The sequence below is a fragment of the Burkholderia sp. AU17457 genome, from assembly GCF_002223255.1.
Taxonomy (GTDB): domain Bacteria; phylum Pseudomonadota; class Gammaproteobacteria; order Burkholderiales; family Burkholderiaceae; genus Burkholderia; species Burkholderia sola.
The window spans coordinates 1,719,062-1,946,745 of sequence record NZ_NKFB01000005.1 but is presented as its reverse complement, the minus strand read 5'-3'; the positions used below and the strand labels follow the sequence as shown (position 1 = coordinate 1,946,745).

At 67.5% G+C, this 227,684-nt stretch carries 206 protein-coding genes, 1 tRNA gene and 4 pseudogenes (2 of these 211 running past the window's edge); 128 read left to right on the top strand and 83 right to left on the bottom strand.

The annotated features are described in order from the left end of the window. From CFB49_RS26035 to CFB49_RS26015, 5 genes are all read left to right on the top strand, one after another. Window positions 1–607, top strand: partial view of a DUF2957 domain-containing protein gene (locus CFB49_RS26035; RefSeq protein ID WP_089437144.1) — the 3' end only. The gene continues 998 nt to the left of window position 1, outside the view; only the last 607 of its 1,605 coding nucleotides appear in the window; its start codon lies off the left edge, out of view; its stop codon occupies window positions 605–607. 71 nt (window positions 608–678) lie between these two features. Next, window positions 679–1,932: a DUF2957 domain-containing protein gene (locus CFB49_RS26030; protein WP_089436950.1), complete on the top strand. Its 1,254-nt coding sequence runs from the start codon at window positions 679–681 to the stop codon at window positions 1,930–1,932. A 73-nt stretch (window positions 1,933–2,005) separates the two neighbouring features. Beyond that, window positions 2,006–2,830 (top strand): OmpW/AlkL family protein, encoded by an 825-nt coding sequence (locus CFB49_RS26025; protein WP_069617459.1) that lies wholly within the window; start codon window positions 2,006–2,008, stop codon window positions 2,828–2,830. Window positions 2,831–2,951: 121 nt separating this feature from the next. Beyond that, window positions 2,952–3,455, top strand: coding sequence for an activator protein (locus CFB49_RS26020; protein WP_069617458.1), 504 nt, complete (start codon window positions 2,952–2,954; stop codon window positions 3,453–3,455). Window positions 3,456–3,687: 232 nt separating this feature from the next. Continuing rightward, window positions 3,688–4,791: a hypothetical protein gene (locus CFB49_RS26015; RefSeq protein WP_089492678.1), complete on the top strand. Its 1,104-nt coding sequence runs from the start codon at window positions 3,688–3,690 to the stop codon at window positions 4,789–4,791. 71 nt (window positions 4,792–4,862) lie between these two features. Here the strand turns inward: CFB49_RS26015 and betA are convergent, their stop codons facing one another. From betA to CFB49_RS36470, 4 genes are all read right to left on the bottom strand, one after another. Then, window positions 4,863–6,563: a choline dehydrogenase gene (gene betA, locus CFB49_RS26010; RefSeq protein WP_069617456.1), complete on the bottom strand. Its 1,701-nt coding sequence runs from the start codon at window positions 6,561–6,563 to the stop codon at window positions 4,863–4,865. Between the two features lie 16 nt (window positions 6,564–6,579). Continuing rightward, entirely contained in the window at window positions 6,580–8,049 is a 1,470-nt protein-coding gene (gene betB, locus CFB49_RS26005) for a betaine-aldehyde dehydrogenase (protein WP_089436947.1), read from the bottom strand. Between the two features lie 32 nt (window positions 8,050–8,081). Continuing rightward, on the bottom strand, window positions 8,082–8,666 hold the full coding sequence (gene betI / locus CFB49_RS26000) for a transcriptional regulator BetI (protein WP_069617454.1): 585 nt from the start codon (window positions 8,664–8,666) through the stop codon (window positions 8,082–8,084). A gap of 372 nt (window positions 8,667–9,038) precedes the next feature. Further along, a complete protein-coding gene (locus CFB49_RS36470) occupies window positions 9,039–9,329 on the bottom strand; it encodes a hypothetical protein (RefSeq protein ID WP_179234946.1) in 291 nt (96 codons plus the stop codon). A 55-nt stretch (window positions 9,330–9,384) separates the two neighbouring features. Between CFB49_RS36470 and CFB49_RS25990 the strand changes: the two genes are divergently transcribed. From CFB49_RS25990 to fdhA, 8 genes are all read left to right on the top strand, one after another. Next, window positions 9,385–10,287, top strand: coding sequence for an alpha/beta fold hydrolase (locus CFB49_RS25990; protein ID WP_069617453.1), 903 nt, complete (start codon window positions 9,385–9,387; stop codon window positions 10,285–10,287). Between the two features lie 67 nt (window positions 10,288–10,354). Beyond that, window positions 10,355–10,924 carry a methyltransferase family protein gene (locus CFB49_RS25985; protein ID WP_069617452.1) on the top strand — a complete coding sequence of 190 codons (570 nt, stop codon included), beginning with the start codon at window positions 10,355–10,357 and terminating at the stop codon, window positions 10,922–10,924. A gap of 17 nt (window positions 10,925–10,941) precedes the next feature. Continuing rightward, window positions 10,942–12,225: a glycosyltransferase gene (locus tag CFB49_RS25980; protein WP_089436945.1), complete on the top strand. Its 1,284-nt coding sequence runs from the start codon at window positions 10,942–10,944 to the stop codon at window positions 12,223–12,225. Next, window positions 12,222–13,817 (top strand): DHA2 family efflux MFS transporter permease subunit, encoded by a 1,596-nt coding sequence (locus CFB49_RS25975; RefSeq protein WP_089492676.1) that lies wholly within the window; start codon window positions 12,222–12,224, stop codon window positions 13,815–13,817. The genes CFB49_RS25980 and CFB49_RS25975 overlap by 4 nt, the downstream gene beginning before the upstream one ends. Window positions 13,818–13,827: 10 nt before the next feature. After that, window positions 13,828–14,766, top strand: a complete 939-nt coding sequence (locus CFB49_RS25970; protein WP_089492675.1) for a glycosyltransferase family 2 protein — start codon at window positions 13,828–13,830, stop codon at window positions 14,764–14,766. Between the two features lie 11 nt (window positions 14,767–14,777). Continuing rightward, window positions 14,778–16,619, top strand: coding sequence for an efflux transporter outer membrane subunit (locus tag CFB49_RS25965; protein ID WP_089492852.1), 1,842 nt, complete (start codon window positions 14,778–14,780; stop codon window positions 16,617–16,619). Then, the gene (locus CFB49_RS25960) at window positions 16,619–17,809 is read left to right on the top strand and encodes an HlyD family secretion protein (RefSeq protein WP_089492674.1); all 1,191 of its coding nucleotides are present in this window, start codon (window positions 16,619–16,621) and stop codon (window positions 17,807–17,809) included. The genes CFB49_RS25965 and CFB49_RS25960 overlap by 1 nt, the downstream gene beginning before the upstream one ends. A 242-nt stretch (window positions 17,810–18,051) precedes the next feature. Then, window positions 18,052–19,248 carry a formaldehyde dehydrogenase, glutathione-independent gene (fdhA, locus tag CFB49_RS25950; RefSeq protein WP_027781331.1) on the top strand — a complete coding sequence of 399 codons (1,197 nt, stop codon included), beginning with the start codon at window positions 18,052–18,054 and terminating at the stop codon, window positions 19,246–19,248. A 124-nt stretch (window positions 19,249–19,372) separates the two neighbouring features. On the opposite strand, the gene CFB49_RS25945 is transcribed toward fdhA, so the two are convergent. Next, entirely contained in the window at window positions 19,373–20,134 is a 762-nt protein-coding gene (locus CFB49_RS25945) for a hypothetical protein (protein WP_089436942.1), read from the bottom strand. Between the two features lie 188 nt (window positions 20,135–20,322). Next, window positions 20,323–21,759, bottom strand: coding sequence for an aminotransferase-like domain-containing protein (locus tag CFB49_RS25940; RefSeq protein WP_089492673.1), 1,437 nt, complete (start codon window positions 21,757–21,759; stop codon window positions 20,323–20,325). Between the two features lie 269 nt (window positions 21,760–22,028). Here CFB49_RS25940 and CFB49_RS25935 point away from each other — a divergent pair, with 269 nt between their 5' ends. Beyond that, window positions 22,029–23,438 carry a galactose-binding domain-containing protein gene (locus tag CFB49_RS25935; RefSeq protein WP_089492672.1) on the top strand — a complete coding sequence of 470 codons (1,410 nt, stop codon included), beginning with the start codon at window positions 22,029–22,031 and terminating at the stop codon, window positions 23,436–23,438. A 57-nt stretch (window positions 23,439–23,495) separates the two neighbouring features. Here CFB49_RS25935 and CFB49_RS25930 read toward each other — a convergent pair whose 3' ends face one another. After that, window positions 23,496–24,611, bottom strand: coding sequence for a GlxA family transcriptional regulator (locus CFB49_RS25930; RefSeq protein WP_089436939.1), 1,116 nt, complete (start codon window positions 24,609–24,611; stop codon window positions 23,496–23,498). Between the two features lie 355 nt (window positions 24,612–24,966). Between CFB49_RS25930 and CFB49_RS25920 the strand changes: the two genes are divergently transcribed. The 11 genes from CFB49_RS25920 (at window position 24,967) to CFB49_RS25870 (ending at window position 39,293) form a co-directional block, all read left to right on the top strand. Further along, the gene (locus CFB49_RS25920; RefSeq protein ID WP_069617440.1) at window positions 24,967–26,241 is read left to right on the top strand and encodes a serine hydroxymethyltransferase; all 1,275 of its coding nucleotides are present in this window, start codon (window positions 24,967–24,969) and stop codon (window positions 26,239–26,241) included. 38 nt (window positions 26,242–26,279) lie between these two features. Continuing rightward, window positions 26,280–27,251 carry a dipeptidase gene (locus CFB49_RS25915; RefSeq protein ID WP_034186088.1) on the top strand — a complete coding sequence of 324 codons (972 nt, stop codon included), beginning with the start codon at window positions 26,280–26,282 and terminating at the stop codon, window positions 27,249–27,251. Between the two features lie 138 nt (window positions 27,252–27,389). Further along, window positions 27,390–27,923, top strand: coding sequence for a DUF5943 domain-containing protein (locus CFB49_RS25910; protein WP_050012296.1), 534 nt, complete (start codon window positions 27,390–27,392; stop codon window positions 27,921–27,923). A 68-nt stretch (window positions 27,924–27,991) separates the two neighbouring features. Then, window positions 27,992–30,055 carry an NADH:flavin oxidoreductase gene (locus tag CFB49_RS25905; RefSeq protein ID WP_006488987.1) on the top strand — a complete coding sequence of 688 codons (2,064 nt, stop codon included), beginning with the start codon at window positions 27,992–27,994 and terminating at the stop codon, window positions 30,053–30,055. Window positions 30,056–30,058: 3 nt separating this feature from the next. Further along, window positions 30,059–31,984 (top strand): (Fe-S)-binding protein, encoded by a 1,926-nt coding sequence (locus CFB49_RS25900; protein ID WP_089436936.1) that lies wholly within the window; start codon window positions 30,059–30,061, stop codon window positions 31,982–31,984. Between the two features lie 4 nt (window positions 31,985–31,988). Further along, window positions 31,989–33,158, top strand: a complete 1,170-nt coding sequence (locus CFB49_RS25895) for an electron transfer flavoprotein subunit alpha/FixB family protein (RefSeq protein ID WP_089436935.1) — start codon at window positions 31,989–31,991, stop codon at window positions 33,156–33,158. Further along, window positions 33,155–33,940 carry an electron transfer flavoprotein subunit beta/FixA family protein gene (locus CFB49_RS25890; protein ID WP_069617436.1) on the top strand — a complete coding sequence of 262 codons (786 nt, stop codon included), beginning with the start codon at window positions 33,155–33,157 and terminating at the stop codon, window positions 33,938–33,940. Before CFB49_RS25895 ends, CFB49_RS25890 begins: the two co-directional genes overlap by 4 nt. 53 nt (window positions 33,941–33,993) lie before the next feature. Beyond that, window positions 33,994–35,235 (top strand): aromatic ring-hydroxylating oxygenase subunit alpha, encoded by a 1,242-nt coding sequence (locus tag CFB49_RS25885; protein ID WP_069617435.1) that lies wholly within the window; start codon window positions 33,994–33,996, stop codon window positions 35,233–35,235. A 30-nt stretch (window positions 35,236–35,265) separates the two neighbouring features. Continuing rightward, window positions 35,266–36,414: a hybrid-cluster NAD(P)-dependent oxidoreductase gene (locus CFB49_RS25880; RefSeq protein WP_069617434.1), complete on the top strand. Its 1,149-nt coding sequence runs from the start codon at window positions 35,266–35,268 to the stop codon at window positions 36,412–36,414. Window positions 36,415–36,548: 134 nt separating this feature from the next. Continuing rightward, the gene (locus tag CFB49_RS25875) at window positions 36,549–37,412 is read left to right on the top strand and encodes a glycine betaine ABC transporter substrate-binding protein (protein WP_069617433.1); all 864 of its coding nucleotides are present in this window, start codon (window positions 36,549–36,551) and stop codon (window positions 37,410–37,412) included. 225 nt (window positions 37,413–37,637) lie between these two features. Beyond that, complete coding sequence (locus tag CFB49_RS25870) at window positions 37,638–39,293, top strand: APC family permease (protein WP_089436934.1); 1,656 nt, start codon at window positions 37,638–37,640, stop codon at window positions 39,291–39,293. A 166-nt stretch (window positions 39,294–39,459) separates the two neighbouring features. Here the strand turns inward: CFB49_RS25870 and purU are convergent, their stop codons facing one another. Both purU and CFB49_RS25860 read right to left on the bottom strand, forming a co-directional pair. Beyond that, entirely contained in the window at window positions 39,460–40,344 is an 885-nt protein-coding gene (gene purU, locus CFB49_RS25865; RefSeq protein WP_069617431.1) for a formyltetrahydrofolate deformylase, read from the bottom strand. Window positions 40,345–40,535: 191 nt separating this feature from the next. Continuing rightward, window positions 40,536–41,441, bottom strand: coding sequence for a choline sulfate utilization transcriptional regulator (locus CFB49_RS25860; RefSeq protein ID WP_069617430.1), 906 nt, complete (start codon window positions 41,439–41,441; stop codon window positions 40,536–40,538). A gap of 240 nt (window positions 41,442–41,681) precedes the next feature. Here CFB49_RS25860 and betC point away from each other — a divergent pair, with 240 nt between their 5' ends. The 4 genes from betC to CFB49_RS25835 all read left to right on the top strand — a co-directional run bounded on the left by betC (window position 41,682) and on the right by CFB49_RS25835 (window position 47,129). After that, window positions 41,682–43,217, top strand: a complete 1,536-nt coding sequence (gene betC, locus CFB49_RS25850; RefSeq protein WP_089492671.1) for a choline-sulfatase — start codon at window positions 41,682–41,684, stop codon at window positions 43,215–43,217. A gap of 45 nt (window positions 43,218–43,262) precedes the next feature. Then, window positions 43,263–44,231, top strand: coding sequence for a choline ABC transporter substrate-binding protein (gene choX / locus CFB49_RS25845; RefSeq protein ID WP_089492670.1), 969 nt, complete (start codon window positions 43,263–43,265; stop codon window positions 44,229–44,231). Between the two features lie 260 nt (window positions 44,232–44,491). Continuing rightward, window positions 44,492–45,631: a porin gene (locus CFB49_RS25840; protein ID WP_089436931.1), complete on the top strand. Its 1,140-nt coding sequence runs from the start codon at window positions 44,492–44,494 to the stop codon at window positions 45,629–45,631. Window positions 45,632–45,878: 247 nt separating this feature from the next. Further along, window positions 45,879–47,129, top strand: a complete 1,251-nt coding sequence (locus tag CFB49_RS25835; protein WP_089492669.1) for an MFS transporter — start codon at window positions 45,879–45,881, stop codon at window positions 47,127–47,129. A gap of 13 nt (window positions 47,130–47,142) precedes the next feature. Here CFB49_RS25835 and CFB49_RS25830 read toward each other — a convergent pair whose 3' ends face one another. The 5 genes from CFB49_RS25830 to CFB49_RS25810 form a co-directional block, all read right to left on the bottom strand. After that, the gene (locus CFB49_RS25830; protein ID WP_089492668.1) at window positions 47,143–47,505 is read right to left on the bottom strand and encodes a YbjQ family protein; all 363 of its coding nucleotides are present in this window, start codon (window positions 47,503–47,505) and stop codon (window positions 47,143–47,145) included. A gap of 132 nt (window positions 47,506–47,637) precedes the next feature. Further along, window positions 47,638–48,891, bottom strand: coding sequence for a M20/M25/M40 family metallo-hydrolase (locus tag CFB49_RS25825; RefSeq protein ID WP_089492667.1), 1,254 nt, complete (start codon window positions 48,889–48,891; stop codon window positions 47,638–47,640). Window positions 48,892–48,970: 79 nt separating this feature from the next. After that, window positions 48,971–50,683 carry a M36 family metallopeptidase gene (locus tag CFB49_RS25820; RefSeq protein ID WP_089492666.1) on the bottom strand — a complete coding sequence of 571 codons (1,713 nt, stop codon included), beginning with the start codon at window positions 50,681–50,683 and terminating at the stop codon, window positions 48,971–48,973. A gap of 478 nt (window positions 50,684–51,161) precedes the next feature. Further along, window positions 51,162–52,106: a GlxA family transcriptional regulator gene (locus CFB49_RS25815; RefSeq protein ID WP_089436927.1), complete on the bottom strand. Its 945-nt coding sequence runs from the start codon at window positions 52,104–52,106 to the stop codon at window positions 51,162–51,164. A 76-nt stretch (window positions 52,107–52,182) separates the two neighbouring features. Next, a complete protein-coding gene (locus CFB49_RS25810; protein ID WP_089436926.1) occupies window positions 52,183–53,145 on the bottom strand; it encodes a helix-turn-helix domain-containing protein in 963 nt (320 codons plus the stop codon). A gap of 240 nt (window positions 53,146–53,385) precedes the next feature. Here CFB49_RS25810 and CFB49_RS25805 point away from each other — a divergent pair, with 240 nt between their 5' ends. The 7 genes from CFB49_RS25805 to CFB49_RS25775 are packed head-to-tail and all read left to right on the top strand — an operon-like array spanning window position 53,386 to window position 58,891. Beyond that, a complete protein-coding gene (locus CFB49_RS25805) occupies window positions 53,386–54,543 on the top strand; it encodes an amine dehydrogenase large subunit (protein WP_089492665.1) in 1,158 nt (385 codons plus the stop codon). A 7-nt stretch (window positions 54,544–54,550) separates the two neighbouring features. Continuing rightward, entirely contained in the window at window positions 54,551–55,105 is a 555-nt protein-coding gene (locus CFB49_RS25800) for a MauE/DoxX family redox-associated membrane protein (RefSeq protein WP_089436924.1), read from the top strand. Further along, on the top strand, window positions 55,102–55,737 hold the full coding sequence (gene mauD, locus CFB49_RS25795) for a methylamine dehydrogenase accessory protein MauD (RefSeq protein ID WP_089492664.1): 636 nt from the start codon (window positions 55,102–55,104) through the stop codon (window positions 55,735–55,737). The genes CFB49_RS25800 and mauD overlap by 4 nt, the downstream gene beginning before the upstream one ends. A gap of 39 nt (window positions 55,738–55,776) precedes the next feature. Further along, entirely contained in the window at window positions 55,777–56,322 is a 546-nt protein-coding gene (locus CFB49_RS25790) for a methylamine dehydrogenase light chain (protein WP_089492851.1), read from the top strand. Next, entirely contained in the window at window positions 56,319–56,819 is a 501-nt protein-coding gene (locus CFB49_RS25785) for a c-type cytochrome (RefSeq protein WP_089492663.1), read from the top strand. The genes CFB49_RS25790 and CFB49_RS25785 overlap by 4 nt, the downstream gene beginning before the upstream one ends. Further along, window positions 56,816–57,352, top strand: coding sequence for a c-type cytochrome (locus tag CFB49_RS25780; protein ID WP_089492662.1), 537 nt, complete (start codon window positions 56,816–56,818; stop codon window positions 57,350–57,352). The genes CFB49_RS25785 and CFB49_RS25780 overlap by 4 nt, the downstream gene beginning before the upstream one ends. A gap of 33 nt (window positions 57,353–57,385) precedes the next feature. Continuing rightward, on the top strand, window positions 57,386–58,891 hold the full coding sequence (locus tag CFB49_RS25775; RefSeq protein WP_089492661.1) for an aldehyde dehydrogenase family protein: 1,506 nt from the start codon (window positions 57,386–57,388) through the stop codon (window positions 58,889–58,891). A gap of 57 nt (window positions 58,892–58,948) precedes the next feature. Here the strand turns inward: CFB49_RS25775 and CFB49_RS25770 are convergent, their stop codons facing one another. Further along, complete coding sequence (locus tag CFB49_RS25770) at window positions 58,949–59,392, bottom strand: DMT family transporter (protein ID WP_069617414.1); 444 nt, start codon at window positions 59,390–59,392, stop codon at window positions 58,949–58,951. Between the two features lie 121 nt (window positions 59,393–59,513). Here CFB49_RS25770 and CFB49_RS25765 point away from each other — a divergent pair, with 121 nt between their 5' ends. Further along, window positions 59,514–60,395, top strand: a complete 882-nt coding sequence (locus tag CFB49_RS25765) for a LysR family transcriptional regulator (protein ID WP_089492660.1) — start codon at window positions 59,514–59,516, stop codon at window positions 60,393–60,395. A gap of 62 nt (window positions 60,396–60,457) precedes the next feature. Here CFB49_RS25765 and CFB49_RS36465 read toward each other — a convergent pair whose 3' ends face one another. Next, window positions 60,458–60,625, bottom strand: a complete 168-nt coding sequence (locus CFB49_RS36465) for a hypothetical protein (protein WP_179234913.1) — start codon at window positions 60,623–60,625, stop codon at window positions 60,458–60,460. A 444-nt stretch (window positions 60,626–61,069) separates the two neighbouring features. Between CFB49_RS36465 and CFB49_RS25760 the strand changes: the two genes are divergently transcribed. From CFB49_RS25760 to CFB49_RS25735, 6 genes are all read left to right on the top strand, one after another. Then, window positions 61,070–62,023 carry a choline ABC transporter substrate-binding protein gene (locus CFB49_RS25760; protein WP_069617412.1) on the top strand — a complete coding sequence of 318 codons (954 nt, stop codon included), beginning with the start codon at window positions 61,070–61,072 and terminating at the stop codon, window positions 62,021–62,023. A 60-nt stretch (window positions 62,024–62,083) separates the two neighbouring features. Further along, window positions 62,084–63,013 (top strand): 3-keto-5-aminohexanoate cleavage protein, encoded by a 930-nt coding sequence (locus tag CFB49_RS25755; RefSeq protein ID WP_089492659.1) that lies wholly within the window; start codon window positions 62,084–62,086, stop codon window positions 63,011–63,013. Window positions 63,014–63,103: 90 nt separating this feature from the next. Then, on the top strand, window positions 63,104–64,069 hold the full coding sequence (locus CFB49_RS25750; protein WP_069617411.1) for an L-carnitine dehydrogenase: 966 nt from the start codon (window positions 63,104–63,106) through the stop codon (window positions 64,067–64,069). A gap of 10 nt (window positions 64,070–64,079) precedes the next feature. Continuing rightward, window positions 64,080–64,568, top strand: coding sequence for a thioesterase family protein (locus tag CFB49_RS25745; RefSeq protein ID WP_048243371.1), 489 nt, complete (start codon window positions 64,080–64,082; stop codon window positions 64,566–64,568). Between the two features lie 57 nt (window positions 64,569–64,625). Beyond that, the gene (locus CFB49_RS25740; protein WP_089492850.1) at window positions 64,626–65,582 is read left to right on the top strand and encodes an alpha/beta hydrolase; all 957 of its coding nucleotides are present in this window, start codon (window positions 64,626–64,628) and stop codon (window positions 65,580–65,582) included. 23 nt (window positions 65,583–65,605) lie between these two features. After that, a complete protein-coding gene (locus CFB49_RS25735) occupies window positions 65,606–66,802 on the top strand; it encodes a TauD/TfdA family dioxygenase (RefSeq protein ID WP_089492658.1) in 1,197 nt (398 codons plus the stop codon). A gap of 193 nt (window positions 66,803–66,995) precedes the next feature. Here the strand turns inward: CFB49_RS25735 and CFB49_RS25730 are convergent, their stop codons facing one another. From CFB49_RS25730 to CFB49_RS25720, 3 genes are all read right to left on the bottom strand, one after another. Beyond that, window positions 66,996–67,295: a DUF4148 domain-containing protein gene (locus CFB49_RS25730; RefSeq protein ID WP_050012329.1), complete on the bottom strand. Its 300-nt coding sequence runs from the start codon at window positions 67,293–67,295 to the stop codon at window positions 66,996–66,998. Window positions 67,296–67,509: 214 nt separating this feature from the next. After that, on the bottom strand, window positions 67,510–68,496 hold the full coding sequence (locus tag CFB49_RS25725; RefSeq protein WP_089492849.1) for an oxidoreductase: 987 nt from the start codon (window positions 68,494–68,496) through the stop codon (window positions 67,510–67,512). A gap of 169 nt (window positions 68,497–68,665) precedes the next feature. Further along, window positions 68,666–68,956, bottom strand: coding sequence for a DUF3331 domain-containing protein (locus CFB49_RS25720; RefSeq protein ID WP_006484717.1), 291 nt, complete (start codon window positions 68,954–68,956; stop codon window positions 68,666–68,668). Between the two features lie 667 nt (window positions 68,957–69,623). Here CFB49_RS25720 and CFB49_RS25715 point away from each other — a divergent pair. The 10 genes from CFB49_RS25715 (at window position 69,624) to CFB49_RS25670 (ending at window position 80,191) form a co-directional block, all read left to right on the top strand. After that, window positions 69,624–70,388: an SDR family oxidoreductase gene (locus tag CFB49_RS25715; protein WP_089492657.1), complete on the top strand. Its 765-nt coding sequence runs from the start codon at window positions 69,624–69,626 to the stop codon at window positions 70,386–70,388. A 57-nt stretch (window positions 70,389–70,445) separates the two neighbouring features. Then, a complete protein-coding gene (locus CFB49_RS25710) occupies window positions 70,446–71,288 on the top strand; it encodes an ureidoglycolate lyase (protein ID WP_069617406.1) in 843 nt (280 codons plus the stop codon). Window positions 71,289–71,311: 23 nt separating this feature from the next. After that, window positions 71,312–72,589 (top strand): L-fuconate dehydratase, encoded by a 1,278-nt coding sequence (locus CFB49_RS25705; protein ID WP_089492656.1) that lies wholly within the window; start codon window positions 71,312–71,314, stop codon window positions 72,587–72,589. 78 nt (window positions 72,590–72,667) lie between these two features. Next, window positions 72,668–73,444, top strand: coding sequence for an SDR family oxidoreductase (locus CFB49_RS25700; protein ID WP_069617404.1), 777 nt, complete (start codon window positions 72,668–72,670; stop codon window positions 73,442–73,444). A gap of 12 nt (window positions 73,445–73,456) precedes the next feature. Continuing rightward, window positions 73,457–74,995: a sugar ABC transporter ATP-binding protein gene (locus CFB49_RS25695; RefSeq protein WP_089492655.1), complete on the top strand. Its 1,539-nt coding sequence runs from the start codon at window positions 73,457–73,459 to the stop codon at window positions 74,993–74,995. 27 nt (window positions 74,996–75,022) lie between these two features. Then, the gene (locus tag CFB49_RS25690) at window positions 75,023–76,060 is read left to right on the top strand and encodes an ABC transporter permease (protein ID WP_089492654.1); all 1,038 of its coding nucleotides are present in this window, start codon (window positions 75,023–75,025) and stop codon (window positions 76,058–76,060) included. A 71-nt stretch (window positions 76,061–76,131) separates the two neighbouring features. Then, window positions 76,132–77,073, top strand: coding sequence for an ABC transporter substrate-binding protein (locus CFB49_RS25685; RefSeq protein WP_050012448.1), 942 nt, complete (start codon window positions 76,132–76,134; stop codon window positions 77,071–77,073). A gap of 64 nt (window positions 77,074–77,137) precedes the next feature. After that, on the top strand, window positions 77,138–78,028 hold the full coding sequence (locus CFB49_RS25680; protein ID WP_089492653.1) for an amidohydrolase family protein: 891 nt from the start codon (window positions 77,138–77,140) through the stop codon (window positions 78,026–78,028). A gap of 67 nt (window positions 78,029–78,095) precedes the next feature. Beyond that, window positions 78,096–78,863 carry a FadR/GntR family transcriptional regulator gene (locus CFB49_RS25675; protein WP_069617400.1) on the top strand — a complete coding sequence of 256 codons (768 nt, stop codon included), beginning with the start codon at window positions 78,096–78,098 and terminating at the stop codon, window positions 78,861–78,863. Between the two features lie 182 nt (window positions 78,864–79,045). Continuing rightward, window positions 79,046–80,191: an alpha-hydroxy acid oxidase gene (locus CFB49_RS25670; RefSeq protein ID WP_089492652.1), complete on the top strand. Its 1,146-nt coding sequence runs from the start codon at window positions 79,046–79,048 to the stop codon at window positions 80,189–80,191. 52 nt (window positions 80,192–80,243) lie between these two features. Here the strand turns inward: CFB49_RS25670 and CFB49_RS25665 are convergent, their stop codons facing one another. Further along, the gene (locus tag CFB49_RS25665; RefSeq protein ID WP_089492651.1) at window positions 80,244–81,485 is read right to left on the bottom strand and encodes an NAD(P)/FAD-dependent oxidoreductase; all 1,242 of its coding nucleotides are present in this window, start codon (window positions 81,483–81,485) and stop codon (window positions 80,244–80,246) included. 576 nt (window positions 81,486–82,061) lie between these two features. On the opposite strand from CFB49_RS25665, the gene CFB49_RS25660 reads away from it, so the two are divergent. The 12 genes and pseudogenes from CFB49_RS25660 (at window position 82,062) to CFB49_RS25610 (ending at window position 97,656) form a co-directional block, all read left to right on the top strand. Beyond that, window positions 82,062–82,769, top strand: a complete 708-nt coding sequence (locus CFB49_RS25660; RefSeq protein ID WP_069617397.1) for a YfiR family protein — start codon at window positions 82,062–82,064, stop codon at window positions 82,767–82,769. Beyond that, on the top strand, window positions 82,766–84,034 hold the full coding sequence (locus CFB49_RS25655) for a diguanylate cyclase domain-containing protein (RefSeq protein WP_089492650.1): 1,269 nt from the start codon (window positions 82,766–82,768) through the stop codon (window positions 84,032–84,034). Before CFB49_RS25660 ends, CFB49_RS25655 begins: the two co-directional genes overlap by 4 nt. 86 nt (window positions 84,035–84,120) lie before the next feature. Then, on the top strand, window positions 84,121–84,630 hold the full coding sequence (locus CFB49_RS25650) for an OmpA family protein (RefSeq protein ID WP_069617395.1): 510 nt from the start codon (window positions 84,121–84,123) through the stop codon (window positions 84,628–84,630). A gap of 281 nt (window positions 84,631–84,911) precedes the next feature. Continuing rightward, window positions 84,912–86,792: a type VI secretion system baseplate subunit TssF gene (gene tssF, locus CFB49_RS25645; protein WP_089492649.1), complete on the top strand. Its 1,881-nt coding sequence runs from the start codon at window positions 84,912–84,914 to the stop codon at window positions 86,790–86,792. A 133-nt stretch (window positions 86,793–86,925) separates the two neighbouring features. Next, window positions 86,926–89,064, top strand: coding sequence for a type VI secretion system Vgr family protein (locus tag CFB49_RS25640; RefSeq protein ID WP_089492648.1), 2,139 nt, complete (start codon window positions 86,926–86,928; stop codon window positions 89,062–89,064). 17 nt (window positions 89,065–89,081) lie between these two features. Beyond that, window positions 89,082–89,546, top strand: a complete 465-nt coding sequence (locus CFB49_RS25635; RefSeq protein ID WP_059584433.1) for a DcrB-related protein — start codon at window positions 89,082–89,084, stop codon at window positions 89,544–89,546. Then, window positions 89,543–93,886: an RHS repeat-associated core domain-containing protein gene (locus CFB49_RS25630; RefSeq protein WP_249190472.1), complete on the top strand. Its 4,344-nt coding sequence runs from the start codon at window positions 89,543–89,545 to the stop codon at window positions 93,884–93,886. Before CFB49_RS25635 ends, CFB49_RS25630 begins: the two co-directional genes overlap by 4 nt. Then, window positions 93,883–94,260 carry a hypothetical protein gene (locus CFB49_RS25625; RefSeq protein ID WP_212195550.1) on the top strand — a complete coding sequence of 126 codons (378 nt, stop codon included), beginning with the start codon at window positions 93,883–93,885 and terminating at the stop codon, window positions 94,258–94,260. Before CFB49_RS25630 ends, CFB49_RS25625 begins: the two co-directional genes overlap by 4 nt. Window positions 94,261–95,428: 1,168 nt before the next feature. Then, window positions 95,429–95,938: an SMI1/KNR4 family protein gene (locus tag CFB49_RS35955; protein WP_143329321.1), complete on the top strand. Its 510-nt coding sequence runs from the start codon at window positions 95,429–95,431 to the stop codon at window positions 95,936–95,938. A 141-nt stretch (window positions 95,939–96,079) separates the two neighbouring features. Further along, window positions 96,080–96,456: pseudogene (locus CFB49_RS25615) on the top strand (immunity 22 family protein). A 218-nt stretch (window positions 96,457–96,674) separates the two neighbouring features. Continuing rightward, a complete protein-coding gene (locus CFB49_RS35945; RefSeq protein ID WP_212195556.1) occupies window positions 96,675–96,959 on the top strand; it encodes an antitoxin Xre/MbcA/ParS toxin-binding domain-containing protein in 285 nt (94 codons plus the stop codon). A 475-nt stretch (window positions 96,960–97,434) separates the two neighbouring features. After that, the gene (locus tag CFB49_RS25610) at window positions 97,435–97,656 is read left to right on the top strand and encodes a hypothetical protein (RefSeq protein ID WP_059721886.1); all 222 of its coding nucleotides are present in this window, start codon (window positions 97,435–97,437) and stop codon (window positions 97,654–97,656) included. 96 nt (window positions 97,657–97,752) lie between these two features. On the opposite strand, the gene CFB49_RS25605 is transcribed toward CFB49_RS25610, so the two are convergent. Then, on the bottom strand, window positions 97,753–98,406 hold the full coding sequence (locus CFB49_RS25605; RefSeq protein ID WP_089492645.1) for a hypothetical protein: 654 nt from the start codon (window positions 98,404–98,406) through the stop codon (window positions 97,753–97,755). A 785-nt stretch (window positions 98,407–99,191) separates the two neighbouring features. Here CFB49_RS25605 and CFB49_RS25600 point away from each other — a divergent pair. The 6 genes from CFB49_RS25600 to CFB49_RS25575 all read left to right on the top strand — a co-directional run bounded on the left by CFB49_RS25600 (window position 99,192) and on the right by CFB49_RS25575 (window position 104,697). Next, the gene (locus CFB49_RS25600; protein ID WP_050012348.1) at window positions 99,192–100,310 is read left to right on the top strand and encodes a branched-chain amino acid ABC transporter substrate-binding protein; all 1,119 of its coding nucleotides are present in this window, start codon (window positions 99,192–99,194) and stop codon (window positions 100,308–100,310) included. Window positions 100,311–100,493: 183 nt separating this feature from the next. Further along, the gene (gene livH, locus CFB49_RS25595; protein ID WP_006749488.1) at window positions 100,494–101,420 is read left to right on the top strand and encodes a high-affinity branched-chain amino acid ABC transporter permease LivH; all 927 of its coding nucleotides are present in this window, start codon (window positions 100,494–100,496) and stop codon (window positions 101,418–101,420) included. An 11-nt stretch (window positions 101,421–101,431) separates the two neighbouring features. Beyond that, on the top strand, window positions 101,432–102,703 hold the full coding sequence (locus tag CFB49_RS25590; protein ID WP_089492644.1) for a high-affinity branched-chain amino acid ABC transporter permease LivM: 1,272 nt from the start codon (window positions 101,432–101,434) through the stop codon (window positions 102,701–102,703). Continuing rightward, a complete protein-coding gene (livG, locus tag CFB49_RS25585) occupies window positions 102,700–103,473 on the top strand; it encodes a high-affinity branched-chain amino acid ABC transporter ATP-binding protein LivG (protein ID WP_069617390.1) in 774 nt (257 codons plus the stop codon). The genes CFB49_RS25590 and livG overlap by 4 nt, the downstream gene beginning before the upstream one ends. After that, a complete protein-coding gene (locus CFB49_RS25580; protein WP_006484776.1) occupies window positions 103,473–104,174 on the top strand; it encodes an ABC transporter ATP-binding protein in 702 nt (233 codons plus the stop codon). The genes livG and CFB49_RS25580 overlap by 1 nt, the downstream gene beginning before the upstream one ends. A 172-nt stretch (window positions 104,175–104,346) precedes the next feature. Beyond that, entirely contained in the window at window positions 104,347–104,697 is a 351-nt protein-coding gene (locus CFB49_RS25575) for a VOC family protein (RefSeq protein WP_069617389.1), read from the top strand. A 30-nt stretch (window positions 104,698–104,727) separates the two neighbouring features. Here CFB49_RS25575 and CFB49_RS25570 read toward each other — a convergent pair whose 3' ends face one another. From CFB49_RS25570 to CFB49_RS25560, 3 genes are all read right to left on the bottom strand, one after another. Then, on the bottom strand, window positions 104,728–105,135 hold the full coding sequence (locus CFB49_RS25570) for a DUF2000 domain-containing protein (RefSeq protein ID WP_089436896.1): 408 nt from the start codon (window positions 105,133–105,135) through the stop codon (window positions 104,728–104,730). A gap of 44 nt (window positions 105,136–105,179) precedes the next feature. Beyond that, window positions 105,180–106,037, bottom strand: a complete 858-nt coding sequence (locus CFB49_RS25565; protein WP_089492643.1) for an AraC family transcriptional regulator — start codon at window positions 106,035–106,037, stop codon at window positions 105,180–105,182. A gap of 73 nt (window positions 106,038–106,110) precedes the next feature. Further along, window positions 106,111–107,028 carry an AraC family transcriptional regulator gene (locus tag CFB49_RS25560; protein ID WP_089492642.1) on the bottom strand — a complete coding sequence of 306 codons (918 nt, stop codon included), beginning with the start codon at window positions 107,026–107,028 and terminating at the stop codon, window positions 106,111–106,113. Window positions 107,029–107,129: 101 nt separating this feature from the next. Here CFB49_RS25560 and CFB49_RS25555 point away from each other — a divergent pair, with 101 nt between their 5' ends. Further along, window positions 107,130–107,879, top strand: coding sequence for an SDR family oxidoreductase (locus tag CFB49_RS25555; RefSeq protein ID WP_089492641.1), 750 nt, complete (start codon window positions 107,130–107,132; stop codon window positions 107,877–107,879). Between the two features lie 73 nt (window positions 107,880–107,952). Here CFB49_RS25555 and CFB49_RS25550 read toward each other — a convergent pair whose 3' ends face one another. Continuing rightward, window positions 107,953–109,254 (bottom strand): aspartate aminotransferase family protein, encoded by a 1,302-nt coding sequence (locus CFB49_RS25550; protein WP_069617384.1) that lies wholly within the window; start codon window positions 109,252–109,254, stop codon window positions 107,953–107,955. A gap of 77 nt (window positions 109,255–109,331) precedes the next feature. Between CFB49_RS25550 and CFB49_RS25545 the strand changes: the two genes are divergently transcribed. Beyond that, window positions 109,332–110,216 (top strand): LysR family transcriptional regulator, encoded by an 885-nt coding sequence (locus CFB49_RS25545; RefSeq protein ID WP_179234945.1) that lies wholly within the window; start codon window positions 109,332–109,334, stop codon window positions 110,214–110,216. 13 nt (window positions 110,217–110,229) lie between these two features. On the opposite strand, the pseudogene CFB49_RS25540 reads toward CFB49_RS25545, so the two are convergent. Next, window positions 110,230–110,430: pseudogene (locus tag CFB49_RS25540) on the bottom strand (isochorismate synthase); the annotation flags it as partial. Beyond that, window positions 110,420–111,661: an MFS transporter gene (locus tag CFB49_RS25535; RefSeq protein ID WP_089492639.1), complete on the bottom strand. Its 1,242-nt coding sequence runs from the start codon at window positions 111,659–111,661 to the stop codon at window positions 110,420–110,422. The gene CFB49_RS25535 and the pseudogene CFB49_RS25540, both read right to left, overlap by 11 nt. Window positions 111,662–111,801: 140 nt before the next feature. Between CFB49_RS25535 and CFB49_RS25530 the strand changes: the two genes are divergently transcribed. Continuing rightward, complete coding sequence (locus CFB49_RS25530; RefSeq protein WP_089436889.1) at window positions 111,802–112,674, top strand: LysR family transcriptional regulator; 873 nt, start codon at window positions 111,802–111,804, stop codon at window positions 112,672–112,674. A 75-nt stretch (window positions 112,675–112,749) separates the two neighbouring features. Here CFB49_RS25530 and CFB49_RS25525 read toward each other — a convergent pair. Next, window positions 112,750–112,834: transfer RNA gene (locus CFB49_RS25525), tRNA-Leu, on the bottom strand. 142 nt (window positions 112,835–112,976) lie between these two features. Between CFB49_RS25525 and CFB49_RS25520 the strand changes: the two genes are divergently transcribed. Next, window positions 112,977–114,290: a leucine-rich repeat-containing protein kinase family protein gene (locus CFB49_RS25520; protein ID WP_089492638.1), complete on the top strand. Its 1,314-nt coding sequence runs from the start codon at window positions 112,977–112,979 to the stop codon at window positions 114,288–114,290. Window positions 114,291–114,302: 12 nt separating this feature from the next. On the opposite strand, the gene CFB49_RS25515 is transcribed toward CFB49_RS25520, so the two are convergent. From CFB49_RS25515 to CFB49_RS25480, 8 genes are all read right to left on the bottom strand, one after another. Continuing rightward, window positions 114,303–114,932 (bottom strand): LysE family translocator, encoded by a 630-nt coding sequence (locus tag CFB49_RS25515; protein WP_089492637.1) that lies wholly within the window; start codon window positions 114,930–114,932, stop codon window positions 114,303–114,305. Window positions 114,933–115,033: 101 nt separating this feature from the next. Then, on the bottom strand, window positions 115,034–115,198 hold the full coding sequence (locus tag CFB49_RS36460; protein WP_179234944.1) for a hypothetical protein: 165 nt from the start codon (window positions 115,196–115,198) through the stop codon (window positions 115,034–115,036). Window positions 115,199–115,230: 32 nt separating this feature from the next. Further along, a complete protein-coding gene (locus tag CFB49_RS25510; protein ID WP_089437139.1) occupies window positions 115,231–115,674 on the bottom strand; it encodes a copper chaperone PCu(A)C in 444 nt (147 codons plus the stop codon). A 92-nt stretch (window positions 115,675–115,766) separates the two neighbouring features. Next, entirely contained in the window at window positions 115,767–116,132 is a 366-nt protein-coding gene (locus tag CFB49_RS25505) for a copper resistance CopC family protein (protein ID WP_089436886.1), read from the bottom strand. A 285-nt stretch (window positions 116,133–116,417) separates the two neighbouring features. Then, window positions 116,418–116,795, bottom strand: coding sequence for a DUF2946 domain-containing protein (locus CFB49_RS25495; RefSeq protein WP_069617491.1), 378 nt, complete (start codon window positions 116,793–116,795; stop codon window positions 116,418–116,420). 93 nt (window positions 116,796–116,888) lie between these two features. After that, complete coding sequence (locus CFB49_RS25490) at window positions 116,889–117,383, bottom strand: SRPBCC family protein (RefSeq protein ID WP_069617490.1); 495 nt, start codon at window positions 117,381–117,383, stop codon at window positions 116,889–116,891. A 58-nt stretch (window positions 117,384–117,441) separates the two neighbouring features. After that, window positions 117,442–117,744, bottom strand: coding sequence for a 2Fe-2S iron-sulfur cluster-binding protein (locus CFB49_RS25485; RefSeq protein ID WP_050012376.1), 303 nt, complete (start codon window positions 117,742–117,744; stop codon window positions 117,442–117,444). 68 nt (window positions 117,745–117,812) lie between these two features. After that, window positions 117,813–119,726 (bottom strand): sigma-54-dependent Fis family transcriptional regulator, encoded by a 1,914-nt coding sequence (locus CFB49_RS25480; RefSeq protein WP_069617376.1) that lies wholly within the window; start codon window positions 119,724–119,726, stop codon window positions 117,813–117,815. 186 nt (window positions 119,727–119,912) lie between these two features. Here CFB49_RS25480 and CFB49_RS25475 point away from each other — a divergent pair, with 186 nt between their 5' ends. Together CFB49_RS25475 and CFB49_RS25470 are read left to right on the top strand one after the other, a co-directional pair. Beyond that, window positions 119,913–120,188, top strand: coding sequence for a DUF2964 family protein (locus CFB49_RS25475; RefSeq protein ID WP_249190481.1), 276 nt, complete (start codon window positions 119,913–119,915; stop codon window positions 120,186–120,188). Between the two features lie 240 nt (window positions 120,189–120,428). Next, complete coding sequence (locus tag CFB49_RS25470; RefSeq protein WP_006486743.1) at window positions 120,429–120,716, top strand: DUF1488 domain-containing protein; 288 nt, start codon at window positions 120,429–120,431, stop codon at window positions 120,714–120,716. Window positions 120,717–120,958: 242 nt separating this feature from the next. On the opposite strand, the gene CFB49_RS25460 is transcribed toward CFB49_RS25470, so the two are convergent. Then, on the bottom strand, window positions 120,959–122,260 hold the full coding sequence (locus CFB49_RS25460; RefSeq protein ID WP_069617375.1) for an NCS2 family permease: 1,302 nt from the start codon (window positions 122,258–122,260) through the stop codon (window positions 120,959–120,961). A gap of 830 nt (window positions 122,261–123,090) precedes the next feature. Between CFB49_RS25460 and CFB49_RS25450 the strand changes: the two genes are divergently transcribed. After that, window positions 123,091–123,369, top strand: a complete 279-nt coding sequence (locus CFB49_RS25450) for a hypothetical protein (protein WP_069617374.1) — start codon at window positions 123,091–123,093, stop codon at window positions 123,367–123,369. 171 nt (window positions 123,370–123,540) lie between these two features. On the opposite strand, the gene CFB49_RS25445 is transcribed toward CFB49_RS25450, so the two are convergent. The 6 genes from CFB49_RS25445 to CFB49_RS25420 form a co-directional block, all read right to left on the bottom strand. After that, window positions 123,541–123,915 carry a DUF2917 domain-containing protein gene (locus tag CFB49_RS25445; protein WP_089492848.1) on the bottom strand — a complete coding sequence of 125 codons (375 nt, stop codon included), beginning with the start codon at window positions 123,913–123,915 and terminating at the stop codon, window positions 123,541–123,543. A gap of 333 nt (window positions 123,916–124,248) precedes the next feature. Then, a complete protein-coding gene (locus tag CFB49_RS25440) occupies window positions 124,249–124,626 on the bottom strand; it encodes a DUF2917 domain-containing protein (protein ID WP_089492847.1) in 378 nt (125 codons plus the stop codon). A gap of 251 nt (window positions 124,627–124,877) precedes the next feature. Further along, window positions 124,878–125,165 (bottom strand): hypothetical protein, encoded by a 288-nt coding sequence (locus tag CFB49_RS25435; protein ID WP_069617372.1) that lies wholly within the window; start codon window positions 125,163–125,165, stop codon window positions 124,878–124,880. A gap of 79 nt (window positions 125,166–125,244) precedes the next feature. Continuing rightward, window positions 125,245–126,150, bottom strand: a complete 906-nt coding sequence (locus CFB49_RS25430) for a metal-dependent hydrolase (RefSeq protein WP_089492634.1) — start codon at window positions 126,148–126,150, stop codon at window positions 125,245–125,247. Window positions 126,151–126,184: 34 nt separating this feature from the next. Next, window positions 126,185–127,972, bottom strand: a complete 1,788-nt coding sequence (locus CFB49_RS25425; RefSeq protein WP_089492633.1) for an SDR family oxidoreductase — start codon at window positions 127,970–127,972, stop codon at window positions 126,185–126,187. A 43-nt stretch (window positions 127,973–128,015) separates the two neighbouring features. Continuing rightward, window positions 128,016–128,915: a M24 family metallopeptidase gene (locus CFB49_RS25420; protein ID WP_089492632.1), complete on the bottom strand. Its 900-nt coding sequence runs from the start codon at window positions 128,913–128,915 to the stop codon at window positions 128,016–128,018. Between the two features lie 502 nt (window positions 128,916–129,417). On the opposite strand from CFB49_RS25420, the gene CFB49_RS25415 reads away from it, so the two are divergent. Continuing rightward, complete coding sequence (locus CFB49_RS25415) at window positions 129,418–130,695, top strand: HAD family hydrolase (protein ID WP_089436882.1); 1,278 nt, start codon at window positions 129,418–129,420, stop codon at window positions 130,693–130,695. A gap of 59 nt (window positions 130,696–130,754) precedes the next feature. On the opposite strand, the gene CFB49_RS25410 is transcribed toward CFB49_RS25415, so the two are convergent. From CFB49_RS25410 to CFB49_RS25400, 3 genes are all read right to left on the bottom strand, one after another. Then, window positions 130,755–131,528: a slipin family protein gene (locus tag CFB49_RS25410; RefSeq protein ID WP_069617367.1), complete on the bottom strand. Its 774-nt coding sequence runs from the start codon at window positions 131,526–131,528 to the stop codon at window positions 130,755–130,757. Next, complete coding sequence (locus CFB49_RS25405) at window positions 131,525–133,075, bottom strand: NfeD family protein (protein WP_089492846.1); 1,551 nt, start codon at window positions 133,073–133,075, stop codon at window positions 131,525–131,527. Before CFB49_RS25405 ends, CFB49_RS25410 begins: the two co-directional genes overlap by 4 nt. A gap of 122 nt (window positions 133,076–133,197) precedes the next feature. Further along, a complete protein-coding gene (locus CFB49_RS25400) occupies window positions 133,198–134,232 on the bottom strand; it encodes an AraC family transcriptional regulator (RefSeq protein WP_089492631.1) in 1,035 nt (344 codons plus the stop codon). A 137-nt stretch (window positions 134,233–134,369) separates the two neighbouring features. Between CFB49_RS25400 and CFB49_RS25395 the strand changes: the two genes are divergently transcribed. The 6 genes from CFB49_RS25395 to CFB49_RS25365 all read left to right on the top strand — a co-directional run bounded on the left by CFB49_RS25395 (window position 134,370) and on the right by CFB49_RS25365 (window position 141,885). Then, entirely contained in the window at window positions 134,370–135,503 is a 1,134-nt protein-coding gene (locus tag CFB49_RS25395; RefSeq protein WP_069617364.1) for an acyl-CoA dehydrogenase family protein, read from the top strand. 185 nt (window positions 135,504–135,688) lie between these two features. Further along, window positions 135,689–137,395: an AMP-binding protein gene (locus CFB49_RS25385; protein ID WP_089492629.1), complete on the top strand. Its 1,707-nt coding sequence runs from the start codon at window positions 135,689–135,691 to the stop codon at window positions 137,393–137,395. Between the two features lie 112 nt (window positions 137,396–137,507). Continuing rightward, entirely contained in the window at window positions 137,508–139,037 is a 1,530-nt protein-coding gene (locus CFB49_RS25380; RefSeq protein WP_089436878.1) for a CoA-acylating methylmalonate-semialdehyde dehydrogenase, read from the top strand. A gap of 18 nt (window positions 139,038–139,055) precedes the next feature. Then, window positions 139,056–139,958, top strand: coding sequence for a 3-hydroxyisobutyrate dehydrogenase (gene mmsB / locus CFB49_RS25375; protein ID WP_089492628.1), 903 nt, complete (start codon window positions 139,056–139,058; stop codon window positions 139,956–139,958). Further along, window positions 139,955–140,749 (top strand): enoyl-CoA hydratase, encoded by a 795-nt coding sequence (locus CFB49_RS25370; protein WP_089492627.1) that lies wholly within the window; start codon window positions 139,955–139,957, stop codon window positions 140,747–140,749. The genes mmsB and CFB49_RS25370 overlap by 4 nt, the downstream gene beginning before the upstream one ends. Then, window positions 140,746–141,885: an enoyl-CoA hydratase/isomerase family protein gene (locus CFB49_RS25365; protein WP_069617359.1), complete on the top strand. Its 1,140-nt coding sequence runs from the start codon at window positions 140,746–140,748 to the stop codon at window positions 141,883–141,885. The genes CFB49_RS25370 and CFB49_RS25365 overlap by 4 nt, the downstream gene beginning before the upstream one ends. A gap of 51 nt (window positions 141,886–141,936) precedes the next feature. Here the strand turns inward: CFB49_RS25365 and CFB49_RS25360 are convergent, their stop codons facing one another. Next, complete coding sequence (locus CFB49_RS25360) at window positions 141,937–142,857, bottom strand: LysR family transcriptional regulator (RefSeq protein ID WP_069617358.1); 921 nt, start codon at window positions 142,855–142,857, stop codon at window positions 141,937–141,939. A gap of 178 nt (window positions 142,858–143,035) precedes the next feature. On the opposite strand from CFB49_RS25360, the gene CFB49_RS25355 reads away from it, so the two are divergent. Next, window positions 143,036–144,574, top strand: a complete 1,539-nt coding sequence (locus CFB49_RS25355) for an MFS transporter (RefSeq protein ID WP_069617357.1) — start codon at window positions 143,036–143,038, stop codon at window positions 144,572–144,574. A gap of 49 nt (window positions 144,575–144,623) precedes the next feature. On the opposite strand, the gene CFB49_RS25350 is transcribed toward CFB49_RS25355, so the two are convergent. The 6 genes from CFB49_RS25350 to CFB49_RS25325 form a co-directional block, all read right to left on the bottom strand. After that, entirely contained in the window at window positions 144,624–146,003 is a 1,380-nt protein-coding gene (locus CFB49_RS25350; protein ID WP_089492626.1) for an efflux transporter outer membrane subunit, read from the bottom strand. 6 nt (window positions 146,004–146,009) lie between these two features. Continuing rightward, window positions 146,010–148,058, bottom strand: coding sequence for a MacB family efflux pump subunit (locus tag CFB49_RS25345; protein WP_089492625.1), 2,049 nt, complete (start codon window positions 148,056–148,058; stop codon window positions 146,010–146,012). A 2-nt stretch (window positions 148,059–148,060) separates the two neighbouring features. Next, window positions 148,061–149,242: a macrolide transporter subunit MacA gene (macA, locus tag CFB49_RS25340; protein ID WP_069617488.1), complete on the bottom strand. Its 1,182-nt coding sequence runs from the start codon at window positions 149,240–149,242 to the stop codon at window positions 148,061–148,063. Window positions 149,243–149,644: 402 nt separating this feature from the next. Next, entirely contained in the window at window positions 149,645–150,226 is a 582-nt protein-coding gene (locus CFB49_RS25335; RefSeq protein WP_069617354.1) for an HD domain-containing protein, read from the bottom strand. Window positions 150,227–150,305: 79 nt separating this feature from the next. Continuing rightward, a complete protein-coding gene (locus CFB49_RS25330) occupies window positions 150,306–150,872 on the bottom strand; it encodes a helix-turn-helix domain-containing protein (protein WP_089492624.1) in 567 nt (188 codons plus the stop codon). Window positions 150,873–150,919: 47 nt separating this feature from the next. Next, complete coding sequence (locus CFB49_RS25325) at window positions 150,920–151,558, bottom strand: hypothetical protein (protein WP_089492623.1); 639 nt, start codon at window positions 151,556–151,558, stop codon at window positions 150,920–150,922. Window positions 151,559–151,820: 262 nt separating this feature from the next. On the opposite strand from CFB49_RS25325, the gene CFB49_RS25320 reads away from it, so the two are divergent. From CFB49_RS25320 to CFB49_RS25310, 3 genes are all read left to right on the top strand, one after another. Beyond that, window positions 151,821–153,224, top strand: coding sequence for an HdeD family acid-resistance protein (locus CFB49_RS25320; protein ID WP_089492622.1), 1,404 nt, complete (start codon window positions 151,821–151,823; stop codon window positions 153,222–153,224). Between the two features lie 93 nt (window positions 153,225–153,317). After that, window positions 153,318–153,908 carry a hypothetical protein gene (locus CFB49_RS25315; protein WP_089492621.1) on the top strand — a complete coding sequence of 197 codons (591 nt, stop codon included), beginning with the start codon at window positions 153,318–153,320 and terminating at the stop codon, window positions 153,906–153,908. Between the two features lie 127 nt (window positions 153,909–154,035). Then, window positions 154,036–154,767: a ribonuclease T2 gene (locus CFB49_RS25310; protein ID WP_089436868.1), complete on the top strand. Its 732-nt coding sequence runs from the start codon at window positions 154,036–154,038 to the stop codon at window positions 154,765–154,767. 139 nt (window positions 154,768–154,906) lie between these two features. On the opposite strand, the gene CFB49_RS25305 is transcribed toward CFB49_RS25310, so the two are convergent. Further along, window positions 154,907–156,436: an FAD-dependent monooxygenase gene (locus CFB49_RS25305; protein WP_089492620.1), complete on the bottom strand. Its 1,530-nt coding sequence runs from the start codon at window positions 156,434–156,436 to the stop codon at window positions 154,907–154,909. Between the two features lie 146 nt (window positions 156,437–156,582). Between CFB49_RS25305 and CFB49_RS25300 the strand changes: the two genes are divergently transcribed. After that, window positions 156,583–157,260 carry a TetR/AcrR family transcriptional regulator gene (locus CFB49_RS25300; protein ID WP_084044144.1) on the top strand — a complete coding sequence of 226 codons (678 nt, stop codon included), beginning with the start codon at window positions 156,583–156,585 and terminating at the stop codon, window positions 157,258–157,260. Between the two features lie 48 nt (window positions 157,261–157,308). Here the strand turns inward: CFB49_RS25300 and CFB49_RS25295 are convergent, their stop codons facing one another. Continuing rightward, the gene (locus CFB49_RS25295) at window positions 157,309–157,962 is read right to left on the bottom strand and encodes an isochorismatase family cysteine hydrolase (protein ID WP_089492619.1); all 654 of its coding nucleotides are present in this window, start codon (window positions 157,960–157,962) and stop codon (window positions 157,309–157,311) included. 231 nt (window positions 157,963–158,193) lie between these two features. Here CFB49_RS25295 and CFB49_RS25290 point away from each other — a divergent pair, with 231 nt between their 5' ends. Then, window positions 158,194–158,676: a cupin domain-containing protein gene (locus CFB49_RS25290; RefSeq protein WP_069617345.1), complete on the top strand. Its 483-nt coding sequence runs from the start codon at window positions 158,194–158,196 to the stop codon at window positions 158,674–158,676. 96 nt (window positions 158,677–158,772) lie between these two features. On the opposite strand, the gene CFB49_RS25285 is transcribed toward CFB49_RS25290, so the two are convergent. Beyond that, window positions 158,773–159,147 carry a cytochrome c gene (locus CFB49_RS25285; RefSeq protein WP_089492618.1) on the bottom strand — a complete coding sequence of 125 codons (375 nt, stop codon included), beginning with the start codon at window positions 159,145–159,147 and terminating at the stop codon, window positions 158,773–158,775. A gap of 89 nt (window positions 159,148–159,236) precedes the next feature. Then, on the bottom strand, window positions 159,237–160,151 hold the full coding sequence (locus CFB49_RS25280; protein WP_069617344.1) for a glutaminase: 915 nt from the start codon (window positions 160,149–160,151) through the stop codon (window positions 159,237–159,239). 219 nt (window positions 160,152–160,370) lie between these two features. Between CFB49_RS25280 and CFB49_RS25275 the strand changes: the two genes are divergently transcribed. Together CFB49_RS25275 and CFB49_RS25270 are read left to right on the top strand one after the other, a co-directional pair. Next, window positions 160,371–161,081 (top strand): response regulator, encoded by a 711-nt coding sequence (locus CFB49_RS25275; protein WP_006498855.1) that lies wholly within the window; start codon window positions 160,371–160,373, stop codon window positions 161,079–161,081. 64 nt (window positions 161,082–161,145) lie between these two features. Further along, window positions 161,146–162,276, top strand: a complete 1,131-nt coding sequence (locus CFB49_RS25270; protein ID WP_069617343.1) for an ATP-binding protein — start codon at window positions 161,146–161,148, stop codon at window positions 162,274–162,276. A gap of 55 nt (window positions 162,277–162,331) precedes the next feature. On the opposite strand, the gene CFB49_RS25265 is transcribed toward CFB49_RS25270, so the two are convergent. After that, complete coding sequence (locus tag CFB49_RS25265; RefSeq protein WP_089492845.1) at window positions 162,332–164,743, bottom strand: patatin-like phospholipase family protein; 2,412 nt, start codon at window positions 164,741–164,743, stop codon at window positions 162,332–162,334. A 271-nt stretch (window positions 164,744–165,014) separates the two neighbouring features. Between CFB49_RS25265 and CFB49_RS25260 the strand changes: the two genes are divergently transcribed. Both CFB49_RS25260 and CFB49_RS25255 read left to right on the top strand, forming a co-directional pair. Further along, on the top strand, window positions 165,015–166,049 hold the full coding sequence (locus tag CFB49_RS25260) for a rod shape-determining protein (protein WP_089492617.1): 1,035 nt from the start codon (window positions 165,015–165,017) through the stop codon (window positions 166,047–166,049). A 187-nt stretch (window positions 166,050–166,236) separates the two neighbouring features. Continuing rightward, a complete protein-coding gene (locus CFB49_RS25255; RefSeq protein ID WP_069617341.1) occupies window positions 166,237–166,896 on the top strand; it encodes a YdcF family protein in 660 nt (219 codons plus the stop codon). A 584-nt stretch (window positions 166,897–167,480) separates the two neighbouring features. Here the strand turns inward: CFB49_RS25255 and CFB49_RS36905 are convergent. Further along, the gene (locus tag CFB49_RS36905) at window positions 167,481–167,609 is read right to left on the bottom strand and encodes a hypothetical protein (RefSeq protein WP_256121867.1); all 129 of its coding nucleotides are present in this window, start codon (window positions 167,607–167,609) and stop codon (window positions 167,481–167,483) included. On the opposite strand from CFB49_RS36905, the gene CFB49_RS25250 reads away from it, so the two are divergent. The 3 genes from CFB49_RS25250 (at window position 167,608) to CFB49_RS25240 (ending at window position 177,443) form a co-directional block, all read left to right on the top strand. Next, on the top strand, window positions 167,608–174,705 hold the full coding sequence (locus CFB49_RS25250; protein ID WP_249190474.1) for an autotransporter-associated beta strand repeat-containing protein: 7,098 nt from the start codon (window positions 167,608–167,610) through the stop codon (window positions 174,703–174,705). The two genes, CFB49_RS36905 and CFB49_RS25250, sit on opposite strands and share 2 nt — an antisense overlap. Window positions 174,706–174,860: 155 nt before the next feature. Then, window positions 174,861–177,095, top strand: coding sequence for an amylo-alpha-1,6-glucosidase (locus CFB49_RS25245; RefSeq protein WP_089492616.1), 2,235 nt, complete (start codon window positions 174,861–174,863; stop codon window positions 177,093–177,095). A gap of 96 nt (window positions 177,096–177,191) precedes the next feature. Then, window positions 177,192–177,443: a hypothetical protein gene (locus tag CFB49_RS25240; protein ID WP_006482135.1), complete on the top strand. Its 252-nt coding sequence runs from the start codon at window positions 177,192–177,194 to the stop codon at window positions 177,441–177,443. Between the two features lie 483 nt (window positions 177,444–177,926). Here the strand turns inward: CFB49_RS25240 and penR are convergent, their stop codons facing one another. After that, window positions 177,927–178,817: a beta-lactamase transcriptional regulator PenR gene (penR, locus tag CFB49_RS25235; protein WP_069617338.1), complete on the bottom strand. Its 891-nt coding sequence runs from the start codon at window positions 178,815–178,817 to the stop codon at window positions 177,927–177,929. Window positions 178,818–178,953: 136 nt separating this feature from the next. Here penR and blaPEN-B point away from each other — a divergent pair, with 136 nt between their 5' ends. Beyond that, entirely contained in the window at window positions 178,954–179,892 is a 939-nt protein-coding gene (gene blaPEN-B / locus CFB49_RS25230) for a PEN-B family class A beta-lactamase (protein WP_089492615.1), read from the top strand. Window positions 179,893–180,625: 733 nt separating this feature from the next. Here blaPEN-B and CFB49_RS25220 read toward each other — a convergent pair. The 3 genes and pseudogenes from CFB49_RS25220 to CFB49_RS25210 all read right to left on the bottom strand — a co-directional run. After that, a pseudogene (locus CFB49_RS25220) lies at window positions 180,626–180,712 on the bottom strand (antibiotic biosynthesis monooxygenase); the annotation flags it as partial. A gap of 128 nt (window positions 180,713–180,840) precedes the next feature. Next, window positions 180,841–182,208, bottom strand: coding sequence for an ATP-binding protein (locus CFB49_RS25215; RefSeq protein ID WP_249190482.1), 1,368 nt, complete (start codon window positions 182,206–182,208; stop codon window positions 180,841–180,843). 5 nt (window positions 182,209–182,213) lie between these two features. Continuing rightward, entirely contained in the window at window positions 182,214–182,876 is a 663-nt protein-coding gene (locus CFB49_RS25210) for a response regulator (RefSeq protein WP_069617335.1), read from the bottom strand. A gap of 233 nt (window positions 182,877–183,109) precedes the next feature. On the opposite strand from CFB49_RS25210, the gene CFB49_RS25205 reads away from it, so the two are divergent. The 7 genes from CFB49_RS25205 to CFB49_RS25175 all read left to right on the top strand — a co-directional run bounded on the left by CFB49_RS25205 (window position 183,110) and on the right by CFB49_RS25175 (window position 189,587). Further along, window positions 183,110–183,463 carry a YgiW/YdeI family stress tolerance OB fold protein gene (locus CFB49_RS25205; protein WP_089436855.1) on the top strand — a complete coding sequence of 118 codons (354 nt, stop codon included), beginning with the start codon at window positions 183,110–183,112 and terminating at the stop codon, window positions 183,461–183,463. Between the two features lie 55 nt (window positions 183,464–183,518). After that, window positions 183,519–184,379, top strand: a complete 861-nt coding sequence (locus CFB49_RS25200) for a MurR/RpiR family transcriptional regulator (protein WP_069617333.1) — start codon at window positions 183,519–183,521, stop codon at window positions 184,377–184,379. 57 nt (window positions 184,380–184,436) lie between these two features. Continuing rightward, entirely contained in the window at window positions 184,437–184,862 is a 426-nt protein-coding gene (locus CFB49_RS25195; RefSeq protein ID WP_069617486.1) for a GNAT family N-acetyltransferase, read from the top strand. Window positions 184,863–185,044: 182 nt separating this feature from the next. Further along, window positions 185,045–186,712: an ankyrin repeat domain-containing protein gene (locus CFB49_RS25190; protein ID WP_089492613.1), complete on the top strand. Its 1,668-nt coding sequence runs from the start codon at window positions 185,045–185,047 to the stop codon at window positions 186,710–186,712. A gap of 141 nt (window positions 186,713–186,853) precedes the next feature. Then, window positions 186,854–187,714: an isocitrate lyase/PEP mutase family protein gene (locus CFB49_RS25185; RefSeq protein ID WP_089492843.1), complete on the top strand. Its 861-nt coding sequence runs from the start codon at window positions 186,854–186,856 to the stop codon at window positions 187,712–187,714. Between the two features lie 344 nt (window positions 187,715–188,058). Then, window positions 188,059–188,325 carry a YodC family protein gene (locus tag CFB49_RS25180; protein ID WP_050018134.1) on the top strand — a complete coding sequence of 89 codons (267 nt, stop codon included), beginning with the start codon at window positions 188,059–188,061 and terminating at the stop codon, window positions 188,323–188,325. Window positions 188,326–188,426: 101 nt separating this feature from the next. Then, complete coding sequence (locus tag CFB49_RS25175) at window positions 188,427–189,587, top strand: cytochrome P450 (protein ID WP_089492612.1); 1,161 nt, start codon at window positions 188,427–188,429, stop codon at window positions 189,585–189,587. A gap of 14 nt (window positions 189,588–189,601) precedes the next feature. On the opposite strand, the gene CFB49_RS25170 is transcribed toward CFB49_RS25175, so the two are convergent. Both CFB49_RS25170 and CFB49_RS25165 read right to left on the bottom strand, forming a co-directional pair. After that, a complete protein-coding gene (locus CFB49_RS25170) occupies window positions 189,602–189,928 on the bottom strand; it encodes a superinfection immunity protein (protein WP_006480800.1) in 327 nt (108 codons plus the stop codon). 90 nt (window positions 189,929–190,018) lie between these two features. Then, entirely contained in the window at window positions 190,019–190,438 is a 420-nt protein-coding gene (locus CFB49_RS25165) for a rhodanese-like domain-containing protein (RefSeq protein ID WP_069617330.1), read from the bottom strand. Between the two features lie 114 nt (window positions 190,439–190,552). Between CFB49_RS25165 and ftrA the strand changes: the two genes are divergently transcribed. The 6 genes from ftrA to CFB49_RS25135 all read left to right on the top strand — a co-directional run bounded on the left by ftrA (window position 190,553) and on the right by CFB49_RS25135 (window position 196,889). Further along, window positions 190,553–191,515, top strand: coding sequence for a transcriptional regulator FtrA (gene ftrA, locus CFB49_RS25160; RefSeq protein ID WP_089492611.1), 963 nt, complete (start codon window positions 190,553–190,555; stop codon window positions 191,513–191,515). Between the two features lie 84 nt (window positions 191,516–191,599). Then, window positions 191,600–192,670, top strand: a complete 1,071-nt coding sequence (locus CFB49_RS25155) for an NAD(P)H-dependent flavin oxidoreductase (protein WP_089492610.1) — start codon at window positions 191,600–191,602, stop codon at window positions 192,668–192,670. A 77-nt stretch (window positions 192,671–192,747) separates the two neighbouring features. Then, entirely contained in the window at window positions 192,748–194,202 is a 1,455-nt protein-coding gene (locus CFB49_RS25150) for a M20 family metallopeptidase (protein WP_069617327.1), read from the top strand. Between the two features lie 73 nt (window positions 194,203–194,275). After that, window positions 194,276–195,385 (top strand): malate/lactate/ureidoglycolate dehydrogenase, encoded by a 1,110-nt coding sequence (locus tag CFB49_RS25145; RefSeq protein ID WP_089492609.1) that lies wholly within the window; start codon window positions 194,276–194,278, stop codon window positions 195,383–195,385. Continuing rightward, a complete protein-coding gene (locus CFB49_RS25140) occupies window positions 195,382–196,005 on the top strand; it encodes a TfoX/Sxy family protein (RefSeq protein ID WP_089492842.1) in 624 nt (207 codons plus the stop codon). Before CFB49_RS25145 ends, CFB49_RS25140 begins: the two co-directional genes overlap by 4 nt. 305 nt (window positions 196,006–196,310) lie before the next feature. Then, window positions 196,311–196,889, top strand: a complete 579-nt coding sequence (locus tag CFB49_RS25135) for an NnrU family protein (protein WP_089492608.1) — start codon at window positions 196,311–196,313, stop codon at window positions 196,887–196,889. Between the two features lie 48 nt (window positions 196,890–196,937). Here CFB49_RS25135 and CFB49_RS25130 read toward each other — a convergent pair whose 3' ends face one another. Next, a complete protein-coding gene (locus CFB49_RS25130) occupies window positions 196,938–197,675 on the bottom strand; it encodes a sulfite exporter TauE/SafE family protein (RefSeq protein ID WP_069617323.1) in 738 nt (245 codons plus the stop codon). A 776-nt stretch (window positions 197,676–198,451) separates the two neighbouring features. Between CFB49_RS25130 and CFB49_RS25125 the strand changes: the two genes are divergently transcribed. Further along, on the top strand, window positions 198,452–199,390 hold the full coding sequence (locus CFB49_RS25125) for a LysR family transcriptional regulator (RefSeq protein ID WP_069617321.1): 939 nt from the start codon (window positions 198,452–198,454) through the stop codon (window positions 199,388–199,390). A gap of 309 nt (window positions 199,391–199,699) precedes the next feature. Beyond that, a pseudogene (locus tag CFB49_RS25120) lies at window positions 199,700–199,897 on the top strand (LuxR C-terminal-related transcriptional regulator); the annotation flags it as partial. Window positions 199,898–199,937: 40 nt separating this feature from the next. Here the strand turns inward: CFB49_RS25120 and CFB49_RS25115 are convergent. Continuing rightward, a complete protein-coding gene (locus CFB49_RS25115) occupies window positions 199,938–200,378 on the bottom strand; it encodes an acyl-CoA thioesterase (RefSeq protein ID WP_069617320.1) in 441 nt (146 codons plus the stop codon). A gap of 206 nt (window positions 200,379–200,584) precedes the next feature. Between CFB49_RS25115 and CFB49_RS25110 the strand changes: the two genes are divergently transcribed. The 5 genes from CFB49_RS25110 to CFB49_RS25090 are packed head-to-tail and all read left to right on the top strand — an operon-like array spanning window position 200,585 to window position 204,167. Next, window positions 200,585–201,691 (top strand): 3-deoxy-7-phosphoheptulonate synthase, encoded by a 1,107-nt coding sequence (locus tag CFB49_RS25110; RefSeq protein ID WP_084044140.1) that lies wholly within the window; start codon window positions 200,585–200,587, stop codon window positions 201,689–201,691. Between the two features lie 15 nt (window positions 201,692–201,706). Then, window positions 201,707–202,966, top strand: coding sequence for an aromatic ring-hydroxylating oxygenase subunit alpha (locus tag CFB49_RS25105; protein WP_050018149.1), 1,260 nt, complete (start codon window positions 201,707–201,709; stop codon window positions 202,964–202,966). Then, on the top strand, window positions 202,967–203,494 hold the full coding sequence (locus CFB49_RS25100; RefSeq protein ID WP_089436848.1) for an aromatic-ring-hydroxylating dioxygenase subunit beta: 528 nt from the start codon (window positions 202,967–202,969) through the stop codon (window positions 203,492–203,494). 14 nt (window positions 203,495–203,508) lie between these two features. Next, window positions 203,509–203,859 carry a non-heme iron oxygenase ferredoxin subunit gene (locus tag CFB49_RS25095; protein ID WP_089492607.1) on the top strand — a complete coding sequence of 117 codons (351 nt, stop codon included), beginning with the start codon at window positions 203,509–203,511 and terminating at the stop codon, window positions 203,857–203,859. Next, a complete protein-coding gene (locus CFB49_RS25090) occupies window positions 203,856–204,167 on the top strand; it encodes a DUF1330 domain-containing protein (RefSeq protein WP_047902672.1) in 312 nt (103 codons plus the stop codon). The genes CFB49_RS25095 and CFB49_RS25090 overlap by 4 nt, the downstream gene beginning before the upstream one ends. Before the next feature lie 228 nt (window positions 204,168–204,395). Here CFB49_RS25090 and CFB49_RS25085 read toward each other — a convergent pair whose 3' ends face one another. The 9 genes from CFB49_RS25085 to CFB49_RS25045 all read right to left on the bottom strand — a co-directional run bounded on the left by CFB49_RS25085 (window position 204,396) and on the right by CFB49_RS25045 (window position 213,901). Beyond that, the gene (locus tag CFB49_RS25085) at window positions 204,396–205,934 is read right to left on the bottom strand and encodes a DHA2 family efflux MFS transporter permease subunit (protein ID WP_069617316.1); all 1,539 of its coding nucleotides are present in this window, start codon (window positions 205,932–205,934) and stop codon (window positions 204,396–204,398) included. A 2-nt stretch (window positions 205,935–205,936) separates the two neighbouring features. Continuing rightward, window positions 205,937–207,136, bottom strand: coding sequence for an HlyD family secretion protein (locus CFB49_RS25080; protein ID WP_050014931.1), 1,200 nt, complete (start codon window positions 207,134–207,136; stop codon window positions 205,937–205,939). Next, on the bottom strand, window positions 207,133–208,578 hold the full coding sequence (locus CFB49_RS25075; RefSeq protein ID WP_089492606.1) for an efflux transporter outer membrane subunit: 1,446 nt from the start codon (window positions 208,576–208,578) through the stop codon (window positions 207,133–207,135). The genes CFB49_RS25080 and CFB49_RS25075 overlap by 4 nt, the downstream gene beginning before the upstream one ends. Before the next feature lie 152 nt (window positions 208,579–208,730). Next, entirely contained in the window at window positions 208,731–209,255 is a 525-nt protein-coding gene (locus CFB49_RS25070) for a shikimate kinase (RefSeq protein ID WP_176730165.1), read from the bottom strand. After that, window positions 209,252–209,923 (bottom strand): hypothetical protein, encoded by a 672-nt coding sequence (locus CFB49_RS25065; RefSeq protein WP_089492605.1) that lies wholly within the window; start codon window positions 209,921–209,923, stop codon window positions 209,252–209,254. Before CFB49_RS25065 ends, CFB49_RS25070 begins: the two co-directional genes overlap by 4 nt. Further along, the gene (pheA, locus tag CFB49_RS25060; protein ID WP_084044139.1) at window positions 209,920–211,062 is read right to left on the bottom strand and encodes a prephenate dehydratase; all 1,143 of its coding nucleotides are present in this window, start codon (window positions 211,060–211,062) and stop codon (window positions 209,920–209,922) included. The genes CFB49_RS25065 and pheA overlap by 4 nt, the downstream gene beginning before the upstream one ends. Next, window positions 211,059–212,078, bottom strand: a complete 1,020-nt coding sequence (locus CFB49_RS25055; RefSeq protein ID WP_089492604.1) for an NAD(P)H-dependent flavin oxidoreductase — start codon at window positions 212,076–212,078, stop codon at window positions 211,059–211,061. Before CFB49_RS25055 ends, pheA begins: the two co-directional genes overlap by 4 nt. A gap of 17 nt (window positions 212,079–212,095) precedes the next feature. Beyond that, window positions 212,096–212,500, bottom strand: coding sequence for a thioesterase family protein (locus CFB49_RS25050; RefSeq protein ID WP_089436845.1), 405 nt, complete (start codon window positions 212,498–212,500; stop codon window positions 212,096–212,098). Window positions 212,501–212,536: 36 nt separating this feature from the next. Further along, complete coding sequence (locus CFB49_RS25045; protein WP_256979914.1) at window positions 212,537–213,901, bottom strand: acyl-CoA dehydrogenase family protein; 1,365 nt, start codon at window positions 213,899–213,901, stop codon at window positions 212,537–212,539. A 371-nt stretch (window positions 213,902–214,272) separates the two neighbouring features. Here CFB49_RS25045 and CFB49_RS25040 point away from each other — a divergent pair, with 371 nt between their 5' ends. The 3 genes from CFB49_RS25040 to CFB49_RS25030 all read left to right on the top strand — a co-directional run bounded on the left by CFB49_RS25040 (window position 214,273) and on the right by CFB49_RS25030 (window position 217,629). After that, a complete protein-coding gene (locus CFB49_RS25040) occupies window positions 214,273–215,562 on the top strand; it encodes an NAD(P)/FAD-dependent oxidoreductase (RefSeq protein WP_089492602.1) in 1,290 nt (429 codons plus the stop codon). Between the two features lie 17 nt (window positions 215,563–215,579). Further along, window positions 215,580–216,137, top strand: coding sequence for a helix-turn-helix domain-containing protein (locus CFB49_RS25035; RefSeq protein WP_069617310.1), 558 nt, complete (start codon window positions 215,580–215,582; stop codon window positions 216,135–216,137). Between the two features lie 145 nt (window positions 216,138–216,282). After that, window positions 216,283–217,629 carry a glutamine synthetase family protein gene (locus tag CFB49_RS25030; RefSeq protein WP_069617309.1) on the top strand — a complete coding sequence of 449 codons (1,347 nt, stop codon included), beginning with the start codon at window positions 216,283–216,285 and terminating at the stop codon, window positions 217,627–217,629. Between the two features lie 25 nt (window positions 217,630–217,654). On the opposite strand, the gene CFB49_RS25025 is transcribed toward CFB49_RS25030, so the two are convergent. The 6 genes from CFB49_RS25025 to CFB49_RS25000 all read right to left on the bottom strand — a co-directional run bounded on the left by CFB49_RS25025 (window position 217,655) and on the right by CFB49_RS25000 (window position 223,362). Continuing rightward, complete coding sequence (locus CFB49_RS25025; RefSeq protein ID WP_089492601.1) at window positions 217,655–218,182, bottom strand: GNAT family N-acetyltransferase; 528 nt, start codon at window positions 218,180–218,182, stop codon at window positions 217,655–217,657. Window positions 218,183–218,233: 51 nt separating this feature from the next. Beyond that, window positions 218,234–218,812, bottom strand: a complete 579-nt coding sequence (locus tag CFB49_RS25020; protein ID WP_089492600.1) for a hypothetical protein — start codon at window positions 218,810–218,812, stop codon at window positions 218,234–218,236. A gap of 65 nt (window positions 218,813–218,877) precedes the next feature. Continuing rightward, window positions 218,878–219,267 (bottom strand): lysozyme inhibitor LprI family protein, encoded by a 390-nt coding sequence (locus tag CFB49_RS25015; protein WP_006480817.1) that lies wholly within the window; start codon window positions 219,265–219,267, stop codon window positions 218,878–218,880. Window positions 219,268–219,321: 54 nt separating this feature from the next. After that, on the bottom strand, window positions 219,322–220,104 hold the full coding sequence (locus tag CFB49_RS25010) for an N-acetylmuramoyl-L-alanine amidase family protein (protein ID WP_089492599.1): 783 nt from the start codon (window positions 220,102–220,104) through the stop codon (window positions 219,322–219,324). A 124-nt stretch (window positions 220,105–220,228) separates the two neighbouring features. Then, window positions 220,229–221,848: an NAD(P)/FAD-dependent oxidoreductase gene (locus tag CFB49_RS25005; protein WP_089492598.1), complete on the bottom strand. Its 1,620-nt coding sequence runs from the start codon at window positions 221,846–221,848 to the stop codon at window positions 220,229–220,231. Continuing rightward, window positions 221,848–223,362, bottom strand: coding sequence for a polyamine aminopropyltransferase (locus CFB49_RS25000; protein WP_069617304.1), 1,515 nt, complete (start codon window positions 223,360–223,362; stop codon window positions 221,848–221,850). Before CFB49_RS25000 ends, CFB49_RS25005 begins: the two co-directional genes overlap by 1 nt. A gap of 121 nt (window positions 223,363–223,483) precedes the next feature. Here CFB49_RS25000 and CFB49_RS24995 point away from each other — a divergent pair, with 121 nt between their 5' ends. The 5 genes from CFB49_RS24995 to speD are packed head-to-tail and all read left to right on the top strand — an operon-like array spanning window position 223,484 to window position 227,018. Further along, the gene (locus CFB49_RS24995) at window positions 223,484–223,870 is read left to right on the top strand and encodes a DUF350 domain-containing protein (protein ID WP_006480820.1); all 387 of its coding nucleotides are present in this window, start codon (window positions 223,484–223,486) and stop codon (window positions 223,868–223,870) included. 27 nt (window positions 223,871–223,897) lie between these two features. Beyond that, a complete protein-coding gene (locus CFB49_RS24990) occupies window positions 223,898–224,938 on the top strand; it encodes an SPFH domain-containing protein (protein WP_089492597.1) in 1,041 nt (346 codons plus the stop codon). A 9-nt stretch (window positions 224,939–224,947) separates the two neighbouring features. Continuing rightward, window positions 224,948–226,462: a DUF4178 domain-containing protein gene (locus CFB49_RS24985; protein ID WP_089492596.1), complete on the top strand. Its 1,515-nt coding sequence runs from the start codon at window positions 224,948–224,950 to the stop codon at window positions 226,460–226,462. Then, window positions 226,459–226,605 carry a hypothetical protein gene (locus CFB49_RS36455; RefSeq protein WP_175972952.1) on the top strand — a complete coding sequence of 49 codons (147 nt, stop codon included), beginning with the start codon at window positions 226,459–226,461 and terminating at the stop codon, window positions 226,603–226,605. Before CFB49_RS24985 ends, CFB49_RS36455 begins: the two co-directional genes overlap by 4 nt. Continuing rightward, window positions 226,602–227,018 carry an adenosylmethionine decarboxylase gene (speD, locus tag CFB49_RS24980; RefSeq protein ID WP_069617301.1) on the top strand — a complete coding sequence of 139 codons (417 nt, stop codon included), beginning with the start codon at window positions 226,602–226,604 and terminating at the stop codon, window positions 227,016–227,018. Before CFB49_RS36455 ends, speD begins: the two co-directional genes overlap by 4 nt. On the opposite strand, the gene CFB49_RS24975 is transcribed toward speD, so the two are convergent. Then, window positions 226,981–227,433, bottom strand: a complete 453-nt coding sequence (locus tag CFB49_RS24975) for a type II toxin-antitoxin system RatA family toxin (protein ID WP_069617300.1) — start codon at window positions 227,431–227,433, stop codon at window positions 226,981–226,983. The genes speD and CFB49_RS24975 overlap by 38 nt on opposite strands. 191 nt (window positions 227,434–227,624) lie before the next feature. Between CFB49_RS24975 and CFB49_RS24970 the strand changes: the two genes are divergently transcribed. Then, window positions 227,625–227,684 carry the 5' portion of a bifunctional nicotinamide-nucleotide adenylyltransferase/Nudix hydroxylase gene (locus tag CFB49_RS24970; RefSeq protein ID WP_069617299.1) on the top strand. The gene runs 981 nt beyond the window's last position, so only the first 60 of its 1,041 coding nucleotides appear in the window; the start codon lies at window positions 227,625–227,627; its stop codon lies beyond the right edge, outside the window.

The following is a 227,684-nucleotide window of genomic DNA, read 5'->3' as shown; positions in this document are numbered from 1 at the left end:
GATCCGCGTCGGGTATGCGTATGCGGCGCCGGGCAATCCGCTGGGCTCGGTGGCCGATGCGGAGGTCGGCATCTCGATGCTCGCGCCCGCCAAAGCCGTCGCGCCCAACGTGCTGAAGGGCGGGTTCATCGGTGCGACGAGTGCATCCGCGTGCGGCGTGGTGACCAACAACGGGCCGTCGAGCAGCGCGGCAGGCCAGGGGCCGAGCTTCAATCCGTTCGTTCCGCATCCGGACCTGCCCGGCACGTTCAACACGGCTTTCAATTACTTCACGCCGTCTGCCGGCAACTGCAGCGATGGCACCGCCGTGTCGACCATCGCGGCGAACTACACGTCGACGCTGTTCCAGGGCAATACCGCGGCGTTCATCGATCCGCAAACGTCGTCGCCGACCGCGCAGTTCGGGCTCGACTACACGCAGGTATCGCCCGGCAAGGTCAAGGTCACGGCCAACAGCGACTTCAACGCGAAGGGCGCGGCCGGCAACGTGGCGATCTTCAAGAAGGGCGATACGGGGTGGATCGTGACGGCCGGCAACGTCTACGCGATGGTCGTCAACAACAGCCAGGTCAATCCGTTCTTCACGGTCGGCGCGTTCGTCCAGTAACCCGGCATTGAACACGTAACGCCGGCGGCGCATGCGCTGCCGCCGGTGAACCGAATTTCAAGAGGATTCCTATGAATTTGAAGCATTGGATGGCCGCGGCATCGCTCGCACCCGTGCTGGCCGCATGCGGCGGCGACGGCGATCCGCCGCCCGCGCCGGTGGTCCGGCTGTGCCCGCAGACGATCGACTACAACACGGTATTCATTGGCGGTTCCGGATCGGGCGAGCTCGTGAAGGTGCAGCTCGACACGACGAAGATGACGTACCGGATGACCTACCTCGCGTCGCCGGTGCCGACCACCGCGGGCACCGTGCAGCCGACCCGCGACACCGCGCCCGCGAACGTGGTCGACGGCACGCTGGCCGACGAGACGGGGCTGCCGACGGTGAAGCTGAACCAGTGCACGTTCCGGATGCAGAACGCGAGCCTCGACCCGAGCCGGCCCGCGCGGCTGTTCCTCGGCGAAGGCGTGCTCGGCGGCGCGATCCCCGGTGCGACGATCCAGTTCGACGGCGTGATCGGTGTCGGCAAGATCCCGAAGACGACGTTCCCGTACTACCCGTTCATCAGCTTCTCGTCGCTCGAAACCGACCTGACGAAGATCGCCGGCACGTACAACCAGCTCGGCTATCACCAGGTGCCGTCGCAGAACTTCCAGCCGGTGGCGCTCGACCAGAAGGTGACGATCAATGCGGACGGCAGCTATACGGAAACCGACAACTTCGGCAAGAAGAACGGCGGGCAGCCGCTCGCGTCGAGCGCGACCGTGAACCAGCCGTTCACGCTGCGTCCCGACGCGCCGGCATTTCAGTCGCTCAACTACCAGCCGCAGATTCCACCGACGCTCGCCGCGCTCGATCCAGCGAAGGCCGGCAAGGGAATCCTGATCGTCGGCAAGCTGCGCAACCAGCTCGTGCCGATCTTCATCCGTACCGGCGCCGCCAACGCGGACCTCACGCAAGGGCCGCCGAGCGCGGACGACGAATCGGGCATCTCGTTCCTGAGCCCGCAGATGGCGATCGCGCAGGGCTCGCAGAACGGCGAGTACACGGGCGTCGACAGCGCGTTCAACTACCGCGCAACCGCGCTCGTCGGCGCGCAGGCCACGCTGCTCGATCCGTTCAACGCGTCGCAGGCCGCGCTCACGCGCGCGCTGAACCTCGACTACACGCAAAAGGTGCCGGGTGTCGTGACGACCGTGCATGCGGACGCGGCGTCGGGGCCGGCGACCGGCAAGTTCGTGTTCACCGGCGGCGTGTTCGGGTTCCTCGACATGGCCGATACGAGCAACCCGTACTTCACGGTCGGTGCGTTCGTGCAGTGACCGCGTGTGGATGGAGACACGGCGGCGCCGCGCGCGAATGCGCGGCGCCCCGACAGAATGAGGGGGAGACTTCATGAAGAAGCTGATTGTCGCGGGTGTCGTCGCAGGCGTGTCGACGCTCGCATCGGCCCAGCAGGCGGGCGACAACGTCGCGACGCTGGGCTGGCTGCACATCATGCCGCAGGATTCGACCAACGGGCTGACGACGAATCTCGCAAGCATGCCGATCAACGGGCCGCTGCGCCTGCCCGGTTCGTTCACGTCGCCGGGCACGAGCCTGACGGTCAACAACGCCGATACGGTCGGCCTCACGCTCACGCACTTCTTCACCGATCACATCGCGGTGACGTCGGTGCTCGGCGTGCCGCCGGAATTCACGCTGACCGGGCACGGCGTGATCAAGCCGCCCGGCCCGGCCGGCGCGCTCGGCAACGTCGACATGGACAAGTCGGCGAACCAGCCGGCAGTGAAGAACGCGCGGCAGTGGAGCCCGACGGTCATTCTGCAGTACTACTTCAATTCGCCGACGGCGAAGTTCCGCCCGTTCGTCGGGATCGGCGTGGCCTACAGCTGGTTCAGCAACATCGAACTGAACGGCAACTTCGCGAAGGACATCAACGAGAACCTCGGCAGCGTGCTCGCCGCCGGCGCCGGCAAGCCGGGGGCGACGTCGGTCGAGGGCAAGGCGTCGTCGTCGTTCACGCCGGTCTACAACGTCGGCGCGAGCTACGCGATCGACAAGCACTGGGGGCTTACGGCGACGCTGACGTACATGCCGCTGAAGACCTACTCGTCGCTGGTAATCAAGGCGGCCGACGGCTCGACGCTCGCGACCACGCGCACGCGGCTGAAGGCCGACCCGTTGATCACGTTCGTCGGGATTTCCTACAAGTTCTGAGCCGACCGGCGCGCATGACGCGTGCCGGCGGCTTCCTGCGACCGGCTGGCGGGATCGTTCCGGCCGGAAGGTCGCGTTCCTGGCGGCGTGCCGCCATTTGTGAAGAGAGGGGGCAGTTCAAATGAGCATTCGCAAAATCGTATCGCTTGTTGCTGCAGTGGCTTTCACCGCGGTTTCGGCCGCGCCTGCTTTCGCGGTCACCGTTTCGCGCGCGGACGGTCAGCCGATGAACCCGAACGGCGAGCCGTTCTCCGCATCGGGCCTCACGAACCTGAGCAAGGGGTCGATCACGGCGGGCTGTACCGCGACCTTCAACGGCACCATTACGTCGACCGGCATCGTCAACATCACGTCGACGACGTTCACGGGCGGCGCGACGTGCTCGCTGATCAGCGGCAGCGCGAGCAGCACGTCGCCGTGGACGGGGCAGGCCGACAGCACGACGCAGCTGTCGATCAACAACGTGAAGGTGAACGTCACGCTGCTCGGCGCGTGCGGGCCGAGCAAGGTCGTGACGGCGTGGAGCGATGCGAACTCGTCGCTGACGTTCAACAACGCGACGCTGACGCCGGACTGCACGGTGGGCGGCACGGTTCTGACGTCGCCGAAGTTCCACGTGCAGTAAGCGCTGCGCGATCGGAGCGGAACCCGCCGCGCGACGGCCGTGCGGCAAGCGCGGCGGGTTTTCGCGGCTTCGATGAGTTCGAGCCGTCGCGCGTATCGGCGCGGCGGCCGGTTGGCCCCCCGTGTCGCGATCCGGTACGGGCGGCATGGCAGGGCGGCGCCGTTCATCCTGCGCCGCCCGATTCGACTGAAACATAACCGGATCAATTAGCCCGAACCATCCCGGACGACCCATGCTTACCGATCCAGCAGAGTATGGCGACGCCCGCGGCGCGACGCCCGACCGGCTGCGCACGGCCGCGTGGCTGCAGTACCTGATCGAGCATCTCGACGCGGCGGCTGGCGCCGGCGACCCGGCTGTCGTCGCGTCGCACGCGACACATGTGGGGGCTGGCGCGAGCCTGTCCCGCGAAGTATCGGCCGTGCTTTACCGGCTGGTCCCGTGGATCGCAACGGACGGCGGCGGCTGCGCGTGCGATCCGGCCGACCCGCTCGGCGCATGCTCGCACGTGCCTTCCGCGCAGCAGCTCGCGGAAGCCGAACGTTGCTGCCCGGGCTCGCGCGCCGTATTCGACACCGCGCACGGCGTGATCGATGCGTGCGCATTCGACGATCCCGATGTCGGCTGGGCCGCGCTCGAACGGATTGCCGGTGGCGTCGAACGCAGCGGCGATGATGCGGGCGCATGCACCGCGAACGAACCTGACGGGCCGCGTGAGACGCCGCCCGCGAAGAACCTGAGAGAAAGGCTGACCGCGGTCGCGGCAACGAGCACGGAAACGCCGGCCCGTCCCGGCGCCGTGATCGACGCGATCGTGCTGCGCGCCTGCGGCCCGCGCGACGACGCCGCGCGTATCGACGAGATGACCGCGCTCGCGATGTTCTCCGCTGAATTGGCCGTCGGCCACGGCGTTTCCGTTCAGGCGTACGGCGGTCAGCACAATCTCGTCGCACGCGCGATCCGCACGCATCGCGCCGATCTCGCATCGACGGACGGGTTGCTTGCCGCGCTCGCCGTGTGCCGGCTCGACCGGCTCGTCGGTGCGGGCAGCTTCTGGGCCTACTACCTGTTGGCGGGCATCGCGATCGCCGCGCCGGACACGGTGCGGGGAATCGGCCGCGGGTTTCATGGCGACACATGGCAGACGTGGTTCGGCCACGTGCTCGCGTGGCCGGCGGTCAGCCGTTTCGGGCCGACGGAGGATGCCGCGTTCGAGCGCCTGCGCGACGCGATGAGCCTGACGTCGCGCTGGAACCCGATCGTGCGCGGCAAGCGGAGGTGGGCGGGGGGCGTGTCGGCCGCCCGGCCACGCAGCGCAAACGAGCCGCCCCAATGAAACGCGGCTCGCGGCGAGAAGGCCGCGAGCCGCAGGGGGTATCGCGGCGCCCCGTGCGGGCGCCGGATCGATCAGACCGTCTCGGGTTGCCGCACGGCCTTCGCGACGTTGCGCGCCGGTGCGCCGTTCGCGACGAAGTACGGCACGTCGACACGCGCGAGCGGCGTGCGGCCGCGGATCTTGTCGGCGATCTTCTCGGCGATCATGATCGTCGGCGCGTTCAGGTTGCCGGTCGTGATGATCGGCATGATCGACGCATCGACGACACGCAGCCCGTCGAGCCCGTGCACGCGGCCTTCTTCATCGACCACCGCCATGTCGTCGTAACCCATCTTGCACGAGCACGACGGATGGAATGCGGTTTCCGCGCGGGCGCGCACGAACGCGTCGAGTTCCTTGTCGCTCTTGCAATCGGCGCCCGGATTCAGCTCGCGGCCGCGATAGCGATCGAGCGCCGGCTGCCGCATGATCTCGCGCGTCGCGCGGATCGCATCGCGGAACTCGCGCCAGTCGAGCGCTTCGGCCATGTAGTTGAACAGGATGCTCGGATGGTCGTTCGGGTCGCGCGAGCGCAGCTTCACGCGGCCGCGGCTCGGCGAGCGCATCGAGCCGACGTGCGCCTGGAAGCCGTGCATCTCGATCGCGTTCGAGCCGTTGTAGTTGATCGCCACCGGCAGGAAGTGATACTGGATGTTCGGCCACAGATCGTCGTCGCGCGTGCGGATGAAGCCGCCCGCCTCGAAGTGGTTGCTCGCGCCGAGGCCCGTGCCGTTCAGCATCCATTCGAGGCCGATCTTCGGCTGGTTCCACCACTTGAGTGCCGGGTACAGCGACACCGGCTCCTTGCACTCGTACTGGATGTACATCTCCAGGTGGTCCTGCAGGTTCTGGCCGACGCCGGGCAGGTCGAGCACGACCGGAATGTCGAGCGCCTTCAGCCATGCGCCGGGGCCGACGCCCGAGCGCTGCAGCAGTTGCGGCGACGCGATCGCGCCGCTGCACACGAGCACTTCGCGGCGCGCATGCGCGGTCGCGCGCTCGCTGCCGCGCAGGTACGTGACGCCCGCCGCGCGCTTGCCGTCGAACAGGATGCGATCGGCGAGCGCATGCGTGACGATCTCGAGATTCGGTCGAGCCTTCGCTTGGTCCAGATAGCCGCGCGCGGTGCTCGCACGGCGGCCCTTCGGCGTGACGGTGCGATCCATCGGGCCGAAGCCTTCCTGCTGATAGCCGTTCAGGTCGTCGGTGCGCGGATAGCCGGCCTGCACGCCCGCATCGACCATCGCCTCGAACAGCGGGTTCGCGCCCGGTTTGCTGGTCGTGACCGACACGGGGCCGCTGCCGCCGTGATAGTCGTTCGGGCCGACGTCGCGCGTCTCGGCTTTCTTGAAGTACGGCAGACAGTCGAGATACGTCCAGTTCTCGAGGCCCTTGTGCGTCGACCAGTTGTCGTAGTCGAGCGCGTTGCCGCGGATGTAGCACATCCCGTTGATCAGCGACGAGCCGCCGAGCCCCTTGCCGCGCCCGCACTCCATCCGGCGGTTGTCCATGTGCGGCTCGGGATCGGTCTCGTACGCCCAGTTGTAGCGGCGGCCCTGCAACGGGTACGCGAGGGCGGCCGGCATCTGCGTGCGGAAGTCGAAGCGGTAGTCGGGGCCGCCCGCTTCGAGCAGCAGCACCGTGACGTCCGGATCTTCCGTCAGGCGCGTTGCGAGCACGTTGCCCGCGGAACCCGCGCCGCAGATGATGTAGTCGTATTCGCGTGTCGTCATGACGGATCTCCTAGTCTTAAAACACCGGGTTGTAGCGGCCGAGTTCGACCTGCACCGACTTGATTCGAGTGTAGTGCTCGAGCGTCGTGATGCCGTTCTCGCGTCCGACACCGGATTGCTTGTATCCGCCAACCGGCATTTCGGCTGGCGATTCGCCCCACGTGTTGATCCAGCAGATGCCGGCTTCGAGGCGATGGATCGTGCGGTGCGCGCGCGACAGGTTCTCGGTCACGACGCCGGCCGCGAGCCCGTAGTGCGTGTCGTTCGCACGGGCGATCACTTCGTCCTCCGATTCGAAATCGAGGATGCTCATCACCGGCCCGAAGATTTCCTCGCGCACGATCTTCATGTCGTCGCGGCAATCGCCGAACACGGTCGGTGCGACGTACTGGCCGTTGGCGAAGTGGCCGTCGGTCAGGCGCGTGCCGCCCGCGAGCAGCTTCGCGCCCTCGGCCTTGCCGCTTTCGATGAAACCGAGCACCTTGTCGAGCTGCGCGGCCGACACCAGCGGGCCGAAGTTGGTGTCGGCATCGGTCGGCTTGCCGACGCGGATGCGCTTCACGCGTTCGAGCACCTTCTGCGTGAACGCGTCCTTGATCGAGCGGTGCACGAACACGCGCGTGCCGTTCGTGCAGACCTGGCCCGAGCTGAAGAAGTTGGCGGTGACCGCGATGTCGGCCGCGCGGTCGAGGTCCGCATCGTCGAACACGATCAGCGGCGACTTGCCGCCGAGTTCCATCGTCACTTCCTTCAGCGACGACGCGCCGGCGAGCGACATCACCTTCTTGCCGGTTTCGACGCCGCCGGTGAACGACACCTTCGCGATGTCCGGATGGCCGGTGAGCAGCGCGCCGACCGAGCCGTCGCCCTGCACGACGTTGAACACGCCGGCCGGTACGCCGGCTTCCGTATAGATTTCGGCGAGCTTGAGCGCGGTGAGCGGCGTGACTTCGCTCGGCTTGAACACCATCGCGTTGCCGGCCGCGAGCGCGGGCGCCGTCTTCCAGCACGCGATCTGGATCGGGTAGTTCCATGCGCCGATGCCCGCGCACACGCCGAGCGGCTCGCGGCGCGTATACACGAACGACTCGGCGCGCAGCGGCACCTGCAGCCCTTCGATCGCGGTCGCGAGGCCCGCGTAGTACTCGATCACGTCCGCGCCGGTGACGATGTCGACCGCGAGCGTCTCGCCGATCGGCTTGCCGGTGTCGCGCGTTTCGATCGCCGCGAGTTCGTCGTTGCGCTCGCGCAGCAGGTCGACCGCGCGGCGCAGGATGCGCGAGCGCTGCATCGCGGTCATCGCGGCCCATTCGCGCTGGCCTTCCTGCGCGGACGCGACCGCGCGGTCGACGTCGGCCGCGCTCGCCTGCTGCACCTGCGCGAGCAGTTCGCCGGTGGCGGGATCGAAGGTGTCGAAAGTCTTGCCGCTGGTGGCGTCGACGTAACCGCCGCCGATGTAGAGGCGCTGCAAACCGTATACGGACATGAGAATCTCCTTGAGGGCGACTGCGTCGCGCGTCAGTCGGACGCGAGCAGCAGGTCGATGTAATCGTGGGCGAGCTTCAAAGCGGCCCGGGTGTCGATCGGGCCGCCGGCGAGTGCGCCGCGCAGCCACAGGCCGTCGATCAGCGCGGCGAGGCCGCTGGCGGCTTCGCGCGCCTTCGCGGGCGGCAACGCTTTCGCGAATTCGGCGCACAGGTTCGAATGCAGGCGCCGCGTGTTCACGTGCTGCAGGCGCTTGAGCATCGGGTCGTGCATGCTCTGCGACCAGAACGCGAGCCAGGTCTTCATCACCGGCGCGCTGACTTGCGTGACGTCGAAGTTCGCCGCGACGACCGCGCGCAGCCGCGAACGCGGGTCTTTTCGTGCGGCGACGCGGCGGCGCGTGGTGGCCGACCACAGGTCGCGCAGCACGTGCCGCATCGTCGCTTCGAGCAGGCCGTCCTTGTCGCCGAAGTAATGGCTGACGATGCCCGTCGAGATGTTCGCGCGTTGCGCGACCGATGCGAGCGTCGTGCCGGGCAGGCCCGCTTCGTCGATCGAGCGCAGCGTGGCATCGATCAACTGCGCGCGGCGTATCTCCCGCATTCCGACTTTCGGCATCGCGACTCCCTTCGCCCGGACGGGCCGTGATGGAAGTCGAGAGCTTAGCGGTTTTTTATTGATCGTTCAATCAACAAAAATCGGGGCCGAACGGCGGGGCTGCGTTCCAAACGGGAAGGATCGCCGCCGTCGGAGCCATGTGCAGGTGCGGAAAAACGAGTTGAAAGAAGATTAATAAAGTTTGAATCTGTTTAAAACGGTTCGTGAAAACATGATGCAATGCGGAGGACCATTTCGACGCTTGATTTTATTACAAATGGAAAGAATGTCGAAATGTGAAAAATCATTCATGATGTGAAATCATAAAGTCGGATGGTGAAGGTGGGTGGTTTTGTATAAACCGTTTAAATTCGTCGATTTAAACTACGTAAATCATTGATAATAAATGATAAGTAATGATTTCTTGGCGATGATGCGGATTGCTCGCAAACGATTGCCATCGTCTTTTTCGAGATTCCGCATACCATAGAAATCGATAAATAAATTTGAATCTGCCGGATTTCCGGACCGAGTAGAGGGATTTTTGGAATGGCTTGAGTAAGTAATATCGACCGTATTAGTATGGCGCCGCACCACGAGGAATGAATGGCGCCGCCGGCAATTGCCGCGGTGCGTCGGCAATCGGCGCGTCCATCGACCGCGCACAGGGCCGACGCCAGCCATTGCGCAGCTGCAGCATGCCGCGACGTCGAGACGCCGCATTCACCGGAGAACGACGATGCCGACCGAAAAACACGTGGTTCCGCTGCCGAATGGTCTGAAGGTTTACGTCGAACGGAACGTGTTCGATCCGGCCTTCGACACGGCGATGCTCGTCAACGGCGCGCTCGCGACGACCGCGTCGTTCGGCCAGACCGTCCAGTATCTCGGCGAGCGGATCAACACGATCTGCTTCGACCTGCCGTATGCGGGGCAGTCGCGCCAGCACAATCCCGACTGCTCGATCCTGACCAAGGACGACGAAGCCGCGATCCTCCAGTATCTGGTCGAGCGCTTTGCGCCGGCGTTCCTCGTGTCGGTGTCGTGGGGCGGCGTCGCGTCGCTGTTCGCGCTCGCGCGCGGCTGCCCGAGCGTGCGGCGCGCGGCGATCTGTTCGTTCTCGCCGTTCCTGAACGACGCGATGATCGACTACGTGACACGCGCCCGCGACCACATCGCGGCCGGCGAGAACCTGAAGGCCGCGCAGCTGCTGAACGACACGGTCGGCCGCTATCTGCCGCGCATCATGAAGCTATACAACTACCGCTATCTCACGCGCCTGCCGCGCGACGAGCAGGACCAGGTCGCATTCCACGTCGACCAGATCCTGTCGCTGCAGCCCGAGCGCTACTTCAGCGAGTTCTCGAACATCGGCTGCGAGCTGCTGTTCCTGAACGGCGAGCGCGACGAATACACGACGCCGGCCGACGTGCGGCAGCTCGGCGCGCACGTGGCGCGCGCACGGTTCGCGACCGTGCCGGACGCAGGCCATTTCCTCGACATCGAAGGCCGGGCTCAGCGCGAATCCACCCGTACCGCGTTGCTCGATTTCTTCTGCGGCGAAGCGCCCGCCGCGGCCGGCATCGCACGCGCTACCGCGCACGCGTGCGTGCCCGCGCCGATGCACGCGCTGTCGTCGTGACGTGCTCCGTCGTGCAGCGGGCGCGTCCCGCGCATCCGAATTCCCATCCCAACGAGGCAGGCCAGCCGTGAATATCGTTCAGACCATCGCCATCGTCGTTCCGTGGGCCGCGTGGCTCGCTTACTGGATCGCCACGTCGCAGGGCGTCAAGACGACCGTGCGCAAGGAGGCGTCGCGCTCGCGCACGCTGCAGTCGATTCCGCTGATCGTCGGCGGCGCGCTGATCCTCCTGCCCGATCCGTCGTGGCAAGCGCTCGCGCCCGACTGGCAGCGCTTCGGGCTGCAGGCGCAGTGCGGGCTCGCGGTGCTGGTGGCCGGACTGCTGTTCTCGGTATGGGCGCGGCTGCATCTCGGCACGAACTGGAGCGTATCGGTCACGCTGAAGGAAGACCACGAACTCGTGCGCACGGGGCCGTATGCGTTCGTGCGTCACCCGATCTACACCGGCTGCCTGATCGCGTTGGTCGGCGCCGCGCTGATCGGCGACGAATGGCGGGGCGCGATCGGCGTGCTGCTCGTGTTCGCGTCGCTCGCGTACAAGGTGCGTGTCGAGGAGAGCTGGCTGACCGGATATTTCGGGCCGGCGTATGCGCAATACCGCCGCGAGGTCGCGGCGCTGATTCCCGGCTTCTACTGACACCCGCGAGGCGCGCGATGGCGAAGATGATCGTGACCGCGATCGGTTCGGCGGGCGACGTGCATCCGTTGCTCGGCGTCGCACGCACGCTCGCCGCGCGCGGCCACGACGTGGTGTTCTGCACGCATGCGCCGTTCGAGGCGGCCGTGCGCCGCTGCGGGTTCGCGTTCGTGCCGGTCGGCACCGCGGCGGAATACGACGCGGCGATGGCGAACCCCGCGCTGTGGGATCCGCGCACGTCGTTCCGCACGCTGTGGCGGGTGATCGCGCCGACGCTGCGCCCGCATTACGACGCGCTGCGCGCGCTGACCGATGCCGACACGGTGTTGGTCGGCACGCTGTGGGCGTTCTCCGCACGCTTCATGCAGGAATTGCACGGCACGCCGTACGTGTCGGTTCAGGTATCGCCGTCGACGCTGCTGTCCGCGCATGCGCCGCCGACTCACCCGCGCCTGACGATTCCCGCGCGCTGGCCGTTGCCGGTGAAGTCGGCGCTGATGACGCTGATCGAGCGCCAGGTGCTCGACCGCGTGTGCGGCCCGGCGCTCGACGCGGTACGCCGCGAACTCGGGCTCGCGCCCGCGCGGCGCGTGCTCGGCCGCTGGCTGCATTCGACCGACGGCGTCCTGTGTCTGTTTCCGCGCTGGTTCGCGCCGCCGCAGCCGGACTGGCCGTCGAACCATCTGCAAAGCGGTTTTCCGTTGTTCAACGATATCGCGACACCCGACGATGACGGGGCACTCGATGCGTTTCTCGCGGCCGGCGAGCCCCCGGTCGTGTTTACGGCCGGTTCGACGCTCGTCGATCACGCGGCGTATGCGCGCGCGGTGGCGGACGCGCTGCGCGCGACCGGCGCGCGCGGGATCCTGTTGACGCCTCACGACGCGGCGCAGGACGGCGGCCGGTTGCTCGTGCGCCGTTTCGTGCCGATGCGCACGCTGCTGCCGCGTTGCCGCGCGCTCGTGCATCACGGCGGGATCGGCACGGCCGCGCTCGCGTGCGAAGCCGGGATCGTGCAGGTCGTCACGCCGTTCGCGCATGATCAGTTCGATAACGCGCAACGCGTCGTCGCGAACGGCTGCGGCGTGCGGGTCGACGGTCCGCTCGACGGCGCGCGGCTCGGCGCGGCACTCGCGCGCGTGCTCGACGAACCCGCGTTCGCGGTGCATGCGGCGCGTACGCGTGCGCTGCTCGCGGCCGCGCCGGACGGCTGCGGCGCGGCCGCCGATTTCATCGAACGCTTCGTGCCCACGCGCGGACGGACGGCCGCGCGGGCCGATGTCGCGGTGGCCGGCGCATGAGCACCGCGTCGCCGCTGCACGACGGGCCCGTCGCGCCGTCCGCGTTCGACGCGCCGGCGCCGACACCCGCCGCGCAACCGGTGCGCGGCATCCGGCTCGCGCTGCTGACGTTCGCGCTGTCGCTCGCGACCTTCATCGAAGTGCTCGACTCGACCGTGACGAACGTCGCGGTGCCGGCGATCTCCGGCAGCCTCGGCGTGTCGAACAGCCAGGGTACGTGGGTGATCAGCTCGTATTCGGTCGCGGCCGCGATCGCGGTGCCACTCACCGGCTGGCTCGCCCGCCGCGTCGGCGAGCTGCGGCTGTTCGTCGGCGCGGTACTGCTGTTTACGCTGACGTCGCTGCTGTGCGGGCTCGCGCGCGACCTGCACGTGCTCGTGATCTGCCGCGCGCTGCAGGGGCTGTGTTCGGGGCCGATGGTGCCGCTGTCGCAGACGATCCTGCTGCGCACGTTCCCGCCCGACAAACGTACGGTCGCGCTCGCGCTGTGGGCGATGACGGTGCTGCTCGCGCCGATCTTCGGGCCGGTGGTGGGCGGCTGGATCGTCGACAACTTCTCGTGGCCGTGGATCTTCCTGATCAATTTGCCGATCGGGTTGCTCTCGTTCGCGGTGTGCACCGCGATGCTGCGCCCCGACGCGCAGCGCGGCGCGGCCGGCCCGATCGACGTGCCGGGCATCGTGCTGCTCGTGATCGGCGTCGGCTCGCTTCAGGCGATGCTCGATCTCGGCCACGACCGCGGCTGGTTCGATTCTCCGCTGATTGTCACGCTCGCGGTGGTCGCGGCGCTCGCGATCGTGTCGCTGCTGATCTGGGAAGCGGGCGAAGCGCATCCGGTGGTCGATTTGAGCCTGTTTCGCGACCGCACGTTCTCGTTCTGCGTGCTGATCATCTCGCTCGGGATGATGAGCTTCTCCGTGGTCGGCGTGGTGTTCCCGCTGTGGATGCAGGCCGTGATGGGCTACAACGCGTTTCATGCGGGGCTCGCGACCGCATCGCTCGGCGTGCTCGCGCTCGTGTTCTCGATCCTCGTCGGGCTGCATGCGCACCGTTTCGACGCGCGCGTGCTCGCGACGTTCGGCTTCCTCGTGTTCGCGGCCGTGCTCGCATGGGACGCGCATTTCACGCTGAAGATGACGTTCGCGCAGATCGCCGCGCCGGGGCTGATCCAGGGGATCGGGCTGCCGTGCTTCTTCATTCCGCTGACGGCCGCGACGCTGTCGCGCATTCCGGACGACCGGCTCGCCGCCGCGTCGAGCCTGTCGAATTTCCTGCGCACGCTGTCGGCCGCGTTCGGCACCGCGATGAGCGTGACGCTGTGGGACAACCGCGCGACCTATCACTACGACGTCGTGTCGCAATCGGTCACGCATGCATCGGCGAACACGCAACGCTTCGTGCATACGCTGAACACGATGGGCGTGGACGGCGTGCGCGAGCTGACGACGCTGCATCACGTCGTGATGCAGCAGGCCTACATGATGGCGACCAACGACATGTTCTGGATGGCGAGCATGACGTGTCTCGCGCTCGCCGCGATGATGTGGCTGACGCGGCCCAAGCGTGGCGCCGCGGCTTCGTTCGGGCATTGAGGAGCAGACCATGACGACACTCGGCGCACTCGTGATCCTGTATCACCCGAGCGACGCGCAGCTCGACGCGCTGCGCGCATGGCGGCACGCGTGCGACGCGCTGCTCGTTGTCGACAACACGCCGCAGCCCGATGCGCGGGCTCGCGAACTGTGCACGCGCGAAGGCATCGCGCTGCTGCATCACGGCAATCGCGGCGGCATCGCGGGCGCGTACAACGCGGGACTCGCGGCGCTGTTTCGCGACCGCATCGATGCGGTCGCGCTGTTCGACCAGGATTCGTCGGTGCCGGCCGCGTATTTCCCGACGATGCGCGATGTCTGCGCGGGACTGGCGGGGCGCGCGTTCCTGGCCGGCCCCCGCATCTTCGACGAGAACGCGCGCAGCTTCCTGCCCGAACTCGCGACGAACGGCATCGGCGTGCGCCGTCTGCACATCGAGCCGGGCACGCCGATGCAGCGCTGCGCGTTCCTGATTTCGTCGGGCTGCGTCGTGTCGCGCGACGCGTTCGACGTGCTCGGCCGCTTCGACGAAACGCTGTTCATCGATCATGTCGATACCGAGTACAGCTTCCGCGCGCTGTCGCGCAACGTGCCGCTCTATGTCGTGCCGTCGCTGGTGCTGACGCATCGGATCGGCGCGAAGCAGCGGCGCGCGATCGGCCCTTTTGAAATGACGTCGATGAATCACTCGTGGCAGCGGCGCTACTACAGCGCGCGCAACGCGGTGCAGCTCGGGATGCAGTACGGGCTGCGTTTTCCGGTGGCGCTCGTGCCGAACCTGCTGACCGTGTGGCAGGTCGTGCAGATCGCGCTCGTCGAGCGCGACAAGCGCGCGAAGCTGGCCGGCATCCTGTTCGGCGTCGCGGACGGCCTGTTCGGCCGGCTCGGCCCGCTCGAGCGCACGCGGCCGCGTCTGGCCGCGCGGGCGCAGCGCGTTCGGCAGGGGTGACGATGCGGCGGATGAAGCAAGCGGCGGGTACGCCGCGCGGCGTAAGGGGCGGCGCGATGATCGCGGCCGTGGCGGCGTTGCTCGCCTTGGGCGGATGCGTGCCGTCGGGCTTTTTGCCGTCGCTGTCGCTGCGCGCGCCGGCCGACGATGCGCTCGTGCATACCGCCGGCCCCGGCGCGAACGGCGCGTGGCCGGCGCCTGACTGGGTGAAGCAGTTGCAGGATCCGCAGCTCGACGACCTGGTGGCCGAGGCGTCGCAGAACAACCCCGATCTTCAGGTCGCACAGGCGCGGCTGCGGATCGCGCAGGCGCAGCTTCAGCAGTTCGATTCGCTGACCGGGCTGACGGGCACGGCCGGCGCGACGATCAGCCGCGCACGGATGCCGAAGCCCGGCGACATCGCCGACGTGACGGCCGGTGGCTATCGCGTGCCGGTGCAGATTTTCGGCGATCCGAACGTGTCGCCGTCGTCGATCTTCGTCGGGCTGAACTACCAGCTCGACCTGTGGGGCAAGAACCGCGCGGCGACGAAGAGCCTGATGTCGTTGCGCGACGCGGCCGGTGTCGAGGCCGAACAGGTGCGGCTCACGCTCGCCGTCGCGATCGTCACCGTGTATTGCCAGCTCGACCAGGCGTACGCGGTGCGCGATCTGTTGCAGCAGAAGCTGAAGATCAGCCAGCGCGTGACGGCGGTGCTGCGCGAGCGCACCGCGCGCGGCCTCGACAATGCGTACGACGCGAGCGACGCATCGATCAAGCGCAGCCGCCTGCTCGAACAGATCGCGTTGAACGACGAGCAGATCAAGCTCGCGCAACTGCAACTCGGCGTGCTGTCGGGCCGCGGCCCGGAGCGCGGGCTCGCGCTGCAGCGGCCGCGCGTCGGCGCGTTCGCGGGCGGCGCGGTGCCCGCGCGGCTGCCGGCCGACCTGCTCGGCCGCCGGCCCGACATCGTCGCCGCGCGGCTGCGGGTCGAGGCCGCGTTCGCGAATGCCGACTCGACGCGCGCGCAGTTCTATCCGGACGTGAATCTCGTCGCGCTCGGCGGCGTGTTCGCGCTGACGCCCGCGTCGCTGTTCTCGCGCGATTCGCTCGCGGGCTCCGTCGGCCCCGCGATCTCGCTGCCGATCTTCGATCGCGGCCGGCTGAAGGCGAAGCTCGGCGCGGACGTCGCGCAGGCCGACGTCGCGATCGGGCTGTACAACAAGACCGTCGACGACGCGCTCGGGCAGGTCGCGCGGCTCGTCACGTCGCTGCAGACGTCGCGGACGCTCGTCGCGCAGCAGCAGGACGCGGTCGCGGCCGCGCAGAAGATCGTGCAGATCGCGGCGGATAGGCATCGGCGCGGCGTGCTGATGCAGAAGGACGTCGATGTCGCGGATCTCACGCTGATCGACGAGCGCGCGCAGATGATCGCGCTGCTCGGCAAGCAGCGGACGCTGCGCGTTGCGTTGATCGGCGCGCTGGGCGGCGGGTTCGATGCGGGCGCAACGGTCGCGCAGGCGCAGACGCCGGCAGTGCAGCGGGTGCGTAGTGGGGCTGCGAGGCGCGATGCGGAAACGGCTCTGGTCGCGAACCGGTCGGAGGTGGCGAGTCCGTCGAATGATCGACACGCGGGGAGCAGCGCAGTGTCACCGTACGGCGCCCCGACGCGTAGTGCTTCCGCGCCCGAATCCGCACGACGCGCCGACACGGCACGCCCGTCGACCGTCGATACGACCCAACCAGACGCAACGCCGCGCGGTACACCCGTTCTCGCACGCACGGCCTCGGCGAACCCGACGCGGGGCTTGTCGCCGATGCCCGCGATTCCCGTCTTCCAGCACGATCGTCTGATCGTTACGCAAAGCGACTGATGCACCACGACAACCTTCATTCCGCCGCGCCGCCGGCCGCGCTGAACGATCCGGCACTCGACGCGCGCCGCGCGACGCGCCGCAAGCGCTTCACCGTGTTCTTCGCGATCGTGCTGCTGGCCGCGCTCGCATGGATCGCATACTGGCTGTTGAGCGAGCGCTACTACGAAGACACCGACGACGCGTACGTCGCCGGCAGCATCGTGCAGGTGGCCGCGCAGATCCCGGGCGCCGTGACCGACGTGGTGGTCGCCGACACGCAGGCCGTGCGCGCCGGACAGACGCTCGTGCGGCTCGACGACACCGAGGCGTCCGTCGCGTTCGCGCAGGCGAAGGCGCAGCTCGCACAGGCCGTGCGCCAGGTCGCGAACGCGAGGATCTCGAACACGATGTACGTCGAGGCCGTGAATGCGCGGCGCGCCGACCTGTCGCTCGCGCAGCGTGCGCTCGCCGCGCGTTCCGGCGCATCGGTCGAGATCGTCGCGCCGGAAGAGCTGGCGCGGGCGCGTGCGGCGGTGGCCGGCGCGCAGGCGAGCCTCGCGGCCGCGCAGGCACAGCTCGACGCGGCGCGCGCGCTCGGCAGCAAGCTGCCCGTCGACGAAAGCCCGGCTGTCGTCCAGGCGGCCGCGCAGTTCAAGCTCGCGTACCGGAACCTGAAACGCACGACGATCGTCGCGCCCGTCGACGGCACGATCGGGCAGCGCTCGGTGCAGGTCGGCCAGCAGGTCGGGCCCGGCGTGCCGCTGATGTCGATCGTGCAGCTCGATCGTCTGTGGGTCGAGGCGAATTTCAAGGAAGGGCAGATCCGCCACATGCGCGTCGGGCAGCCGGTCGAGGTCGTGTCGGATCTCTACGGCTCGCGCATCGCCTATCGCGGCCGCGTGCAGGGCTTCTCGGCGGGCACGGGCAGCGCGTTCTCGATGCTGCCGTCGCAGAACGCGGCGGGCAACTGGATCAAGGTCGTGCAGCGCGTGCCGGTCGTGATCGCGCTCGATCCGCGCGATCTCGCCGCGCATCCGCTGCGCATCGGGCTGTCGATGCGCGCGACGGTCGACACGCACGACCGCAACGGTCACGCGCTCGACAGCGAGCCGCCGACGCCGGCCGTCAGCACGCGCGTGCACGACGGCGTCGCGAGCGACGCGGAAGCGGCCGCCGCCGCGATCATCCGCGAGAATCAGGGCGGGTAGCGGCTGCCGGTCATGGCGTGGCCGGCAGCCACGGCCGGTCCGACCCCGGTGCGTCTCTCGCCCGGTAGATTTCCGCCCGACTTTCGTCTTTCCGCCATCGATGTCGGCGTCGATCAAACGCATGTCGCGTTTGAGACATCGGCGCCCCTGCCTCCCGGACTACTCTCGAACAGCACGTTGCGCGTGCGCCGCATGGCGCCGGCGCGCCGCGGCGCCATCCAACGAGACATGGAGACAATACGATGAGCAGCAATCGAGGTGTCGTCTATCTTGGGCCGGGCCAGGTCGAAGTCCAGAAAATCGATTATCCGAAGATGGTCGACCCGAGCGGCCGCGCGATCGGCCACGGCGTGATCCTGAAAGTGGTCAGCACGAACATCTGCGGCTCCGACCAGCACATGGTGCGCGGCCGCACGACCGCGCCGGTCGGCCTCGTGCTCGGTCACGAGATCACCGGCGAAGTGGTCGAAGTGGGCCGCGACGTCGAGACGCTGAAGATCGGCGATCTCGTGTCGGTGCCGTTCAACGTCGCGTGCGGCCGCTGCGCGATGTGCAAGGACACGCATACGGGCGTGTGCCTGAACGTGAACCCGTCGCGTGCGGGCGGCGCGTACGGCTACGTCGACATGGGCGGCTGGATCGGCGGCCAGGCCGAATACGTGCTCGTGCCGTATGCCGATTTCAACCTGCTGAAATTCCCGGATCGCGACCAGGCGATGGCGAAGATCCGCGACCTGACCTGCCTGTCCGACATTCTGCCGACCGGTTATCACGGTGCGGTGAGCGCGGGCGTGAAGCCCGGCTCGACCGTCTACATCGCGGGCGCGGGCCCGGTGGGGATGGCCGCGGCCGCATCGGCGCGCCTGCTCGGCGCGGCCGTGACGATCGTCGGCGACATGAACGCGGAACGCCTCGCGCATGCGCGGGCGATGGGCTTCGAGACGGTCGACCTGTCGAAGGACGCGTCGCTCGGCGAGCAGATCGAGCAGATCCTCGGCGTGCCCGAGATCGACTGCGCGGTCGACTGCGTCGGCTTCGAGGCGCACGGCCACGGCTCGTCGGGCCATTCGGAGGAAGCGCCCGCGACGGTGCTGAACTCGCTGATGGAAATCACGCGTCCGGCCGGCGCGATCGGCATCCCGGGCCTGTACGTGACGGACGATCCGGGCGCGAAGGACAAGGCGGCGCAGCACGGCAGCCTGAGCATCCGCTTCGGCCTCGGCTGGGCGAAGTCGCATTCGTTCTTCACGGGCCAGACGCCGGTGCTGAAGTACAACCGCAACCTGATGCAGGCGATCCTGTTCGACCGGCTGCCGATCGCGAAGATCGTCAACGTCGAAGTGATCTCGCTCGACCAGGCGCCGGAAGGCTACAAGAAGTTCGACGGCGGCGCGCCGCGCAAATTCGTCATCGACCCGCACGGGTTGCTGGCCGCGTGATGCGCTAGCGTTCGACACGCACCACACGAAGCGGGCGGTTCCGGAAACGGGCCGCCCGCTTTTTTCGTGGCGGGAGCGAAGGCGAAGGCAGTGCAACGCGGCGACCGCCGAGCCCGAGTCGCGCTCAGTGGCCGCGATAGAGTTTCGCGAGTTCGGCGTTGCTGGCCGGGGCGCGACGTGTGCGCCCGGCGTGCTGGCTGACGCGGCGGATCGTGCGCGTGGGGCGATGGGCGGTATCGCGGTTGCCTTTCCAGTCGGCGACGCGGACCGCGCCGGCGCGCGTCCGGTCAGGCGCGCGCAACGATGGCGCGGCTTGTGCAACCGCCACCTTGCGAGCGGGCTTGCCGGCGAGTGGGGCGCCTTGTGGCGGACTGGCCGCCACTTGTGTTTCATCAGGCGAATGAAACGGATAGACGGGCGCCGGCACGACCGGCAGCAACGGATCGTTCGACGCGGGCAGCATGGCTTCGGTCGCGACGGCGGCTGGCGCACCGGATCCGCGACAAACGGGATCGGCCTTGCAGGTCTGGTCGACCATCACGTAGCCGCCGACCAGCAGCACGAGCGTGAGGATGCTCAGGATCGGTGCGCTCGACGCGCGCGGCCGCTGGAAGGCCGCGTTGCGCCACGCGCGGGCGATGCGTGACGACCACGTGTGAAACGATCGCGGCGCATGAGAGGCGTGCGCGTCGGCCGGCGTGTGGCGGATCGGTTCGAACGGCCAGTTCCATCGACCGCAGACGGGGCAGTGCTCGAGCGCCCGGAACGCCACGAACCCGCATTCGCGGCAGCGGCAGCACGTCGCGTGCCGCGATTCGGCGCGCGCATTCAGCACGGCGCGCCAGGCGTCCCGCGGGCGGACGCTCCGGCTAGGCAGGACGCGCATGTCGGCGACCGGTGGGCGCGATCGTCGGGCTAGAGATCGGCGGTCGTTCGCATGCGGTGCTCATGGGATTCTCCATAACATCGGACGGGAGGAACCCGTTCGTCCACGTCTGCCTGCCGCTTCATTCTTGGTCGTTCGCGCGCGAAACGCAAGGCGCATGTCTCGCGTTGCGTTCCGCACGTTTCGTACTAGCCGCCATGCCGCTGTCGGGCCGCGAGCGTGCCGAGCGTCTCCAGCGCGCGCTCGACCGCCGGTGTCCACGGTCGCCCGTAATTGAGTCGCAAATAGCGGCGGAAGCCGCCGGTCGCGGAAAAGATCGGCCCCGGCGCGATGCTCACGCCGTTTTCCATCGCTTCGCCGAACAGGTGCATCGCATCCATGTGCGGCGGCAGTTCGATCCACAGGAAATACCCGCCGCGCGGCGCGAACACTTCGGTATCCGTCGGAAAATACGCGCGCACGGCGGAGAGCATCTGCGCCTGGTGCGCGGCGAGATTGCGGCGCAGCTTGCGCAGGAAGCGATCGTATGCGCCGTCGCGCAGGTAGCTCGAAATCGCCATCTGCGCGGGTACGTCGGCGGCCGGCGCACTCGCGCCTCTGGCCTGTCGGATCTGCCGGACGAAGCGGCCAGCCGCGACCCAGCCGATCCGGAATCCGGGCGCGAGGCATTTCGAGAACGATCCGCAATGCAGGACGAGCCCGCGGTCGTCATACAGTTTCGCGGGGCGCGTGGGCGCCGTGCCGAACTGCAATTCGCCATACACGTCGTCCTCGATCAGCGGTACGCCGCGGGACGCGAGCAGGTCGATCAGCACGCGCTTGCGCTCGTCGGTCAGCGTCGCGCCGGTCGGGTTGTGGAACGACGTCATGAACCAGCACGCGCGCACCGGATGCGTGTCGAGCGCCTCCGCGAGCGCGTCGAGGTCGAGGCCCGTGCGCGGATCGACCGGAATCTCGACCGCCTTCAGATGCAGGCACTGCACGGCCTGCAGCACCGCGTGGAATGCCGGCCGTTCGATCGCGACGATGTCGCCCGGGCGCGTCAGTGCCTGCAGGCTGAGCGTCAGCGCTTCGGTCGCGCCCGTCGTGATGACGATTTCCTCCAGCGGTAGCGACGCGCCCGCGTTCAGGTAGCGCAGCGCGATCTGACGGCGCAGCGCTTCGTTGCCGGGCGGCAAGCCTTCCAGCAGTTTCGTGCGGTCCATGTGGCGCGCGGCCGAGGCCACGTGACGCCACAGGCTGCTCATCGGAAACAGCGAATAGCTCGCGAATGCCGAGCCGAGGGGCACGATGTCGTCGCATTTGAGCGAGTCGAGCAGGCGGAACAGCGCATCGTCGTCGCCGGCTTCCGCGACGTCGTTCTGCGCGGCGCCGGGCTTGCGCGGCGGATCTCGGTTGAACCGCACGTGCTTGTCCGCAACGTTCGCAACGAAATAGCCGGAGCGGGCCCGCGCGACGATCAGGCCCTCGCTTTCGAGCGCGTAGTACGCGCGAAACACCGTGGACGGGCTCACGCGATACGCGCGGCATGCCGCACGCACGGTGGGGATGCGCGCGCCGGGCGTCAGGTCGCCGCGCCGGATGGCGTCGGCGATGGTCTGTGCCAGTACCGCATAGCGCTTCATGCGCGTTCTCCCGGCCGTCGGACCTCGATGACAAAGAGTAGTACGGCAGCCGGCACGTGCAAGCGCGGCCCCAAAACCGCTGATCCGTATGTTTTATCGGCGCTCTGATCCTGTTCTTTCGTCTGACAAACGGGCATCCTCCCGCAAGCTTTGTTCCCGCTGTCCGACCGATACGGAATTCACGCTGCCCGACCGCGAATCCGAGACGCCCGCGCGTGTCGCGCGAGTCCTTTTCTGCGGCGTCCGCACCTTACCCGGAAGTATCCAGCGTGACATTGAAGACCCTCGTCGCGGGCCTCGTGGCCGGCATCGCCCTCAATATGTTCAGCGGCGTGGCCGCCGCAGCCTGCGTCAACAATCCCGCCGCCCAGCCGAACGCAACGTTCCCCGCTGCACTGACCGGCAAGCTCGTCTATCACAGCTACGTCAAGTACGGCGACGGCACGAGCCAGCTGTTCCTCTACGATTTTTCGGCCCGTACGCTGACGCAACTCAGCAAGAGCGCGTGGGGCATCACCGATCCGATGAACGGCGTGTTCAGCCCCGACGGCAAGTGGCTCGCGTTCATGGGCATCCGCAACGGCGCATGGAACGTGTTCATGCTGCAGCTCGGTGCCGGCACGCCGCCCGTCAACATGACGAACAGCACGGGCGCCACGCGCAACGAAGACCCGAAGTTCAGCACGGACGGCAAGACGCTCGTGTTCAAGCAGAACGGCGACGTCAAGCAGGCGACGCTGTCGTACACGAGCGCGGGCCCGGTGTTCACGTCGGTCGTGAGCCTGACGAACGCGCCGGCCGGCGCCGAATATTCGATGCCGTTCCTCGCGCCGGACGCGAGCGCCGTGTACTACGCAACCGGCGCCGGCTCGAACATGGGGCTGATGAAGCGCACGATCGCGACCGGCGCGACCGCCGTGTTCGACCGGCCGGCCGGGCTGCAGACGTACTACCCGGCCGTGCGCGCGGACGGCATGGTGTACTACGCGCGCTGGAAGGATAGCGGCGGCGCCGACCAGATCTATGCGAAGACGGCCGACCCGGCCTCGACACCGAGCGCGCTGGCGCTCAACGACTGCATGAGCAACAACTCGGACCCGGCGCCCGTCAACGGTACGAACTACCTGTTCTTCTCGTCGACGACGGCGGGCGGCTATCAGCTCTACGTGGGCGACGTGACGACCGGCCAGCGCTGGAGCCTGTCGCAGTTCGGCGTGAATGCCGATGCGACGAAGGCGAAGCTCGGCGCGAACTACTACGGCGGCGCGGCCGCGGCACGTACGCTGCTGTCGCAGGGGCGGCCGGCCGCGGCGTCTGCGAGCTACAACGCGTCGCTCACGCCGGACAAGGCGTTCGACGGCAACACGACGAGCACGCGCTGGGATTCGCCCGAGGGCGCGGGCGTCGATCCGCAATGGATCTCCGTCGATCTCGGTGCGACGAAGACCATCAGCAGCATCGATCTGTACTGGGATGCAGGCGCGCTCGTCTACCAGATCCAGACGTCGAACGACAACGCGAACTGGACGACGATCTATTCGACGAGCAACGGCGTGTCGTATGGTCACGTCACGCTGCCGAACCTGAGCGGGCACGGCCGTTACGTACGGATGCTCGGCACGAAGCGGGCGACGCAGTGGGGGTATTCGCTCGATGAAATGCAGGTGTGGGGATCGTAAGCGCAAAGGAAAAAGCGACCTTCAAGGTCGCTTTTTTTGCTTCATGCGCCACCCGCCTCACGCATGCAGCACATGCGCCGGAAATGCCGGCGCAGCACTCGCCGCCCCCTGCGCGAGCGGCGCGACCTGCTTGCGGCGTTCGCGCGTCGGCGCGACGCCGAACGCGTCGCGATAGCTCTTGCTGAAGTGGCACGCCGACTGGAAGCCGCACGCCATCGTGATGTGCATGATCGACATGTCGGTCTGCAGTAACAGCTCGCGCGCACGGCGCAGCCGCAACGTCAGGTAGTAGTGCGTCGGCGTCATCCCGAGATGCTCGCGGAAGAGACGCTGCAATTGCCGTTGCGACATGTTCGCGAGCCGCGCGAGTTCCTCGCGCGACAGTGGTTCCTCGATGTTGTTCTCCATCAGCGAGATCACTTCGAAGAGCGACTTGTTCGCCGAGCCGAGGCGCGCGACGAGCGGCATGCGTTGCTGCGCGCTCGTGTCGCGCACGTGTTCGACGATGAACTGCTCGGCGATCTGCGTGACGCGCGCGGTGCCGACGCGCGCGGCGATCAGGTTCAGCATCATGTCGAGCGGCGCGACGCCACCCGTGCAGGTGATGCGGTCGCGGTCGATCACGAACAGTTCCTTCAGGAAGCGCGTGTCCGGAAACTCTTCCTTCAGCGCCGACATGTTCTCCCAGTGGATCGCGCACGCGTAGCCCGCGAGCAGCCCCGACTTCGCGAGTGCATAGGTGCCCGTGCACAGGCTGCCGAGCGGCATCCCCAGGCGCGCGAAGCGGCGCAGGGTCGACAGATGGGCGGGCGTGGTCGCGCGCTGCACGTCGACGCCGCCGCACACGAATACGATGTCGGGTTGCCCCACGCATTCGGCCGGCCCCGTGTCGACCGTGAGGCCGTTGCTCGCCGTGACCGGACCGCCGTCCGGGCTGATCACCGACCAGCGGTAGAGCGGCTGGCCGCTCAGGTAGTTCGCCATCCGAAGCACCTCGATCGCATTGGTGAACGCGATCATCGTGAAGTTCGGTAAAGGCATGAACGCGAAGTGGGACAGCGACGCTGTGCGGTCGGGCGACATGGGGAGCGTTCCTTGAATCTCTAATAGCTTTTGGCCCGAGGCACGAATCGGGCTGCGGTATTGTGTGAGCGAGTGCAACAAGCGTGCCATACGGCTAAACCCTAGCTCCATACGTTGTCTGGGCATCGGGCCGTTGCTGCACTGCACCGTATCCGGGACAAGCCGCACTCGAACGTGCGGCAAACGCACTGCCGGTGTGCGTGTCCATAGGTGAACCATCGACATCGTTTCGGGCGCCCGTCCCGAAAAGCACGATCGGTCACTTGTACAAAACGGACGCGCATGGCGGAAAAGGCAAAGAACGCGTCTAAATTCATCAATCCGCCGAAAATCCGAACGACAAGAATAGAGCCGTCGGCAGCCTTGCACTGGACGAGCGGGAAACCCAGTCACGGCGGGCCTTGAGCTTCGGTTGCAGCCCTTTATTCTTCGTCACGGACGCACTATGTCGAACACCCAGCCTTTCTTCTCGCAGACCCTTGCCGAGCGCGACGCGCCGGTGCGCAGCGCCATCCTGAAGGAACTCGAGCGTCAGCAGTCGCAAGTCGAGCTGATCGCGTCGGAAAACATCGTGTCGCGCGCCGTGCTCGAGGCGCAGGGCTCGGTACTGACCAACAAGTACGCGGAAGGCTATCCCGGCAAGCGCTACTACGGCGGCTGCGAATTCGCCGATGAAGTCGAGGCGCTCGCGATCGAACGCGTGAAGCAGATCTTCAACGCCGGCTATGCGAACGTGCAGCCGCACTCGGGCGCGCAGGCGAACGGCTCGGTGATGCTCGCGCTCGCCAAGCCGGGCGACACGGTGCTCGGCATGTCGCTCGACGCGGGCGGCCACCTGACGCACGGCGCGAAGCCGGCGCTGTCCGGCAAGTGGTTCAACGCGGTCCAGTACGGCGTGAACCGCGACACGCTGCGCATCGATTACGACCAGGTCGAGGCGCTCGCGCACGAGCACAAGCCGAACCTCATCATTGCCGGCTTCTCGGCGTACCCGCGCGCGCTCGACTTCGCACGCTTTCGCGCGATCGCCGACAGCGTCGGCGCGAAGCTGATGGTCGACATGGCGCACATCGCCGGCGTGATCGCCGCGGGCCGCCACGCGAACCCGGTCGAGCACGCGCACGTCGTCACGTCGACCACGCACAAGACGCTGCGCGGCCCGCGCGGCGGCTTCGTGCTGACCAACGACGAGGACATCGCGAAGAAGATCAACTCGGCCGTGTTCCCCGGCCTGCAGGGCGGCCCGCTGATGCACGTGATCGCCGGCAAGGCCGTCGCGTTCGGCGAAGTGCTGCATGCGGACTTCAAGACCTACATCGACAGCGTGCTCGCGAACGCGCAGGCGCTCGGCGAAGTGCTGAAGGCCGGCGGCGTCGATCTCGTCACGGGCGGCACCGACAACCACCTGCTGCTGGTCGACCTGCGCCCGAAGGGCCTGAAAGGCGCGCCGGTCGAGCAGGCGCTGGAGCGCGCGGGCATCACCTGCAACAAGAACGGCATTCCGTTCGACACCGAGAAGCCGACCGTCACGTCGGGCATTCGCCTCGGCACGCCGGCCGGCACGACGCGCGGCTTCGGCGTCGCGGAGTTCCGCGAGATCGGCCGCCTGATCCTCGAAGTGTTCGACGCGCTGCGCGCGAACCCGGAAGGCGACGCCGCAACCGAACAGCGCGTGCGCCGCGAGATCTTCGCGCTCTGCGAGCGCTTCCCGATCTACTGATCGACCCCACAAGAACAGTCACACGAGCGAGAGCAGATATGAGCACGCTGCATCAGGACAGCATCATCATCGACGGACTGAACATCTCCAAGTTCGAGAAGCCGGTGTTCGAGGACATGCGCAAGGGTGGCATCACGGCCGCGAACTGCACGGTGTCGGTGTGGGAGAACTTCACCAAGACCGTCGACAACATCGGCGTGATGAAGAAGAAGATCCGCGACAACGGCGAGCTGCTGACGCTCGTGCGCACGACGGACGACATCTTCCGCGCGAAGAAGGAAGGCAAGACCGGGATCATCCTCGGCTTCCAGAACGCGCATGCGTTCGAGGACAACCTCGGCTACATCGAAGCGTTCGCCGACATGGGCGTGCGCGTCGTGCAGCTTTGCTACAACACGCAGAACCTGGTCGGCACCGGCTGCTACGAACGCGACGGCGGGCTGTCGGACTTCGGCCGCGAAGTGATCACCGAGATGAACCGCGTCGGCATCATGGTCGACCTGTCGCATGTGGGCGGCAACACGTCGTCCGAAGCGATCGCGTTCTCGAAGAAGCCGGTGTGCTATTCGCACTGCCTGCCGTCGGGCCTGAAGGAACATCCGCGCAACAAGAGCGACGCGCAGCTGAAGGAGATCGCCGATGCGGGCGGCTTCGTCGGCGTGACGATGTTCGCGCCGTTCCTGAAGCGCGGCATCGAGGCGAACATCGACGACTACATCGAGGCGATCGACTACGTCGTGAACCTGATCGGCGAAGACGCGGTCGGCATCGGCACGGACTTCACGCAGGATTTCGCGAAGGAGTTCTTCGACATGCTGACGCACGACAAGGGCCGCTATCGCCAGCTGACGAACTTCGGCAAGGTGATCAACCCGGACGGCATCCGCACGATCGGCGAATTCCCGAACCTGACCGCGGCGATGGAACGCCACGGCTGGAAGGAGTCGCGGATCCGCAAGATCATGGGCGAGAACTGGGTGCGCGTGTTCAAGGACGTGTGGGGCGCATAAGCGCCCGCCGAGCCGAACCGCTACCGTCGTTTCAACATAAAAAAATCGGGACGTGCCGGCGCTTGATGCGCGGGCACGCGGACGATGTCGCGCCTGCGCAATGAGCCGCGCGGCCACTTTCCTCACGGAGTCACCACGATGCAACCGCAACTGCCGATCAACGTCGATCCCGATACCGGCGTCTGGACCACCGACGCGCTGCCGATGCTGTACGTGCCGCGCCACTTCTTCACGAACAACCACGTCGCCGTCGAGGAAGCGCTCGGCGTCGATGCGTATGCCGAGATCCTGTACAAGGCCGGCTACAAGTCCGCCTACCACTGGTGCGACAAGGAGGCCAAGCTGCACGGCCTGACCGGCATGGCCGTGTTCGAGCACTACCTGAAGCGCCTGTCGCAGCGCGGCTGGGGCCTGTTCTCGATCATCGAGGCCGACCCGGCGAGCGCCCGCGCGAAGATCGAACTGCGCCACTCGTCGTTCGTGCTCCAGCAGCCGGGCAAGGAAGGCAAGCTCTGCTACATGTTCGCGGGCTGGTTCGCGGGCGCGATGGACTGGGTCAACGACACGACGCCGGAAGGCAAGGGCGCGCCGCGCGCGTACTCGAAGGAAGTGCAATGTGCGGCCGAGCATCACGACCACTGCATCTTCGAAGTGTCGCCGATCGCGCACTGACGCACTGATTCACTGAAGCAGAACAACACCCGCAACACGAGACATTCGAACGCCAGAGGTCGCCAGCGATGCGTTATCCCCACCTGTTCAAACCCATGCAGCTGAACCAGCTGACGCTGCGCAACCGGATCGTCAGCACCGCGCACGCGGAGGTGTATGCCGAGCCGGGCGGCCTGCCGGGCGACCGCTATATCCGCTACTACGAAGAAAAGGCGAAGGGTGGCGTCGGCCTGGCCATCTGCGGCGGGTCGAGCCCGGTATCGATCGACAGCCCGCAAGGCTGGTGGAAATCGGTGAACCTGTCGACCGACAAGATCATCGATCCGCTCACGCGCCTGGCCGACACGATGCACAAGCACGGCGCGAAGATCATGATCCAGGCGACGCACATGGGCCGCCGCTCGTCGTTCCACGGCGAGCACTGGCCGCACCTGATGTCGCCGTCGGGCGTGCGCGAACCGGTGCACCGCGGCAATGCGAAGATCATCGAGATCGAGGAAATCCGCCGCATCATCGGCGATTTCGCGGCGGCCGCGAAGCGCGTGAAGGCGGCCGGCATGGACGGCATCGAAATCTCCGCCGCCCACCAGCACCTGATCGACCAGTTCTGGAGCAAGCGTTCGAACCATCGCACCGACGAATGGGGCGGCAGCCTCGAAAACCGCCTGCGCTTCGGCATCGAAGTGCTGACGGCCGTGCGCGAGGCGGTCGGCAAGGACTTCTGCGTCGGCCTGCGCATGTGCGGCGACGAATTCCACGAGGACGGCCTCGATCACGAAGCGCTGAAGGAAATCGCGCAGGCGATGTCGGAGACGGGCCTGATCGACTATCTGAGCGTGGTCGGCTCGGGTGGCGATACGCACAACACGATCGCGAACTGCATGCCGCCGATGGCGTTGCCGCCGGAGCCGTTCGTGCACCTCGCGGCCGGCATCAAGTCGGTCGTGAAGATTCCGGTGATGCACGCGCAGAGCATCCGCGATGCGGGCCAGGCCGAGCGCCTGCTCGCGAACGGGATGATCGACCTGGTCGGCATGACGCGCGCGCAGATCGCCGATCCGCACATGGTGATCAAGATCCGCGACGGCCGCGAGGACGAAATCAAGCAGTGCGTCGGTGCGAACTACTGCATCGACCGCCAGTACAACGGCCTCGACGTGCTGTGCATCCAGAACGCGGCGACGTCGCGCGAAGCGACGATGCCGCACATCATCGAGAAATCGCGCGGCCCGAAGCGCAAGGTCGTGGTGGTCGGCGCCGGCCCGGCAGGGCTCGAGGCCGCTCGCGTCGCGAAGCTGCGCGGCCACGACGTCGTGCTGTTCGAGAAGAACGCGGAAGTCGGCGGCCAGGTGATGATCGCCGCGAAGGCGCCGCAGCGCGAGCAGATGTCGGGGATCATCCGCTGGTTCGACATGGAAACGAAGCGCCTGGGCGTCGACCGGCGTCTCGGCGTGGCCGCCGACGAGAAGATGATCATGGCCGAGAAGCCGGACATCGTCGTGCTTGCCACCGGCGGTTCGAGCTTCACGTGGCAGGTGCCGGCGTGGGGCGTCGCCGAAGGCCTCGCCGTCAGCTCGTGGGACATCCTGACCGGCAAGGTCGAGCCGAAGCAGAACGTGCTGCTGTTCGATGGCGTGAGCACGCATGCGGGCGCCGGCGTGGCCGACTTCATGGCGAGCCGCGGCTCGAAGGTCGAGGTCGTCACGCCGGACGTGAAGGTCGCCGACGACTGCGGCGGCACGACGTTCCCGATCTTCTATCGGCGCCTGTACGCGTTCGGCGTGATTCCGACGCCGAACACGATGCTCGATCGCGTCTATGAAGAGAACGGCAAGATGATCGCCGTGCTGCGCAACGAGTACACGGAAGAACTGGAAGAGCGCGCGGTCGACCAGGTGGTGATCGAGAACGGCTCGTCGCCGAACGACGAACTGTACTGGAAGCTCAAGCCGGAATCGGTGAACCGCGGCCAGATCGATCCGCACACGCTGTTCGCGGCCGAGCCGCAGCCGTGCCTGTCGGAAGAACTCGGCAACGGCCGCTTCCTGCTGTTCCGTGTCGGCGACTGCATCTCGATGCACAACGTCCACGGTGCGATCTACGACTCGCTGCGTCTCGTGAAGGATTTCTAAAAGATGAACCCGTCCTTCCTCATTACCGCCCTGTTGTGGCTGTCGGTGGCGGGGCTTGCGTTCGCGGTCGCGAAGCGCTCGTCCTACTGGCGCCTGGGTCGGGCCACGGCGCCCGGCTCGTTCGGCGTCGCGAACCTGTTCGCGATTCCGAAGCGTTATTTCGTCGACCTGCACCACGTGGTCGCCCGCGATCCGTACATCGCGAAGACCCACGTCGCGACCGCCGGCGGTGCGATCGGCGCGCTCGCGCTGGTGTTCGTCAACTACGGCCTCGCGATCTACTCGCCGTGGCTCGATAAGCTGATCTTCCTCGCGGCGCTCGCGATGCTGGTCGGCGCGGTGTTCGTGTGGCGCCGGCGCGCGGCGAAGGACGTGCCGGCGCGCCTGTCGCGCGGCCCGTGGAATACGCTGCCCTGGCTGCTCGGTTCGTTCGCGCTCGGCCTCGTGCTGTTCATGCTGGTGCCGACCGGCGCGATGTCGGGTGCGTTCGCGGTGCTCTGCGCGCTGCTGATCGGCGTCGGTGCGTTCACGATGACGGTCGGCGCCGCGAAGGGCGGCCCGATGAAGCATGCGATCGCCGGCCTGCTGCACCTCGCGTTCCACCCGCGCCAGGAGCGTTTCGCGGCCACGCGCGAATCGTTCACCGGCAACGGCACGGCCACGCCGCCGACCGCGCTGAAGCTGCCGGACATCGAGCATCAGGAGTACGGCGTCGCGAAGCCGGTCGAATTCCGCTGGAACCAGCTGCTGAGCTTCGACGCGTGCGTGCAGTGCGGCAAGTGCGAAGCCGCGTGCCCCGCGTTCGCGTCGGGCCAGCCGCTGAATCCGAAGAAGCTGATCCAGGATCTCGTCGTCGGGATGGCCGGCGGCACCGATGCGGCGTACGCGGGCAGTCCGTCGCCGGGCATTCCGGTCGGCCAGCATCGCGGCGAGCCGAACGGCCCGATCGTGTCGGGCCTGATCGAGGAACAGACGCTGTGGTCGTGCACGACCTGCCGCGCGTGCGTGCAGGAATGCCCGATGCTGATCGAACACGTCGATGCGATCGTCGACATGCGCCGCAACCGCACGCTCGTGCACGGCACGGTGCCGGGCAAGGGCCAGGAGGTGCTCGCGAACCTGCGCGAGACCGGCACGATGGGCGGCTACGACACGGCCGCGCGCTATGACTGGTCGGTGGACCTGAGCGCGCCGGTCGCGCAGCCGGGCAAGCCGGTCGACGTGCTGTTCGTCGCGGGCGAAGGCGCATTCGACATGCGCTACCAGCGCACGCTGCGCGCGTTCGTGAAGGTGCTGAACAAGGCGGGCGTCGACTACGCGGTGCTCGGCCCGACGGAAACCGACACGGGCGACGTCGCGCGCCGGCTCGGCGACGAAGCGACGTTCCAGCAGATGGCGAAGCGCCTGATCGGCACGCTTGGCACGCTGTCGTACAAGCAGATCGTGACGGCCGACCCGCACGTGATGCACAGCCTGCGCAACGAATACCGCGCGCTCGGGCTGCGCGTGACGGTCAAGCATCACACGACCTATCTGGCCGAACTGGCCGACAGCGGCAAGATCGCGCCGAAGGCGGTCGAGGCGCTGCAGGAGAAGCGCACGACCTATCACGATCCGTGCTACCTCGGCCGCTACAACGGTGAGACGGAAGCGCCGCGCAAGCTGTTGAAGACGATCGGCATCCAGGTCGTCGAGATGGAGCGCAACGGCATGCGCGGCCGCTGCTGCGGTGGCGGCGGCGGTGCGCCGCTGACCGACATCCCCGGCAAGCAGCGCATCCCGGACATCCGCATCGCCGATGCGCGTACGATCGGCGCGGACGTGGTCGCGGTTGCGTGCCCGAACTGCACGGCCATGCTCGAAGGCGTCGTGGGCCCGCGCCCCGACGTGCTCGACGTCGCCGAACTCGTCGCCGCCTCGCTGGAGTGAATCGATGAATACGATCAAACGAATCGATCCGCGCCGGCCGTTCATCATCACGGCCGCCGGCCTGAAGCGCATCACGCTCGGCGAGGAAGGCAGCGCCGATGCGAACGCCGCGCAATGGTCCGCGCACGGTCATGGCGCCGCGGCCGCGAAGCCGCGCCGCGTGCTGCAGGACCCGAAGCACGTGATGCTGGTGGTCGCCCATGGCGAGCGCGGCGCGCTCGACGACCATTCGCGTCAGGCGATTGCCGCCGCCGCCGTGCTCGCCGATGCGCAGACGGAAGTCGCGCTGCTCGCGTTCGGCGAATTGAAGGACGACGTGGCCGAACTCGGCGTCGACAAGCTGCTCGAGCTGACCGGCTTCGATCGCCGTGCGTTCGATCCCGAAAGCGAACTGCAAGCCTTGCAGGCGTGTGTTGCCGCACTGGCGCCGAAACACGTGTTCGTGCCCGACAACGCGACGGGCGACGGCGATCTCGGCCGGCGTTACGCGGCGGCCGCCGGCGCGAGCGTCGCGACTCACGTCGTCGAAATCGACGCGAAGCATGTGGGTACGTATGCGCAGGCCGGGCGGGCGTTCGCGACCCGCGCGCTGCCCGACGTGATCCTGCTCGCGCAGAACGCGGTGGAAGCGAAGCTGCCGTTCGTCGGCGCCGGCGAGCGCGTGGCGGCCGATTTCATCCGCCCGGCGCATGACGCCGCGCAGCCGTACCGCGATCTCGGTGTCGACGAAATCGACGCGGCCCAGGTCGCGCTCGAGGAAGCCGATTTCATCGTGTCGGCCGGCAACGGCGTGTCCGACATCGGCGCGTTCGAGCGGCTGGCCGAGGTGTTCGGCGCGGCGATCGGCGCGAGCCGCGTCGCGGTCGACAACGGCCACTTCACGCGCGACAAGCAGGTCGGCGCGACCGGCAAGACGGTCGAGGCGAGCGTGTACATCGCGTTCGGCATCTCGGGCGCGGTGCAGCATTTGCAGGGGATCAAGGACTGCCGCCACGTGATCGCGGTGAACCTCGACGGCAGCGCGCCGATCGCGAAGCGCGCGAACCTGACGGTGGTCGGCGACGCGCAGGCGACGATCGCCGCGCTGATCGAACAGGTCCAGGCCGCGCGGGCCGCGCGCGGCGAATCGCCGGCCGCGGTCGGCACCCGCGAACCCGAAGGAGTCGCCGCATGAACGCCCCCCGCCCCTTGCAACGCATCGCGGTGCTTGTGTCCGTCGGCCGGCATCCGGTCAGCGGTGTCGCGCGCTACAGCCGCAACGATGCGGCCGCGCTCGAAACCGGCCGGCAGCTCGCCGAGAAGCATCGCGCGACGCTCGACGTGATCCACGCGGGCGACCCCGCTAATGCGGCGCTTGCCGAATATCTCGCGCTCGGCGCACGGGAGGTCGAAGTGCTGGCCTGCCGCGACGGCGACGATGCCGTGCACGCGCTCGCCGCGCGTGTCGAAGGCTACGACCTCGTGCTGACCGGCACGCGCGCCGAGGGCGCGTACGACACCGGGATGCTGCCGTACCGCGTCGCCGCGGCGCTCGGCTATCCGCTCGTCGGCTCGGCCGTCGACGTGACGGTCGAAGACGGCCGCGCGGCGGTCCGGCAATTTTTGCCGAAAGGGCTGCGGCGGCGTGTCGACGCGGCGCTGCCGGCCGTCGTCGCCGTCCACCCGCTCGCCGGTGTCGAGCCGCGCTATGCGTATGCGCGGCTGCGCGCCGGCGCGATCCGGCCGGCGCTCGCGGCGCCCGGCGCGGATGCCGATGCGGCCGCGTGGACGGTCGGCCCGGTCGAGCGTAAACCCGTAAAACTGGTCGCCGCCGAGAAGCGCTCCGGGCATGCCCGGATGCTGTCCGCGACGACGACCGAAAGCCGTGGCGGCAACGTCGTAAATGAAGGGAGTTCGGTCGAAAAAGCACAAGTGATCCTCGCGTATTTGCGCGAGCATCAGCTCATCGACTACTGATTTTGATGCCTGTCGGCAAGAAACCCAGGGATGCAAGGAATCCGGAGCAAACGATGAAAGTATCGGCAGACATTCGTGCATTGATCGAACGCCGCAAGGCAGGCTACAGCCTCGAAGCGCCGTTCTACACGAGCGAGGACATCTTCGCGCTCGACATGGAGGCGATTTTCCGCCAGCACTGGATCCAGGTGGCGGTCGAACCGGACATTCCCGAGCCGGGCGATTACGTGACCGTGGAACTCGGCAGCGATTCGATCCTGATCGTGCGCGACGACGACATGGCGATTCGCGCGTTCCACAACGTGTGCCGTCACCGCGGTGCGCGCCTGTGCAACGAAGACAAGGGCTCGGTCGGCAACATCGTGTGCCCGTACCACAGCTGGACGTACAACCTGACGGGCCAGCTGATGTTCGCCGAGCACATGGGCGAGAAGTTCGACCGTTGCAAGCACAGCCTGAAGTCGGTGCACGTCGAGAACCTCGCGGGCCTGATCTTCATTTGCCTTGCCGACGAGCCGCCGGTCGATTTCGCGCAGATGCGCGCGGAGATGGAGCCGTACCTGCTGCCGCACGATCTGCCGAGCACGAAGATCGCCGCGCAGATCGACATCATCGAGGAAGGCAACTGGAAGCTCACGATGGAGAACAACCGCGAGTGCTATCACTGCGTCGCGAACCATCCGGAGCTGACGATCTCGCTGTACGAATACGGCTTCGGCTACCAGCGCTCCGACGCGAACGCCGAAGGCATGGACGCATTCGCTGAAACGTGCGTGCGGCGCGGCAAGGAGTGGGCCGAGATGGGCCTGCCGTCCGCCGAAATCGAAAAGCTGCTCGACGTGACGGGTTTCCGCACGCAGCGCCTGCCGCTCGACCGTCACGGCGAATCGCAGACGCTCGACGCGAAGATCGCGTCGAAGAAGCTGCTCGGCGGCTTCGACAAGGCCGACCTCGGCGGGCTGTCGTTCTGGACCCAGCCGAACTCGTGGCACCACTTCATGAGCGATCACATCGTGACGTTCTCGGTGATCCCGCTGTCGGCCGGCAAGACGCTCGTGCGCACGAAGTGGCTCGTGCACAAGGACGCGAAGGAAGGCATCGACTACGACGTGAAGAACCTGACGGCCGTGTGGAACGCGACCAACGACCAGGATCGCGCGCTCGTCGAATTCTCGCAGCGCGGCGCGACCAGCAGCGCGTACGAGCCGGGCCCGTATTCGCCGTACACGGAAGGCCTCGTCGAAAAATTCTCGGCCTGGTACATCGGCCGGCTCGCCGAACAAACCGGCGCGTAGTCGTCAGCGGAACAGCAAGCGGAGTTAGAAATGATGCGAGATGCGGCCAATTTCGAACCGGCGGACAGCCGGGTGACACACCCGGCCTTCTGGAACGCGCTGCCCGAGCGCTGGACGAGCGACGTCGAGGAAACGCTGGTGTGCTGCCACGTGCGGCAGGAAACGCACGACGTGAAGAGCTTCTTCTTCCGTTCACCGCAGGGCCGCACGTTCTCGTTCGAGCCCGGGCAGTTCATCACGCTCGAGCTCGACATCGACGGCGAGACGATCAACCGCTGCTACACGATTTCGTCGTCGCCGGCGCGGCCGCACACGATTTCGATCACGGTGAAGCGCGTGCCGGGCGGCAAGGTGTCGAACTGGCTGCACGACAATCTGCAGCCGGGCGCATCGGTGCGCGTGCTCGGCCCCGCCGGCGAATTCACGTGCGCGCGGCATCCGGCGCGCAAGTACCTGTTCCTGTCGGCCGGCTCGGGCATCACGCCGCTGATGTCGATGAGCCGCGCGCACCATGATCTCGCCGAAGATCGCGACATCCTGTTCGTGCACAGCGCGCGCACGCCGGACGACATCATCTTCGCGCGCGAGCTCGACCTGATCGCGTCGAACCACACGAATTTCCGCACGTCGTTCGTCGTCGAGCGTGTCGGCGCACGGACCAACTGGCCGGGCGTCACGGGCTTCCTGACGCTGCCGCTGCTGAAGCTGATCGCGCCGGATTTCATGGAGCGCGAGATCTTCACGTGCGGCCCCGCGCCGTACATGAAGGCCGTGCGCGACCTGCTCGACGAAGCCGGTTTCGATCGCAAGCAGTATCACGAGGAAAGCTTCTCGTTCGAAACGCTCGCGCAGACCGCGAGTGACGAAGTGCTCGCCGAACTCGTGCCGCCGGCGGAAGGCGGCGACGCCGCGACGAAGCAGTACACGGTCAGCTTCGCGAAGAGCAACCGCGAGATCGCGTGCGGCTCGGAGCAGCACGTGCTCGACGCGGCGCGCCAGTCGGGCGTGCGGCTGCCCGCATCGTGCACGCAGGGCATGTGCGGCACCTGCAAGGTGAAGCTCGTGTCGGGGCAGGTCGAGATGAAGCACAACGGCGGTATTCGCCAGCGCGAGATCGATCAGGGAATGGTGCTGCTGTGCTGCAGCAAGCCGCTGTCGGATCTCGTGATCGACAAGTAGTCGAGATGCGCCGTCGGCGGTCCGGGCGCGTCGCGTCCGGACAAGCATCTGTCGGAAAACAACGATACCGCGGATTTGTGGTTGAAGAACCTAGAGAGACAACGCGCACGGTGCGCAGACCAAGGAGATCGACCATGAAATTGTTCGGAAAACTGTTTTGGACCGGCACCCTGTCGGCGATGGTGGCATTGAGCGCATCGGCGCTCGCCGATACGAAGCCGACGCTGAAAATCGGCTACGTCGAAGGCTGGGACGACAGCGTCGCGACGTCGAACGTCGCGGCCCGCGTGATCGAGAAGAAGCTCGGCTACGAGGTGAAGCTCGTGCCGGTCGCTGCCGGGATCATGTGGCAGGGCGTCGCGCGCGGCGATCTCGATGCGACGCTGTCCGCATGGCTGCCGGTCACGCACGGCTCGTACTGGAGCGAATACAAGAGCAAGGTCGTCGACGTCGGCGCGAACTTTCCCGACGCGAAGATCGGCCTGATCGTCCCGGATTACGTGAAGGCGAAGAGCATCGAGGATCTGAACGCCGAGAAGAGCAGCTTCGGCGGCCGCATCGTCGGCATCGATGCCGGTGCGGGCGTGATGCGCAAGACCGACGAAGCGATCAAGAACTACGGGCTGAGCTACACGCTGATGCCGAGCTCGGGCAGCGCGATGACGGCCGAGTTGTCGCGTTCGGTCGGCGCGAACAAGCCGGTGATCGTGACCGGCTGGGCGCCGCACTGGATGTTCGCGAAGTGGAAGCTGCGCTTCCTCGAGGATCCGAAGAAGGTGTTTGGCGGTGCCGAGCACGTCGACAGCGTCGTGAATCCGGGCCTCGAAACCAAGGCGAAGCCGGTCGTCGCGTTCCTGAAGAAATTCCAGTGGAAGCCGGGTGAAATCGACAGCGTGATGCTGGCGATCCAGAACGGTTCGAAGCCGGAAGCGGCCGCGGATGCGTGGATTGCAGCGCATGCCGACCGCGTGAATTCGTGGACGGAAGGCGCGCAGTAAGCACCTCGACATACGTCGTACGAATCGTCATAAAAATACGCCGGGAATGGCATGCAGGAATCCGAAATAATCAGGATGCAATGCGGCCATATCCCGGAATTCTTTTGCGGATTCTGCAAAAAAGCGCGTAAGTTGCTACACTAGCGCCCTTGTGCGGAATCATCTGCTTTGCATCGGAGCAGCGTAAACGCTGAAGCGCTTACGTTGATCGAGAGGAGGAATTGGATGAGTCAAGCAGGACTGCGTGCGAATCGCACCAGTGATGTCGAGGCAACCATCTCACATGATTCGACGGGCCACACGCTGCATCGTGGCCTGACCTGGAAAGACGCTTTTTGGGTGACGAGCGGCGTGCCGGCAGGTGTGCTGTTCACGATCGGCGGCGTATGCGCGACGATCGGCCAGCCCGCGTGGGCGATCTGGATCGCCGCGATCACGATGGGGCTGATTCAAAGCGCGACTTATGCGGAAATATCCGGGCTATTTCCCCATAAATCGGGCGGCGCGTCGGTGTATGGCGCGATTGGCTGGGTCCGTTACAGCAAGCTGATTGCCCCGGTTTCCGTGTGGTGCAACTGGCTCGCGTGGTCGCCGATGCTTGCGCTCGGCTGCGGCCTCGCGGCGAGCTATGCGCTCACGAGTCTCTTTCCCGCCAATGCGGCGGTGCTGCACTGGCAGCTCAAGGTGGCGGATCTCGGGTTCATCAAGCCGGGTCTATCCCTGCGAATCAACGCGACGTTCATCATCGCGACGATTCTGCTTCTCATCACGTTCAAGCTTCAGCACAGCGGCGCGTCGAAGGCCGCACGTACGCAGCGCATTCTCGGCATTGCGTCGCTCACGCCGCTCTTGATCGTCGGCATCGTGCCGTTCGTCACCGGCGACGTGCCGATGTCGAACCTGCTTCCGCTGCTGCCGCTCGGTCACGACGCGCAGGGCAACCTCACGGCCGCGACCTTCGGCTCGTGGAACGGGCAAGGCGTGACGATGGCGCTCGGCGCGATGTTCATGGCCGGCTGGGCGTCGTACGGTTTCGAGACGGCCGTCTGCTACACGCGTGAATTTCGCGATCCGCGGCGCGATACGGCCAAGGCGATCTTCTGGTCGGGGGCGCTGTGTCTCGTCGTGATGACGCTCGTCCCGCTCGCGTTCCAGGGCGCGCTCGGCACGCAGGCGATGCTCGATCCGGCGATCGGCGACGGCACCGGCGTCGCGGCCGCGATGGCGAAGATCGTCGGCGGCGGCGCGTGGGTCGCGAATGCGGTCGTCGTGATGCTGATGCTGTCGATCCTGCTGATCGTGATGACGTCGATGATGGGCTCGTCGCGCACGCTGTACCAGGCGTCGGTCGACGGATGGCTGCCGAAGTACCTGTCGCACGTGAACGAGCACGGCTCGCCCACGCGCGCGATGTGGACCGACCTCGGTTTCAACCTCGTGTTGCTGATGATGTCGGACTACATGACGGTGCTGTCGATTTCGAACGTCTGTTACATGCTGTTCGTATTCCTGAATCTTCAGTCGGGCTGGATCCACCGGATGGATCGCGGCAACTGGGATCGGCCGTTCCGCTGCCCGACCTGGCTGCTCGTCGGCGGCGCGATCTGCGGGTACGCGAACCTCGTCTACGTCGGCGCGGGCGCGAACCTGCAAGGCGAAGGCACGCTGCGCAACGGGCTGATCGCGATGCTGCTGATCGTGCCGGTGTTCCTCTATCGCCACTACTGGCAGGATCGCGGCCGTTTCCCGGCGCAGATGCAGCGCGACATGGAGCTGGAAGTGCCGAAGCGCGCGCTGTGGCTGAGCCTGATGCCGTATGCGGCGCTGATCGGTGCGGCGTTGACGATCGGGTTGTCGTACTACTTCGCGTGGATGAAGTGACGCGGTAATGCGCGCGTGTCACGGCACGCGATGGCTTCGGAAACCGCACACGGGGCCATCGCGCGAAGCGCCGGCGCAGCACGACGACAAACAAGGCCCAACCGGTTGCGTGCCGGTTGGGCCTTGTTCGTTTACACCGCGTTCGAGCGCGGCTGCGATGATCGGGTTACGGGAACACCACCGTCCGATCCCCGTTCAAGAACACCCGTCGCTCGATGAACGCCTTCACCGCACGCGCGAGCGTGAGGCTTTCGACGTCGCGCCCCACCGCGAGCAGTTGCTCCGGCCGCAGCGCATGATCGACGCGCTCGACGACCTGCTCGATGATCGGGCCTTCGTCGAGATCGTCGGTGACGAAGTGTGCGGTCGCGCCGATCAGCTTCACGCCGCGCGCATGGGCCTGGTGATACGGCTTCGCACCCTTGAAGCCGGGCAGGAACGAGTGATGGATGTTGATCGCGCGGTTCGCGAGCTTCGCGCTCGTCTCCTGCGACAGCACCTGCATGTAGCGCGCGAGGATCACGAGCTCGGCGCCGCTCGATTCGAAGAAGTCGAGCCATTGCGCTTCCTGCTGCGCCTTGGTGTCGGCCGTGATCGGGAAGTGGCGGAAGGGCAGCCCGTGCTGTGCGGCGAGCGGCTCGAAGTCGGGGTGGTTCGACACGATGCCGACGATGTCCATCTTCAGCTCGCCCATCCGCCAGCGGAACAGCAGATCCGCGAGGCAGTGCTCGAGCTTCGACACCATGATCAGCACCTTCGGCCGCGCGTTGACGTCGTGGATCGCCCATTGGATGTCGCCGTCGTGGCCGCCAAGTCCGGCCGCGATCGGCCCGAATTCCTGGCGCAGCGCGTCGATCTGCAGCGTCTCATCCGTCGGATGAAAGACGCAGCGCACGAAGAAGCGGTTGCTGAGATCGTCGTCGAACACGTTCAGCGCATCGACGTAGCAGCGATGGCGATCGAGAAAGCCGACGACGGCGGCGACCTGACCGGCCGCGCTCGGGCACGACAGTGTCAGGACGAATTGATCGGGGCGGTGCTCGGCGGTCATGAGACTCCTCGGATGGCATGGGGGCGCATGGCCGCGCGACGGCGCACGACAGCGCCGCGCCGCGCGGGTAGCGGGAGGCTCAAGTAAATCAGGACGATTCCGGGGCGGATAGAACCAACGCGCCGTGTGGCTGGTATCGGCGCGCCAGCGGGGCCGGGAGCGGGGAAGGGGAACGGGGCGGGCGCGCCGCGTCAGGCCGCCGCGCACGCGTCCAGCAGCCAGCGCCGGAACACGTGGGTCGCGTCCGGCTCGGGCCGCTGCGGCGGGCGCACCAGGAAGTAGCCGCGCGACGTGACGACGGGCGCGTCGACCAGCTTCACGAGCTGGCCGGACGCGACGAGTTCGTCGACGAGCGGCGCCCAACCGAGCGCGACGCCTTCGCCGAGCAGCGCCGCATGAATCACGAGCGCATAGCTGTTGAAGGTCACGCCGCGGGCGGCGGCCGGCGGTTCGAGCCCGTGTGCGTCGAACCAGCCTGACCACGACAGCCAGCGCTCGGGGCGGGTCGGCTGCACGTGCAGGAGCGGCAGCGCGAGCAGGTGGTCGGCCCGCGCGACGTCCGGGTGCGCGTCGCGAAACGCGGGCGAGCAGACGGGCGTGACGGATTCCGGAAACAGCCGCGCGGCCGTGCACGACGGCCAGTGGCCGTCGCCGAACAGGATCGCGATGTCACCGTGGTCGCGCTGCGCGTCGTAATCCTGTGACGTGACGACGCGCACGTCGACGTCCGGCATCACGTGTTTCAGCCCGCCGAGGCGCGGCATCAGCCAGTAGGTTGCGAAACCGAAATCGGTGACGATCGTGAGCGCGCCGTGCTCGCGGCGCGCGCGCAGCGTCGCGGTCGCGCCGCGCAGCGTGTCGAGGCTCAGCCGCACGGCTTCGTACAGGCACTGGCCGTCGGCCGTCAGCGTGACGCCGCGCGGGCTGCGTTCGAACAGTGGCACGCCGAGTTCGGCTTCGAGCTGGAACACCTGCTGGCTCACGGCCGGCTGCGTCGAGCCGAGCTCGCGCGCGGCGGCCGTGAAGCTCGCGAGCCGGGCGGCCGATTCGAACGCGCGCAGCGCCTGCATCGACGGTAACGGTTCGGATTTCGACATAAGTCCCTCTAATGGCCCCATAAGGGCCGGACGCCTACCCGCGCGAATTCGGGCGGGCGATAGTGCAGCGGACGGTGCGGCAGATGCGCTTCATGCGCGAGCGCGCCACGCTTTCCGCGATTCTAGCCAGCGCGGCCCCTGCGCGCGGCGGTTTCTGCGGATCGCCTCCGTCATGCCGGACGGCTCGCTGCCCGAGCGACGAGCCGTTCCATTCGAACACCGCTTTCCCCACGATCGCCGATGACGAACCCGACACCCAACATCCTGATCCTGATGGCCGACCAGCTCACGCCGTTCGCGCTGCCCGCGTACGGCAACCGCGTCGCCCGCACGCCGACGCTCGACCGGCTCGCCGCCGAAGGCGTGGTGTTCGACGCCGCGTACTGCGCGAGCCCGCTATGCGCGCCGTCGCGCTTCTCGCTGCTGACCGGCAAGCTGCCGTCGGGCATCGGCGCCTACGATAACGCCGCCGAATTGCCGGCGCAAACGCTGACGTTCGCGCATTACCTGCGCGCGGCCGGCTACCGGACGATGCTGTCCGGCAAGATGCATTTCTGCGGGCCCGATCAGTTGCACGGCTTCGAGGAGCGCCTCACGACCGACATCTATCCGGCCGATTTCGGCTGGGTGCCCGACTGGGACAGCCCGATGGAGCGGCCGAGCTGGTATCACAACATGAGCTCCGTGCTCGATGCGGGCCCGTGCGTGCGCACGAACCAGCTCGACTTCGACGACGAAGTGACGTTCGCCGCGAAGCAGAAGCTGTACGACGTCGCGCGCGAACGCGCGGCCGGCCACGATGCGCGGCCGTTCTGCATGGTCGTGTCGCTGACCCATCCGCACGACCCGTATGCGATCACGCGCGAATACTGGGATCTGTACGGCGACGAAGACATCGACCTCCCGGCCGTGCGGCTCGATGCGGCCGAAAGCGATCCGCATTCGCAGCGGCTGCGCTTCGTCTGCGAAAACGACCGTACGCCGCCGACCGACGCGCAGATCCGCGCCGCACGCCGCGCGTATTACGGCGCGACGTCGTACGTCGACACGCAGTTCGGCAGCGTGCTGGCCGCGCTCGAGCAATGCGGGTTCGCCGACGATACGATCGTGATCGTCACGTCCGACCACGGCGACATGCTCGGCGAGCGCGGGCTCTGGTACAAGATGACGTTTTTCGAAGGCGGCTGCCGCGTACCGCTGATCGTCCATGCGCCGGGCCGCTTCGGCGCCGCGCGCGTGCGCGGGCCCGTGTCGCACGTCGACCTGCTGCCGACGCTCGTCGATCTGGCCGGCGCGGCGCCCGCCGGCGGCTGGCCCGACGCGGTCGATGGCGCGAGCCTCGTGCCGCATCTGCACGGCACGCCCGCGCACGACGTCGCGCTCGGCGAATACCTCGCGGAAGGCGCGCTCGCGCCGATCGTGATGATTCGGCGCGGCGACTGGAAATACGTGCATTGCCCGGCCGATCCCGACCAGCTCTACCACCTGTCGGACGACCCGCGCGAGCTGGCGAACCTGGCCGGGCAGCCGGAAGCCGCCGACGTGCTCGCCGCATTCCGCGCGGAGGCCGCGCAGCGCTGGAACCTGCCCGAACTCGACCGGCAGGTGCGCGCGAGCCAGCGGCGCCGGCGCTTCCATTACGCGGCGACGACGCAGGGCCGCATCCACGCGTGGGACTGGCAGCCGTTCACCGACGCGAGCCAGCGCTACATGCGCAATCACATCGAACTCGATACGCTCGAGGCGATGGCGCGTTTTCCGCGCGTCGGGCGCTGAACGTCCCGCATCGCGGTCATTGAAGAACGACGGAGGAAGCGACCCATGAAACGGCAACGCAATGCAGCAATCCGAAGAATCGGCGCGGCGCTCGCCGCCGCCGCGTGCGTGGTGGCGACGCAGCCAGCGTCCGCCGCCGATCCGCAGACCTGCGGCGACGTGAAGATGGCGGCGCCGGGCTGGACCGACATCGACGCGACGAACGCGATGGCGGGCGTCGTGCTGAAGGCGCTCGGCTACCGGCAGGACGTCGCGAACCTGTCGGTGCCGATCACGTATCAGGGCTTGAAGAAAGGGCAGGTCGACGTGTTCCTCGGCAACTGGATGCCCGCGCAGGCGCCGCTCGTGAAGCCGTTCGTCGACGAGAAGTCGATCGACGTGCTGCACGCGAACCTGAGCGGTGCGAAGTTCACGCTCGCGGTGCCCGACTACGTGGCCGCGGCCGGCGTGCACACGTTCGCCGATCTCGCGCGCTATGCGGACCGCTTCGGCGGCAAGATCTACGGGATCGAGCCCGGCGCGCCCGCGAACCAGAACATCAAGCGGATGCTGTCCGACCACGCGCTCGGGTCCGCGAACTGGTCGCTCGTCGAATCGAGCGAGACGGGCATGCTCACGCAGGTCGAGCGCGCGGTGCGCGACAAGCGCTGGATCGTGTTTCTCGCGTGGGAGCCGCATCTGATGAACACGAAGTTTCATCTGACGTATCTGTCGGGCGGCGATGCGTACTTCGGCCCGAACTACGGCGGTGCGACGGTCAACACGGTCACGCGTGCCGGGTTCGCCGGCCAGTGCACGAATCTCGCGCGGCTGTTCCGGCAGATGACGTTCTCCGTCGACGTCGAGAACCGGATGATCGCCGACATGCTCGACCACAAGACGTCGCCCGCGCTCGCGGCGCAGCGTGCGCTGAAGGCCGAGCCCGCGCTGGTCGCCGGCTGGCTCGACGGCGTGACGACGGCCACCGGCGCACCGGGCCTGCCGGCCGTGCGCGCGGCCCTCGACGGTCGCTGATTGCCTCCCGCCGGGCGGCCGGTCTTTGCCGTGCCGCCCGTCTCGGTGTTTTCCCGACCCGTCGCATCGTGACCATTTAGTGTCGCCTTCAGACGGGTGACCGGAAATATGGGTTTGTATTTTTCGCCAATGGCTGCGTTATTGCGGAAAACGAAATACCGGAGCCAGCGGGGCGGTCTGAATTCGAATCCACCGGCGCACCGCGGCACGCGCCGGGACGAGATTCTATCCATCGAACGGTTCAGGGAGGGTGGTCGACAATGAAGCACACGAAAGTTGCCGTAGCTGCCGCGCTTGCATGCGCGGCCTGTATTCCCGCCATCGGCCATGCGCAGAGCAGCGTGACGCTGTACGGGATTCTCGACGCCGGTATCACCTACGTGAACAACACGGGCGGCTCGCACGTGGTCAAGTTCGACGACGGCGTCGCCTACGGAAACCGCTTCGGCCTCAAGGGCACGGAAGACCTCGGCGGCGGCCTGAAGGCCGTGTTCGTGCTCGAGAGCGGTTTCCGTCTCGGCAACGGGCAACTCGGCTTCGGCGGCGCCGAATTCGGCCGGCAGGCGTATGTCGGCCTGCAGAACGACTGGGGCACGCTGTCGTTCGGTAACCAGCTCGACATCACGAACGAACTCGTATCGATCTACAACATCTCGGCGTGGGGCAGCGGTTATGCGATCCACCAGGGCGACTTCGACCGCTTCAACGGTGACCGCCTGCCGAACTCGGTGAAGTTCCTGTCGAACGACATGAGCGGCTTCAAGTTCGGCGCGATGTACTCGTTCGGCAACGTCGCGGGCAACTTCCATCGCAACAGTGCATGGAGCGCGGGCGCGAGCTTCACGAAGGGCGATTTCTCGATCGGCGCCGCCTACACGCGCCTGAACAACCCGAACGGCATCTACGCGTTCGACCCGTACGCGATGATCGGCACGCACACGTTCCTCGGCCAGCAGACCGTTACCGTCGATCCGGCGACCGGCGCGCGTACCGACCTGTTCGCGAACACGCCGATGGGTGTCGACAGCCAGGGCACGTTCGGCATCGGCACGAGCTACACGATCGGCAAGCTGACGCTCGACGCCAACTACTCGTACACGACGATCAAGGGCTTCGGCCAGTCGTCGCACATGCAGGTGTACGAAGGCGGCGGCCTGTACCAGTTCACGCCGGCGCTGAGCTTCATCGCGGGCTACCAGCACACGCGCTTCGAAGGCCACCACTGGAACCAGGGCACGGCGGGCCTGCACTACCTGCTGTCGAAGCGCACCGACATCTACATCTCCGGCGATTACCTGCGCGCGTCGCAGGGCGTCGATGCGGTGATCGGCTACAGCTTCACGCCTTCGACGACGCAGACGCAGGCCGACGTTCGGATCGGGATGCGGCATTCGTTCTGAGCGAGCAGGTGCAGTCGATGTAGTGACGTCTTCAGCGAGGTCTCTCTTTGGCGCGAACCGCGGTTCGCGCTTTTTTTTGTGCGATGCGCCGGCTCGACGGGGCGCGTGGCCGGCGGCCGACCGGTTTTCCGCGGTTGGCATATCATCGCGGTTTGGCCGCGTCCGCACCGTTGCCGCGCGCACGCACTCGCGTGTGTCGTCGTTTCCCGAACGGTCGCGGTGCGCAGCGCCAGCCGCCGAGATTCCGATGACCACCCCCGTGCCCGATTCCAGTCCTTTATCCCCGTTACCCGCCAACCTGTTCCGCCACGCGCCGTTCCAGCGTTTCTGGGGCACGCGCGTGATGTCGTCGCTGGCTTTCCAGATCCTGTCGGTCGCGATCGGCTGGTATGTGTACGCGCTCACGCACAGCGCGTTCGCGCTCGGTCTCGTCGGCCTCGCGCAGTTCGTGCCGATGTTCGCGCTGACGCTCGTCGTCGGGCAGGTGGCCGACCGCTACGACCGCCGGCGCATCGCGACGATCTGCCAGAGCGTCGAGGCACTGGCCGCCGGCGTGTTCCTGCTCGGCGCGGCCCAAGGGTGGCTGGCCGCGCCGGCCGTGTATGCGCTCGCGGCGGTCGTCGGCACGGCGCGCGCGTTCGAGTCGCCGTCGGTGTCGTCGTTGTTGCCGGCCGTCGTACCGCGCACCGACCTGCCGCGTGCGACCGCACTATCGACGTCCGCGAACCAGGCCGCGCAGATCCTCGGGCCCGCGTTCGGCGGGTTGCTCTATGGTGTCGGCGCGCCCGTCGCGTTCGGCACGAGCGTCGCGGCATTCGCGATCGCGGCGATGCTGAGCGGCACGATCCCGCTGCGCAGCGCACCGCCCGCTCGCGAGCCGGTGACGCTGCGCTCGGTGTTTTCGGGCATCGCGTTCATCCGGCGCGAACCGGCGATTCTCGGCGCGCTGTCGCTCGACCTGTTCGCGGTGCTGTTCGGTGGCGCGACCGCGCTGCTGCCGATCTACGCGCGCGACATCCTGCAGGTCGGCCCATGGGGCCTCGGCGCGTTGCGCGCGGCGCCGGCGGTCGGCGCACTCGCGGGCACGCTGTGGCTCACGCGTTTCCCGTTGAAGGGGCGGCCGGGCCGCGCGATGTTCGGCGGCGTGATCGCGTTCGGCATCGCGACGATCGTGTTCGGGTTGTCGCGGCATTTCGCGTTGTCGCTCGTGGCGCTGGCTGTGCTCGGCGCGTCGGACGTGATCAGCGTCGTCGTGCGCCTGTCGCTCGTGCAACTGCGCACGCCCGACGACATGCTCGGTCGCGTGAGCGCGGTCAACTCGCTGTTCATCGGCACGTCGAACCAGCTCGGCGAATTCGAATCGGGCGTGACGGCCGCGTGGTGGGGCGCGCCGGCCGCGATCGTCGTCGGCGGCGCGGCGACGATCGCCGTCGCGCTCGCATGGATGCGGCTGTTTCCGCAGCTCACGAACATGAAGTCGCTCGAACGCGACGGGTGACGCGCGTCACACGTCATGCATCCTGTGTCACGCGCACGGCCGTGCCGTAGCAGATGACTTCGGTCACGCCGGCGCCGATCTCGGTGGAGTCGTAGCGCATCGCGACGATCGCGTTCGCGCCGAGCGTGCGCGCGTCGGCGAGCATCTTGTCGAACGCCTGCTCGCGCGCCTTCTCGCACAGCGACGTATAGAGCGTGATGTTGCCGCCGAAGATCGTCTGCAGCGACGCGCCGAACGAGCCGACGATCGAGCGCGACCGTACGACGATGCCCTGCGCGACGCCGAGTGAGCGAACGGTCGTATGGCCGGGCAGGTCGAAGGCGGTCGTGACGCGGGCGGGCGACAGATCGTCGATGGAGCGGATGGGTTCGGTCATGGTGGGCAAGCGTGTGGCGAGTGGTCGAACGACGATTCTAGCCGGACGGACGAAAGGCATTCGAACGGGCGCACCCACGCGAGTGGACGCCCGTCTCGTTGCCGAACGCGAAAGCCGCTCGACGAAGCACGCTCAGCGCTTGACCGTCGCGCCGGCAATGCCGCCGAGATCGACCGCATAGGCCAGTGCCAGCTTGCCGAACTTCAGCGCATGGTTCGCCTGTCGATCCGAGTTCTCCAGCGTGTCGTTCACCGTGTGGATGTACGGGCTGTCGTTCTGGTCGGCCTCGAACGGGAACGATGCCGGATACCCCTGCGCATTCCACGACGCGTGATCCGAGCACGCATAGCCGCACTGCGACGTGCCGATCGCGAGCTCAGGCAGATAGGTCGACGCCAGATTCTTCACATAGGTGTTCTGCGCCGCGTTCGTGTAGTCGGTGATCAGGTAGATATCCTTCGGATCGCCCTTGTAGTTCGTCATGTCGAGCTGCAGCACGCCGACCACGTTCGCATTCTGCGTGCGGAACTGCTTCGCGATCGCCTTCGAGCCGAGCAGGCCGGCTTCCTCGGCCGCATACCCGACGAACTTGATGGTCCGTTTCGGCCGGTAGTTGTTCGCGAGCAGCACGCGCAGCGCCTCGGTCAGGCTGGCGATGCCCGACGCATCGTCGTCGGCGCCGGGCGAGCGCGTGTTTTCCGTCGTGCGGCCGACGGTCGAATCGAGGTGGCCGCCGAGCACGACCGTGCCCGCGGCCGGATCGCTGCCGCGAATCGTCAGGATCACCGATTTCTGCGGAAAGCCCGTGTGCGAGAACTGTTCGACGGTGATGTCGGTGCGTGAGCCTGCCAGCTGCTTCCACTGCAGTGCGAGCCAGTCGGACGCGGCGACGCCGTGCGACGTCGTGTAGTAGCGGTTCGTGAAGCCGGACAGCGACGTGATCGTGCCGACGATGTTGCTGGCTTGCAGTTGCTGGACCCACGTGCCGATCTGCGACACGTTCGATACCGTGTACGCGGAGGCGGCGGCCTGTTTTGCGAGCGTCGCCGGCAACGGTTGCAGCGCCTGTCGCGCGTCGTCGAACGAATCGTGCACGACGTAGCCGGGCCCGTGGCCGCGCATGCGATGAACGGCGCGGGCCAGCTCGCCGAGCCGCGCATCGTCGATCTCGACGACGTGAACGGTTTCGCGGCGCGCGGCGCCGTCGGCCGCCTTGCCGGCATCGACGCTCGTGCTGTACTGCGCGGTTGCGGTCGCATCGATGCGTTGAAGCTGGCGGAACGCGGTGTCGCCGAGCGTGATCCAGACGGGTGTCGCGTGCGCGGCGGCGGTCAGCAGCATGCCGCCCAGCGCGGCGCTCAGACGGGTCGGTTTCAGAGTAGGCATGTTCGATCTCGTGAGGATGGCGATGTCGATGAAGGGAGCGCGCCGCAGGTCGTGCGATGCGCTCCCGCCTGCTGCGGGATTACGACTTCTGCGGAACGGTCACGCCGTACGTGCAGCTCTTGTTGTACGCGTTGCCGATCGCGGTGAGCTGCGCGCTGCTGTAGCCGAGCGCGGATGCGGCCGTCAGCACGGCCTGCGCGGCAGCCTTCTGGTTGGTCGAGCTGTTGGTCATCGACAGCCCTTTCAGGAACGCCTTGTCCATCGCCTGCGCGCCGATCGCATCGCGCGCGACGAGGTTGCACGACGCCCAGTACTGGCCGGCCGTGTGGATCTCCGCGCCGCGCGCCTGCGCATAGGTGCGGCCGACGTTCCAGTTGGTCACGCGGCCGCCCCAGAACTCGTTGTGACCGTCCCAGTTGTAGACCCAGTGATACTGCGCATCCGACGGGCTCCACTGGTTGAAGTCGCGGCTGTACGCGGCGGCGAGATAGTCGCCGGTGCCTTCCGACAAGCCTTCCTGTTGCGACAGGCCGCCGTTGGTGACCCAGTCGTGGATGCCGTGGCCGAGCTCGTGGATCACGACGTCCGCGTCTTCCGCGTCGTCGACGCCGCCCTGCCCGAACGTCAGCCGGCCGCTGCTCGACGAATACGACGAGTTGTCGTCGCCCGATTCGCCGTGCGGGTCGTACTGCACGCCGCCCGTGTACTGGTACGGCAACGCCTTGATGCCGAGCGTCTGGTTCACGTACCGCAGGAACGTGTCGATGTGGTAGTACACGTTCACGGCCTCGAAATACAGGTTGCCGCGCGTGAATTCGAACGCGGGCGTGGACTGCGACGGGCAGGCCTTGTCGAGCGGCGCATCGAAGTCGATGCACGCCGCGTACGGGCCCGTCAGCGTGTAGCGCGTGCCCGACTGCGCGAGATCCTTCAGCGTCACGCGTACGCGCGCCGCCGTGAGCTGTGTCGAATCGGCGTCGTTGCTGTCCTTGTAGCCGGTGCTGCCGTAGCTGCTTTTCGACGGCGACAGCGGATCGGGGCGGAACACGAAGCCGGTGCCGTCGGTCGCGTAGAACGCCTTGTCCTCCGCGCGCAGCACTTCGCCGCTGCCCGAGTCGATCAGCAGTTCCCAGTCGCCTTTCGGGCCGTCCTGCGGGCGGCCGCGCACCTTCCACGCGGTGTGCGTGCCGGCCTTGTCGACGAATGCGACGAGCTGCGCGTCGAGATGCGTGAAGCCGCTCACGCCGAGATACGCACGAGCGCGTTCGAGCGCCTGCTGCTGGTCGACGGCCTGCGACTTGCGCGTCGTCGCGACCACGCCGTTGATCGTGTTGCTCGCGACGTACAGGATGCGGCCGTCCTTCGCGACGGTCACCGCGATGTCGCTGCCGTACACGGGCAGCCCGGCGGCCTGCTGCTGCAGGCGCACGACGGTGAAGTCGGCGTCGTTGCGCTCCGACGTGACGACGAGGCTCGCGAGCGCGGCCGCGTCGAGCCCGAGCTGCGCCGCTTGCGACGCGACGAAGTCGCGCGCGGTCGCGGCGGGCGTCGCGGCGGCCTTTTTGGCGCGATAGGCCGGGTTGTACAGCGTGACGGCGACGCCGTCCGCACGGAATTGCCCGGCGGCCGTGTCGGCCTTCGCGGCCGGCGGCGCGACGCCGCGCGTCAGGCTTTCGCGCAGGCTCGCGGCCTGCGGATTCGACACTTTCGTATCGGCCTGGGTGCCGCCGACGATGCCGAAACCGAGCACGAGACCCAGGGCGAGCGGCAATGCTTTGCGTGATGTCTGCATACGTGATCCTCATCTCAACGGTTGGACACGCCCGCGCGCTCGTGGCGAGCAGGCACGACACGGCCCGCGCGCCGGTTCGATGGAACCGGTGCGGCGAAGCGGTGCTGGGGGGCTCGACTGACTAAGGAAACCTAACTGTCAGGTCGAAAAGAAGCGGGCAGGCGAGGCGGAGGAGAAGCGAACGGCAGGCAGGTGCGGCGACGGCGAATCGAGCATCGTCATGTCATACCCCTCGGATCGATCGTGATATCGGCAGGCAGCCTGCGTGGCGCGACGCGCGCGAGATGCGGCATGCGTGTCGTTAGGCTGCCTATCTAACTTTTTTTGGTATGTTACAGAATATTTTCAACGACATTCCAGATTATTTTCGACGACCGCTTCGGTTCGTCGACCAGTCGTCGACATTGTTCAGCGAACGGAAGGAAACGCTGCCGGAACGCGCAATACCGCGCCCGATTGTGATCAAAAACCGGGACGATCAGCGCGTCGCGCGCCGGTCGCTGCGCGGGCTCATCCCGAATCGGGCGCGATAGGTGCGCGAGAAATGGGACGGCGATTCGAAGCCGCATGCGACGCACACCGACGTGATGCTCATGTCGGTCTGCTGCAGCAGTTCGCGCGCGCGATCGAGGCGCAGGTTCAGGTAGAAGCGCGTCGGCGTGTCGTTCAGCGTCGCGCTGAACAGCCGTTCGAGCTGGCGCCGCGTGATCGACACCTCCTGCGCGAGCGCGTCGGAGCCGAGCGGGTTCTCCATGTGCCGCTGCATCGTGCCGATCACCTGGATCAGCTTGCGGTTGTGCACGCCGTAGCGCGCGGCGATCTCGAGCCGCTGGCTGTCCGAGCGCTGCCGGATGCGGCTGACGACGAACTGCTCGGAAATCGCGGCCGCGAGATCGGCGCCGTGCCGGCGGCCGATCAGGTCGAGCATCATGTCGATCGACGCGGTGCCACCCGCGCACGTGATGCGCCGGTCGTCGATCTCGAACAGTTCCTGTGTCGCGTTCAGGCCGGGATAGCGCTCGCGGAACGCGGCCAGCGCTTCCCAGTGCAGCGTGAGCGATTGCGATGCGTCGAACAGCCCGGCTTCCGCGAGCACGAAGCTGCCCGTGTCGATGCCGCCGAGCGTGGCGCCGTGCCGGTGCTGGCGGCGCAGCCAGTCGCCGAGCGTGCGCGTGTAGCACACGAGCGGATCGAAGCCGGCGACGACGAACACCGTATCGACCTGCGGGACGTCCGCGCACGCGGCTTCGGCGGCGACCGGAATGCCGTTGCTCGCGGCCACGGGCGCGCCGTCCGCGCTGATCACGTGCCAGCGATACAGCTCGGTGCGAAAGCGGTTCGCGACGCGCAGCGGCTCGACCGCGGACATGAAGCCGAGCGCGGAGAAGCCGGGCAGCAGCAGGAAGTGAAAATCCTCGGGCATCGGGGCGTGGGGTGGAGGCGGGCGCGGCACGCGCGCCGAACGTTCAAGCCGGGATTATCGCGGGTTTTTCCGGCGCTCAGCGCGTTTTTGCACGATGCACCGTCCGGCGCGCCGTCGTCGACGGCAATTCGCCGAATTGCGCCTTGTACGCGTTCGCGAAATGCCCGAGATGCATGAAGCCCCAGCGCGCGGCCGCTTCGCTGATCGGCAGGTCGGATTGCCGCGTGTCGAGCAGCAGGCGTCGCACCTGCGCGAGGCGCAGCGAGCGCGTGTAGTTGAGCGGGCTCGTCTGCACGACCGACTGAAAGCTGTTCTGCATCGTGCGGCGGCTCACGCGTAGTTGCGTGCACAGGCTCAGGATGTCGACGGGCGCTTCCGGGTGCTCGATCACGTAGTCGTGCACGCGGCGCACGATGTCGGCGTGGCAGGCATGCGTGAGCCGGTTCGACGGCTCGGGCATCCGGTACGTGAGGAGATCGACCAGCACGTTGCCGACGTCGGCGCGCAGCGCGTGCTGCGCGGGTGGCGCGTCGAAGGCATCGGGCGCCGACAGCACGCGTTCGAGCAGCGTCGCGAGTTGCATGCTCGCGCGGTCGCGCGCGGCGACCGGCACCTCGACGACGCCGCGCCGCAGCGCGCGGGCGTCCAGCCGCACGTCGGCCGCATCTTCGATCTGCTGCATCAATTCGGGCTCGACGACCACGCCGATCAGCGACATGTCGTCGGGCGAATGGAGTTCGAACGGTGTGCCGCCGCGCGCCATCACGATCGTGCCGCGCTCGAGGCGCGCATCGCCGAACGCGAAGGTGCCCGAGCCGGTGAGCGGCATGCCGAACACCGTATGGCCGTGCGGCAAACATCCGCGCTGGATGATGCGCACGTTCGCCGCTTCCTGGAACAGCTGCGCGCCGTCGAACACCGCGTGTTTGACCGCGCTGCGATACGAGCCGGACCCGATCTGGTCGTAACGCTGATTCCAGCCGCGCAGCGCCTCCGCATGCCGGTCTGCGTCGTCGAACCTCTGATGTAACACGAGCACGGCGCCTCCGGCGATCGTTCGGACCGCGCAAGATTAAACCGACCGGGAAGTCGGCGCAATACGGGGCAGCGCTATTCCGGGCGCGGGTTTCAGAGGGTCGGAAGGGGCGGCGCGACGAGGCTTTCACATGCATTTCCAATATCCCGAATCGGCACGTACGCGTTGCCGGTCCGGGTGCTGACGGGATTTATTGTCGAACTACAGTCGCCCCACATAACGTGAATCCCCACTGGAGGCGGCATGAGGACAAGGCGACGAACCGCGGCGCTCGCGGCGACGCTGGCGTTGGCGGCGGCATGGGCCGGCAGCGCGAGCGCGACGGAAAAACCCGAAGAGCTGGTCGTGCAGAAGATGCCGCCGTGGCATCCGCACGAGGTCTATATCGTCGACATCTCGATGCCGTCGATGACCGACGGGCGCATCTACGTGTACGACGCGGATGCGAACAAGCTGCTCGGCCAGATCGACGGCGGCTTCGCCCCCGGCTTTGCGATCTCGCCCGACCGCAAGACGAGCTTCGTCGCGACGACCTATTTCTCGCGCGGCTCGCACGGCACGCGCACCGACGTCGTCGAGATGATCGACAACACGACGCTCGATCACGCGGGCGAGATCGTGATTCCGGCGAAGCACGGCCAGCACGTGCCGTCGCCGTACAACACCGCGTTCAGTGCCGACGGCAAGCGGCTGTACGTCGCGAACATCACGCCGGCCGCATCGGTGACGGTGATCGACGCCGTCTCGAAGCAGGTGCTGTCGGAGATCGACATGGCCGCGTGCGTGCTCGCGTACCCGTCGGGCAACGACCGTTTCACCGCGCTGTGCGAAAGCGGTAAGGCCTTGACCGTCACGCTCGATGCGAACGGCAAGGAAACGAAGCGCACGATGTCGGACGCGTTCATCGACGTCGACAAGGATCCGGCGTTCGTGAACGCATCGCGGTACAACGGCGGCTATCTGTTCACCACGTACGGCGGCAACGTGCGCAGCGCCGATTTCAGCGGCGACAAGCCGGCGTTCGGCAAGGCGTGGCCGCTGCTGACGGACGCCGAGCGCGCCGAAGGCTGGCGTCCGGGCGGCCTGCAGCAGACGGCCGTGCACGCGAAGCAGCACCGTTACTACGTGCTGATGCACAAGGGCGCCGACGGTTCGCACAAGGACCCGGGCACGCAGGTGTGGGTCTACGACCTGAAGACGAAGCAGCGCGTCGCGCGCTGGGATCTCGCGCAACAGAAGATCGAGCCGCTCGTGTCGATTCAGGTCAGCGAAGACGACAAGCCGCTGTTCTACGGGCTGACGGCGACCTCCGACCTCGTCGTGATGGATGCGCGCACCGGCACGCTGCGGCACGTCGAGAAGCAGATCGGCAATACGTCGTCGCTGCTCGTCAACCCGTGAGGCCGCGATGACCGTCGATCCCGTACTCGCCACCAGCGCGCAGGCTGGCGCGGCCGCCGTCGTGCTGCTCGGCGCCTTCGCGAAGATGCGCCGTCCCGCCGCGTTCCGCCAGGCGCTCGCCGGCTATCGGCTGCTGCCCGATGCGTTGACCGCGCCCGTCGCGTTCGCGATTCCGCTCGCGGAATTCGTCGCCGCCGTGGCGCTGCTGTTTCCGGACACGCGCACGGCCGGCGCGACGGGGCTGATCGCGCTGCTCCTGGCGTTCGCGGCCGGCCTCGCGATCAACCTGCTGCGCGGCCACACCGACATCGACTGCGGCTGTTCCGGCTTCACCGCCGCCCGTGCGGACGCGCCGCACGGCATCGGCTGGCTGCACGTCGGCCGTGTGCTGCTGCTCGTCGTGCTCGCTGCGACCGCATTCGTCGAACCGGGTACGCGCGCCGTCGTGTGGTTCGACTACCTGACGCTGTCCTTCTCCGTGCTGCTGATCGTCTGCGCGTTGCTCACCGTCGACGTGCTGCTCGCCAACGTCCCGCGCCTTTCTCATCTGAGGAATTCATGATGCAAACCGCTCTTACCGTTTCCACCGCCCTGTTGTGGGTGGCCGTCCTCGCGCTCGGCGCGATCTCTCTCGCGCTGGTGCGCCAGATCGGCATCCTGTACGAACGCATCATGCCGGCTGGCGCGCTGATGATCGACAAGGGGCCGGCGGTCGGCGCGATCGCGCCGACGTTCGAACTGACCGACATTCGCGGCTCGCAGGTGAAGGTCGGCGGCATCGATGCAGCGGGCAAGGCCACGCTGCTGTTCTTCCTGTCGCCGACGTGCCCGGTCTGCAAGAAGCTGTTGCCGCTGCTGCCGTCGCTGCAGGCCAGCGAGGCGACGCCGGTGAACATCGTGCTCGCGAGCGACGGCGATGCCGTCGAACATGCGCGCTTCGCGCAGAAGCACGACCTTGGGCGCTTCCCTTACGTGCTGTCGCAGGAGCTCGGCCTCGCGTACCAGATCGGCAAGCTGCCGTATGCGGTGCTGCTCGACGAAACGGGCGCCGTGCGCGCGAAGGGGCTCGTCAACACGCGCGAGCATCTCGAGAGCCTGTTCGAGGCGAAGGAGCGCGGCGTCGCGTCGCTGCAGCAGTTCGTGCACGGCGATCACGGCCACGGCGCCCACGACGCGCACGCGCGGCACGCATGACCGGCCGGACCTTTTTCAACGTCATTGGAGAACGACGACATGGGCGTGTTTGATTCATGGTTCGAGCGGTCGGCGCGCGGCGTCGCGCAGCACAGTTCGCGGCGCAGCGCGATGGCGAAGCTCGGCAAGGTGCTGGTGGGGTCGGCGCTGCTGCCGCTGCTGCCCGTCGATCGCACCGCGTATGCGGCCGATGCGGCATCGGGGGCGTCGGCCGCATCCGGCGCCGCCGCGGCGAGCGCGAGCGACGACCCGACGAGCTGCGACTACTGGAAATACTGCGCGATCGACGGCTGGCTCTGCAGCTGCTGCGGCGGCACGTCGAGCAGTTGCCCGCCGGGAACGACGCCGTCGCCGATCACGTGGATCGGCACCTGCCGCAATCCGCACGACGGTTCGGACTACATCGTGTCGTACAACGACTGCTGCGGCAAGACTTCGTGCGGCAAGTGCTTCTGCAATCGCAACGAACGCGAGAAGCCGCTGTACAAGCTGTCGCTGAACAACGACATCAACTGGTGCATGGCGAACGGTAATTCGAATTACCACTGTTCGGTTTCGGTTCTGCTCGGAGCGGCCAAGCAATGAAAGTGAAGCAGGCAGGAAAGATCATCGTTGCATGCATGGCGGCCGTTGCGGCCTGCGCGTTGCCCGGCGCGGCCCGCGCACAGGAAACCGTGCATTACCCGGCCGGAAAAAGCCTGTTCGATGCACAGTGCGCGGTGTGTCACCAGGCGGGCGGAAAAGGGCAGGACGGCCTTGCGCCGCCGCTGACCGAGTATCCGGGCAAGTACGCGACGGTGGAAGCCGGGCGGGCGCAACTGATCGCGACGCTGCTGCACGGGATGTTCGGCGAGATCCAGGTGCACGACAAGCGCTACAACTTCAAGATGCCGTCGTTCGCGATCGCGAGCGACGACGACATCGCGCACGTGCTCAACTACGTCGTGTTCGACCTCAACGCGCAGCACGGCGACGCGAAGCCGTTCACCGCGGCCGATATCCGGGCGGCGCGCGCGAAGCAGATGGACGGCACGGCCGTGCATGCGCAGCGCGCGGTGGTGATCAAGGGGCTCGGCCTGTGAACGGCATCCGCGCGTCCTTGCAGGGCACGCGGTGCGCGCCGCCGTCGCGGTTCGACGGCGTGGCGCATCGCGTGTCGTGCTGGCTGCTGCTGTCGGGCGCTGCGGTCTGCGCGTCCGTCGCGTCCACGCCAGCACAGGCCGACGGCGCGGCCGACACCGCGCTCGCTCGGCAGCACTGGGTGCTCAACTGCATGGGCTGCCATACGGCGACGGGCGGCGGCATTCCCGGCAAGGTGCCACCGCTCGCGAATTCGCTCGGCTATTTCACGCATCTGCCCGCCGGACGCGAGTACGTGATGCGCGTGCCCGGCGCGTCGAACTCGGCGCTGTCGGATCGGGAGCTGGCTGACGTGCTGAACTGGGTGCTCACGACGATGAACCGCGATGCGTTGCCGCGCGACTTCAAGCCGTATACGGCCGCCGAAGTCGCCGCGCACCGCCGCCCCGCGCTGTCCGACGTCGCGACCGTGCGCGCCGGTCTCGTCCGCGCGTTGCAGGCGCGCGGGATCGACAGCGTCACGGAGCGCTACTGACCGACTCACTCAACGAATCAAGGAAACATGAACATGGAGACGAACGAAATCTTTGCGCTGCTCGACGCAACGCGTGCGTTTCTCGCGAAGCCGAAGAAGATGCTGATCGGCGCCGAGTGGAGCGACGCCGCGTCGGGCCGCCAACTCGATGTCGTGAACCCGGCCGACGGCGCCGTGATCGCGCGCGTGCCCGAAGCGGACGAGCGCGACGTGCAGCAGGCGGTTGCCGCCGCGCGCCATGCATTCGATGCGGGTCCGTGGCGCAACGCGAAGACCACCGATCGCGAGCGCCTGATGCTCGTGCTCGCCGACCTGATCGAAGCCAACGCGCGCGAGCTTGCCGAGATCGAATCGCTCGACAACGGCAAGCCGGTGACGGTCGCGCAGGGGCTCGACGTCGCGATGGCCGCGCAGTGTTTCCGCTACATGGCCGGCTGGGCGACGAAGATCGAAGGCAGCGTGATCGACGCCGGCATGCCGTACCTGCCGGGCAGCGAAATTTTCGCGTATACGCGCAAGGAACCCGTCGGCGTGGTCGGCGCGATCATTCCGTGGAATTTTCCGCTGCTCATGGCCGCGTGGAAAATCGCGCCGGCGCTCGCGACCGGTTGCACCGTCGTGCTGAAGCCTGCCGAAGACACGCCGCTGAGCGCATTGCGGCTGGGCGAGCTGATCCAGGCGGCCGGGTTCCCGGACGGCGTCGTCAATATCGTCACCGGCTACGGTCACACGGCCGGCGCGGCGTTGTCGCGCGATTCGCGCATCGACAAGATCGCGTTCACCGGGTCGACGCAGACGGGCAAGACGATCGGCCACGCGGCGCTCGACAACATGACGCGGATGTCGCTGGAACTCGGCGGCAAGTCGCCGGTGATCGTGCTGCCCGACGTCGATCTCGACAAGGCCGCGCAGGGCGTCGCGAACGCGATTTTCTTCAACCAGGGGCAGGTGTGCACGGCCGGTTCGCGCGCGTACATCCACTCGAAGGTGTTCGACGGCGTGATCGAGCGCGTCGCGAAGCTTGCCGCGAGCCTGAAGATCGGCCCCGGGATGGACCCGGCGACGCAGATCGGCCCGCTCGTGTCGGCGAAGCAGCTCGAGCGCGTGTGCGGTTATATCGACTCGGGGTTCGGCGAGGGCGCGCGTGCGGCGGCGGGCGGCCGCGCGCTCGATGGCCCCGGCTTCTTCGTCGAACCGACGGTGCTGGTCGATACGACGCAGGCGATGCGCGTGGTGCGCGAGGAAATCTTCGGGCCGGTGCTCGTCGCGATGCCGTTCGACGACGTCGATACGGCCGTGCGGCTCGCGAACGATACGCCGTACGGCCTCGGCGCGAGCATCTGGTCGAACGATCTTGCGGCGATCCACAAGCTGATCCCGCGTATTGCCGCGGGCACCGTGTGGGTCAACTGCCATTCGCTGCTCGACAACGCATTGCCGTTCGGCGGGATGAAGCAATCGGGCTTCGGCCGCGAACTCGGCCGCGCGGTGATCGACCAGTACACGGAGAGCAAGTCGGTGATGATGAACTACGCGTGAGCGTCGCGGCGCGTGCGTGCATTGCCGATACGCCGGCCCCGCACGCGCGCGCCGCCGTCACGCGCGGATCAGCACGACCCCGACGATGAGGCACGCCGCGCCGGCAATGCGGATCGCGCTCGCCGAATGCTGCGGGATGCCGAGCACCCCGAAGTGGTCGAACACGAGCGCGCCGGTCATCTGCCCGACGACGATCAGCGCGAGCGTCGTCGCCGCGCCCAATCGCGGCACCATCAGGATCGCGACGCCGACGAATACCGCGCCGAAGAATCCGCCCGTCCAGCTGAACCACGACCCCGCACCGGACAACGTGCCGCTCACGCGCGGGTGAGGCGACAGCAGCGCGACCGCCAGCATCGCGGCGAGGCCGACGACGTAGCTGACCGACCCGGCCCACCATGGCGAACCGATCTGCGCGCGCAGGTTCGCGTTGAGCACCTGCTGCAACGCAACGCTGATGCCGGCCGCCACGACCAGCAAATAAGACAGGACGGTAGTCACGAAGATGAACGCTCCGAAAGCGTGGCCGCAACGGTGATGCGGGCACGGAAGGCTTTCATTCTGCGGAACGCGCCGGTATAACGCAAATATCGAATCCGGCGCTCATCCATCTCGTTTCGGTATGCCATCACTCCGACAAATCCAGTATTTCCTGACCGTGGCGGACCTCGGCGGCTTCACGCCGGCCGCGGGTGCGCTCCACGTCGCGCAGTCGGCGCTCAGCCGGCAGATCGGCCAGCTCGAGGACGAACTCGGGTTCGTGCTGTTCGACCGCGAGCCGAGAGGCGTGCGGCTCACGCCGGCCGGCGCGCTCTACCGCGAACGCGTGGCGTCGATCCCGGCCACGCTGACGGCGGCCGCCGACGAAGGTGCGCAGTTGTCGCGCGGGGAGGCCGGCGTGCTGCGGCTGCTGCATTCCAGTACCGTGCCCGTCGGCAGCCTGATGCCGGATCTCGACCGCTTCATGCGCGATTGTCCGGGCGCGCGCATCGATCTCGACCGCGCATCGTCCGAGGATCAGGTGACGGACATCGCGAACGGTCAGGCCGATGTCGGGATCGTCCGGTTGCCGGTGCTGCGGCGCGATGCACGCGTGCGTTTCGTCGAACTGGCGGCCGAACGCCTGTGCGCGGCGGTGCCGGCCGATCATCCGCTCGCGGGCCGCAAGCGCGTCGCGATCGCGCGGTTGCGGCGCGAGCCGTTCGTATCGGCCGTGTATCGGGAGCGGGGCGGCCTCGCGCGCGTCGTGATCGATCTGTGCCTGAAGCGCGGCTTCGTGCCGGCGGCCGCGCGGATCGTGTCGCCGAAGACGTCGATGTTGAATCTCGTCGCGGCCGGCCGGGGCGTGGCGATCGTGCCGGCGCGGATGGCGAGCATCGGGATCGACGGCGTCGTGTTCGTGCCGATTTCGGACGAGGATGCGAGATCGGTGTGCGCGCTGGTGTTGCCGGTCGAACCGACGGTGCTCGCGCAGGCGTTCGTTCGAGTGGTGACGGCGGGCTAAACGCGCCGCATCGCCACCGTACCGGCCCGCGAGTTCGGCTGGCCTGCGCCCGACGTCGATACTCAGACGCGGTACCCCGCATCGTGCATCAACCGGCGCGACGCGTCGCCGCGCGGGCCTTCCGCATCGAATTGCGCGCGAAGTTTCGCATCCGCGCCGCGCATCACGCCGCGCTGCATGGGCACGATAAGGGCGACAAGGGCGACGACGAAGAAAGCGGCAAGCATCATGGTGTTCCTTGGCGGAAAGACCGGAGACGGACATCGCGACGGCCGGCCGTGTCCGTGCGCGTCCGTTACAGCGACGCGCAACGGCCGGACACGAGGCGGCACGGCAACAGGCGGGCCGCGCGCGATCGCCCGGCGACTGCCAGCATAGGGCCGGTCAACCGGATCCGGCGACCTGTCGGAAATCCGTCAGCAAAGCCATGGCGGAATCGAAAGGTGTGCGCCGCATCCGGGCAATCCCGCCGCTCCCAAGAAAAACCCTAGACCCCCGTCCATCAAGCCTCAGACGAAATCTAGTGGTTTCCACTCATAGTCGCAAACAGGCAAGAACAGGTCGCCGCCGGTCTTCTCGCGGCGAATATGGCTCGTTACTTTTACTCCCACGATGCAGGCCGGCGCACACTCCGCGCACCGGCTGCCGCGAGACCAACCGGGAGGAACCGAACCATGAAGTCGACGAAGATCGCCGCGCTTGCCGCGGCCGTGCTGGCGACCGGCGCGTTCACGCAAGCCGCGCTGGCCGAGACGGAGGCCGCGACCTGCCGCACCGTGCGTTTCGCGGATATCGGCTGGACCGACATCACGTCGACCACGGCGCTCGCGTCGACCGTGTTCGAGGCGCTCGGCTACAAGCCGACCACGACGATCGCGTCGGTGCCGATCTCGTTCGCCGGTCTCAAGAGCAAGCAGCTCGACGTGTCGCTCGGCTACTGGTGGCCGGTGCAGCAGAAGCAGCTGCAACCGTTCCTCGACAGCAAGTCGATCAACGTCGTCGAACCGCCGAACCTGTCCGGTGCGAAGGCGACACTCGCGGTGCCGAGCTACGCATACCAGGCCGGCCTGAAGACCTTCGACGACATCGCGAAACACCGCGCGGAACTCGACGGCAAGATCTACGGGATCGAGCCGGGCAGCAGCGCGAACGCGACGATCCAGAAGATGATCGACACGAACCAGTACGGGCTCGGCGGCTTCAAGCTCGTCGAATCGAGCGAGGCCGGGATGCTGGTGACGGTCGAGCGCGCGGCACGCGAGAAGAAGTGGGTCGTGTTCCTCGGCTGGGAGCCGCATCCGATGAACATCCAGCTCAGCATGAACTACCTGTCCGGCGGCGACGCGGCGTTCGGCCCGAACTACGGCGAAGCGCGCGTGTACACGCTGACCGCGCCCGACTTCATCGCGCGCTGCCCGAACGCGGGCAAGCTCGTGACGAACCTGCGCTTCTCGACGCAGCTCGAGAACCAGCTGATGCAGACGGTGATGAACAAGACCAAGCCGGCCGATGCCGCGAAGGCGTACCTGAAGAAGAACCCGCAGGTGCTCGATCCATGGCTCGCGGGCGTCAAGACGTTCGACGGCAAGGACGGCCTGCCTGCCGTGAAGGCGTATCTCGGCCTGTAACGGCCGCGCCCATACGCTATCAGCAATGCGACACAACCCGAATCAAGCGAGGCATCCAGCATGAATCACGAAGTCATCATCACCTGTGCCGTGACCGGCGCGGGCGATACGGTCGGCAAGCATCCGGCGATTCCGGTCACGCCGAAGGAGATCGCGGCCGCCGCGATCGAAGCCGCGAAGGCCGGCGCGACGGTCGCCCACTGCCACGTGCGCGATCCGCAGACCGGGCGCGGCAGCCGCGACCCGAACCTGTATCGCGAAGTGGTCGACCGGATCCGCTCGGCCGACGTCGACGTGATCATCAACCTGACGGCCGGCATGGGCGGCGATCTCGAGATCGGCCCCGGCGAGGACCCGATGCGCTTCGGCAAGGGCACGGATCTCGTCGGCGGCCTCACGCGTCTCGCGCACGTCGAGGAACTGCTGCCCGAGATCTGCACGCTCGACTGCGGCACGCTGAATTTCGGCGACGGCGACTACATCTACGTGTCGACGCCCGCGCAGTTGCGTGCCGGCGCGAAACGGATCCAGGAACTCGGCGTGAAGCCGGAACTGGAGATCTTCGATACGGGCCATCTGTGGTTCGCGAAGCAGTTGCTCAAGGAAGGGCTGCTCGACGATCCGCCGCTGTTCCAGCTGTGCCTTGGCATTCCGTGGGGCGCGCCGGCCGATACCGGCACGATGAAGGCGATGGTCGACAACCTGCCGCCGGGCGCGCACTGGGCCGGCTTCGGGATCGGCCGCATGCAGATGCCGATGGTCGCGCAGGCGATGCTGCTCGGCGGCCACGTGCGCGTCGGCCTCGAGGACAACATCTGGCTCGACCGCGGCGTGCATGCGACCAACGGCACGCTCGTCGAGCGTGCCCGCCAGATCGTCGAACGCCTCGGCGGCCGCGTGCTGACGCCGGCCGAAGGCCGCCGCAAGCTCGGCCTGCCGGCGCGCGGCGAACGTCCGCTCGAACGTCGCGCGCTCGCCGAATTCGCGTGAATTTTTTCACCGACTGACTGACATGACAGGGTGGCCTGCGCGCACGCGCGGCCGCCCACCGATTTCCCCTGATTCGAAGGATGCGTTGACATGGCTGTGAAGACCGACATCAACACGTTTGCCGCGATCGGCACCGGCGTGATCGGCAGCGGATGGATTGCCCGCGCGCTCGCGCACGGTCTCGACGTGGTCGTGTGGGACCCGGCGCCGGGCGCCGAAGCGCGGCTGCGCGCGAACGTCGCGAACGCGTGGCCCGCGCTCGAACGCGTCGGCCTCGCGCCGGGCGCCGATCCCGCGCGGCTGCGGTTCGTGTCGACGATCGAGGCATGCGTCGCCGACGCCGATTTCATCCAGGAAAGCGCGCCCGAGCGCGAGGCGCTGAAGCTCGAACTGCACGAGCAGATCAGCCGCGCGGCGAAGCCCGACGCGATCATCGCGTCGTCGACGTCGGGCCTGCTGCCGACCGATTTCTACGCGCGGGCCACGCATCCGGAGCGCTGCGTGGTGGGCCACCCGTTCAACCCCGTCTACCTGCTGCCGCTCGTCGAGGTGCTCGGCGGCGCGCGCACGTCGCCGGAAGCGGTCGAAGGCGCGATGGAGGTCTATCGCAAGCTCGGCATGCGGCCGCTGCACGTGCGCAAGGAAGTGCCGGGCTTCATCGCGGACCGTCTGCTCGAAGCGTTGTGGCGCGAGGCACTGCATCTCGTCAACGAAGGCGTCGCGACGACCGGCGAGATCGACGATGCGATCCGCTTCGGCGCGGGGATCCGCTGGTCGTTCATGGGCACGTTCCTGACCTACACGCTGGCCGGCGGCGACGCGGGCATGCGACACTTCATGCAGCAATTCGGCCCTGCGCTCGAACTGCCGTGGACGAAGCTGGTCGCGCCGACGCTCACCGACGCACTGATCGACCGCGTCGTCGAAGGCACGACCGAACAGCAGGGCACGCGCAGCATCAAGGCGCTCGAACGCTATCGCGACGAGTGCATCACCGAGGTGCTGAAATCGATCGCCGCGGTGAAGGCGCGGCACGGGATGCGATTCGACGAATAAAGGACAGGCGATGACGGGCGATACCCCGCTGACGATTTACCGCGACGTGGTGCGGCCCGAATGGGTCGACTACAACGGCCACCTGCGCGATGCGTTCTACCTGCTGATCTTCAGCTTCGCGACCGATGCGTTGCTGGATCGCATCGGCCTCGACGACGCCGCGCGTCGCGAACGGGGGCGCTCGGTCTACACGCTCGAAGCGCACGTGAACTACCTGCACGAGATCAAGGAAGGCACGCCGGTGCGCGTCGATGCGCGCGTGCTCGCGCACGACGCGAAGCGGCTGCACCTGTATCTCGAACTGTTCGCCGACGGGCATGACGACGCGGTATCGGCGAGCGAGCAGATGTTGCTGCACGTCGATACGCGCGACGGTGCGAAATCGGCGCCGTTCGACGACGACGTGGCCGCGCGGGTGGCTGAACTGCATGCGTTGCAGCGCGATTGCGCGGCGCCTGCTTATGCGGGCCGCGTGATCGGGCTGCCGCCGCGCCGCTAGCGGCGCGCTTCGTTTCACGATCTTCTACCTTCGATCTTCGACCGCGGAGTGCGCACGATGCTCGAACCGGAAATCGCGGCGTTCGTCGCGTCCGTCGACGCGTGGTATCCGGCCGATGCGGCGGCGCGTTCGCCCGACGAGCAGCGCCGCCTGTACGACCGCTTCGCGGCCGAATGGACGCCGGCTGCGCTGCCGGCCGGCATCGTGCAGCAGGACGCCGTGTGGCGCGCGCGGGACGGCCGCACAATCGCGCTGCGGCGCTATACGTCCGCGCCCGGCACGTCGCGCGGCACGGTGCTGTTTTTTCATGGCGGCGGGTTCGTCGTCGGCTCGCTCGACAGCCATGCGCTGATCACCGCGCGACTGGCGGCCGATACGGGCCTCGATGTGATCGCGGTCGACTATCGGCTGGCGCCCGAACACCGTGCGCCGGCCGCGCTTGAAGATTGCGTGGAAGTCACGCGTGCCGCGCGCGATGCACGCTGGCCGTTCGGGCCGTGCGGGCATCCGCTGACGCTCGCGGGCGACAGCGCGGGCGGGATGCTCGCGGCGGCGGTGGCGACCGCGCTGCGCGATGCGGGCGAAGGGAGCGTGGACGGCATCGCGCTCGTTTATCCGATGCTCGGTTTCGAACCGCAGTCGCCCGCGCGCGAAACGGAAGCGCACGCGCCGATGCTGACGCTCGACGACGTGCATCGCTATCGCGCGCTGTACTGGGATGGTGACTTGTCCGACGTGCTGCGACACGGCAACCCGTTGTTGCGCGCGTCGGTGCCGCTCGAAGCCGGGCGTTTCGACGGCTTGCCGCCGGTGCTCGCGATCGGCGCGGAACACGATCCGCTGCGCGACGATGCGCGCGTGTACGTCGAACGGATTCGCGCGGCGGGCGGCGTCGCGCGCTACTGGATGGGAGAAGGGCTGGTGCACGGCTGCTGGCGCGCGCTCGGGACGAGCCCGCAGGCGGCGCGCATGCACCGGGCGGTCGGCAGGTTCTTGCTCGCTCCACACGCGTAGCGGGCGTTTTCCGGGAGGCAACGATGCAGGCGGCAGCGCAACACCGTATCGAGGACTGGCGGACGTTTTCGGCCGACGCGGCGATCGCGGCGGCGACGATTGGCGATGGCGCGGTGGAGGTCGAGTGGAGCGACGCGCGACGATCGCCGTTCCATTTCGACTGGCTGCGCGACAACTGCGCGTGTTCCGCGTGCGTGCATGCGATTACACGCGAACAGGTGTTCGAGATCGCCGATGCGCGGGAGGATCTGTCCGCGCTCACCGTGCACGTCGAAACCGACGGCGCGCTGCATGTCGAATGGAACGACGGACACCGCAGCGCGTGGTCGCCTGGCTGGTTGCGTGCGCATGCATACGATGACGCGTCGCGCGCGGAGCGCGTGGCTGCGCACGGGCGGCACGTATGGACCGGCGACGATGCGACGGCGATCGGCGTGTTCGCGTGGCGCGACGTGATGGAGGACGACCGCGCATTGCTCGCGTGGCTCGGCGCGTTGCAGCGCACGGGGCTCACGCTCGTCGAAGGCGTGCCGGCCGAGCGCGGCCGCGTCGACGAGGTCGCGCGCCGCGTCGGCCTGATCCGCGAAAGCAATTTCGGCGTGCTGTTCGACGTCGAATCGAAGCCGCGCCCGGACAGCAATGCGTATACGTCACTGAATCTTCCGCCGCATACCGACCTGCCGACGCGCGAATTGCAGCCGGGCGTGCAGTTCCTGCATTGCCTCGCGAACGACGCGACGGGCGGCGACAGCATCTTCCTCGACGGCTTCGCGCTCGCGGACGCGCTGCGGCGCGAACATCCGGACGATTTCGAGCAGCTCGCATCGACGCCGTTCGAGTTCTGGAACAAGAGCGCGAACAGCGACTACCGCTGTTCGGCGCCGGTGATCGGGCGCGATGCGCGCGGCAACGTGACGGAAGTGCGTGTCGCGAACTTCCTGCGCGGGCCGCTCGATGCGCCGGCCGGCTCGGTCGCGGCGGTCTATCGCGCGTACCGGCGATTCCTCGCGCTCGCGCGCGAGCCGCGCTTTCGCGTGCAGCGCCGGCTGCGGGCCGGCGACATGTGGGCCTTCGACAACCGGCGCGTGCTGCATGCGCGCACCGAGTTCGATCCGTCGACGGGCCGCCGGCACTTGCAGGGCTGCTACGTCGATCGCGACGAATTGCTGTCGCGGTGGCGCGTGTTGTCGCGGGCGGCGCCGGCCGACGCTGCGCGCTGATCGACACCCACCGCGCATTCACGCATCCCTCGTCGGGAAAAAGCACCCGGACGCGACGCGCCCGGGCGAAGCCACCCGCTGCCGGGCGGCGGAGGTATGCGTTTCACAAAACAGACGAGCCCCGCGAAGGGGGCTCGTCCGGACTGCGTGACTTCATCGCGCGACGCGCGGCGCCCGCCGAGGGCGCATCGGCTTACTGGCCGAAGAAGATCGAGTCGCGTGCGTTCGACGAAGCGGCTGCCGGCGCGCCCGAGTGGACGAGCGGGGCCGGTTGCGCGCCGTAGCCGCTGGTGTCCGCGCCATGAACGCGCGCCTCGGCGCTCTGGATGTCGTTCGGGTAGTACGGGCTCGACACGCCCGGCTTGTAGCCGGCTTGTTCGAGCTGGACGAGTTCGTTGCGCACTTGAGCGCGCGTCACGGTGCTTTGAGCGAATGCGCCGAACGAAGCGGACAGGGCGGCAGCGGCAACGACTGCGGAAACGAGCGATTTCATGGTGACCTCCGGTGTTTTATTGAGTTCGCTCCCGACACCATGTCTTGAGCGATTGATCAAATCTTAGTCACCGGCGTGTTCAGGGTAAACGCTGATTTTGACGATAAATTGTTTCCTGGCCGGTAACAGTGCGGCGGCGCATCAGTCTTTCAACGGGCTTTCTTTTCGGGCTGCGCAATAAGTGTGAAGAATGTTGCGATCGCCGGCGCACGACTCAGCGCACTTCCGCCGCCGTATCGAACGGCCGGCCCGGCGCATGTCCGGCGGGCGCGCCGGCGCTGAGGAAGCGCACGCCCGTCGCGGCTTCCGACGCTTCCCACAGCAGCGCCGCGGCCGCCACGCTGCGCGCCGCGCGCGGCACGCTCGCCGGCGCCGGCAGCCCGCGCGATTCCAACCAGCCGGACGGACCGATGTACGCACCGCCGGCCAGATCGGGCGACGTGGCCGCATGAATCGCGGGCAGCGCGCCCTGGTCGGCCGGCTGCGCGAGATAACGGTTCGCGGCGCGCATCAGCGCGGCGCGGGCGGGCGACTGGTCCATCGCCGGGCCCGCGAACTGCAGGTTGGTCGCCGCATAGCCGGGATGCGCGGCGACGCTGATGCCGGCGAACGCCGCGCGCGCGAAGCGGCGCTGCAACTCGATCGCGAACACGAGGTTCGCGAGCTTGCTGTCGCAGTAGGCGAGATAACGGTTGTAGCGCTGCGCGGCACGCAGGTCGTCCACGCGAATCCGGCCGCCGCGGTTGAAGCCGCTCGACATCGTGACGACGCGCGCCCGGTGCGCGGCGCGCAGCGCCGGCAGCAGATGGCCGGTCAACGCGAAATGGCCGAGGTGGTTGGTGCCGAACTGCATCTCGAAGCCGTCGCGCGTGTGCCGCAGCGGCAGGAACATCACGCCGGCGTTGTTGCAGAGGATGTCGACGCGGCCGTGGCGTTCGCCGACGTCGGCCGCGAAGCGTGCGATCGACGCGAGATCGGCGAGGTCGAGCAGATCGACTTCGACGCGTGCATGAGGATGAAGCCGGCGGATTGCGTTGGCAGCCTGCGTGCCGCGTGCGGCGTCGCGGCAGCCCATCACGACCGTCGCGCCTTTCGCCGCCAGCGTTTCCGCGAGATGCCAGCCGAGCCCGCTGTTGGCGCCGGTCACGATCGCGACCTTGCCGCCTTGCGCCGGGACGTGGCGCGCGCTCCATGCATGCATGTCTGCCTCCATCGGCGCGGCCGGTCGGCCGCGGCACTTAATCGTTACATTGATCGGTGTAACGATAGTGCGGGCGGACGGAGCAGACAAGCGGGGGAATTAGACCGGCGCTTCTAGGGTTTGTGGCTTAGGGCGTGGCGTCGCAAGCCCGGCGCAGGACCGGCGCGTGTTACCTGCTGCCCGCCAGCGCGAGCACCTCGGCGGCGGAAATCATGGCGGCAGCGTTCGCGGGGGCCGGGCGCTCGGCCGGGCGGAACACTTCGTCGCCGCGGTGAATGACCTGGCGCGACAGCGCGCAGGTGCCGGTGCGCTGCGCGAAGCGACGGCGCCAGCGCTGCTCGCCGTAGTGACAGCGGCCGGGTTCGACCCAGCGGACGACGAGCAGCGTATCGGAACGTTCGAGGATTTCGACGTGGACGTCGGCGGGATCGAGCGCAGGCAGGGATTTGGAGGCCTTCATTTTGCCGTTTCCTAAAGCTCGTGCGGTTTCGGCCGTGGCAGTGGATGTCACTACCCGATGGCGAATCCGTAGCGGTTTCCATGAGTGGTGCGCTAAATGTAAGCGTCTGTGACCGGAAAAAACATCCTGTCCGGCTCGAATTACCTTTTGCCGATTTAGAAACAATCCACGCTTATTTTCTTGGAAAACCAAAGACAAAAAGCCCCGGACGGGAAGCCCGGGGCGGAAAATCGGCCCGCGCACCGTGTCTGCTCGCCCAGTCACGGGATACATCGCCGGGGGACGGAGGTGCCCGCAGGGATCCAGAGCGGGCGGGGAGGCGATGTACCGGAAGCGCGGTCCGGCAACACCATGATGGCGTGCGGCACCCGTTGGCACCCTGACGCGAACATGACTTTTTTGTCAGTTTGGCGCGGCCGCCTTGCCGGACGTTGCGCCAGAATCGGCTGAAAAGCCCACCGGTATTGGGTTTTGAGCGGATCGCGAAGCAGCACTTCAGCGCCGCTCGCGCGCCGAATTCTCGTGCGCCGCCCGGATTGACCAGCCCTGGGTAAATACTGAATCCCAATTTCGTGACAAACGCGCGATCCGTTTCTATGATTGGTTGGACCTTTAGTCCTTTGTGCCAATCGGCCGACTGTCGGCCGCCTTTTCGGGAGAGGTGCTCATGAGATTGCAGGGCAAACGCGCGCTGGTGACGGCGGCCGGGCAGGGCATCGGCCGCGCGACCGCGCTGCGGTTCGCGAGCGAAGGCGCTGACGTGCTGGCGACCGACATCAACGAAGCCGCGCTGGCGCGGCTCGAAGCCGACGCCGAGCGCGCGGGCGGCCGGCTGGCCACGCGGCGGCTCGACGTCACCGACGCGACCGACATCGCCGCACTCGCCGCGACCGAACGCGCGTTCGACGTGCTGTTCAACTGCGCGGGCTACGTGCATCACGGCTCGATCCTCGATTGCGACGAAGACGCATGGGCGTTCTCGCTGAACCTGAACGTCACGTCGATGTACCGGCTGATCCGCGCGCTGCTGCCCGCGATGCTCGAAGCCGGCGGCGCGTCGATCGTCAACATGGCGTCGGCGGCGTCGAGCGTGAAGGGCGTGCCGAACCGCTTCGTGTACGGCACCACCAAGGCGGCCGTGATCGGGCTGACCAAGGCGGTGGCCGCCGATTTCGTCGAGCGCGGCATCCGCTGCAACGCGATCTGCCCAGGCACGATCGAGTCGCCGTCGCTGGAGCAGCGGATCGCCGACCAGGCGCGCACGCGCCACGTGTCCGCCGACGAGGTGCGCCAGGCGTTCGTCGCGCGCCAGCCGATCGGCCGCATCGGCAGCGCGGACGAAGTGGCCGCGCTCGCGCTGTACCTCGCGTCCGACGAAGCGTCGTTTACCACCGGCACGATTCACCTGATCGACGGCGGCTGGGCGAACTGACCCTGTCGACCTGATCGCGCCTCCCCATTCACATTCCGTTTCCATTCAGACAACGCTATGAAACTGCTGAGATTTGGCGACAAACACCATGAAAAGCCGGGCCTGCTCGATGCGCAAGGCCAGATTCGCGACCTGTCCGGCGTGATCGACGATATCGCTGGCGACGCGCTGACCCCTGCATCGCTCGCGCGACTGCGCGACATCCCGCCGTCGTCGCTGCCGCTCGTCGGAGGCACGCCGCGGCTCGGCGCGTGCGTCGGCCGCGTCGGCAAGTTCATCTGCATCGGGCTCAACTACTCCGATCACGCGGCCGAATCAGGGATGGAGGTGCCGAAGGAGCCCGTCGTGTTCGGCAAGTGGACGAGCGCGATCTCGGGCCCGAACGACGACGTCGAAATCCCGCGCGGCTCGGAAAAGACCGACTGGGAAGTCGAGCTCGGCGTGGTGATCGGCCAGGGCGGCCGCTATATCGACGAAGCCGATGCGCTGTCGCACGTCGCCGGCTACTGCGTGGTGAACGACGTGTCGGAGCGCGAATACCAGCTCGAACGCGGCGGCACGTGGGACAAGGGCAAGGGCAACGACACGTTCGGCCCGATCGGCCCGTGGCTCGTGACGGCCGACGAAGTGCCCGATCCGCACGCGCTGCGGTTGTGGCTCGAGGTGGACGGCCACCGCTACCAGAACGGCACGACCGCGACGATGGTGTTCCGCGTGCCGCATCTGATCAGCTACCTGAGCCGCTTCATGAGCCTGCAGCCGGGCGACGTGATCTCGACCGGCACGCCGCCGGGCGTCGGACTCGGGCAGAAGCCGCCCGTCTACCTGCGCGCCGGACAGGTGATCACGCTCGGCATCGACGGGCTCGGCGAGCAACGCCAGCGCACCGTGCAGGCCTGATTCCCTTCAATGGACGGTTCGCCATGCCTATCATTCGATCGATGCGCGTCCTCGACGTGCGCTTTCCGACCTCGCGCCAGCTCGACGGTTCCGATGCGATGAATCCGGACCCCGATTATTCGGCGGCCTACGTCATCCTCGAAACCGACCGCGACGGGCTCGCCGGTCACGGGCTCACGTTCACCATCGGGCGCGGCAACGAAATCTGCTGCGCGGCGATCGACGCGATGCGCCACCTCGTCGTCGGCCTCGACCTCGACTGGATCCGCGAGGACATGGGCCGCTTCTGGCGGCACGTCACGTCGGACAGCCAGTTGCGCTGGATCGGCCCCGACAAGGGCGCGATCCACCTGGCGACGGGCGCCGTCGTCAATGCGGTGTGGGACCTGTGGGCGAAGGCGGTCGGCAAGCCGCTGTGGCGGCTCGTCGCCGACATGAGCCCGGAGGAACTGGTGCGGGCGATCGACTTCCGCTACCTGACCGATTGCCTGAGCCCGGACGAAGCGCTCGACCTGCTGCGCCGGCAGGCGCCCGGCAAGGCCGCGCGGATCGCCGCGCTGGCGCGCGACGGCTACCCGTGCTACACGACGTCGGCCGGCTGGCTCGGCTACAGCGACGACAAGCTGCGCCGGCTGTGCCGCGAGGCCGTGGACGAAGGTTTCGACTACGTGAAGCTGAAAGTCGGCGCGAACCTCGCCGACGACATCCGCCGCGTGACGATCGCGCGCGAGGTGATCGGCCCCGACCGCAAGCTGATGATCGACGCGAACCAGGTGTGGGAAGTCGACGAGGCGATCGACTGGGTGCGCGCGCTTGCGTTCGCGCGGCCGTGGTTCATCGAGGAGCCGACGAGCCCCGACGACGTCGAAGGGCATCGCAAGATCCGCGAGGCGATCGCGCCGGTGCAGGTCGCGACCGGCGAGATGTGCCAGAACCGCGTGCTGTTCAAGCAGTTCATCGCGCGCGGCGCGATCGACGTCGTGCAGATCGACGCGTGCCGGCTCGGCGGCGTGAACGAGATCCTCGCGGTGATGCTGATGGCCGCGAAGTACGGGCTGCCGGTGTGCCCGCATGCGGGCGGCGTCGGGCTGTGCGAATACGTGCAGCACCTGTCGATGATCGACTACGTGTGCATTTCCGGCACGAAGGAAGGGCGCGTGACCGAGTACGTCGATCACCTGCACGAGCATTTCGTCGAATCGTGCGTGGTGCGCGGCGCGGCGTACATGCCGCCGACGGCGCCCGGTTTCTCGATCGAGATGAAGCCCGAATCGCTGGAGCAGTACCGGTTCCGCGGGTGAGTAGGGCAATGCGCGACGGCGCGCGATGCGCGTCGTGCGCATCGTGCGCGGCGACAACATGAACGACGGAGACGCGAAGTGGATTTGAATCTGCAAGACAGGGTCGTGATCGTGACCGGCGGCGCGTCGGGCATCGGCGCCGCGATCTCGATGCGGCTGGCCGGCGAAGGCGCGATTCCCGTAGTGTTCGCGCGCCACGCGCCCGACGACGCGTTCTGGCGTGCACTTGCGCACAAGCAGCCGCGCGCCGCGTGCATGAACGTCGAACTGCAGGACGACGCGCAGTGCCGCGACGCGGTCGCGCAGACCGTCGCGCGCTTCGGCCGCATCGACGGCCTCGTCAACAACGCGGGCATCAACGACAGCATCGGGCTCGACGCCGGGCGCGACGCGTTCGTCGCGTCGCTCGAACGCAACCTGATCCATTACTACGTGATCGCGCATTACTGCGTGCCGCACCTGAAGGCGACGCGCGGCGCGATCGTCAACATCTCGTCGAAGACGGCCGTCACCGGGCAGGGCAACACGAGCGGCTATTGCGCGTCGAAGGGCGCGCAGCTCGCGCTGACGCGCGAATGGGCGGTCGCATTGCGTCACGACGGCGTGCGCGTGAATGCGGTGATTCCCGCGGAGGTGATGACGCCGCTCTACCAGAACTGGATCGCGGGTTTCGACGATCCGGAAGCGAAAGTCGCGGAAATCGCCGGCAAGGTGCCGCTCGGCCAGCGCTTCACGACGGCGGACGAGATCGCCGATACGGCGGTGTTCCTGCTGTCGGATCGCGCATCGCACACGACGGGCCAGTGGCTGTTCGTCGACGGCGGCTATACGCATCTCGATCGTGCGATCAGCTGAGGGCCGCGCGCGATGCAACCCGACCTGAACCCGAACACCGCGCCGCCGCTGATCGCGCTGACCGGCATCGGCAAGCGCTTTCCCGGCGTGCAGGCGCTCGACGATTGCCGTTTCGACCTGCGTGCGGGCGAAGTGCATGCGCTGATGGGCGAGAACGGCGCCGGCAAGTCGACGCTGATGAAGATTCTCGCGGGCGTCTATCCACGCGACGCGGGCGAGATCCGGATGGACGGCCGCCCGGTGGAGATCGCCGACCCGCGTGCCGCGCAGGCGCTCGGCATCGGCATCATCCATCAGGAGCTGAACCTGATGAATCACCTGAGCGTCGCGCAGAACATCTTCATCGGCCGCGAGCCGCGCGGCCGCTTCGGCGTGTTCGTCGACGAAGACCGGCTGAATCGGGACGCTGCCGCGATCTTCCAGCGGATGCGGCTCGATCTCGACCCGCGCACACTCGTGGGCCGGCTGACGGTCGCGAAGCAGCAGATGGTCGAGATCGCGAAGGCGCTGTCGTTCGACTCGCGCGTGCTGATCATGGACGAGCCGACCGCCGCGCTGAACAACGCGGAGATCGCCGAGCTGTTTCGCATCATCCGCGACCTGCGCGCGCACGGCGTCGGCATCGTCTACATCTCGCACAAGATGGACGAGCTGCACCAGATCGCCGATCGCGTGACCGTGATGCGCGACGGCAAGTACGTCGCGACCGTGCCGATGGCGGACACGTCGATGGACACGATCATCTCGATGATGGTCGGCCGCCAGCTCGATGCGGAAACCCGCACACCGCCCGATACGTCCACGAACGAGATTGCGCTCGAAGTGCGCGGGCTGTCGCGTGGCCGTGCGATCCGCGACGTCGGCTTCACGCTGCGGCGCGGCGAGATCCTCGGCTTCGCCGGGCTGATGGGCGCGGGCCGCACCGAGGTCGCACGCGCGGTGTTCGGCGCGGACCCGGTCGATGCAGGCGAGATCCGCGTGCACGGCCGGGCCGTGACGATCCGCACGCCGGCCGACGCGGTGAAATATGGCATCGGCTATCTGTCCGAGGATCGCAAGCATTTCGGGCTCGCGGTCGGGATGGACGTGCAGAACAACATCGCGCTGTCGAGCATGCGCCGCTTCGTGCGCCGCGGCGTGTTCCTCGATGCGCGCGCGATGCGCGATGCCGCGCAGTCGTACGTGCGTCAGCTCGCGATCCGCACGCCGTCGGTCGCGCAGCCCGCGCGGCTGCTGTCGGGCGGCAACCAGCAGAAGATCGTGATCGCGAAGTGGCTGCTGCGCGACTGCGACATCCTGTTTTTCGACGAGCCGACGCGCGGCATCGACGTCGGCGCGAAAAGCGAGATCTACAAGCTGCTCGATGCGCTCGCCGCCGACGGCAAGGCGATCGTGATGATCTCGTCGGAGTTGCCCGAGGTGCTGCGCATGAGCCACCGGATTCTCGTGATGTGCGAAGGCCGCGTGACCGGGGAATTGCGCGCGGCCGACGCCACGCAGGAAAAGATCATGCAGCTCGCGACGCAGCGCGAGTCGACCGTGTTGTCCTGATTGTCCCGATTCAGACGCCTAACGATCATGTCCAACGATACGCATCCCGTTCCGCCCCTGGCCACCGGCGACACGCCGGCGGCCGCATCGCGCCTGAAATCGCGCTTCTTCAACCCGGCCGCGCGGCAGAAGCTGCTCGCGTTCGCGAGCCTCGTGCTGCTGATCGCATTCTTCAGCTTCGCGTCGTCGAACTTCCTCGACGTCGACAACCTCGTGTCGATCCTGCAGGCGACCGCCGTGAACGGCGTGCTGGCCGTCGCCTGCACGTACGTGATCATCACGTCCGGCATCGATCTGTCCGTCGGCACGCTGATGACGTTCTGCGCGGTGATGGCCGGCGTCGTGCTGACGAAATGGGGGATGCCGCTGCCGCTCGGCATCCTGGCCGCGTTGTGCTTCGGTGCGCTGTCCGGCTGCGTGTCGGGCTTCGTGATCGCGAAGATGAAGGTGCCGCCGTTCATCGCGACGCTCGGCATGATGATGCTGCTCAAGGGGCTGTCGCTCGTGATCTCGGGCACGCGGCCGATCTACTTCAACGACACGCCGGGCTTCACGTCGATCGCGCAGGATTCGCTGATCGGCAACCTGATTCCCGCGCTGCCGATTCCGAACGCGGTGCTGATCCTGTTCCTCGTCGCGATCGGCGCGTCGATCGTGCTGAACCGGACGATCTTCGGCCGCTACACGTTCGCGCTCGGCAGCAACGAGGAGGCGCTCAGGCTATCCGGCGTGAACGTCGATGCGTGGAAGATCGCGGTCTACACGTTCAGCGGCGCGGTGTGCGGGATCGCCGGGCTGCTGATCGCGTCGCGGCTGAACTCCGCGCAGCCGGCACTCGGGCAAGGCTACGAGCTCGACGCGATCGCGGCCGTCGTGATCGGCGGCACGTCGCTGTCGGGCGGCGCGGGCAGCATCGTCGGCACCATCATCGGCGCGTTCATCATGAGCGTGCTGACCAACGGCCTGCGCATCATGTCGGTCGCGCAGGAATGGCAGACCGTCGTGACGGGCGTGATCATCATCCTCGCCGTCTATGTGGACATCCTGCGCCGGCGTCGCCGCTGACACACGCAGGCATGCGCTTCACCGCCGGTTTCGGCCGGCATTTCATCCGATACGAAAAAAGGAGACGCGAAGTGATCAGGAGCAAGGTGTTGAACGCGATCGTCGGGCTGACGTTCGCCGTTGGCGTCACGGCCGGCGCGCACGCGCAGGAAACCTACATCCCGCTGATCTCGAAAGGCTTCCAGCATCAGTTCTGGCAGGCCGTGAAATCGGGCGCGACGCAGGCCGCGAAGGACTACAAGGTGAAGGTGACGTTCGAAGGGCCGGAAACCGAGGCGATGGTCGACAAGCAGATCGACATGCTGTCGGCCGCGATCGCGAAGAAACCGGCCGCGCTTGGCTTCGCAGCGCTCGACAGCAAGGCCGCGCTGCCGCTGCTGAAGAAGGCGCAGGCCGAGAAGATCCCGGTGATCGCGTTCGACTCGGGCGTCGACAGCGACATTCCGGTGACGACGGCCGCGACCAACAACAAGGCGGCCGCCGCGCTCGCCGCCGACAAGCTCGCCGCGCTGATCGGCGACGAAGGGCAGGTGGCGGTGGTCGCGCACGACCAGACGAGCCGCACCGGCATCGACCGCCGCGACGGCTTCCTCGACCGGATGAAGTCGGCGCACCCGAAGGTGCAGGTCGTGACCGTGCAGTACGGCGAAGGCGATCAGTTGAAGTCGACCGAAGTGACGAAGTCGATCCTGCAGGCGTATCCGAAGCTCAAGGGGCTGTTCGGCACCAACGAAGGGTCGGCGATCGGCGTGGTCAACGGCGTGCGCGAGATGAAGCGCAAGGTCGTGATCGTCGGCTACGATTCCGGCAAGCAGCAGAAGGACGCGATCCGCAGCGGGCTGATGGCCGGCGCGATCACGCAGAACCCGATCGGCATCGGCTACAAGACGGTCGAGGCGGCCGTGAAGGCGATCAAGGGCGAGAAGCTGCCGAAGGTCATCGATACCGGGTTCTACTGGTACGACAAGACCAATATCGACGATCCGAAGATCGCGGCGGTGTTGTACGACTGAACGTGGCGGAGGGGCGACGGCGCGGCGGGCCGTCGCCGCCGCGGTGATCGGACACGAGGGCATCATGGGCGCAGTGCGTATCGATTCGCATCAGCACTTCTGGCGTTATCGCGCGGCCGACTATCCGTGGATCGGCCCCGGGATGGGCGTGCTCGCGCGCGACTACCTGCCCGACGCACTGTGGCCGCAGATGCATGCGCAGGCGCTCGGCGCGTCGATTGCGGTGCAGGCGCGCGCCGGGCGCGACGAGACGGCGTTCCTGCTCGATCTGGCGCGCGACGACGCACGCATCGCGGCCGTGGTCGGCTGGGAGGATCTCGGTGCGCCGGCGCTGGCCGACCGCGTCGCCGAGTGGCGCAGCCCGAAGCTGCGCGGTTTCCGTCATCAGGTGCAGGACGAAGCCGACGTCGGCGCGTTCGTCGCGGATCCCGGCTTCAATCGCGGCGTCGCGTGGCTGCAGGCGAACGGCTATGTCTACGACGTGCTCGTGTTCGAGCGCCAGTTGCCGGACGTGCAAGCGTTCTGCGCGCGGCACGATGCGCACTGGCTCGTGCTCGACCATGCCGGCAAGCCTGCGCTCGCCGAGTTCGCGCGCGACGACACGGCGCTCGCGCGCTGGCGCGCGTCGCTGCATGATCTCGGCGCGCTGCCGCACGTCGCGTGCAAGCTGTCGGGGCTCGTGACCGAAGCCGACTGGCGGCGCGGCCTGCGCGCGCAGGACATCCGGCATATCGAGCAGTGTCTCGACGCGGCGCTCGACGCGTTCGGCCCGCAGCGGCTGATGTTCGGGTCGGACTGGCCCGTGTGCCTGCTCGCGGCGTCGTACGACGAGGTCGCGTCGCTCGTCGAACGCTGGGCCGAAGCGCGGCTGTCGGCGGCCGAACGCGCCGCGTTGTGGGGCGGCACGGCCGCGCGCTGCTACGCGGTGCCGGGCGATGTGAAGCGCGGCATATAAAATAGGCGCGAACGGCCCAGGCAATGTTCGGGCCGTCCGGAACGAAACCGATTACCAGCGTCAACGTATGTCCATCCAGCCGATTCAGAACCGCCGCCTCTACCAGCAGATCGCCGACAAGCTCAGTGCGATGATCGAGTCCGGCGATTTCCCGCCGGGCAGCTATCTGCCGCCCGAGCGCGAACTCGCCGAACGGTTCGGCGTGTCGCGCACGTCGGTGCGCGAGGCGCTGATCGCGCTCGAAGTGAACGGGCTCGTCAGCGTGCGCGTGGGCGACGGCGTGAAGGTGCGCCATCCCGAGACGGCCGCCGCGCCCGAACCTGCATCGGCGCCCAACGCGACGGTCGCGCCGTTCTCGATCGTCGAGATCGATCCGGAGCTCGGCATCGCGCTCGACCTCGACACCGAAATCCCGCCGTTCGCGCTGCTGCAGGCGCGCCGGCTGATCGAGCCGGAAGCCGCGTCGCTGGCCGCGAAGCATGGCTCGGATGCGCAGATCGAAGGGATTCACGAAGCATTTCTGCGCAATCAGGACGACAACCGCAGCGGCTCGCTCACGCACCCGGGCGACCGGCTGTTCCATATCCGCATCGCGGAAGCGAGCGACAACGCCGCGTATGCGCTGATGATCAAGCAGTTGCTCGCGCACAAGTACGACCCGATGTTCCAGCGGCTGCAGTCGCTGTACATGCCGAACGACATGCCGCACCGGTCGGAGCGCGAGCATCGCGCGATCCTCGATGCGATCCGCGCGCGCGACCCCGACGCCGCGCGCCGGGCGATGGCCGAGCATCTCGACGAAGTGATCCGCATTTTCGGCCGCGCGCTCGATTGAGTGCGCGAGTCGATTTTCTGCATGTTCGCCAGCGGCGGACGCGATGCGGTGCTTCCCGGCTGCTGACGCGCCCTCCGTACCGCGCGAGGACACCGGCCGTCGGGACCGAACGAACGCCGCGATGCGAGCGACGCGCGCCGACCCACCGGCATGCCGCTCGCGCGCCGAATGGAGTGTGACGAATGCGCGTGAACGATTGCCACAATTTCCACGACTTCCGCGAGCTGGCGCGACGACGGTTGCCGGGGCCGATCTTCAATTACATCGACGGGGCGGCCGACGATGAAACCACGTATCGACGCAACACGAGCGCGTTCGAAAGCTGCGATCTGGTGCCGAACGTGCTGCGCGGCGTGCGCGATGTCGATCTGTCGGTGACGGTCATGGGGCAAAAGCTCGGCATGCCGGTTTACTGCTCGCCGACCGCGCTGCAACGCCTGTTTCATCATGACGGCGAGCGGGCCGTCGCCGCCGCGGCCGCGAAATTCGACACGATGTTCGGCGTGTCGTCGCTCGGCACCGTGAGCCTCGAAGAAGCCCGTGCGATCAGCCCGGGCCCGCAGGTGTACCAGTTCTACTTCCACAAGGACCGCGGCCTCAACCGCGAAATGATGAACCGCTCGCGGCAGGCCGGCGTGAACGTGATGATGCTGACGGTGGACAGCATCACCGGCGGCAATCGCGAGCGCGACAAGCGAACCGGCTTCTCGATTCCGTTCCGGCTGACGCTCGCGGGGATGACCGAATTCGCGTTGAAGCCGGCCTGGGCGATCAACTACCTGACCCACGAGCGGTTCCGTTTGCCGCAACTCGACCGGCATGTCGACATGGGCGGCGGTGCGATGTCGATCAGCCGCTACTTCACGGACATGCTGGATCCGTCGATGTCATGGGACGACGTCGCCGCGATGGTGCGGGAGTGGAACGGGCAGTTTTGCCTGAAAGGCGTGATGTCGGTCGACGACGCGCGCCGGGCGGTGGACATCGGTTGCACCGGCATCGTGCTGTCGAATCACGGCGGGCGGCAACTCGACGGTTCGCGCGCCGCGTTCGACCAGCTTGCCGAGGTGGTCGACGCGGTGGGCGACCGGATCGACGTGATGATGGACGGCGGCGTGCAACGGGGTTCGCACGTGCTCAAGGCGCTGGCGCTCGGTGCGAAGGCGGTCGGCCTGGGGCGCTATTACCTGTTTCCGCTCGCCGCCGCCGGGCAGCCCGGCGTCGAGCGTGCGCTGCAGCTGATGCGCACGGAAATCGAACGGGACATGCGGCTGATGGGCTGCGCGTCCGTTTCGCAACTCGGGCGAAATCAGCTTCGCTTTCGCTGACGGCGGGTTTCGGCGCCAGCCGGGCCTTCGTGCCGGCGCCGGTATCGCGCGCTCAGAAACGATCAGCGCGATACGGCGCCGGATCGGTGAACGGCGCTTCGCCGGTCATCATCTCGGCCAGCAGGCGGCCGGTGACGGGGCCGAGCGTCAGCCCGTGATGGTTGTGTCCGAACGCGAACCACAGCCCGCGATGCGCGGGCGCGGGACCGATCACCGGGCGCATGTCGGGCGTGCACGGGCGGAAGCCGAGCCACGGATGCGGGTCGAGCCGCTCGCCGAACCCGAACACCGGCCGTGCGACGCGTTCCGCGCGCTCGAGCTGCACGCCCGTTGGCGGCAGCCCGCGCCGCGCGATCTCGACGCCGGTCGTCAGCCGCAGCCCGCGCCGCATCGGCGCGATCACGTAGCCGTATTCGCGATCGACGATCGGCGCCGACGGCACGCCGCGCGCGGACGGCGCGTAGTGCATGTGATAGCCGCGCTTCTCGCGCAGCGGGATCGTGTAGCCGAACTTGCCGAACACCGTGTCGGACCACGGGCCGAGCGCGACCACGACGGCCGGCGCGGCCGCCGGGCCGTCGTCGGTCCGGACCTGCCAGCCGGGCGACAGCGCGTCCAGGCTCGCGGCGTCGCCGGTCAGCAGCGTGCCGCCGCCCTGCACGAACAGGTGTGCATACGCTTTGACGAGCGCGGCCGGATCGACGACGCTCTTCGGGTCGAGCCAGTGCAGCGCACCGCAGAAGCCCGGGGCGAGGCTCGGTTCCTGCGCGCGCAGCGCGGCCGCGTCGAGCGGCGTGATGCCGAGCCCGTGGCGGCGCGCGGTGAGGCCGGCCTCCGCGACGCCGCGTTCGAATGCGGCCGGCGTGCGGAACGCTTCGAGCCAGCCACTCGCGCGGACCAGTTCGCCGGCGCCGGCGCGCGCGATCAGCGCATCGTGTTCGACGATGCAGCGCTCGATCAGCGGCAGCATGTCGCGCGACGCCGCCGCGTGACGCAGCGGCGCCGATTCCCACCAGAACCGTGCGAGCCACGGCGCGAATGCGGGCAGCGACGCGCTGTGCCAGTAGAGGTCGGTCGAGCGGTTCAGCGCATAGCGCATCAGCGTGAACGGGCTGCGCGGGAACGGGTACGGTTCGACCGACGAGCGCTCGATCAGCCCGGCATTGCCGAAGCTCGTGCCTTCGCCGGGTGCGCCGCGATCGACGAGGGCAACCTTGCGGCCGCGATCCTGCAGGTGCAGCGCGGCGGAAACGCCGACGATGCCGGCGCCGAGAACGATGACGTCGAAATCCATCGATGGTGAGTGACGGTTGGCGGGGCGCTTGCCCGCGGTACGGTGCGCGCCCGGGTTGGGAATCGTTCGAACCGCAAGCATACTCGCGCCGGCGTGGGGGGCCAAGAGGGGCACGCGGTCGATACGTGGCGGCTGGCCCGTGCGCGACGATCGCCGCTGGCCGTGACGATGTGGGCAGCACGCTGCGCCGGTACGCGCATTCCGAGGCGCGTGACGACCGAATTGTCCGCACACGCACACGCACATGCATACGCGGCGCCGCTGACGATCGGAGCCGCGCGTGTCGCGATCGCGCAGCACGCGAGTACATATGAAGTTTGCCGTGCGCGGACGGTCAATCAGCCGATCGATTCGCCGACGTCGCGATCGAATCGATGTCGGCCGACGCGTGCGTCCGTCTCATCGGGCAGCCGCACCGAATCCGCATACTTTCCGACGTTTTCGCGGGTGATTCCCACTGCTTGGGGAGCCGAATTTTTACCTAAGATGGAAGGAATCGTGCGCGTGATACGGTGCCTGCACGCGCATGGCAGGCAGGAGGCAGGGCCGGGAACGACTGCGGCAGATGTTTCCATCATGGATGCGAGTGTGTGCGCGGCGGCTGCGAGTCTTGCAGTCGCATCGACGCCAGCGTGTGCGGCGGCAATCGCCGCGCGAAAGGCGTCCGGCCAGCAGGGCCGAGTCGCCACGTTCCGCCATGCGTTTGTCGCAATCGTTTGCGTTCTGAGCGCGATACCGGCCGTCCTCGCCGGCGCGCCCGGGGTTGCCGAGCGTCCGGTCGATACGGTGCAATTTGCCGCCACCACCACGCCGACCGGTCCCACGGGTCCCGCCTTTTCGTCACACGACTCCGCCGTGCGTCAGGTGGTGCTCGGCATCATCAGCTTCACGCGCTGGCCGACGACGCCCGTGCGCCTGCATCTGTGCGTGACGGGCAGGCCCGACTACGCGGGTGGCCTCACCGACACGCTGCAGGCCGGCTCGACCGTGCTCGACGTGCAGCGCATCCGCTTCGACGACCCCGCGCTCGGCATGGCGTGCGACGTCGTGTATCTCGGCGCCCTCGGCAACGACGAGCGCGCACGGGTCAGGGCCGTGCTGTCCGGCCGCCCGGTGCTGACCGTTGCCGAACACGATATGTCCTGCACCGCGGGCGCGATGTTCTGCATCACGGTCGAAGGCGAACGCGTCACCTTCGACATCAATCTCGATGCGGTCGCGCGCAGCGGCGTGCGCGTGCATCCGAACGTCCTCAATCTCGCACGACGGCCGGTGGCGCCATGACACGATCCGCGCTCCCCGTTCCCGCTTCGCGCCCACCGCGCCCGACGCTGCAAAGCGTGCTGCGCCGCGCGCATCTGCGCCTCGCGTTCGTCGCCGTGACGATGGCCGCCGTGTCGTTGATCGTCGTCGCCGTGATTGCGTTGCGCGCGTATGCCGGCAACAACCTGAATCTGCTGGCGCGCTCGCTCGGTTATACGGTCGAGGCGGCGCTCGTGTTCGGCGATCGCGTCGCGGCGAACGAGGCGATCGGGATGATCGCCGGCGACGAGGACGTCGCGCAGGTGGTCGTCACCGACAGCAGGGGCCAACTGTTCGCGACGTGGCAGTTGCCGGCCGGAAACGGGGTCGCCCGGCTCGAGCGCGCCGTCGCCGATGTGGCGCTGCCCGGGCCGGTCACCGCGCCTGTGATGCATGACGGCATCATCGTCGGCCACGTCGTCGTGCGCGGGCGCGGGCACCAGTTCTTCGGCTTCCTGCTCGGCGGCGTCGGCGGCATTCTCGGCTGCCTCGCCGTCAGCGTGTTCGGCGCGTACGTCAGCTCGAAGCGCCTGCTGCGCAACATCGTGTCGCCGCTGCGCGCGCTGGCCGGCGTCGCGCACGCGGTGCGGCGCGAGCGGGCGTTCGCGCGGCGCGTCGAGCCGACGGCGATCGCCGAACTGAACCAGCTCGGCGACGACTTCAACGCGTTGCTCGACGAATTCGAAGACTGGCAGAACACGCTGCGCGACGAGAACGCGTCGCTCGAGCACAAGGCGACACACGATGCGCTCACCGGGTTGCCCAACCGCATGCAGTTCGAATCGCGCCTCGCGCTTGCGCTGTGCGATGCCACGTTGACCGGGCAGCGGGTCGCGGTGCTCTATCTCGACTGCGACCACTTCAAGGAGATCAACGATGGTCTCGGCCACGACGCCGGCGACGCGGTGCTGATCGGCATCGCGTCGCGGCTGCGCACGCGGGTGCGCGAGACCGATCTCGTCGCGCGCCTGGGCGGCGACGAATTCGCGGTGATGCTGGCGACGGTGCCCGAAGCAGGCAGCGTGTGCCGGATCGCCGACGAGATTTTGTCCGGCATGGCGCCGTCGATCGAGCTGTCCGACGGCCGCGTGGTGGCCACCATGATGAGTGCCGGCGTTGCGCTGTATCCCGATCACGCGTCGGACGCGAGCGGCCTGCTGCGCGCGGCGGATATCGCGATGTACCGCGCCAAGCGCGCGCGGCCGGGGTCGTGGCAACTGGCGGAGAGCGTGGCAGGGCCGGTGTGATGTCGATCGACTCGCGCCGCGGACGAGGCCGCGGCGGCGGTTAAAAGAAGCGCTTGCGGAGCGGGCGCGATGGAAGGGGATGCGAAATGAACCACTCGTTTCCTGTGAGCACGGGGCGGATGTGCGTCGGGAGCGCGCTGCTGCTGTGCATGCTGCTGGGGGGCTGCAAGACGCCGCCGCTTCATCGCGGGCTGACGCAGACGCAGGTCACGGCGCTGAAGTCGGCCGGGTTCCAGGAGACCGGGCAGGGGTTCGAGTTCGGCTCGACCGGGCCGATCCTGTTCGATTTCGACCGGTACAACCTCAAGCCGGATGTCCGGCGGATCGTCGAACGGATCGGACGGACGTTGCAGTCGGCGGGGATCAACGGCGTGCGCGTGTATGGGTATTCGGATAACGAGGGGACGGAGAAGTACGACGTCGAATTGTCGAGGCGGCGGGCTGAAGTCGTGGCTGTCGAGTTGGTCGACGTGGGACTCGACGCGAAGCGGATCACGATCGTCGGGAAAGGGAAGCGCGATCCGGTGGGGGATAACAAGACGCCAGGCGGGCGGGCGCAGAATCGGCGGGCGGCGATCGTGGTTTCGCCGAGGTGACGCGACGCGTTGTGCGTGGGTGGACGCGCTGACAAGCGAGCTGTGCCGCCTGTTGTAACGGTTCGCCACCATTGGCGCGAAAATTTGCGAGCGACCGTTCGCATGCGGCGAGCCTTGATGTTCGCGGCATTCGGGAGGGGCATCGACTGCGTCCGTCATCGCCGGAATGACGCGCTTTCGATTCGTTGTGAATGAAACAATCGGTCATCCAAATAAAATCGTTCCGCCTTTTATTGAACGCTGCATCGTCATCCGCACATGCAGCGACGGACGGAACGAGTATGGCCATCGAACCCAAGGATCTGTTGCCGCACTTCGAACGCGAGATGACGCTGCTGCGCCGTTCGATGCAGACGTTTGCTCAACGCTTTCCCAAAATAGCCGCTCGGCTGGCGATCACCGGCGAGCGTTCGGACGATCCGCACGTCGAACGCCTGTTGCAGTCGTTCGCGTTGATGGCGGCGTGTCACGACATCCGTCTCGAAGATGACGTGCCTGCGTTCACGGGCAGTTTTCTCGATACGCTCGACAGCGCTTTTCTGCGCCCGTTTCCATCATGCGCGATTGCGCAATTCCATGGCGACGGCAGCAGCGAACTGACCGCGCCGCGCATCGTTCCTCGCGGCGATCGGCTGATCGCGCCGATTGGCAAGGAAGTATTTCGCATTGCGGACGATGTCGCGATCGCGCCGCTGAATGTGTCGGCGGTGCGTTACACGACGTCGGCGATCGCGCCGCGCGACGTCGCGTTGCCCGCGGAAACGACCGGTTTGCTGACCTTCACGTTCGAACTCACCGCGCCGAATGAGACGTTCGCCATCGTGCCGGACAGATTGCGCGTGCATTTCACCGGCGCGCGGGAAATCGTCGCGGCGCTCACCGATGCCGCGTTGCTTCTTGCCGGCCGGAGCTTCGTCGAAGCAGGCGATGCAACGCGCTGGAAGCGTCTGCCGGACGCGACGTTCACGGCTGTCGGCTTCGATCCAGCCGATGCGCTGCTCGACGTGCGGCCCGACGATGCGCTCTGGCCATTCCACCTGCTGATGGCGTATTGCGCGGTGCCGGAGCGTTTCGACTTCGTCGACCTGGACATGCGGGCGATCAAGCGAAGCGCCGGCGTCAGCCGTCGCGTCGTGCTCCATCTGGCGATCGCGGGCGTGCATCCGGATTCGCATCGCGCCCAACGTCTGGCCGCCGCAACGGCCGACCACGTCCGGCTGTTTTGTGCGCCGGTCATCAACCTGTTTCCCGACGACGCCCAGCCGATCGAGACGCGCGCCGGTTGCGCCCATTACGCGGTGAAGGCGCTGGCGCAGGCCGGCGCGTCGCGCACGGCCATCTGGTCGATCGACACCGTTCGCCATGTTTCCGACTCGGGCGCGTCGACACTGGCACCGTTCCGGTCGCTGCAGCATGGCACGGGCATGCGTCCCGGATTGTTCTGGACGGTGTTGCGCGACGAGGCACGGCGGGCGCCGAAGGAGCCTGTCGATTCCCGAACCAAGGAGGCGGAGACGACTCCGCCACCAGCCCCGGCCGACACTGCCGAGTCGCTCCGCGGCGTCGAACTGGCACTGGTCGATCAGGACGGACGACCTGCCGATCCCGGCCATCGCAAGCTGGAGATCCGGCTGTCCTGCACGCAGGGCGATCTGTCCGGGATGCGTGAGCGCGAGCTGGCGTTGCCCAGCGGCGACCCGGTGGGAACGATTTCGCTGCTGAACCGGCCGACGCGGAGCCAGCCTCCCGCTTTCCGCTACGGCGAGCTATGGGATCTGCTGTCGCTCCTCGTGCCGCAGGCGACACGGCTGGACAAGGGCGGGCTGACCCAGCTCAGGCGGCTTTGCGCGCGCTGGGCGGAGGATTCCGTCGACGCCGGCCGGCGTTTCGATGCGCTCGTGTCGCTATCGACGGCGCGCGTGCGGTGCTGGCTGCCCGGCAAGCCGGCATCGGCGTTCGTGCACGGGCTGGAAGTGCGGCTGGTTGTCGACGAGCAGCGTTTCGCCGGGTTCAGCCTCAGCGGGTTCGCGCACGTGATGGACCGGTTTTTCGCACCACATGTGCCGGTCACGAGCTTCGTGCAGGTCGTGCTGCTTTCGGCCGCTACCGGCGCGCTGCTTCGGCGTGGGACGCCGCGTCCGGGTACCCAGCCGCTGGTTTAGTTTCTCGATTTTCAGGGCTCGAACGAAAACGTTTGCGCACGTCTTTCAAGCGCCCGGGTTTTACCCTACATTATCGGGGCCGCGGACCGGCGAGCCGGCCGATGGAACCTGAGATCACACGCAAGGAACAAGAATGAGTTTCGCTCCGAACGGGGGTATTCCCAGTGGATTGGGCGGCAGTGCGCTCGGCTCGTTGAGCGCGCTCGGGGGCCTCGCCGGCCCGGTGGCGTCGAGCGTGGCCGGCAGCCTCGGGCCGCTCGCGGGGCTGGCCGGGCACGTCGACACCGTCCAGCGCGCACTGCAACTCGCGCAGACCGGCTTCTCGCTGATGGAGAAGACACCCGGCGCCATCGCCGAAGCGATCAACGGCGCCGCCAACCCCGCGCGCCTGACCCAGCTCAACCGCTACGTCACGCTCGACACGCCGCTCGGCCCGGATGTGCTGCTGGTCAGCGCGGCCGTCGTCGACGAGCACGTGAACCGCTTGCCGGAAATCCACCTCGACCTGCTGTCGCATCGCCACGACCTGCGCCCCGAGGATCTGATCGGCCAGCAGGTCAAGATCCGCTTCGACCAGCAGGCGCGCCTGTCGACGCTCGAACGCGTCGTGGCGTCGGGCGCGGGCGACAACGATCGCTACTTCGACGGCTACGTGGCATCGTTCGATCGGGCCGGCAACCCCGGGAACGTCACGCAATACCACCTGACGGCCGTGCCGTGGTTCTGGTTCCTCACGCGCTCGACCGACTGCCGGATCTTCCAGAACAAGACCGCGCAGGACATCCTCACCGAGATCTTCCAGGAACACGGTTTTTCCGATTTCACGTTCGACATCCGGACGAGCCAGAAGCCGCTCGAGTACGTCGTGATGTACCAGGAGAGCTACTACAACTTCTGCGCGCGGCTGATGGAGCAGGAGGGGCTCGTGTGGACGCATCGTTACGAGAAGGACAAGCACTTTCTCGTGATCGGCGATACAAACCTGCTGTTCCGCCCGATCGACGGGCTCGCCACCGTGCCGTTCGCCGCGACCGAGGCGAGCGAGGATAGCGGCATCGACCAGTTGCACGAAGGCCGGCGTTTCGGCGTCGGCAAGGTCACGTTCCGCGACTTCAATCACCAGAATCCGTCTTCGCCGCTGATGCTCGTGGAGGCCGGCCCGCAAAACCTCAAGCACGCGCGGCTCGATGCTACCGAGCGGTTCGAGCACCAGTCGCTGTACGACCATGGCGACGACGGCAACCGCTATGCGCGTTTCGCGATGGAGGCCGAGGAGGCGCAAGCCCATCGCTATACCGGCGGCGGCTACGCGTGGCGCATGACCACGGCCGGCGCCGTGACCGTCGCGAATCATCCCGTGCTTGAAAACAACCAGGAATACGTGATCCTGCATGTGCGTCACGAGGCCGTGAACGACTACACGCAGCACAGCGCGAAGCTGCCGTACCGCAACAGCTTCGCGCTGCTGCCGAAGAAGATTCCGTACCGTGCGCCGCGCGCGACGCCGAAGCCGGTGATTCACGGCACGCAATCGGCGATCGTCGTTGGGCCGAAGGGCGAGGAAATCTATACGAACGGCAGCGCGGTGAAGGTGCATTTCCCGTGGGACCGGCGCGGCAAGAAGGACGGCTCCGATTCGATGTGGGTGCGTGTGTCGCAACCGTGGGCGGGCGACGGCTGGGGCGCGGCCGCGATTCCGCGGATCAAGCAGGAAGTGCTGGTGGCGTTCAATCAGGGCGATCCGGATAACCCGGTGATCGTCGGGCGCGTGTTCAACGGCGAGCAGGGCAACCCGTATCACGGCGCGGCCGGGCAGACGATGGGGATCAAGAGTCAGACGCACAAGGGGCAGGGGTCGAACGAGATCCGCATGACCGACACGAACGGCATGCAGGAATTCTTCATGCATGCGCAGAAGGACATGAACACCGTCGTCGAGAACAACGAGACGCACAAGGTATTCGGGCCGATGCGTATCGTCCTCGTGGCGACGGGCAGCGAAGAAAAGCAGATTCCGCAGGGCAACCTGACCGAGACGATCGCCGAGAAGCGCAGCACCACGGCGACTACCGTCGAGGTGACGACGCCGGCGAAGGACGGAGGCGGCGGCACGCAGGTCTACATGGCCGAGCGCGGCATCCTGCTGAAAGTGCAGAACAGCTCGATCTCGCTCGCGCCGGAAGGCATCCGCCTGGAGCACAACGGCTCCGTGATCCTGATGACCGACGACGGCGTGATGGTCAACGGCAAGCGCATCGATCTCAACAAATAACTCGAACGAAACTAGCCATGCACTACGCAATCCATGAAGGCACCTTCGAATTGCCGGACGCGGCGCTTGATCGCACCGTCAACATGCTGATTCTTCCCGTCGGCCCGGGCGGGCTGAGTCTCGTCGTGTCCCGCGGCCGGTTGCGCGAGCAGGAGTCGATCGACGCGTTCGTCGAGCGCGAATGGGCGCAGGCATCGCGCACCGCGCAGAATCTGAACGTGCAGTCGCGACGCCCGGTGACGGTCGGGCGGGCAGAATGCCCCGGCGTGCAGACGGAATCGACGCATGAACAGGACGGCCGCACGTTTCATCAGATGCAGACGGCGTTTCGGCTCGATGCCGGCGGGCAGGTCATCGTGATGACGTTGACCAATGCCGCGCCGCTCAACGACGAACAACGTGCGCTGGCCGCGCGCATGCTGGAGAGCTTCCAGCCTCGCCCGGTTGCGCCCACGCTGGTTTCGGATGCCGGTCGCCCATGAGTCAGCCGGCCGCTCGTAAGGACGATCCCTTTACCCACACGACGCTCGCGGGCGACCTGCTCGGCATGGGCGGGTCGCTGCTGGGTGGCTTGGGGATCGGATGGGCGCTGACCACGATAGCGGAAGGACTCGTGTTCGGTGCATTGGGTGCGCTCGAAATCGGCACGGGCGGGCTGGCGACGCCGATCGTGCTCGCGATCGGCGTCGGCGTGGCCGCCTACATGCAGGGCTCGGGCCTCAACGACAAGATCGACGAGGCCGCGAAGGGGCTCGGCAATGCCATTTCCCCGCCCGAGGAGAAAGGCACGATCCAGAACGGCTCGCCCGATGTGTTCATCAACGGGAAGCCGGCCGCGCGCGCGGCCGACGGCGCGGACATGGATCCGGTCCTGTGCAGCGATCATCCCGGCCCGCAATTCGTCGCGCAAGGGTCCGACGTGGTGTTCATCAACGATCTGCCCGCGGCGCGGGTCGACGACAAGACCACCTGTGACGGCACGATCTCGAAGGGCTCGCCGGACGTTTTCTTCGGCGGCGGCACGAAGACCGTGCGCGACATCAGTGCGGCGCGGCCGTGGGTCGCCGGACTCGGCGCGGCGATCGGTATCGCGCTCGCGCTCTGTGGTCGAGGCAAGGGAAGCTGGGGCGCTTTCGTCAAGGGCAAGCTGCCGTGTCTCGCGATGAACTTCGCGGCCGGCATATTCGGCACATGGCTCGGCAGCAAGATGCAGCCGTCGGCCGGCCATCCCGTCAACGTGATCACCGGCGGCAAGATTCTCGACGGCAGCGACGATACCGACTTCGTGTTGCCGGGCCCGCTGCCAATCGTCTGGCGGCGTTTTTACAGCAGCCACGACGATCGCGCCGACGGCCTGTTTGGGGTCGGCTGGAGCGTGCCGATCAGTGTCGAGTTGCGGTTGGCGCGGGAGAACGGCGTCGTCACGTCGATCACGTACTGGGACGAACAGGGGCGCGACATCGAGTTTCCGGCGGTGCCGCCGGGTGAGAGTCATTTCAGCGTGCCTGAAGGCATTTACCTGATTTGTACCGCCGGCGGGCACTATGTGGTCGAAACGGTCGATGGTTTGTATCGCGATTTCGGCCCGGCCCGGGCACCGGCGTCGGATGCTGAAACACTGGAGCTTCGGCGGATCGAGGACCGAAACGGTAATTGGATCGAGGTCGAGCGTGCGAGTGTCGGCGAACGGGTGCGGCCGGTTCGGCTTCACGATAGCGCCGGCCGGGTGCTGACGCTGCATTACGATCCGGAGCATCCGCGACGCGTCGCATCGATTGAACTGTCACGCGGCGTCGATGGCGAATTGCCCGAGATTCTGGTTCGTTACGGCTATACGCGCGCCGGCGAACTCGCATCGGTCACCGATCGCAGTGGCCATACCGGGCGGCATTTCGGCTACGAACACGGCCTGATGACACGGCATACGCTGCCCGGCGGACTACAGTGCTTTTACGCGTGGAACGGCGTCGGCCGCGACGCGCGTGTCGTGCGCCACTGGACCGACGACGGCGAAGCGTACACGTTCGATGCGGACCTTGCGCAGCGTTCGGTGACGATCACCGACCAGATCGGGCGCGTGACGCAATGGACGTGGAACGAGGATCGGCAGCCGACGAGCCATACGGATGCGGAGGGCAACGTATGGCAGTTGGAATGGAATGCGATGCGGCAGCTGGTCAGCACGACCGATCCGGCTGGCCATGTCACTCGCTTCGAATATGACGAGCGCGGGCGGCAGACGCAGCGGATCGACGCGCTTGGCCAGGTCGAGCGGACCGAATGGAACGGGCACTACGATCTGCCGGTTGCGGAAATCGATCCGACCAACGCGCGATGGATTTATCGTTACGACGCGCGCGGCAACCTGACGATGACGCGCGATCCGGTGGGTTCCGCGACCGAGTATTACCGGGACGAGCGCGGGCTCGTGCACACGATTCGCGATGCGCGTGGCGGCTATAAGTTCCTCGAATGGAATGGCCGGGCGCAGTTGACGTCGTATACCGATTGTTCCGGCAAGGTCACGCGGTTTGCGTATGACGCACGCGGTGCGCTCGCGCGGGTGACGGATGCCGCCGGCCATGCCACCGTGTACGAAGCGGATGCGATGGGGCGGGTCACGGGGATCGGGACGGCTGATGGTGCGCGTCAGACGTTTCGGTATGACGCGGCGGGGCGCCTCGTCGAGGTCATTGATGCGAATCAGCGCAGCACGCGTTACGAACTCAATGCGCGTGGATTGTTGCTCGCACGCACGGATGCGGCTGATCGTGTCGTGCGGTTCGGTTATGACGAAGCGTTCCGGTTGGCGAGCTTGACCAACGAGAACCGTGAGACGTATCGCTTTCAGTATGACCGTCGCGATCTCGTGTCCGCACAGATCGGTCTTGATGGACACAAGCGTACGTACGAGTACGACGTGTGCGGTCAAGGCACGATCGTACGGGATGGGCAGATCGAGACGCGATACGAGCGCGATGCGATCGGGCGGTTGGCGGCGAAGCAAGCCGCGCATGAGCGTTGTGAGTACCTGTACGACAAGGCAGGCCGAATTACATCGGCCGAGTTGTACACGCTCGCCGCGCGCGGACCGTCGCTGAAGAATCGCGTCAGCTTGAAATACGACGCGCGCGGAGAGGTCGTCGAGGAATACACGCCGACTGGCTGGCTCGCACACACCTACGACGAGCTTGGAAATCGGGTCAGCACGACGATTTCCGGTGAGCGTACGATCGATTGGCTGCATTACGGTTCAGGGCATGTGCACCAGATTCGTTTCGATGGTGCCGCGGTTGCGGACATCGAACGGGACGATCTGCATCGCGAGGTGCTACGGACGCAAGGCAAGCTGACGAGTCACTTCGGGTATGACGCGGTGGGGCGCCGTGCGCGGCAAACTGCGCAGCGAGGTACGGCGGGCGGCGAGTTGCTTGCGAAGCAGTGGCAATACGATGCGGCGGGTGATGTGATCCAGAAGCGCGATCAGCGCTACGGCACGACGAGCTATCGGTATGACCCGACGGGGCGCATCGAACAGGCGGCAGGGCCGGGGCTACCGTCGGAAGTGTTTCGCTGGGATGCGGCGGCCAACCTGGTGTCGAGCGATCACCCGGGCGGCTACGTCGAGCACAACCGGCTCAAGGTGTTCGAGGACAAGCGCTTCGAGTACGACGTGTATGGGCGGTTGGTTCGCAAGCTGAGTGGGCATGGGCCGGCTAAAGAGCTCGCTCTTGAATACGACGATTGGAACCAGCTCAAGACCGTCGTGACGAAGGACCGGCTCGGCATCGCGACAACGCATTTCGAGTACGACGCGTTCGGCCGGCGGATTCGGAAGCTCAACGGCAGTTATGCGAGTACGGATTTCCTGTGGGACGGCATGCGGTTGGTGCAGGAGACGTATCACGATCGCCAGGGCGAGGAAGCGCTGACGTACTTGTACGAGTCGAATAGCTATGTGCCGCTTGCTCGGATCGATCAGGGGAAGGCGGCGGCGAATGATGCGGATGTACGGGATGCGGTTTATTACTTCCACAACGATGTTTCGGGGCTGCCGGAGGAGCTGACTGACGCTGGGGGCGAGCTGGTTTGGCAGGCGCGCTATAAGGTGTGGGGCAATGCGGTGCAGGAGGAGTGGATCGCGCGGGCGCCACAGCGGTCGGCACCGGAATGGGGGAAGGTGCGAGAGGCGATTCCTATATCTACTCACGTACCGCGGCCGCAGAACCTGCGCTTCCAAGGAGAATATCTGGATCGGGAGACAGGGCTGCACTACAACGTGTTTCGGTACTACGATCCTGATATCGGGAGGTTCATTAACCAGGATCCCATCGGACTGGTCGGTGGGATGAATTTGTATCAGTACGCGCCGAATCCGATAAATTGGACGGACCCGCTTGGATTAAGTTCGCTGGATGCAATTCAGCAGCAAATAAATTCAATATTTGAAAGTCATTTGCCTGCAATACAAGCTATCGATCCCAATGCGACGGTCGGTTATAGAGGGAGTGCTGCGAGTGGTATCAGTAAAGCACATGATCCTGCGATCTCTAGGCCAATAAATATAAACGATTTTGATGTTGATGGATTTATTCAATCTGATTATTTGGCAAACAATTCGATATTTACCAATAGACGTCGAGATGCGTCTAAAATTCCTGGGTTTTCCGATATAGAAAAATCTATTGATAGCGATTTGAGGAAGGCATTTCCTGGGCTGCGAGAGGATCCGTTTGGGTTTAGAATTTTCAAAACCCACGAGCTGAGCGATCTTGCAAGAAAGGGAGATAAGCAAGTGAAAATTGGGGGGTGTTTAAAGTGAGTGATGAACGTGGTCGGTGCCTGAGCGTGGTTCTTCTTGAGAATATTGATTTTGAGGATTTGGTAAAAAAAATCGAAAATGCGTTTGGTGTAAGTCTCTTGGTGAGTGATAAAAAGGGACGCTATGTTGCAGCGTGGGAGGGGGGCGATTTTTCCATTGAGGTTATTGATAGGGTTGATCGACTTGGGGATTTTTTGAGTGACGACAGCCATGTCATTGATTTTTTTGCCAATCCAGATAATAACTCAAATTTAGAATTTGAGGGAAAAATAAAATCAATTTTAAAAGAGGGTGGAATTAAATGGGCGCGAGGGGTATGGTCGCAAGTTAATCGGGGTGATGATTTCAGAGAGATATATCCGAATTTTGATTAATCTGCGGGGCTGGGCGGCAACTCTCCCGGGTGTGTCTGGATGGGTCGCATATGGTGCTTATACGTCTGGACGAACATCACTGTGGGGTTGGGATTGCCGTCGGAAGTGTTTCGCTGGGATGCGGCGGCCAACTTGGTGTCGAGCGATCACCCGGGCTGTGGAGGTAAGTGATATGGCGTTATTGAAAGTAAAAGCAGGTGATATTGTTGCAATTCCCTGTTAAATGAGCGGTGAGTGGGGGTTTGTGTATTCTCGGGTGATTTTTGTGGGGGCGACAAAGTGGATTGAAGTTTTTGATGACTTTAATGTTGACTTCGATACGGTGTTGGAGGGTGCAAAGCCAGAAAAATTCGAAAAAAAGTCTCGCCTTTTCAATCGGGCTATAGCGTCTTTTTATTTTGGGAAAATTTTTGCTCCGTGAAGTGGCCCATACTGTCATCGGATCCTCTGTATACGTCGGATCAGTCGAATTTCTCTGAAATAGAATTTGAGGGCCCGTCGTATCAAGAGTTGGGGATTTATTGCAAGGGTGGTGGGAAGTTTGTTGGAAAGCAAGGGGTGCGTAGGAATTTAGATGATATGACGATATTTTCCAATCCACAGCTTGTTCGGCGTATAAATTTGTATCTTTCCGGATACGTCGAAAAAGGCACGGCATGGAACTCGCGATTGGTGAAATCGATTATTGAGAAAGAAGGGATGGATTGGTGGGTAGACGGAATAAACGCATGCAATGACAAAGCAGATGCGGTTGCGCTTGTATACAAAGAGTGGTGTACCAAAAAGAAACGATGAAATTGTATCGGTCTGGCGTGGCCGTCGAGGAATACTCACCGACTAGCTGACTCGCACACACCTACGACGGGCTTGGAAATCGTGTCAGCACGACGATTTCCGGCGAGCGCACGATCGATTGGCTGCATTACGGCTCGGGACATGTGCACCAGATTCGTTTCGATGGTGCCGCCGTTGCGGACATTGAACGGGATGATCTGCATCGCGAGGTGCTACGGACGCAGGGCAAGCTGACGAGCCACTTCGGGTATGACGCGGGTGGGGCGCCATGCGCGGCAAACTGCGCGGCGAGGTACGGCTGGAATTTGGTGCCGGTTCAGCGGAAAAGCCATCAGGAATTGTTCAATGCATTCTGGAAAGATTTTGACGGGTTATGAATAAATTGAGTATTCTTGTTGAGAAAATAAAATCGGATTGGTCTGTTCCGAGAAGGGCTGTTCATTTTGGTCAGGAGTGTCCATTTTTATTGAGATCCGACTTTTCTGATGGCATCGCTGGTGATGTGGCGATCGATGGTGTTCCGGATTCTGCGTGTGAGCTCACGCAGTTTTGGAAAATATCCGAGCGAGCAGATTTATTCAAGGATGATGAGTGCGGGCAATGGGGCGTTGAGATATTGCCACCTCAAGATGCAATTGAAGAAACGACGAAGCAAAGACAGATAAGGGGGCGAGAGTTTCTGGATGGTGATGTTGTGTTCGCTCGTTTTTATGGAGATTCCGACTTGCTTCTGATGGATTCCGTTGGTGCTGTTTACGTCGCTTTACCTTTGGATCATAGAGGTGACTGGCCGCAAGTGGCAGATTCTTTTGAGGATTTTTTGGAGAAGTTGACGAACTCTCAGGGGGGCAAATATTGGGGGCCGCCAAAGGGAAGTCGCTAAGTGGGGCGAGGCGATATCGTATGTAATGCATCAACGCTGCATGCCTGTATGACAAGGCAGGCCGAATCAGTCGGAAGTGTTTCGCTGGGATGCGTCGACGACCTTCCCGTGGGTCTTCGGCCGCCGACGGAGTAAGGAAGAATGGAAAAAGCTAATAAAGTATCAGTCTGGGTCGGGAAGTTCACTGACGACGATGATCTTACGGACTACATCGAGAACGCCTACGACGAGAACGGTACTCTTCCAATCAGTTTCGAGACGATACCGGAATTGATTGGATTGACGATGACTTCCGTGAGGCGGGCATGCTGCAACCGGATCTAAGCCTCCAAAAGAATCTTGTAGGATTTTCTTGGGTCGATAGTTTTGCGGACGTTCTGATTCCCGAGCTCGAAGCTATGCGCAGTGTTGATGATAATGGTCTGATCCTACTTTATAACTTCGAGTACGAGGACGCAGAAAGTGCCCGTCTTGCCTCCCGCATGCGCTTCGTCGGGACGTTTGATTTTCAGAAGTAGGCTTGGTGGTGTAGTTCAAAGCGGAGAGATCGAAGTAAGCTTGCCGCTGGTAAGAATATCGACGTCAGCATAGTGGATAAAACGGATCGAACTCGGTGAACTATGCGATTGTATTTTTGCTACTTACAAGCAGGGAAATATAATGGCGATGATGGTTTTCTTGTTCCGCTGGCATGTATCCCGCGCGATGCTGATCTAATTTTTTGATGGAGTCTAAGTTGATCCGACTCGAACAGTATTATTCTGGTGACGATGTTTGGGGAAATTTCTCTGATCTATTTGCGAAATATAGGGGTTTTCCAGAGGTTCATGATCTTGCCAGAGATTTGAATGATCAACTTGATCTTGCTTATACAATTTACTGGGTCGCTGGCCCAAATTCTGCTGGGAAGTGGATAAATTCGAATGTTCCGGCACTCGACAATCTTCGCCCCATTGATTGTGCTGGCAACCCGGAGTTGATTAAGCGTCTGCGCGAATGCCTAATGCGCATGCCATCTTAAAGATGACGGCAATGGCTCCGTTGGTCTCGCGATAGAGGGGGGCGGGCTTGTCGCACGCAAGCAGCGGCTATGCGCGACGCACAATCACGGTCGAATCGTTTCAAATTGTCACGTTCCGATCAATCGTATTTCGAGGCAATCTGACCGGCGTCGAATTGCCTACCGTTGGTGTCAACATGCGCAATAACCAGAAAACTGACCAAGCCGCGTACCTATGCCCAATGGCTAACGTGCGCTCAAATGGGCGCCAATGATGGTTTAATGAGCAATGTCCAACTGATGATGATCGTGTTGCCTGCAGTGCACGCGAACGGAAGCGCCAGACGCGCCGATCTTCTACGAAGCATCGCTCCCATCGACTCACCAACAAAGGAGGAATCCAAACCATAAAAACGCCGCGGTAAACGAGCGCGGGCCGCAAGTGCTACCAACACTCACGACCCGCTAACCACAGCCAACTTTCAAGGAGTTGCCCATGGCTAAGCCGAATCATAAAGCACGACCACCGAAGACGGAACGTTTCGTCACGATCCAGGAGATGTGGGGTACCCCGAAGACCATGGATCCGAGGCCGGAGACGTTTTATCCGTACATGAAGATTGGTGGAATGTGGCTGATCAACGATGCGTGTTTTGTTCCGGGCCGCAAGGCGCGGATCGATATTGAGCCGGGGAGGCTGATCATCACGCAGTTGTAAGCGCAACGCCGCGGGATGCGGCCGCGCTGCGCGACGTCGCGCAGCGCGCCGGACGGGGCAGAGCAGCCGTAAGCGGCAGCCACCCAAAACCCCGCATCACCAACCGATATCGCAGGACGACCGCGATGTCCCCGCACCACCGGTAGCCGTGCACTTCGTCCCCGATCCGTTGTCGTAGAACGTCCGCGTCTCCGGTTGCGGCACCGATGGATCGAACGGATTCGGCGCCCCGTGCGGACCACGCGGCGCATCGTACGGTCGCTGTGGCGCATACGAGCCGCCGCTTCCAGCCGGTCGAGAGCCGTTCGCGCGCAGGTATTCATTCCAGTTCTGTTCGCGCTGCTCATATCCAGGCACTGCGCGGCCAAAACTATCGCTCCCGCCCGCACCAAGCGCGACGCGGTTCGGGGCCGAGACAAAATCGGGTTCGTGTTTAAAAGAAGGCGGCGATTCCACGAGCGCATCGCTTGTCACCCGCACCGGCCGCGTATCAGGCGTATCGAACGGGCTACGTTCGTCGGGCGCAGCGAACTGCACCCGTCGACGGCCCACACGCGCCGCACGTCCATCATCCCGAGCAGCCGCATGCCGCTCCGAGCGAAACACATTGGCACCGGCCGACCGATCGGTCAGCGCATCGCGTCCTGAAGCATGGGAAGCAGAAACAGAAAGCGCGCAAGCGATCGCGGCGGCGGCGGAAGACAAGCGAACAGGGCAATTCATGGGCGATCCGAAGCAGGTGATGTGCATTGAACAAAACGGCAGATCACTGGCTGGCGGCTGGGCGACGAGGGGGCGTCGAAGCGGCCCTGAAGCGACTGCGAGGCGCGGCGGGCGCGACTTGCAGGGGAGGCTGGCTGGATTGCAGAAGCGAGCCCGTATTATTTCATGGAAATCTCAAAAACCTTTCAATCACACTAGCTTGGTTGGCAAACAGAAAGATTTTCCGTCTCATCGAGCGCCCCGTCCTGGTGCGCGCTCGCACAATCGTCAGTTGATTGATTTTCACCAAGCAGCCCCTCGGTAGCCCGAAAAATGCGAAGCCGAGAACCGCCCATCGCCAAACACTAAGTCCAGCAAGGAACCCACCCTAATCCTCCTACCGAATAGCAACCCGATTGCACCCAAAGCAAACGCTCCCGTCTCGCTGAGGTTGCGCCCCCATCGCCACCCACCCATCTCAAAAACGTACGTGTTTTCCCTCAGTCGACAGGCATTTTTGACAGACGATTGAAAAACGCCCATATAATTTCGGCTGCCTTGCCAACAGCTGTCGGACCATCCCTCCGAACGAGCGATTTGGCAAGCGGGGCAGGCGAAACGCTTGCGCAATGCAAGACGCATCACGATGTCTTTCCGAACCAGACGTCCCCTTCGGGGACTGCAAGAGCCGGGCCCCGCTACGCAATATTCCGCTGGAGTTCCGTCTTCTATGTGTCTCGGGCGTGTCCCATGTCCTCGCCCCGGGTGCTGTTCGATTGCGCAAGTCATGCCGCCTTTGCCCGTATGACTAAACAACATCGAGGAGCTCCCAGATGACGCTGTCCCGTCTTACGTCCATTTCCGTCGCCGCCGTGCTGTTCGCCGCCGGCGCCGCCGCCGCGCAAGCGGAAACCGTGAAGATCGCCATCGCCGGTCCGATGAGCGGCTCGGTCGCCCAATACGGCGACATGGTGAAGGCTGGCGCGCTGACCGCGATCGAACAGATCAACGCGGCAGGCGGTGCGGGCGGCAACAAGTTCGAAGTCGTGCTGATGGACGACGCGTGCGAACCGAAGCAGGCCGTCGCCGTCGCCAACAAGATCGTCAGCCAGAAGATCAAGTACGTGATCGGCCACGTGTGCTCGGGTTCGACGATTCCCGCGTCCGACATCTACGAGAACGAAGGCATCGTGATGGTCACGCCGTCGGCCACCGCGCCGCAGCTGACGGAAGGCAAGAAGCGTCACTTCATCTTCCGCACGATCGGCCGCGACGACCAGCAAGGCCCGGCTGCCGCGCACTACATCATCAACAACGTGAAGCCGAAGAAGGTCGCGGTCCTGCACGACAAGCAGTCGTACGGCCAGGGCATCGCGTCGTCGGTGAAGAAGGACCTCGAAGCCGCGAAGATCCCGGTCGTGCTGTTCGAAGGCGTCAACGCCGGCGATTCGGACTACTCGGCGATCATCACGAAGCTGAAGTCGCAAGGCGTCGATTTCGTCTACTTCGGCGGCTACCACCCGGAAATGGGCCTGCTGATGCGCCAGGCGCGCGAGCAGGGCGTGAAGGCGACGTTCATGGGGCCTGAAGGCGTGGGCAACAAGGACGTGACGGCGATCGCCGGCCCGGCTTCGGAAGGCATGCTCGTGACGCTGCCGGCCGACTTCTCGGCCGACCCGGCCAACGCGGCGCTCGTGAAGGCGTTCGCGGACAAGAAGCGCGACGCGAACGGCCCGTTCCAGATGCCGGCGTACGCAGCGGTGAAGATCATCGCCGACTCGATCGCGGGAGCGAAGACGACCGACCCGACGAAGGTCGCCGCGTACATGCACAAGACGACGTTCGACACGCCGATCGGCAAGGTCGCGTATGACGCACAGGGCGACCTGAAGGCGTTCAAGTTCGTCGTCTACACGTGGCACAAGGACGCGACGAAGACCGCCGCCAAGTAACAACGGAGTATCCGCCCGCGCACCCGCCCCGTCCGAAACCCGGACGGGGCGGGTGCGTATTGGTCGCGCCTCTGACCCGTGCGCGCCAAAGGGCGGCCCGAGACGACACCGTGCGTTGCGCGCGGCCGATCGCCGTGATCCGGCGACGGCACGCGACCCAGCGCCAACGGGAGCTTCCCGCACATGACTGACTTCTTTCCCCAATTCGCCCAGCAGCTGGTCAACGGCCTGACGCTGGGTGCGATCTATGCGTTGATCGCCATCGGCTACTCGATGGTCTACGGCATCATCGGCATGATCAACTTCGCCCACGGCGAGATCTACATGATCGGCGCGTACGTGGGCCTCGTGACCCTCACGGCGATCGGCATCTCCGCCGGTTATCCGCTGCCGCTCGTGCTCGGCGCCGCGCTGATCGTGTCGGTGATCGTCACCGGCCTGTACGGCTTCGCGGTCGAGCGCGTCGCGTATCGCCCGCTGCGCGGCGGCCCGCGTCTCGTGCCGCTGATCTCCGCGATCGGCATGTCGATCTTCCTGCAGAACTACGTGCAGATCGGCCAGGGCGCGCGCGACGTGTCGGTGCCCGTGCTGATCTCCGGCGCGTTCGAGATCCATCTGGGCGGCGACTTCGACGTGACGATTCCTTATGCGCGCCTGCTGATCGTCTGCGTGACGCTGGTGCTGATGATCGCGCTCACGCTGTTCATCTCGCATTCGCGGATGGGTCGTGCGTGCCGCGCGTGCGCCGAGGACATGAAGATGGCGAACCTGCTCGGCATCGACACGAACCGCGTGATCTCGTTCACGTTCGTGCTCGGCGCGATGCTGGCGGCCGTCGGCGGCGTGCTGATCGGGCTGACGATCGGCAAGCTGAATCCGTATATCGGCTTCGTCGCGGGCATCAAGGCGTTCACCGCCGCAGTGCTCGGCGGGATCGGCAGCATCCCGGGCGCGATGCTCGGCGGCGTGCTGCTGGGCCTCGCCGAAACCTTCGCCGCAGGCTACATGCCGGCCGAGTACAAGGACGTGGTCGCGTTCGGCCTGCTCGTGCTGATCCTGCTCTTCCGCCCGACTGGCCTGCTCGGCAAGTCGGACATCGAAAAGGTTTGACGGAGACGCAGATGAGTCAAGTCATTTCCGTTCGCCGCCCGGCCGCCGACGCGTCGGTCGGCCAGGCGCTGAAGAATGCGGTGGCCGCCGCGATCCTGACGGCGCTTCTCACGATTCCGGTGCTCGGGCTGCAGTTGAAGCTCGAAGGCTATCAGGTGGTGCTGACGCCGCACTGGCGCCCGGTATGGATCGCGGTCGCGGCCGTGTTCCTGTTCCAGTTGTTCAAGCCGTGGCTCGTGCGCGCGAAATCGGCGGTGAAGCTGCCGGCGATGCCCGCGATGGGCGCGCAGCAGCAGCGCGTGATCATCTGGGTGCTGCTCGCCGTCGGCCTCGTGTGGCCGTTCTTCGGCTCGCGCGGCGCGGTGGACGTCGCGACGCTCGCGCTGATCTACGTGATCCTCGGCCTCGGGCTGAACATCGTGGTCGGTTTCGCGGGGCTGCTGGACCTCGGCTATGTCGGCTTCTATGCGGTCGGCGGCTATACGTACGCGATGCTGAACCAGTATTTCGGGCTGTCGTTCTGGGAATGCCTGCCGATCGCGGCGATCGCCGCGGCGACGTTCGGCTTCCTGCTCGGCTTCCCGGTGCTGCGCCTGCGCGGCGACTATCTCGCGATCGTCACGCTCGGCTTCGGCGAAATCATCCGTCTGCTCGCGAACAACCTGACGAGCCTCACCGGCGGCCCGGACGGCATCTCGAGCATTCCGAAACCGACGGTGTTCGGCTTCGAGATGGCGCGCTCGGCGAGCGTCGAAGGCGCGAAGACCTTTCACGAACTGATCGGGCTGGAATACAGCGGCGAGCACATGGTGATCTTCCTGTACCTGATCGCGCTGGTGCTGGTGGGCTTCACGCTGTTCGTGACGAGCCGCCTGATCCGCATGCCGATGGGCCGTGCGTGGGAAGCACTGCGCGACGACGAGATCGCGTGCCGTTCGCTGGGCCTGAACCCGACGCGCATCAAGCTGTCGGCGTTCACGCTCGGCGCGGCGTTCGCGGGGATCGGCGGCGCGTTCTTCGCGGCGCGTCAGGGCCTCGTGAATCCCGAATCGTTCACCTTCATCGAATCGGCGCTGATCCTCGCGATCGTCGTGCTCGGCGGGATGGGCTCGCAGCTCGGCGTGATTCTCGCGGCGATCCTGCTGACCGTGCTGCCGGAAGTCGCGCGCGGCTTCGCCGAGTACCGGATGCTGATCTTCGGTCTGGTGATGGTGTTGATGATGATGTGGCGTCCGCAGGGCCTGCTGCCCGCGAGCCGTCCCCACGTGGAGCTGCCGCAATGAGCGCGAATGCAGAACTGTTGAAGGTCGCCGGGCTGCAGATGCGCTTCGGCGGGTTGCTCGCGGTGGACGGGATCGATTTCGACGTGCGCCGCGACGAGGTGTTCGCGATCATCGGGCCGAACGGCGCGGGCAAGACCACGGTGTTCAACTGCGTCGGCGGCTTCTACAAGCCGACCGGCGGCGACGTCGTGCTCGACGGCCATGCGATCGCGGGCCTGCCGAGCCACCAGATCGCATTGAAGGGCCTCGTGCGGACGTTCCAGAACATCCGCCTGTTCAAGTCGCTGACCGTCGTCGAGAACCTCCTGGTCGCGCAGCATCGCAAGGTGAAGGCCGGCCTGCTGCACGGCCTGTTCGCGACGCCCGCGTATCGTCACGCGGAGAAGGAAGCGCTCGAACGCGCGGCCGTGTGGCTCGACCGGATGGGACTGACGTCGGTCGCCAACCGGCCGGCCGGCACGCTGTCGTACGGGCACCAGCGGCGTCTGGAGATCGCGCGCTGCATGATCACCGAGCCGCGCCTCTTGATGCTCGACGAGCCGGCGGCCGGCCTCAACCCGCAGGAAAAGATCGAGCTGCAGCACCTGATCGACAAGCTGCGCCGTGAATTCGGCGTATCGGTGCTGCTGATCGAACACGACATGAGCCTCGTGATGGGCGTGTCCGACCGCATCCTCGTGATGGAGCACGGCCGGCCGATCGTGATCGGCACGCCGGAGGCGGTCCGCAACGACCCGCGCGTGATCAAGGCGTATCTGGGGGAAGAGTGATGCTGAAGCTGGAACAGGTCCATACGCACTATGGCGCGGTCGAAGCGCTCGCGGGCGTGTCGATCGAGGTAAACAAGGGCGAGATCGTCACGCTGATCGGCAGCAACGGCGCCGGCAAGACGACGCTGATGATGACGGTATGCGGCACGCCGCGCGCGTCGTCGGGCCGCGTGCTGTTCGAGGGCAACGACATCACCGCGATGTCGACGCACCAGATCATGCGGCAGGGGATGGCGATTTCGCCGGAAGGGCGGCGCGTGTTCCCGAGCCTGACAGTGCTCGAGAACCTGAAGATGGGCGGCTTCTTCGCGAGCCGTCACGAGATCGACGACGGCATCGAGCACGTGTTCAAGCTGTTTCCGCGGTTGAAGGAGCGCGCGGCGCAGCGGGCCGGCACGATGTCGGGCGGCGAGCAGCAGATGCTCGCGATCGGCCGTGCGCTGATGAGCAAGCCGCGTTTGCTGCTGCTCGACGAACCGACGCTCGGTCTCGCGCCGCTCGTGATCGCGCAGATATTCGACATCATCCGGACGATTCGCGACGAAGGCGTCACGGTGTTTCTGGTCGAACAGAACGCGAACAAGGCGCTCGGCGTGGCCGATCGCGGCTACGTGCTCGAAACGGGGCGCGTGGTGCTGGCCGACACGGGCGCGAACCTGCTGGCGAACGACCGGATCAAGCAGGCGTATCTGGGCGGGTGATCGACGGACGCCGCCGGCCTGCAACGGGCCGGCGGTTTTTTGCATCGTTTCCGGATGCATCGGTATTCGTTCGGTACGGCAGGCGCCATGCCCGTTTATGCGGAAAATCCGTAGCCGATTCGGCTTCGATCGTAGTCAAATCGGCTACATCCTTGCTTCGCGGAGACAAGCGATGAAAGTCAAACGAATCGTCGCCAACATCGACACACGTTCCATCGACGACGCAAAGCGCTTCTATCAGCACATCTTCGGTCTCGATCTGCTGATGGATCACGGCTGGATCGCGACCTACGGCAATGCCGAACGGATGGACGTGCAGATCAGCTTCGCGTCGCAGGGCGGGTCGGGCACGCCGACGCCCGACCTGTCGATCGAGGTCGACGATCTCGACGAAGCGCTCGCGCGCATTCAGGCAGCGCGCATCCCCGTCGAATACGGCCCGGCCGACGAGCCGTGGGGCGTGCGGCGCTTTTTCGTACGCGATCCATTCGGTAAGCTCGTGAACGTGCTCGTTCACCGCTGATTGCCGAAACGGCGGCGTTGCACGACGCATTTACGCATGCAACGCCAGCCCCTTCACCGCCTTGTCGACGGCCTTCTTCGGCCCGTGCAACGCCAGGCCGACCAGATCGGGATTGTCCGCATCCTCGGCGCGAAACGCTTCGCGGTTGGCCGCATCGTGCCCGGTCGAGAACATTGCGCGCACGTAGGGCACGATCGTCAGCTCGCGCGACAGCGCCTGCCGGTGCGCGGCCTGCAATCCGTTCAGGTCGGCCGCGAACACCAGCATCGGCTGGCCGAGCATCCGGCCGTAGCGGCGCCCGGCCGCATCCTCGTAAGGCTCGCCGAGTGCGTCGGGCGCACCGGCCGCGACGCCCGTCGCGAGAAACGCGACCACGTTGAGTTTTTGCCACGCGGCGAGATCGTCGCGCACGATCAGCGCTACTTTGGTATCGAACATGCTTGCTCCTGGTTGGAGCGCCCATGATCGGACGTCGTGCGTGATCAGTCTGGAACGTTTGTGCAGAGTTGCCGGTACGCGGCCGGCGTGATCCGGTACGCGCGTCGGAACCAGCGGCCGAGGTGGCTCTGGTCGGCGAAGCCGACGTCGGCGGCCGCCTGCGCGGGCGTGCGGCCGGCCGCCAGCAGCTTTCGTGCGGCGCGCAGCCGCAAGCGCACGAGGTACGCGTGCGGCGACGTGCCGAACGCGCGCTGGAACATCCGCGTCAGCCGGAACCGGTCGATGCCGGCGACGCTCGCGAGTTCGTCGAGGCCGATGTTGCCGTCCATGTGTTCGTGCAGCAGATCGCGCACGCGTACGATCGCGGGCGGCACGACGCCGCTTTCCAGCGCGGGCGGGCCGCCCAGCTGGCTGCCGAGCCGCATCAGCAGGCGATCGAGCGTCTGGTCGCGCGCGAGCCGGCCTTCGTTGTCGTGGATCGCGAAGAATGCGTTCCGGATCGCGTCGACGAGGCCGCGATCGTCGACGAGCGTATGGCCGAACGTGGCTTCGACGCTGCCGAGGCCCGGCAGGTCGAGCCGGCGCGCGGCGCGCTCGACCCACGCTTGCGGCAGGTACAGCATCCCGTACGTGAAGCCGCCGGCTTCGGGCGCGTGGCCGTCGTGCATCGCGCCCGGCTCGATCAGGATCGCGCGGCCCGGCACGCTCGTATGCAGCGAGCGGTGACACTGGAAGCGCTGCACGCCCTGTTCGGTGAAGCCGACGAGCATGTCGTCGTGGTCGTGCGCATCGTACGCATGGCCGTTGAAATGCGCGTGCAGGCTTTCGATGCCGGTTTCCGCGTCGCGGCGCGCGACGAGCCAGTGGTCGGTCGCGCCGACGGCCTTGGCGTCTGTCGTCATCGGGCGCCTCGTACGTCGTCGTTGCGTGACGGAACGGGGTTGCAGGTGGCGGAACGGGGCAGGCGAGCGCGGTTCATGCTTCGCTCACCGTCGCCTGTTCGTCGCGCGCGTATTGCGCGGGCGGCCGGCCGACGTGCCGCGCGAACGCGACGCTGAAGGTGCTCGCCGAACTGTAGCCGACGCGCGCCGCGATTTCGGCGATGCGGCCTTCGTTGCGGCGGAGCAGATCCTTCGCGAGCGCCATGCGCCACGTGAGCAGGTATTCCATCGGCGCGACGCCGACCGCGCGGCTGAAGCGCTCGAAGAACGTCGAGCGCGACAGCGCGGCTTCCTTCGCGAGCTCGACGATCGTCCACGGGTGCGCGGGGCGTTCGTGCATGCGCCGCAGCGCCGCCGCGAGTCGGCTGTCGGCGAGCCCGCGCACGAGGCCGGGCGACGCGTGCGTGCCGGTCGTGAAGCGCATCGCCTCGATCAGCAGCACTTCCAGCAGGCGCGCCAGCACGATTTCGCGGGCAGGCCGCTGCGCGCGCGATTCGTCGCCCACCAGTTGCACGAGCGTGGTCAGCCGCGGCTCGTCGCGTACGTGCACGAAGCGCGGCAGCAGCGACACCAGCAGCGATGCATCGGGCGAACCGAAGCTGCAGTTGCCGGCCATCATTCGCGTGTCGACCGGGTTCGCGGGATCGCCGATCCGGTATTCGCCGGGGGCGACCATGACGGGCGGCGCGGTGTCGACGCCCGGCGGTGGCGGTTGGAGGCTCGACATCGCGACGCCGTAGGCGGCCGGAATCAGCATGAAATCGCCGGCCAGCAGCTCGATCGGCGCGTGCCCGTCGATCGCGATCCGGCAGCCGCCGTCGAGGACCACGCAATAGAACGGCTCGCCGGCGACCGTGCGGTTGATCGCCCACGGGCTCGCGCCGCGCACGTACTTCGCGTACCGCGCGCCCGGTTGCAGCAGCGTCACGACTTCGGTCAGCGGGTCGATCATCGCCGGACTCTCGCAAAAGAAAAGCGGATTTTAGATTGTAGCGAATACGGCGCCGGCCCTCTATCGTACGGGCACATGCTCAACACACCCCAGGAGTTCGCATGAAGACCGTACTGATTACCGGCTGTTCTTCCGGCTTCGGCCTTGAAATCGCCCGCTATTTTCTGGCGCGCGACTGGCGGGTCGTCGCGACGATGCGTACGCCGAGCGACGACGTGCTGCCGCCGTCGGAGCACCTGCGCGTGCTGCCGCTCGACGTGACGAACGCGGACAGCATCCGCGCCGCCGTCGACGCCGCCGGCCCGATCGACGTGCTCGTCAACAACGCGGGCTTCGGCGCGGCCGCGCCGGCCGAACTCATGCCGCTCGACACGGTGCGCGCGCTGTTCGACACCAACACGATCGGGACGATCGCGGTGACGCAGGCCGTGCTGCCGCAGTTTCGCGCGCGCGGCGCCGGCGTGGTCGTGAACGTCACGTCGAGCGTTACGCTGAAGGCGCTGCCGCTGGTCGGTGCGTACCGGGCGAGCAAGGCGGCGGTGAACGCGTTCACCGAATCGATGGCGATCGAACTCGAGCCCTTCGGCGTGCGCGCGCATCTCGTGCTGCCGGGCCGCGCGCCCGATACGCGTTTCGCGGACAACGCACGGGGCAACATGCACGGCTTCGAGCACGAAGCGTATGCGGACTTCGTCGGCAAGGCCGTCGCGCGGATGCTCGATGCGTCAGGGCCGATTACCCATGCGCAGGACGTCGCCGAAGCCGTGTGGCGCGCGGCGACCGATCCGTCGAGCCCGATGCGGATGCCGGCCGGCGCCGATGCGCTAGCGTGGGCGGCGGAAGCGGGCTGAACCAAACGACATCCGTCGCACCGATCGATTGAACCGGTGCGGCGGATCGCGTGAGGTCGAAAACAGCGTTACGTTAAAGCGCGCGCGTGATCGCCTGCTCCAGCAGCGACAGGCCGAGGTCGATCTCGTCTTCGCTGACGGTCAGCGGCGGCGCGATCCGGAACACGCCGCCCATGCCGGGCAACTGCACGATGTTCATGCTGAGCCCGAGCTTCATGCATTCGCGCGTGATCTTCGCGCCGAGCCCGTCCGCCGGCTCCTTGGTCCGGCGATCCTTGACGATCTCGACGCCGAGCAGCAGTCCGCGCCCGCGCACGTCGCCGATGCAGTCGAAGCGCTCCATCAGGTCGAGCAGCCCGCGCCGCAGCCGCTCGCCCATCGTGTTCGCGCGCGCGACGAGGCCGTCGCGCTGCACGACGTCGAGCACGCGCAGGCCGACGGCGGCCGGCAGCGGGTCGGATACGTGCGTCGTGTAGAACAGGTAGCCGAGCTCGTGCGCGCGTTCCTCGATGGCCGCGGACGTCACCATCGCCGCGAGCGGCAGCCCCGCGCCGAGCGTTTTCGACAGCGTCAGGATGTCGGGTGTCACGCCGTCGCGCTGGCACGCGAACATCGTGCCGGTGCGGCCGACGCCCGTCTGCGCTTCGTCGAGGATCAGCAGCATCCCGCGCGCCTCGCACTTGCGCTTGAGCGCGGCCATATAGCCTTCCGGCAGCTCGATGATCCCGCCCGAACTGAGAATCGGCTCCGCGATGAACGCGGCGAGGTTGCCGCTCGACTGGCGGTCGATCAGGTCGAACGCGTAGTCGAGTTCGGCGAGCGGGTCGTACGCGCCGTTGCGCTCGAAGCGCGGCCGGTACGCGAACGGCGCCGGAATCGCGAACGAGCCGACCGACGCCGGTCCGACACCCTTGCGGCCGGCGCTGTACGTGGCCGACGCGGCGGCGCCCGTCATCCCGTGCCACGACTGAGCGAAACCGACGATCTCGTACTTGCCGGTGACGAGCTTCGCCATCCGGATCGCCGCCTCGTTCGATTCCGCGCCGGTGCTGAGCAGCAGCGCGCGGTCGAGCCCGGCGGGCGTGATGTCGGCGAGGCGCGTCGCGAGATCGACGACCGGCCGCGACAGCATCCCGCTGAACAGGTGATCGAGCTTGCCCGCGTATTCGCCGATCACGGACACGATCTCCGGATGGCTGTGGCCGAGCACCGCGCTCATCTGGCCCGACGTGAAATCGAGGATCGCGCGGCCGTCGGCGTCGTAGACGAAGCTGCCTTTCGCGCGCTCGACGATCATCGGCTCGAACGTGCCGCCGTAGCGGACCAGATGCTGCCTGGCATGGCGCCAGAAGGTTGCGTCGTCGTTCAGGGACATGGGCGTCTCCGGGCAAAAGGGCAGGGATCGCTTGCAGTCTAGGCGCGCGTCTGGTTTGATGGAAACGAATAGTTCTAATGCAAGCTAGAAAAGAGGCTAATACCTTGGCGCTTTCGCTCGAAATCGACCTGCTGCGCTCGTTCGTCGTGATCGCCGAGGTGCGCGCGCTGAGCCGCGCGGCCGTGCGCGTCGGCCGCACGCAATCCGCGCTCAGCCAGCAGATGAAGCGGCTCGAGGAGGCCGTCGACCAGCCGCTGTTCCAGCGCACCGGCCGTGGCGTGGTGCTCACGCATCCGGGCGAGCGGCTGCTCGTGCATGCGCAGCGCATCCTGCGGCTGCACGACGAGGCGATGGCCGATCTGTGCGGCACGGGGCTGTCGGGGACGATCCGGTTCGGGTGTCCGGACGATTACGCGCAAGTGTGGCTGCCGTCGCTGCTGCGGCAGTTTTCGAGCCAGCATCCGCAGGCGATCGTCGAAGTCGTCTGCGGGCCGACGCCGCGGCTCGTCGAACACCTGGAGAAGCGCGCGGTCGACCTGGCGATGATTTCCGTGCCGGACGACGGTGCGACCGGCGACATCATTCGTCGCGAGCAACTGGTCTGGATCGGCTATCCGGGGCTCGAGCCCGCGCATTTCGATCCGCTGCCGCTTGCGCTGTCCGACCGCGATACGCTCGATCACGTTGCAGCGTGCGACGCGTTGAAACGCGCCGGCCGCGACTATCGCGTCGCGTATGCGAGCAGCAGTCTCGCCGGGCTGATCGCGCTGGTGCGTTCGGGACAGGCGTTCGCGGTGATGACGCAGACGGCCGTGCCGGCCGACGTCGCGATAGTCAACGGCGATCCGCATTTGCCGCCGTTGCCGGCCGTGGGCATTACGCTGCGGTTCGACCGGAAGCGGCCGTCGCACCTGACGGCCGCATTCGCCGACCATATCCGGCAAACGCTGCCGTTGCTTTGACGGTCGACGCGGATCAGTCGACCATCGACGAAGCCGACACCTGCGTGCGGCCACGCGTCTGCGCGGCCGCATCGCGCACGCGGATCGTCGCCTGCATGCCCGACAGCTTCAGTTCGGTTTCCTGAAATGCGTTGACCGGCTCGGATTCGGCGACGATGCCGCAGCCCGCGAACAGCCGGCACGCGCCGTCGGCGGGCGCCGCATCACGCACGGCTCAACCGCCGCGCGGCCATCCATGCAACGACGAGCAGCACCGCGACATACGCGGCGACGCTCGTCCACGCGCCGCGCTGCCAGAACGCGCCGCCGACCGAGCCGAGCACGCTCGACCCGACGTAGTAGGCGAGCAGATACAGCGAAGCCGCATGCCCCTTCGCGGCGCCCGCGAGCGCGCCGACCCAGCCGCTCGCGACCGAGTGCGCGACGAAGAAGCCGATCGTCACGAGCACGATGCCGACGACGATCGCGACGAGCGAGTGCGACAGCGTCAGCGCGAGGCCCGCCGCGAACACGACGATGCCGCTGACGAGGACCGGCGCCCGCCCGAGACGATCGGCGAGCGCGCCGGCGCTCGATGACGACACCATCCCGAACAGATACGCGCCGAAGATCAGCCCGCAGGCGGTCGGGCTCAGGTTGAACGGCGCCGCCATGAGCCGGAACCCGGCGTAGTTGTAGATCGTCACGAACGCGCCCATCACGAGGAAGCCGATCGCGAACACGAACGGCAGGCGCGCGTGACGCAGTTGCGCGTGCCACAGCCGCAGGTGGTGACGCAGCGTCAGGTCGGTGCGCTTCACGAAGCGTCGCGACGCCGGCAGCAGCATCACGAATGCGAGCGCCGCGAGCAGATCGACGACACCGATCGACAGCATCGCCGTTCGCCACGAAAAGTGCTCCTCGAGCGCGCTCATCCCGATCCGTCCGATCATGCCGCCGAACGCGGTTCCGCCGACGTAGAGCCCCATCGAGAAGCCGAGCCCGTCGGCGGCGATTTCTTCCGCGAGATAGGCCATCGCCACCGCCGGCACGCCCCCAAGCGCGAAGCCTTCGAGCGCACGACAGACGAGCAGCAGGTGCCAGTTCGGCGACAGCGCGGCGAGCAGATTGAACAGCGCGGCCAGCGTCATCGACGCGAACATCAGCCCGCGCCGCCCGACCCGTTCGGACAGCGCGCCGGCGCACAGGATCGACACCGCGAGCATCCCGGTCGACAGCGATAGCGACAGCGAACTCGACGCCGCACCGACGTTGAATTCGCGGGCGAACGCGGGAAGCAGCGGCTGCACGCAATACAGCAGCGAGAAAGTGGCAAAGCCGGCGAGGAACAGCGCGAACGCGATGCGCTTGTACGCGGCCGAGCGCGGGGACACGCCGGCCGGCAGCGCATCGGGCGCGGAGGGTTGCGTACCGGGCATGGATCGGGAAATCGAAGCGGAGGACATGAAGGCACTCGATGTGCGACGGAATACACGAATTCTTGCGCACGGTCATGTATATGTCCAATATATGAAATGAACCGCAGCAATATGTTTTAACACTGGCTGGCAGGCCAGCCCCGACTCACCGCGAGGTCACGTCACGCATGGAACTCCGGCATCTCCGCTACTTTCTGGCCGTCGCGGCCGCGTCGAATTTCACGAAGGCCGCCGAAACGCTCGGCATCGGCCAGCCGCCGTTGAGCCAGCAGATCAAGGCGCTGGAGAACGAGCTCGGCGTGGAGCTGTTCAAACGGACCGCGCGCGGCGCCGAGCTGACGCTGGCGGGCGAAGTCTTCGCGGAAGAAGCGCGACGCGTGCTCGACGATGCCGAGCGCGCGGCACGCGCGGCGAGACGCGCCGCGCGCGGGGAAACCGGCCATTTGCGGGTCGGCTTCACCGGGACGGCGGCGTTCAATCCGAAAGTGTCGGATCTGATTCGCCGCTTTCGCGAGGCGTTTCCGGATGCGGAGCTGACGTTGCAGGAAGCGACGTCGGGCGTGCTGCTGGAGGCGCTGGAGGCCGGGCGCCTCGACGTCGCGATCGTGCGGCCCGAGCGCCGCGTGGCCGCGACGCTGCAGGTATCCGATTGGGACGAGGAGCCGATGTTCGTCGCGCTGCCCGTCGCGCACCGGCTGGCGCAGCGTCGGCGCATCGAACTGGCGGAACTCGCGGACGAGTCGTTCGTGCAGGTGCCGCGCGCGGCCGGCGCCGCGCTGTTCGACGAGATCGTCGCCGCGTGCAAGGCTGCCGGGTTCGAGCCGCGCATGGGTCAACCGGCGCCGCAGATCGCGTCCGCGGTGACGCTGGTGGCGGCCGGGCTCGGCGTGTCGGTCGTGCCGAAGGCGATTACGCAGGTGCAGGTTCCCGGGGTCGTGTACCGGCCGTTCGCGGGCAACCGGTTTCGCGCGAGGCTGGCCATTGCGTCGCGCTGCGACGAGCCGTCCGCGGTGGTGCGGAATTTTCTGCTGCTTGCATAGCAGACAACAAAAAACCCGCGAAGCCATGTGCTGTCGCGGGTTTCGGATCATGCTGGAATGCGCGGAAAACGCATCTGGTGCCGACGGCGAGACTCGAACTCGCACAGCTTTCGCCACTACCCCCTCAAGATAGCGTGTCTACCAATTTCACCACGTCGGCACTGCAAGGGGCGCAATTCTAACGTCACATCGCGCGTTTGTGAAGGGGGCATGACAAGGTCGTGTAGGGGCACGCGATCGATCCCGGTAGAATTCGTCCGATCGACCTGACGATCACCGCAACCGCCACCCGTTTTCTCCCCGTGACCCACACCCTCGAACACCTGCAGGCCGGCCAACTGTCGGGCGCGCGGCAACTGAAGCTCGCGTGCGGACTGACCGAATTCCCGCGCGAGATTTTCGATCTGGCCGACACGCTCGAAGTGCTCGACCTGACCGGCAACGCGCTGTCCGCGCTGCCGGACGACCTGCCGCGGCTGCATCGCCTGCGCATCCTGTTCGCGTCGGGCAACCGCTTCACGGCGTTCCCCGACGTGCTCGGCGCGTGCGAACGACTCGACATGATCGGCTTCAAGGCGAACCGGATCCGCACCGTGCCGCGCGGCGCGCTGCCGCGAGCGCTGCGCTGGCTGATCCTGACCGACAACGCGATCGACGAACTGCCGGCCGACATCGGCGACTGTGCGCGGTTGCAGAAGCTCATGCTGGCCGGCAATCAGCTGCAGGCGCTGCCCGCGGAAATGGCCGCGTGCCGCGCGCTGGAGCTGGTGCGCCTGTCGGCGAACCGGCTGCACGCGTTGCCCGACTGGCTGCTGCGCCTGCCGCGTCTCGCGTGGCTCGCCGTTGCCGGCAACCCGTTCGGCGCGGCGCCGGAGGCCGCGGCGTCCGCCGGGCCGGACGTCGCGGAGATCGACTGGGCCGCGCTGTCATGCGAACGGAAACTGGGCGAGGGCGCGTCGGGCGTCATTTATCGCGCGCAATGGCGGGCGGACGGCCATCCGCCGCGGACGGTCGCGGTCAAGCTGTTCAAGGGCGCGGTGACGAGCGACGGCTTGCCCGATTGCGAAATGGCCGCGAGCCTGCATGCCGGCCGTCACCCGCACCTGATCCCGGTGATCGGCAAGGTGCGCGGCCATCCGGACGACACGCACGGCCTCGTGATGGAGCAGGTCGATCCCGCGCTGACGAACCTCGCCGGGCCGCCGAGCTTCGCGTCCTGCACGCGCGACGTCTATGCCGCCGAGGCGGAATTCGATCCGGCGCACGCGTTACGGATCGCGCACGGCATCGCGTCGGTCGCCACCCAGCTGCATGCGCGCGGCATCATGCATGGCGACCTGTATGCACACAACATCCTGCACGACGGCGCAGGCGGCGCGTTGCTCGGCGATTTCGGCGCGGCGTCGCTGTACGACGTGAACGAGCGCACGCGCGGCGCGAGGTTCGAGCGGCTCGAAGTGCGCGCGTTCGGCTATCTGCTCGGCGAATTGCTCGAGCGCTGCGAACCGCACACCGGCGCGCTCGATGCGCTGGCGGCGGCGTGCATGAACGAGGACGTCGACGCGCGGCCGTCGTTCGACGAGATCACGGCCGCGCTGGCCGCGCGCATGCGCTGACGGGGAGGTGGCTTACGCCTGCCGCGCGGTCAGCAGCTTGATGCCGAGCCCGACGAACAGCAGCCCGCTCGCACGCTTGAGCGCGTGCACCGCGCGGCTCATGCCGACGCCGCGATGCAGGCGGCGCACGCCGGCCGAATACACGCTGTGAACGACCACGACCGTGCAGGCGATCGTCGCGTACATCGCGACGAACTGCAGCGCGAGCGGGCGATCGTGCACGACGAACTGCGGCATGAACGCGGACAGGAAGATCATCGTTTTCGGATTGCTGCCCGACACGAACAGCGCTTCGCGGAACAGCTTCCGGCGATCGGGCACGGCGAGTTCCGCCGCGCCGCTCGATGCGGCGGTCTTGCGGTCGCCGCGCAACTGCCGGACCCCCAGAACCATCAGGTACGCGGCGCCGATCACCTTCATCGCGACGAATAGCGGCGGCATCGCCGCCAGCACCGCGCCGACGCCGAGCGCGACCAGCAGCACGACCACGCCCTGCGCGACGAGGTTGCCGGCAATCGTCGCGGCGGTGCCGTGCGCGCCGTAGCGCACCGTGTTGCGAATCACGAGCAGCACGTTGGGGCCCGGCGACAGCGTCGTGGCGAGATAGGCTGCGGCAAACAGCATCCAGGTCTGAACGGACATGCGGCGCTCCGAAAGACGGTTCCGGCGGTCGGGATGAAGCGATGATGACACGCTAATAATGGCGCGGGCCGCCACCGGCGGAACCGTGCGGTCGCGGCGCGTCAGCGCGCGTCGCGCATGCAGTACGCGGGAATCGACGGCGGCGTATCGATGGCGGCAGGCCGCGTCATCCACGCGGCCCATGACCCGCAGGCGATCAGTACCGCGACATTCAGCGGGGTACGGTAGCGGACGAGCAGGTCGGCCAGCGGCAGGCGGTTTTTCATGTGCGGCTCCTTCGGTCGTGAGGTCGGCGGCGTTACTGGCCGGCGTAGGTCGGCGCCTTCGCGTCGCAGGTCACGGACACGGTCGAGCCGTCCGCGAAATGCAGCCGCATCGGCACCTTCGCGCCGGGCGCGACGGCCTGGCGCGGTTCCTCCAGCATCACGTGATAGCTCTTCGGCTTGAACGTCAGCGTGCCGTGCGCGGGCACGACGACCGAGTCGACGTGCACCATCTTCGCGGTGCTGCCGCTCGTCTGCGTTTCATGCACCATCGCCATCCCGTAGGCGGGCGTGTCGATGCCGGTCAGCGTCGCGGGTGCGTCGCCGCCGTTCTTCAGCGTGAAGTAGCCGGAGGACGGTACCGTCGCCGGCATCGTGCGGATCCAGCACGCATCGGCCTGGATGGCAGGCGCGGCGAAGGTGGCGGACGCGTGCAGCGCCAGCGCCATGAGCAGGGCGGTCGGAATCGGGCGTTTCATCATTTGTTCTCCTTATCGGGTGCGATGCCGGCGGCATCGATGCGAATGCGATCGGCATCGAGCGCCGACGCGCATCGCGCGCGTGACATGGGTTACTTCAGCGTGAATGCGTAGCGGCCGTGCGTGCGATGGCCGTCGCTGGCCACCGCGATCCACGCGACGGTATAGGCGCCGGGCTTCAGGCTCGCCAGCGCGACGTGCATCCGCTTCCGGTTGCCGGCATCGACGGCCGTCTTCCCGTCGACGACCGATTGCCCTTGGCTGTCGGTCACGGCGATCGAGCTGAACGCGGGCTCGAGCGCCTCGCCGAAATCGATCGTGACCGCGTGCGGCGCGCTCGACAGCGTGGCGTTGGGCGCCGGGTCCTGCATTTTCGGGAGCGCATGCGCATGCGCGGCGTGGAGGGCGACGAAGCCGAGTGCGGCGAGTGCGCCGCGAACGAAAGTAGCGGTTTTCATGGCTGGATGGGACGAATCGGATGGAAAAAGACGGATTCGGCGGACGGCTGCGCGAGCGGCATCGATATCGGCGGCGCGCGGCGCGGACGTGCGAGGGCGGGCATTCGCATGCGGGCGAATGCAGGCACGGCAATCCGAACCGGTAGCGGCCAACCGCGCGCCCGGCACGACGCCGCGCGCAGCAGGGTGAGACATGATCGTCCTTCGAAACGTGACAGATCGCGCACGCGGGCGGCATGCGCGGGCGACGCGATGCACGACGGCATCACGCGCAATGACGACCGATCAGGACGTGAAGGGCGGGGCGCGCGGTTGCGCGGCCGTGAGCGGCAGCGCGCGGCGCAGGCTTTCGAAGCGGGTTGCCGCGCGATGCTCGATTGCGTGCACATGGGCCGCGAACGTCAGTTCGGGGGCAGGCAGCGCGGGCGTATGGGCAAGCAGGCTGCAGTAGCCGCATGCCTGCAGATGGGCCTGCAGGTTTTTCGTCGACGCATCGGCGGAGCGGTCGCCGGCGGCCGGCGCGGCCGAACAGTAGCCGGCCAGCAGCGCGTCGACGCGCCCTTGCGTGGTCAGCGCCTGCGAGATCGTCGGCGCAAGCGCCGTCATCAGGATGGCGAGCATCCCGATCAGACTGCCGATCTTCCGGAGGCGACGACTCAGCATGCGATGCGCGGCGGCGGGTGGACTGACGATGCGGGCGATTATGCCACGCACGCCGGTTCGCCGGTCGGCACCGACGTGCGGCATCGCGGCGCGCTACGCGTGCAGCGCCAGATACTTCGCGATCAGCGTCATCTGCGCGGCCCAGCCCTGGTCGTTCATGTCGCGGGCCGTCGCGCGACGCGCTTCGATCAATTGGTCGAAACCCGTTTCGGTGACCGTGAGCAGCGTGCCGCCGGCCTGCGCCGCGAGCGTGAACGTGACGAGCGTCATCGGCTCCGACGCGTAATCGAAAGCCGGATCGATCGCGAACGGATGCCAGCGAAACGAGAACAGTTGTTTGGGCTCGATACGGTCGACGACGATTTCGAACACGGTGCCCGCATAGGGCTCCTGCGCCTTGGCGACGTCGTCGTCGACGCGGGTCGGCGTGATGCGGCCGAACAGCGGCTGGCCGGCCTCGAACGGGCCGTCGAACGACACGCCGAACCACTCGCCGAATTCGTCGGATTGGCTCACGGCTGCCCAGACGCGGTCGGGCGACGCGGCGAGCAGCGTCTGTTTTTCGATGCGATCGGTTTGCTGGACCATCATGTTCTCCATGCAGGATCGAGCGTTGCAGAGCACCGCACGCGGCCGCGCGCGATGTCTAGTCGAGCATGGCCGCGTCGGGCACGTCGAGCACGAGGTCCGACGTCGCGACGGCCACGCACGGCAGCGTATAGCCGTCGGCTTTTTCGTCGCGGCTCAGCCCCGGCCATTCGATCGTGTAGCGTACGCTGCCGCTGACGATCCGGCAAAGGCAGCTTCGGCACGTGCCGTTGCGGCACGAACGCGGCAGCGACACGCGCGCGAACGCGGCGGCTTCGAGCACGGTCAGCGTATCGGGTGCGTCGAAGCTTGCGCCGAGCGGCTCGATGCGCACGACGGGCGGGTGTTCTGGATCGGTCATGAGTGAAGCGGGCGGCGGTTCAGCGGCAACGCGCCAAGCATACCCGAAGCCGCCGCCAGCCACGGGCGTCAGTGCCGCCGCAGATACCGGTACACGGTGTTGCGGGCGAGGCCGAGCTCGCGCGCGGCCGCCGATACGTTGCCGCCATGCCGCGCGAGCACCGCATCGATCATCGCGGCCTGGTGGCTGTGCAGCGTCGTGCCTTCGCGTTTGCCGGCCGATGGGAGCGATGTGGCCGGTATGGCAGCCCCCGACGTCGTGGGCGCATCGTCGCAGTCGAGCCAGAAATCGTCGGGCAAATGCGCGAGCGTGATCTCGGCTTCGTCTTCGGCGAGCATGCCGGCCGTGCGCAGCACGTTGGTCATCTGCCGCAGGTTGCCGGGCCAGCGGTGGCGCGCGAACGCGTCGAGCACGTCGGCCGCGAGGCGGCGCGGCATCGGCTCGCTGCGCGCGAGCCGCGCGAGGATCCGCTCGACGAGCGCCGGCAGGTCGGTGCGTGCGGCGAGCGCCGGCAGCGTGACCGCGAGGCCGTTGATCCGGTAGAACAGATCCTCGCGGAACGTGCCGTCCGCGATCATCGCGCGCAGGTCGCGGTGGGTCGCGCACACCACGCGCACGTCGACCGGCACCGCGCGTGCGCCGCCGAGCGGCATCACCGCGCGCTCCTGCAGCACGCGCATCAGCCGAACCTGCTGCGCGAGCGGCATGTCGCCGATTTCGTCGAGAAACAGCGTGCCGCCGTCGGCCTGCGCGATCTTGCCCGGGCTGCCGCGCTTGCGCGCGCCGGTGAACGCGCCGTCTTCGTAGCCGAACAGCTCGGCCTCGATCAGCGAATCGGGCAGCGCCGCGCAGTTGACCGCGACGAACGGGCCGTCCGCGCGCGGCGACGCCTGGTGCAGCGCGCGGGCGAGCCATTCCTTGCCGGTGCCGGTCTGGCCGAGGATCAGCAGCGGCAGGTCGCGCCCGCGAATCTTCGCGACGCGTTCGAGCACGGCGGCCATGCGCGCGTCGCCGGTGTCGAGCGTCGCGAACGTGATCGCATCGGGGTCCGGCGCCCGCACGCGGGCGGCCGGCGTCGGCGGGGTGACGGCGACGGTCGTTTTCTGCGCTTCAGGGAATTCGCAGCGGGCGAGCACGCGCACGCCGGTCGACAGCGTGAGGCGGAACGTGGCGCCCGGCGTGCGCGCGGCCTGCTGCGCGAGCTGGCTGAAGCGCATGCCGAACAACGCGTCGCTGGCCTGGTGCTGCAGCGCGTCGAACGACGCGCCGAGCTGGAATTGGGCGCTGCGGTTCGCGGCGATCAGCCCGCCGTCGGGGCCGAATGCGACGAGCCCGGCGAACAGCGAATCGACGCAATCCTCGTGTGCGTGAAAGCGTAGCCGCAGCGCTTCGCCGCACTGGTTCGCGAACAGGTGGTTCTCGATCAGCTGCGCGGACATCCGCACGAGCGCGAGCGTATGCGGGCTGGAGCCGCGCGGGTCGCCGCTCACGTCGAGCGTGCCGAGTGTGCGGCCGAACGGATCGACGATCGGCGCGCACGCGCAGGTGAGGATGTGGTTCGCGCGCAGGAAGTGTTCGGAACCGTGCACGACCACGGCCTGGCCCGACGCGAGCGCGGTGCCGATCGCGTTGGTGCCGCGTGTGCCTTCGGCCCACGACACGCCGTTGCACAGCGCGACGCGGTTGGCTTTCTCGATGAAGTCGGCGTCGCCGATGCTGTGCAGGATCACGCCGTCGGCGTCGGTCAGCAGCACGAGGCTTTGCGTCTCGGCGATCTGCGCGTGGAGATCCTCCATCACCGGGCGGGCGTGCGAGAACAGCGTGTGGTTCGTGTCGAGCAGTGCGCGCAGCGCGACGCGCGACAGCGGCGCGAAATCGGGGCGCTCGTGCGCGCGCAGGCCGACCGCGGTCGAACGCGCATGCGCCTGCGCGAGCAGGTCGGTACGCCCCGCGGTGGCGGGCAGCACGAAGGGTTGCGGCATGATGTGTCTCCTGTTCCCCGGAGCCGCCGGGGCCGACCGGATCGGAAGCGGCGGCGGAGTGTGTCTCCGCTCGCGGCGCACCATTCGGCGCGACAGCCGTTCGTCCGGGTACGCATCATCATACAAGCGCCACGTGCGATGCGCGACTGCCGACAAAATCCCCTTGCTTTTAAGCGCCCGCCTGCAATGATGGAAATGGAGCACGCACGCGCCGTGTTCCGCACTGCAACATGCATGCGACGCGACATGCATCCGTTCGGGAGAGGCATCATGGTTCGGACGGAACTGAGAGTCGTGCTGGCGGCCATCGCCACCTTCATCATGCTGGGCGGCATTGCCGTGGCGATCCACGGATTGCTGTTCGATCTGACCGATGCGGTGAGATACGGGGCGGCCGCGATTGCGGTGGGCGTCACGACTGCCGCGATCGCGCTCAACATCTGGCCGACCGATCCGCACTGACGCCGTTTTCCGAAACGGTGCCGGATGCCGCGCAGATCAGACGAAATGCGCGTCGGAACCACGCACACCGAAATTTTTGTGTCCCGCGCGAAACCGTCTAAAGTGGAATTCAACCGGCATGCAGCGACCGCGCCACACTCCGCGGTAGCGGCCTCCGCCGGCGAGCCCGCGTACATTTCGTCCGGCCGGTAGCGGACGACGGACGCGGTCATTCGTTTTCTACCGGTCGAGGCGGCTCCCATGCAGATCCATTTCACGAACGAGAAGCCGGAGTATTCGGGGCGTGACCTGATGCTGGGGTTCACGGCGCTGGTCAATGGCGAGCGGGTCCAGTGCCAGATCACCGCCGAGGCGCTGGAAGACCACTTCGGCGCGGCATCGCCGCGCTTCGAGGACATGGTCGGCGCATTCGACCAGCACCGCGAGCGTATCGAGGCGGCTGCGCGACGCCTGCTGTCGGAAACGCGCGCGCAATGCGTGACGCTGCGCAGCGGCTACGTGCGTTTCTACGAGGCGAACTGGCGCTGACGACACGACGCTCGTTTCGTGGCGCGCCCGGGCGCGGCGCACGCGAAGACGTTGTCTTTCACGCAATGCCGTTCGGTGGGGCCGGGCGGCATTTTCGTATGCGGGCCGTGCGGGATCGACCGGGCGTCGGCCCCGGGGCATGCGCGTCGATTCGTGAAGATCGCGAAAGCGTCGTGCGAAAACACGAACGCCACCCGAAGGTGGCGTTTGCATCGTGCGTCGCGTCGGTGCGCGCGCCGCGCTTACTCGCTGCCGAGATAGAAGAAGCGGAACAGGAACACGGCCGCGATGATCCACACGATCGGCTTGACCGTGCGAGCCTGGCCCGTCAGCAGCTTGAGGCCGCCGTACGCGATGAAGCCGAATGCGACGCCGTTCGCGATCGAGTACGTGAACGGCATCAGCAGCGCGGTCAACGCGGCCGGCACGGCTTCCGTCGCATCGTCCCACGGCACCTCGACCATCTCGCGCAGCATCAGGCACGACACGTACAGCAGCGCGGGCGCCGTCGCGTAGCCCGGCACGACGCCCGCGAGCGGCGCGATGAACAGGCACGCGAGGAACAGCACCGCGACGGTGATGGCCGTCACGCCGGTGCGGCCGCCGGCCTGCACGCCCGATGCGCTCTCGATGTACGCGGTGGTCGACGACGTGCCGAGCACCGAGCCCGCGACGATCGCGGTGCTGTCGGCGAGCAGTGCCTTGTTCAGGCGGTTCATCTTGCCTTCGACGAGCAGGCCCGCGCGATTCGCGACGCCCATCAGCGTGCCCGTCGCATCGAACAGTTCGACGAGGAAGAACACGAGGATCACGTTGATGATGCCGGTCGACAGCGCGGCGCCGATGTCGAGCTTGAACAGCGTCGCGTCGATCGACGGCGGTGCCGAGAACACGCCGTGGAACTGGTTGCCGGCGAAGAAGAACGACAGGATCGTCACGCCGATGATGCCGATCAGGATCGCGCCGCGCACGCGCAGATGGTCGAGCGTGACGATCGTGAAGAAGCCGACGATCGCGAGGATCGTCTCGTGTTTGTGCAGGTCGCCGAGCGTGACGAGCGTAGCCGGGTTGCCGACGATCACGCCCGACGTCTTCAGCGAGATGATGCCGAGGAACAGGCCGATGCCGGCGGTAATGGAAATCCGCAGCGATTTCGGAATGCCGTTGACGATCGCCTCGCGCACACGGAACAGCGTGACGAGCAGGAACAGGCAGCCGGAGATGAACACCGCGCCGAGCGCCGCCTGCCATGTGAAGCCCATCCCCTTGACGACCGTGTACGCGAAATACGCGTTCAGGCCCATGCCGGGCGCGCAGGCGATCGGGTAGTTCGCGTACAGGCCCATGATGATCGACGCCAGCGCCGCGACGAGGCAGGTCGCGACGAACACGGATTCCTTCGGCATGCCGGCGTCGCCGAGGATCGCGGGGTTGACGAAGATGATGTAGGCCATCGTCAGGAACGTGGTGACGCCCGCGAGTATTTCGGTGCGGAAGTCGGTGCCGGCTTCAGCGAAGCCGAAATACCGCTTGATGAATTCCATGAAGGCGTTTCTCCGGTCGGATTGTCGTGTTGATTGTTGTGCCGAATTGTTGTAAAGGCAGCGCGGCCGGCTAACTGTAACCAGCCACTATTGTCCGGCTATCGGCGGATTGTAATAGCGCGGATAGCTCGGACGATATAGTTGGAGGGCGCGATCGGTTGCCTGCGCGCGAACGGTCGGGCACCCGCCCCGTGACGAAGGCGCGCATTTTACCGGTTCGAGCGGCACGGTCCGGCAGAAATGGGGAAACGCGGGAAATGCGCGGTAGAGGCGCGCGGCAGGCCGGCGAGACCGGTCATGCGTGCGCCACGCGGCCGATGCGTGCGCAACGGCCAGCCGGCTGCGTCGCGTGCGGCCGGTGTGCGATGACATGCGACTGGAACGGTGCGCCCGGATGCTGCACGAACGCGGTGCAGGCGGCGCGTGCCGGCGAACGCACGTGCGCCGCCGGTGCGGATACACGATACGGAACCTGCGTGCAGCGGCCATTCGTCAGTCCAGGCGGCCGCAGGTATCGGGCTATCCTGCGCCGAAGCCGTCCCGTCCGCAACTGTCATTTCGCGATGCGAGGGCGACTGTGGTTTCTGTGTAAAAGATTGCAAGACCCCATCGCATAAACCGGCAAGTCTTTCTAGGATAGATACACCGCGCATGCACACGCCGGCCGGTAATTGCCGACGCGGGGGAGTCGCAGTCCGTGCAGGCCAGGCGGTGAATGGCGGTCAAGGCCGTTGCGCGTTTGGGCAGGCACGGCTAGTTCGGCACCGCCGGTCAGGCGCGGCCGATTGCGATTGCCCGATGCGGGTTCGTCCGTAATCACGGAGGTCAGCATGTTGAACTGGATCAGCCGTTGGGCGATGCGACACGCCCCCACGCCGGAAAAAACCGCTGCGTCGATGCTCGTGACGGCGCGCATGGAACTGTTCGCAGCCGAACAGCGCGTCATCGATGCGAAATTACAAGCGGATTACTGGCGCACACGTGTGTCATTCCTCGAAGAGGTGCAGAAGCAGGGCATCGATCCGTGGGTGACCTCGCAGGCTGCGCAACGCCCCGACTTCGATGCCACTCCACGAAGCACGGGCCCGCGTCTCGCCGCCAGCACCTGATGCCTCTGCTGCATCCCGTCGCTGCGCACGGCGCGCGATCGCTCGCGGCACGCATCGGCGTGCCGCGTCCTTCGATGCGCACCCGCGGTGCGTTGCGCCGCGGGTGCGTCCGTTTCCCGTCGCGGCCGTTCCGCGTGTCGCGCGCTTGACGCGTGCGAAACGGCGCGCCGCTCATCCGCTCCTTCTCCCTCTCCCGACGAGCAAACGTTGCACGTGCGCGAGCATGCGCCTGATGCGTTCGCCGCGCCGCACGTACGCGGTCGTGATCGTCGCTTCGGCCGGCTGGTCGGCGTCGGTGCCGAGCCAGATGCGCTCGCCGCGCGCGATGCGCAGCACGTCGCCGGGCCGCACCCAGTAATCGTCGACGCCCGGCGGGCGGGTGATCCACAGCGCCGCGCCGTGCGAGCGAATTTCCGCGTCCTGCGGCGCGCGCCAGGTCATCGTCGTGCGCGGCGCGACCGCGAAGCGGATCACGACGGTCGGTAACGCGATCGTGCCGGCGACGCGCCGATCGGGACGGTCAAACAGCGGGCTTGCCTGGTCCATCGTCTTCTCCATTCAGTGAGCCGGACGGATGACGTGCACCAGAACAAAAAGGCCTCATCCGTTTCCGGCGAGGCCTCGTGTGACATGCGGTACTGCTCGGTTGCTAACGCACAAGCGCCTCCCGTGATCCATTCTTTCGAATGTTCACCGGGCAATGAATCGCGATGGCGACGAGCTTGAACGTAGGCATGCGAACGATTTTGTTGCGGGTGTGCGGTGTTGTCAACGACAATTTTCGGGATATGCGCGGGCGATGCGTTGCCACGCGCATGCGGCGTTTCGCGAGGTCGGTGCGCACAGGGATCCGGGATCGCGTGTGCAGCGATGCGTGCATCATGCGCGACGCCGCCATTGCCCGCTCAGCCGGCCGCGCATCCACGCGAGCGCACGCGTCAGCCCCGTATCGCGCTGCATGACGTACACGGTCGTGATCGATGCTTCGGCAGGCCGGTCGTCGCCGCTGCCGATCCAGACGCGCTCGCCGCGCTGCACGCGCAGCACGTCGCCGGCGCGCAGCCAGTAATCGTCGACGTTGCCGAGTCGCGTGATCCACAGCGTGGTGTCGTGTACGCGGATCTCGGCGTCGTGCTGCGCGCGCCACGTCAGCGTCTTGCGCGGCGCGACCGTGAAATGCAATTCGACGCTCGGCAATGCGATCGTATCGGTGCGGCACCGATCGGGGCAGGCAACCCGCCGGCTTGCTTGGTCCATCGTCATCTCCGTTCCGTTGAGCCGGGCGGGATGACGCGCACCAAAACAAAAGGCCTCATCCGTTTCCGGCGAGGCCTTGTGACATGCGTGACTGAATTTCGATGCTAACGCACAAGCGCCTCCGGTGATCGCCGCGGGTGGGCGTTCACTCGGTTTTTATGCGCGATGGCGATGGGCTTGAGCATGAGCATGTGAACGAGTGTGTCGTGGCCGCGCAACCGTGTCAACGGAAATGTCGACAGACGTGGCGGTTACGCGTCGCGTTGCGCGAGGCCGTTCACGAGCAGTTCGGACAGCAGGCCCGTCATCCCTCCCGGGTGCGTGGCCGCGCGAGCCTTCAGCTGTTCGACGAGCTCGGCGTTGAGCTTGCACGCGAACGGCACGAGGCCCTGCTCCTGGTCGAGCTTGCGCTGCGCGCGGCGATCCAGCTTGGCCGCTTCGTCGGCGCCCTTGCCGAAACGCGCGGAACTCGACTGTTTCATCGCGTGCGTCAGCTTGAGCGCCTTGTTCTTTTCGAGATCGGTTTTCTTCATGGCCATCGCGGCACCTCCGGGAAATTGAAGCCGCGATTGTACGCATTTCGGCGGGCGCCGCCCGCCGAACCGGCCGGCGACCCGGTCACGCGCCTTTCGTCGTGCCCCAGTTGCCGCCGTGCGCGGCTGCCTGCGCGGCCGGCGAGCGCGCGAGGTAGGCGAGCGCCTGCTCGGTCGAGCCTTCATGGTGCGGCGTATAGCCCGGCTTGAAATAGCGCAGCGCCGCGCCGAGCACTTTCCAGAACGACGGCAGGTGCCTGCGCCGCGAACCCTGCCACCACGCGAGCACGAAGCCCGGGTAGCGGCCGGCGTCCGGGTCGCGCCGGTACATGAACTTCGCGCCGGTCGTGATGTAGTAGAGCAGCAGCAGGATCACGAATGCCATGTGCACGCAGCGCTCCGGATAGGTGCCGCCCAGGTGCCGGTAGATGTCGAACGCGACGGTGCGGTGCTCCACTTCCTCGGCGCCGTGCCAGCGCAGCAGGTCGACCATCGTCGGGTCCGCACGGCCTTCGTCGAGCCCGTGCGCGTTGAGCACCCAGTTGCCGAGATAGCCGAAGAAATGCTCGAGCGACGCGATCACCGCGAGTTGTTGCCGCAGCCAGAAGCGCGTATGGCCGATCTTCAGCCCGAACGGCTGCTCGCCCAGCACGCGCGTGAACAGCCGGTTGAGCTTCTGCGTGAACGGCTTCGTGTCGATGCCGTGGCGGTCGTAGTAGTGCTTCAGCACGCCGGCGTGCGAGCGTGAATGCACGGCTTCCTGCCGCAGGAAGCCTTCGGCTTCGTCGTGCAGGCGTGCATCGGCGATCAGCGGCAGCGCCTTGTTGTACACGCGGCAGAACCACAGCTCGCCTTCCGGGAACAGCAGGTTCAGCGTGTTGATGATGTGCGTGCTGCCCGGATCGTTCGGCACCCAGGTGACCGGCGTGTCGCTGAAGTCGAACTTCACGTGCCGGGCCTTGATCTTGTGATAGTCGGCGGTATCGGTCATGTTGTCTCCCTGTCCTGTGCGGCGTCGTGTGCCGTCAATGCGATGCCATGCTGATGCGCGCGATCATCCGGCCCAGCCACGGCATGAAACGGCCGACGAAGCGCAGCGCGTGCGCTTCGCCGCCGACCGCGACGACGGGGCGGTTGCGCAGCACGCCGTCGACCATCGCCTGCGCGACGGTTTCGGGTTTCAGGCCGCGCAACTGGTACAGCCTGGTCGCGCGCTTGCGCAGCCGTGCTTCGTCCTGCGCGTCGGCGCCCGCATAGTGCGTCGACGCCATGATTCCCGTTTCCGCGAAACCGGGGCATACGGCCGTCACGCCGATGCCTTTATCCGCGAGCTCCGCGCGCATGCATTCGCTGAGCATCAGCACCGCGGCCTTCGTCGTCGCATACGCGGGCAGGTCGCGCGACGGCCCGAACGCGGCGGCCGATGCGGTATTGACGATATGCCCGCCGGTGCCGCGCGCGGCCATCTGCTGCGCAAACAGCCGCGAGCCGTGGATCACGCCCCACAGATTCACGTGCAGGATGCGCTCCCAGTGCCGCGTGCTCGTGTCGAGGATGCCGCCGGCCATGCCGATGCCCGCGTTGTTGATCACGACGTCCGCGCCGCCGAGTTCGCTGCCGACCCACGCCGCGAGCGCTTCCATCTCGTCGGCCGACCCGACGTCGACGCGTTTCGCATGCGCGTGCGCGCCGGTCAGCCCGATGAGCAGCGCGGTGCGTTCGGCGCTCGCGAGATCGATGTCGCATGCGACGACCGTCGCGCCTTCGCGGGCGAAGGCCAGCGCCGCGCAGCGGCCGATCCCGCTGCCCGCGCCGGTGACGACCGCGACCTTGCCGCCGAAGCGCCCGCTGGTGGCGCGGCGGCGCGCGTTCGCGAGCGCGGGCGGTTCGTTGCCGGATTCGACCGCGTCGATCAATTGCCCGGCGAGATCCGCGAAACGCGCGGGATCGGCGAGCGGCAGCCAGTGGCCGGCCGCGACTTCGCGGCGGTAGTACTGCGGCACCCAGCGCGACAGGTTCTCGGACAGCGCGGGGCTCACGTATTTGTCGCCGAGCGGCACGATCGTCTGCACCGGTGCGTGCGCGTAGCGTTCGCGCGGCGCGAACAGGCAGCGGATGAAGTTCGCGCGATACAGGCGTACGCCGCGCGCGCCGTCGTCGGCCTGGGTCGGGCGCGGCGCGGCAGGCGTTTTCTCGAGCCGGCGCAGCAGGCCCGGCCACGCGCGGCCGAGCCACAGCCGCCAGCCGAGCTCGGGAAGAAACGGCAGATGGAACAGATACACGTACCACGAGCGCACGAGCTGGCCGCCGAGCTTGGCGAGCGACGCGGGCGTCGGGCGCAGCACGCGTTCGCGCAGCCAGAAGCCGACGTGGTCGAGGCACGGGCCCGAGCACGACGTGTACGACGCGATGCGGCCGGCGAGACGCGGATCGGTGACGAATTCCCAGCCCTGGATCGACCCCCAGTCGTGCGCGACGAGGTGCACGGCGCGCCCCGGGCAGAGCGCGTCGATCACCGCGACGAAATCGTCGGTCAGCTTCGCGAGATGGTAGTCGGCCGTGCGCGTCGGCACGCCGGACAGGCCTGCGCCGCGCACGTCGTACGCGATCACGTGGTGCCGGCGCGCGAGCAGCGGCGCGACGTGCTGCCAGACGCTGCTGTCGTCGGGATAGCCGTGCACGAGCACGACCGGCGAGCGGGCCGGGTCGCCCCAGGTCCTGACCGCGAGCGTCAGGTCGCCCGAGGCGACCGCCGTTTCGCCGTGAACCGATTCGAACAGGGCCAGCGGCGCTTCGTCGGAAAGAGGCTGCATCGTGAGTCCGTCGTTCAGGGAGTCGAGGGGAGGTGCGGGCGCGTCAGGCGGCGGCCGGAACGTTCGCCGCGGCCTGCGCGCGTTCAGCCTGGCGGTGCTGCCAGCGGCGCACGTGCGGCAGGTCGTCGTCGAGCCAGTACGCGTCGTCGTCGGTGATCACGAGCAGTTCCTCGAATTTCGCGCCGACGCCGGCGAAGCCGAGATGCGGCTCGACGGCCCACAGGCCCGGCACGGGTGCATGCTCGGAGCGGCGGTCGATCGACCACAGCGGCGACCAGCCTTGCTGCTTCGCCGCGCGGCCCTGATCGAGCAGCAGGTTGCGCGTCGCGTTCAGCCCGAAGCGCGCGACGAAGCGCGGCTTCGACAGCTTGTGGATCTTCGCGACGCGATGCGCGAGCACCTTGAACGGATAGGCCTTGTGGCGCGGCTCGACGCCCTGGCGGCGGCACAGCGCATCGACTTCCTGTGCGACTTCCGCCATGGGCCGGCGCGCCTTCACGAGCCGCACGATCAGGTCGCGATGGTCCAGCAGGTCGTCCTGCAACTGCTCGAGGATCGGGTTGCGGCCGAGACAGTGCGCGTAGCCGACATCGGCGACGATGCCGTCGAGCACCGGCGCGACGTCGAGGATCACCGGCATGTCGGTTTCGAGCTGCCGGTTGCTCGGGAAGAACGCAAGGTTGAAGCCGCCCATGTGCTTGAGGCCCGAGAACCCGTCGAACGCGGTGCGGTCGCCGAACCACGCGAACGGCTTGTGCAGCCAGTCGTGCACGCCGTGATCCTGCAGCCATTCGGTCAGCAGGCGCGCGGCTTCCTTTTCCGTGATGCCCGGATAGAGCATCGCGCCGACGGTCTCGACGCAGCGGTAGGCAAGCTGCTGAACCGCGCGGAATTGCGGCAGCTCGTCGAGATGGACTTCCGGCAGCGGATGGTGGGCGGTCATGAGGCGTCTCCATGTGTCGGCCCGCGTTTGAGTCTCGGCGCGACGCGGGTCCTGTGCAAGGCGGGGCGCTGATCGGAACGCATCCACCGATGATCCCGGGTGGATTATTCAGTCAGCATTTAATGTGCCATTGTGTGATGTAATAATCATAGCCGGTTCGGTGTCCTGCGCCACCCCCCGGGGATGAGGACTTCTCCTAATGAAGTGCCGAAATGGAGGGGAAGCTCTAGGTTTGCGGCAGTTGGGACTGGATGGTCGGCGCGTACTCATGCGTCCCGAGCGGGGGAGCCGGCCGGGAGCGCCAGGCGAGATCCCGGCGCAGGCCCGGAATGTCGCGCCGGATCAATTCCCCGTCGCGTCGCGGCGTGACGCTGTCAAATTGCCGAAATAATTTCGTCACATCATCCGCCCCGATTCGAAGCTTTTTCGGCTTCGCGAGGCCGGTGTGCCACGCGTCGCGCGGGGCGACCGAAGCCGATTCGACATTCCACGGAGAGAGACCATGCAACGCCGCCGGTTCATGAACACCCTTGCCGCGGCGACCGCCGCAACGCCATTGATGCTCAAGGCCGGCATGGCCGGCGCGAAGAGCGCCACCGCGCCGGACGCGCTGGACCCGGGCCGCTGGTCGCCATTCAACGCCGCGCGCCTGCAGGCGGTGCTCGACCGGCATGGCGTCAAGAGTGCGCGCTACGACGCGAAGCGCCGCCCGTATGCGGTGTTCGACTGGGACAACACGTGCATCATGAACGACTGTGAAGAAGCGCTGCTGATGTACCAGATCAACCATCTGCAGTACAAGCTGACGCCGGACGAGTTCGTCGCCGTGATGTGGAAGGACGTGCCGAAGGGCGCGTTCATGAAGGACTACACGACCGTCGACGGCAAGCCGGTGACGATGGAGGACCTCGCCGCCGACGTCGAGTCCGACTACCGCTGGCTCCATGCGAACTACCAGGGCTTCGGCGGCGACAAGCGCCTCGACGAGATCCGCGAGACCGACCAGTTCAAGGATTTCCGCGCGAAGCTGTACTTCATGTACGACGCGATCTGCGACACGCATCCGCTCGAAGTCGGCTACAAGTGGATCATCTACTTCTACAAGAACATGACGACCGCCGAGCTGCAGGCGATGGCGGAAGCGTCGAACAACTACGGGATCGGCGACGCGCTGCGCAAGGTCCGCTACGAAAGCCCGAAGACGCTGCCGGGCAAGGCCGGCGTGGTGGCCGATACGCATTTCCACGGCATCCGCATTCACGAGGAAATCCGCGCGGTGATGCATACGCTGCGGGCAAACGGCATCGACGTGTACGTGAGCACCGCGTCGCTCGACGACGTCGTGCGCGTATTCGCCGGCAATCCGAACTATGGCTACGGCGTGCCGCCCGAGAACGTGATCGGCCTGCGTCTCGACATGCAGGACGGCAAGTACACGAGCACCTATCCGGCCGGCTGGCATTTCAACTGGGGACCGGGCAAGACGGTGGGCATTCGCACCGTCCTCGCGTCGAAGAAGGGCTACGGCCCGCTGCTGGTGTTCGGCGACAGCGACGGCGACGCGTGGATGCTGCGCGATTTCAAGGACACCGCGGCCGGCGTGATCGTCAACCGGATGAAGAAGGGCGAGATCGGCGCGGACAGCAAGCTCGCGGCCGAACAGATCGGCAACCCGGACGCGCGCTTCCTGCTGCAGGGCCGCGACGAGCACACGGGGCTGATGATCCCGGACGAGAAGTCGATCAAGTACGGCAAGACCGAGCGCAAGCTGCTGGCCTGACGCGGGCGGGGCGGCGCAGCCCACGCCCCCGCGCTTATCGGTATCGGCCCGCGCGCGTCTCAAGGCTCGCGCTTCGCCCCCAACCGGTCCAGCAACGCGCCCAGCAGATCGATCGGCAGCGGAAACACGATCGTCGAATTCTTGTCCGCCGCGATCGTCGTCAGCGTCTGCAGGTAGCGCAACTGCATCGCCTGCGGCTGCAGCGCGAGCCGCTGCGCGGCCTGCAGCAGCTTCTCCGACGCCTGCAATTCGCCTTCCGCATGAATCACCTTCGCGCGTCGCTCGCGTTCGGCTTCGGCCTGCCGCGCGATCGCGCGGATCATCGTCTCGTTCAGGTCGACGTGCTTGATCTCGACCGTCGACACCTTGATCCCCCACGCATCGGTCTGCGCGTCGAGCGTCTTCTGGATGTCCGCGTTCAATTGTTCGCGCTCGGCGAGCAGCGCGTCGAGTTCATGCTTGCCGAGCACCGCGCGCAGCGTCGTCTGCGCGAGCTGGCTCGTCGCCTCGAAGAAGCGCGCGACCTGGATCACGGCCTTTTCGGGATCGACGACGCGGAAATACACGACCGCATTGACCTTCACCGACACGTTGTCGCGCGTGATCACGTCCTGCGCCGGCACGTCGAACACGACGGTGCGCAGGTCGATCCGCACGACCTGCTGGACGATCGGGATGATCAGCACGAGCCCCGGCCCCTTCACCTTCCAGAACCGGCCGAGCATGAACACGACACCGCGCTCGTACTCGCGAAAGATGCGGATCGACGATGCGACGAGCACCACGACGAAGACGACCAGGACGCTGCTGAAGCCGAACGTGTAACCGATCATGAAGGTTCTCCCTGGGGATGGGCGGGGGCGGGCGCGTCGTAGAGCGGCGCGACGGTCAGCGTCAGCCCGTGGCGGCCGGTCACGCGCACGCGGCAGCCGGCCGCCAGCGGCGTGCTGCTCGCCACGCGCCAGCGCTCGCCGTGCACGCGCGCCCAGCCGGCGGCCGACGGCGCGGCGCCGGCCGTGCCCTGCGGCTGGTCCGGCTGCAGGCCGTCGTCGAGCACTTCGCCGATGCTGCCGAGCATCGCCTCGGCGCCGGTCACGACCGGGCGGCGACGCGCGCGCAGCGCGACGCTCGACACGCCCGCGACGAGCAGCCCGCCGCCGAGCGCGAGGCTCGCGATCACGGGCCACGGAATCCCGTAGCCGGGCACGTCGGTGTCGATCAGCATCAGCGCGCCGATCGTGAACGCGACGATTCCGCCGAACCCCAGCACGCCGAAGGTCGGCAGGAACGCCTCGGCGACGAGGCAGCCGAGCCCGAGCAATATGAGGCCGAGGCCCGCATAGCTGACCGGCAGCAACTGCATCGCGAACAGCCCGACCAGCAGGCAGATCGTGCCGGCGACGCCCGGCAGCACGAAACCGGGATTCGCGAATTCGAAGAAGAGGCCGTAGATGCCGATCGTCAGCAGGATCAGCGCGACGTTCGGATCGGCGATGATCGCCAGGAAGCGGCTGCGCCAGTCGGGGGCGAGCACGACGAGCGGCGCGTGCAGGGTCGCCAGATGCAGCGTGCCGGCGGTCGTCGTCACGGCGCGGCCGTCGAGCTGGCGGGCGAGATCGGCCGGGTCCTGCGCGATCAGGTCGACGACGCGCTGCGCCCGCGCCTCGTTCGCCGACAGGCTCACGGCTTCGCGCACCGCGCGCTCGGCCCATTCGGCATTGCGCCCGCGCAACTGCGCGAGGCCGCGGATGTACGCGGACGCATCCTGCATCGCCTTGCGGATCTCGGTCGATTGCGTATCGGTCGGCAGCGTGGCCCGCGCGTCCGACACGCCGGATGCACCCGATGCACCGGTCGGTCGCGGCGCAGCGGGGTTCGCGCCCGGCGGCGCGGCGCCGCCGATGCCGAACTGCACGGGCGACGCCGCGCCGAGATTGGTGCCCGGCGCCATCGCCGCGAAGTGGCTCGCATAGACGATGTACGTGCCCGCGCTCGCCGCCCGCGCGCCGCCCGGCGCGACGAACGCGGCGACCGGCACCGGCGAGCCGAGGATGGCCTTGATGATCTGCCGCATCGACGTATCGAGGCCGCCGGGCGTGTCGAGCTGGAGAATCGCGAGCGGCGCGTGCTCGCGGGCCGCGCGGTCGAGCGAACGCACGATGAAATCGGCGCTGGCCGGGCCGATCGCGCCGTTGACGGGAATCACGACGACCGGATGCGCGGCAGGCGCATCATGGGCCGATGGCGGCGCGGCGACGGCGGCGCATACGACGAGCAGCGCCGCGAACAGCGCGGCGCGCGCGACCCGCGCGGACAGCGGGTGACGGGGGCGGCCGGCCGGCGCGGCAGGCGCCGGCGGCTCATGACGATGAAAACGCATCGGGACGTCCGGGCGGCGCACGGCCGCGTGCCGTCCGGCTCGCGAAAAAGGGCGTGGGCCCGATGCTTGAAGATTAGGCGGTTTCAGCCGAAAGCGCGAAGGTGCGGCCGCACCGGCCGGCGTCAGCTCGCGCCGCCGCCGCGCGCGAGCACTTCGTCGCGATAGTCGGCCGGACTGCGCCCGCTCCATTTGCGGAACGCGCGGTAGAACGCGCTCGGCTCGGCGAACCCGGTCGCGGCCGCGACGTCGGCGATCGTGCGGGCAGGGTCGGCCAGCGCCTCGAACGCGAGATCGCGCCGCAGCGTGTCCTTGATCGACTGGTACGCGTGGCCTTCCTGGTGCAGCTTGCGGCGCAGCGTGGCCTCGGCCACGTGCAGCCGCGCGGCCATCCCGCCCGCGCCCGGCCACGCGGCCGGCGGCATCCCGCGCAGCACCGCGCGCACGCGCTGCGCGAGCGCGTTCGGATTGCGGTACTTGACGATGAAGCTGGCCGGCGCGTTGCGCAGGAACGTCTTCAGCGTCTTCGCGTTCTGCACGACCGGCAGCGTCGCGAATTCGGGATCGAAATCGACATACGAATCGGGCTCGTTGAAACGCATGTCGTCGCAGAACATCGACGGATATTCGTGGTCGGCGGGCGGCGTGTCGCAGCGGAAGCTCGCATGCAGCAGCGGAATGCGCCGGCCGATCAGCCAGCAGGTGAGCCCGTAGACGATGATGAAATAGGTCGCGTACGTGAACATCGCGGGCGTCGCGCCGTTGTTGCGGTGCACGAAACGCAGCCGCACGCGCTGCGGATTCGCGTCGAGTTCCGCGTGCAGGTCGTCGAGCACGCAGTGCATGAAGTTCACCGCGCGCGCCATCGCATGCAGCCCGTCGCGTGCGGACAGCGCCGCCTGGCTCATCGCGATGAAGCTGCCGCTGCGCATCGGGTGACTGTCCTGCCCGAAAAACTCGTCGTCGAGCGTGCGCGCGATTGCGTTCCACAACGCGCCGTACTGCTGCGCGGACACACGTGCGCGCGGCTGCGCGAGCAGCGCCGGGGCGATGCCGGCCTGCGCGAGCAGCGGCTCGGCCGCGACGCCGCGCCGCGTGGCGAGCGCGACGCTGTACGCGACGAGGCTGATCGCGACGGTTCCCTTGTCTTCCTGCTTCATCGGTGTCGCCGGTGTGGCAAAAACGCTCAGTGTAAATGAGCGACGCGAGCATCGAACAGTCGCGCGCGCTTGCCTACACTTGTTGCATCGAAACGCAAGGACGGTCGCGCCCGGCGGCCGCGGGAGACTGCAGCACCATGGACGAGCTTTACACCGAAGACCAGCGGATGATCCGCGACGCCGCGCGCGCTTTCGCCACCGAGAGGCTGGCGCCGAACGCCGCGCAGTGGGACCACGACGCGCACCTGCCCGACGCGATCGTCGCGCAGCTCGGCGAGCTCGGCCTGCTCGGGATGATCGTGCCGCAGGAACTGGGCGGCTCGTATACGGACTACGTGGCCTATGCGCTCGCGATGGAGGAAGTCGCGGCCGGCGACGCCGCGTGCGCGACGATGATGAGCGTGCACAACTCGGTCGGCTGCGGGCCGATCCTCGGCTTCGGCACGCCCGCGCAGAAGGATCGCTGGCTGGCCGACATGGCGGCCGGCCGCGTGATCGGCGCATTCTGCCTGACCGAGCCGCATGCCGGTTCCGAGGCGAACAACCTGCGCACGCGGGCCGAACTGCGCGACGGCCAGTGGGTGCTGAACGGCGCGAAGCAGTTCGTGACCAACGGCCAGCGCGCCGGTGTCGCGATCGTTTTTGCCATGACGGACCCGGAAGCCGGCAAGCGCGGCATTTCCGCGTTCCTGGTGCCGACCGACACGCCCGGCTTCATCGTCGGCAAGCCGGAGAAGAAGATGGGCATCCGCGCGTCGGATACGTGCCCGATCACGCTCGAGAACTGCGCGATTCCGGAAGAGAACCTGCTCGGCAATCGCGGCGAAGGGTTGAAGATCGCGTTGTCGAACCTCGAAGGCGGGCGCATCGGCATCGCCGCGCAGGCGCTCGGCATCGCGCGCGCGGCATTCGACAAGGCGCGCCGCTATGCGGGCGAGCGCGTGCAGTTCGGCAAGCCGATCGCCGAGCATCAGGCGATCCAGCAGAAGCTCGCCGACATGGCCGTGCAGATCAACGCCGCGCGCCTGCTCGTGCATCACGCGGCGAAGCTGCGCACGGCCGGGCTGCCGTGCCTGTCGGAAGCGTCGCAGGCGAAGCTGTTCGCGTCCGAGATGGCCGAACGCGTGTGTTCGGATGCGATCCAGATCCACGGCGGCTACGGCTACCTGGTCGACTACGAAGTCGAGCGTCACTATCGCGACGCGCGCATCACGCAGATTTACGAAGGCACCAGCGAAGTGCAGCGGATGGTGATCGCGCGGCAGCTTTGAGTCGCGGCGCGCTCCATCCGACACCACGCAATCGAACGAGCAGGCACACGACGCAGGCACGAGGGCAGCGCGGCGAACGCGGCACGCAACGACGTGACCGTGCGCCGTGCAACACGGAACGGCGCAGGTGCTGCGGCACCTGCGCCGGTTGACCGCTGGGCATGGAGACTGGACGGAGACGACACATGACGGTACAGGCATTCCTGGACGCACGCGACTTTCTGCTGCGCCATCGCACCGACTACGACACCGCGTACCGCGATTTCGAATGGCCGGTGCTCGATGCGTTCAACTGGGCGCTCGACTACTTCGACCCGATGGCGCGCGGCAACGACCAGCCGGCGCTGTGGATCGTCGACGCGGCGACCGGCACCGGCGATCCGTACTCGTTCGCGCAGATGTCCGAGCGTTCGTCGCGGATCGCGAACTGGCTGCGTTCGATCGGCGTCGTACGCGGCGACCGCATTCTGCTGATGCTGCCGAACCGTGTCGAGCTGTGGGACGCGATGCTGGCCGCGATGAAGCTCGGCGCGATCGTGCTGCCCGCCACCACGCAACTGTCGCCCGACGACGTGCGCGACCGCGTGCAGATCGGCGGCGCGACCTATGCGATCGTCGACGAGCACGAAACCGCGAAGTTCGAGCAGGCCGGGCTCGGCCTCAAGCAGAAGATCGTCGCCGGCGCGCCGCGCGCGGGCTGGCTCGCGATGAACGACGGCTATGCGGCGAGCGCCGCGTTCGAGCCGGACGCCGTCACGCACGCGAACGATCCGATGCTGCTGTACTTCACGTCGGGCACGACGTCGAAGCCGAAGCTCGTCGAGCATACGCACCGCACCTATCCGGTCGGTCATCTGTCGACGATGTACTGGGTCGGCCTGCAGCCGGGCGACATCCACTGGAACATCAGCTCCCCGGGCTGGGCGAAGCATGCGTGGAGCTGCTTCTTCGCGCCGTGGAATGCACAGGCGTGCGTGTTCGCGTTCAACTATGCGCGCTTCGAGCCGAAGATCGTGCTCGATGCGCTCGTCAAGTACCGGGTGACGACGCTGTGCGCGCCGCCGACCGTGTGGCGCATGCTCGTGCAGCAGCCGCTCGCGTCGTTCGACGTGAAGCTGCGCGAGATCGTCGGCGCGGGCGAGCCGCTGAATCCCGAGATCATCGAGCGCGTGAAGAAGGCATGGAACATCTCGATTCGCGATGGTTACGGCCAGACCGAGACGACCTGCCTGATCGGCAACTCGCCGGGCCAGCCGGTGGTCGCGGGCTCGATGGGCCGGCCGCTGCCCGGCTACCGGATCGCGCTGCTCGACCCGGACGGCGCACCGGTGACCGAAGGCGAAGTCGCGCTGCCGATCGGCGACGACGTCACGCGCCCGGTCGGGCTGATGAAAGGCTATGCGAACCATCCCGACGCGACGGCCCACGCGATGCGCGACGGCCACTACCGCACGTCGGACATCGCGATGCGTCGCGACGACGGCTATTACGTGTACATCGGCCGCGCGGACGACGTGTTCAAGTCGTCCGACTACCGGCTGAGCCCGTTCGAACTCGAGAGCGTGCTGATCGAGCATCCGGCGATCGCGGAAGCGGCCGTCGTGCCGAGCCCGGACCCGGTGCGGCTGTCGGTGCCGAAGACGTTCATCACGCTGCGCCAGGGCTATGAAGAAAGCCCCGCGCTCGCGCTGGAGATTTTCCGTTTCTCGCGCGAGAAGCTCGCGCCGTACAAGCGCATTCGCCGGCTGCAATTCGCGGAGCTGCCGAAGACGATCTCGGGGAAGATCCGCCGCGTCGAACTGCGCCGCCGCGAGATCGAGCGCGGTGACGATGCGAGCGCGCGCATGCCTGGCGAATACTGGGAAGAAGATTTCGCCGCCGAACTGAAATGACCGGCCGCGGGCCGCGCGCGCCGCATTTTTCGGCGCGCCGTCCGCAGCCACACTGAACCGAACCGGCCGCGCGTTGCCTGACGCCACGCGGCTCACTGCAAGGAGTGCACTGATGAACGCGAATCCGACGCCCCGTACGGGGCAAGACGTGCCGACGGTCAAGCTGCTGATCGACGGCGCTTTCGTCGAGTCCGCCACGAGCGAGTGGCGCGACATCGTCAACCCGGCGACGCAGCAGGTGCTCGCGCGCGTGCCGTTCGCGACCGTCGCGGAAGTCGACGCGGCCGTGCGGGCCGCGCACGCCGCGTATGCGACATGGAAGAACACGCCGATTTCCGCGCGCATGCGCATCATGCTGAAGTTCCAGGACCTGGTGCGCGCGAACCAGCAGCGCATCGCGAAGACGCTGACGGCCGAGCAGGGCAAGACGATTCCCGATGCCGAAGGCGATATCTTCCGCGGCCTCGAAGTGGTCGAGCATGCGTGCTCGATCGGCACGCTGCAGCTCGGCGAATTCGCGGAGAACGTCGCGGGCGGCGTCGATACCTACACGCTGCGCCAGCCCATCGGCGTGTGCGCGGGCATCACGCCGTTCAATTTCCCCGCGATGATTCCGCTGTGGATGTTCCCGATGGCGATCGTCTGCGGCAACACGTTCGTGCTGAAGCCGTCCGAGCAGGACCCGATGTCGACGATGGAACTCGTCGAGCTCGCGCTCGAGGCCGGCGTACCGAAAGGCGTGCTGAACGTCGTGCACGGCGGCAAGGAAGTCGTCGACGCGATCTGCACGCATCCGCTCGTGAAGGCGATCTCGTTCGTCGGCTCGACGGCCGTCGGCACCCACGTGTACAACCTCGGCAGCCAGCACGGCAAGCGCGTGCAGTCGATGATGGGCGCGAAGAACCACGCGATCGTGCTGCCCGACGCGAACCGCGAGCAGGCGATCAACGCGCTCGTCGGCGCGGGCTTCGGCGCGGCCGGCCAGCGCTGCATGGCGACTTCCGTCGCGGTGCTCGTCGGCAACGCGCGCGAATGGCTGCCCGATCTCGTCGCGAAGGCGAAGACGCTGAAAGTCAACGCGGGCTCGGAAGCGGGCACCGACGTCGGGCCGGTCGTGTCGCGCGGGGCGAAGGCGCGGATCCTGTCGCTGATCGACATGGGCATCAAGGAAGGCGCGAAGCTCGAACTCGACGGCCGCGACGTGAAGGTCGCGGGCTTCGAGGAAGGCAACTTCATCGGCCCGACGATCTTCTCCGGCGTGAAAACCGACATGTCGATCTACACGCATGAAATCTTCGGGCCGGTGCTGGTCGTGATGGAAGTCGACACGCTCGACGACGCGATCGCGCTCGTCAATGCGAACCCGATGGGTAACGGCGTGGGCATCTTCACGCAGAGCGGCGCGGCCGCACGCAAGTTCCAGAGCGAGATCGACGTCGGCCAGGTCGGCATCAACATCCCGATCCCGGTGCCCGTGCCGTTCTTCAGCTTCACCGGTTCGCGCGGCTCGAAGCTCGGCGATCTCGGCCCGTACGGCAAGCAGGTCGTGCAGTTCTACACGCAGACCAAGACGGTCACCGCGCGCTGGTTCGACGACGATACGACGGCCGGCCCGGTGAACACGACGATCCGGCTGCATTGAGCGGCGGAGGAACCCAACATGAAAATCGGATTTATCGGCCTCGGCCACATGGGCGCGCCGATGGCGCTGAACCTGCTGAAAGCCGGCCATGACGTGCATGCGTTCGACCTGAGCGCCGACGCGTTGCGCGCGTTGCAGGACGCCGGCGCGCAGGTGGCCGCGTCGCCGCGCGATGCGGCATCGGGCGCGACGTTCGTGATCACGATGCTGCCGGCCGCGCCGCACGTGCGCTCGGTGCTCGCCGGCGAGAACGGCGTGCTGGCCGGTCTCGGCGCGGGCGCGACCGTGATCGATTCGAGCACGATCGACCCGGCGAGCGCGCAGGCGTTCGGCGCGCTGGTGCGCGAGCACGGCGGCGCGTTCGTCGATGCGCCGGTGTCGGGCGGCACCGGCGGCGCGGCGGCAGGCACCTTGACCTTCATGGTCGGCGGCAGCGACGCGGATTTCGAGCGCGTGAAGCCGGTGCTCGCCGGCATGGGCAAGAACATCGTGCACTGCGGCGCGACGGGGATGGGGCAGGTCGCAAAGGTCTGCAACAACCTCGTGCTCGGCATCTCGATGGCGGCGGTGTCGGAGGCGATGTCGCTCGGCGTCGCGCTCGGCATCGACCCGAAGGTGCTGGCCGGCATCGTCAACACGTCGACGGGACGCTGCTGGAGTTCGGATACCTACAACCCGTATCCGGGCGTGATCGAGACCGCGCCGTCGTCGCGCGGCTACACGGGCGGCTTCGGCACCGACCTGATGCTGAAGGACCTCGGCCTCGCGAACGATGCGGCGAAGCACGCGCGCCAGCCCGTCTATCTCGGCGCGCTCGCGCAGCAGCTGTACCAGACGATGAGCAGCCGCGGCGACGGCCAGCTCGATTTCTCGGCGGTGATCCGCCTGTATCAACCGGCCACGAAGAAGGACGCCTCATGATCGAACTCGACTACGTCGACGACGGCGCGATCGCGTGCGCGACGCTCAAGCGTCCGCCCGCGAACGCCTTTACCGCCGACGGGCTGCGGCAATTGCAGCAAACCGTCGCCGAACTGAATGCGAACCCGCGCGTGCGCGCGCTGGTGATTACCGGCGACGGCCCGAAATTCTTCAGCGCGGGCGCCGATCTCAACACGTTCGCCGACGGCGATCGCGCGGTTGCGCGCGCGATGGCGTCGCGCTTCGGCGCGGCGTTCGAGGCGCTGCACGACGCGCGCGTGGTGACGATCGCGGCGATCAACGGCTATGCGATGGGCGGCGGACTCGAATGCGCGCTCGCATGCGACCTGCGGATCGCCGAGACGCATGCGCAGATGGCGCTGCCCGAGCCGTCGGTCGGCCTGCTGCCGTGCGGGCTCGGCACGCAGACGCTGCCCTGGCTCGTCGGCGAAGGCTGGGCGAAGAAGATCATCCTGACCGGCGCGCGCGTCGATGCGGCCACCGCGCTGCGGATCGGCCTCGTCGAGGACGTGGTCGAAAGCGGCGCCGCGCGCGATGCGGCGCTCGCGCTGGCGCGCAACGTCGTGCGGCAAAGCCCGCACGCGGTCGCCTACAGCAAGGAGCTGATCGGCCTCGCGCGCCGCGGCGTGCCGCGCGGCGCGGCGCTTGCCGTCGAGCGCGAACGCTTCGTCGACCTGTTCGACACGGCCGATCCGCGCGAAGGCGTGGTGGCATTCCTGGGCAAGCGCGCGCCGCAGTGGCGCACCGATGGGGAGGAGCCGCAACGATGAGCACGCCGGTGACGAATCACGATGCATTCGCGGAGCATGCGCCCGAGGTGCTGTTTCGCGTGGTGAACCGCGTGGCGCTGATCACGCTGAACCGGCCGGCCGCGCTCAACGCGCTGTCGTACGCGATGATCGGCGAACTGACGGCGCTGTTCGAGCGCTGCCGCCAGGACGACCAGATCGTCGCGGTCGTGCTGCGCGGCGCGGGCGAGAAGGGCTTCTGTGCGGGTGGCGACGTGCGTGCGTTGTACAGGATGGTCGCGCAGCGCGAAACGTGGCTGCCGTTCTTCGTCGACGAATACCGGCTCGACTACGCGATCCACACGTTCCCGAAGCCGGTGGTCGCGCTGATGGACGGCGTGACGATGGGCGGCGGCATGGGCCTCGCGCAGGGCGCGGCGCTGCGCGTCGCGACCGAGCGCAGCAGGATCGCGATGCCGGAAACGCGCATCGGCCTCGTGCCCGACGTGGGCGCGACGCATTTCCTGTCGCGCATGCCGGTCGAACTCGAACTGTACGTGGGGCTGACCGGCGCGATGCTGTCGGGCGCGGACGCGCTGAGCGCGAAGCTCGCGGACCTGTGCGTGCCGTCCGCGTGGCTCGATACGTTCGAGACGCGCATCGAAAGCGTGAAGTGGGACGGCGACGCGCTGCCATTGCTGCGCAAGGTGTTCGAGCCGCCGTGCAACGTGGTGCCGCATGCGGCGCTCGACAGCCAGATGCCGTGGATTGTCCGCCACTTCGACAAGCGCTCGACCGTCGAGCGGATCGTCGCGACGCTCACACAGGAGCTGGCGCGCGACGAACTCGCGCGCGAGCACCGCCAATGGCTGCAGGCGACGCTCGATGCGCTCGCGAGCCATTCGCCGACGATGCTCGCGGTGACGCGCGAGGCGCTGCTGCGCGGCCGACAGATGACGCTCGCGGAGTCGTTCCGGATGGAGCTCGGCATCGTCGCGCGAGCGATCGAGGAAGGCGATTTCTGCGAAGGCGTGCGCGCGCATCTCGTCGACAAGGATCGCAAGCCGCGCTGGGCGCCCGCGTCGCTCGTCGAGCTGCGCGCCGAACGCGTGCGGCATTTCCTGACGTCGCCGTGGAAGCTGTTCGCGCATCCGCTCGCCGATCTCGGCGCGGCGTGATCTCTGCGTGATGACCCGACGCGCCGCGCGGCGCGTCGGCTTCGACCCGTCTCAGCGCGCTTCGTCCGGGCGTTCGATCATCGGCGGAATCGCCTGCGCGAGTGCGTCGATCACGCAGCGCGTCTTGCGCGGCAGGTAGCGCGTCTTCGGCCAGATCGCGTGAATGTCGCCTTCGCAGACGAAGCAGCGATCGAGCACGACCACCATCTCCCCGCGCTTCACGTACTGGTCGAGCAGCCAGCTCGGCACCCACGCGATCCCGAACCCGGCCGCCCCGGCCGCGGCGATCGCCTGCACGTCGTCGAAACTCAGTTGATGCGGCATGTCGATGTGGACCGTCGAGCCGTCCGGCGCACGCAGGTACCACGGCTGCACCACGCCCGAACGCGAATACGCGATCGTCCGGTGGTGCTTCAGGTCGTCGAGCGTCTTCGGCATCCCGTGGCGCGCGAGATAGGACGGCGCCGCGCCGAGGCTGCCGTATTGCGTGCCGAGCCGCCGCACCGCGAGGCTCGTGCTGTCCGCGAGCGTGCCGATCCGCACCGCGAGATCGATCCCTTCCTCGACGAGATCGACGAAGCGGTCGGTGATCGATACGTCGATCCGCAGGTGCGGGTAAGTGCGCGCAAGGTCGAGCACGATCGGCGTCACGCAGTGGTGCCCGAACGCGAGCGGCACGCTCAGCCGCAGCTTGCCGCGCGCCTCGTGGCGGCCGCAGTCGAGATCGGCTTCCGCCGCTTCCAGCTCCGCCAGTGCGCGCACGCAGCGGTCGTAGTACGCCTGGCCGTCGTCGGTCAGGCTCTGGCTGCGCGTCGTGCGCTGCAGCAGCCGTGCGCCGAGCCGCTTCTCGAGCCGCGCGATCGCCTTGCCGACCGCCGAGCGCGTGATGTCGAGCCGCTCCGCGGCCAGCGCGAAGCTGCCCGATTCCACGACCTGGACGAAGGTCGTTACGCCGTCGAGTCTGTCGGTCATCGTGGGTTGCGTCGATTGGGTCCGGAGATTCCCCAGTGCATGGAAGTGCGTGCGTCAATGGAGATGCAAATTCTCACTATAGTACCGATTCCCGTCCAGCGTGCGTTGCCGCCCGCACGCGGCGAATCCTACTGACCTGGAGGCGCGCGGCCTGTCGCCGGGCCGCTGCGCAATACGCATGACGCTATCCGACTCCCGCAGGAATGCGGTCGCGCTCGCGGCCGTCTGTCTCACGTCGCTGATGTTCGGCCTCGAAATCTCGAGCGTGCCGGTGATCCTGCCGACGCTCGAACACGTGCTGCATGGCGATTTCAACGGCATGCAGTGGATCATGAACGCGTACACGATCGCGTGTACGACGGTGCTGATGGCGGCCGGCACGCTCGCGGACCGGTTCGGCCGCAAACGCGTGTACGTGATCGGCACCGTGCTGTTCGGCGCGACGTCGCTGCTGTGCGGGCTCGCGCCGAACGTGCCGGTGCTCGTCGCGGGCCGGCTGCTGCAGGGCGCGAGCGGCGGCGCGATGCTGATCTGCCAGATCGCGGTGCTGTCGCACCAGTTCCGCGAGGGGCGCGAGCGTGGTCGCGCGTTCGGGATCTGGGGGATCGTGTTCGGCATCGGGCTCGGGTTCGGGCCGATCGTCGGCGGCGCGATCGTCGCGCTGGCGAGCTGGCCGTGGGTGTTCCTCGTCCATGCGCCGCTCGCGGCCGTCGCGCTCGTGCTGATCGGCGGCGCGGTGCAGGAATCGCGCGATCCGCATGCGGGCACGCTCGACGTCGCGGGCATCGTCACGCTGTCGCTCGCGGTGCTCGGCCTCGCGTTCTACATCACTCAAGGCGCCGAGCTCGGGCTGACGAGCGCGGCCGGCCTCGGCGTGCTCGGCGCGACCGTGCTCGCGGTGATCGGCTTCTTCATCGCGGAGCGCGCCAGCGCGCGGCCGATGTTCGACTTCTCGGTGTTCCGGATCCGCGCGTTCACCGGCGCGATCTTCGGCTCGATGGGGATGAACTTCAGCTTCTGGCCGTTCATGATCTACCTGCCGATCTGGTTCCAGGTCGCGCTCGGCTACGACAGCGTGACGGCCGGCCTCGCGTTGCTCGCGTACACGCTGCCGACGCTGATCGCGCCGCCGTTCGGCGAACGGCTCGCGCTGCGCTACGGGCCGGGCGTCGTGATTCCGGGCGGCCTGTTCACGATCGCGGCCGGGTTCGTGCTGATGCGTCTCGGCAGCGCGGCCGATCAGGCGAGCTGGCTGACGATGCTGCCGGGTTGCGTGATCGCCGGCATCGGGCTCGGTTTGACCAACACGCCGGTCACCAACACGACGACGGGCGCGGTGCCGAGTGCGCGGGCCGGGATGGCGTCGGGCATCGACATGAGCGCGCGGATGATCTCGCTTGCGCTGAACATCGCGGCGATGGGCTTCGTGCTGGTGGCGGGGATCGTCGCGAGCCTGCAGGGCGGCCCGGCCGGTGCGATCGGCGATGCGGCGCTGCGCCGGCTCGCGCAGGAAATCGCGTCGGGCCGCACCGACGGGCTGCAGGCGATCGCGCCGGCGCTCGCGCAGGCCGACCCGAGCGGCGCGGCACTGCACGCGGCGCTCGTGCACGGCTTCGGCTGGGTGATGGTGTACGGCGCGGCGGGCGTGGCCGTGCTCGCGGCCGCGAGCGCGGTGGCGTTCGCGCCGGCGCGGCGCGGGGCGGCCGTGTGCGAATGACGCGGCCGGACCGTCGCGCGGCGCGTGGCGCGTGGCGTGTGACGGCCGCTCACGAGATCCCGCCGCCGAGCGCGCGGTACAGCGTCATCTGATTGTTGAGCCGGTTCAGGCGTGTCAGTTCGTTGGCGCTTTGCGCGCTCCTCAGCACCTGCTGCTGGTCGAGCCACGGCTGCACGGCGGTCGCGCCGGCCGCGAAGCGCGCGGCGGCCAGCCGTTCGGCGCGCTGCGCCTGCGCGAGCGACAGCGCGCGCTGTTCGGCTTCGCGTTCGAGCTGCACGCGCGCCGACAGCGCATTCTCGACTTCGGCGAGCGCGGTGTGGAGCCGCTGGCGGAAGCCGACCACCGCTTCCTCGTACTGCGACTTCGACACCCTGATCTGCAACTGCATCGTGTTCCACTGGATGAACGGCAGCGCGAGGCCGAGCCCGAGCGTGCCGACCGGGTTCGCCAGCACGCGCTCGAGGCTCGTGCTCGTCGTGCCGGCGCTGCCGGTCAGCGTGAAGGTCGGATAGAAGCTCGTGCGCGTCGCGTCGACCTGCGCGAGCGACTCGCGCAGCCGGAATTCCGCCGCGCGCAGGTCGGGGCGCCGGCCGAGCAGGCTGGCCGGCAGGCCGGCCGCCACGTCGGGCGGTGGGGTATCGGGCAGCGCCGACGGTTCGGCCGCCCGCTGCTGCGGCGGCCGGTCGAACAGGATCGCGAGCGCGTGGCGGTTCTCGGTGCGCTGCTGGATCAACTGCGTTTGCGCGGCACGCTGCGCGGCGAGGCTCTGTTCGGCCTGCGCGAGGTCGAGCCCCGACACGGCGCCGGCCGTGTGGCGCGACCGCACCAGCGCGAGCGTGCGTTCCGCATACGCGATGTTCGCGTCGCCGAGCGCGATCTGCCGGTTCAGATAGCCGATCTGCCAGTACAGCGCCGCGGTCGTGCTGATCAGCGACAGCCGCGCGGCCTCGAGATCGGCGGCCGTCGCGTCGGCTTCCCAGTGCGCGGCATCGCGCAGCGCGGCCAGCCGGCCCCACAGGTCGATTTCGTAGCTGAGCGAACCGTTGACGCCGCTCGAGCGGCTCGTCCGGTGCGTATCGAGCGTATGCGACACGGCGCCGTTCGCGCCGAGCGTCACGTTGGGCGTCAGGTTCGTATCGACGAGCCCGGCCTGCAACTGCGCGCGATACACGCGGATCGCCGCGATCGCGAGATCGTTGTTGGCGCGCAGCGCATCGTCGATCAACGCGTCGAGTTGCGGATCGCCGAAGCTGCGCCACCAGTCGCGCGTGGCGGCCGGCGCGTCGGCCGCGACCGGCGCGGCCCAGTTCGCCGGCATCGCGACGGCCGGCAGCGGATCGTGGCGCGTGCCCGCACAGCCGGCGAGCAGCGCGGCCGCGCACGCGAATGCGCCGAGACGGTGAAGCGGGGAGGAATGCGTGATGGCCATGTTTCGTCAGTCGCGCGCGAGCGCATCGATCGGATCGAGCCGCGACGCGTTGCGCGCGGGCATGAACCCGAAAATCACACCGGTGAGCGTCGAGCACACGAACGCGGTCACGATCGCGCCGGCCGAGAACACCATCTTCCATTGCGCGACGAACATCGAGAACAGCGCGCCGAGCCCGAACGACAGCGCGATGCCGATCGTGCCGCCGAGCAGGCACACGAGCACGGCCTCGACGAGGAACTGCTGCAGGATGTCGGACTGGCGCGCGCCGACCGCCATCCGGATGCCGATCTCGCGCGTGCGCTCGGTGACCGACACCAGCATGATGTTCATCACGCCGATCCCGCCAACCACGAGCGAGATCACCGCGATCAGCGACAGCAGCAGCGTCAGCGACTGGCCGGTTTTCTCGACGGTCTTGACCACGCTGTCCATGTTGTACGTGAAGAAGTCCTTGCGGCCGTGGCGCTGGATCATCAGCTTCTCGAGGCTTTTTTCGGCTGCGGCGCTCGGCTGCCCGTCGCGCACGCGCACGGTGATGCTGTCGAGATGGCGCTGGCCGAACAGGCGCCCGCTCGCGGTCGTGTACGGCAGCCATACGTTCAGGCTCTTCACGCTGCCGAATGCGCTTTTCTTGTCGGCCGTCACGCCGATCACGACGCACGGCACGTTGTCGACCAGGATCGCTTCGCCGACCGGATTGCGCGTCGCGCCGAACAGCTTGCGGCGCGTGTTCTGGTCGATCACCGCGACCTGCGCCTGGCGGCGCACCGCATCGTCGTCGAACGGGACGCCGAGCGCGAAACGCATCCCGCGCGCGTGGAAGTAGCTGTCGCCGACGCCGCTCACGAGCGCGTGGACGTCGATGTTGCGGTAGCGCAGCAGCAGCGTGCGCGACGTTTCGGGCGTCGCGCTGTCGACGTACGGCTGCTCGGCGAGCGCGGCGACGTCGGCGGGCACGAGCGTCTGGATCGCGTCCGCGCGGCTGTCGCCCCAGTCGGTGCCCGGATAGAGGCTGATCGTATTGGTGCCGATGCTGCCGATCTCTTCGAGCATGTAGCGCTTCGCGCCTTCGCCGACCGCGACGATCGATACCACCGACGTGATGCCGATGACGATGCCGAGCATCGTCAGCAGCGTGCGCAGCCGGTGCGATACGAGCGCGATCCACGCCATCCGGCACGCTTCGGTGAAGCGGCCGGTGCCGGCTGCGAAGCATCGGGCGCGCGGGGCGGGATCGGTGTCGGCGCCGGCGGGCGACGGGGCATCGTCGGAAGCCGGTGCGGACGGCGTGTCGGTTGCCGTTTCGGGCGTCACGGCGTTTGCGGCCGCGGCGACGCCGGATTCCGCGAGCGCTTCCGCGTACTGGCGGTTCGGCCGGTCGGCGACGATCTCACCGTCGCTGATCTCGATGATGCGCCGTGCATGGCGCGCCACGGCCTTGTCGTGCGTGACGATCACGATCGTATGGCCGAGCGCGTTCAGCTCGTGCAGGATGCGGATCACGTCCTGGCCGCTTTTCGTGTCGAGCGCGCCGGTCGGTTCATCGGCGAGGATCACCTGGCCGCCGTTCATCAGCGCGCGTGCGATGCTCACGCGCTGCTGCTGGCCGCCGGACAGTTGCCCGGGCCGGTGATGCGCGCGATCCGCGAGCCCGAGGCGCGCGAGCAACGCGTGGGCGCGGGCGTGCCGCTCGGCGCGCGGGGTGCCCGCATAGATCGCCGGCATTTCGAGGTTCGCGACCGCGTCGACGTGCGCCAGCAGGTGATAGCGCTGGAACACGAAGCCGAAGTGCTCGCGGCGCAACTGCGCGAGCTCGTCGCTGTCGAGCATGTGCGTGTCGCGTCCGCCGACCGTGTACGTGCCTTCGCTCGGATGATCGAGGCAGCCGAGGATGTTCATCAACGTCGACTTGCCGGACCCCGACGCGCCGACGATCGCGACGATCTCGCCCGCGTCGATCGACAGGTTGATGTTGTTCAGGACGACGACGTCCTTGTCGCCGGCCGGAAATCGCCGCGTGACGGCAGCGAGCTTGAGCAGGGGCTGGCGCATCGTTACACCACGTCCGCCAGCGGTGCGCGTTCGTCCGCCGATGCTTCGCCGATCACCACGCGCTCGCCGTCCTTCAGGCCGGCCAGCACTTCGACGCGCACGTTGTTGTTGATGCCGATGCGGACATGGCGCGTTTCCGTGCTGCCGTCGGCGCGCAGCACGCGTACCGCGACGGTGCCGTCCTTGCGCTTTTCGCCGAGCGCGGCGGCCGGGATGATCAGCGCGTTGCGCGCGTCGCCGAGCACGATGTTGACCTGTGCGGTCATCGCGATGCGCAGCCGGTGCTCGGGATTCGGCACGTCGAACAACGCGTTGTAGAACACGGCGGCGTTCGGCTTCGCGCCGCCGCCGAGCGGGCTTTGCACGTCGGCGTAGTTCTGCGGCGCCGGTTCGATCGCGCGCAGCTTGCCGTAGTGCCGCTTGTCCGGTTCGCCGAGGCTCGTGAAATACGCGGTCTGGCCGGCGCTCACGCGAATCACGTCGGCCTCCGACACCTGCGCCTTCACGGTCATCGTGTCGAGATTCGCGAGTTTCAGAATCACCGGCGCCTGCTGCTGCGCGATCACGGTCTGGCCTTCCTGCGTGACGATCGCGACGACCTCCCCGTCGATCGGCGCGACGATGCGCGTGTAGCCGAGGTTGGCCTGGGCGGTCTCGATCTGGATGCGGGCCGAACGGATCTGCGCGGCGAGCGACGCGAGGGTCGCGCGCTGCACGTCGAGCGTCGCCTTCGCGGCCTCGAACGATTCGCGCGACGTCGCGTCGTCGGGCAGCATCGCCTGCTGGCGGCGGAACGCGAGTTCGGCCTGCGTCAGCTGTGCCGCCGCCGATTGCTGCTGCGCGCGCAGGCTTTCTTCGCTGGCGCGCGCCTGGCGCAGCGCGTTTTCGGAGATCACGGGATCGATCTCGGCGAGCCATTGACCTTTCGTGACCTTGTCGCCGAGCTTGACCTTCAGCGTCTTCAACTGCCCCGACACCTGCGCGCCGACGTCGACCTGCCTGAACGCCTGCAGCGCGCCGGTCGCGAGCACCGCGTTCTCGAGATCGCCGCGCGTGACGGGCGCGGACAGGTATTGCGGAGGCTTGGCGGGCGCGCAGGCCTTCAGCGTGAGGCCGGCGGCGATCGCGACGACGGCAAGGGTAGCCAGCACGAGGCGCCGGCGGCGATGGGTCTTCTGGGTCATGAGCATGCAGCGAGGATGAAGCCGGCGCCGGCGATGCGTGCGGCCGAACGGAACGATCCGGTCGACGTCGCATGTCGGGCGTGTTGCCCGCGACGGAAGCCGCGTACGCGTCGCGCAGGCGTGCCGAATCGAATCAGGCGCTCATGGTAAGCGACGAATTCGCGCCGCATCGTGTGGAAATTGTGCTGAATTGTGCGGATGCCGTACCCATGCGGTCGGCCAGACCGCGCAATTGTTGCGATCTGTGAAAAGGCGGCGCCCGGCGTTACCGCCGCGCGGCGAAGATCGTCGTCATCGGCCGGTCGCGTTCCTCATCGAGCGCGGTCAGCGTGTCGACCTGCTCCGGCGTCGATGCCCATTCGTCCCGGTGCGCGAGCGTGAAGGTCGCCCGATGCCGCGCGCTTACGCGCGGTGTCCGCCCGCATCGATCCTGCGCTGCGTATCGGCGTCGACGATCTCGCGGATCGCGCTGAATAGCGGCGCGGCGTCGGTGTAGCGCCGGCCGTAGCCGAGGTTGAACGCATAGTCGAAATCGGGCGGATTGCTGCCCTGGTTGTGCTGCAGGATCGTTTCGAGCTTGTCGAACGCCTTCGCCGCACGGGCCTCCGGCGACGCGGCCGCCTCGTATTCGTCCCACAGCGCGACGATCTCGTCGCGCAGCGTGCGGTCGAGCGACGCGGTCAGCGTCAGCAGATCGTCGCGTTCGTGTGCACTCTTGTCGGGGTGCGCGGCTTGCTCGATCGCGGGGATGTCGCCGTGCAGCGCCTCGCCGAGGTCGTGGACGATGCACAGCTTCAGCAACTTCAGCGTGTCGACGCCGCGCAACGCGTCGGCGAACGCGAGCGCCATCAGGCATAGTCGCCAGCTGTGCTCGGCCGTGCTTTCCGGGCGTCCGGCCGACGTGTAGCCGCTGCGCAGCACGTTCTTCAGGCGTTCGGCTTCGCGCAGGAAATCGAGCCGCGCGTGGATCGTATCGGAATTCATGGTCGGAGTCCTTGCGATGAGCCGTCAAGCGTACGCGGGCCGGCCGCGCGTCGTCCACGCATGAAATATGCGCGGCGCGTCAGCGGGCGTCGAGCGTTTCCACGAGCCGCACGGCCGAGCCGTCCGATAGCGTCATCCGCGTCCATCGGCACCGGCTGCCGCGAATCGGCACGATGCGCGACGCATTCGCGCCGGTGTCGAATTCGACGCTCGGCGGCCCCGCGCGATCGTGCCAGCCGAGCGGGTCGAGCGCCGCTTCCATGCGGACGATTTCCGGCGTCGCGTAGCGCCACAGCGACGTGCCGAGCAGCATCGAAAGCGGCTGCGAGAACTCGGCCGCGCGCGCCGGCGAGCCGGCAAGCAGGCGGTGCGTGAGGTCGCAGACGAGATGCATGCGGCCCGCGCTGCCGGCGATCAGCCGCGCGAGCGCGCGGTCGCCCGCCGAATCGATGCGCGCGGCGAGCAGCCGTTCGGCCGTCGCGCGCTCGTCGGGCGACATTTGCTGGAGGCCGGCCTCCCAGCGCGAAATCGTCGATTGCGCGACGCCGAACAGTTCGGCCGCATGGCTTTGCTTCACGCGGTGCAGCGCGCGCCAGCGCTTCAGTTGCGGGCCGAGCGAGGACGAATGAAGCGGTGAGGCGGTCATGGCGATGCTCCTGTTGCGGCCGTGCCGGGCGCGTGGTTACCGCACCGTTACATGATCCGGATGCCGCCGCTTGCCTGGATCGCGATGGCCGCGAACGGCACGAGCACGATGCCGCCCAGCACGAGTACGCCGTCGGCGGCCACCGTGATCGGCGTCGCGAGAATCCGCAGACCCATGCCGACGACGGACGGCGATTCCACGATGTAGACCGAGTACGGGCGGTTGAAGGGTTGCGCGGCCGCGTTGTCCTTCTCGACGAAGCCTTCCGTCGAGTAGCGCTTGCCGTCGATGTCGCCTTCGAGCACGAGGCCGGCCGGCTCGCTGACGAAGCCGTCGGCGGAAGCGGCCCGTCGATCGTCGTCCGATGCGTCTTTCGGCAGCACGATCCGGTAATGCCCGGTGACGCTGCCGCCGCTCGCATGAAAGTCCGCGAATGTCGTGCGTACCGACTTGCGGTAGCCGGACAGCAGGACGGGCCGTAATCGGGCCGGCAGATCGAAGATGTAATGGTAGCGCGTGCCGAGGACGACCAGTTTCTTGCCGTCTTCGGTCATCATGAATGCGGATACGTGTTCGCTGTACGCGTCGTTCTTGTACAGCTTCGGCGTGAAGCAGCCCGACAGTGCGAGGCTGCTTGCGGCGACGCCGGCGGCCAGCAGGCGCCGGCGCGTGATGGATAGGCTCATTTCTTGTTGTCCCGTCTGTGCGGTTCGGTTGGGTGGCTTTCGCCCTCGGAAGCCGGATTCTCGCGTATCCGCCGCACGTTGTCGAACCCGAACCCTGCCGCGGCAGCGGGCAGCCGCGCCCGTCCTCGCTCCATCGAAAACGTTTCCGCGACGCTTTCAACCGGCTCCGCCATATCTTATTATTCGGCCAGAGCGGCGCGTGCCGGCCGACACGACAGGGAACGCGAGGCCGCGCGTGTCCCGAAAAAGATACGAGGGCGCAATGGTACGACTGGTGTTGCTGCTGCTGGGCATCGAATATCTGCGAACCCGCTGGCGCGGGCTGACCGTGCTCGGCTGGCTGTGGGTCGTCGCGGGTATCGGCATTTTCGTCGATGCGCTCGACGGCGCACTGCATTTCCCGATCGAGCTGTTCGCGTGGCTGTTCCTGATCGAAGGGCTCGCGACGCTCGCGGTGGCCGGCAGCGGTGTCGGCGGGCAGCGCATCCTGCGCTACGTGAAGGGCATCGCGGTCGTGGCGGCCGCGGGGCTCGTGTTTGCCGGCCATCATCACGGCCACTTCCTGCTGTCGATGATCTTCGGCACGCTGTTTCTCGTCGACGGGCTGCTGCAGTGCACGTCCGCATGGATGGTGCGCTATCGCCGCTGGCACGTCGCGTTCTCGTGGGGCGTCGTCGAGATCCTGCTGGCGATCTTCTTCTTTCAGCCGTACCCGACGCACTACGCGGGCACCGTGCCGTACTGCCTCGGCCTGCTGCTGATGTTCGGCGGCATGCACATGCTGAGCCTCGCCGCGCGCGTGCGGCGGCTGACGCGCAACCCGGCGTTCGCGACGTCGCCCGCGCCGGCTCTCGCGCCGGATCTCGACGATGCGCAGGGCCTGCCGCAGTTCGCCCAATCCGAATGGGACGGCCCGCCGGCCGACGGCGAGCGCGCGCTCACCGTGCACGTATGGACACCGACCGGCACGTCGAAGGCCGAAGCGCAGCGCTATCCGGTGATCGACCGCTACATCGCGGCGGTGGACGTCAACGGCGTGATCTCGACCGGGCATGCGGCGCTGGAGTCGCCGGAGGGCATCTACATCAGCCTGTATCCGGGTGTCGAAATCGATCGTTCTCCGGACGAGTTCACGCGCATCCTGCGCGCAACGCGCGAGAACGACGTGCCCGGCCTGTTCCAGCCCGACTATGCGACCGAGTCGAAGGCGTGGTGCCCGTCGACCGTGCGCGTGCGCATCCGCAACTACGATCCGGCCAAGCTCGACGCGTTCTGGTCGTCGTACCGGCAGAACACGACGTACAACCTCACGCACCGCAACTGCTCGAGCACCGTGTCGAATGCGCTCGAGGCCGCGCTCGACGGCGCAGTGTGGCGGTTGAAGGGCGAGCGGGCCGGGTGGGGCGCATTCGTGCGGCTGCTGCTCACGCCCGAGCTGTGGGTGGCCGCGCAGATCCGCAAGCGCGCGGTGACGATGGCGTGGACGCCCGGGCTCACGCTCGACTATGCGCGCGCGCTCAGCATGCTCGCCGATCCGCGTCCGTTCGCGTGGTGGAAGGTCGCGCGCTCGGCGGTGAGCGCGATCATGGCGTCGCGCCGCGCGTGGCGCGAGCAGGACAGTGCGGCGCTGTCGCCCGGCGGATCGGAGGCAGCATCGATGAAATGAACGCGTGGCGCCGGATGAGGGCCCGGTATCACAAGGGGCGCCACCGTGCGGCCCGGCGAGATTGCCCGCCATAAAAACCCACGGACGACAACGATGAACGAGACGAGAGCGTTCCGCATCCTGACGCCCGCCGCGCTGACGCTGGTGCTGGCGCTGGCGCTGGCGAGTACCGGCCTCGCGCAGGCGGGCACGGACGACGTGCCGCGCATGAGCAACGACGTGTACCGGATGTCGGTGTCGTTCTGCTCGAACGTCGCGGCCGCCGAGAAGATCGCGTGCCAGGGCGACATGATCGCCGTCGGCAGCCGGATCGTCGCGGCGATCGGCGGCCTGCCGCCGGCTTCCGCCACGGCGATCGACGAAGGCGCGCGCAACAAGCTGCCGCCCGCGGAGCGCGACGGGCTCGTGCCCGTCGAGCCGGCCGCGATCGACAAGGACGATACGCTGGCCGGCCTCGCCGGCATGGTGCGCCTGTGCGACGTGTACGAGCCGGAACCGGCGGCGCGTGCGCGGCACCACGCTGCGCTGCAGCAGAAGGCGCCCGATGCCGCACCGCGTGTTGAGGCGTTGCTGGCCGATCCGTCGACGGCCGCGCGCCGGCGCGTCAGCGTCGGCGTGTGGCAGATTCTCTCGCTCGAAGGCCCCGAAGCGTCGGCACGGGCGTGCACGCAGCTCGGCACCTGAGCGAAACGCGCATTCTTTCGTGCACCTTCACATTCGTGCCACGTTGCGGCGGCAACAATCGCGGGCAGACATTCGACAATCTTGCGGCGCATCCCGCGACCGCAAGCCTTTTCCGAGGAAACACGCCATGCTCAAGACGCTCGCCCGCGCCGCCGCCGCACTCGCCGTCGCTTCCGTTTCACTGCACGCCGCCGCGCAGACCAGCTACGACTACCTGTTGCTCGCCGCGTCGTGGGAGCCCGGCTTCTGCGCGTCGCACGACACACCGGAATGCACGAACCTCGCCGGCTCGTATGCGGCGACGAGCCTGTCGCTGCACGGGCTGTGGCCGAACCGCTACGACGGGAACCAGCCGTTCTACTGCGGCGTGCCGCAGAACGACATCGACCTCGACAACGCGCACGAGTGGTGCAGCATGGACGCGTACCCGATCAGCAGCGCGACCCGCAACACGCTGTCGACGTACATGCCGGGCGTCGCATCGTGTCTCGACAAGCACGAATGGTTCAAGCACGGCACCTGTTCGAATTCGGCGACGCCCGATGCTTACTGGAACCAGGCGTCGGGCATGATCAGCCGGTTGGGCAACACGTCGTTCAACGCGTTCCTGCAGGCGAACGCGGGCAAGACGGTCACGCGTAACCAGTTGCTGTCGGCGTTCGAAGGCGCGTTCGGCAGCAACACGCGCAGCGCGGTTTCGCTGAAATGCACGAAGACGAACGGCGTGAGCTACTTCACCGAAGCATGGATCGCGGTGAAGACGAATGCGACCGCGCAGTTTCCGAGCGCCGCGTCGCTCGTGACGGACGGCAATACGCAGGGTACGTGCCCGACGTCGGGGGTGTTTATCGCGAAGTGAGGAGGGCGGCCGACGTGCGCGATATCGCGCACGTCGTGGGCTGTGGGCACATCGAGGATGTCGGGCGCGCCGTGGCCGGCACGCATGCGCGTTTGGCGGTCGGCGACACACATCCGCTTCCTGCATTGGGCGGCTGCGCTCAATGTGCCGCGCAAGGCGCGCCGAACCATCGCGTGACCGCCTGCGTGGCGGCGTCGACGTCCACGTCCGCATCGTCGCCGCAAGCCCACGCGACGAAACCGTCCGGGCGCACGAGTACCGCACGCAATCCGAGCCGGTCTTTCGCGTCGCTCGCGATATAGGCGATGCGGTCGCGACAGCGGCCTGCCACGGCCCGAAGCGGCTGGTTCGCATCGAAGTCCAGCAGCACGCCCTTGCCGTGCCTGACGTGTTCGCCGAGCCGCGTGCCGTCGACCAGTTCGAAGTCCGGAACGCCGCGGCCCACGAGTGGATGGCCGCTGCCGGAATCGTACGCGAGCGACACGCCCCACAGACGTTCGGCGAAGTACGTCGCGCCGTCGCGCGTGTCGACGAGATCGCGCATGATCACCGCGAGCGCGCGCGAGCCCGGCGAGGGCCGCATCAGCGCGACCTGCGCACGCGACCAGTCGAGCACGCGCGCGCCCACTGGATGTCGTTCGTCCGTGTAGCTGTCGAGCAGGCCCGGCGGCGCGTCGCCGCGAATCGTCGCGGCCAGCTTCCAGCCGAGATTCATCGCATCGCCGAGCCCGAGATTGAGCCCCTGGCCGCCGAGCGGCGAGTGGATGTGCGCGGCATCGCCCGCGAGCAGCACGCGGCCGTCGCGGTACGTCGATGCCTGGTACGCGCGATCGGTCCACGTGGTGGCGAGCCGCAGCGCGGTCAACGTGACGTCGGTGCCGGACACGCGGCGCAGCACGGCCTGCGCATGTTCGAGCGTGATCGGCCCGCTCCGGTGGAACGCGCCGCCGTCGAACTCGACGAGCGCGACGGTCCCGGGCGGCGTGTACGTGTACATGCCGGCCGACGTGGTGTGACGGCCCGGCAGCAGCGCGCCCGGATCGGCGAGCTCGGCTTCGATCGAGTAGCCGGTGAACTCGGCGTCGGTGCCGGCGAACGCGAAGCCGCCGGCCTTGCGGACCGCGCTGCGGCCGCCGTCGCAGCCGACGAGCCAGCGTGCGTGGAATGTCTCGCCGCCTGCGTGCAGCATGACGCCATCGTCCGACTGGTCGAAACCCTCGACGATCAGACCGCGCCGAATCTCGACGCCCGTTGCGTGCGCACGGGCGGTCAGCACGGCTTCGATTCGCGCGATGTCGGTCGCCAGGTGCGTGCCGGCCGGGCCCGGCAGATGGTACGGCCACTGCGACGCATCGATGTCGTCGAGGAAGAACGGGATGCCGGCGAAATGGCCGGCCGGACGACGCGCTTGCTGCATCCAGTGCGCGGTGTCCGTTGCGCGGGCCGGCAGCGCGATGCCGGCGAGCAGGTCGCGGCGGTAGAGCGCGTCGATCGCCGGCGCGGACAGGCCGCGCATGCCGAACGGGAGATGCTTCAGCGGGGATTCCGGATCGTCCGCTTGCTCGACCACCCGCACGGTTGCACCGGCAAGGCGCAGCTCGCACGCGAGAAACAGGCCGACAGGGCCAGCGCCGGCAATCACGACATCATGGGTGACGGACAGATTCATCGATGGCTCGGTTTTGGGTCAAAGCGGCCCGGCGTGGTCGAAAGGGCGGTACGCGCCGGCATTGCGCACTCTTCGGGAAAGTAATGGAACATTGTTCCATCGGCGAGATGTTGGAACGATGTTCCAGATGTGTCAAGCTAGCGCGCATGAAAACCAGCAAACGGACCGAGCGGCGTGCGGACGCGCTGTCGAAAGAGCGGATCGTCGAGGCCGCGATCGCGATTCTCGACCATGCAGGCGAGGGCGCGCTGACGTTTCGCGCGCTCGCCGCGCACCTGGCGACCGGAAGCGGCGCGATCTACTGGCATGTCGCCGACAAGCACGATTTGCTGGCAGCGGCCGCGGATCAAGTGATCGCGGCTGCGCTGACGGACGTGCCGACGCAGCGTGACGGTGATGCGGCCGAAGCGCTCCGGCGCATCGCGCTGCGCCTGTTCGACGCGTTCAGCGCGCATCCGTGGGTAGGTGCGCAGTTGTTCCGCGAGCCGTGGCAGCAGGCGGTGCTGCGGATTCTGGAGCGCATCGGCGGTCAGCTTCAGGCGCTGGGCGTGCCCGAGCCCGCGCAATTCAACGCGGCGTCGGCGCTGATGCACTACATCTTCGGGCTGGCCGGCCAGTATGCGGCCGGCGCGCGGCTGCATCCGCGCGAGACGGGGCCGACGGAGATCGTCGCGACCGTTGCCGAGCGGTGGGCGCAGCTCGAATCGGCGCAGTATCCGTTCGTGCATAAGGTGGCGGCGCAACTGGCCGCGCACGACGAGCGCGCGCAGTTCCTGGCCGGCATCGACCTCATTCTGGCGGGGATCGGGGCGGCAGCCCGGTAAGCCGCCGTCTGGAGGACGGTTTCGAACGGCGGTGCCACGAGTCCGTCGTTACGCCAGCAGCCGCAGCGCATCCGCGAGCGACAGGACCGTCGTGCGCGATTCGAACGCGGTGGCGAACAGATGCTCGTGGACGATCGGGTCCGGGTCGTAGCAGCAATCCTTGACCGTGTAGAGGCGGAAATCGGCGTCGCTCGCATGCGCGATCGACGACAGCATCACGCCGGTCGACGCGATGCCGACCATGATCAGCGTATCGACGCCCTGTGCGATGAGACGCGCCTGTAGATCGGTGCCGAAGAACACGCTCGCGCGGTGGGCCAGGATCAGCGGTTCGTCGGGCTGCCTGGCCAGTTCGGGGCACGGGGCATCGTCGATGAACAGGCCGAGCTGCTTGATGCCCTGGCCGTTCTTGTTCAGCGGGCTGACTTCCGGATAACCGGGGCTGAACCGGAGATTCGCGAACCAGACGCCGACGCCGGCCGCTCGTGCGGCATCGCATAGCCGGCGCGTATTGGCGAGCAGTTCAGGCGCGACCGACGGGAAGAGGCCGAGGATGTCGGTCTGGTAATGCATGACGAGCAGCGCGGTTTGGGATGGCGCGATGCGGGGAATCCGGTCGATCGTGCTTTGAGCGCGCGCGTTGTCATCAGTGGCGGGTGAGTGGGTTGCCATTTCGATATCCGGTGCGTTTTCCTCGTTCATGAATGACGTTCTCCGTGGTGTTGGCAAATCGCATCTGAATGTTTCGTGCGTGTCGTTCCAGGAGTCGACCGCTCGGTATAAGCCGTCAACGACTCCAGCGTCAACATGGATCGGCGAAACGGTCGCTCGCGTCGGTTGCAGCCCGACGTCCAAAATGCTGCGCGCTGCGGACGCGTTTTGTCCTTTCTGCAAGCCGCTATCATGGACGTTCAACTTAAAGGAGAAAACCCGATGAGCCGGCCAGATTTCATTAAGCACTGGACTGAACTCGAAGAACCGGATGCGCACTCCTATCGCGGCGATACCGAGCCAATGGCGCTCGACGCGCCGCTTTCCGCCGCGCTCGGCATTACGCGTATCGGAATCCATCATGTCAGGCTGCTGCCTGGACGGCGGACGTCATATCCGCACGCCGAAAGTACCGAGCAGGAGTTTGTGTACGTGCTCGAAGGCAAGCCCGATGTATGGATCGACGGCGTGCTTCACCCGGTTGCCGAGGGCGATTCCGTCGCGTTTCCGGCAGGCACCGGAATTTGTCACACCTTCATCAACAATACGAACGATGAAGTCAGGTTGATGGTGATCGGCGAACGTCCTCGCGACGACAACCGTATCCGTTACCCGCTCAACGAAGCGTACGAACTTACCCGCGCGGACCGATGGGTCGACTGGCCCACCCGACCGCTCGGAGACCATGACGGGATGCCGGACTGACGCGTACGCGTGAGAGCGCCTCGGCCTGCGGATTCGACCCGTCGATACGGCGAATGGATGAAATCGCTCGGCCGGTATATCCGGGGGTTCAGCGCGCTATTTCTTTAAAATCAATCCAGTCATATATTGATTCAGATCGCGAAAATCTTTAACCGTCCATGGATGTGGAGGCAGCTTTACGCCATTTTCCCGCAAGGTTTTTGGAATCAGATCTCCGTTTGGACGAAGTATGACGGATGAAACGATGACGCCCGGATAGTCATTAAGCCGTTTTTTGAAGGCGGGTGTCGTAAGGTCGGGCGTGGGCGGGCGGCTTTTGTTGGCCAACGGTCCCGTTCCTCGGGCGTCTGCTCCGTGGCACATGGCGCATCTCGCCAGGAAGATCCTTTTCCCGTTGTCACTATCCGCAAAGGCTGCGGATAGTTGAGAAAACAATGAAATTCCTAGTGCGGCGATCGGCAATATTTTCATCTTTTAATCTTTTGTATGAGCCATCAGGGGGTACGCCGATATTTACCTGTCGCCGTTGCGGCAAATGACGCGCGCTCGACTTCGCCCCTTCAAAAAATCGACCTTCCCGTATAAGTCGTCAACCACTCCAGCGCCAGCGTGCCCGCCAACGAGTTCCCGTTCGCATCCAGCCCCGGCGCCCACACGCACACGGCCATCTCCCCCGGCAGCACCGCGACGATCCCGCCGCCGACGCCGCTCTTCGCCGGCAGCCCCACCCGATACACGAAATCGCCGGCCGCATCATAGGTGCCGCAGGTCAGCATCAGCGCCGACAGCCGCTTCGCGGAACTCGAATCGACGATCCGCTCGCCGGTTGCCGGCGCGACACCGCCGTTCGCGAGAAACAGCGCGGCACTGGCCAGCTCGACGCAATTCATCTCGATCGCACACTGCCGACAATACGCGTCGATCACGGTATCAGGCGGCATCTGCATGTTGCCGAAGCTCGCCATGAAATGCGCCATCGCGCGGTTGCGCTCCGCGTGCTGCAGCTCCGACGTCGCGACGCGCGAATCGTAGTTGATGTCGTTCGCGCCGATCAGCCGCCGCACGAATTCGACGAGCGCCGTCTCGGCCTTCACGAAGCGGCGGCACAGCACGTCGGTGACGACCAGCGCCCCGGCGTTGATGAACGGATTGCGCGGCTTGCCGCGCTCGCTTTCGAGCTGGACCAGCGAATTGAACGCGGTGCCGGACGGCTCGCGGCCCACCCGTTCCCACAGTGCGTCGCCCAGCAGTTGAAACGCGAGCGTGCACGCGAACAGCTTCGAGATGCTCTGGATCGAGAAGCGCTCGTGCGCGTCGCCGACGGTGTAAACGTTTCCGTCGAGCGTTACGACGGCCATCCCGAACTTGTCGGCGGGCACTTTCGCGAGTTCGGGGATGTAGTCGGCGACCCGGCCCTGGCCGATCCAGGGGGCGAGTTCGGTGTGGATGCGTTCAAGAATCGATTGGTAATTCATCACGTCAGGCAGGGTAGAGGCACGGCCGGATTCCGGCGAGCCCGTATGGAACCGTCCCGGCGCCGATTCGTCAAGCGCGGCCCGAATCGCGCCCTTATTTTCAAGACCGGCAAACAGGCGAGCGGCTGGCGCAGTATCATGCGGTACGTTTCGGCCGAGGGCCGGCGTCCGGCACCCGCCGGCGCCCCCGTGGCTTCCCCGATGATCCGACCGCCGCCCATGTCTTTTCGCATCCTGCTCGTCGAAGACGACACCCGCTTGTCCACGCTGATCGCCGGCTACCTGCGCAAGAACGACTATGAAGTCGACACCGTGCTGCATGGTGATGCCGCGGTGCCGGCGATCCTGTCCATTCGTCCCGATCTCGTCATCCTCGACGTGAACCTGCCGGGCAAGGACGGCTTCGAAATCTGCCGCGAGGCGCGCAAGCAGTACGACGGCGTGATCATCATGGTGACGGCGCGCGACGAACCGTTCGACGAGCTGCTCGGCCTCGAATTCGGCGCGGACGACTACGTGCACAAGCCGGTCGAGCCGCGCATCCTGCTCGCGCGGATCAAGGCGCAACTGCGCCGCGCGCCCGCGCGCGCGGCCGAGAGCACCGCGCCGCAGCCCGAGCGCTACGCGTTCGGCAAGTTCTCGATCGACCGCACCGACCGCACCGTCGTGCTGCCCGACGGCAGCACGCCCGATCTGACGTCGGCCGAATTCGACCTGCTGTGGGCGCTCGTGTGCCACGCGGGCGAAGTCGTCAGCCGCGATGATCTGATGCTGCAGCTGCGCGGCGTCGAATTCGACGGCCTCGACCGCACGATCGACGGGCGCATCTCGAAGCTGCGCCGCAAGCTGCGCGACGACGCGAGCAACCCGCAGCGGATCAAGACGATCCGCAGCAAGGGTTATCAATTCAGCAAGCACGCGTGGGAATGACGCCGCCGTCGCGCGACGCCGTCACGTTCCGCGCGGGCATTCCGCCCGCCGGCCGGGAGCCGCGATGATTCGACGAACCCGTTCGCACCCCGATGCACCGCCGCTGCCGACGCTGCGCTACGTCAAATGGCGCTGGCTGCATTTCCGCCGCGCGTGGACCGACACGCGCGCCGACCGCATTCCGAGCTGGTCGCGCCTGTACGTGCGCACCTACCTGCATCTGATCGGCCTCGTGTTGCTCACCGCGCTGGTGCCCGCGCTCGCGTTGTGCGTCGAATTGTCGCCGCAGGTCGTGTGGCATGCGTTCGATTCGCTGCCGGGCGACATCTGGATCGTGCTCGCGTTCGTGTTCACCGCGCCCGCGCTCGCCGCGTACCGGTGGATGCGGCCGGTCTGGTCGGATCTCGTGATGGTGCGCGAGCGTGCGATCGACTTCACCGGCGGGCGCTTCAACACGCGCGCCCGCGAATCGCACAGCGTGATCATCGGCCCGCTCGCGCGCACGCTGAATGCGCTCGCGATGCGCATGGAGCGGCTGATCGCCGCGCAGCGCGATCTGACGAACGGGATCTCGCACGAACTGCGCACGCCGCTCGCGCGCGTGCGCTTCGCGCTCGAAATGCTGCGCGAACCGGGTTCGGCGGCCGAATACCAGGGCGCGCTCGAGAGCATCGCGCAGGACGTGACCGAGCTCGAGGAGCTGATCGACATGAGCCTCACGTACGCGCGGCTCGAATACAGCTCGCTGCAGTCGAACCTCGAGATGACCGCGCCGGTCGCGTGGTTCGAGCACCAGGTGAACGACGCGCAACTGCTGTATCCGGACCGTACGATCGAGGCCCGCGTCGCGATCGGATCGGATCTGCGCGTGAAGATGGACCGTCGGCTGATGTCGTATGCGATGCGCAACCTGTTGCGCAACGCGAGCAAGTACGCGAACGCGCGGATCGTCGTCGGGATCGCGCTCGTGCACGGCAACATCGGGATCTTCGTCGAGGACGACGGCCCGGGCGTGCCGGAAAGCGAGCGCGAACGGATCTTCGACGCGTTCGTGCGTCTCGACCGTCGCACCGGCGGCTACGGGCTCGGCCTCTCGATCACGCGGCAGGTGCTCCACGCGCACAACGGCCGGATCGCGGTCGTCGATCCGGTCGAACTTGGCGGCGCGCGGTTCGAGATCAGCTGGCCGGTCTAGTGCGACGTCGCGCGACGCTCGGCACGGATGCCGCCGACGCGGCATCCGTGCATGCTCAGTAGGTGCGGCCGAGCTGCAGGTAGAAGTTGCGTCGGCCGCTGGGTGCGAGCGCCACGCCGATATAGACGGGCCCGAACGCGGTCGACAGGCTCGTGAAGAACGTGTAGCTCTGCTTGAGCGCGCCGCCGCCGATCTTCTGGCCGCTCGACCACACGTTGCCGACCTCCGCGCTGGCGCCCACCGACAGCGCCTTGACCGGCGACGCGTTGAACGTCATCAACTGGTTCATGTACGTGATCTGCCCGTACGCGAGCTCGTTGCCGTTCAACTGGTCGGCCGCATAGGCGGACAGATGCTGGAAGCCGCCGAGCGTGAAGTTGAACGCGTTGATCAGGTTGGTGCCGCCGATGCTCTTGCCGCCTTCGATCGTCGCACTGACGCTGTGCCGGCCGAACTGCTGCGCAATCATCGCCTTGCCGTAGATCTCGGTATAAGGCGCGTTGCTGGTCTCGTCGGCGAATGCCTGCGCCGAGCCGCCGTTGCGCGACACCAGCGAGCGTTCGACCCGCAGTTCGCCGAAATAACCCTTGCGCGGGAACATCGGATCGTCGAGCTGATCGATGACGAGCCGCGCCCGCGCGATCAGCGCCTGCGACGTGAAGCTCGGCCACAGCAGGCTCTGGCCGCTGCCGTCGTCGGCCGGGAACGGCAGGTTGTAGGTCGGCGAGCCGTGCCCCGTCACGTAACCGAGGCCGACGCGGAAATCGCCGAGCCGCGCGATCGGCAGGCCGAGGTCGATCCCGGCGCGCGCCGTCTGCATCAGGTACTGCGTGATCTTCACGTCGCCGGAGTCGTCGTACAGGTTCGCGTAGCGACGCTGGTATTCCGCGTACGGCGACAGGTACACGCCGTACGCGGTCGACAGCGGCTGGCGCAATTCGACGCGCGCCGACTGCAGGTCGCTGCCGATTGTCGTGTCCGCGCGGAATTCCAGCCCGGACTCCGTGAGCCACGGCCGCCGGTAGCCGACGTGCAGGCGGAAGCCGCCTTCGTCGGTCGAACTGCTCGACATGCCGAGCCCGAACAGCAGGAAGTTGGGCCCCCAGTACTTCTCGCGCGCGTCGATCTCGAGCACGTTGTCGTCGCCGCGGCTCACGATCTGCTGCGTGACGCTCTCGAAGTTGCCGCCCGTCGTGAGCCCGAGCAGATCCTGGCTGACGGTCTTCGGATCGTAGATGTCGCCGGGCTTCACGTGCAGCGCGTTGCTGACGACGCGCTTCGGCACGCCGCCGCTGGTCTTGATGTCGATGCGCGTGATCCGGATCGGCGGCGGCAGCGGCTGCGCGTGCGCGGACCGGTAGGCCGCGTACTGTTCCGGCGTGAGCGCGAACCGCCGCAGCTTCGGCAGCGCCGCGGTCGCGGCGATCTCGCCGGCGGCGATCGCCTGCTTCGCGTTCTGGAAATCGGTGAACGCGAGCGCGCCGAGGTCCGGCGTGAGCAGCACGTCCTGCGCGTCGAGCTGCTTGCGCTGGGCGGTCACGTTCTGGCGGATCAGGATGCCGACCATCTGCTGCATCACGTCGGCCGGCGACGCGAGCGCGTCGAGCGGGCGCAGTTGCGAGCCGATGTCGACGGCGATCACGACGTTCGCGCCCATCTGCCGCGCGGTGTCGACGGGCAGGTTGCTGACGAGGCCGCCGTCCACGAGCGCGCGCCCGTTGATCTCGGCCGGCGCGAACAGGCCCGGCATCGCCATGCTCGCGCGAATCGCGAGCGGCAGCGAGCCGTGGTCGAGCACGACCATCTGGCCGGTCTGCAGGTCGGTCGCGACCGCGCGGTACGGGATCGGCAGCTGGTCGAACGGCTGGTTGGTCGGCACGGCGGCCGTCCAGTTCGCGAGCAGTGCCTGCAGCCGGTTGCCCTGGACGAGGCCGACCGGCGCCTTGACGCCTTTCTTGCCGAAGCCGAGCGTCAGCCCGTTGATGTACAGGCGTTCGTCTTCGCGGCTGGTTTGCGGCAGGTCCGCGCGGTCCGTCACGTCGAACGCGATATCCGCCAGGTTGACCTCGGACAGCCGCTTCTGCATCTCGTCGGCCGCCATCCCGCTCGCGTACAGGCCGCCGACCACGGCGCCCATGCTGGTGCCCGCGATGCAGTCGATCGGAATCCGGTTGTCCTCCAGTACTTTCAGGACACCGAGATGTGCGTAGCCGCGCGCGCCGCCGCCGGACAGCACGAGGCCGATCGACGGTCGGCCGGCCGGGCCGCCGTCGGCCGTGCAGGTGTGCGCCGCCGCAGCGGGTGCGGCGGGTGCGGGGGCAGCCGGCGCATTGGCGGCAGCGGTCTGGGCGGCGGCGGGTTCGGCGGCCGGCAGCGGTTGCGCGAAGACCGTGCAGCACCAGAAGGCAACGAGCGTCGTGCAGAGCGGGCGCACCGGCGCCCGGCGGAAGGAAACGGTCGCTGTCATGGTGAACATACCTGGCGTGATCGTGCGTCTGAGGCCTGCCGGGAGCAGGCAAGACCGAGAGATTACCGTGTTTTACAGGCCCGACGCGAGCGGCCGTTGCGTGGACGGACGTGCCCGAAACGCTCCATCCGGCAATTCCGCCGCGAAAAAATCATCGGAATTGCCTAAAGTATCGGAACGATTTGCCGCTAAGCTCGTGATGGGGCGGCATGGACGCGCGGCAAAATGTGCGGCGCGGCTGTCCCGGCCCGTTCCCTCACAAAGGTTTGATATGTCGACACCGCTGTTCGGAAAGTTGTTTGCGCAACCCGTTGCGATCGACCCGGGAACGGCGAGTACGCGGATCTATACGCACGAACGCGGCGTGGTGCTGAACCAGCCGTCGGTCGTCTGCTTCCGCAAGGGCGGCGCGAGCGACGCGCGGCCGACGCTCGAGGCCGTCGGCGAGCTCGCGAAGGCGCTGCTCGGCCGCGAACCGGGGCATCTCGAAGCCGTGCGGCCGATGCGGCACGGCGTGATCGCGGACGCGCATGCGGCCGAGCAGATGATCCGCAGCTTCATCGACATGTCGCGCACCCGCTCGCGCTTCAGCCGCCGCGTCGAGGTCACGTTGTGCGTGCCGTCCGACGCGACGGCCGTCGAGCGCCGCGCGATCCGCGAGGCCGCGTTCGCGGCCGGCGTATCGGAGGTCGAACTGATCGAGGAAGCGCTGGCGGCCGCGCTCGGCGCGGGTTTGCCGGTGACCGAGCCGGTCGGCTCGATGGTCATCGACATCGGCGGCGGCACGACCGAAGTCGCGGTCGTCGCGCTCGGCGGCATCGTGTACCGGGAGGCGATTCGCGTCGGCGGCAGCCAGTTCGACGCGGCGATCGTCAACCACGTCCGCAACCTGTACGGCGTGCTGCTCGGCGAGCAGACGGCGGAGCACGTGAAGAAGACGATCGGCTCGGCCACCAGCGCGGTGCCGCGCACGTCGACCCGCGCCGTCGGCCGCAGCATCGGCGACGGCCTGCCGCGCTCGGTCGAGCTGTCCAATCACGACGTCGCGGACGCGCTGGCCGCACCGCTCAAGCAGGTGATCGGCGCGGTGAAGTCGGTGCTGGAAAATGCGCCGGCCGAACTCGTGACCGACATCGCGAATCGCGGCGTGGTGCTCACCGGCGGCGGCGCATTGCTCGCCGATCTCGAACGCCTGCTGTACGACGAGACCGGGCTGGTCGCGCGGATCGCCGACGAGCCGGCCACCTGCGCGGTGCGCGGCGCCGGCGAGGCGATGGGGCGGCTCGCGATGTGCCCGGCCGATTGAGCCGGCCGGTGCTGCCGGCCGCGGCCCGGCGCACGCCTTCACATTCTTTCGATCTCCCGGTGGCCGGCCCGCTCGGCGGGCATCGGTCCATCGCATGGACAGGCGCGGGCGCGCCGTGCTAGCGTGACGCGCCCGTTCGGGGCCGGGCCGGCCGACGCGCCCGACGACACCTGAGAGACCCAATACCTTGAAACATCGAACCAAACGGGGCTTCGCGGCCCGGGCCGGCCGCGTGCTGGCCGTCGTCGCGTGCGTCTGGGCAGCGGCGGCCGCCGCGATCGTCGTCCATGGCATGCGGATGCCGAGCGACCCGGCGGACGTCGCCGTGATCTTCGGCAACGCGCTCGACGAAACCGGCGCGCCGAAGCCCGTGCTCGCGGCCCGGCTCGATGTCGGCGTGCGTTGTTACCGCGCGGGGCAGTGCCCGGCGTTTCTGGTCAGCGGCGCGATCGACGGCCCCGGGCTGAACGAGGCGACGGCCATGCGCGACTACCTCGTGGCGCGCGGCGTGCCGGCGGACCGGATCGCCGTCGACGACCAGGGCGACAACACGCTCGCGACCGCGCAGCACACGCTTGCCTACCTGCGCGCGCATCGCCTGTCGCGCGTGCTGATCGTCAGCCAGTATTACCACCTCGCGCGGGCGCGCCTCGCGTTCGAGCGCGTCGGCATTGCGCGGTCGAACATCTCCGCCGCGTATCCGCGCCGCTTCCAGTGGCGCGATCTCTATTCGAGCTGGCGCGAGGTGCCGGCCTACGCGGTGTATGCGGTGCGGCTGTGGGTGAATCCCGATGCGCGGCCGGTTTCGTTTCGGCCGATGCTTTATCTGATGCGCCTGTTTTCGTGACGGGGCGGCCCGCAAGCGCGCGCTTCCGGTGCGGGCGGTTTCGTTTGTTTTCTCCGGTTTCCCGTCGTCTCGCGCCGGCCGCGCGAATGTCACGGGCAATGAATAAATAATAACGATTCGCGTTACAGATTCGTGCGAGCGAAAAATCAAAACAATTTCACCGACAGTTCCATAATCCAGATCCGATCGATTTATTAAGCGGACGTTGATTATCTACATGGGTCATTCATCGCGGTAAAAATATTGCGATGCAAAATCCGCGCGTATTGAATCAGGGCGATATATCGGTGTTTCCACCGATGCGGCACAACCGCTATCTTTGCGAAAAATCAAGGAAAGCCGGCGAAGAGTGTGTCGGATGTTTTTACTGCGTGTCCGTCAGAAAGTAAAAAAAGTACATAATCGTCGGCCGTTGATCCGTTGGGAAAATATCGACTGGAAAACGGTTTGACTTTGATATAGCCTAGTCTGACGAAAGCGGGCAGTAATCAAATCAACCAGAAAGTCGCTGCAGAAACCAGGGGCCGCCATCATGTCATTCGACTAGTTCCGCAGCTGCATTCCCGGGCCGATAAAAAAACTCATCACGAATAAACCGACAGCGCATCGCGATTGCCGGGGAGGACGCTTTTATCCGCGATTTTCTGCTGCGTGCCGTCCGTTGCGGCCGCAATACCAATACCAAAGCCGAAATCAATAAAGAGGGAAAGCATGAACCCTGTCCGTCCGAAAAAAACGAGTGAGCCGTTTCCGCGACTGCTGTTGCCCACCGGCGTGTTTCTGGCGCTGTCGGGCGCGGGCATTGTCCCCGCCTATGCGACCTGCAGCACGGCGGGCACCACGGTGACCTGTTCCGGCGTCGCGAATCCGCTGGCGCCCAGTTATTCGAACAGCGCCAACAACCTGAACGCGACGGTCAATCCCGGTGCGACCGTCGGCGTGCTGCTGGGTGTCGGCGGCACGGCGATGTCGTTGACCGGCAGTAACGTCACGCTGACCAACAACGGCACGATCGACCCGTCGGCGCTCGGCTCGGGGCTCGGCGTGCTGTCGAGCGGTGCGGTGGTCGGCAACGCGGCGGCGAGCACCACGACCGTGACCAACAACGGCACGATGATGGGCTCGACCGGCGTCGCGGTCAGCGGCGTGACGGGCATGGCGCTGTCGGTTCAAAACGGCACGGGCGGCACGTCGACGATTACGAACACGGGTACGATTGGCTCCTCCCCGCTGGTCGGCGCGACCCTCGTCGGCGCCGATGCGCCGGTGGTCGCCGCGTACGGCGGCGGCACGGTCAACATGACGAACAGCGGAACGATCACCGGTCGCGTGTCGCTGGGTTCGAGCGGCACACCGGGACAGGGCAATACGTTCACCAACTCGGGCACGATCAACGGCGGCGTGTCGATGGGGGCGAACAGCACGAATACGTTCAATGCCGTGACGGGCTCGTCGGTCAATACGGCCGGCGGCACCGGCGGCGCGTTCAACATCACGGTCGGCCCGGTCACGCTCGGCGTGGCGGCAACCGGCGTCGTCGACGGCGGCGCGGGCGGCAACAATACGCTCAACCTGCAGCAGGGCGTCGCGGCGAACGGCACGATCGCGGTCAACAACTACATCAACTTCAATCACCTCGACGTCACGAGCGGCAACTGGACGATCAACGGCGCGTCCACCGCGCAGGACGCGACGCTGACGGGCGGCGTGGCGATCATCAACGACAACGCGTCGCTCGGCACCGGTACCGTCACGGGCAACGGCGGCGCGTTGCAGGCGGGCACGGCGGGGCTCGACGTGTCCAACAACGTGTCGCTTGGTGCGGGCGGGCTGACGGTGCAGGGCGCGACCGGGCTGACGCTGTCCGGCACGGTGTCGGGCAGCGGTGCGCTGACGAAGAACGACGGCGGCACGCTGACGCTGTCCGGCGCGAACAGCTACACGGGCGCCACGAACCTGAATGCCGGCGGGCTGGTGGTCGGCAACAATTCGGCGCTCGGCACCGGCGCGCTGAACGTCAACGCGTCGGCGTCGCTCGACACGAGCACGAACGTGACGCTCGGCAACGCGGTCAATCTCGCGACCGGCTCGACGCTGACGATCGGCGGCAGCAACGATCTCGGGCTGACCGGCGCGATCAGCGGAAGCGGCGGCCTCACGAAGAACGGCGCGGCAACCACGACGCTGAGCAGCGTGAATACGTATACGGGCGACACGACCATCAACAGCGGCACGCTCGCGCTGAGCGGGGCCGGCAGTCTGTCGGCGACCGGCACGGTCAACCTGACCGGTGCGGGCGCAACGTTCGACATGAGCGCCGCGTCGGGCGGGCGGACGATCGGCGCGCTGGCCGGCGCGGCCGGCACGAACGTGGACCTCGGCGCCAATTCGCTGACGCTCGGCGGCAGCATCAATGCCACCTATGCCGGCACGATCGGCGGGTCCGGCAGCTTGACGCTGTCGGGTACCGGTACGCAATCGCTGACCGGCACGAACACGTACACGGGCGGCACGAACCTGAACGGCGGCAACCTCGTCGTCGGCAGCAATACGTCGCTCGGCCTCGGCGCGGTGAATGTCAACGGTTCGTCGACGCTCGATGCCACTGCCAACGTGTCGCTCGCGAACGGCGTCAACATCGCGACGGGCACGACGCTGACCCTTGGCGGCAGCACCGATCTTGGCCTGGGTGGCGTGGTCGCGGGTGGCGGCGGTCTCGTGAAGAACGGCGCGGCGGCGCTCACGCTGTCCGGCGCGAACACCTACGCGGGCGGCACGGTGCTGAACGCGGGCAGCCTCGTGCTCGGCAACGGCGGGGCGCTGGGCACCGGCGCGCTGACCGTCGGCGGCGCGGCGACGCTCGATACGACCACGAGCCTGTCGGTCGGCAATGCGATCACCGTCGGCACGGGCGCCGCACTCACCCTGGGCGGCAGCAACAGTCTCACGCTCGGGGGCGCGATTTCCGGCGCGGGGAGCCTCGTGAAGGACGGCGCGGCGACCACGACGCTGACGGGCGCGAACACGTATACGGGCGGCACGACGATCAACGCGGGCACGCTGGCGCTCGGCGCGGGCGGCAGCCTCGCGGCAACGGGAACGGTGGATCTCGCCAACGCAGGGGCGGCGCTCGACATCAGTACGGGCAGTGCGCAGGCGATCGGCGCGCTGTCGGGCGTGGCGGGTACGAGCGTGAGCCTCGGCGCCAACGCGCTGACGCTGGGCGGGACGGCCAGCGGCACGTTCAGCGGCACGATCGACGGCACCGGCAGTCTGACGCTGGCGGGCACCGGCACGCAAACGCTGAACGGCGCGAGCACCTACACGGGCGGTACGAACCTGAATAGCGGCAGCCTCGTGCTCGGCAACGGCGGGGCGCTCGGTTCCGGCGCGCTGACCGTCGGCGGCGCGGCGACGCTCGATACGAATGCCGCGTTGTCGGTGGGCAATGCGGTCAATCTCGGCACGGGCGCCGCACTCACCTTGGGCGGCAGCAACAGCCTCACGCTGGGCGGTGCGATTTCCGGCGCGGGCAGCCTCGTGAAGGACGGCGCGGCGACCACGACGCTGACGGGTGCGAACACGTACACCGGTGGCACGACGATCAATGCCGGCACGCTCTCGCTCGGCGCAGGCGGCAGCCTCGCGTCGACCGGCACGATGAACCTTGCCGGCGCAGGCGCGACGCTGGACCTGAGCGGCGCGACAGGCGGTCAAACGCTCGGCGCGCTGTCGGGCGTCGCGGGAACGAACGTCAACCTGGGGGCCAACGCGCTGACGCTCGGCGGCACGGCCAGCGGCACGTTCGGCGGGGTGATCGGCGGCACGGGCAGTCTGACGCTGGCGGGCACCGGCACGCAGACGCTGACCGGCACAAACATCTACACGGGCGGCACGAACCTGAATAGCGGCAGCCTCGTGCTCGGCAACGGCGGCGCACTCGGTTTCGGCGCGCTGACCGTCGGCGGCGCGGCGACGCTCGATACGAATGCCGCGTTGTCGGTGGGCAACGCGGTCAATCTCGGCACGGGTGCCGCACTCACCCTGGGCGGCAGCAACAGTCTCACGCTCGGTGGCGCGATTTCGGGCACGGGGAGCCTCGTGAAGGACGGCGCGGCGACCACGACGCTGACCGGCGCGAACACCTATACGGGCGGCACGACGATCAACGCGGGCACGCTGGCGCTCGGCGCAGGCGGCAGCCTCGCGTCGACCGGCACGATGAACCTTGCCGGCGCGGGCGCGGCGCTGGACCTGAGCGGCGCGACAGGCGGTCAAACGCTCGGCGCGCTGTCGGGCGTCGCGGGAACGAACGTCAACCTGGGCGGCAACGCCCTGACGCTCGGCGGCACGGCCAGCGGCACGTTCGGCGGGGTGATCGGCGGCACCGGCAGTCTCACGTTGTCGGGTACCGGCACGCAGACGCTGTCCGGCGCGAACACCTATACGGGCGGCACGACGATCGGCGCCGGCAGCACGCTGGCGCTCGGCGCGGGTGGCAGCCTGGCGTCCGGCAGCACGCTGGACCTCGCGGGCGCGGGGGCGACGTTCGACTTGAGCGGCGCGACGGCCGCGCAGACGCTCGGCACGCTGACCGGCGCGGCCGGCACGAACGTGAACCTCGGCGGCAACGGGCTGACGCTGAACGGCAACGGCAGCAGCACGTTCGGCGGCGCGATCGGCGGCACCGGCGGCCTGACGCTGGCCGGCACCGGCACGCAGACGCTGACAGGCGCGAACACGTACACGGGCGGCACCACGATCAGCGGCGGCGGCACGCTCGCACTCGGTGCGGGCGGCAGCCTCGCATCGACCGGCGCGGTGGACCTCGCCAGCGCCGGTGCGACGCTCGATCTGAGCGGCGCGACCGGCGCGCAGACGATCGGCACGCTGACCGGTGCGGCCGGCACGAACGTCGACCTCGGCACGAATGCGCTGACGCTGAATGGCGGCACCAACGGTACGTTCGGCGGCACGATCGGCGGGACGGGCGGCGTAACCGTCGCCGGTACGGGCACGCAAACGCTGACGGGGGCGAACACGTATACCGGCGGCACGACGATCAACGGCGGCAGCACGCTCGCACTCGGCGCGGGCGGCAGCCTCGTGTCCGGCAGCGCGCTGAACCTCGCGGGCGCGGGCGCGACGTTCGACGTGAGCGGCGCGACGGCCGCGCAGACGCTCGGCACGCTGTCCGGCGCGGCCGGCACGAACGTGAATCTCGGCGCGAATGCGCTGACGTTGAACGGCAGCGGCAACGGTACGTTCGGCGGCGCGATCGGCGGGACGGGCGGGGTGACGTTCGCCGGCACCGGCACGCAAACGCTGACGGGCGCGAACACGTACACGGGCGGCACGACGATCGGCGGCGGCAGCACGCTGGCGCTCGGCGCGGGCGGCAGCCTGGCGTCGACCGGCACGGTGAATCTCGCGGGCACGGGCGCGACGTTCGACGTGAGCGGTGCGACCGGCGCGCAAACGATCGGCGGGCTCTCGGGTACGGCCGGCACGAACGTGAATCTCGGCGCGAACGCGCTGGCGCTGAACGGCAGCGGCAGCAGCACGTTCGGCGGCACGATCGGCGGCACGGGCGGCGTGACGCTGGCCGGCACCGGCACGCAGACGCTGACCGGGGCGAACACGTACACGGGCGGCACGACGATCAACGGCGGCAGCACGCTGGCACTCGGCGCAGGCGGCAGCCTCGCGTCGACGGGCGCGGTGAATCTCGCGGGTATGGGCGCGACGTTCGACGTGAGCGGTGCGACCGGCGCGCAAACGATCGGCGGGCTCTCGGGTGCGGCCGGCACGAACGTGAATCTCGGTGCGAACGCGCTGGCGCTGAACGGCAGCGGCAGCAGCACGTTCGGCGGCACGATCGGCGGCTCGGGCGGCGTGACGGTGGCGAGCGGCACGCAGGTACTGACCGGCGGCAACACGTACACGGGCGGCACCACGATCGCAGCCGGCGGCACGCTGCAACTCGGCAACGGCGGCACGTCGGGCAGCGTGGCCGGCGACGTCGTCGACAACGGTGCGCTGGTCGTCAATCAATCGGGCAACGTGACGATCGCGAGCGTACTGTCCGGTACCGGCTCGCTGACCCAGGCCGGCACCGGGCAACTCACGCTGACCGGCACGAGCACGCTGAGCGGCCCGACCACGGTCAGCGCGGGCACGCTCGCCGTCAACGGTTCGCTCGGCCAGTCGACCGTCACCGTGCAGAACGGTGCGACGGTGACGGGCACCGGCACGATCGGCGGCCTCGTGGTGCAGGGCGGCGCGACGGCGGCCGCCACGCAACCGGGCGCGGCGCTGAACGTGGGCGGCAACGTCACGTTCCAGCCGGGTTCGACGTTCCAGGTCGCCGCCACGCCGCAGCAAAGCGGCAGCCTCGCGGCGAGCGGCACGGCGACGCTGAACGGCGGCACCGTGCAGGTGCTCGCGAACCAGAGCACCTATCAGCCGGGCACGACGTACGCGATCCTCAGTGCGTCGTCGGGCGTGCAGGGCGCGTTCGCCCAGGTGAGTGCGAACTATGCGTTCCTGACGCCGACCCTCAGCTACGATCCGGGTCACGTGTATCTGCAACTGGCTCAGAACGGCACGGCGCTGCCCGACGTCGCGACGACGCCGAACCAGCGCTCGGTCGCAACCGCGGTGGCCGCGCTCGGCACCGGCAATCCGCTGTACGACACGGTGCTGACGACCGACGCGCCGACCGCACGCCGCGCATACGGGCTGCTCGACGGCGAGCTGCAGGCGAGCCTGAAGAGCATGCTGCTGCTCGACAGCCGCTACGTGCGCGATGCGGTAACCGATCGCGTTCGTCAGGGCCTCGCACCCGGATCGGGCCCGCTCGCGGCCCTGTCGTCGGGCGGCGCCGCGCTGTGCGGCGACAACACGGCCGGCGTGGCGGATCCGACGCTGCCGCCGGAACGCCGAATCGGTTCGCGCGCCGGGTGCTACGGCGGGACGCCCTATCAGCCGGTCGTCTGGGGCCAGGCATTCGGCGGCCGCAGCCGGCTCGGGGGCGACGGCAACGCGTCGTCGATCAACCGCAGCATGACGGGCTTCATCGCCGGCGCCGACATGGCGCTCAACGACAAGTGGCGCGCGGGTCTGGCCGCGGGCGTCACGCACAGCTCGCTCGACAACGACCAGAGTTCGTCGGCGGCGGTGAACAGCTACTACGTGTCGCTGTACGGCGGCGCGCAGTATGGCGCACTCGGCGTGCGCGGCGGCGCGTCGTACACGTGGTATCGGATCAACAGCGACCGCTATCCGGGCTTCGCGGGCTTCTCCGATCACGATTCGGCCGGCTACAACGCGCATTCGGCGCAGGTGTTCGGCGAAGTCGGCTACGCGGTGCCGGTCGGGCCGGTTGCGATCGAACCGTTCGCGGGCCTCGCGTATGTGAACCTGCATACCGACGGCTATACGGAAACCGGCGGCGCGGCCGCGCTGCGCGCCGGCGGCGAGACGACCCGCGTCGGCTTCTCGACGCTCGGCCTGCGTGCGGCGTCGCAGCTCGGCTCGATCGCGAGCGGCACGTTCACCGCGCGCGGGACGGTCGGCTGGCGGCATGCGTTCGGCAACGTGCGGCCGTCGTCGGCGTTCACGTTCGCGAACGGCGGCACGTCGTTCCAGGTGTCGGGCGTGCCGATTGCTCGCGACAGCGCGGTGCTCGAAGCCGGCATCGACGCGAACATCACGAAGCGCCTGACGCTCGGCCTCACGTACAGCGGCCAATTCGGCAGCGGCGTGCGCGACAACGCGATCCTCGGCAACATCCTGTGGAAATTCTGACCGGCAACTGATGTGCCCGTACGCGGCGCGAAGCGACGAAGCAACGTCGCCCCGCGCCGCGGCCGTTTCGTCGCTGCGCACGTTTGCCGTTCTGGCCTATCCTGTGCGAAACACGCGACGCGCGCCGCGCGTTGCGCCTCGACACAGGAGCATCGATGCCGAACCACGCCGAAGCCACGACGACGCAGGCGCCGCAAGTCGCGCCGCAAGTCGCGCCGATTGCCGCGACCCCCGCGTCGGGTCCCGCCTTCATCGCGCCCGAAGCCGATCCGCAGGTTCTCGCGCGCAACAACCAGTACGTGCTGAAATCCGGCGACGCGTTCGTGGTCAGCGACGCGCTCGGCGACATCGGCGGGCATGACGACGGCCTGTTCGTCGACGACATGCGCGTGCTGTCGACCTGGCGCCTGACGTTCGGCGGCCGCGCGCCGTCGCTGCTGTCGGGTGCGACGAGCGCCGACAACGCGTCGTTCACCGCGCACCTGACGAACCGCCCGCTGCCGCCGCTCGGCGGCAAGGAGACGCCCGAGGGCGTGATCCATATCGAGCGCATGCGCGTGCTCGCGGGCGACGTGCTGTACGAAGCGCTGACGCTGACGAACTACGGCGCGAGCGAAGCCGAGGTGCCGCTGTCGCTGTCGTTCGCGGCCGATTTCAAGGACATGTTCGAAGTGCGCGGCACGCAGCGGCCGAAGCGCGGCACGGTGGGCGCGCCGCGCGTCGACGCGGGCGCGGTGCGGCTGCGCTACGACGGCCTCGACAGCGTCGAGCGCAACGTGACCGTGCATTTCTCGCCGGCGCCGGACGCGCTGTCGGTCGATCGCGCCGACTACACGCTGACGATCGCCGCGCAGGCGTGCGTGTCGATCTACCTGACCGTCGATGCGACGCTCGGGCCCGCGCAGGCCGAAGGGCCCGGATGCGGCCGCGTCGCACTGCGCACCGCGCTCGTCGGCGTGCATCGCGAGATGCGCGCACGACGCGAGTCGATGGCGCGCGTGAACACCGGCAATCCGCTGTTCGACGCCTGGCTCGATCGTTCGCTCGCGGATCTCGGGCTGCTCACGACGCAGCTCGACACGGGGCCGTACCCGTATGCGGGCATTCCGTGGTTCTCGACGCCGTTCGGCCGCGACGCGATCATCACGTCGCTGCAGATGCTGTGGCTGCAGCCGTCGCTCGCGCGCGGCGTGCTGCGTTTTCTCGCCGAGCATCAGGCGCGCGAGACCTCCGCGTTCCGCGATGCGGAGCCCGGCAAGATCATGCACGAGTTCCGCCGCAGCGAGATGGCCGCGACGGGCGAGGTGCCGTTCGCGCTGTACTACGGCGGCGTCGATACGACTCCGCTGTTCATCGTGCTCGCGGGCGCCTATGCCGAACGCACCGGCGACGATGCGCTGATCGACGAGCTGTGGCCCGCGCTCGAGCGCGCCGCGCAATGGGTGATCGACAAGTGCGACCGCAACCCGTACGGGCTGCTCGATTACCAGCGCACGTCGGAGCGCGGCCTCGCGAACCAGGGCTGGAAGGACAGCCACGATTCGGTGTTCCACGCGGATGGCCGTTTCCCGGACGGGCCGATCGCACTCGTCGAAGTGCAGGCCTATGCGTGCGCGGCGCTCGACGCGATGTCGGCGTGCTCGCGCCGGCGCGGCCATGCGGCCGACGCGACGCGCTACGCGTTGCGCGCGAAGACGCTGCGCGACCAGGTCGATGCGCTGTTCTGGATGCCGGAAGGCGATTTCTACGGGATCGCGCTCGACGGTCATGGCGAGCTGTGCCGCGTGTCCGCGTCGAACGCGGGCCACCTGCTGGCATTCGGGCTGCCCGACGCCGAGCGCGGCGCGGCGGTCGCGGGCGTGCTCGGCTCGGCGCTGTTCCAGACGGGCTGGGGCATCCGCACGCTGGCGGCCGGCCAGCCGCGCTTCAATCCGATGGCCTATCACAACGGTTCGGTGTGGCCGCACGACAATGCGCTGATCGCGCGCGGCCTGGCGCGCTACGGCGACAAGACGGCCGCGGTGAATCTGCTGCGTGCGCTGTTCGAGGCGGCGGTGAGCTTCGAGATGCGCCTGCCGGAGCTGTTCTGCGGGTTCCCGCGCCGGCGCGGCGAACCGCCGACCGCGTATCCGGTGGCCTGCCTGCCGCAGGCGTGGGCGGCCGGCGCGCCGTTCATGATGCTGCAGGCGTGCCTCGGCGTGAGCATCGACGCGTCGCGCCACGAGGTGCGCGTCGAGCGCCCGGCATTGCCGGAAGGCGTCGACTGGCTGCGGATCGATGCGCTGCGCGTCGGCGACGAAACCGTGTCGCTGACGTTCCGCCGTGTCGACGGCCAGGTCATCGCGGCGGCGGAGCAGCCGGGCCGCGTGCAGGTGGTCGCGGTGCTGTAGCGCGGTGCCGCGCGAACGTTGCGCGATGTCGCGCCACGTTCGCGCGCAGCGGCATAGAATCGTGACATGACCCTTGAACGATGGCGGAGGTAGACGATGACGACCGACAACCGGCCCGACGACGGCGAGCACAAGCTCGAGAATCTCGAAGCGGCGGTCGACCACCTGCACAAGTCGATCGAATCGCAGAGCATTGCGGTCGGCGCGGCGAAGGGCATCCTGTTCAGCCTGATCGAAACGCTCGGCGCGCTGATCGGCGATCCCGATCTGCCCGAGCATGCGCGTTCCGGCTACGAAGCGTTGCGCGACAAGGCGAGCGAATTGCGCGGCGGCCTCGACCGTCACTGATGCACGGGCGGCGCACGCGCTGCCCGATTCGATGGACGCGGCACAAAACCCCGTGCGCTCAATCAGTTAGGTGCCCGATACGCAGGATATCCACAAGCTTGCCAACACAATCTGTGGAGAACCGCCCGTCCCCGGGCCGGGCGCGCCGCGCGTGCATGGCGTGCGGTTCGACAACCATTCCGGTGCCACACCATTGACCGGTCAAGGTCCGTGGATCGAATCCCCTTGTGTATCAAGATGTTATGCGTCCGATCTGATGGATATCCACAGGCTTGCCAACAAAATCTGTGGACAACTTGCAATCGATTGCGTCGCAATGGTTGACGATCCGATCGGCAGGGGCCGCGTGCGCGAAGCCCGCGCGCCAAGGCTGCCCGCTCCGTGCATCTGCACGTGAATGCGTGCGCGATCAAGGGCTTAGGCCGCGGGTACCCAGGATATCCACATCCTTGCCAACACTTTCTGTGGACAAGCGACGCCGCGTTACCCGGCCGCCGCCGCGCCGGCCGCTTCCGCGACGATCCAGTCGCGAAAGAGCGTCATCGCGGGCGTCAGCGGTTTCGACTTCAGCGACGTGAGCCAGTAGCCGCCCGCGCGCACGTCGATGTCGAGCGGCCGCGCGAGCTGGCCGAGCTGCAGTTCGCGCGCGAACATGCAGGCAGGCGCGAGTGCAACGCCCGCACCCTGCATCGCGGCCTCGACCATCAGCCGCGACGAATCGAACACGGGCCCGTTGACGGCCCATGGTTCGAGCCGCGCGGCGTCGAACCAGCCGAGCCACTCGTCGGTGCGATACGAGCGCAGCAGCGTTTCGTTCGCGAGATCGGCCGGCTGCGCGATGCGCCGCGCAATGTCCGGCGCGCACAGCGCGGTGAGCGGCGCATCGAGCAGCCGCTCGTTGCGCGTCGCCGGCCAGTTGCCTTCACCGAAGCGGATCGCGAAGTCGAGGCCCTCGGCGGCGAGATCGACGACGTTGTTGTGGGTCCGCAGCCGCAGCTCGACGAACGGGTGCGTGTCGCCGAACTGCTTCAGCCGCGGCATTAGCCAGCCTAGGGCAAAGGTGCCGACGACGCCGAGCGTCAGCACCTCGTGGAAACGTCCGCCGTCGAACTGCTTGAGCACCGTCTCGATGCGACTGAACGCGTCGCTCAGCACCGGCAGCAGCGCGCGACCCTCGTCGGTCAGCCCCAGGCCGCGCGGCAGCCGCGTAAACAGCGTACAGCCGAGTCGCTCCTCGAGCGAGCGCACCTGCTGGCTGACGGCGGCCTGGGTCACGCTCAGCTCGAGGCCGGCGCGCGTGAAGTTCAGGTGGCGCGCCGACGATTCGAACGCGCGCAACGCATTGAGCGGAAGATGAGGGCGGAGCTTAGTCATAAGAATTTCTTTTGTCAGCGCCCAATTATCGTTGCTTGTCAGTCAACCGTAAAGTCTCGATAGTGCTGTCTCGGCGGCTGGCCGTTTTCAACGCGTCGACCACGTTTCGCCGCCATTCCACCACGAGACAACCGACATGACCTACTCATCGAAACGTCGAACCCTGTTGCTGGCCGCCGCGACGGCGCCACTCGTTTTCACCGTCACCGCGTGCGCGTCGCGGCCGGCCGCCGCGCCGGACGAAGCCACGGCGGCAGCGGCGGCTGCCGCGGATGCCATCGCGCCCGCGGCGGCCGCGGCGACGCTTGCCGATCTCGAGCGCGACGCGGGCGGCCGTCTCGGCGTGTGCGCGATCGACACGGCGAGCGGCCGGGTCATCGAGCATCGCGCGAGCGAGCGCTTCCCGTTCTGCAGCACGTTCAAGGCGATGCTGAGCGCGACGGTGCTCGCGCAGAGCGTCGAGCGGCCGGGCTTGCTGCAACAGCGCGTGACGTATACGAAGGCCGACCTCGTCAACTATTCGCCGGTGTCGGAGAAGCATGTCGGCGCGGGCATGACGGTCGCCGCGCTGTGCGAGGCCACGATCCAGTACAGCGACAACTCGGCCGCGAACCTGCTGATGAAGCTGATCGGCGGCCCGTCGGCGGTGACCGCCTACGCGCGCTCGATCGGCGACGACACGTTCCGGCTCGATCGATGGGAGACCGAACTGAATACCGCGCTGCCGGGCGACACGCGCGACACGACGACGCCCGCCGCGATGGCCGCCAGCCTGCGCGTGCTGACGCTCGGCGACGCATTGCCGGCCGCGCAGCGTGCGCAGCTCGTCGCATGGCTGCGCGGCAACAAGGTCGGCGACAAGCGGATTCGTGCGGGCGTGCCGGCCGGGTGGGCGGTGGGCGACAAGACCGGCACCGGCGACTACGGGACGACGAACGACGTGGGCGTCATCTGGCCGACGTCGCGCGCGCCGATCGTGCTGGCCGTGTACTACACGCAGGCTCGCGCCGATGCGCGGGCGAAGGACGACGTGATCGCGTCGGTCGCACGGATCGTCGCGCAGACGTTCGGCTGAGCAGCGTGGCACGGCGCGCGTGGCGAGTTCCGCGGACGCGCCGTGCCGCAGTCGTGACCTGTGCGCTCAAACGTTGTGCGATCAACGACTTGGAACACGCATGCTCAGGATATCCACATGCTTGCCAACAAAAATTGTGGACAAGCCTGCGCGCTGCGTCGTGCGGCGTGACACGCGCCGTCGTGCCGTGTTCGAAGCAGCGCGGACTAAGCCTTTCGGATCAAGCGCTTGGTCGCGGTATGCGCAGGCTATCCACACGCTTGCCAACAAAAATTGTGGACAAGCAGGGCAGCCGGCGTGGCAGGCGGCGCGTCACGTGCCGAGACGGCATGCAACCGGCTATTGGGCGGCCGCGCGCCGCTTTCGAAGCAGCGCGAACAAAGTCTTTCGGATCAAGCGCTTGGTCACGGTATGCGCAGGCTATCCACATGCTTGCCAACACAATCTGTGGGTAAGTGCCGCCTGGCAAGTCAGGCCCGCGTGCGGTGGTTATGGCGTGCATCGGACTCGCATCGGCGCGGCGTCGTGGCATCGTGATGCGAAGTGCGGCGAAGCGGTGTGCGCGATGGCCGTGACGCGCGCCGCATCTGCATCACGCGTGCCAAAGTCCATCGGATCAAGGGTTTAGCGTCGCGGTGCGCAGGATATCCACAAGCTTGCCAACATTTTCTGTGGAGAAGTCCGCGTTCGCGATTCGGCCGATGCCACGCGTTGCCACGATTCGCACGCCGGCTCAAGCGGTGCAGATACCGGCCACGCCGACCTTCTGGAACAGGTGCGGACTGACGACGGCGGACGACGGGTAGGCCGACAGCTTCGCGCCGCGCCGGCGCATTCGCCTCGCACGCACGACAAACCCTTTCCGATCAATGACTTGATGCCGTTAATGGAAGCTTGTCCACAAGCTTGCCAACATAATCTGTGGACAAAAGCCGCCCGCCACGCGCATCAGGCCGGCCGTGGAAAGCGCACCGTGACGGTCAGCCCGCGCCCGCCGCGCGTGGTGCCGAGCGCGACGGTCGCGCGATGCTGTTCGGCGATTCGCTTGACGATCGACAACCCGAGCCCGCTGCCCGACGACGTGACCGCCTGTGCGCCTTCGCCGCGATAGAAGCGCTCCCACACGTCGGTGCGTTCGGCCTCCGGAATGCCGGGGCCGTCGTCGGCGACCTCGAGCACGGGCGTCTCGCCGTCGATGCGCGCCGACACGTCGACGCGCGCGCCTTCGCCCGCATAGCGGATCGCGTTGTCGACGAGGTTGTTCAGCAGCACGCGCAATGTGTCGACATTGCCCGCGGCCATCACGGGTGCGTCGACGATCGCGCCGAGATCGATGCGGTGCGCATCGGCGACACGCGCGCGGTCCGACACCACCGACCGGCACAGCGCGGCGAGATCGACCGGCGCCGATGCGGCGACGGCCGCTTGCGCATCGGGTTCGAGGCGCGCGAGCGTCAGCAACTGTTCGGCGAGGTGGCCGAGGCGCGTCGTGCCCGCATGGATTTGCGCGAGGATATGCTCGCGTTCCTCCGCGGTCGCTGCACGCCGCAGCAGTTCCGACTGGATCGACAGCCCCATGATCGGCGTGCGCAGCTCGTGCGCGGCATCGGCGATGAAGTGCCGCTGCAGCGTGAACGAGCGGTCGAGGCGTGCGAGCAGGTCGTTGATCGCTTCGGCGAGCGGGCGAACCTCGTTCGGCATCGATGCGACGTCGACCGGCTCGAGATTGTTCGCATTCCTGCGTTTCAGGCCGGCCGCGATCGCCCGTAATGGCCGCAGCCCCGCACCGATGCCGAACCACAGGCCGAGCGCGAGCAGCGGCAGCATCGAGAACACGGGCCACAGCAGGTGGACGGCGATGCCCGCGATCGCTTCCCAGCGCGCATGCCGCGCCTGCGCGAGCCGGATCGTCGTGCCGCCGCGCTCGGTCACGTAGGTGCGCCACGGCTGGCCGCCGACGTCGACGCTCCCGATGCCCTGCTGCGCGGGCGGCGGCAGTTTCGAATCGCGGTCGGTCGAATACACCAGCGTGCCGTTGCGCCACACCTGCAGCAGCACGGCATCGGGGTCGCTCGCTTCGAAGCCGTGCTTGCCCTTGGCGTGGTTGCTGAACGACAGCTCGCCGTTCGGGCCGACGACGATCTGTTTCGACATGCTGCGCATCTGGTCGTCGAGCAGATCGTCGAGTTCGCGCAGCGCGCCCCAGTAGGTGCCGGCGCTCGCGACCAGGCCGATCACGCAAGCGGCCGGCAGCAGCCACGTCAGCAGGCGCCGCCGCAGCGACGCGTTGCGCCAGCGCGCGACCGCGCGTTGCATCCGCGTCACGTGCCGTCACCGATCCGGTAGCCGACTCCGCGCACCGTGCGGATCATGTCGTGGCCGAGCTTTTTACGCAGGTTGTGGATATGCACCTGCACCGCGTTGCTCTCGATTTCCTCGCCCCAGCTGTACAGCCGTTCCTCGAACTGTTCGCGCGAGATCACCGCGCCCGGTTCGCGCATCAGCTCGTGCAGCAGCACGAATTCCTTCGGCGACAGTGGCACTTCGTCGTCGTCGAGCCAGACGAGGTGCTTGACGGGATCGAGCCGCAGCGGGCCGATCGCGAGCGTCGTCTGCGCGCGGCCCGCATGGCGGCGGGTGACTGCGCGGATGCGGGCGAGCAGTTCGTCGAGCTCGAACGGCTTGACGAGATAATCGTCCGCGCCGCTGTCGAGGCCCGCGATGCGGTCGGGCACGCCGTCGCGCGCGGTGATGATGATCGCGGGCAGGTTTTCGTCGCGGCGGCGCAGCGCGGCGAGTACCGACAAACCGTCGCGGTTCGGCAGCCCGAGATCGAGCAGCAGCAGCCCGTAGCCGGTCGTACGCAGCGCGAGCGACGCGGCGTCGCCGTCCTTCACCCAGTCGACCGCGAAGCCTTCCTGTTTGAGGCCCTGTTCGAGCCCGCTACCGATCAGCGGATCGTCCTCGACGAGCAGTACGCGCATGGATTTCGTGCCTCTCCAACGGGGGCGCCGCGGCGCCCGGGGTACTCATGATAAGCGCACGCGTCTTAGGCGAAGCTTAAATGCGCGCGGTGCGCGACCCGCTTGCGTACTCGTCCAATGCAGCACCGTGTCACGTCGGTACGCCCTTCAGGTTTGTTTAATCTTACGGTCCGTAATATGGCGCCGTCGCGTTCAACGGAGCGCGGCGCCACATCAACAAGAGGACCGAGATCATGAAACACCTGGCCAGCATCCTGGCGGTTGCGCTCGTCGCGCTGCCTGCCGCCGTCTACGCGCAATACACGGGGCCGTCCGCGCTGACCACGACGACCGTGAAGGAATTGCTCGCCAACGGCCGGGACGACCAGCACGTGCAGTTGCAGGGGCGCATCGTCAAGCACGTCGGCGGCGAGGATTACGAGTTCGCCGACGCCACCGGCACGATCCGCGTCGAGATCGACCACAAGCTGTGGGCGGCGGGCCAGCCTGTCAGCGACCGGAACGAAGTGAAGCTGACCGGCGAATTCGAGCGCAAGTGGTCGGGCAGCGTGAAGGTCGACGCCGATCACGTCGAAGTGCTGCGCTGACCGGTGGGCGCGGGGCCGGTGATACCATGGACGACCGGTTCCCGTTCCCACCAAGATGGCCGCCAATTTCGACGAACTCGCGTCCCGGATCCGGGCGCAATTTTCCGAGCTGAGCCCGCAATTCCAGGCGGGCGCCGCCTTCCTGCTCGATCATCCCGACGAAGTCGCCACGTCGTCGATGCGCAAGGTCGCGCAGCGCGCGCAGGTGCAGCCTGCATCGCTCGTGCGGCTCGCGCAGCAATTCGGTTTTCCCGGCTGGAACGAACTGCGCGACCTGTGCGTCGCGCGCGTGCGCACGCGTCCCGAGCCGCTCACGCAACGCGCGCGCTCGCTCGTGCGGCCCGACGCGAAGGCGTCGCTCGCGCACGATCTGCTCGCCGCGCAGCAGCACAACCTGTCGGCGACCGCCACGCAGAACGAGCACGCGCTCGCGGATGCGGCGAAGCTGATCCGCAAGGCATCGCACGTGCACGTGGCGGGGTTTCGCTCGTGCTATCCGGTCGCATTCGGTTTCGTCTATGGCTACCGGCTGTTCCGTCCGACCGTGTCGCTGCTCAACGGCGTCGCCGGTTCGCTCGAAATGGAGCTGCGAGCGATCGCGAAGCAGAGTGTGACGGTGATCATCAGCTTCGCGCCGTATTCGGCCGAGGCGACGCGCGTCGCGCAGGCGGCAAAAGCCCAGGGCAGCAAGATCGTCGCGATCACGGACAGCGCGGTGTCGCCGATCGCGCTGCACGCGGACGCGCAACTGATCTTCACGCACGACAGCCCGTCGTTCTTTCCGTCGCTGGTGGCCGCGCATGCGATGGCCGAGGCGCTCGTCGCGCAGTTGCTGGCGCTCGAGGGCAGCGATGCGGTCGCGGCGCTCGAGCGGACCGAGGCGGAACTGCACGCGAAGGGCGCGTACGTCGTTTGACGGGCGCGATCCATGCAGCTTGTTGGGCCCACTTTCAATGACGACCCGATGCAACCGATGACGTTGACCTACGCAGTGACCGACACGGCCGACGCGGACGTGCGCAAGCAGATCGTCGCGCCGCTCGTCCGCTTCAACGAAAGCCAGGCCGGCCCGGCCGATTTCCGGCCGCTGGCCGTGATCGCGACCGACGCGGCCGGCGCGGTGGTCGGCGGCCTGTGGGGCGGCACGGCGTTTGGCTGGCTGCATGTCGACCTGCTCGTGGTGCCCGAGACCGCGCGCGGCCAGGGCGCCGGCACGCGCATCATGGATCTGGCCGAACGAGAGGCCGTCGCGCGCGGCTGCCACAGCGCGTGGCTCGACACGTTCGACTTCCAGGCGCGGCCGTTCTACGAGAAGCGCGGCTATGTGCGTTTCGGCGAGCTGCCCGATTATCCGGTCGGGCACACGCGCATCTTCCTGACGAAGAAACTCGCGGGCTGAACAGCGCGGCGCGGCACGGTTGACGATGCCGGCGGCCGTCGCCTACGATACCAGGCAGCGATGCAGGTCGCTTCCGGGTCCGCGGAAAGGGTTCAACCCACCTGTCGTAGCCAATCCAGTCTTCCCCATCCTTCGTGCTGGCGGTATTGCGGACCTTCGGCCATCCATGCACGAGGATCCGCATGAAAAAGCTGCCTCCGAACGCCCATCCCGAACATCTGAAAAAGCAGGCGAAGGCATTGTTGCGCCTGTACCGGCAGGGCGACGCCGATGCCGTCGCGCGCTTCGTCCAGTCGCTACCCGCCGCCGCACATCGCACGCATGACGAAACGCTCGCGCTCGGGCTGCGCCTGCACGACGCGCAGTCCTGCATCGCACGCGAGTACGGCTTTGCTTCGTGGGCCGATCTCGGCGTGTTCGTCGAAACGCATGCACTCACGCGGCAACCGCGCTCGCGGCTGATCCGGCGCTGGCTCGATCTCGCCTACGGCGCCGACGTGACCGGCGGCTTCGACGCGGCCCGGCCGCGCGTCGCCGCGCAATTGCTGCTCGATCATCCCGATCTCGTGTCGGCGGATCCGACCGTCGCATGTGCGGCCGGCGATCTCGACGCGGTGAAGGCGGCGCTGGCCGCCGACCCCGGCTGGATCGCGCGCGCCGACGGTGCGCTGAAGTTGCCGCCGCTCGTCGCCGTCACGCATTCGCGGCTCGCGCAGCTTCCCGAATTCGCGGTTAGGCTGCGTGCGTGCGCGCGTCATCTGCTCGATGCGGGCGCCGATCCGAACCAGCGGATCGGCAACCGGTATCCGCCGGCCTCGCTTGCCGAGCCCGACGAGTCGAAACCGTTGTCGACGCTATATGGCGCCGCCGGCGTCAATCGCGATCCGGTGCTCACCGCGATGCTGCTGGAAGCCGGCGCCGATCCGAACGACGGCGAATCGCTGTATCACTCGGTGGAGAATCCGGCGTGCACGCGTCTGCTGCTCGAGCATGGCGCACGGGTGGGCGGGACGAATGCGTTGCGGCGCGCCCTCGACGTGCCGGACGCGGCCGCGCTCGAGTTGCTGCTCGCGCACGGTGGCGACCCGAACGAACCGGCCGGCGAAGGGCCGACGAAGCTGTGGGGGGCGCCGTTGCTGCGTGCGATCGCCGTGCGTTGCCCGGCACGCCATGTCGCGGCGCTGCTGGCGGCCGGCGCCGATCCCGGCGCGCGGACCGCGGCGGGCGTCGGCGCGTACCGGCTGGCTATGCAGACCGGGTTGTCCGACGTCGCGGCGTTGTTGCGCGCGGCCGGCGCGGACGAGGCGCTCGATGCGCACGACGCGTTCATCGCGGCCTGCGCGCGTGCCGATGCCGATGACGCGCGGCGCATCCAGGCGGAACACCCCGAACTCCCCGGCGCGCTGTCCGGCGACCGGCTGCGGCTGCTGCCGGATGCCGCCGCATGGGGCTCGCGCGATGCGGTGAAGGTGATGGTCGAGCTGGGCTGGCCGATCGCCGCGCGCGGCGGCGACTGGGACGCGAGCGCGCTGAATCACGCGGTGTTTCGCGGCGATGCCGAGCTGCTGGCGTTCCTGCTTGCACACGGCGCGAGCTGGCGCGACCTGCACGGGTTCGGCAGCGATGCGCTCGGTACGTTGTCGTGGGCGTCCGTCAACGAGCCGGCCGGCGTCGGCGATCCCGACTGGGAAGCATGCGCGCGCATGCTGCTCGCGTACGGCGTGCCGCCAGCGGTGCGCGATCCGTCGAATCCGGAAGGCGTGGTGATCGACGGTCGCGCGATGCGGTTCTCCGAGGCCGTCACCGACGTGTTGCTCGGCGTCGACGACGGGCAGCCCGCATCGACGTGACGCGACGCGGGCGACCGTGCGCGGGGGCCCGCATTCGGCACGGGCGAGTTTTCCCGTTGCGCGACGACATTTCGGCAAACGCTGAAACGTCGCGTGCACGACCGGCGTAAGCTCACCGTCAACACCTTCCCGGAGTTCGCGATGACCCGTTCCGACCAGCAAGCCCGCCACGCCGAAGCTTTCCGCGCGCTCCATACGCGCCCCGGCGCATTCATCATCCCGAACCCGTGGGACGCCGGCACCGCGCGCCTGCTCGCGATGGCCGGCTTCGAAGCGCTCGCCACGACGAGCGCCGGCTACGCGTTTTCGAAAGGGCGGCCCGACAACGCGATCGACCGCGACGCGATGCTCGATCACATCGCCGATCTCGTCGCCGCGGGCGGCTTGCCCGTCAGCGCCGATCTCGAGAACGGCTTCGGCGACGCGCCCGACACGGTGGCCGAAACGATCCGGCTGGCGGCCGAGGCGGGCGCGGTCGGCGGCTCGATCGAGGATGCGACCGGCCGCGCCGATACGCCGATCTATGCGCGCGACGCGTCGGTCGAACGCATCGCGGCGGCCGTCGACGCGGCGCGCGCGTTGCCGTTTCCGTTCACGCTGACCGCGCGTTGCGAAAACTACCTGCACGGCCGCCGCGACCTCGACGACACGATCGCGCGGCTCGTCGCCTATCGCGACGCGGGCGCCGACGTGCTGTATGCGCCCGGCATCACCGACGCCGACGAGATCGCGGCGTTGACCCGGGCGGTCGGCGCGCCCGTCAATGTCGTCATGGGTCTGCAGGGCGGGTTGCTGAGCGTCGACGAGCTGGCCGCGCTCGGCGTGAAGCGCGTCAGCGTCGGCGGCGCGCTGGCGCGGGCCGCGCTGGGCGCATTCCTGCGCGCGGCGACGGAGATGAGGCGCGACGGCACGTTCACGTTTGCCCGGGCAGCCGTGCCGGGGCGCGATATCAACCGCTGGTTCGCGGCGCCGGATAATTCGCCGATTTTGTCCGGCGAATGAGCCCCAATAAAATCCGGAATCGTTTCCAATCAAGCATTGATTGACAATAATCAATCGGTTTCGCGTCCGCATTAATCGTCGATGCTGATGCGAAAATCGTCGTTTATTCTCCGCATTCCGCCCGATCAGCCGCCGCCGGCGCGCAAACGACGCCAGATCCGAGGCCCGACGGGCCCTCATACGCGACGATGCCGCCCATTGTTGCAGGTTCCCGTTCAGAACGTTTCAGTCCACGGGAGTTGCCGGATGATTTTTTGATTGATAATCTGCGTCACGTTCGAATGGCCGGCGAGTGGGCTGCCGGGAATATCAATATATTCAATATATAAAAAGCTGAGAGAGCGATGACGATCCGAGAAAATCACCGCGTCAGGTTTCGCGTGGGCGATGTCGTGACGCTGAAAACGGGCGGGCCGCGCATGACCGTCACCTATGCCGGGCCGGTCGTGTTCGACGACGGCGACTGGCTGATCTGCCAGTGGTTCGACGAAAACGGCGAGTTCCGGCAGGAAATGTTTCATCACGACACGGTGGCGCCCGAGCCGCGCGCGATTTCGGCCGGGCGGGTCCGGCTGCGCATGCAGTCGCACCGCTACCGGTCGGCGGCCTGACGCCGGCCGGCCGCCGCGATGCCGCGACGCGCGGCGGCCGTGCGACGACATTTCACGCCATACCGAAACATGCGGCGGCGCGCTGCGCCGATACTGAACGCATGAACCCGACCGATCCCATTGCCGCGGTCACGCACCGCGATCCCTATCCCTATTACGCCGCGCTCGTCGACGGGCCGCCGCTTGCGTTCGACGCCACGCTCGGCCTGTGGGTCGCGAGCCGCGCGGCGGCCGTGACGGCCGTGCTCGGCCATCCGGCCTGCCGCGTGCGCCCGCTCGACGCGCCGGTGCCGCCCGCGCTGCGCGGCACGACGGCCGGTGCGCTGTTCGGCGAATTGGTGCGCATGAACGATGGCGCGTCGCGACACGAGCTGCCGAAGCAGGTGTTGCGCACGGCGTTCGCTCCGATCGACACGGACGCGCTGCGCGCTCGCGCCGACGCGCTTGCCGCGCGGCGATTGCCGACGCCGGGCGATGCCGATGCGCTGAACGCGTGGTGCATGACGGTGCCGGTGTGCGCGGTTGCCGACCTGCTCGGCTTCGACGACACGCAACTCGACGACATCGCCGCGCGGGTCGTCGAGTTCGTCGCCGCGCTGTCGCCGCTGTCGGATGCCGCGGCGCTGGCGCGCGCGAGCGACGCGGCGCGGCACCTGCTCGACCGGATGACGGAACGCGTCGCGCAGTCGCACGCGCACGACGGCACGCTGGTCGCCGCCGTGCAGCAGGCGGCCCGCGTGTCGGGCTGGCACGCGAGCGGCGCGCTGGTCGCGAATCTCGTCGGGTTGCTGTCGCAGACGTGCGAGGCGACGGCCGCCTGGCTCGGCAATGCAATCGTGGCATGGAACGGCGAAGCAGGCGCGGTGCCGGACGCGGCCGCGCTCGACGCATTCGTCGCCGAAGTCGGGCGTTTCGATGCGCCGGTGCAGAACACGCGCCGCTTCGTCGCGGCGCGCACGTCGATCGAAGGCGTGAGCGTCGAGGCCGGCGATGCGATCCTCGTCGTGCTCGCGGCGGCGAACCGCGATGCGGCCGTGCACCGCGATCCGCACCGGCTGATGCCGGGGCGCACGGCCGGGCCGAATTTCGGCTTCGGCACGGGGCCGCACGGGTGTCCGGGCGAGCGGATCGCACGGGCGGTGACGGCGGGGGCGTTCGCGGCGCGATTGCGCGCGGGCGGCTGGCCGCCGCGCGGCGCACTGAGGTGGGATTACCGCGCGTCGACCAATGTCAGGATGCCGAAGTTCGACGCGAGTCGGTGAAGCGGAAAGGGGGCTTAACGGCAGCCTTGTTTTTCCGCCCATTGCTCCTGGGCGGCGACGCGGCGCTGCACGCGTTCGACGAGGCCGGTCGAGAAGGTCCGCATGCTGACGCCGCGGCGCTTCGCGAGGATCGTCTGCGCGACGTCGGTGCGCGGGTTCGGCTGGCACGCCCAGTACAGCGTCATCAGCCACCCGATGCCCGTCCACGCGAACAGCGCGTTGAACATCGCGATCGTCAGTTTGTCGTGCCGGCCGCGCCGGTCGGCAATGACGGCCGGCAGGAAATAGAGCGCGATCGCCGCGACTGAACCGGCCACTTGAATCAGGACTGCATCATGCATGGTGCTGCTCCGTCCGAACTGCAATGAGGCTGATTGTCGCGCTTTTTCCGTTCGTGTGCAGGCAATTGATTGTTGCGCTTTTGGTGACGATCAGGCGGCTTCGGCGTCGGCTGGCTGCGCGTCCTTGCTCAGCGCGAAACCTTCGTCGAGCCAGCCCGTCACACCGCCGATCATCAGCTTGACCGGCCGGCCGAGGCGCGCGAGCCGGATCGCCGCGCGCGCGGCGCCGTTGCAGTGCGGCCCCGCGCAGTAGACGACGAACAGCGTATCGGCCGGGTAACCGGCGAGCTTGCTTTCGATGATCTTGCGGCGCGGCAGGTTGCGCGCGCCGGGCACGTGGCCGGCGGCGAACAGGTCGGGGCCGCGCACGTCCAGCAGCACGAAATCGGGCGTGCCGGACGCGAGTGCGTCGTGCACGTCCCAGCAATCGGTCTCGAAGCGCAGCGATGCCTCGAAGTGCGCGAGCGCGGCGGGGCTGTCGGCGGCGGGGACGTCGGTGACATAGGACATGGTCGGGCTCTCCTGGTCGAGCGGGCACGGAACGCGCCGCAATGAAGGACAGTATCGCGGTTCGGGCCGTTTCGCGGCAGTGGCGCGATCGACAAGTTCCGGTAACATTGCGCCATGCACAATCATCTCGTCGTCGCGCTCGCCTACGATCGTCTCTGCACGTTCGAATTCGGCTGCGTGGTCGAACTGTTCGCGCTCGAGCGCCCCGAACTCGGCGTCGGCTGGTATCGCTTCGCGGTATGCGCGAGCGAACCGGGGCCCGTGCGCGCGGCGGGCGGCATTACCGTTGCCGCGCCTTACCGGCTTGCGACACTCGATCGCGCGGACACCATCGTGATTCCCGGCTGGCGCGATCCGGACGAACTGCCGCCCGAGCCGTTGCTGAAGAAGCTGCGGGCGGCCCACCGGCGCGGCGCGCGGCTCTGCTCGATCTGTTCGGGCGTGTTCGTGCTGGCGGCGGCCGGCGTGCTCGACGGTCTCACCGTGACGACGCACTGGCGGTATGCGGAACGCCTGCAGGCGCGTTATCCGGCGCTGAGCGTGAATCCCGACGCGCTGTACGTCGACGAAGGACAGATCGTCACGTCGGCCGGCTCGGCGGCGGGGCTCGACATGCTGCTGCATCTCGTGCGCCGCGATCATGGCGGTGCGATCGCGAATCGCGTCGCGCAGCGCCTCGTGCTGCCGCCGCATCGCGACGGCGGGCAGGCGCAGTTCGTGCCGCGTCCGGTCGCGCCGGGCGGCACCGACCGGCTCGCGAAGCTGATCGACTGGATGCGCGCGCATGCGGCCGAGCCGCACACGCTCGCGTCGCTCGCCGCGCAGGCCGCGATGAGCACGCGCACGCTGCAGCGTCAGTTCGCGGATGCGACCGGGATGTCACCGCTCGCATGGCTGATCCGCGAACGCGTGAACGTCGCGAAGGACATGCTCGAAGCGCACCCCGCGTTGCCGCTTGCGCAGGTCGCGGCGCGTGCCGGATTCGGGTCCGAGGAATCGCTGCGCCGGCATTTCCGGCGCGTCGCGGCGACGAGCCCGGCCGCGTACCGGCGCGGGATGGATCGCGGCGGCACGTAGCAGGCGCCGGGCCGGATCGCACGTGCGCGACGAAGAAAAGCACCCCCGACGTGGCGCGGCCACTCATTCAAAAAAGGGATTCCGATGACGATGCTGCCTTCCCGTTTGCCGTTGATCCAGGCCCCGATGGTCGGCTCGCTGAGCCCGCTCGCGATTGCCGTGTGCGAAGCCGGCGGCCTCGGTTCGCTCGCGTGCGCGGCGCTCGGCCCGCAGCAGTTGCGCGACGAGATCGCGGCGATCCGCGCGCGCACGGCCGCGCCGTTCAACGTGAATTTCTTCTGCCATGCGCCGCCCGCGCCCGATGCCGAGGTCGACGCCCGCTGGCGCGCGGCGCTCGGCGGCTACTACGCGGAAGCCGGGCTCGACCCGGCCGACGTGAAAGGCGGCCCCGGCCGCGCGCCGTTCGACGATGCGATGTGCGCGGTCGTCGAGGAACTGCGGCCGGCCGTCGTGAGCTTCCATTTCGGGCTGCCGGACGACGCGCTGCTCGACCGCGTGCGTCGCACGGGGGCACAGGTGGTGTCGTCCGCGACGACCGTCGAGGAGGCGCGCTGGCTCGATGCGCGCGGCGTCGACGCGATCGTCGCGCAGGGGGCGGAGGCCGGCGGCCATCGCGGGATGTTCCTGACCGACGATATCCACGCGCAACCGGGCCTGTTCGCGTTGCTGCCGCAGATCGTCGATGCCGTCCGCGCGCCGGTGATCGCGGCCGGTGCGATCGCCGACGGGCGCGGCATCGCGGCCGCGTTCGCGCTCGGCGCGAGCGCGGTGCAGATCGGCACCGGCTACCTGCTGACGCCGCAGGCCGGCCGCTCGGCGCAACATCGAGCGGCCGTGCGCGCCGCCCGCGACGACGGTACGCGCATCACCAATCTGTACACGGGCCGCCCCGCACGCGGGCTGCTGACGCGCTTCATGCGCGAACAGGGGCCGATGAGTGCGCTCGCGCCCGCGTTTCCGCTCGCGACGGCCGCGGTCGATCCGCTGCGCGGTGCGTTCGAGCGGCAGGGCCGCGACGATTTCTCGCTGCTGTGGTCGGGCGAGGCCGCGGCGCTCGCGCGCGAAGAAGATGCCGGCGAACTGACGCGGCGCCTGTGGCGCGACGCGCTCGCCTGCGCGGCCGGGCTGCGCGACGCGTTTCCGAAGGCTGGCTGAACGGTCGGGAGGGGCGCCGGCGGGGGAGCATCGGCGTATGATCTGGATTTTCGTCAGCCCGATCCAGGCACCCCACCATGACTTCCGTCGACACTACCCCCGTCCTCGACCATGACAAGCTCGTCACCTTCATCGAGCGCAAGTGGAACGATGAAATCCTCCATGCGCTGACCGACTACATCGCGATTCCCGCGAAGAGTCCCGCATTCGACCCCGACTGGGCGAAGCGCGGTTATCTCGAACGCGTCGTCGGCGATGCCGCGCAGTGGGCCGAACGGCAGCCCGTGAAGGGCCTGAAGCTCGAAATCGTGCGTTTGCCGGGCCGCACGCCGGTGATCTTCTTCGAGTCGCCGGCCACGCGTTCGGGCAGCACCGACACGATCCTGCTGTACGGCCACCTCGACAAGCAGCCCGAATTCGACGGCTGGCGCGCGGATCTCGGCCCGTGGACGCCGAAGTTCGAGAACGGCAAGCTGTACGGCCGCGGCGGCGCGGACGACGGCTATGCGATCTACGCGAGCCTCGCGGCGCTCGGCGCGCTCGACGAGCAGGGCGTCGAGCGGCCGCGTTGCGTCGGCCTGATCGAGACCTGCGAAGAGTCGGGCAGCTACGACCTGCTGCCGTACGTCGACGCATTGCGCGACCGGCTCGGCCAGGTATCGCTCGTCGTGTGCCTCGATTCGGGCGCCGGCAACTACGACCAGATGTGGCTCACCACGTCGCTGCGCGGCCTCGTGTCCGGCGACCTGCAGGTCGAGGTGCTCGAAGAAGGCATCCACTCGGGCGTCTACGGCGGCATCGCGCCGTCGAGCTTTCGCGTGATGCGCCAGTTGTTCGAACGCCTCGAAGACGCGAAGAACGGCAATCTGCTGCCGGGCGTGTTCCATTGCGAGATTCCGTCGAGCCGCGTGCGCGAAGCCGAAGCGGCCGCCGCGATTCTCGGCGACACGGTGTGGAAGGGGCTGCCCTGGGCGTGCGGCCAGGACGGCAAGCCCGTGCTGCCGACCACGACCGATCCGCGCGAGGCGCTGCTGAATTCGACGTGGCGTCCGTCGCTGTCGGTGACGGGCGCGGCCGGCATGCCGGCGCTCGCCGATGCGGGCAACGTGCTGCGTCCGCGCACCGCGTTCAAGCTGTCGCTGCGGCTGCCGCCGCTCGTCGACGCCGTGCAGGCCGTGCAGCAGCTGAAGGAACTGCTCGAACTCGATCCGCCGTACAACGCGAAAGTCACGTTCAAGCCCGACGCGGGCGCCGCGACGGGCTGGAGCGCGCCGGATCTCGCGCCGTGGCTCGCGTCGTCGCTCGACGCCGCGTCGCGCCGCCACTTCGGCGCCGACTGCGCGTACATGGGGCTCGGCGGCACGATCCCGCTGATGAACGTGCTGCAGGAAGGCTTTCCCGCCGCGCAATTCATGGTGTGCGGCGTGCTCGGGCCGAAGTCGAACGCACACGGCCCGAACGAGTTCCTGCACGTGCCGTATGCGAAGAAGCTCACGGCGGCGGTGGCCGACGTGATCGCGACCGCGCGCTGAGCGTCGCAGCGTTCGACGTACCGATTCGACGTACCGATTGCCCGACCCGAACCGACTGGATGGAGTGTTGCCGATGACCGCACTGCCGACGCCCGACACCGAACCGCTGCGCATGCGCGCCGAACCGCTGCATGCATTCGTCGCGGCACTCTGGGAGCGGGCCGGCAGCAATCCGCGCGAGGCGACGCTCGTCGCCGATCATCTGGTCGGCGCGAATCTCGCGGGCCACGATTCGCACGGGATCGGGATGATCCCGAATTACGTCGCATCGTGGCGGGAAGGGCAGTTGCAGCTGAACGCGCACGCGTCGATCGTCCGCGACGGCGGCGCGGTGCTGACGATCGACGGCGGGCGCGGCTTCGGCCAGGTGATCGCGTTCGAGGCGATGGTCGAAGGGATCGAGCGGGCGCGGCGCATGGGCATCTGCGCGATCGGGCTGCGCGACGTCCATCACCTCGGCCGCATCGGGCACTGGGCCGAGCAGTGCGCGCGCTCGGGGCTCGTGTCGTTCCATTTCGTCAACGTGCCGGGCGACCTGCTGGTCGCGCCGCTGCACGGCGCCGATCCACGTTTCGGCACGAACCCGTTCTGCGCCGCGTATCCGCGTGCGGGCAAGCCGCCGCTGCTGCTCGATTTCGCGACGAGCGCGATCGCGTACGGCAAGACGCGGGTCGCGTACAACCAGCGCAAGCGCGTGCCGGCCGGGTCGCTGATCGACCATCGCGGCGAGCCGACCGACGATCCGGCCGTGATGCACGAGCAGCCGTTCGGCGCGCTGCTGCCGTTCGGGCTGCACAAGGGATATGCGCTCGCGGCGATGTGCGAGATCTTCGGCGGCGCACTCGTGGGCGGGCATACGACGTACGGCGATACGCTGCAGAAGACGAGCGCGATCGTCAACGGGATGCTGTCGGTGCTGATCGATCCGAAAGCGTTCGACGCGGCCGATGCCGAACGCGAAGCCGATGCGTTCGTCGCGTGGGCGAAGGCGTCGCCGCAGGCCGGCGATACACCGGTGCAGATGCCCGGCGAACCTGAAGAAGCGAGCCGCGCCGCACGCGGCACGACCGGCATTCCGGTCGACCGCGCGACGTGGCGGCAGATTCGCGAGAGCGCGGCGGCCGTCGGCATCGACGCGGCCGCGCTCGATGCATGGACGCAGCGCTGCGAGGTGCCCGCATGAGCTGGCAGGCGGAGAAGGCGCACGGCGAGGAAATCGCGTACCAGCTTGCGCCGCTCGGTACGGTCGCCGTTGCGCGGTTCTTCAGCGGGGCGGCGTTGCGGCTCGATGGCGTGATGTTCGGCTTCATGTCGCGCGGGTCGCTGTTCCTGCGTGTGGACGACGTGAACCGGCCGGCGTTCGTCGCGGCGGGGATGGGGCCGTTCTCGTACGCGCGGCCCACGCGCACCGTCTCGCTCGAGGGCTATTACGAGACGCCGGCCGACGTGCTCGAGGATGCGGGCGCGCTGTTCGACTGGTGCCGCAGCGCGTATCGCGCCGCGCTGCTGGCCGGGCCGCCGAAGCGCAAGGCGAAGGTGGTGTCGGAGACGGTGTCCGGGGTGGGGCCGAAGGCCGCGTCGAAACGTGCAGCGAAACCGGCAGCGAAGCCTGCAGCGAAATCGGTAACGAAACCGGCAGCGAAGCCTGCGACGAAACCGGCAACGAAATCCGCGTCGGCACGGAAAACGAAGCCGGCGGCGAACGCAGCATCGAAACGCGCGTCCGCGCAGAAAGCGAAACCGGCATCGCAATCGTCGACCGCGCTGGCACCGAAACCCGCGACGAAGCGCAAGCAGGCGTAGTTCCCGATCACGAGAAGCGACAGCGTCGCGGTTTTCGCCTTCCTTACTTTTTCAGGCGTGCCCGTCGCGGCCGACCAGCACGCTGCGCGACCAATGTGCCCGCACGATCCGGTGCGCGAATGCATCGAGCTTGACGCACCGCACGTCCCGCATGCTTCACAACGGCGGCCCCGGCGTTTATGATCGGCGCGGGTTGCGCCCATGCCTCGCGCGACCCACGCCGGCCCCGCCGCCGGCCCCGCGAACGGCGCGCCGGACGCCGCGTGGAACGCTTCCCCACTCATCATTCCAGACGGAGACAGCCGATGCTCGTCCTGATTCTCGGTTTAGCGATCTTCCTCGGTGTGCATTCGATCCGGATCGTCGCCGACGGCTGGCGGTCCGCGATGATCGAGCGGATCGGCGAGAAGGGCTGGAAGGGCGGTTACGCGATCGCGTCGATCGTCGGCTTCGTGCTGATCGTCTGGGGGTACGGGCTCGCCCGCGCGGGCGCGACGCTGCTGTGGGTGTCGCCGGTCGGCGTGCGCCACCTGACGGGCATGCTGACCGCGGTCGCGTTCGTGCTGATCGCCGCATCGTACGTGCCGCGCAACCGGATCAAGACGCTCGTCGGGCATCCGATGCTGGCCGGCGTGATGGTCTGGGCGGTTGCGCACCTGCTCGTGAACGGCACCGTGCACGCGGTCGTGCTGTTCGGCGCGTTCTTCGTGTGGTCGATCGTCGATTTTGTCGTGTCGCGTGCGCGGGATCGCCGCGACGGCGTCCGCTATCCGGCCGGCGCGCTGGCCGGCGACGTCGCGGCCGTTGCGGCCGGGCTCGTCGCGTGGGCCGTGTTCGCGCGGTTCCTGCACGGCCCGCTGATCGGCGTGCGGCCGTTCGGCTGAACGCGCGCGCCGGGCCGGACCGGCTGCCGCGGCAAAGGCGCGCGTGCATCAGATCGGCTTGACGAACAACCCGACGGTCAGCAGCGCGCCGATGCAGACGATCGCGATGCGCAGCACGCGTTCGTTCACGCGATGCAGCGCCCACGCGCCGAGCAGGCCGCCGACGATTGCGCCGGCGCCGAGCGCGATCGCCGCGCGCCAGTGCAGTTGGGGCGACGTCACGAACAGCACGACGGCCGATGCGTTCATCACGCCCGCGAGCGCATTCTTCGTCGACATCGCGTGACGCGGCGGCAGGCCGGCCATCGTCAGCGCGGCCATCATCAGGAACCCGATGCCGCCGCCGAAGTAGCCGCCGTAGACCGCGATCAGGAACTGCGAGACCCCGGCCGCGACGGGGCCGAGATGTTGTGCGCCTGCGCGCGGTTTGCGAAAGAAACTGCCCCACGCGAACACGACCGTCGCGAACAGCACGAGCCACGGCACCAGGTGCGAGAAGATCGACGACGGCGTTTTCAGCAGCAGCAGGCCGCCGAGCGCACCGCCGGCCACGCTGATCGCGAACAGTGCGCGAAACGGCAGCCTGCCCACGCCGCTCACCATGTTCCGGCTCGCCCAGCCGGTCGTGACCTGACCGGGGAACAGTGCGACCGTCGACGTGATGTTGGCCGCGAGCGGCGACATGCCCGACACGATCAGCGCGGGCAGCGTGATGAACGAACCGCCGCCCGCGAGGGCGTTCTGCAGGCCGGCCCAGAGGCCGGCGAGGATGATGAGAGCGAGCATCGGTGCGGGAACGGGAACGGGTTGGGCGTGCTTGCCGGATGCGGGCAGGCGCGGCGGACGCACGATGGTAATGCAGGATCGCGGGCGCGGGAAGAAACGACGCGGCGGGATAATCAAAACATCACCCGCCCCGGTGAAATGCCGATCGAGTCGCAAAAGGGGCATGCCGGACAATCCGGAGCATTTTCTCGGATCGCGGGAAAATCTGCGCGAATCGACCCGCCGACCTTGTTTTCGTGAAACGCATGCGAACCGAGGCGGAATATCGGTGTGAAAGTCAATAGAAGCGTCTAAATGTTCTGATATTCGATCGCGATGTGCGGGAATGTGCGGTGCTTCGCGCGGAAGCCGCGCCGGCCGGGCATGCGGCGTCCGGTGACGCCCGCACGGGCTTTGCCGCCGCGGACCCTTGCTTCACCGGCCGGCTGGCGTGCGCGATGCGCGGATCGACACAGTCGAAAACGGTTTTGTTTTATTGTTCATTCGCGTGCATCGTTTCATTTAAACCCGATACGCATCGCGTCAGGTTGCGATTTATTGCAGCGCGGTGCACAATCGTTCACAAGTGCAATAAATCCGTAGCGGATTTTCTCAGCGGCACGAATACTCCCCGCCATTCGCTGCCCGCCATTTCGGCGGACGCACGATCGTGCGTCGGGCTCGGCGGCGCGACTGCCGATTTCCGGTCTATCGCGAATCACGGAGCACATGCGCCCGAGGCACGATGCCGTCGGCCCATCGGCCGGCCGGTCCCGACAGTACAGCAAGAGCGCAACATGGCGACTTCCATCGACCTCAATCTTCTCGTCGTTCTGGACGCATTGCTGTCCGAGAACAGCGTCGTGGGCGCGGCCAACGCGCTCGGCCTCAGTCCGTCCGCCCTCAGCCGCTCGCTCGCACGCTTGCGGGTGATGACGGGCGACCCGTTGCTGGTGCGGGCCGGGCGCGATCTCGTCCCGACTCCGCGCGCGCTCGAGTTGCGCGACAGGGTGCATGCGCTCGTCGTGGAGGCGCATTCGGTCATGTGTCCGTGCGAACGGGTCGACATGAGCACGCTCAAGCGCACGTTCTCGATTCGCGCGAACGAGGCATTCGTCGAGACCTTCGCGCCGGCGCTGCTCGAACACGCGTCGCGCGCCGCGCCCGACGTGCGGCTGCGCTTCGCGCCGAAACCCAACAAGCATGTCGACGCGCTGCGCAACGGCGACATCGATCTCGAGGTCGGCGTGATCGGCCAGGCCGGCCCGGAGCTGCGCGTGCAGGCGCTGTTTCGCGACCGCTTCATCGGCGTGGTCCGCGCCGATCATCCGCTGGCGACCGGCGAAATCACGCCGCAACGCTTCGCATCGTTTCCGCAAGTGAGCGTGTCGCGCCGCGGGCAGTTCAACGGCCCGATCGATACGCTGCTCGATTCGCTCGGCATCGCGCGCTCGGTGACCACCGTCGTGTCGAGCTTTCCGACCGCGCTGTCGCTCGCGCGCAGTTCGGACTTCGTCGCGAGCGTGCCGGAGCGGCAGACCGAACGGTCCCGCGTCGGCATGTACAGCTTCACGCTGCCGTTGCCGATCGCGGACCTGACCGTCTCGCAGATCTGGCACCCGCGTTTCGATCGCGACCCCGCGCATCGCTGGCTGCGCGATTGCGTGCGCGGTATCTGCGCGCCGCGCGTGGCCGAGGCGATCGCACCCGCTTGTCATGCGGTCGCTTCGATGTGACGCGTCATGCAACTCTGGTGGCGTGCGTCAACGTCATTGATACATTGCGTCTCGTGCATCTTCCGCAGCGTAAATCGATTCGGTATGCTCGAATCCATTGTGACAACGCCGGAGATAATGCGTGGGACGATCGTTGCATGTGAATTCGCCGAATATTCGTGACGCCTTTAAAGAATAAATATCCAATCCGAGGGGTATGTGAATTGAGGTGAACGGTGGAAATAACGAATCTGAAACATTGGCGTCTTATTCTGGATGGAGAAACGAATGATTCAGTGTGCGGCGAATATAGCGGCTCCCGTGGATGTCGCGCTGAGCATGCGCGAATGCGAGGTGTTGCGATGGGCGGCGGAAGGGAAGACCGCCTATGAGATCGGCATCATTCTCGGCCTGACCGAGCGGACGATCAACTTCCATATTTCGAGATCGATCGTCAAGCTCAACGCGTCCAACAAGACCAATGCGGTCGTGAAAGCCGTGTTGATGGGCCTGATCGTGTTTGCTTGAACGGTACCGGGGCGTCCGTCGCGGACCCCCGGTTGCGGCATCAGATCGCGCCCTGGAACGACAGCACGCGCGTTCTGAACTCTTCCGGCACCGGCACCGTGGTCTTGCTGCCGTAGTCGAACATCACATGCGTGGAAACGGCCCGCGCGACCACGGCCGGATCGTCGGCCGAATCCTCGGTGCCCGCCTGCCCGTCGCGCACCATCAGGTATTCCAGTTCGAAGCTCTTCGAGCCGAAGCGCGTGACGCTGCTGCGGACCGTGATCGTATCGCCGTACTGCGCGGGCTTCAGATATTCGCACGAGGTCTTGACCATGATGTGCGGCAGCTTTTCCGAATAGGGCAGCTCGAGCAGATCGTGCATGTAGGTCAGGTACGCGTGCTGCAGATAGTCGTAATAGACGGGGCTGCTCACATGGCCCATCGCGTCCGTTTCCCGATACTTCACGTCGATTCGGGTTTCAAAATATTTTCTTGTCATTACGAGGCTCCTTGGCAGAACGGCTGGTGAGAACGTTTTTGGCAGGAGTTAAGTTAGACGTGAACCGCATATCGGAATACTGTCGGAAATCACAGATATCCACTATGTGAAATGCTTCTGAGATAAATGACAGTATCACCGGGGATTTGACCGCGCTCTAATTGGCTCCGTAAATCGGCATCCGATCAGCGAGAGTGGAGCGTTAAATGGAAAAATCCGTTGAGGCAGCGTTGACGCAAGGCGTGGCGGTGATCAGTGCGCAGCGGCTGCGCACCGAGTTGCCCTGCGATCCCGGCCTGGCACGGTCGATCGGCGATGCGCGGCGCGCATTGGCGCGCATCATCGCGGGCGACGACGACCGGCTGGCGCTGATCGTCGGCCCGTGCTCGATCCATGATGCGGACGCCGCGCTGGCGTTCGCGCGCCGGCTCGCGCCGCTGCGCGAGCGGTACGCCGACGTGCTCGAGATCGTGATGCGCGTCTATTTCGAAAAGCCGCGCACCACGGTCGGCTGGAAAGGGCTGCTGAACGACCCGTATCTCGACGGCAGTTTCCGGATCGAGGACGGCCTGCGCGTCGCGCGCAAGGTGCTGCTCGGCATCAATGCGCTGGGCTTGCCGGCCGCGACCGAATTTCTCGATCCGATGACCGCGCCGTATCTCGACGACCTCGTGTCGTGGGGCGCGATCGGCGCGCGCACGACCGAATCGCAGATCCATCGCCAGGCGGCATCGGGGCTCGACCTGCCGGTCGGCTTCAAGAACGGCACCGACGGCAACGTGAAGGTCGCGATCGACGCGATCCGCGCATCGCGGGCGTCGCACAGCTACCTGAGGTCGTCCGTGTCCGGCAGCGTGGAAATCGCGACCACGCGCGGCAATCCCGACACGCATATCGTCCTGCGCGGCGGCAAGACGCCGAACTACGATGCCGCCAGCGTCGCGGCCGCCTGCGCCGCGCTGCGCGACGCCCATCTTCCCCCGTATGTCGTGATCGACGCCAGCCATGGCAACAGCGGCAAGCAGACCCGCGCGCAGATCGACGTCTGCGGCAACGTCGCCGCGCAACTGCATCGCGGGGAGCGCGCGATCGTGGGCGTGATGATCGAGTCGTTCCTCGTCGAGGGGCGGCAGGACCTGGTGCCGGGCACGCCGCCGGTATTCGGCCAAAGCATCACCGACGCATGTCTCGGCTGGGATCACACGGCCGAACTCGTCGAGCAGTTGGCTGCCGCGGCGGTTGCGCGGCGGCGTTCGCCAGCCGGCTTCATCGCGCACGGCGCCGCCGTCGCGATGCAGGCCGTTTCTTACTGAATGAAAGGAGCTCTCTTGAACTCACCCATCGACATCGCCCGCGCGCTCGACTGGAAAGGCGACGGCGCCAGCCGCACGCCATACGAGGCGTATACGAGTGAAGCGCTGTACCAGCGGGAACTCGAGCGCCTGTTCTATGCGAATCACTGGTGCTACATCGGCCTCGAAGCCGAAGTGCCGTCCCCCGGCGATTTCCAGCGCACGGAAGTCGGCGAGCGATCCGTCGTGATGACGCGCACGGAGGACGGCGAGATCGTCGTCTTCGAAAACGCGTGCGCGCACCGCGGCATGCAGTTCTGCCGCGAGCGCTCGGGGAAAGCGAAGGATTTCCACTGCCCGTATCACCAGTGGAACTACGACCTGAAGGGCAACCTGATCGGTGTGCCGTTCCGGCGCGGCGTGCGTCAGGGCGGCACGATCAACGGCGGCATGCCGGCGGATTTCGAGCCCGGCAAGCATGCGCTGCGGCGCCTGCGCGTGTCGACGCGCGGCGGCGCCGTGTTCGCGTCGTTCGACGAGAACGTCGAATCGTTCGAGGACTTCCTCGGCCCGCGCATCCTGCCTTACTACGATCGCCTGTTCCACGGCCCGAAGCTGACCGTGCTCGGCTACACGCGGCAGCGCGTGCCGAGCAACTGGAAGCTGATGGTCGAGAACATCAAGGATCCGTATCACGCGGGGTTGCTGCATACCTGGTTCGTCAACTTCGGCCTGTGGCGCGCGGACAATCCCGCCCGGCTCGTGACCGATGCGCATCACCGGCATGGCGCGATGGTGTCGATCCGCAGCGGCGGCGGCGGCGGTGAAGTGACCCACAACGTGACGAGCTTCAAGGAGCGCATGACGCTGCACGACGACCGCTTCCTCGATGTCGTGCACGAACCGTGGTGGGGCGATCCGACCGTCGTGATGCTCACGCTGATGCCGAGCGTCATCATCCAGCAGCAGGTCAATGCGTTGTCGACGCGTCGCATCCGGCCGATCGGCCCGGGCGTGTTCGACTACGTGTGGACGCATTTCGGTTTCGAGACCGACACGGAGGAGATGACGCGGCGCCGGCTGCGTCAGGCCAATCTGTTCGGGCCGGCCGGCTTCGTGTCGGCGGACGACGGCGAGGTCATCGAATGCGTGCAGCAGAGCTTCGAGCAGATTCAGCACGGCAACGTTTACAACGAGCTCGGCGGCCGGCAGATCGACGAGCAGACCGAACACATGGTCAGCGAAACGCTGGTGCGCGGCATGTACCAGTACTGGCGCCAAGTGATGGAGGCCTGAATGAGCACGATCACGACACGAACGGGCCGACCGTCCGCCGAGCCGCACGCGGGCGGCGCGAACTTCGAGGATTTCTATTCACTCGTCCAGTTCAATGCGCGGTACGCGGCCGTGCTCGACGGCGGCGACTGGGACGCATGGCCGGAATTCTTCGTCGAGCAATGCCGGTACACGGTGGTGCCGCGCGAGAACCACGAGCGCAACCTGCCCCTCGCGGTGATGGACTTCGAGAGCAAGGGCATGCTGAAGGATCGCGTCTACGGGATCAAGGAGACGCTGTTCTTCGATCCGTACTACCAGCGCCACGTGATCGGACTGCCGTTCATCACGTATCTCGACGACGCGGTGATCGAGGCGGAGACGAACTACGCGGTGCTGCGCACGAAGACCGAGCAGATGAGCGACGTGTACAACACCGGGCGCTACCTGGACCGGATCGTGCGTACGCCGCACGGGCTGCGTTTCGAGTCGCGCATTTGCGTGTACGACAGCGAGATGATTCCGAACTCGCTGATTTATCCGATCTGAACGAGGGGCCGAAAGTGACTACGGAATGGATCGATGCGGTCGCGCCGGAAGCGGTGCGCGCCGACGGAATACTCGGCGTCTGGGTGGGCGGCCGCGACATCGCGCTGTATGCGGTCGGCGACGAGATCTTCGCGACCGAGAACCAGTGCACGCATGGCGACGCGCGATTGAGCGACGGCTTCCTGCTCGACGACGAGATCGAATGCCCGCTGCATCAGGGGCGCTTCAGCGTGCGGACCGGCATTGCGCTGTGCGCGCCGCTGACGACGTGCGTGCACACCTATCCGGTGAAGATCGAGAACGGCCGCGTGTTCGTGCAGCTCGCGCCGGCCGATGCGGCGGCGCCGGCGGAGGCGCGATCATGAGCGCGTACGTTGTGTTCGATATCGACGTGCACGACGTCGATGCGTACCAGGCCTACCGCCGGCTCGGCGCGCCGACGGTGGCCGCGTACGGCGGGCGCTTCCTGGTGCGCGGCGCCGAAGTCGAGACGCTGGAAGGAGACTGGGCGCCGAAGCGCGTCGTCGTGCTCGAATTCGAGTCGGCGGAGCGCGCCCGCGAGTGGTATCGGTCGGAGGGCTATCAGGCGGCCAAGCGTCTGCGCGAGCCGGCCGCGCGGACGATCGGCATCCTGGCCGACGGCTACGTGCCGGCGGCCGGCGATCCGCGTTAAGCGAAGTCGAAGTTGAAGTCGAGGGGGTGCCGCGCCGTGTCGATCGGCGCGGCACCCTTTTTTCATTCGGGGCGCCGTCGAATGCGGCCCGCGCCGTCGATTCATCGATGACGGCAATGCGATCCGGCGGAGACTTCCGCCGCCTGTCGTCCGGTTACCCGGTTACCCGGTTACCCGGTCGATCGCTCCGCCGGGCGACACGGCTTCCGGCGGTTTCCGTTCACGACGTCACGCATGACGGTAGCGGATCGACCAGACCGCCAGCAGCGTCGCGCCGAACAGCAGCAGGCAGCCGAACGAGAAATCGTTCAGCGCGAGCATGTGCGCTTCGACGTCGATCGCATGCGAGACCGACGCGAGCGCGCCGGACGGCGACAGCCCCGCGTGATCGAGCCGCGCGAACCAGTCGCCGGACGCGAAATCGTACGGCGTGATGTGGTCGACGAGATAGGTGTTGTGCACGCGGGAACGACGCTCGAAGTAGGTCGGCGCGACCGAGGTCGCGACGCTGGTGCCGATCCGGCGCAGCGCGTTCTGCAGCCCGGATGCCGCGGGCAGCCGCTCGCGGGGCAGCCCGGCAAGCGACAGCGACACGAGCGGCGTGATGAAGAACGCGGTGGCGGCGCCCATCAGCAACGAATTGGCGGCGATGTCGCCGAGGGTCACGTCGCTGTTGAAATGCATGCGCCAGAACGACGCGGCGCCCCAGCCGACGAGCGCGACGGTCGCGAGCAGGCGCGGGTCGGTGCGGCCCTGGAAGCGGCCGAGCAGCGGCGCGATCACGATCCCCGCGACGCCGAGCGGCGCGGTGGCGATGCCGGCCCAGGTGGCCGTGTATCCCTGCTGGGTCTGCAGCCACAGCGGCACGAGCACCAGCGCGCCGAAGTAGAGCCCGAAGCCGACCGTGATCGCGAGCGTGCTCGTCGTGAAGTCGCGGTCCGCGAACAGCCGCAGGTCGACGATCGGATGGTTGTCGGTCAGCTCCCAGAGGATCAGCGCGACGAACGACACGATGCTCACGACCGCCAGCATGCGAATTTCGTCGGAGGCGAACCAGTCGAGGTTCTGGCCGCGATCGAGCAGCAACTGGAACGAACCGAACGCGGCGGTGAGCAGCAGCAGCCCGACGACGTCGACCGGCAGCCGCCGCGTCGCGTTGTCGCGTCCCTTCAGCAGCCGCGCGAGCACGCCCAGCACGAGCACGCCCGGCGGCACGTTCACGTAGAAGATGTACGGCCAGCTCAGGTTGTCGGTGATCCAGCCGCCGGCGATCGGCCCGAGCACCGGCGCGACGAACGTCGTGGTCTGCCACACGGCCAGTGCGACGTGGCGGCGCGCCGACGGGAATACCGCGAGCAGCAGCGCCTGCGACAGCGCGGTGATCGGGCCCGACGCGGCGCCCTGGAGCGCGCGAAACAGCAGCAGCGACTCGAAGTTCGGCGCCATCCCGCACAGGACCGACGTGAGCACGAACAGCAGCACCGACACGCGGAACAGCCGCACCTGGCCGAAGCGCTGCGTGAGCCAGCCGGTGAGCGGCAGCGTGATCGCGAGCGGCGTCGCGAACGAGGTCAGCATCCACGTGCCCATGTCCGGGGCGACGCCGAGATCGCCAGCGATGGTCGGGACGGCGACGTTCGCGATCGTCAGGTCGAGCGTCTGCATGAAATTCGCGACGCTGACCGCGATCGCGACGAGCGCCAGCGGCATGCCGGCGAGCGGCTCCAGCGGCAGTTTCGGCGCCGCGTTCCGGGTGAAGAAGCGCATCGTCAGGCTCCCGGTGCGAGCGGGCGTGCGCCGCTGTTCGCGCGAATCGTCTCGGTGACGAGCGCCTCGCCCGCTTCGTCGTCGTCGCGATAGATCGACGTGGCGTCGATCGACCGGCGCGCTTCGGGCGGACGGGCGGGCGGCGATGCCGATGCGGTGCCGGGGCCGTGATCGACCGGCACCGATGCCGTCATCGACAGGCCGATACGCAGCGGATGCGCGCGCAGTTCGGCGGGATCGAGCGCGATCCGGACCGGCACGCGCTGGACGACCTTGATCCAGTTGCCGGTCGCGTTCTGCGCGGGCACGGCCGCGAATGCGGCGCCGGTGCCGGCTTCGAGCCCGACGACGCGCCCGTGGAACACCACGTCGCTGCCGTACAGGTCCGAGAACAGCTCGACCGGCTGCCCGGCGCGCATGCCGCGCAGTTGCGACTCCTTGAAGTTGGCCTCGACCCACACGTGATCGAGCGGCACGAGCGCCATCGACGGCGTGCCGGGCGACACGTGCTGGCCGACCTGCACGACCCGGCGCGTGACGAGCCCGCCGAGCGGCGCGTGTATTTCGGTGCGGCGCAGCGCGAGCGCCGCGCTGCGGACCCGGGCGGCCGCCGCGCGCACGAGCGGATTCGTATCGATCGACGTGCCGTCGGTGCGCGCGAGGGTCGCGTCGTAGGCAGCCTGCTGCGCGTTCAGCGCGGCTGCCGCGCCGTCCATCGCATCCCGCGCATGGCGCAGATCCTCGCGCGACACGCCGCCGTCTTGCGCAAGGCTCAGCCGGCGCTGCAGGTCGTCGTTCGCCTTCGCCCATTCGGTGCGCCGCACCCGGATCTGCGCTTCGTCGCGCACCGCGTCCGCATGCGCGGTGCGGTATTGGCGCACCGCATGCGCGAGTTGCGCGACCGCTTCGTCCAGCGCGAGCCGGGCGTCGGTCTTGTCGACGCTGAACAGCAGGTCGCCGGGGCGGACCCAGTCGGCATTCTGCACGCGCACGGCGTCGACGGTGCCGCCGATCTGCGGCGAGATCTGCACGACGTCGCCGGAGACGTACGCGTCGTCGGTCGTCTCGGTGCCGCGCGTGGTGGCCCACGCGACGGCGGCGAGGCCGGCCGCGCCGGCGAGCGCGATGAAGAACCAGCGGAAGTAGCGCCGGCGCGCGCGCTGCAGCGCGGGCTCGGCGGCGGGGGATTCGGGACGGTTCATTGGGTGACTCCAGTGGAAGTGGCGCCGCCGAGCGCGGCGATCAGGCGGGCATGCTCGATCGCGAACGACGCGTCCGCGCGGGCGACCGATGCGCGGTCCTCGAGCAGCCGGCCTTCGGCGAGCAGGACGTCGAGGTAGCCGGAAATGCCTTTCCGGTAGCGCTGCGTTTCGATGGTGTAAGCCTGTTGCGCGCGCGACAGCGCCTCGCGCTGAAGCGCGCGCTGCCGGCCGAGGGTGTCGATCTGGACGAGGGTATCGCTGACCTGCGCGAGCGCGTTGACGACCGTGTCGTCGTACGTCGCGACGGCGGCGTTGTAGGCGGCGGTTTGCGCGCGCAGGCCGGCGCGCAGGCGCCCGCCCTCGAAGATCGGCAGCGTGATCGCGGGGCCCGCGCCGAATGTGCCGCTGTTGCCGTGGAACAGCGCGCGGAAGCCGAAGCTCTGCACGCCGGCGAAGGCCAGCAGGTTGACGTCCGGATAGAACGCGGCGCGCGCCGCGTCGATGTTCGCCGCTTCGGCTTCGACCCGGTAGCGCGCGGCCAGGACGTCGGGCCGGCGGCCGATCAGCGCCGCGGGCAGGACGGCCGGCATCGGCAGCGCTGCGGCCGGCGGCGCGGCGGGCGTCAGCGCATCGGCGTAACCGGGCCCCCGGCCGACGAGCGCGGCGAGCCGGTGGCGCAGCCGGGCCGACGCGGCCGCATGCGTGTCGATGTCGGCCTGCGCGTGCGGAATCGGTTCGCTCGCCCTGAGCACGGCGACCTGCATGTCGAGGCCGGCGTCCGCGCGTTGCGACGTGAGGCGCAGCAGATAGCTGTGTTGCTGCAGCGTATCGCGCGCGATCGCGAGCAGTCGCTGTTCGAGCGCGAGCTGCAGATACGTTTCGACGATCGCCGCCTGCAGCGACACGGCGGCCGCGCGCTCGAGCGCGCGCTGCTGGTCCGCACGCAGCGCGGCGGCGCGCGCCAGCGCGTGCTGCCGGCCGGCGATGTCGAGATCCCACGACGCGCCGAGCAGCGCCTGCGCATCGACCTGCCAGTGCCCGGCCGCGGGCGGCGGCGTCCGGTAGCTGCCCGGCAGGCGCGTCGGCACCGCGCTCGCCGTCGCGCCGAGCTGCGGCAGCAGCGCGGCGTTTTCGACGTCGGCTTCGGCCAGCGCCTGCGCGACCCGTTCACGCTGCGCCTGCAGCGTCGGTGCGCCGGCCAGCGCATCGTCGACGAGGCGATCCAGCTGCGCATCGCCGAACGCGGTCCACCAGCGTTCGGCGACCGTCGGCGAGCCGGCGTCGGCGGCGCGGATCGCGGCGCCCGCATCGAGCTGCTCGACGGGCGTGATCCGGGCCGCCGGGCGTTGCGGGCCGAACGGCGCGCAGCCGGCGATCGCGAGCGCGGCGAGCGCGGGAACCAGGCGGCAGGCGCCGCGCGCTCGATCGATGAATAGGGGCATGGTCGGTTTCCTGTCGCGTGAAGGCAAACGATCTGTATCTAAAAATATATCTTTAGATATTATTTGGCGATCGGCAACTGGTAGAAATGGCAGTCGGCCGCATCGGCCGGCATCGTTGAAAACAGCGGAGGGGGTAGGCAGAAGCGGGCGGGTTACGCGATGGCGAGTGCGTCGAGCGCTGCCGCGAGCGTTTGTGCGACGGACTGGCCCGAGGTATCGATGCGGCAGTGCGCGCAGGCGCGGTACAGCGATTCGCGCGCGTCGTGCAGCGCGGCGAGCGCCGCGCGCGGGTCGGCGACGTTCAGCAGCGGCCGGGACGCGTCGCCGCGCGTGCGGTGCCACAGGGTGTCGAGATCGGTCGCGAGGTGGATCACGAAACAGCGCTGGCCGAGCCGGGCGCGCGTGTCGTCGCGCAGCACGGCGCCGCCGCCGGTCGCGAGCACGAGCGCCGGCCCGCGCGTCAGCGCGTCGATCACGTCGGCTTCGCGTGCGCGGAAGTCGCCCGCATGGAATTGCACGGCGACGGGCGCGCCGAAGCGGCGTTCGAGTTCGCGGTCGGCGTCGACGAACGGCAACGCGAGTGCGCGGGCCAGTGCGTTGCCGATGGTCGTCTTGCCGGCGCCGGGCATGCCGACGAGCGCGATGCGCGTCGAGCCGGCCTGCGGGCGCGTGTTCACAGGCGGCTGCGCAGCGACGGCGCGCGGCGCGTCACGGCGGCGATGCGCTGCATCCGGACGTAGTTCGCGAGCGGGTCCAGCGCATCGGCGATGAAGGTGTGCGGCGCGCCGGCGGCCATGTCCAGCGCAATGCCGGCGACCACGAGCGTGCCGTCGCACAGGGCGTCGGCGAGCGCGCCGATGCGCGCACCAAGCGCCGGCGACGCAGCGCCGAGATCTGCAATGACGCGACGCGAGCGCGGCCAGTCGACCGGCTCCGCCGGGCGTATCGGCCAGCGTGCCAGCAGGCCGCCGGGCAGCGGCGTCGCGGCCCGTGCAGCGGACGTTTCGAGCACCCGCCAGGTCAGCGGCGCCGCGGGCAGGCTTGCGCGCCAGCGGCCGTAGGCGGTCGCCGCGGTGTCGCCGACCGCTACCGCCGGAAGCCGGAGACGCTCGCAGCGCCGCAGCAGGCATGCGATGCCGGCGGCGTCGGGCGTGCCGCGCACGAACGGCAGCAGCTCCAGTTCGTCGTCGTATTCGGCGCGCAGCGCGCGCAGCCATCGCCCGGCGGCGAGCGGCAGGCAGTCCGCCGCGGCGATGCCGCACAGCACGAGCAGGCGATCGTCGCGACCGTCGCGAATCGCGAGCAGCCGGGTGGCGACGCGGGACGAAGCGGGCGCCGTCGTCATGATGCGTCGGGGCCGTCGGTGTGCCGGTCGGTACCGCCCGCGGCACGCGGATAGGCGCCGAGCACGCGCAGCTCGGAAGCGGCGAACGCAATCTCGTCGAGCGCCGCGCGCACGTTCGGATCGAGCGGGTGCCCGCCGAAGTCGATGCAGTACCGATACGCATGGCCGGCGTCCCGCGCCGGGCGCACGTCGACCCACAGCAGCGGTGCGCGGTGGTGGGCGAGAGCATCGAATACGCGCGCGAGCGCGTCGGGCGCATCGGTCGGCCGCAGCACGATGCTCGTGCGGTCGTGGCCGGTCGGCGCCGGCGTCTGGCCGCCGACGATCACGAAGCGCGTGCGATTGTCCGGGTGATCCTGGATCGCGCTGGCGACGATTCGCAGTCCATAAAGCGCGGCCGCGGGTTCGCCGGCGATCGCCGCGCAGTCGTACAGGTGCGCGGCCTCGCGTGCGGCCACCGCGTTGCTGGACACCGGGATGCGGCGCAGGCCGGGCGCATGCGCGTCGAGCCACGCGCGGCATTGCGCGAGCGCCTGCGGATGGCCGACCACGCTGTCGACGCCGGCGAGCGAGCCGCTGGCGCTCAGCAGGCAGTGCGCGACCGGCAGTTCGATTTCGCCCGTGACGGGCGCCGCTTGCGCGATCAGCAGGTCGAGCGTGCGGGTCACGGTGCCTTCGGACGAATTCTCCATCGGCACGACCGCGCATTCCACGTCGCCACGCGCGAGCGCGTCGAATACCGCGTCGATCGTCTCGTGCGCCTGCCCGCGGGCGAATTCGCCGAAGTGACGCAGCATCGCGGTTTCGGTGTAGGTGCCCGACGGGCCGAGGAACGCGACGGACGGCAGCGATTGCGCGTCACGGCTCGCGCTGAACAGCGTCTGCCAGATGGCGCGCAGGTCGCGGTCGCGCAGCCCCCACGGCGCGCGCGTGCACAGCTCGGCGACGATCGACGCTTCGCGGGCGGGCTGCCGCACCGCGAGCCCCGCATGCCGCTTGAGATGACCGATCTCGGTTGCGTGAGCGATGCGCTGGCCGATCAGCTCGAGAAGCTGGTCGTCGATCACGTCGATCTGCGCGCGGCGGCGTGCGATCGCATCGTCGATCGATGATGGGGCGGCAAGTTCGGTCGGCGTCATGGCGTGTCGATCCGTGAAGTCGCGGAAACGGCCGGGCGGTGCGTGGCGAGGTGTGTCGCCGCGCCCGGCTGCATGCGTGCGATGGCGCGCGCGTATTCGGCCTCGAGCCGTTCGACGATTTCGGCGACGCTGAGCACCGCGTCCATCGCGCCGACGCCCTGGCCGGCCCCCCAGATGTCGCGCCACTGCTTCGCGCCGCCGTCCGGCGAGAAATCGAGTTGCGCGCCGTCGACCCGGGCGAGCCGCCGCGCGTCGAGCCCGGCCGCCTCGATGCTCTGGCGCAGGTAGTTGCCGTGGACGCCGGTGAACGCGTCGGTGTAGATGATGTCGGCCGCGCTGGCTTCGACGATCGTGTCCTTGTAGCGCTGCACCACGTTGGCTTCGTGCGACGCCAGGAAGCGCGTTCCGATATACGCGAAGTCGGCGCCGAGCGCGCGCGCGGCGGCGATCGCGTCGCCCGTCGCGATCGCACCGGACAGCGCGATGAAGCCGTCGTAGAAGCGCCGCACTTCCGTGACCAGCGCGAACGGCGACAGCGTGCCGGCGTGGCCGCCCGCGCCCGCCGCGACGAGGACGAGGCCGTCGACGCCGGCTTCCAGCGCCTTCTGCGCATGTCGCACCGTCGTGACGTCGTGCAGCACGATCCCGCCGTACGCGTGGATCGCGTCGACGACGTCGCGCGACGGGGCGCGCAGGCTCGTGATCATCAGCGGCACGCGCCGGTCGATGCAGATGCGCAGGTCCTGTTCGACGCGCGGATTCGACGGATGGCAGATATGGTTGACCGCGTACGGGCCGACCGGCGCATCGGGATGGGCGTCCCGGTACGCGCGCAGCGTGCCGTCGATCGTGTCGATCCAGTCGCCGAGCTGCGCGCTGAGCCGCGCGTTGAGCGCCGGAAATGCGCCGACGATCCCGCTCCTGCACTGGGCGAGCACCATCTCGGGATAGCTCGCGATCAGCATCGGAGACGCAATCACCGGCAGCCGGAGACCCTGCAGCGGAAGCGGAATCATGGTCGGGCTCCGGCTCGTCAGCGTGCGAGCGCCGCGCTGTCGCGCCGCTCGGCCAGGCGGCGGTGGAAGCCGTCGCGGCTCACGGCGCAGCGCGTATGCACGCCTTCGCCGACGACGCCCACCGCGTCGCGCACCTCGACCCGGTACGTCATCATGCGACCGTCGACCTCGATCAGTTCCGCATCGACCGTCACTTCCCATTCGGGCGGCGTCGGTGCGAGATGCTTGATCTCGAAGTTGTAGCCGACCGTCATCTGACCGGCCGGCAGCAGATGGTCGGTCGCCTGCATGCAGGTCTGTTCGATGAAGATGATCATGATCGGGCTCGCGAGCGCGTGCGCTTCGCCTCCCCATTGATCGGCGAGCGAAATCGTGTCGACGCGGTGGGTGGCGCGGGCACGCAGGCCAGTCTGGATAGTCAAGGGCAGCTCCTGAACGGGTGATGGAAGGGTAGGCGGTCACGCCGCGCGCGCCGTGGCGGCCGCGCGGCGTTGCATCTGGCTGAAGATGTTGCGGTAATGCATTTCCTCGGTGCCGCCGGCCGAGCCCATCGCGAGCGCGTCGGCGACGAAGGTGGCGAGCGGGCCGCGCCGGTAGCCGTCGCTGCCGTGAATCGCGAGCAGGTGCAGCGCGGCCTGCGCGAGATCGCGCGCGCCCGCGAGCTTCGCGATCGAGCAGTTCGCGAGCGCCTCGGGGCGCTGCGCGACGAGCAGGTCGAGCGCCGCGCGCGCCGTCCAGCGGGTGCGTTCGATGCCGACCTGGATGTCGACCAGCCGGCGCTGTACGTGTTGATGCGCGTCCAGCGCGACGCCGAGCGTTTTGCGGGCGCCGGCGTGCGCGAGCGCGTCGGCGAGAAACGGCTGGGTGACGTTCGCGCACAGCAGGCCGAACAGCGCGCGATTCATCGACGCGATGTCCATCAGCAGGCGCAGCCCGTCGCCGGGCGTGCCGAGCAGTTCGTCGGCGTCGACGCGCACGGCGGACAGTGCGAGATCGCCGATCGGAAGATCCGCGACGCCGAACGTCGCCTGCGGGGCGCTGCGCTGCACGCCCGCACGTTCGGGATCGATCAGCACCAGCGCGGTGGCCGGCTTGCCGTCGCCGGTCAGGGTCGCGACGATCATCATCAGGCGCGCTTCGGGCGCGTGGCTGATGTTGTACTTGTGGCCGTCGAGCCGGTAGTGGTCGCCGTCGCGAACGAGACACGTTTCGAGCGCGCGCACTTCGGTGCCGGTACCTTTCTCCGAGATCGCTGTGGCGCCGATGGCGCCGGACAGCAGCGACGGCAGATGCCGTGTGCGCTGCGCGTCGGAACCGTATGCGACGAGCGCCCGAATCAGCGTCGCCTGATTCGCGAGCGCCATCGCGAAGCCGACGGAGCGCAGCGCCGCGGCGACCGCTTCGAATGCATCGACGAAGTCGTGCCACGTACCGCCCGCGCCGCCGAGTTCGCGCGGGACCGGCACGCGCCACAGTCCCGCGTCGGACAAGGCATCCCACGCATCGCGATGGAAGGCGCCGCAAGGGGCGGACCGCGCATGGCGTTCGGCGATGTCCCGGTATGCGGCGGTCGTCATGTGCTGTGCTTCGCAGGCGGTGAGAGTCATGTCGGGGCGCGAGACTTTGCATGGATCGTGTCGCCAATCTAATGAAAAGCCTCCGGACGAGAAACTGTCAGTTATTGCACTTCGACGCGGTGCGCGGCGGCGGATGATTCGGGCGCAAGCGGCGAGGCGATGGAAGGCGGAGCGAGATTGCCGGAGGTGATCGTGATGTCCGTCGCGCATCGGCACGAGCGAGGGCTGCCGGACGATGGCGGTCACGCCGTGCCGTCGTCGGCGGTATCGCGGCGCTTCGATGACGGGAGACGATCGCGCGTCGGTGGTGAGGCGACACGCGGCGGGATTGCCGACGCTTCGTCGTTCAGGTCGATTCGATTGACTTCGCAGTCCATATCATTCGGACGACGTGGAATGTATTCGCGTCGAATTCCCGATGCTCGTTTCGTTGCCGTCACACCTGCCGGGCGTCGAGCACGCGTCGGTGGAGCGTGCGACAAATAAACCGCCAGTCGATTCGGACGGCCCGACCCCGTCGCACCGACGATCGGCGCCATCATGTCCGGCCTTGCCTCCGTGAAATTGTCGTGCTAGTTTTTCATGAAATTTATCGGCGTAATTTTCACGAAATCCGCATGTTCGTGCAGTCCGACCGTCACGTCGCAAGCTACTACGCCGGCACCTACCCGGCGCCGATCCCGCATCGGCCGGCGCTGGACGAACGCGTCGACGCCGACGTGCTGGTCGTCGGCGCGGGCTTCAGCGGGCTGCATACGGCACTGCGACTCGCGCTCGCGGGCAAGCGCGTCGTCATGCTCGAAGCGAGCCGCGTCGCCTGGGCCGCATCGGGCCGAAACGGCGGACAAGCGCTGCTCGGCTGGTCGTGCGACATGCAGCCGCTCGAGGATGCGCTCGGCCGCGACGGCGCGCGCCTGCTCTGGGACAGCATGCGCTGGGCAGCGGCCGAGGTGCGCGAACTGCCGGCGCGGCATGGTTTCGACATCGATTACCGGCCCGGCAGCCTGTGGGCGGCGGTGCGGCCGCGGCGCGTCGCGATGCTCGCGCAGGCCCGCGACGAAGCCGCCGAGCGGTGGGGCTACGACCGGCTGCGCGTGATCGGGCATGACGAGATGCCCGAATGGATCGGCGGCACGCGCTATCTCGCCGCGCTCCACGATCCGGAGGCCGGCCACCTGAACCCGCTGAAGCTCGCGCTCGGCCTCGCGCAGACGATCGAGCGCGCGGGCGGCCGCATCTTCGAACAGAGCCGCGTGCTCGACTGCCGCGAGACGGCCGGCGGCCACGTCGCGCGCACGGCGCGCGGCGAAGTGCGGGCGGACGTGCTGGTGCTCGCCTGCAATGCATACGTCGACCGGCTCGATCGCGATCTCGCGCGCCGGCTGCTGCCGGTCGGCACGTACCAGGTCGCAACGGCGCCGCTCGCGCCCGACGTCGCGCATGCGCTGCTGCCGCGCAACAGCTGCGTGATCGACAACCAGTTCGTGCCCGACTATTTCCGCCTGAGTCCGGACAACCGGCTGCTGTTCGGCGGCGGCTGCACGTATCTCGGCGGCATCCCGGCCGATATCGCGGCGGCGACGCGCCCGCATCTCGAACGCGTGTTTCCGCAACTGGCCGGCGTGCCGCTCGACTACGCGTGGGGCGGTCACATCGACATCAGCATGCGTCGCACGCCGGACATCGGCCGCCACGGGCAGCGCTTCTGGTTGCAGGGTTTTTCGGGGCACGGCGTGCTGCCGACGCTCGCCGGTGCGCGCGCGGTGGCCGACGCCGTGCTCGGCGACGCCCACCTGCTCGAGCACTACCAGCGCATCCGCAACCCGCGCTTTCCCGGCGGCGACCGGCTGGCCGCGCCGCTGGAGGCGCTCGGCAAGGCCTGGTACCGCCTGCGCGATACCGTTTGACTGCATCGGAATCCTTCATGAACGAACAGGAAGAGATAGAAAGTCTGGCGATCCTGATCCGCGACCTGCGCAAGCATCGCAAGGTCACGCTGAGCGATCTCGCCGAACGGATCGGCCGCTCGGTCGGCTTTCTGTCGCAGGTCGAGCGCGGGCTGTCGCGTCCGACGGTTGCGGATCTCACCGCGATCGGCGAAGCGCTCGGCGTGCCGACCACGTATTTCTACAGCCTGAGCAAGCCGCGCAGCGTGCCGTGGGTCACGCGGCCCGACGAACGCCGCACCGTGCATTACGCGGCCGGCATTACCGACATTCTCGTGTCGCCGAACATGCGTTCGCGCTTCTCGATCCTCGAAAGCCATCTCGGGCCGGGCGCGAGCAGCGGCGATCGCCCGGTCGACGACAGCGACGAGCAGGGCGGCTTCGTGCTCGAAGGAGCGCTGACGATCTGGATCGACGGCGACGACACGCCCGTCACGCTCGGCCCGAACGATGCATTTCAGCTTCCCGCGCACAAGCGCTTCCGGTATGCGAACCTGACCGACGCGCCGACGCGCGTGATCTGGGTGTTCACCTGAGTCGAGCGGTCGGCGTCGCTGCCCGTCGCTCCGCGCAGCCTGTTTGCAGTACTGATCGACATGCGGCATGCGTTGCGCGGTGCGCCGCATGAGTCCGGTTCGCCGCGTGGCGGCACCGCCCTACAAGACATGGAAAGGATGAGACATGGCTGACGTCGTTCCCGCGCTGGTCAGTGAAGTCCGCGCATTCCGGCAGGCGCACCCCGAGATCCGTTATGTCGACCTGATCTGCCTCGACCTGCCCGGGCATTTCTACGGCAAGCGCTATCCGATCGACGCGCTCGAGAAAGTCGCGTCGGGCTCGCTGCTGAAGCTGCCGCAGAACTGCGTGCTGCTCGGCACGCAGGGCGGCCTCTACAAGATCGGCGATTACTGTTTCAACGACGGCGATCCCGATGCGCCGCGCCGCCTGATCCCCGGCACGCTGAAGCCCGTGCGCTGGGAACGGCAGCCGCTCGCGCAGATGCTGATCAGCTCCGACGGTACCGATTCGCCGATCGAATTCGAGCCGCGCGAGGTGCTCGCGCGCGTGCTGCGGCGGTTCGCGGCGCGCGGCATCCGGCCGGTCGTCGCATTCGAGCTCGAGTTCTACCTGTTCGCCGCGCAGCTCGCGCAAGGGTTGCCGCAGTATCCGCGCGATCGCCTGAGCGACGACCGCGACGATCAGCCGAACATGCATATCGAGCGCCTGACGCGCTTCTCCGACGTGCTGCACGAGATGGTCGACGCCGCGTGCGAACAGGGCGTCGATGCGACGGTGATCACCGCCGAGCTCGGGCCCGGCCAGTTCGAGATCAACTTCGGGCATACCGACGACGCGCTGCGCGCGGCCGACTGGTCGGCGCTGTTCTGCCGCAGCACGCGCGGCGTCGCGTTGCGGCATGGCTATCGCGCGAGCTTCATGGGCAAGCCGTATCTGCATGCGCCGGGCAGCGGGATGCACGTGCACGTGAGCCTGTATGACGACGCGGGGCGCAACGTGCTTGCCGCTGACGGGCAGCGGCCGTTGCGGCACGCGGTGGCCGGCTGCCTCGCGCTACTGCCGCATTGCATGCCGGTGTTCGCGCCGAATCACAATGCGTTTCGCCGCTACGGGTCGATGGTGAACGCGGCGAGCCGCGCGAGCTGGGGCTTCGAGGATCGCGACGCTTGCATCCGGATTCCGGAGTCGGATGCGCGCAACCTGCGGATCGAGCACCGGCTCGCGAGCGCGGATGCGAACCCGTACCTGGTGCTGGCGGCGATCCTGAGCGGGATGGAGCACGGGCTCGATGCGCGGCTCGAGCCGATCGCGCCGCTCAACGACGATCGCGGCAGCGGCATCGATTTCCCGAAGGAGATGCTGTCGGCGGTCGCCGCGATGCAGGATCATCCGGCCGTGCGCGAAGGGCTCGGCAGCGAATTCGTGATGGTGTATTGCGAGAACAAGCGGCAGGAGGAGCTGGATTTTCGCAACGAGATCGGCGCGCGGGAGTATCGGTGGTTTCTGTGATGGCTGCGCGCGTCGAAGCAGCCGGCTAGGGAAGTGCGCGCCAGTAGCGCACTTCCTCGATCGGCGTACCGTCGATCTCGAACGTCTTGACGTCGCATTCGGCGACGAAACCTTCGCGTTCGTAGAACGCCCGTGCCCGACGGTTTTTGACCAGTACCCACAGCGATACCCACGCATGGCCCGCGTCATGCAGCGATCGGCATGCGTGGTCGACCAGCAACGCGCCGATGCGTTGCCCGCAATGCGACGGATGCAGATAGATCGCTTCGATTTCGCCCCAGGCTCGATCCTTGTCGGCGTCGCGCGTCGGACCGTATGCGATCCAGCCGGCCAGTGCGTGGTTCGTGAACGCCAGCGCGACGCGCGGCCGTCCCGCGTCGAGTGCCTGGCGCCAGGCCGCCGTCCGTTTTTCGACCGACAGGCCGGCGAGGAACGGGGCCGGCATGATGTCCGCGTAAGTGGCCTGCCACGACGCGACGTGGATGTCGGCGATGGCCGATGCATCGGCGGAGGTGGCCGCGCGGATGTCGATCGTCGTCGTGTTCGGTGCCATGCGCCCCTCGGTGTGGCCGGTTGCCGTATGCCGCGCTGTTGTCCGCCGGGTTCACGCCGCCGGATCCGGACTGCCGTCGATGGTGAAACGGTAGTGGATGTCCACGTGCGATGCGTCGCCAGGTGCATCGGTTTTCTTGAAGACGAACTCGAACGCGGGTTCGAACCAGCCGTCGCGTGCGATTTCCCCGCCGAGGATCTCGACGTCGTACCAGCCGTTGTCGATTTCAACGACGGGCCTGCCCGGTTCGCGATAGCGCGCAAGCAGCGCATTCACCGTGTCGTCGGTGAAACGTTCGAGAATGCGCCAGGTGTAGAGCATCACCGCACGATGCTCGACGCGCAATACGCATCCGCCGCGCCGATGCTGCAGGCGGCTGCCTGATTTCAGCAATTCGGGCGTGTCGCCGTCCAGCGTGAAGATGATCGTATACGGATGATTCTCGATGCCGGCCAGCGGAATGACGATGCCTTCCCGCACCGCGTGGTCGCCGCTGTCGCCGGTCGTGAACGCCGATGCGACGTCGTCCGGTAGCCCGTGTTCATTCTTGTAGCGCTTCAGCAGCAGAAGATCGCCGACGAGAAAGTAGTCGATCAGATCGTTGAGGACTTCAGAGAACTCATGCCGCATCGTTGTTCCTTTCGAGCAGCGTGCCGTGCCGCGACATGCTTCGCGGCACGGCACGCGTGGCGACTTTATTCGCCGAGCTTCGACGTCACGCACCCCGTGCTCGAGCATTCGCGCTCACGCTCGCGCAGGAACGACAGCCGCGATTGCGTCATGTCGTTCGCGCATTGGATATCGACGAGGTAGCTGCTGCCGCGCGTTTCGCTGCACTGCGCGTCGCGTTGTTTCAGCCACGCGAGCTGACCGGCCTTCAGCGTCGCCTGCTGGTCGCCGCTCAGTTGCTTGCGCAGCCGGCCGTATTCGTCGTTGAGATCGCGGTCGGATTGCGAGAACTGCGTGCTCGTGCAATACACCTGGTCGAACGCGCTGCGCGGCTTTCCGCAGCCGGCCGCGTGCGCGGCGAACGGAACGGCAAGCGCGAGCAACGCACAGGATGCGAGCAGATTCTTCTTCTTCATGGTGAGGCTCCTGACTGGGTGAAAACCGGTGAATCCGACGGGCGATACCGTCGTTTATCGGGGTGTCGTACACGCGTCGATGCCGCCCGCGATCGCGGTGGACAGGCGCCGGATCGTCTCGCGCCGCGCGAGCCGCGCTTCCTCGTCCGGATTGACGATCACGCCGGCTTCGACGAGCACGGCCGGAATCGGCGCGGTGCGCAGCACGACGAGATCGTCGAAGCGGTGGATGCCGAGTGGCGGGTCGATCAGCGGGCGGTTCTCGCCCTTGATCGGTTGCGCGTGATACAGCGACGGCCGTTCGCCGGCCGCGACCAGCCGCTCGGCGATCGCCTTCGCGCAACGCAGGCTTTCCGCATAGTGCGGATTGCGTTCCGACACGAACACCGAGAAGCCGCGGAATTCGCGCTGGCGGCCCGCGTCGATGAACTGCTGCTGCATCGAGTCGTGATGGATCGATACGAACAGGTTCGCGTCGGGCGCCTGCGTCGAACGCCGATCGAGCGCGATCTCGCGGCCGTCCGCCGACGTGCGCAGCACGCGGTCGCCGTGCGCGGCGAGTGCGTCGGCGACCGCGCCGGACAGGTCGAGGTTGTACAGGTATTCGACGCGGCCGCTCGCGCCGGTGGAGCCCGGATGCGCGGGCGTATGGCCGGTGTCGACGACGATGTAGCGCCCGCTCGCGGGCTCGGCAACGGAAGCGCCGGGAGCGCCGCGGATTGCGGCGGCGTCGGCCGCGTGCAGCGCCGGCGGTGCGCCGAGCAGCGGGGCGCACGCGAGCACGCGCGCGGCGGCGCGCACGAGCGGGCGAAGGCGTCGGAGGGTTCGGTTCGTCATTGTTGTTGTCGAGAAGGGCGGTCGGCGCGTCGAACGGCGCGCCGCCGTCGGCCTGCTCAATGCAGTCGGAATGTCGCGCGATTATAGCGGGTGGCGGCGACGCCGCAATGACGAACGGCGGTTGTCAGGCCAGCACGCGCCGGGCCGCCAGCATGCCCCAGTACGACGCTTCCTCGAACAGCGACAGCCCGGACAGGTCGGCATGCGCGAACACGACGGGGCCGTCGGCATCGCGCAATGCGAGCAGCCCCGGCCGGCTCAGGAAGCCGACGTCCGGCGTGGCCATCGCATGGCCGCGCACGGTGATCTCGAGTGCGGTCGCATGCTTCCAGAGCTCGCGTCCGTATACGGCCTGCAGGTCGATTGCCGCCTGCTCGCGCAACGCGTCGGGCCTCGCCTGCGCGAGCCAGCGGCGCGTCTCGTCCGGCGTTTGCGTGCTCAATGCCTGATAGGCGGAGAACACGGAGCGCGTCGGCGGCGACATCCGGATCAACTGGTGCGTCGACACGACATAGCCGAGCCCCGCGCCGTCGTAGACGACGTTGTCCCACGCGAGCGGCACGCCGGCTTCCTCGGCGGGCATGCCGTCGAGCAGGAAATTGGACACGAGCCACGGCGCGCGCGGCGGCAGGTCGCGCGCGGGTTCGAAGCCGTACGCGGCAAGCTGCGGAAACACGCGCGCCGCGACGAACAGCGGCATCGCGCATACGACCCGGCGCGCCTTCAGCATGAACGTCGACAGGGCGCCGTCGTGGCCGACGCGGGCGCACAGCACGTCGACGCCGCCCGCGCGTTCGGTCGCGCGCACCGCGAAGCCGTCCCGCGACCATGCGTTCGAGCCGGTGCGCGCGGCGATCGAATCGCTCAGCTTCGTCACCATCGTATGCAGCCCGTCGGGCCAGGTCAGCACCGCGCCGTCGCCCGCGTCGCCCGCATGGCCGCCGCGCGACGAGAAATAGTGCAGCCCGGCCCATGCGGAGACGTGCTCGTAACCGGCGCCGTAGTCGTCGCGGCAGCAGTAGTCCAGATACCAGTGCAGCGCCTTCGCGGTGTAGCCCTCGTCGCGCAGCCACTGGCGAAACGAGCGCCGGTCGAGTGCGCGCCAGCGTGGGTCGCGCGACGAATCCGCGATCGGGATGCAGAACACCTTGCGGCCGTCGGCACCGTGCGCGGTGCGCAGCCCGTCGGTGTACGCGAAGAAGCGCGCCTGCTGCGCGAGTGCGTCGGCGTCGAGGCCGGCGGTCGGCACGATGCCGTCCTGCCACTGCCCGCCGATGAACAGCCGTTCGTCCGGTGCGTGGACGAGGGCACGCTCGTCGTACACGGGGCGCGCGGAGAACGGCGCGGATTCGATCACGCCGAGGTCGGCGAGCATGTCGCGCAGATGCACGGATTCGCGCGACGGCAGCGGCAGGTAGTGCGCGCCCTTCGGATAGCCGAGCGCGCCGAAGCGCCCGCCGGCCGCGTTGCCGCCGAATTCGGGGCCGGCGAGCACCGTGAAGCGCGTATGGCCGGCGCGCGCGAGCTGCCATGCGCACGACAGCCCGGCCGCGCCGGCGCCGAGAATCGCGACATCCGTCTCGATCGTGCCGGACGGCGGCGGCAGCATGGCATGGTCGCGCAGCGCATGGCCTTCGCGCATGCCGGGGTAGTCGACGCGCGGCGTCGTCTCGATCCAGCCGGTGCGGCCGCAGGCGGCGAGCGACGCGGCCGCCGACGCGACGAGGAACGTGCGACGGTCCATCAGCGCAGCACGTGCTTCCAGTCGTCGTCGAAGCGGCGCACGAGCGGCTGGTCGTTGAGTTCGTTCGGCGACATCGGCAGCGCCGGCATGTCGGCCGGAAAGTGGAACATCTCGGCGGCCGTTTGCGGATCGAGCCAGCGCGTCGGCACCGAGTAGTGCGTCGGCACCGTGAAATCGCGGCGCTTGCCGGCGATCACGAAGCCCCAGTCGCCGAACGACGGCACGTAGCAGTGGTACGGCCACGTGTTGAACCCCGCTTCGCGCAGCGTCGCGATGATGGTCCAGTACGCATGCGGCGCGAAATACGGCGACGTCGACTGGATCACCGTGTAGCCGTTCTCCGACAGGTGCCGTGCGAGCAGCCGGAATACAGGCACCGAATACAGGCGGCCGAGCCCGAAGTTGGTCGGATCGGGGAAGTCGACGACGATCGCGTCGTACACGTCGGCATTCGATTCGAGCCAGCGCACCGCGTCGTCGTTGATCACCTGCACGCGCGGATCCTTGAGCGCGCCCTGGTTCAGCTTGACGAGCGGCGCGGACGTCGAGAACAGCTTCGTCATCGCGGGATCGAGATCGACGAGCGTGATCCGTTCGAGATTGCGGTGCTTGAGCAGTTCGCGCACCGCGAGGCCGTCGCCGCCGCCCAGCACGAGCACGCGCTTCGCCCACGGCAGCGCCTCGATGGCCGGGTGGATCAGCGCTTCGTGATAGCGGTGCTCGTCGCGCGACGAGAATTGCAGGTTGCCGTTCAGGTACAGCCGCATGTCGTCGTGCCACTGCGTGAGCACGATGCGCTGGTACGGCGTCGTTTCCGAATAGATCGTCTCGTCGCCGTACACGCCGTGCTCGGCCCAGTGCGTGATGCGCTCCGACAGCGCGAACCCGGCAATCAGCAGCCCGATCACGAGCGACGCGCGCATCAGCTTGCCGCGCACGTTGCGGATTTCGTCGCGGAACAGGTGGGTCGTCCACAGTGCGACGAATGCGTTCAGGAGACCGAACAGGAAGCTCGTACGCAGCAGGCCGAGACGTGGCGCGAGCACGAGCGGGAAGATCAGCGACACGGCGAGCGAGCCGAGATAGTCGAAGGTCAGCACCTCGCTGACGGTATGGCGGAACGCCTGGCGGCGCTGCTGGAACGCGCGCATCACGAGCGGAATTTCCATCCCGATCAGCAGGCCGAGCGCGAGCACCAGTGCGTAGAGCGCCGCGCGAAACGGTGCGGCGAGCCATGCGAACACGACGAACAGCAGCGCGGCCGATACGCCGCCGAGCAGGCCGACGAGCAGCTCGATGTCGACGAAGCGGTCGAGCACGTCATCGTCCTCGACGAACTTCGCGAGCCACGAGCCGATCCCCATCGCGAACAGGTAGCAGCCGATCACCGACGAGAACTGCAGGATCGAATCGCCGAGCAGGTAGCTCGACAGCGCGCTGCTGATCAGTTCGTAGCCGAGCCCGCACGACGCGAGCACGAGAATCGACAGGACGAGCGCACGCTTATGCAGCATCGCGCATCCGTTGTGCAGTGTTCGGCAATGTGGATATACTGGCGCGGATTTTCGTCTGGCGGCCCCGTGCGGGCCGACCGGCGACGGGGCGGCGAACCGAGCACAAAATCCGAGGAAAAGAATGAATAGTGCCTATCTTTATGCGGTTCATTTACTGTCGGCGTTCGTGCTGCTTCTTGTGTTCGCGGCAGTGTACCTGAAGGTCACCCCGTTCGACGAACTCGCGCTGATCCGCGACGGCAACGCGGCCGCGACGCTGTCGTTCGGCGGCGCGCTGATCGGTTTCTGCCTGACGCTCGCGTCCAGCATCGCGCACAATTCCACGCTCGGCGAAGTCGTGATCTGGGCCGTCGGCGCGATGATCGTGCAACTGATCACCTATGCGGTGCTGACGCGCGTGATGCCCGGCATGAATCACGCGATCGAGGATCGCAACGTCGCGATGGGCGGCCTGATGGGCACCGCGTCGCTCGTCGTCGGCATCATCAATGCCGCCTGCCTGACCTGACGCGCCACGCGTTTCGAGGAGACCGACATGAGTCTGGGTTCATTCATCCGCAAGCAGTTCATCGACGTCCTGCAATGGACGGAAGACACCGACGGCGTGCTGGCCTGGCGCTATCCGATGGAAGACCAGGAAATCCAGTACGGCGGCAAGCTGACCGTGCGCGAAACGCAGGTCGCGATCTTCGTCAACGAGGGCAAGGTTGCCGACGTATTCCAGCCGGGGCTCTATACGCTGGAAACGCGCACGCTGCCGGTGCTCACGAACCTGAAGAACTGGGACAAATTCTTTCAGTCGCCTTTCAAGTCGGACGTCTACTTCTTCAGCACGCGGCTGCAACTGGGCCGCCGCTGGGGCACCGCGCAGCCGGTGACGATCCGCGATCGCGAGTTCGGCTTCGTGCAACTGCGCGCGTTCGGCATCTACTCGTACCGGATCGTCGATGCGGCCGCGTTCCATCGCGAGGTCAGCGGCACGCGCGCGGCCTATACCGTCGACGATCTCGAGCAGCAACTGCGCAACCTGGTCGTCACCGCGATGAGCACGACGTTCGGCTCGGCCGACGTGGCGTTCGTCGACATGGCCGCGAACCAGTCGCTGCTGTCGCAGCGCGTCGCCGACGCACTGGTGCCGGTATTCACGCGCTACGGGCTCGCGCTCGACGTGTTCGCGGTCGAGAGCGTGTCGCTGCCGGCCGAGCTGCAAAAGGCGCTCGACCTGCGGATCGGGGCGGGGATGGCCGGCGATCTCGCGCGCGCCACGCAATACCAGACCGCGCAGGCGATTCCGCTCGCCGCGCAAAACCCGGGCGGCATCGCCGGGGTCGGCGCGGGGCTGGCCGCCGGCGCGGCGATCGGGCAGGCGATGGCCGGCCAGATCGCGGGCGCCGCGCAACCGGCGCAGGCCGCGCCGCCCGGGCCCGTTGCGGCGCCGGTAGCCGCGGCGGCGACCGAGGGCGCCGATTACGTGCAGCGGCTCGAGCAATTGAAGGCGCTGCTCGACAAGGGCCTCGTGACCGAAGACGACTATTCGCGCGCGAAGGCCGAGATCCTCGCGAAGCTCACGCGGTAAGCGGCGCGCATGTTCCGTACCTCGTGCCCCCAATGCGGCGCGCCGGTCGAGTTTCGCTCGGCCGCGGCCGTGATGGCCGTCTGCGCGTTCTGTCGCAGCACGCTGCTCAAGCGCGGCGCCGACGTCGAGCGCATCGGCGAACTGGCCACGGTGCTCGACGACGCATCGCCGGTCCAGATCGGCACGGCCGGGCGCTACGGCAACCGCGTGTTCACGGTGCTCGGCCGCATCCAGATGACCTACGACGCCGGCGCGTGGAGCGAATGGTACGTCGTGTTCGACGACGGCGCGTTCGGCTGGCTGTCGGATGCGTCGGGCCAGTACGCGATCACGGTGCGGGAGCCCGACGATGCGGCAGGCCGAACGTGGCCCGCATTCGGCACGCTCGAACCCGGCATGCGGATCGACCACGGCGGCCGCGCGTATCTGGTGTCCGACGTGCGTACCGCACGCTGCACGGGCGGCGACGGCGAGCTGCCGTTCCGCGTCGATGCCGGCTGGGAGGCGCGCGTCGTCGACCTGCGCACCGGCAATGCATTCGCGACCTACGACTATTCCGACGCCGAGTCGAACGGCGGCATCCCGGCCGTCTATTCGGGCGAGGCGCTGGAATTCGATGCGCTCGCGTTCACGGGCTTGCGCGATACCGAAAACGATACGCGCGAGAAACGCGGCGCGGAGATGGTGCCGTTCGCGTGCCCGAGCTGCGGTGCGCCGCTGTCCTATGCGCCGAACGTGGCCGACTACGTCGTGTGCGGCAGCTGTCATGCAGGCGTGCAGTGCACGGCCGAGCAGCAGATCGTGTTCGCGGCGCAGCGCAAGCTCGAATCGGTGAAAGGCGCGCTCGAACTCGGCGCGATCGGCACGTTCGACGGCGTGAAATACACGGTGATCGGCATGATGCGCTGCCGCGTGCCGGGCGACGCCGAGACATGGGACGAATATCTGCTGCTGAACCCGAAGCGCGGCTTCCTGTGGCTCGTGCAAAGCGAAGGGCGCTGGGAACGCGTGCAGGTGCTCGACCATTGGCCGACGATCGGCAGCGAATCCAGCGTGACCGATGGCGGCAAGACCTATCGTTTGCGCGAGGAATACGAATCGGAGGTCGTCTACGTGGTCGGGGCATTCAACTGGCGCGTGCAGGCGGGCGACCGCACGTCGATCATCGACTACGGCTGGCAGAAAGACAAGCTGACGCGCGAGCGCAGTGACGCGGAGATCGTCTGGTCGCGCGCGCGGCCGCTGTCGGGCAGCGCGGTCGCCGAGCGTTTCGGCACGCCGGCGCTTGCGACGGCCACCGCGGCTGCCGCGGGCGCCACCGAATCGATGGGCCTGTTCGGCAGCAAGGGGCCGCACAGTTTCGCGCCGCTGCCATTCATGTTCAGCGCGTTGCTCGTGATCTTCAACCTGGGTTCGCTGTTCTCGTTCACCGGACGCTCCGTCTACGTGCTGGTCGGCCTGCTGGTGCTGTGGCTGCCGGAGTGGCTGTGGGCGCGTTTTGCGTCGGACGGGGGCAACGCGTGATCCGGTACATCCTTTACGGCATCTACGGCCTGATTGTCGTCACGCTGTTCAGTTGCGCGTCGATCGGCGGCGGTTCGGGCGGCGGCGGGTGGGGCAGTTCGTCGGCGCGCAGCGGCTACTCGTCGTACGGGTCGCACAAATGACCGCGCGCGACGGGATCGCGCCGCCCTGCGCGGTGCTCGGCTCGCACGTGCTGGCCGACTTGGCCGGCATCGACGCGGCGCTGCTGCGCGACGCCGCGCGGCTCGAGTCGATCCTCACCGACGCGGCGCAACGGGCCGGCGCGCGCGTGATCGGCGCGCACTTCCATCATTTCGGCGGCGAGCATGGCGTGACGGGCGTCGTGCTGCTGGCGGAGTCGCACATCACGATCCATACGTGGCCCGAGCATCGTTTCGCGGCCGTCGACGCGTTCATGTGCGGCGCGGCGCGCGCGGCCGACGCGGTGGATGCGATCGCCACGGCGCTCGGCGCGCAGGCGCAGGTTCGGCAGCAGGTGGCGCGCGGAGGGGCGCCGGTCAGCGCGGCAGCGCTTCGGCCTCGGCCCAGCGCTTGAACGAATCGAGACGCCGGCGCGTGTGCACGAGATAGAACGCGCCGATCAGCGGTTCGAGCAGCCAGCGCAGCCAGGACGGCTGCGCACGGAAGTGGTACGTGAACTTCACCTCGGTCGACCCCGGCGTGTGCTCGGTGAAGTTCCAGCTGCCGCTGAAGCGTTCGAGCACTTTCGGCCCTTCGACCATTTCGACGGCGGCGACCTGTGGCGGGCGGTACGAGATGTAGCGCGACACCATCGTCGCACCCGACTGGCTGCGGCAGAACGCATCGACGCCGACATCGGCGGTCGTTCCGTCGAGCAGATAGGCATCGGTGAGGAAGCTGTCCCACACGAGCCGCCGGCCGTAATCCTGCGACCACGTGAACAGGCGTCTGCGATCGACGCCGACGGTCCGGCTGACTGAGATCCTCATGAGGGCGGGCGCCAAGGTTCGGATTGGGATGCAATCGAGTGTACCGCGCCAATAACCTGTGTTTCGTCAGACTTCGTCAAGTCGAGCGCGGGCTCGAATGGGATCGATTGACGCACTTCGGGAATTCCCCTACGATTTATCCCAACCCTTCGGGACAGACCCGGAGCGTTTCAATCTCTTGAGGGAGCCTCATGAGTACGCAACAGAACCGGCGCTTCGACGCGCTCGTTTTCATTGGTCGTTTCCAGCCT

Excerpts from the sequence above, each read along its gene's own strand:
- CFB49_RS25125 (WP_069617321.1), top strand. The coding sequence starts at position 198,452 with ATGGCGACTTCCATCGACCTCAATCTTCTCGTCGTTCTGGACGCATTG.
- CFB49_RS25035 (WP_069617310.1), top strand. The coding sequence starts at position 215,580 with ATGAACGAACAGGAAGAGATAGAAAGTCTGGCGATCCTGATCCGCGAC.
- CFB49_RS25250 (WP_249190474.1), top strand. The coding sequence starts at position 167,608 with ATGAACCCTGTCCGTCCGAAAAAAACGAGTGAGCCGTTTCCGCGACTG.
- livH (WP_006749488.1), top strand. The coding sequence starts at position 100,494 with ATGACTGACTTCTTTCCCCAATTCGCCCAGCAGCTGGTCAACGGCCTG.
- CFB49_RS25275 (WP_006498855.1), top strand. The coding sequence starts at position 160,371 with ATGTCTTTTCGCATCCTGCTCGTCGAAGACGACACCCGCTTGTCCACG.
- CFB49_RS25820 (WP_089492666.1), bottom strand. The coding sequence starts at position 50,683 with ATGCAGACATCACGCAAAGCATTGCCGCTCGCCCTGGGTCTCGTGCTC.
- fdhA (WP_027781331.1), top strand. The coding sequence starts at position 18,052 with ATGAGCAGCAATCGAGGTGTCGTCTATCTTGGGCCGGGCCAGGTCGAA.
- CFB49_RS24975 (WP_069617300.1), bottom strand. The coding sequence starts at position 227,433 with ATGAGGATCTCAGTCAGCCGGACCGTCGGCGTCGATCGCAGACGCCTG.
- CFB49_RS25750 (WP_069617411.1), top strand. The coding sequence starts at position 63,104 with ATGGCTGTGAAGACCGACATCAACACGTTTGCCGCGATCGGCACCGGC.
- CFB49_RS25085 (WP_069617316.1), bottom strand. The coding sequence starts at position 205,934 with ATGCGCTTCTTCACCCGGAACGCGGCGCCGAAACTGCCGCTGGAGCCG.
- CFB49_RS25420 (WP_089492632.1), bottom strand. The coding sequence starts at position 128,915 with ATGACCGCCCACCATCCGCTGCCGGAAGTCCATCTCGACGAGCTGCCG.
- CFB49_RS25115 (WP_069617320.1), bottom strand. The coding sequence starts at position 200,378 with ATGACAAGAAAATATTTTGAAACCCGAATCGACGTGAAGTATCGGGAA.
- CFB49_RS25490 (WP_069617490.1), bottom strand. The coding sequence starts at position 117,383 with ATGGTCCAGCAAACCGATCGCATCGAAAAACAGACGCTGCTCGCCGCG.
- CFB49_RS25725 (WP_089492849.1), bottom strand. The coding sequence starts at position 68,496 with ATGCATGCATGGAGCGCGCGCCACGTCCCGGCGCAAGGCGGCAAGGTC.
- CFB49_RS25100 (WP_089436848.1), top strand. The coding sequence starts at position 202,967 with ATGAGCACGATCACGACACGAACGGGCCGACCGTCCGCCGAGCCGCAC.
- CFB49_RS25590 (WP_089492644.1), top strand. The coding sequence starts at position 101,432 with ATGAGTCAAGTCATTTCCGTTCGCCGCCCGGCCGCCGACGCGTCGGTC.
- CFB49_RS25385 (WP_089492629.1), top strand. The coding sequence starts at position 135,689 with ATGACGGTACAGGCATTCCTGGACGCACGCGACTTTCTGCTGCGCCAT.
- CFB49_RS25365 (WP_069617359.1), top strand. The coding sequence starts at position 140,746 with ATGAGCACGCCGGTGACGAATCACGATGCATTCGCGGAGCATGCGCCC.
- CFB49_RS25265 (WP_089492845.1), bottom strand. The coding sequence starts at position 164,743 with ATGACAGCGACCGTTTCCTTCCGCCGGGCGCCGGTGCGCCCGCTCTGC.
- CFB49_RS25175 (WP_089492612.1), top strand. The coding sequence starts at position 188,427 with ATGAACCCGACCGATCCCATTGCCGCGGTCACGCACCGCGATCCCTAT.
- CFB49_RS25800 (WP_089436924.1), top strand. The coding sequence starts at position 54,551 with ATGACCGTCGATCCCGTACTCGCCACCAGCGCGCAGGCTGGCGCGGCC.
- CFB49_RS25880 (WP_069617434.1), top strand. The coding sequence starts at position 35,266 with ATGATGCGAGATGCGGCCAATTTCGAACCGGCGGACAGCCGGGTGACA.
- CFB49_RS25180 (WP_050018134.1), top strand. The coding sequence starts at position 188,059 with ATGACGATCCGAGAAAATCACCGCGTCAGGTTTCGCGTGGGCGATGTC.
- CFB49_RS25020 (WP_089492600.1), bottom strand. The coding sequence starts at position 218,812 with ATGCGGCATGAGTTCTCTGAAGTCCTCAACGATCTGATCGACTACTTT.
- CFB49_RS25090 (WP_047902672.1), top strand. The coding sequence starts at position 203,856 with ATGAGCGCGTACGTTGTGTTCGATATCGACGTGCACGACGTCGATGCG.
- betB (WP_089436947.1), bottom strand. The coding sequence starts at position 8,049 with ATGTCCGTATACGGTTTGCAGCGCCTCTACATCGGCGGCGGTTACGTC.
- CFB49_RS25335 (WP_069617354.1), bottom strand. The coding sequence starts at position 150,226 with ATGAATTCCGATACGATCCACGCGCGGCTCGATTTCCTGCGCGAAGCC.
- CFB49_RS25360 (WP_069617358.1), bottom strand. The coding sequence starts at position 142,857 with ATGACCGACAGACTCGACGGCGTAACGACCTTCGTCCAGGTCGTGGAA.
- CFB49_RS25550 (WP_069617384.1), bottom strand. The coding sequence starts at position 109,254 with ATGTCCCTGAACGACGACGCAACCTTCTGGCGCCATGCCAGGCAGCAT.
- CFB49_RS25730 (WP_050012329.1), bottom strand. The coding sequence starts at position 67,295 with ATGAAATCGCTCGTTTCCGCAGTCGTTGCCGCTGCCGCCCTGTCCGCT.
- CFB49_RS25805 (WP_089492665.1), top strand. The coding sequence starts at position 53,386 with ATGAGGACAAGGCGACGAACCGCGGCGCTCGCGGCGACGCTGGCGTTG.
- blaPEN-B (WP_089492615.1), top strand. The coding sequence starts at position 178,954 with ATGACCTACTCATCGAAACGTCGAACCCTGTTGCTGGCCGCCGCGACG.
- CFB49_RS25425 (WP_089492633.1), bottom strand. The coding sequence starts at position 127,972 with ATGCAGCCTCTTTCCGACGAAGCGCCGCTGGCCCTGTTCGAATCGGTT.
- CFB49_RS25445 (WP_089492848.1), bottom strand. The coding sequence starts at position 123,915 with ATGGACCAGGCAAGCCCGCTGTTTGACCGTCCCGATCGGCGCGTCGCC.
- mmsB (WP_089492628.1), top strand. The coding sequence starts at position 139,056 with ATGAAAATCGGATTTATCGGCCTCGGCCACATGGGCGCGCCGATGGCG.
- CFB49_RS25370 (WP_089492627.1), top strand. The coding sequence starts at position 139,955 with ATGATCGAACTCGACTACGTCGACGACGGCGCGATCGCGTGCGCGACG.
- mauD (WP_089492664.1), top strand. The coding sequence starts at position 55,102 with ATGATGCAAACCGCTCTTACCGTTTCCACCGCCCTGTTGTGGGTGGCC.
- CFB49_RS25485 (WP_050012376.1), bottom strand. The coding sequence starts at position 117,744 with ATGACCGATCCAGAACACCCGCCCGTCGTGCGCATCGAGCCGCTCGGC.
- CFB49_RS25600 (WP_050012348.1), top strand. The coding sequence starts at position 99,192 with ATGACGCTGTCCCGTCTTACGTCCATTTCCGTCGCCGCCGTGCTGTTC.
- CFB49_RS25900 (WP_089436936.1), top strand. The coding sequence starts at position 30,059 with ATGAACCCGTCCTTCCTCATTACCGCCCTGTTGTGGCTGTCGGTGGCG.
- CFB49_RS25610 (WP_059721886.1), top strand. The coding sequence starts at position 97,435 with ATGGCTAAGCCGAATCATAAAGCACGACCACCGAAGACGGAACGTTTC.
- CFB49_RS25025 (WP_089492601.1), bottom strand. The coding sequence starts at position 218,182 with ATGGCACCGAACACGACGACGATCGACATCCGCGCGGCCACCTCCGCC.
- CFB49_RS25885 (WP_069617435.1), top strand. The coding sequence starts at position 33,994 with ATGAAAGTATCGGCAGACATTCGTGCATTGATCGAACGCCGCAAGGCA.
- CFB49_RS25830 (WP_089492668.1), bottom strand. The coding sequence starts at position 47,505 with ATGACCGAACCCATCCGCTCCATCGACGATCTGTCGCCCGCCCGCGTC.
- CFB49_RS25545 (WP_179234945.1), top strand. The coding sequence starts at position 109,332 with ATGCAAGCTAGAAAAGAGGCTAATACCTTGGCGCTTTCGCTCGAAATC.
- CFB49_RS25380 (WP_089436878.1), top strand. The coding sequence starts at position 137,508 with ATGAACGCGAATCCGACGCCCCGTACGGGGCAAGACGTGCCGACGGTC.
- CFB49_RS25200 (WP_069617333.1), top strand. The coding sequence starts at position 183,519 with ATGGCCGCCAATTTCGACGAACTCGCGTCCCGGATCCGGGCGCAATTT.
- CFB49_RS25185 (WP_089492843.1), top strand. The coding sequence starts at position 186,854 with ATGACCCGTTCCGACCAGCAAGCCCGCCACGCCGAAGCTTTCCGCGCG.
- CFB49_RS25650 (WP_069617395.1), top strand. The coding sequence starts at position 84,121 with ATGAACCACTCGTTTCCTGTGAGCACGGGGCGGATGTGCGTCGGGAGC.
- CFB49_RS25535 (WP_089492639.1), bottom strand. The coding sequence starts at position 111,661 with ATGTCCTCCGCTTCGATTTCCCGATCCATGCCCGGTACGCAACCCTCC.
- CFB49_RS25630 (WP_249190472.1), top strand. The coding sequence starts at position 89,543 with ATGAGTCAGCCGGCCGCTCGTAAGGACGATCCCTTTACCCACACGACG.
- CFB49_RS25860 (WP_069617430.1), bottom strand. The coding sequence starts at position 41,441 with ATGTCGAAATCCGAACCGTTACCGTCGATGCAGGCGCTGCGCGCGTTC.
- CFB49_RS25415 (WP_089436882.1), top strand. The coding sequence starts at position 129,418 with ATGCAACGCCGCCGGTTCATGAACACCCTTGCCGCGGCGACCGCCGCA.
- CFB49_RS25675 (WP_069617400.1), top strand. The coding sequence starts at position 78,096 with ATGTCCATCCAGCCGATTCAGAACCGCCGCCTCTACCAGCAGATCGCC.
- CFB49_RS25410 (WP_069617367.1), bottom strand. The coding sequence starts at position 131,528 with ATGATCGGTTACACGTTCGGCTTCAGCAGCGTCCTGGTCGTCTTCGTC.
- CFB49_RS24985 (WP_089492596.1), top strand. The coding sequence starts at position 224,948 with ATGTTCCGTACCTCGTGCCCCCAATGCGGCGCGCCGGTCGAGTTTCGC.
- penR (WP_069617338.1), bottom strand. The coding sequence starts at position 178,817 with ATGACTAAGCTCCGCCCTCATCTTCCGCTCAATGCGTTGCGCGCGTTC.
- CFB49_RS25240 (WP_006482135.1), top strand. The coding sequence starts at position 177,192 with ATGACGACCGACAACCGGCCCGACGACGGCGAGCACAAGCTCGAGAAT.
- CFB49_RS25940 (WP_089492673.1), bottom strand. The coding sequence starts at position 21,759 with ATGAAGCGCTATGCGGTACTGGCACAGACCATCGCCGACGCCATCCGG.
- CFB49_RS25640 (WP_089492648.1), top strand. The coding sequence starts at position 86,926 with ATGAGTTTCGCTCCGAACGGGGGTATTCCCAGTGGATTGGGCGGCAGT.
- CFB49_RS24995 (WP_006480820.1), top strand. The coding sequence starts at position 223,484 with ATGAATAGTGCCTATCTTTATGCGGTTCATTTACTGTCGGCGTTCGTG.
- CFB49_RS25530 (WP_089436889.1), top strand. The coding sequence starts at position 111,802 with ATGGAACTCCGGCATCTCCGCTACTTTCTGGCCGTCGCGGCCGCGTCG.
- CFB49_RS25210 (WP_069617335.1), bottom strand. The coding sequence starts at position 182,876 with ATGCGCGTACTGCTCGTCGAGGACGATCCGCTGATCGGTAGCGGGCTC.
- CFB49_RS25155 (WP_089492610.1), top strand. The coding sequence starts at position 191,600 with ATGACGATGCTGCCTTCCCGTTTGCCGTTGATCCAGGCCCCGATGGTC.
- CFB49_RS25765 (WP_089492660.1), top strand. The coding sequence starts at position 59,514 with ATGCCATCACTCCGACAAATCCAGTATTTCCTGACCGTGGCGGACCTC.
- CFB49_RS26025 (WP_069617459.1), top strand. The coding sequence starts at position 2,006 with ATGAAGAAGCTGATTGTCGCGGGTGTCGTCGCAGGCGTGTCGACGCTC.
- CFB49_RS25480 (WP_069617376.1), bottom strand. The coding sequence starts at position 119,726 with ATGCCGCAACCCTTCGTGCTGCCCGCCACCGCGGGGCGTACCGACCTG.
- CFB49_RS25705 (WP_089492656.1), top strand. The coding sequence starts at position 71,312 with ATGCCTATCATTCGATCGATGCGCGTCCTCGACGTGCGCTTTCCGACC.
- CFB49_RS25145 (WP_089492609.1), top strand. The coding sequence starts at position 194,276 with ATGACCGCACTGCCGACGCCCGACACCGAACCGCTGCGCATGCGCGCC.
- CFB49_RS25930 (WP_089436939.1), bottom strand. The coding sequence starts at position 24,611 with ATGGCACGCTTGTTGCACTCGCTCACACAATACCGCAGCCCGATTCGT.
- CFB49_RS25665 (WP_089492651.1), bottom strand. The coding sequence starts at position 81,485 with ATGGATTTCGACGTCATCGTTCTCGGCGCCGGCATCGTCGGCGTTTCC.
- CFB49_RS25690 (WP_089492654.1), top strand. The coding sequence starts at position 75,023 with ATGTCCAACGATACGCATCCCGTTCCGCCCCTGGCCACCGGCGACACG.
- CFB49_RS25945 (WP_089436942.1), bottom strand. The coding sequence starts at position 20,134 with ATGCGCGTCCTGCCTAGCCGGAGCGTCCGCCCGCGGGACGCCTGGCGC.
- CFB49_RS25840 (WP_089436931.1), top strand. The coding sequence starts at position 44,492 with ATGAAGCACACGAAAGTTGCCGTAGCTGCCGCGCTTGCATGCGCGGCC.
- CFB49_RS25010 (WP_089492599.1), bottom strand. The coding sequence starts at position 220,104 with ATGACGAACCGAACCCTCCGACGCCTTCGCCCGCTCGTGCGCGCCGCC.
- CFB49_RS25890 (WP_069617436.1), top strand. The coding sequence starts at position 33,155 with ATGAACGCCCCCCGCCCCTTGCAACGCATCGCGGTGCTTGTGTCCGTC.
- CFB49_RS25635 (WP_059584433.1), top strand. The coding sequence starts at position 89,082 with ATGCACTACGCAATCCATGAAGGCACCTTCGAATTGCCGGACGCGGCG.
- betA (WP_069617456.1), bottom strand. The coding sequence starts at position 6,563 with ATGACGACACGCGAATACGACTACATCATCTGCGGCGCGGGTTCCGCG.
- choX (WP_089492670.1), top strand. The coding sequence starts at position 43,263 with ATGAAACGGCAACGCAATGCAGCAATCCGAAGAATCGGCGCGGCGCTC.
- CFB49_RS25510 (WP_089437139.1), bottom strand. The coding sequence starts at position 115,674 with ATGAAACGCCCGATTCCGACCGCCCTGCTCATGGCGCTGGCGCTGCAC.
- CFB49_RS25565 (WP_089492643.1), bottom strand. The coding sequence starts at position 106,037 with ATGACGACAGACGCCAAGGCCGTCGGCGCGACCGACCACTGGCTCGTC.
- CFB49_RS24990 (WP_089492597.1), top strand. The coding sequence starts at position 223,898 with ATGAGTCTGGGTTCATTCATCCGCAAGCAGTTCATCGACGTCCTGCAA.
- CFB49_RS25785 (WP_089492663.1), top strand. The coding sequence starts at position 56,319 with ATGAAAGTGAAGCAGGCAGGAAAGATCATCGTTGCATGCATGGCGGCC.
- CFB49_RS25295 (WP_089492619.1), bottom strand. The coding sequence starts at position 157,962 with ATGAACGAGGAAAACGCACCGGATATCGAAATGGCAACCCACTCACCC.
- CFB49_RS25315 (WP_089492621.1), top strand. The coding sequence starts at position 153,318 with ATGAACGAGACGAGAGCGTTCCGCATCCTGACGCCCGCCGCGCTGACG.
- CFB49_RS25760 (WP_069617412.1), top strand. The coding sequence starts at position 61,070 with ATGAAGTCGACGAAGATCGCCGCGCTTGCCGCGGCCGTGCTGGCGACC.
- CFB49_RS25670 (WP_089492652.1), top strand. The coding sequence starts at position 79,046 with ATGCGCGTGAACGATTGCCACAATTTCCACGACTTCCGCGAGCTGGCG.
- CFB49_RS25560 (WP_089492642.1), bottom strand. The coding sequence starts at position 107,028 with ATGATCGACCCGCTGACCGAAGTCGTGACGCTGCTGCAACCGGGCGCG.
- CFB49_RS25310 (WP_089436868.1), top strand. The coding sequence starts at position 154,036 with ATGCTCAAGACGCTCGCCCGCGCCGCCGCCGCACTCGCCGTCGCTTCC.
- CFB49_RS25980 (WP_089436945.1), top strand. The coding sequence starts at position 10,942 with ATGGCGAAGATGATCGTGACCGCGATCGGTTCGGCGGGCGACGTGCAT.
- betI (WP_069617454.1), bottom strand. The coding sequence starts at position 8,666 with ATGCCGAAAGTCGGAATGCGGGAGATACGCCGCGCGCAGTTGATCGAT.
- CFB49_RS25300 (WP_084044144.1), top strand. The coding sequence starts at position 156,583 with ATGAAAACCAGCAAACGGACCGAGCGGCGTGCGGACGCGCTGTCGAAA.
- CFB49_RS25325 (WP_089492623.1), bottom strand. The coding sequence starts at position 151,558 with ATGAGCCTATCCATCACGCGCCGGCGCCTGCTGGCCGCCGGCGTCGCC.
- CFB49_RS25190 (WP_089492613.1), top strand. The coding sequence starts at position 185,045 with ATGAAAAAGCTGCCTCCGAACGCCCATCCCGAACATCTGAAAAAGCAG.
- CFB49_RS25755 (WP_089492659.1), top strand. The coding sequence starts at position 62,084 with ATGAATCACGAAGTCATCATCACCTGTGCCGTGACCGGCGCGGGCGAT.
- CFB49_RS25075 (WP_089492606.1), bottom strand. The coding sequence starts at position 208,578 with ATGCCCCTATTCATCGATCGAGCGCGCGGCGCCTGCCGCCTGGTTCCC.
- CFB49_RS25660 (WP_069617397.1), top strand. The coding sequence starts at position 82,062 with ATGGATGCGAGTGTGTGCGCGGCGGCTGCGAGTCTTGCAGTCGCATCG.
- CFB49_RS25575 (WP_069617389.1), top strand. The coding sequence starts at position 104,347 with ATGAAAGTCAAACGAATCGTCGCCAACATCGACACACGTTCCATCGAC.
- CFB49_RS25055 (WP_089492604.1), bottom strand. The coding sequence starts at position 212,078 with ATGATTCCGCTTCCGCTGCAGGGTCTCCGGCTGCCGGTGATTGCGTCT.
- CFB49_RS25270 (WP_069617343.1), top strand. The coding sequence starts at position 161,146 with ATGATTCGACGAACCCGTTCGCACCCCGATGCACCGCCGCTGCCGACG.
- CFB49_RS25745 (WP_048243371.1), top strand. The coding sequence starts at position 64,080 with ATGACGGGCGATACCCCGCTGACGATTTACCGCGACGTGGTGCGGCCC.
- CFB49_RS25040 (WP_089492602.1), top strand. The coding sequence starts at position 214,273 with ATGTTCGTGCAGTCCGACCGTCACGTCGCAAGCTACTACGCCGGCACC.
- CFB49_RS25475 (WP_249190481.1), top strand. The coding sequence starts at position 119,913 with ATGATGGAAATGGAGCACGCACGCGCCGTGTTCCGCACTGCAACATGC.
- CFB49_RS25605 (WP_089492645.1), bottom strand. The coding sequence starts at position 98,406 with ATGCACATCACCTGCTTCGGATCGCCCATGAATTGCCCTGTTCGCTTG.
- CFB49_RS25970 (WP_089492675.1), top strand. The coding sequence starts at position 13,828 with ATGACGACACTCGGCGCACTCGTGATCCTGTATCACCCGAGCGACGCG.
- CFB49_RS25290 (WP_069617345.1), top strand. The coding sequence starts at position 158,194 with ATGAGCCGGCCAGATTTCATTAAGCACTGGACTGAACTCGAAGAACCG.
- CFB49_RS25260 (WP_089492617.1), top strand. The coding sequence starts at position 165,015 with ATGTCGACACCGCTGTTCGGAAAGTTGTTTGCGCAACCCGTTGCGATC.
- CFB49_RS25960 (WP_089492674.1), top strand. The coding sequence starts at position 16,619 with ATGCACCACGACAACCTTCATTCCGCCGCGCCGCCGGCCGCGCTGAAC.
- CFB49_RS25555 (WP_089492641.1), top strand. The coding sequence starts at position 107,130 with ATGAAGACCGTACTGATTACCGGCTGTTCTTCCGGCTTCGGCCTTGAA.
- speD (WP_069617301.1), top strand. The coding sequence starts at position 226,602 with ATGACCGCGCGCGACGGGATCGCGCCGCCCTGCGCGGTGCTCGGCTCG.
- CFB49_RS25205 (WP_089436855.1), top strand. The coding sequence starts at position 183,110 with ATGAAACACCTGGCCAGCATCCTGGCGGTTGCGCTCGTCGCGCTGCCT.
- CFB49_RS25000 (WP_069617304.1), bottom strand. The coding sequence starts at position 223,362 with ATGCTGCATAAGCGTGCGCTCGTCCTGTCGATTCTCGTGCTCGCGTCG.
- CFB49_RS25330 (WP_089492624.1), bottom strand. The coding sequence starts at position 150,872 with ATGACCGCCTCACCGCTTCATTCGTCCTCGCTCGGCCCGCAACTGAAG.
- CFB49_RS25015 (WP_006480817.1), bottom strand. The coding sequence starts at position 219,267 with ATGAAGAAGAAGAATCTGCTCGCATCCTGTGCGTTGCTCGCGCTTGCC.
- CFB49_RS25775 (WP_089492661.1), top strand. The coding sequence starts at position 57,386 with ATGGAGACGAACGAAATCTTTGCGCTGCTCGACGCAACGCGTGCGTTT.
- CFB49_RS25515 (WP_089492637.1), bottom strand. The coding sequence starts at position 114,932 with ATGTCCGTTCAGACCTGGATGCTGTTTGCCGCAGCCTATCTCGCCACG.
- CFB49_RS25435 (WP_069617372.1), bottom strand. The coding sequence starts at position 125,165 with ATGGCCATGAAGAAAACCGATCTCGAAAAGAACAAGGCGCTCAAGCTG.
- CFB49_RS26030 (WP_089436950.1), top strand. The coding sequence starts at position 679 with ATGAATTTGAAGCATTGGATGGCCGCGGCATCGCTCGCACCCGTGCTG.
- CFB49_RS26015 (WP_089492678.1), top strand. The coding sequence starts at position 3,688 with ATGCTTACCGATCCAGCAGAGTATGGCGACGCCCGCGGCGCGACGCCC.
- CFB49_RS25915 (WP_034186088.1), top strand. The coding sequence starts at position 26,280 with ATGAGCACGCTGCATCAGGACAGCATCATCATCGACGGACTGAACATC.
- CFB49_RS25695 (WP_089492655.1), top strand. The coding sequence starts at position 73,457 with ATGCAACCCGACCTGAACCCGAACACCGCGCCGCCGCTGATCGCGCTG.
- CFB49_RS25130 (WP_069617323.1), bottom strand. The coding sequence starts at position 197,675 with ATGCTCGCTCTCATCATCCTCGCCGGCCTCTGGGCCGGCCTGCAGAAC.
- CFB49_RS25965 (WP_089492852.1), top strand. The coding sequence starts at position 14,778 with ATGAAGCAAGCGGCGGGTACGCCGCGCGGCGTAAGGGGCGGCGCGATG.
- CFB49_RS26020 (WP_069617458.1), top strand. The coding sequence starts at position 2,952 with ATGAGCATTCGCAAAATCGTATCGCTTGTTGCTGCAGTGGCTTTCACC.
- CFB49_RS25460 (WP_069617375.1), bottom strand. The coding sequence starts at position 122,260 with ATGGAATTCATCAAGCGGTATTTCGGCTTCGCTGAAGCCGGCACCGAC.
- CFB49_RS25875 (WP_069617433.1), top strand. The coding sequence starts at position 36,549 with ATGAAATTGTTCGGAAAACTGTTTTGGACCGGCACCCTGTCGGCGATG.
- CFB49_RS25920 (WP_069617440.1), top strand. The coding sequence starts at position 24,967 with ATGTCGAACACCCAGCCTTTCTTCTCGCAGACCCTTGCCGAGCGCGAC.
- CFB49_RS25910 (WP_050012296.1), top strand. The coding sequence starts at position 27,390 with ATGCAACCGCAACTGCCGATCAACGTCGATCCCGATACCGGCGTCTGG.
- CFB49_RS25720 (WP_006484717.1), bottom strand. The coding sequence starts at position 68,956 with ATGAAGGCCTCCAAATCCCTGCCTGCGCTCGATCCCGCCGACGTCCAC.
- purU (WP_069617431.1), bottom strand. The coding sequence starts at position 40,344 with ATGACCGCCGAGCACCGCCCCGATCAATTCGTCCTGACACTGTCGTGC.
- CFB49_RS25150 (WP_069617327.1), top strand. The coding sequence starts at position 192,748 with ATGACTTCCGTCGACACTACCCCCGTCCTCGACCATGACAAGCTCGTC.
- CFB49_RS25710 (WP_069617406.1), top strand. The coding sequence starts at position 70,446 with ATGAAACTGCTGAGATTTGGCGACAAACACCATGAAAAGCCGGGCCTG.
- CFB49_RS25505 (WP_089436886.1), bottom strand. The coding sequence starts at position 116,132 with ATGAAAACCGCTACTTTCGTTCGCGGCGCACTCGCCGCACTCGGCTTC.
- macA (WP_069617488.1), bottom strand. The coding sequence starts at position 149,242 with ATGACCCAGAAGACCCATCGCCGCCGGCGCCTCGTGCTGGCTACCCTT.
- CFB49_RS25285 (WP_089492618.1), bottom strand. The coding sequence starts at position 159,147 with ATGAAAATATTGCCGATCGCCGCACTAGGAATTTCATTGTTTTCTCAA.
- CFB49_RS25975 (WP_089492676.1), top strand. The coding sequence starts at position 12,222 with ATGAGCACCGCGTCGCCGCTGCACGACGGGCCCGTCGCGCCGTCCGCG.
- CFB49_RS25305 (WP_089492620.1), bottom strand. The coding sequence starts at position 156,436 with ATGAATCTGTCCGTCACCCATGATGTCGTGATTGCCGGCGCTGGCCCT.
- CFB49_RS25495 (WP_069617491.1), bottom strand. The coding sequence starts at position 116,795 with ATGCTGAGTCGTCGCCTCCGGAAGATCGGCAGTCTGATCGGGATGCTC.
- CFB49_RS25215 (WP_249190482.1), bottom strand. The coding sequence starts at position 182,208 with ATGCAACGCGCGGTCGCGCGCTGGCGCAACGCGTCGCTGCGGCGGCGC.
- CFB49_RS25355 (WP_069617357.1), top strand. The coding sequence starts at position 143,036 with ATGACGCTATCCGACTCCCGCAGGAATGCGGTCGCGCTCGCGGCCGTC.
- CFB49_RS25405 (WP_089492846.1), bottom strand. The coding sequence starts at position 133,075 with ATGCGTTTTCATCGTCATGAGCCGCCGGCGCCTGCCGCGCCGGCCGGC.
- CFB49_RS25400 (WP_089492631.1), bottom strand. The coding sequence starts at position 134,232 with ATGAAGCAGGAAGACAAGGGAACCGTCGCGATCAGCCTCGTCGCGTAC.
- CFB49_RS25825 (WP_089492667.1), bottom strand. The coding sequence starts at position 48,891 with ATGCCTACTCTGAAACCGACCCGTCTGAGCGCCGCGCTGGGCGGCATG.
- CFB49_RS25245 (WP_089492616.1), top strand. The coding sequence starts at position 174,861 with ATGCCGAACCACGCCGAAGCCACGACGACGCAGGCGCCGCAAGTCGCG.
- CFB49_RS25655 (WP_089492650.1), top strand. The coding sequence starts at position 82,766 with ATGACACGATCCGCGCTCCCCGTTCCCGCTTCGCGCCCACCGCGCCCG.
- CFB49_RS25835 (WP_089492669.1), top strand. The coding sequence starts at position 45,879 with ATGACCACCCCCGTGCCCGATTCCAGTCCTTTATCCCCGTTACCCGCC.
- CFB49_RS25870 (WP_089436934.1), top strand. The coding sequence starts at position 37,638 with ATGAGTCAAGCAGGACTGCGTGCGAATCGCACCAGTGATGTCGAGGCA.
- CFB49_RS25680 (WP_089492653.1), top strand. The coding sequence starts at position 77,138 with ATGGGCGCAGTGCGTATCGATTCGCATCAGCACTTCTGGCGTTATCGC.
- CFB49_RS25080 (WP_050014931.1), bottom strand. The coding sequence starts at position 207,136 with ATGAACCGTCCCGAATCCCCCGCCGCCGAGCCCGCGCTGCAGCGCGCG.
- CFB49_RS36465 (WP_179234913.1), bottom strand. The coding sequence starts at position 60,625 with ATGATGCTTGCCGCTTTCTTCGTCGTCGCCCTTGTCGCCCTTATCGTG.
- CFB49_RS25430 (WP_089492634.1), bottom strand. The coding sequence starts at position 126,150 with ATGACCGATACCGCCGACTATCACAAGATCAAGGCCCGGCACGTGAAG.
- CFB49_RS25345 (WP_089492625.1), bottom strand. The coding sequence starts at position 148,058 with ATGCGCCAGCCCCTGCTCAAGCTCGCTGCCGTCACGCGGCGATTTCCG.
- CFB49_RS25030 (WP_069617309.1), top strand. The coding sequence starts at position 216,283 with ATGGCTGACGTCGTTCCCGCGCTGGTCAGTGAAGTCCGCGCATTCCGG.
- CFB49_RS25715 (WP_089492657.1), top strand. The coding sequence starts at position 69,624 with ATGAGATTGCAGGGCAAACGCGCGCTGGTGACGGCGGCCGGGCAGGGC.
- livG (WP_069617390.1), top strand. The coding sequence starts at position 102,700 with ATGAGCGCGAATGCAGAACTGTTGAAGGTCGCCGGGCTGCAGATGCGC.
- CFB49_RS25165 (WP_069617330.1), bottom strand. The coding sequence starts at position 190,438 with ATGTCCTATGTCACCGACGTCCCCGCCGCCGACAGCCCCGCCGCGCTC.
- CFB49_RS25470 (WP_006486743.1), top strand. The coding sequence starts at position 120,429 with ATGCAGATCCATTTCACGAACGAGAAGCCGGAGTATTCGGGGCGTGAC.
- CFB49_RS25740 (WP_089492850.1), top strand. The coding sequence starts at position 64,626 with ATGCTCGAACCGGAAATCGCGGCGTTCGTCGCGTCCGTCGACGCGTGG.
- CFB49_RS25170 (WP_006480800.1), bottom strand. The coding sequence starts at position 189,928 with ATGCATGATGCAGTCCTGATTCAAGTGGCCGGTTCAGTCGCGGCGATC.
- CFB49_RS25140 (WP_089492842.1), top strand. The coding sequence starts at position 195,382 with ATGAGCTGGCAGGCGGAGAAGGCGCACGGCGAGGAAATCGCGTACCAG.
- CFB49_RS25395 (WP_069617364.1), top strand. The coding sequence starts at position 134,370 with ATGGACGAGCTTTACACCGAAGACCAGCGGATGATCCGCGACGCCGCG.
- CFB49_RS25280 (WP_069617344.1), bottom strand. The coding sequence starts at position 160,151 with ATGAATTACCAATCGATTCTTGAACGCATCCACACCGAACTCGCCCCC.
- CFB49_RS25110 (WP_084044140.1), top strand. The coding sequence starts at position 200,585 with ATGGAAAAATCCGTTGAGGCAGCGTTGACGCAAGGCGTGGCGGTGATC.
- CFB49_RS25350 (WP_089492626.1), bottom strand. The coding sequence starts at position 146,003 with ATGGCCATCACGCATTCCTCCCCGCTTCACCGTCTCGGCGCATTCGCG.
- ftrA (WP_089492611.1), top strand. The coding sequence starts at position 190,553 with ATGCACAATCATCTCGTCGTCGCGCTCGCCTACGATCGTCTCTGCACG.
- CFB49_RS25815 (WP_089436927.1), bottom strand. The coding sequence starts at position 52,106 with ATGCCCGAGGATTTTCACTTCCTGCTGCTGCCCGGCTTCTCCGCGCTC.
- CFB49_RS25895 (WP_089436935.1), top strand. The coding sequence starts at position 31,989 with ATGAATACGATCAAACGAATCGATCCGCGCCGGCCGTTCATCATCACG.
- CFB49_RS36470 (WP_179234946.1), bottom strand. The coding sequence starts at position 9,329 with ATGGCTGGCGTCGGCCCTGTGCGCGGTCGATGGACGCGCCGATTGCCG.
- CFB49_RS25450 (WP_069617374.1), top strand. The coding sequence starts at position 123,091 with ATGTTGAACTGGATCAGCCGTTGGGCGATGCGACACGCCCCCACGCCG.
- CFB49_RS25135 (WP_089492608.1), top strand. The coding sequence starts at position 196,311 with ATGCTCGTCCTGATTCTCGGTTTAGCGATCTTCCTCGGTGTGCATTCG.
- CFB49_RS25320 (WP_089492622.1), top strand. The coding sequence starts at position 151,821 with ATGGTACGACTGGTGTTGCTGCTGCTGGGCATCGAATATCTGCGAACC.
- CFB49_RS25065 (WP_089492605.1), bottom strand. The coding sequence starts at position 209,923 with ATGACGACGGCGCCCGCTTCGTCCCGCGTCGCCACCCGGCTGCTCGCG.
- betC (WP_089492671.1), top strand. The coding sequence starts at position 41,682 with ATGACGAACCCGACACCCAACATCCTGATCCTGATGGCCGACCAGCTC.
- CFB49_RS25570 (WP_089436896.1), bottom strand. The coding sequence starts at position 105,135 with ATGTTCGATACCAAAGTAGCGCTGATCGTGCGCGACGATCTCGCCGCG.
- CFB49_RS36460 (WP_179234944.1), bottom strand. The coding sequence starts at position 115,198 with ATGAAAAACCGCCTGCCGCTGGCCGACCTGCTCGTCCGCTACCGTACC.
- CFB49_RS25580 (WP_006484776.1), top strand. The coding sequence starts at position 103,473 with ATGCTGAAGCTGGAACAGGTCCATACGCACTATGGCGCGGTCGAAGCG.
- CFB49_RS35955 (WP_143329321.1), top strand. The coding sequence starts at position 95,429 with ATGAATAAATTGAGTATTCTTGTTGAGAAAATAAAATCGGATTGGTCT.
- pheA (WP_084044139.1), bottom strand. The coding sequence starts at position 211,062 with ATGACGCCGACCGAACTTGCCGCCCCATCATCGATCGACGATGCGATC.
- CFB49_RS25790 (WP_089492851.1), top strand. The coding sequence starts at position 55,777 with ATGGGCGTGTTTGATTCATGGTTCGAGCGGTCGGCGCGCGGCGTCGCG.
- CFB49_RS25440 (WP_089492847.1), bottom strand. The coding sequence starts at position 124,626 with ATGGACCAAGCAAGCCGGCGGGTTGCCTGCCCCGATCGGTGCCGCACC.
- CFB49_RS25990 (WP_069617453.1), top strand. The coding sequence starts at position 9,385 with ATGCCGACCGAAAAACACGTGGTTCCGCTGCCGAATGGTCTGAAGGTT.
- CFB49_RS25905 (WP_006488987.1), top strand. The coding sequence starts at position 27,992 with ATGCGTTATCCCCACCTGTTCAAACCCATGCAGCTGAACCAGCTGACG.
- CFB49_RS25195 (WP_069617486.1), top strand. The coding sequence starts at position 184,437 with ATGACGTTGACCTACGCAGTGACCGACACGGCCGACGCGGACGTGCGC.
- CFB49_RS25005 (WP_089492598.1), bottom strand. The coding sequence starts at position 221,848 with ATGGACCGTCGCACGTTCCTCGTCGCGTCGGCGGCCGCGTCGCTCGCC.
- CFB49_RS36905 (WP_256121867.1), bottom strand. The coding sequence starts at position 167,609 with ATGCTTTCCCTCTTTATTGATTTCGGCTTTGGTATTGGTATTGCGGCC.
- tssF (WP_089492649.1), top strand. The coding sequence starts at position 84,912 with ATGGCCATCGAACCCAAGGATCTGTTGCCGCACTTCGAACGCGAGATG.
- CFB49_RS25735 (WP_089492658.1), top strand. The coding sequence starts at position 65,606 with ATGCAGGCGGCAGCGCAACACCGTATCGAGGACTGGCGGACGTTTTCG.